The sequence below is a fragment of the Streptomyces sp. NPDC047869 genome, from assembly GCF_040704065.1.
Lineage (GTDB): Bacteria > Actinomycetota > Actinomycetes > Streptomycetales > Streptomycetaceae > Streptomyces.
In genome coordinates this window covers 1-229,432 of sequence record NZ_JBEYRK010000004.1, presented here as the reverse complement: position 1 = coordinate 229,432, position 229,432 = coordinate 1, and the positions used below count along the sequence as shown (strand labels likewise).

The window sequence follows — 229,432 nt, the reverse complement described above, 5'->3', positions numbered from 1 at the left end:
CACGAGTGGTCCGGGACCGTGCGCGCGGTGGGCGCCGGGGTGCCGGACGGCCTGGTCGGCCGCAAGGTCGTCGGTGAGGGCTTCCGCAACTGCCAGGTGTGCGACCGCTGTCACGCGGGCGAGACCACGCTGTGCACGGCCGGGTACGAGGAGACCGGGTTCACCCGGCCGGGCGCCATGGCGGCCACCCTCACCCTGCCGGCCCGGCTCCTGCACCCGCTGCCGGACGAGGCCGACCTCACCGCCGCCGCCCTGCTGGAGCCGGCCGCCTGCGTCGCGGCCGCCGCGCTGAAGGCCCGGGCCCTGCCGGGCGAGCGGGTCGCGGTGGTCGGCACGGGCACGCTCGGGATGTTCGCGGTGCAGCTCCTGAAGGCGGTTTCGCCTGCGGAACTGCTGGTCGTGGGCACCGGATACGACCGGGAGGCACTGTCCCGGCGGTTCGGGGCGAGCGACTTCCGGCTCAAGGACCAGCCGTTGCCCGGCGACTTCGACGTCGTGATCGAGACCGCCGGGTCCGCGTCCGCCGCGCGCACCGCGGCCGCGCTGCTCAGGCGCGGCGGACGGCTGGTGCTGACGGGCATCCCGGCGCCGGGCGCGGACGGGCTCGACCCGACCGACCTGGTCGTACGGCAACTGGAGGTGCACACCGTCTTCGGGGCGCCGCCGGACGCCTGGGCGCATGCCGTGCGGGTCTTCGGCGCCGGGCTGCTCGACCCGCTGCCCCTGGTCACCCACGAGCTGCCGCTGACCGAGTTCCCGCAGGCCATCGAGCTGGTGGGGGCCGGTGATCCGAAGGTGGGCAAGGTGCTGCTCCGTCCCTGACCGTGCGCCGGCCGGGACGTGACCCGACGGCGCCCCGGCCGGTGCACCAAGGCCTTTTCCATACCCAGAGACGCGAACCTTGTCCGAAATACCGAACACGAAGGACAGCTAGTGACCGACGCTTCCGCTCCGGCAGCCCGCAGGCCCGGCGAGCAGGTGCTCGCCGCACTCGGCCTGGACGCGCCCGCCCTCGACCCCGCCGACACCTCCGCCCACGGCTTCCCGGGCGGCGGCCGCTGGCGCACCGAGATTCCCTCGTGCGAGGGTCCCGAAGCGCTGGCGGTCGTACTGAAGGAGGCCTCGCGCCTCGATGTGCCGATCCACCGGATCAGCCAGGGCAGCGGCGTGTGGATGCTCACCGACGCCGAGATCACCGAGATGGTCGAGGCGACCGCCGAACGGGACATCGAACTCTGCCTGTTCACCGGCCCGCGCGGCACCTGGGACATCGGCGGCTCGGTGCGCTCCGACTCGCGGGGGGCCGGACTGCGCGCCCGGGGCCACGACGCCGTCGCCGGCTGTGTCGAGGACGCCGTCCGCGCCACCGAGCTGGGCGTCAAGTGCCTGCTGGTGGCCGACGAGGGCGTGCTGTGGACCCTGCACCGGGCGCGCACGGCCGGGATCATCCCGGCCGACACCACCCTGAAGGTCTCCGCGCTGATCGGCCCGGTCAACCCGGCCTCGTACGCGGTCTACGAGCGGCTCGGCGCCGACTCCGTCAACGTGCCCAGCGATCTGACGCTCGAGCATCTCACCGAGATCCGCCGGGTCTCCGGCGCCCCCATGGACATGTACATCGAGGCCCCCGACGACCTCGGCGGCTATGTGCGGATGTACGAGGTCGCCGAGCTGATCCGGCGCGGCGCACCGCTCTACCTGAAGTTCGGCCTGTCCAAGGCTCCCGGCATCTACCCGTGGGGCACCCATCTGCGGGACGTGACCCTGGACACCGCCCGGGAGCGGGTGCGGCGCGGCCGGCTCGCCCTGGACCTGCTCGCCCGGCACGGCGCGGACCGCGACATGGCGCCGCTCGGCTCCCGGCTGCCCGGGACGCTGCACCGTTTCCCGACCACCGCGTGACCCCTCTCAACGACGAGAAGAAACAAGGACGGATCACCATGCTCAACCGCAGAGCCGCATTCGCCGCGATGGCCACCGCCGCCTCGCTCGCCCTCACCCTGACCGCCTGCGGCCAGAACAGCGAGGGCGGCAGCGACGACAAGGGCGGGGACGCCAAGGGCGGCACGATCGGCATCGCGATGCCGACCAAGTCCTCGGAACGCTGGATCGCCGACGGCAAGAACGTCGAGAAGAACCTCCAGGCCAAGGGCTACAAGACCAAGCTGGTCTACGGCGAGGACAACCCGGAGACCCAGGTCTCGCAGATCGAGAACCTGATCACGCAGGGCGTGAAGGGCCTGATCGTCGCGGCGATCGACAACAAGTCCCTGAACAACGTCCTCCAGGAGGCCGCGGACGCGGACATCCCGGTCATCGCCTACGACCGTCTGATCCTCGGCACCGAGAACGTCGACTACTACGCCTCGTTCGACAACGAGAAGGTCGGCAAGCTGCAGGGCCAGTACATCGTCGACCAGCTCGGGCTGAGCAAGGGCAAGAAGGGCCCCTTCAACCTCGAACTGTTCGCCGGCTCCAACGACGACAACAACACCAAGTACTTCTTCGGCGGGGCGATGAGCGTCCTCCAGCCGTACATCGACAAGAAGCAACTGGTCGTCAAGTCCGGGCAGACCAAGATCAACCAGGTCGTCACCCTGCGCTGGGACGGCACCACCGCGCAGAAGCGCATGGAGGACATCCTCACCTCGTCCTACAAGAGCGGCCGGGTCGACGCGGTCCTCTCGCCCTACGACGGCATCTCCATCGGCATCCTGTCCGCGCTGAAGTCGGACGGCTACGGCTCCGGCAGCAAGGCGCTGCCCGTCATCACCGGCCAGGACGCCGAGCTGGCCTCGGTGAAGTCGATCATCTCCGGCCAGCAGACGCAGACCGTCTACAAGGACACCCGGCAGCTCGCCAAGGTCGCGGCCACCATGGTCGACGACGTCCTGCAGGACAAGAAGCCGCAGGTCAACGACTCCAAGACCTACGACAACGGCAGCAAGGTCGTACCCGCCTACCTGCTCCAGCCGGTCAGCGTCGACAAGTCCAACTACAAGCAGGTCCTGGTCGACGGCGGCTACTACACCGAGTCCGAGCTGAAGTAACCCGCCCGCTACCTACGGATTGGAAGGCACGACCATGGCGGGACCCGTCCTGGAAATGCGCTCGATCGTCAAGACCTTTCCCGGTGTCAAGGCGCTGTCGGACGTCACCCTGACCGTCCGGCAGGGCGAGGTCCACGCCATCTGCGGGGAGAACGGCGCCGGCAAGTCGACCCTGATGAAGGTGCTCTCCGGCGTCCACCCGTACGGCAGTTACGAGGGAGACGTCCTCTTCGAGTCGGAGGTCTGCCAGTTCAAGGACATCCGGGCCAGTGAGCAGCACGGCATCGTCATCATCCACCAGGAGCTTGCGCTGGTGCCGTACCTCTCCATCGCGGAGAACCTCTTCCTCGGCAACGAGCACGCCCGGCGCGGGCTCATCAACTGGAACGAGACCCTGCGGCACGCCACCGAACTGCTGCGCCGGGTGGGTCTGGACGAGCACCCGGAGACCCGCGTCGCCGACATCGGCGTCGGCAAGCAGCAGCTCGTGGAGATCGCCAAGGCGCTGTCGAAGCAGGTGAAGCTGCTCATCCTGGATGAGCCCACCGCCGCGCTGAACGACGAGGACAGCGGCAAACTCCTCGATCTCATCCTGGAGTTGAAGAAGCAGGGCATCACCTCGATCATCATCTCCCACAAGCTCAACGAGATCCGCCGGGTCGCCGACTCGGTGACGATCATCCGGGACGGCCGGTCCATCGAGACGCTGGACGTGAAGGCGCCGGAGACCACCGAGGAGCGGATCATCGCGGGCATGGTCGGCCGCGACCTCGACCACCGCTTCCCGGAACGCACCCCGCACCATCCGGAGGAGGGCACGGCACCGGCGCTGGAGATCCGCGGCTGGACCGTGCACCACCCGATCGACCAGCAGCGCAAGGTCGTGGACGACGTCTCGCTCCAGGTCCGCCGCGGGGAGATCGTCGGCATCGCGGGCCTGATGGGCGCCGGCCGCACCGAACTGGCGATGAGCGTCTTCGGGCGCGCCTACGGCCGGTACGCGGGCGGCACGGTCCTGAAGGACGGCAAGGAGATCCGCACCAAGTCCGTGGCGGAGGCGGTCGGGCACGGGATCGCGTACGTCACCGAGGACCGCAAGCACTACGGCCTCAACCTCATCGACACCATCAACCGCAACATCTCGCTGACCGCCCTGAGCAAGGTGGCCAGGCGGGGCGTCGTCGACGAGCACGAGGAGCGGCAGGTCTCCGAGGGCTTCCGCAGGACCATGAACATCAAGGCACCGACCGTGTTCGAGCCGGTGGGCAAGCTGTCGGGCGGCAACCAGCAGAAGGTCGTCCTCAGCAAGTGGATCTTCGCCGGCCCCGATGTGCTGATCCTCGACGAGCCGACCCGCGGCATCGACGTGGGTGCCAAGTACGAGATCTACACGGTGATCGACCAACTCGCCGCCGAGGGCAAGGCGGTGGTCTTCATCTCCTCCGAGCTGCCCGAACTGCTCGGCATGTGCGACCGCATCTACACGATGGCCGCCGGGCGGCTGACCGGTGAGGTGCCGCGGGCCGAGGCCACGCAGGAAGTACTGATGCGCCATATGACGAAAGACACGCAGGACCAAGAGGTGACGCGATGAGCACGGATGTGACCGCCAAGAGCCCGGCCCCCGCGCCACCGGGCCGGGGCGGATCGGCCACCGGCAAGGGGCTGCTCCAGGTGGTGCTGGACGGCCTGCGCCGCAACATGCGCCAGTACGGCATGCTGCTCGCGCTCGGCCTGATCGTGGCCCTCTTCGCCGTCTGGACGGACGGGGACCTGCTGCTGCCCCGCAACGTCTCCAACCTGGTGCTGCAGAACAGCTACATCCTGGTGCTCGCGATCGGCATGATGCTGGTGATCATCGCCGGGCACATCGATCTGTCGGTCGGCTCGCTGACCGCGTTCGTGGGCGCCTTCGCCGCGGTGCTGACCGTCCAGCACGGTGTCGCCTGGCCGATCGCGCTGGTGCTGTGCCTGCTGGTGGGTGCGGCGGCCGGCTCGGTCCAGGGCTACCTCATCGCCTATCTGGGCATACCCTCCTTCATCGTCACGCTCGCCGGGATGCTGCTGTTCCGCGGTCTGACGGAGATCCTGCTCAAGGGCCAGACACTCGGCCCGTTCCCCGACGGGCTGCAGAAACTCGGCAACGGCTTCCTCCCGGAGACCGGCCCGGACACCAACTACCACAACCTCACCCTGCTGCTCGGTCTCGTCCTGATCGCGGCCGTGGTGTGGCAGGAGGTCCGGGACCGGCGCCGCCAGCAGGAGTTCGCGCTGGAGGTGCCGCCCACCCGGCTGTTCCTGCTGAAGCTGACCGCCCTGGTCGCCGCGATCCTCGCGCTCACCCTGCTGCTCGCCAGCTACAAGGGCGCCCCGATCGTGCTGATCATCCTCGGCGCGCTGGTCGTGGGCTACGGCTACGTCATGCGCAACGCGGTCTTCGGCCGTCACATCTACGCGATCGGCGGCAACCTGCCGGCGGCCAAGCTGTCCGGCGTGAAGGACAAGAAGGTCACCTTCCTTGTCTTCCTGAACATGGGCGTGCTCGCGGCCCTGGCGGGTCTGGTGGTAGCCGCCCGGCTGAACGCGGCCTCGCCGAAGGCGGGCGTCAACTTCGAACTCGAGGCGATCGCCTCCTCGTTCATCGGCGGCGCGTCCATGAGCGGCGGTGTCGGCACCGTCCTCGGCGCCATCATCGGCGGTCTCGTCCTCGGGGTGCTGAACAACGGCATGAACCTGTTGAGCGTCGGCACCGACTGGCAGCAGGTCATCAAGGGCCTGGCCCTGCTGGTGGCGGTCGGGTTCGACGTGTGGAACAAGCGCAAGTCCGGTTCGTAAGTCAGCTCGGGCCCCGCCGGATCACCGGCGGGGCCCCTTCCTTTCACGGGAGCCGCAAGTGGAACTGAACAGACGTACGGTCATTGCAGGAGCAGCGGCGGCGGGCATCGCCGCCACCACCCTCGGGGGCACCGCGCAGGCGGCCGCGGGCCACCGGCCGGGGAAGGAGCTCTTCGGCCGGCTCGCCGACGGCACCAAGGTGTACCGCTGGTCGCTGCAGAACGGCGGCATCCGGATGAAGGTGCTGTCGTACGGCGGGGTCGTCCAGACCCTGGAGGTCCCGGACGCCCGCGGCCGGCACGCCAACGTGGTCGCGGGCTTCGACGGCATCGACGACTACGTGGCGAAGAGCCCGTACTTCGGCGCGCTGATCGGCCGCTACGGCAACCGCATCGGCAAGGGGCAGTTCACCCTCGACGGCAAGAGCTACCAGCTCTCCGTCAACGACGGCGTGAACAGCCTGCACGGCGGCGCCAAGGGCTTCGACAAGCGGGTCTGGGACGTGGAGCCGTTCACCGACGGCTCCGACGTCGGCCTGCGCCTGTACTACACGAGCGTCGACGGGGAGATGGGTTACCCGGGCACGCTGCGGTCGACGGTGACGTACACGCTCACCCGGCGCGGCGAGTGGCGCGTCGACTACGAGGCCACCACCGACCGGGCCACCGTCGTCAACCTCACCAGCCACGTCTACTGGAACCTGGCCGGCGAGGGCAGCGGCACGATCGAGGACCACGAGCTCACCATCGCCGCCGCCCGGTACACGCCCACCGACTCCGGTCTGATCCCGACCGGTGAGCGCCAGGGTCGCGGGCACCCCGTTCGACTTCCGCCGCGCCAAGCCGATCGGCCGGGACATCCGGGCCGGCCACGAGCAGCAGGTGCTCGCCAAGGGCTACGACCACAACTGGGTGCTGGACAAGGGCGTCACGGCGCGGCCCGAGCACATCGCCACGCTCCGCGACCCGCGCTCGGGCCGCACCCTGCGGATCGCCACCGACCAGCCGGGCCTGCAGTTCTACTCCGGCAACTTCCTCGACGGCACCCTGACCGGCACCGGCGGCCGTACCTACCGCCAGGGCGACGCGCTGTGCCTGGAGACCCAGCACTTCCCGGACTCCCCGAACCACGCCGCCTTCCCGTCGACCGTGCTCCGGCCCGGGCAGACGTACCGGACGACCACGGTGCACACGTTCGGGGCGTGAGGTTCGCGCCGGGCGTGAATCGGCTCACACCATCGGTGAGTTGAACGCCACTGGCGCCCCCTCCGTATCCAAGGGCGGCCCGTGCTCCCCCGCACGGGCCACCCTTCGACGGAGGTCCCCTTGCCTGACAACGTCACCTCGTTGTTCCGCAACACCGCCGCGCACAGCCCTTCGATGGCGGCGCTGACGCGGGAGAGCGACGGGTCGGGCCCGGTGGACTTCTGCATCCCGTGCAACCCCTACTTCCCCACTCCCGCGATGTTCGAGGAGATGGCGGTCCGGTTGCGCGAGATCATCACGTACTACCCGAGCAGCGCCGACACCATCACCGCCGAGCTGTGCGGCCTGCTCCAGCTGCCGCCGCAGTGCGTGGCGATGGGCAACGGCTCGACGGAGCTGATCACCTGGATCGACCATCTGCTGGTCCGGGAGTCGCTGGCCGTGCCGGTGCCCACCTTCGGCCGCTGGACCGACCAGCCGATGGAGACCGGCAAGCGGGTGGACATGTTCCCGCTCCAGGAGGCGAACGGCTTCGGCCTGGACCTGGCGCAGTACGCGGAGTTCATCCGGGCCCGGGGCACCCGGGTGGCGGTCATCTGCAATCCGAACAACCCCGACGGCGGCTATCTGCACAAGCAGCAGATCGTGCAGTTCATGGACGCGATGGCGGACCTGGACCTGGTGGTGATCGACGAGTCCTTCCTGGAGTTCGCCGACGCCGAGGCCGAGCCGAGCGTGGTGCAGGAGGCCATGCTCCGTCCGAACGTGGTCGTGCTGCGCAGCCTCGGCAAGAACTTCGGACTGCACGGCATCCGGTTCGGCTACCTGGTGGCGAACCCGGCGCTGGCCGGCCGGGTCCGCTCGATGCTGCCGAAGTGGAACCTCAACTCCTTCGCCGAGCACGTGGTGTTCATGCTGCGCGAGCACGGCCCGGAGTACGCGCAGAGCCTGCTGCAGGTGCGCCGCGACCGCCTCGACATGGCCAGCCACCTCTCCGCGCTGCCCGGCCTCACCGTCTACCCCTCCCAGGGCAACTTCCTCTTCGTGCGCCTGCCCGTCGGCGCGGAAGGCACCGTGGTCCGGGACCGGCTGCTCACCGAGCACCGGATCCTGGTCCGCGAGTGCGGCAACAAGATCGGTTCGTCCAGCCGCTTCCTGAGACTCGTGGTGCGCCCCCAGGTCGACGTGCGTCGCCTGGTGTCCGGCCTGGAGCAGGTGCTCTACGGGACCAGGAGGGGAGCCGCCGTACCCGAGCTGAGCAACGGGACCAGCTACAGCTCGGGTACGGCGGCCGTGGACCGGCTGATGAGCGAGACCAACGGAGCCGGTGTGCAGGGACTGGCGGCACAGGCCGCCGGCGCCGGCCCCGCCCCGGCCGCCGGCACCGGCATGCCGCTCCCCGCCGCCACGCCGATGGGCGGCGGGATGCCGATGCCGGCGGCAGCCCAGGTCCCGCCGGCGGCGGCCCAGGTGCCAACGGCAGTGCCCACACCCCCAGCTCCGGCGCCGGTCCCCCTCCCGGCGCCGGTCCCCACGCCCGCGCCGATGGCCCCGGCGGCGATGGCCCCGCCTCCGGCCGCGATGCCCGCTCCGGCACCCGTGCCGGCCCCGGTGCCCGTGCCCGTCCCGGCGCCCGCCGCCGTGGGGCCCACCCCGCCCGGCGTCCCGGCGCGCGGCGGCCTCACCGCCGCCCAGGTGCGCGGGATGACAGCGCCGCCGGCACCGGCTCGCCCCACCGGCCTGACCCCGGCCCCGGCGACCGGCTGGCCCAACGCCCAGAGCTGGCCGAACGCGGCGGGGATGGGCCAGACGGGGTAGCGAACGCCTCAGCGGGGGCGCCGCCGGTCAGCCCCTGAAGCGCCGGTCGTAGCCGATCGAGTACACGCCGGCGGTGCCGCTCACCGAGCACGTCGCGGACGACACGCGGTTGCGGTAGACCCACTGGCCGGTGATCGTCCACTTGTGGCCACCGGTGTTGATACAGGTGACCACGGCTCTGTGCTGGCGCACTCCGCTGTTGCTGTCGCACTTCACGTTGCCGGTCTGACCGGAGTTGCTCGGGTACGTCGTACAGCTCTCACTCGCGGCGGCGGCGGTCTCCCACGCGCCGGAGGCGGCAAGGAGGCCGGCCGCGAGGACCGGTACGACCAGCAGGCGGGCGGGCTTCTTACGGCCGGGCTCGGTGTGACCGGACTCGGTGTGAGTGGGTTCCATGTGGTCGGTGTCCTTCGCCGTCAGAGGTGGCGGGTGGTCAGGCGCTTGCCGTACCGGTCGAGGAGGATGAGGTTCCAAGCGGTGGAGTCGTCGCCGTCGTCGCCGTCCCACCAGGTCGCGAACGTGTCGGCGAGCCGCTTGGCGTCGGCCTGGCCGCTCCCGCCGGTGTATGTGGTGGTGAGTTCGACGTCGTAGTCCCGGTCGCCGAGGTGGACGAGGACGGTCCGGTCCACGTGCTCGGCGGACCGCTTGCCTCCGTGCGCGGCGGCCCAGGTGCGGAACCGGGCCAGGAGATCGGGATCGGACTCGCGGCGCGTCACCTGCCGAACGGGCGGATGGCGGTCGGTGCCCGACTTCACGCCCTGCTTGCAGCCCAGCACCCAGGCGCCGCGGTCCTTCTCCACCACGTGTCGCGGCCGGGCCGTGAGGGACCGCCGGACACAGCCTCCCCATACCACCTCGCGGACCGCGGCGCCCTTGCCGCCGTCCTCGAAGAGCTGCTTGCCGGTCCGCCAACCGGCGTCGTACGCCGACGCGTAGCCGGGCTCGGTCCCGGCACGGGACGGGGCCGGCTCCGGCTTCCCGTTGCCGCCGCAGGCCACGGCGAGCAGGCCCAGCAGAGCCGTCGCGACCGTGAGCCCGAACGGCCCTGTTCTTGCCGGTGCGTTCATGCCCCGTGTCCCCTCTCGATGCTTCGCGGTCCAACCTGCTAGAGCGGTCTTGCGAAGCCTTGGTTGCCTCGTGGAATCGCCTTTACGTTCGAGGACCGATGTGGGTAGGGTCCACGATCGCAGCGGACCGGGCCGCACCGACCAGCGCCCGCGACGCAGCCGGACAACAGACCGGGCCGAACTGACCAGGGCCCGCGACACATCTGAATCAGGGGGAACTTTGAGGCTGAGACACAGCCTGGCCGCCGCCACCGCGATAGCGGCCGTCTTCGTCCCGTCGGCCGCCATGGCCGATTCCACACCCACCGTGCCGACAGCGAGTCCGAGCGGCTCACCGCTCAACCCGTCGGCGTCCGCCTCTCCCTCGCAGGGGGCGAGCCCGACCGCCACGCCCACCCCGTCCACCCCGTCCTCCTCGCCGTCGTCGGGTTCGGCGTCGCCGGGTTCGGCGTCGGCCACACCGCCGGCCTCGCCGTCCGGCCCGCCGGCCTCACCCAGTGCCTCGCCGAGCGCGAGCGGCACTCCCGGGGACGCGGCACCGGCGACCGAGCTGGAGAAGTTCTGGACGCCGGAGCGCATGGCACAGGCCGTCCCGGTGCAGGAGGACCAGCCTCTTCCGGGACAGTCGGGCGCCCGCCGGGGCAAGGCCGTCGCCCGGACCTCGCCGTCGCACACCTTCGAGGGCATCAAGGAGGTGGGCACGTTCTTCTGGCAGGACAGCGACCTGCAGTACCGCTTCTGCGCCGGAACCGTCGTCCCCTCCCCGGACAAGGACCTGGTGCTGACCGCGGCGCACTGCTTCGACAGCACCGACCAGCAGAAGAAGCTGGTGTTCGTGCCCAAGCACCACCGGGCCGACCCCAAGCCGTACGGGCTCTTCCCGATCAAGGTCGGGCAGATCTACGCCGACCCCCGGTACCTGCGCAAGGGCGGTGACCACGACTACACCGACCTGGACTTCGCCCTGCTGAAGACCGAGCCCCGCTCGGACGGCAAGAGGGTGCAGGACGTCGTCGGGGCGATCCCCATCGGTTACGGCACGGGCTTCGACCACCCCAAGACCAGGGTCATCGGCTATCCGTGGCTGCCGGACGACGACGGCAAGTACAAGCCCCACCAGGACCCGCTCGACTGCACGTCACCGATGAAGAAGTTCACCGCCGCCAGTTCCGGCGGCTGGAAGGGCGGCACCTTCTCGCAGATCGACTGCGACGGCTACGTCCGCGGCACCTCCGGCGGCCCCTTCATCATCGGAGGCGACCACCCGCAGGTCATCGGCGTGACGGGCGGCTGGCAGACCGGCGGCCACAGCGACGACACGTCCTACTCGTCCTACTTCGACACCGACCTCAAGCGGATCTACGACGCCGCGGTGGCCGGGAAGAAGCCGGCGCCGGTCGTACTGCCGGCCGCGTCGACGTGGCAGCATGCCAAGGACATCGCCTCCGGTTTCTTCGCCCTCGACGGGCCGGTCTCCGAGGACCGCATGGACATGTTCGTGCTGTGGTCCGACGGCGAGCTGACGATCTACCGCGGCGCGGACAAGGGACTGAACTACTTCGACAAGGAGATCAGGGTCCAGAAGCCCAACAAGCTGTGGGCCGAGCACGCCAAGCAGGTGGTGGCCGGTGACTTCACCGGCGACAACGGCTCGGACCTGCTCGTGCTGTGGACGGACGGCGAGGTCACCCTGTACCCGTCGGTGGACGAGAACGGCTTCCACGGCGAGAAGCAGATCGTCGCGCCGAACGCGACCTGGAAGCATGCCGAGGAGATGACCGCCGGACGGTACGGCGGGAACAAGTGGCAGGACGACCTCGTCGTCCGCTGGTCCGACGGTGAACTGACGGTCTACCAGAACACCGGGACGAGCCTCGGCAAGGAGATCAAGGTCGTCAACCCGAACAAGACCTGGACCCACGCCGTCGAGATCGGTTCCGGCGACTACACGCAGGGCGACACCTGGGACCTGGTGGTGCGCTGGTCCGACGGCGAGCTGACCCTCTACGACGACTTCACCGGAAGCGGCGATACCTGGGGCGAGCACAAGTGGAAGGCCCCCAATGACCTGTGGGAGCACGCCATGCTCGTCACGGGCGGGGACTTCAGCGACAACCCCTGGCCGGACGACACCCTCGTCCGCTGGTCGGACGGTGAGCTGAGCCTCTACACCGAGGGCAACGCGTCCGGGATCGGCAGCGAGCACCAGCTCGTCGCCCCCTGAGCCAAGCCCGAAGGGGGCTTCGCGACCGTCGTGGTCACGGAGCCCCTGCCGGCACGACGACGTTGCAGTCGGGTCGAGGGGCCCCGGGACGACGCCCTCGTGGAGGGTTTGTGAATCCGGTCGTGGGGATCCTCGTGACCGTGCTGATGAGCCGGCCCGGTTCCTCCGGCGACGACCGGGACAAGAGCGCGGAGCCGGCGCCCACGCGGTCCGCCGCCGCGGCCGGGTCCGGTGCTTCCGAGCGGCCCGCGGAGACCGCCGCCGTCGAGCGCGCGCTGTTCGGGCCGAAGGCCGTCGCGGCCGACACGACCGACCGCGGGTCCTTCGTCGACCTGGACACCTCGGAGCCGACCGTCACGGGTTCGGACATCGCCGGCGCGGACGTCACCTTCGGGGCGCCGACCGGGTCCGTGGAGCTGTCCGTGCCGGGGTCCGCCGAGAACCTGGCGCCGCTGCCCGCATCGGGGGCCGCGCCGACGGCAGCGCAGTGCGCGGAGAGTGTCCGGTCCAACGGCACCTACACCGCCGAGGTCGAGCCGGGCGACCGGTTCTGCCTGCTGACCGGCGAGGACCGGACGGCGTACCTCCGGGTCCGCACGGCGCCGGTGCAGGGCACCGGACGACTGGAGATCACCGTCTGGGACGCGGCCGCCGGCTGAGCCCCGGGCTCCGGCCGTCACGCCGGCCGGGCTGCCGCACACCAGGCGACAGCCCGACGCGGCGAGACACTAGTTGTGCGGGCACTCCTTCCAGGCCAGGTGGTACACCGTGCTGATGTCACCGTCGGTCGAGTCCATCGTCATGAAGCTGACCTTGCCGGGGTTGGCGCTGCCCGCGTTCACCCGTAGCTCGGTGTTGATGTTGAAGTTGCGCAGCACTCCGCAGGGCGCCCAGACCAGTTGGGCCCAGTCGGTGCTGTCGGTCGCCTGCCAGTCGTCGTTGTAGACGCCGCTGAACGGGTGGGTCCTCGACGCGGTGTTGGACGAGCCCTGGAAGTAGTACGACGCCTTCTGGGTGGCGGTCGCGCCGGGCTGGAGGGAGAGGAAGCCCCGGTAGTCCGCGCTGGCGACCGCGTAGGTGAAGCCCTGCGGGACGTGCACGACCAGGTTGAGCTGGCAGTTCTTCCGGAAGGCCGTGGGCTCGGAGTTGCCGCCGGCCTGGGCCAGGTAGTCGCTGTAGGTCACCGTGAAGGCGGTGTTGTCCGGGGAGACGGCGACGGCGGCCGTGCCGGCCGGGCAGCCGGAGCCGTTCACCGTGGCGACGTCGATGACGATCTTGTCCGGGGGCGGGTCGTCGAAGACGGACGACGGGGACTGGGCGGGTAGCGCGGTGGTGAGCAGAGCGGCTACGGCGCCGCTCAGCAGGAGTCCACCAGCCATGGCTTCTCCAGGTTGTCGAGTGGGGGGTTCGACCTCCGACCCATCCGTTCACCGTGGAAGAAACTGTGTTGAACCTGTGAAGGACGGAGAGGCGAGGGGAATCGTAGGAAGCCCCGCTCCGGCCCGGCAGGGCGAACTCCGGCCATTCACACCCGGCTTTTCACGCACCGCCCGCTCCCGGTCACGCCCCCGGCGCCCCGCCCGGTCCTCAGGGGTTCTCCCAGGCCGCCGGTTCCGCCGCCAGCGCCCGTACCGGCTCGGGCAGCGCACCGGCCGCGAGGTCGGCGACGGTGACGCCCTCCAGGATGCGGCGCACATTGGCGCGCAGGGCGATCCACAGCGGGAGCAGGGGCTCGGCCGTGCCTGTGTAGGCAAGGCCCGTCGGGCGCTCCCCGCGCACGGAGACGATCGGGCCGTCCACCGCCCGGATGACATCCGCCACGGTGATGGCGGCCGCGGCCCGGGCCAGCCGGTAGCCGCCGCCCCCGCCGCGCCTGCTGTCGACGACCCCCGCCCGCCTGAGGTCGCCCAGGATGCCCTCCAGGAACTTGTGGGGAATGTCCTGCTCGACAGCGATTTCCTCTGCCTTCACCGGGCCGTTACCCTCCCGTACGGCCAGCTCCAGAACCGCCCGTACCGCGTAATCCGCCCGCGCCGAGATCCTCATGGGTCCATTGTGGGGCGTATCTCCATGGAGAATGGCCGGACCGCGCCCCCGTAAGATCGCCGGGAGGATCCACCTTGGCGCTCAGCAGACGTACCTTCAGTGCCCTGGCCGGCTCGGCCGCGCTCGGCTTCGCCCTGGGCGGCAGCGGCGGCCCCGGGGCGCCCTCGGCGTTCGCGGCGCGCAGCGTGCCCACCGGTCCGGCGCCGGCCCCGCCGGGCGCCGACGGCGAGCGCCACACGATCGGGTACGACGCCTACTCGCTCCTGGTCGACGGCAAGCGCCTGGTGGTGTGGTCCGGCGAGATGCACCCCTTCCGGCTGCCCAGCCCCTCCCTGTGGCGGGACGTGCTCCAGAAGATGCGGGCGCACGGCTACAACGCCGTCAGCATCTACGTGGCGTGGAACTACCACTCCCCCGCCCCCGGCGAGTACGACTTCACCGGAGTGCGGGACCTCGACCTGTTCCTGCGCATGGCCACCGAGACCGGGCTGTACGTCCTGCTGCGGCCCGGACCGTACATCAACGCGGAGATCGACGGCGGCGGCTTCCCGGGCTGGCTGACGGCGGCGAAGGGCACGGCCCGCACCGCCGACCCGGCCTATCTCCGCCACGTCGACGAGTGGCTGACCCAGGTGAACCGGATCGTCCGCCGGCATCTGTTCACCCAGGGCAGGGGCACGGTCCTGCTCTACCAGATCGAGAACGAGTACGACTCCCACGTCGACGAGGCGACCGGCCGGGACTACATGTCCCATCTGTACCGCAAGGTCCGCTCCGACGGGATCGACGTCCCGCTCTTCCACAACGACAAGGGCCGCAACGGCCACTGGATCCCCGGCTCGTTCGACACGGGCGGGGAGAAGGGCGGCTGGCTCTACGGGTTCGACGGGTATCCCTCGCCGGCCCAGGTGCCGCCGGACTGGGGGCACTACGGGCCCGGCGGCCTCACCGGCGGCGCCACCGCCTCGCCGCACACGCCCGGTTTCATGCCCGAGTTCGGCGGCGGCTGGTTCGACCCGTGGGGCGGGGCCTGGTTCGACGGCAAGGGGTACGCGGAGTCCCGGCGCACCCGGGACTCGGCCTACGAGCGCCGCTTCTACCTCACCAACCTCGCCAACGGCATCACCCTGCACAACGTGTACATGACCTTCGGCGGCACCTCCTGGGGCTGGCTGCCGGCGCCGGTCGTCTACACGTCGTACGACTACGGGGCGGCCATCGACGAGGGGCGCAACGTCACCGAGAAGATCGCCCCGATGCACCAGCTCGGGCATCTGCTGCAGCGCGTGCCCGACTTCGCCCGGCTGGACCGGGCGGCCGACGTCGAGGCCGAGAGGCTGAAGGTCTACCACCTGACCAACCCGGACACGGGCAGCCATGTGTACGTGGCCCGCAACGACGGCTCGGCCCCGGTCACCACCGACCTGCCGACCCACGAGGGCAAGCTGCGGATCACCGTGCCCGCGCGCGACGCCCGCATGCTGACCACCGGGCTCTCCCTCGGCAGCCGGACGCTGAAGTACAGCACCGCGCAGCCCGTGATGTGCCTGACCGCGGGCCGGCAGGAGATCGCCGTGTTCGCCGGCCGCCGCGACGACATGGCGGAGCTGGTGCTGAAGTGCCCGGTCGAGCCGCTGGTCATGCGGCTCGACCCGGAGGCGGCCTGGACGTTCGAGAGCGACAAGCTGCATGTGAACGTGCCCCTCGGACAGGGCGGCCTGACCCGGGTGTCGGTCGCGCAGGGCGAGAGCGACACCCCGCTGCTGCTGCTCTTCGCGGACGACGCCACCTCGGTGCGCATGTTCCCCTACGACACCCCGTCCGGGACGCTGCTGGTGTACGGCCCGGCGCTGCTGCGCCACGCCGAGGTGCGCGGCTCCGAGGTCCATCTGACGGGTGACGTCACCGGGACGACCAGCGTGGAGGTGTGGGGGCCCCGCGGCATCACGAGCATGGTGTGGAACGGGCGCAAGGTGCCGACCCGGGTCACGATGTCCGGCAGCCTGATGACGACCGGGCTGCTGCCCGCCGTGCCGGAGGTGAAGCTGCCCGCGCTGGGCGGCTGGCGGATGCGGACGGAGAACCCGGAGGCGGGCCCGAACTTCGACGACTCGAAGTGGCGGGTCGCCGACCGGACCACCTCGTACAGCAAAACGCCCGTCCCGAAGGGCGGGCCGGTGCTGTTCGCCGACGACTACGGCTTCCACTACGGGGACGTCTGGTACCGGGGCACCTTCACGGACGCCGCCGGCCTCGAGGAGGTCTCCCTCGCCTACACCACCGGCACCCAGGGCCTGCTGATGGCATGGCTGGACGGGGAGCCGCTGGGCACCCACCGGATGCCGGTGCCGGACAAGAACACCACCATCCGCAAGGGAAGCTGGGACGCCACGGCGGTGTTCCCGGTGGCCGAGCGGCTGCGCGGGTCCGGCCAGCACGTGCTGTCGGTGCTGGTCCGGCGCATGCAGCACGACCAGGACGGCAAGGCGCAGGACACCCACAAGGTGGCCCGCGGGCTCACCGCCGCCCTCTTCAAGGGCGCCTCGCCCAAGGTGACGTGGCGCATCCAGGGCGAGGCGGCACCCGACCCGGTGCGCGGGCCGCAGAACAACGGCGGTCTGTTCGGCGAGCGGGAGGGCTGGCACCTGCCCGGCTTCCCCGACCGGGACTGGAAGCCGGCGGGCTTCCCGCGGGCCGAGCGGCGGCAGGGCGTGACCTGGTACCGGACCACGTTCCGGCTGTCCGTGCCGGGCGACATCGACGCCTCGGTCGGCCTGACCCTGGAGGACGACCCGTACCGGGCCTACCGGGCGCAGATCTTCCTCAACGGCTGGAACATGGGCCAGTACATCAACAACGTCGGCCCGCAGCACACCTTCGTGCTGCCGAACGGCATCCTGCGCACCCGTGGCACCAACACCCTGGCGCTGGCGGTCCTTTCGGAGTTCACCACGGAGTCCGGCCCGGGCAAGGTGGGCCTGACCCTGCTGGGCCGGGCGGCCGGCGGGGCACCGGTGGCCCCGGTGCCCTCCCCCGGCCGCTGAGCCCCGGCGCTACGCCAGCCGGATCACGTTCCAGGACAGCGGCTCCAGTACGGCGGTGAGGACGCCGTCGGTGAGGGCGGTGCCCCGGACCTCGTGCGGGGTGACCCGCTCGGGGTCGTCCAGGGTGTTGCGGGCGTCGGGGTCGGCGTCCGCGAGGGCGCTGTGCTCGGTGACGGTGGTCAGGTCGAGGCAGTGCAGGGCCACTTCGAGCGGCAGTGGTCCGGTGCGGCCGCGGTTGACCGCGAAGACGGTGACCGTGCCGTCGGCCGCGCGCACGGCGGTGGCGTGCAGCAGGTCGGTCTCGCCGTACTTGCGGGTCTCGTACGTCGGCGAGTCCACGCGGACGTCGAGGACCTCGCCGCGCCCGTACCGGGAGGCCTGCGCGAACGGGAAGAACGTGGTCTGCCGCCAGGCCGGGCCGCCGGGCTCGGTCATGATCGGGGCGATCACGTTGACGAGCTGGGCGAGGCAGGCCACGGTGACCCGGTCGGCGTGCCGGAGCAGGGCGATCAGCAGCGAGCCGAACACGACGGCGTCGGTGACGCTGTAGTTGTCCTCCAGCAGCCGGGGGGCCTCGGGCCAGTCGCCCTGGTCGATGGTCCGCGCGTGCTCCTCCCACTGGGAGAGGTACCAGACGTTCCACTCGTCGAAGGAGAGGTTGATCTTCTTCCTGGACTTCAGGCGGGCGCCCACGTGGTCGGCGGTGGCCACCACGTTCTCGATGAAGGACTCCATGTCGACCGCGGAGGCGAGGAAGGAGTCCAGGTCGCCGTCGACGGGCTCGTAGTAGGCGTGCAGGGAGATGTGGTCGACGAGTTCGTACGTCTCCTGGAGGACCGTCGCCTCCCAGGCGGCGAAGGTGGGCATGGCCTGGCTGGAGGAGCCGCACGCGACCAGCTCGACGCCGGGGTCGAGCCGGCGCATCGCCCGGGCCGTCTCGGCCGCGATCCGGCCGTACTCCTGCGCCGTCTTGTGGCCGGTCTGCCAGGGGCCGTCCATCTCGTTGCCGAGGCACCACAGCCGGATGCCGAAGGGTTCCTTGTCGCCGTGGGCGGCGCGCAGGTCGGCGAGGGCGGTGCCGGCGGGGTGGTTCGCGTACTCCTGGAGTTCCAGGGCCTCGGCGACGCCCCTGGTGCCGAGGTTGACGGCCATCATGGGCTCGGCCCGCGGGCCGATCTTCCGCAGGAAGCCGATGTACTCGGAGAGGCCGAACCGGTTGGTCTCGGTGGAGTGCCAGGCGAGGTCGAGCCGGCGGGGGCGGTCCCCGGCGGGGCCGACGGAGTCCTCCCACCGGTAGCCGGAGACGAAGTTGCCGCCGGGGTAGCGGATCGCCGTCACCCCGAGTTCGCGCACGAGGCCGAGGACGTCGGTGCGCAGGCCCTCGGCGTCGGCCGTGGGGTGGTCCGGCTCGAAGATGCCCGTGTAGACGCACCGGCCGAGGTGTTCCACGAAGGAGCCGAACAGGCGGGGGTTCACCTCACCGATGGTGAAGGCGGGGTCGAGGGTGAAGCGGGCGGTGCGCTTGCTCATGGGCGCCTTTCGGGGTGGGTGGCTCGTGCGTCTCCGTGCGTCGACGCGTGCGGGTGCGTGGCGCCTCACCCCGCGAACGCCGGCTGCGGCACCCCCCGCCCGGCCCCCGGCACCACCAGCACCGACCCGGAGACCGGATGCGGCGCCTCCAGCCCGACCCGGGCGGTGGTGATGTACAGGTCGCTCAGGTCCGCCCCGCCGAACGCGCACGCGGTCGTCAGCGGCGCCGGTACCTCGACCACGAGGTCCAGCTCACCACCCGGTGTGTACCGCCGGACCGCGCCCCCGCCCCACAGCGCCACCCACACGCACCCGTCCGCGTCGACCGTGAGCCCGTCCGGGAACCCCGCCCCCTCCTCGATCTCCACCAGCGGCCGCCGCCCCCGCACGGCACCCTCCGCGTCGTGGTCGAAGACGTCCACCCGCCGCGTCGGGGTGTCGGCGTAGTACAGCAGCCGGCCGTCCGGGCTCCAGCCCAGACCGTTACTGATGGTGACCTCGGGAAGCACCGTCCGCACGTCGCCGTCGCCGGTCAGACGGGACAGCGTGCCGCCCCCCGCCGCCTCGTCGTACCGCATCGTGCCCGCCCAGAGGGACCCGTCGGGGGCCACCGCCGCGTCGTTCGCACGGCGGCCCGGGACCGGCTCGCGGTGCAGCCAGCGCAAGGCGCCGTCCGGGTCCAGCAGCGCGACGCCGTCCCGCAGGTTCAGCACCAGACCGCCGCCCGCCCTCGGCTTCGCCGCGCCGACGTGCTGTTCGGTGGTGCGCACCGTGCGGCGTCCGGTGGAGGGGTCGTAGGTGTGCACGCGCATGCCGAGGACGTCGACCCAGAGGAGACGGCCCGTGGCCGGATCCCAGGCCGGGCCCTCGCCCAGCTCAGCCTCGGCCCGTACGGCGACTTCGTATGCCGTCCCGGAGCCGGCCCTCACGCCGTCCCCCGGTGGCCCAGCCGCTCGGACAGCTCCGCCGCGCCCTTGGCGGCCAGTTGCTCCAGTTCGGCCCGGCGCTCCTCGCTCCAGCGGATCATGGGGACCGAGATGGACAGCGCGGCGACCACCCTTCCGGCGCGGTCGCGCACCGGGGCCGCCACACAGGACACGTCCGGGTTGGACTCACGGCTCTCCACCGCGATGCCCCGCTCCCGGATCTCCGCGAGGGCCTCGCGCAGCGCGCCGGGATCGGTGATGCTGTTGGGCGTCATCGCGGTCAGCCCGGCGCCGTCCGGTATGCGCGAGGTCAGCTCCGGCTCGGGCAGCGAGGCCAGCAGCATCTTGCCGACGGAGGTGCAGTGGGCGGGCAGCCGGCGGCCGGCGGCCGACACCATGCGCACGGCGTGCGTGGAGTCGACCTTGGCGATGTAGATGACGTCGGTGCCCTCGAGGATGGCCACGTGGACCGTCTCGTCGCAGGTCTCCGCCACCGAGCGGGCCACCTGCTGACCCTCGGCCGCCAGGTCGAGCTGCTCGGCGTACCGGCTGCCGAGCTGGTACGGGCGCACCCCGAGCCGGTACCGTCCGGGCTGTCCCGGCACGGGCACGATGTACGAGCGTGCGGCGAGCGTGGTGACCAGCTCGTGCACGGTGGTGCGCGGCAGTTGCAGCTTGCGCACGATGTCGGGGGCGGAGAGCGTCCCGTCACCGTCGAGGAACAGCTCAAGAATGTCGAGAGCCCGGGTCACGGCAGGCACGAGGCGTCCCACGTCCGGCCCCCTCCCTTGGGTTAAGCGCCTGTGTTCGAGATTTCAACAGGCGATCGGCATGACGAACACAGGCTAGCCATGCGGGGTTGCCCGGGCAATGGGCCGACCGCCTCCACGGCACCATGGGTGCCATGCGTCTCGACTTCCAGCTCGTGCTGCTGCGCCGCATGGCCGACCACAATCCGGACCTGGTCGACGAGGCCCGGCGGCGGCTCGGGGCGTCCGTCGCGGAGATGCGGGAGGCCAACAAGCGCTGGCAGGCGATGGTCCGCTCCCCCAGGTCCCGGTCCGCGGCCGCCCGCTACCGCTCCGTGCTGGGCGAGCCGGAGTCGGTGCTCCCGCGCCGCCTCGGGGACGTCGACTGCGAGGCCTGGCGGTGGCCGCTGCCGCTCTGGCCGGACCTGCGCTTCGAGGTGCTGGTCTCCCCCGACGGCGCGGTCTGGAACGAATGGCTGGTGCGCGCGCCCGACGCGCCCGCCCCCGCCCTGCGCACCCTGGAGGACCTCGCCCCGTGGTCCTGCACGGTCGACGAGGCCGCCCGTGCCTTCGCCCCGGCCCGTCCGCTGGAAGGCACGGCCCCCACCCGGTGGGGTCTGGCCTTCTCGGCACCCGGCCGGGACGGCGTCCGGCACGAGGTGGTCGCCGAGTTCACCTGGGGACTGCTCCAGCGGACGGCGGTCCGGGACTGAGACCGGCTCAGTCGTCGAAGGCCATGGCCCTGGACCGCTTCTCCCAGCCGGCGACATCCTCACGGACCTGGTCGAGGTGGGCCAGCACGGCGCTCACCCCGTCGTCGCCGAGCGGCAGCCGCAGCGGGGTCCGCTCCGCCTCCAGCGCGGCGAGGATGAGGGCCGCGGCCTTGGCCGGGTCGCCGGGCTGCGTGCCGTCGCCGCCCGCGACCATGCCGCGGGTCTCGGCCACCTTGGCGTACAGCCCGCTGTCCGCGCTGACACCGGCCCGGGCGGCCTCCATCAGCGAGGTCCGGAACCCGCCCGGCTCCACGATCAGCACCTTGATTCCGAACTCGCGCACCTCGTCGGCGAGCGCCTCGGACATGCCCTCCAGCGCGAACTTCGTCCCGCTGTAGGCCCCGAAACCCGCGAAGGACATCTGCCCGCCCATGCTGCTCATCTGCACGATCGCGCCCGAGCGCCGCTCCCTCATGTGCGGCAGCACCGCCCGCACCAGGGCCGCCGGGCCGAAGAAGTGCAGTTCGAAGAGGTCCCGCAGCTCCTGGTCCGTGGTCTCCTCGACGGCACCCACGTGGGTGCGCCCCGCGTTGTTGACCAGCACGTCGATCCGCCCGTGCCGCGCCACCACGTCGCGCACGGCCGCCTCGATCGCGGCCCCGTCCGTCACGTCCAGCCGCAGCGCCTCCACCTGGTCGGGATGCGCGGCCACCAGACCGGCCAGCGCCTCCGGGCGCCGGGCGGCGCCGATCACCACGTCCCCGGCGGCGAGCGCCGCCTCCGTGATCGCCCGCCCGAAACCACTGCTCGCGCCGGTCACCAGCCACACCTTGTTCATGTCGACTCCCCGTGAGATCACGTTCTTCGCGTTACCGCTTCCTGACGTGGAACAGCCTGCCGGGGGAGGCCGTTGCGCGTCCAAGACCTTCGGTGATAACCAACGGTCATGACGACGGACGTCCATTCCCGGGACCTGCGCTACTTCGTCGCGGTCGCCGAAGAACTGCACTTCACCCGGGCAGCCGAGCGGCTGTACGTGTCCCAGCCCGCCCTCAGCAAGCAGATCCGGTCCCTGGAAGGGCGGTTGGGGGCCGAGCTGCTGCGCCGCGACCGGCACGGGGTGGCACTCACGGCGGCCGGCGAGGCGCTGCTGCCGCACGCCCGGCGGGTGCTGGCCGCCCTCGCGGAGGGCACCGCGGCGGTGGAGGCGGCGAAGGCGGCACACAGCAGCACGCTCGTGGTGGGCATGAGCACCAGCCCGGGCCGGGGCGGGATGCTGCCGGCCATCCGCTCCCGCTTCACCGCCGCGCATCCCCGGGCCACCACACGGCTGCGCCAGGTGAGCTGGGACGACCCGACGGCGGGCCTGGCCGACGGCAGCGCGGACGTCGCCTTCGTCTGGCTCCCGCTGCCCGGCGAGGAGCGCTATGCCTGGACGGTGCTCGCCGAGGAGCCCCGCCTGGTCGCCCTTCCCGACACGCATCCGCTCGCCGCCCGCGGCGGGATCGACTTCGCGGACCTGCTCGACGAACCGTTCCTCGCCCTGCCGAAGAGCGCCGGCCCGCTGCGCGACTACTGGCTCGCGCTGGACGCCCGCGCGGGCCGCGCACCGCGCGTCGGAGCGGAGATCGCCGGGGCCGAGGAGACGTACGAGGCACTCGTCTCCGGGCTGGGCATCTGCCTGGTGGCCGCGGGGAACGCCCCGCTGATCACCCGGGAGGGGGTCACCACCCGCCCGGTCCGGGGCATCGGGCCCAGCCGCTACGCCCTGGCCTGGCGCCGTGAGGACGGGGACCGGCCCCTGGTCCGGGCCTACGCCGACGCCTGCCGGGCCACGGCCGGGCTCGCGGGGTCCTAGAGCCGGTGCGAGAGCCCCTGGGCCCCCGCCGCCGCCAGGATCGCCTCCGTGACATGGGGCAGGGAGGCGGGGTGCAGGAAGAGGAAGAGGTTCGGCTCCACCAGTTCCAGCTCCATCACCCGGGGCAGGCCGTCCTCGCCGTCGACGAGGTCCACGCGCGCGTACAGCAGTCCGGGGGCGCCGGGGACGGACGCCAGCGCCTTCTCGGCCACGGCGAGTTCGGCGTCCGTGGGCTGCCACGGCTCCAACTCCGGGTGGGCCACCTTGTCGGCGTCGTACGGGGTGCCGGGCGCGAGGACGGCGCCCTTGCGGCTGGCGTGCAGCAGGCGCCCGCCGAAGAACTGCAGCGCCCGTTCCCCGCTGACGTCTATGTTCCGCAGGTACGGCTGCACCATCGCGGTGAAGCCCTCCGCGTGCATCCGCGCGAGCTGCGCCACGGCCGTCCCGTGCCGGTCCGGCGTGTAGCGGGCGGCGAACCGGGCGCCCGCGCCGGAGGTCGGCTTGATCACGTACTCGTGTCCGTCGGGCAGCTCGGCCGGCTCGCCGGGGGCGATGTAGCGGGTCTCGACGGTCGGCACGCCGGCCGCCGCCAGCTCGCCGAGGTAGCGCTTGTCGGAGTTCCAGCGGACCACCGCGGCCGGGTTGGCCAGCCGGGTCAGGCCGGCGACGCGCTCCACCCACGCCCCGAACTCCCCGGCGCGCCAGCTGTAGTCCCAGGTCGAGCGGATGAGGACGAGGTCGTAGCCGCCCCAGTCGGCAGCCGGGTCGTCCCAGTACCGGGCCTCCGCGTCGGCCCCCGCCTCCCGCAGGGCGCGCACCAGCACCGGCAGGTCGCGGTCCTTGCTCGGCCGGTCGCCGGGGTCGTAGGTGGCGAGGGCGATACGGGGCACGGCGGGCTCCCTGGTCGTACGGCGGTTCGATCAGTTGCGAGGCTAACAACCGCGCCGGGAACCGGGACAGCCCATTTGACCTTCACCTTTGGGGAAGCCCCAGCATCGGTGGCGGAAGCGAGGAACGCGGCGTTCTCCCGAACGGCGTTGTCCGGACGGCGTTCTCCGGACGGCGTTCTCCGGACGGCGTTGTGCAGACGGCGTTGTCCTGACGACGGGATACCTGTGGAGCTGAGGTCCGTATGGAGCTGCTGACGATCGGCGCCTTCGCCAAGGCGAGCCGGCTGTCGCCGAAGGCGCTGCGGCTGTACGACGAGCTGGAGTTGCTGCGGCCCGCCCGGGTCGACCCGGGCACCGGCTACCGGTACTACGCCGTGGAGCAGCTGCGGCGGGCCCGGCTCGTGGCCTGGCTGCGCCGGCTTGGCATGCCGCTGGCCGAGATCCGCGCGGTGTGCGCCCTGGACGCGGCCGATGCCGCGCACGAGGTCCGGGCGTACTGGGCGCGGGTCGAGGCGGAGACGGCCGTACGACGGGATCTCGCCGCTTTCCTCGTGGACCAGCTGACCGAAGAGTCGAGAAGGGACCACACCACCATGCTGGAACTGCGTTATTCCGCCCACTCCGACCGCGGGCACGTCCGCCCGTCCAACCAGGACTCCGTGTACGCGGGCCGCAGGCTGCTCGCCGTCGCCGACGGGTTCGGCCCGGCGGGGGCGCCCGCGAGCAGCGCGGCCGTCGAGGCACTGAGGTTCCTGGACGAGGGCGAGGAACCGGGCGCCGGCGATGTGCTGAACCTGCTGGAGGACGCGGTGCGTTCGGCCGGCGAGGCCGTACGGGACCTGGCGGACGGCAGCCCGGAGGCCGGCACCACGCTGACGGCGCTGCTGTGGACGGGCTCGAAGCTGGCGCTCGTGCACATCGGGGACTCGCGGGCGTACCTGCTGCGGGACGGCGGGCTGTTCCGGATCAGCCACGACCACAGCGTCGTGCAGTCGCTGATCGACGAGGGGCGGCTGAGCCCCGAGGAGGCGGAGACGCACCCGCAGCGCGCCCTGCTGCTGAAGGCGCTCGGGATCGGCGATTCGGCGCCGGCCGCCGATCTGCGGCTGCAGGAGGCCCGGGCGGGCGACCGGTACCTGCTGTGCTCGGACGGCCTGACGGGGGTCGTGGCCGACGCGCGGATCAAGGAGCTGCTCGCCGGTGAGCCGGACCCCGAGCGAGCCGTACGAGCCCTGATCGACGCGGCCAACGCGGCGGGCGGCCCCGACAACGTGAGCTGTGTCGTGGCCGATGTCGTCCTTTCCGCCGCGCCGTCGATCCCGGTCGGCTAGAAGTGCCGTATGGCGACCGACGGCACTGACGCGTACAGCGGTGCGGCCGGGCTCCCGCCCCTCGTGCGGGACGCCCTGGCCGCCGCCCGCGCCCACGGCTTCCCCCACTCCTGCCGGCCCGAGCAGGGCCGCCTGCTGCACACGCTGGCGGGCGGGGCCGGGGCCCGGATCGGGGAGACCGGCACCGGGCTCGGGGTGGGGCTGGCCTGGCTGGCCTCCGGGGCCCGGCCGGGCGTGCGGCTGTACAGCGTGGAGCGGGACCCCGAGCGGGCGCGGCTCGCCGCCGGGGTCTTCGCGGACCGGCCCGGGGTCACCGTGCTCACCGGTGACTGGCGGCGGATCGCGGAGCACGGCCCGTTCGACCTGCTCGTCCTCGACGGGGGCGGGCAGGGCAAGGTGCCCGGGGACGAACCGGCCGACGTGGCGGAGCTGCTCGCGCCCGGCGGGACGGTCGTCGTCGACGACTTCACCCCGGCAACCTGCTGGCCGCCGCTGCACGAGGGCGTGGTGGACCGGGCGCGGCTGCACTGGCTCGGGCATCCCGCGCTGCGTTCGGCCGAGCTGCGGCTCGCTGCGGATCTGAGCGCCGTCGTGGGAACGCGGCGGCTGGTGTAGGAAGGGAGGACCGAAGCCCCGAGTCCTAGGAGTGCGCCGCGTGTCCTCCCTCTTTCCCGCCCTGGTGGACGGTCCGGGCAAGCGCAGCGATATGGGGGTTCCCCCGGACGAAGTCCGGGGGAAGGTCGCCCTGCGGTTCGGCGAGCGGTCGCTGACGTACGGCGCGCTCGCGGGCGCCGCGGGTGCGGTCGCCGCGCGTCTGAGCGGTGCCGGCCGGGTCGCCGTGTGGGCGACCCCGGAGCTGGAGACCGCCGTCGCGGTGACCGGCGCGCTGCTCGCCGGGGTCGCCGCGGTGCCGCTCAACCCGAAGTCGGGCGACAAGGAACTGGCGCACATCGTCTCCGACAGCGCGCCGAGCCTGGTCCTGGCCGCACCCGGTGCGCAACTCCCGTCCGCGCTGGATCACTTGGAGCGGCTGGACGTCGACGCCCGCGGCACCGCCCCGCTGCCCGGGGAACGGGCCGGGGACGGCGACCCCGCGCTCGTCGTCTACACCTCCGGCACCACGGGCCCGCCCAAGGGCGCGGTCGTCCCGCGCCGGGCCCTGGCCGCGACGCTGGACGCGCTCGCCGACGCCTGGCAGTGGACCGAGCGGGACGTGCTGGTGCACGGGCTGCCCCTGTTCCATGTGCACGGGCTGGTGCTGGGCACCCTCGGTCCGCTGCGCCGGGCCGGCTCCGTGCGGCACCTGGGGCGGTTCAGCACCGAGGGCGTGGCACGCGAGCTGAACGACGGCGCGACCATGCTGTTCGGGGTGCCGACGATGTACCACCGCATCGCCGAGGCCCTGCCCGGCGACCCGGAGCTGGCCAAGGCGCTCGCCGGGGCCCGGCTGCTGGTCTCCGGCTCGGCCGCGCTGCCCGTGCACGACCACGAGCGGATCGCGGCCGCGACCGGCCGCCGGGTCATCGAGCGGTACGGCATGACCGAGACACTGATGAACACGAGCGTGCGGGCCGACGGCGAGGCCAGGGCCGGGACGGTCGGGGTGCCGCTGCCGGGCGTGGAACTGCGTCTGGTGGAGGAGGACGGGACGCCGATCACCGGGTACGACGGGGAGAGCGTCGGCGAGATCCAGGTGCGCGGCCCGAACCTGTTCACCGAGTACCTCCACCGGCCCGACGCCACCGCCGCCGCGTTCACCGCCGACGGCTGGTTCCGCACCGGCGACATGGCGGTGCGCGAGTCCGACGGCTACGTCCGCATCGTCGGCCGCAAGGCCACCGACCTGATCAAGAGCGGCGGTTACAAGATCGGGGCGGGAGAGATCGAGAACGCGCTGCTGGAGCATCCGGGGGTGCGGGAGGCGGCGGTCACCGGGGAGCCGGACGCGGACCTGGGCGAGCGGATCGTGGCGTGGATCGTCCCCTCGGACCCGCAGGCGCCGCCCTCCGACGCGGAGCTGGCCGACCACGTGGCCCGGCGGCTCGCCCCGCACAAGCGCCCGCGCGTGGTCCGTCACCTGGACGCCCTCCCCCGCAACGAGATGGGGAAGATCATGAAGCGGGAGCTGGTGGCCGATGCCTGAGCGGCTGTCGGCACGGGAGATCCTCGCGCTGGTCGCGGACGAGGCGAGTTTCCACGAACTCCCCTCCGCCATAAGGACCTACGAGACCGACGGCCCGCTCGCCTGGGAGGGTTACGACGCCGCGCGCGCCGCTGCCGCCGAACGCACCGGCGAGGAGGAGTCCGTGGTGTGCGGCACCGCGGACGTCTGCGGCACCCGGGCCGTACTGATCGCGTTCGAGTTCGGCTTCCTCGGCGGCTCCCTCGGCGAGCGCACCGGCGACCGGCTGGAGGCCGCATACCGGCATGCCCGCGCCCACCGGCTGCCGGTCGTGCCGCTGGTCGCCACCGGCGGCAGCCGGATGCAGGAGGGCATGCTCGCGCTGACCCAGCTCCAGCGGGTGGCCCGCGAGTCGGCGCTCACCCGGGAGGCGGGGCTGCCGCAGATCGCGGTCCTGCGGGACCCCACGACCGGCGGCGGCTGGGCCACCCTGGGCGCGGGGGCCGACGTGATCCTGGCGCTCCCGGGAGCCCAGGTGGGCTTCGCCGGGTCCCGGGTACGACCGCCGGACGCGGACCCGGCCGCCTACACGGCGGAGGCTCAGGTGACCGCGGGGTCGGCGGACGCGGTGGTGCCGCCGACGGAGCTGCGGGAGACGCTGGGGCGCTGGCTCAGGCTGCTCACCACCCCGGCGCGGGAGGCCCCGGCGCCGCACGCCCTGGGCGCGCCCGCCCTCCCGGACACCGGCTGGGAGGCCGTCGTACGGGCCCGTGCCCCCGAACGGCCGCGCGCCCAGGCGTATCTGGACGCCTGCTTCACCCACCGGGTGGCCCTCCACGGTGACCGCTGCGGCGGCAGCGACCCCGAGGGCATGCTGTGCGGCTTCGGCGAGCGGGACGGCCGTACGGTGGCCTACGCGGCGCAGACGGGGGCGGCGACCCGGCCCGCCGGGTACCGGACCGCGGCCCGGCTGATCCGGCTCGCGGACCGGCTGGACATCCCGGTGCTGACCCTGGTGGACACGCCGGGTGCGGCCAACGACGCCGAGGCCGAGCGGCAGGGAGCCGGGGCCGCGATCGCCGAGGTGTTCGGCGCGGTGGCGGCCGCCCGGGTGCCGGTCACCACGCTGGTCATCGGCGAGGGCGGCTCCGGCGGGGCACTCGCGCTGGCCGCGCCCGGCAACACCTGGGCCACCCCGGACAGTTACTTCTCGGTGATCGCCCCGGAACTGGCGGCGGCCATCCTGAAGCGCCCGCCCGCGGAGGTGGAGGCGACCGCGGGTCAACTGCGCATCCGCCCCCAGGATCTGGTGGAGCTTGGCGTGATCCGGGGCATGATGTACCACCCCGGTCCCTGAGGCCCGCGTACCGGCCCGCGGAGCGGGGGCGGCCCGTGAACCGCCCCCGCTCCGGCGGCTACCGCACCCCCACCGCCCGGATGATCTCCTGGGTGACCGAGCCGCCCCGGTCGTCGTGGGCCGAGGCCCGCAGGGAGACCTGGGCGGCGTCGCGGGGCACGGCCAGGGTGCCGTGCCAGGAGGCGTCGCGGTCCGCGGTGAGCGGGACCGTGCGCCAGGTGGTGCCGCCGTCGTAGGACACCTCGAGCCGGCCGCCGCCGAGGGTGCCGGTGCCGGCGGCCTTCGCCACGTACGAGGCGGCGATCCCGACCGGTACGCGGTGCCCGGCGGGCACCGTGCCGGCGAGGTCGGTGTCGACGTCGAACGCGAGGTTGATCAGCGGCAGATAGGTCCAGCGGTCCTCCGGGGTGACCGCCGACCGGAACGTCCACTCGCTGTGGCCCTCGGTGCCGGGTTTCCAGAGGCCGGGGTCGAGGGCGGTGTCGGTGACCACCTTGTAGGTGTGCTCGTCGGCGGGCGCGTCCCACACATAGGCGCCGGAGCCGGCACGCCGGTCGACGAGCGTGCCGTCCAGGTGGACGGCGGTGGTCTGGGTCATCCCGCTGCCCTCGCTCCACACGTCGCCGAAGCCGGTGTGGTCGGGGCCGGAGTCGCCCCAGCCGGGGGTGTTCAACTGGATTTGATTTCCCGCGCGTTGCTGTCCCCAGCCGAGACCGGTGCCCAGCCACGGGTGCCACACCGGGCGGAACCAGTCCTGCTCCGGCCGTGATCCGCCGTCGTAGCGCACCAGTCCGCCGCGTTCCTCCAGCGCACCGTCCCGGAGGGTGACGGACTCGTGCCAGAGCTGGCCGGGGCCGGTGGAGACGTAGTCGGTGCGCTCGGCGGGCAGGTCGACGCGCTCCTGGAAGCCGAGGCCCATGGGGAAGGCACCGGTGATCGAGTACCGGAACTCACCGCCGCTCACCGGCTCCGCGGCGTGGAACCGGGTGTGCACGGCGGCCAGTTGACGGCCGGAGGGCGCGTAGGTGAGGTCCCGGTCCGGGATCGCGCCCGGGTGCCCCTCGGAGAGGTCGTACACGTACGGGGAGTTGCGGGTGCCGGTCATGTCGACCGTGCCGGCCGCCCGCAGCCTGGCCGCGTCCGCCGCGCCCACGGTGGCGATCTGCAACGGCCGGTCGGCGTTGTCGTCGGTGCCCCACCAGGCCATCAGCCGGCCGGGGGCGTCGTCCGTGACGAACAGCGCCTTCGCGCCCGCGTCCTGGGCCGCCTGGGCCAGCGCGGCCGGGTCGGCGCCGTCGGCCAGATGCGCGAGCACCGCCTTGCCCCGGGCCCCGGTGACCGGCCCGTCGCCGACGTCGGTCAGCGGCAGCCTCGTGCGGCCCTCGGTGAGCGAGCCGCCCGCCTGCACGGTGGCCTCGCCGATCCCCCTGACCTCCAGCAGCGGCTTGGCGAGCCGCCACACGGTCCGGTACTCGAAGGAGCCCTCGGTGACCTTGGCGGTGGGCGCGGCGAAGACGCTGTCGTAGGTGAGCGGCACCTGCACCGCGCCGAACAGGTCGGCGCCGTTCGCCGTCCGGTCGTACTCCATGAGCAGTTGCCGGGTCTCGGTGCGCCGGCGGACGTCCGCCCTCACCTCCCGCAGCTTCCGTCCGTCGAGGGTGACGTCCCGGTCCCGGTCGAGGGTGATCTCGGGGGCGGCGAGGAAGCCGAGGCCGAGCGAGTCGGCGCCGTGGCTGCCGCGCACGTCGAGGAAGGAGGTCAGGCTGTACGTGCCCGGCTTCAGGCGCAGCTTCAGGGTGCCGGAGTCGCCGACGTGCGCGGGCTGGGCGTCCTCGCCCGCGGCGAGCCGCTGCACGGCGAGGTCGGCCGCGGTGGCCGCGCCCGCGCGGTCCTTGACGTGGACGGTGAGCGTGTACCGCTCCTCCTCCTTGACCAGCCCGAACACGGTGTGCGCGAGGGGGGTGCCGTCCGGCGCGGAGGCCACGACCTGCCCGCCGCTCTCGCCGACCGGAGCCTTCGCGCCGTCGCCGGTGACGGTGGTGGAGGCGGTGCCGTGCGCGGGGACGGTCAGGGAGGAGTCGGCGAGGGTGGCGAGACCCTCCGGTCCGCCCTCGACGGCCAGCGTCAGCCGGACGTCCGCGTCGGAGGAGTTGCGGTAGGTGAGGGTGCGGGTGACCGGCTTGTCCGCGTCGTACGGCCAGGCGTGGAAGCCGAGGTCGGCGCTGCCGGTGGCGGTGATGCCGGCCTTGACGGCGTCCGGCACGCTGACCCGCCCGGCGCCGAGCACGTACGGGGACGCGTCCAGCCGCGTGGAGGTGGACATCAGCGCGTCCTTCAGCCGGGCGCCGGACCAGTCCGGGTGGGCCTGGGCGAGCAGGGCGGCCACCCCGGCGACGTGCGGTGTCGCCATGGAGGTGCCGCTCATCGTGGTGTACGGCCCGCTGCCCTCCACGAGCCCGGAGCGGGCGGCGAGGATGCCGACACCGGGCGCCGAGAGGTCCGGCTTGAGGGCGTTGTCGCCGTACCGGGGTCCCGCGCTGGTGAAGTAGGCCGCCTGGTCGCCGGAGTCCACCGCGCCGACGGTGAGGGCGGCGTCGGCGGCACCCGGCGAGCCTATGGAGGAGGGGGCGCCGGTGTTGCCGGCCGCGACGACGAAGAGGGCGCCGGTCTCCGCGGAGAGGGTGTCCACGGCCCGCGCCATGGGGTCGGTGCCGTCGCTGGCCTCGGTCGAGCCCAGGCTCATGGAGATCACCCGGGCGTGCACGTCGCGCGCCGCCCACTCCATGCCCGCGATGATCTGCGACTCGCTGCCCGAGCCCTGGTCGCTGAGCACCTTGCCGACCGCGAGCGTGGCCCCGGGCGCGACGCCCCGCTCCTTGCCGTCGGAGGCGGCACCGCTGCCGCCGACGGTGGAGGTGACATGGGTGCCGTGGCCGTTGCGGTCGGCGACCTCCTCGCCCTCGATGAAGCTCCGGCTGTCGGTGACGCGGTCCAGCAGGTCGGGGTGGGTCGGATCGGCGCCGGTGTCCAGCACGGCGACCGTGACGCCCTTGCCGGTGAGGCCCGCGTCCCAGCCGGACGCCGTCCCGATCTGGGCGTTGCTCTCGGCCATGTCGGCCTTGACGCGCCCGTCGAGCCAGACCTTGGCCACGCTCCCGTGGCGGGTGAAGGACTGCCAGAAGGTCCGCCCCCGGGCGGCCTCGACGGCGGCCCCGCGCAGGCTGGGCAGCGACCGGGTCCGCTCGGCGCCGGCCGGGGTGGCGGCACGCGAGCCCTTGCCGTAGGTCACGATCAGCGGCAACGCGTCCGCCTTGGTGTCGGTGAGCCCCTGCCGGATGAGCCCGCTCACGTCGAACAGCCGCCGGTCCAGGCTGCCGGCCCGCAGGTAGGGCCGCGCCTCGTCCGGTACGACGGTGATCTCACCGCCGTTCACCTGGGTCCGCACGGCACCGGTGGCCCCTCGGGGCCGCCGCACGGTGACCGTCTTCCGCCCCTGCCCCAGGTCGGTGACGGTCACCTTGTCGCCGGTGACGAGGGTGACGGTGGTGGCGGTGTCCGGGGTGCGCCGTGCCGCGGTGACGGCCTGCCGCGCGACCGCCGGCCCGTTCGGCAACAGGGCGATCACAAGCCCCGCCGACAGCAGGGCCGCCCCGCGTCTGACTGGTCCTCTGGTCATCCACGCCTCTTCTCGTGTCGAGCGCGTCGAGTGCTGGGACGAGTGTCATGTGCCGTGTGGTGCACGGGGGTTGAGCGGTCGTGGCGGAAAGGCGTCCTGGCGGCTTCCCGCCAGCGCCGGCCGGGGCGGGAGGCGGAATCCGGGACACCGCCGGTGGCCTTCCGTCACAATGGAGCCGGCCGCGGGGCGAGAGCACGGGGGGCGGAACGCGCTATGGGCAGACTGGTGGAGTTCACCACGGAGGACGGCGCGGTGGTCGTCGTGGAGACCTCGGAACCGGCGACCGGCACACGGCTCGTCTCGCGTGGCGAGAACCCCGCCGTGCAGGCCGCACGCACCTTCGAGGGCACCCTGGACGGTGTCCGCGCGGCCGCCCAGTCCGCCCTGCGCGTCTTCCGCGACGGCTCCCTGCGCCCCGACTCCGTCGAGCTGGAGTTCGGCGTGAAGTTGACCGCCGAGGCCGGCGCGATCATCGCCAAGGGCGCGGCGGAGGGGCAGTTGGTGGTCCGACTCGGATGGAACTCGGACCCGGCGGCCCCGGAAGCGCCCTCCACCACCGCCGCTGTTCCGGAGCCCGCTCCCCGCTCATGAGGGGGCACGCCTGGCACGCCCGGATCGAGTGCGGGGGCTCGGTGCTCGGCGCGGGCTTCCTGGTGGCCCCGAACATGGTGCTGACCTGCGCACACGTCGTGGCGAGCGGCTCGGACGGGCTCACCGTGTCGTTCCCGGGCCGCCGCGGCCTCGATGGCGTACCGGCGACCGTCGCCGTGCACGGCGGCTGGGCGGGCGGCGACACCGACCCCGGCGACCTCGCCGTGCTCGAACTGGCCCACCGGGTTCCGCTGCGCCCGGCGGGCTTCGCCCCACCGGGCGCCGAACAGGGCCCGCCGACACCGTCGTTGGAGGCGTACGGCTTCCCGGAGGGCTACGACGGCGACGGCCAGATCGCGGAGTACCGGGCCGTGTCCGCCCAGCGGATCGCGGACGAGTGGGTGCAGTTGGAGCCGTGCCGCAGTGGCTGTCCGTGCCCGGTGACCGCCGGTTCAGCGGGGCCGCGGTGACGCTGAAGGACGGCCGGGTGGTCGGCATGGTCGCCCAGATGGCCGCCGAGCCGGACGTCCGGGTCGCCCGCATGCTGCCCACCGAGGTGATGGCCCGCTACTGGCCCGCACTGGGCGAGCTGGTCCCGGCCCTCGCCGACGGCCCGCTCCTCCCCCTCCTGCGCGCGCGGGACCCTCTGAGCCGCGGTCCGGCGCCGAACCCCCCATTCAGCGGCGCCCCGCCCGGCCCCCTCCCGCAGGCGCGCCGTCGGCGTCCCCCGGAGGATGTGGAGGAAGCCACCGTCCGGCCTCCAAGGCCCCGCGCACTCGGGAGGATCCGCCGTGACCGTCAGCCTGGAGCAGTTGCGTCGCTGTCACTTCGCCGTCGACCTGGGGGCGGCCCGTACCCGGGTGTATGTGAAGGGTGCCGGTATCGTCGTCGATCAGCCATCGGTCGCGGCCGTGAACACCCGGACGGGCGCGCTGATCGCGGTGGGCGACTTCGCGGAGAAGATGACGGGGCGGACGCCGGGCTACATCAAGGTCGTGCGGCCCGTCTCCGGCGGCACGGTGGTCGACATCGAGATGGCGCAGCGCATGCTGCGGCAACTGCTCGGCGAGAAGGTGCGCCGCGCCCTGCGTCGCAAGCCCCGGCTGCGGGCGGCGGCCTGCACCCCGCACGACGCGGACCCGCTCGCCCAGCGGGCGACGATCGAGACGCTGGTCGGGCTGGGGGCGCGCCGGGTCGAGCTGGTGGACACGCTGATCGCCGCCGCGGTGGGGTGCGGACTGCCGGTGGAGCAGCCCGAGGCGACGATGATCATGATGTGCGGGGCGGCGGCCACGCAGGTCGCCGTGCTCTCCCTCGGCTCGCTCGTCACCGCCGAGCGGATCCCGGTCGGCGGGGAGGCGGTCGACAACGCGATCGTGCAGCACCTGCGGCTGGAGCACCGGCTGCTGCTGCCCAGCCAGGCGGTACGGCCGCTGCAGCTCGCCCTGTCCGGCACCGGGCTCGCCGTGGACGGGCCGGCTCTGACGGAGATCCACGGGCGGGACGTGGTCACCGGACTCGCCCGCAGTGTGCGGGTCAAGACGGCGGCCGTCCGCAACGCCATCCAGACTCCGCTGACATCGGTCCTGGACGGCATCGGCAAGGTGCTGCGCGAGTGCCCGCCCGATCTGGTGGCCGATCTCGCCGACAACGGGCTCGTGATGGTCGGCGGCTCCGCCCTGCTGCCCGGCCTCGACCAGATGCTGCGTCAGGCGACCGGCATCCCCGTGCACATCGCGGAACGGCCGGAGCTGTGCGCGGTCCAGGGCCTCGGGGCCATGCTGGAGGGCACCGTCGAACCCCTCGTCCTGGACCCGCGCGCCGCCTGAGCGGGCTCCCTACCGGGAGAGGTAACTGCGGATCGTCGTGCCGGACTCCGCCGTGTGCGTCCGGACCAGGTCGGACAGCAGATTGACCAGGAGCAGTCCGCGGCCGCCGCTCCGGCCGCCGGCGGCGGGGCGGCGGCCGGCCAGCGGGTCGGTCAGGCGGCCCCGGTCCCGGACCTCCAGCAGCACGTGCCCGCCCTCGGCCCACACCGTGAGCGCGCCCGTGCCGCCGCCGTGGACCACGCTGTTGGTGGTCAGCTCGGCGGTGATCAGGGAGAGGTCCTCGAGCCGCAGGCCGGTCAGGCCGAGCCAGCGGCCGTGTTCGGTGACGAGGTGCCGGGCCCTGGCGAGGGAGCCGCTGCCGTAGGTGAGGGCGAGTACGGCGGGCCCGGGGACCGGTGTGAGCGGCAGCGGCTGGTTGTAGCGGGCGACGACGCCCTCGGGGTCGTAGGCCTCGCTGGGACGGGGCTCCGTGGTGCCGGGCGGAATGACGACGGGGTGGGTGGCGTGGGCGTCGGCGAGCGCCCGCTCGTCCAGGCGTCCGGTGTCGTAGGGGCACAGGATGGTGACCTCGCGGCCCCGGAACGCCGTGTTGATGAGCGCCTCGTGCTGGGCGCAGGCGGGGTACTCGGCGGCGCCGCGGCCCGCCCGCACCGGCTCGCCGACGATGCGCACGGGCCGGCCGGGCGGCCGGCCGTCGGCGAAGGCGTGCAGCACGCCGGGGATGATCCGGCCGGGGTTGCGTCCGGCCTCCCGCATGTCCAGGCATCGCACGGCGTCGGCGTCGGCGCCCAGCGCGTCCCGGATCAGTCGCAGGTTCTCCCCGGGCACGGCGACCGCGACCGGCTCTCCGGCGGCCAGGGCGGCACGCACGAACGGCACGGTGCCGGCGAGGTACTGCTCGCTGTCCGCGTAGAAGAGGGCGGGGTGCGCGAAGGGGCCGGGGGCCGTGGTCACCACGGCGGCGCGTCCGGGCGGCGTGCCGCGGCCCGCGGGGCGGTGGCGGCCGTCGGGGGCCACGCCGGGTCCGGCACGCTCACGACGCCTCCTCGCGGCACTGGGAACACGGGGGCCAGTATGCGCCCCGGTGCCGGCGCCCGGGGTGTAGGTGCCGGGAGGCGAGGGCAGGCGAGGGGCGAGCCACGAGGACCGATGCAGGGCGGAGACATGACCTCAGCGGCACGAGACTCGCACGCCGGACGGCTGGACGCGCTGGTCGTCGAGAGCCGGACGGTACGTGACCGGGCTTTGCTCCAGGCGCGCGGGGAGTTGGTGCACGGCTGCGCGGACACGATGGCGAGAGCCCTGGCCGCCCTCCCGGCGGACGTCGGCCGGGTCGAAGTGGACATGCGGGACGTGTCCTTCATGGACACCTCGGGTCTGCGGTTACTGGACGTGCTGGGCGAGTACGGGCGCCGGCGCGGCGTGCCGGTCTCACTCACGGGCTGGCAGGGCCAGCCGCGCCGGGTGCTGGAGCTGGTGGGCCTGGACGGCACGGACCCGCTGCCGGGCGCGCCGTTCGCGGACTCGCCCGCCCGCAGCGCCTCCGCGGTGGCGCGGGAGCGGGCCGAGCAACTGCGGCTGCTGCGGGCCGAGATAGCGCAGTTGCGGCACGCGATCGACTCCCGTCCGGTGATCGACCAGGCGCGCGGCATCCTGATGGCCGCTCACTCCTGTACCCCCGAACAGGCCTGGGACATCCTGCGGGAGGCCTCCCAGCGCACCAACACCAAACTGCGCGAGGTGGCGGGCGCGCTCACCGCGAGCACGGCGCCCGGGGGTCCCGCGCCGCCCGCGGCCGTGCGTGCCGCACTGCGCGCGGCGGTGGCCCGCCATGTGCCGCCGGCCCACGCCGACCGGTGACGGCGGGGCGCGGCGGTCAGTACGGGAGGATGCGCCCGGAGGGCGTCCTGCGGTCGATCTCCTGCTCGCGCGGGGCGGCGGGCCGACGAATGACACGTACTCGGATACGACGGTCCATGACGCCCTCCTTCTGCCGGCGCCGCCCCGCGGCGGCTCCCGGTAGGAGGTCCGTGCCCAGCGCAGGGCATGTCCAAGCCAAAATCACGGCAAGTCATGACCGTTCGAGGGTTGTTGGCCGAACCGCTTGACGAACCCGAAGGATTCGTCCGGCCGCCCCGCCGTCCGGCCGGACGGCGCTCATGGCGGTGATCATCGACGCCCTCGGCCGGGCGCCGGATGGTGAGACGTTTCTGCAGGAGTAGTACTGAGTGGGGCGGGTGGGACTCGAACCCACGGCCGACGGATTATGAGTCCGCTGCTCTAACCGGCTGAGCTACCGCCCCATAGCGGCGTGTCGCGTACATGTGTGCGCGCCGTCTGCCGCAGCATAGCCGCTCATACGATCTCCTGCTTCGGATGGTCGGCTTCCGCGCTGCTTCCTGACCTTGAGGACTTCACCAGGTCGGCGGCGGTTCCCAGGGACATGAAAAAGGACCCCGGAGGGTCCTCGTTCAACGCGCTCCCCCGACTGGACTCGAACCAGTAACCTGCCGGTTAACAGCCGGCTGCTCTGCCAATTGAGCTACGGAGGACCGAAGCTCCCCCGACTGGACTCGAACCAGTAACCTGCCGGTTAACAGCCGGCTGCTCTGCCAATTGAGCTACGGAGGATCGCCTCGTTGCATCGAACGCACCTACCTGGGTATTCGCCAGGGGGCGCGCGCTCGCTGCGACACATACATTAGCGCAAGCAGGGGGGTGCTCCGCCAATCGGTTCTCCCCGGCGCCGTCGCCGCACCAGAGACCTCAGGACAAAGGGAAGGGTGGCAGCCATGCGCTACCGGCTTACGTTCCTCGCCGGAGTGGCCCTCGGTTACGTGCTGGGCACGAGGGCCGGACGCGAGCGCTACGAGCAGCTGAAGAAATCGGCTCGCCGGCTCGCGGAGAACCCCGCCGTGCGGAACACCGCGGAGACGGCCGCCCAGCAGGGCCGCCAGTACGCGGGCAAGGCGTTCCACACGGTCAGCGACAAGGTGGGCGACCGGGTCCCGGCGTCGGTGGCCCAGCGCGTACGTTCCCTGCGCGAACGCAACGTGAACGGCACCCCCGAGGACGACTGGGGCACGAGCAACACGTAACGCTCTCGCGGCACCACTCCTCCCAGGGCCGAAGCAAGCGCCGCGATGCGGCAGAATTTTCGCCATGGGGATAGTCGCCGGCTTGGACAGCTCACCCGATTTCACGCGCATCGTGGTCTGCGACACGGACACCGGAGCCGTGCTGAGGCAGGGGTATGCCCCGCATCCGGTCGAAACGCCGGACGGCGGCGGCCGCCCCAGTGACGTGGACCCGCAGGCCTGGCTGCTGTCCCTGGGCGAGGCCGCGGGGGGCGGGCTGCTGGAGGGTGTGCAGGCCATCGGGGTCTCGACCCAGCAGAACGCGCTGGTCCCGCTGGACGCCCAGGGCAACACCGTGCGGCCGGCGCTGGTCGGCGGGGACAAGCGGGCGCAGGTCGCGGCGGCCGACCTGGTCGACGCGCTGGGCGGCCGGGAGGCCTGGGCCCAGGCGGTGGGGTCGGTGCCGCAGGCCGCGCAGCCGGTGACCAAGCTGCGCTGGCTCGCCAAGAACGAACCCGAGAACGCGCGGCGCACCGCCGTGCTGCTGCAGGCCCACGACTGGCTGGTCTGGCAGCTTCTCGGGCGTCCGGTACGGCGGACCACCGACCGGGGCGGGGCCTCCGGCACCGGGTACTGGTCCGCGGCCACCGGCGGCTACCGGCCCGACCTGGTCGAGCTGGCGCTGGGCCATCAGGTGATGCTGCCCGAGGTGATCGGCCCGTCGGACGCGGCCGGCACCACCCCGGAGGGGCTGCTGATCTCCGCCGGGACCGGGGAGACCATGGCCGCGGCCTTCGGTCTCGGGATCGGGCTCGGGGACGCGGTCGTCTCCCTCGGGGCGTCCGGGTCCGTGATGGCCGTGCACCCGGAGGCGCTGACCGACCAGTCCGGGATGATCACCTCCCTGGCCGACGCCACCGGCATGCATCTGCCGGTCGTGACCACCCTGAACGCCGTGCGCACCCTGCGCGGCACCGCCGAGCTGCTCGGTCTGTCCGATCTGGAGAGCCTGTCCGACCTGGCGATGAAGTCGACGCCGGGGGCGCACGGGCTGGTGCTGCTGCCGTACCTGGAGGGCGAGCGGACACCGCTGCTTCCGCACACCGCGGGCACGCTGGCCGGACTGCGCCGCGAGTCGATGAAACCCGAGCATCTGGCGCGGGCCTCCTTCGAGGGCATGCTGTGCGGACTCGCCGACGCGCTGGACGTGCTGCGCGGGCGGGGTGTCGAGGTGCGACGGGTCTTCCTGCTCGGCGCGGCCGCCGAGCTGCCCGCCGTACAGGCCGCGGCGCCGTCGCTGTTCGGCGCGCAGGTCGTCGTGCCGCAGCCCGCCGACTACGCGGCGATCGGCGCCGCCCGGCAGGCCGCCTGGGCGCTCGGCGTGTCCCAGGGGGCGCTCGATCCGCGCACCCCGCCGGCCTGGCACGGCGCGGCCGCGCAGGTGCTGGAGCCGGGTGAGGAACTGGCCGTGGGCCAGGCGGTGCGGCAGCAGTTCGTGTCCGTGCGGGAGCAGACCCACCCCGGGGCGTTCCGCCCGTGACGCGGCCCGGACCTCCGGGCGCGGCGAGCACGCCGATGGCTTAATCGGTTGAGGTAACACGGGTGGAGTGTCCGACGATAGGGGCGAAGGGCACATCGACCAGCCCCTGTCGCCGACTCCGAGAGACGTAGCGTGCTCATACGACTTCTGCGGACCTATCTCAGGCCCTATAAAAAACCCATAGTGTTCCTGGTGCTGCTGCAGTTCCTGCAGACCTGCGCCACCCTCTACCTGCCCACGCTCAACGCCGACATCATCGACAACGGTGTCGTGAAGGGTGACACGGATTACATCCTGTCCTTCGGCGCCCTGATGATCGGCATCTCGCTGGTGCAGGTCGTGTGCAACATCGGCGCGGTGTACTTCGGCGCCCGGACCGCCTCCGCGCTCGGCCGGGACGTGCGCGGCGCGGTCTTCGACCGGGTCCAGTCGTTCTCCGCCCGTGAGGTGGGTCACTTCGGGGCGCCCTCGCTCATCACCCGTACGACGAACGACGTCCAGCAGGTCCAGATGCTGGTCCTGATGTCGTTCACCCTGATGGTGTCGGCGCCCATCATGTGTGTCGGCGGAATCGTGCTGGCGCTCGGTCTCGATGTCCCGCTGTCCGCGGTGCTCGTCGCCGTCGTGCCGGTGCTCGGCGTCTCCGTGACGCTGATCGTGCGCCGGCTGCGGCCGCTGTTCCGGTCCATGCAGACGCGCCTGGACACGGTGAACCGGGTGCTGCGCGAGCAGATCACCGGCAACCGGGTGATCCGCGCCTTCGTCCGGGACGAGTACGAGCAGGGCCGGTTCGGGAGGGCCAACGGGGATCTGACCGAGATGCAGCTGGCCACCGGCCGGATGCTCGCCCTCATGTTCCCGATCGTCATGACGGTGGTGAACGTGTCGTCCATCGCGGTGGTCTGGTTCGGCGCCCACCGCATCGACAGCGGCGGGATGGCGATCGGCGACCTGACCGCGTTCCTCGCCTATCTGATGCAGATCGTCATGTCCGTGATGATGGCCACCTTCATGTTCATGATGGTGCCGCGCGCCGAGGTGTGCGCCGAGCGCGTCCAGGAGGTCCTGGGGACCGACTCGAGCGTGGTGCCGCCGGTCGCCGCGGTGACCGAGCTGCGCCGGCACGGGCACCTGGAGATCCGGGGCGCGGGCTTCCGCTATCCGGGTGCCGAGGAGCCGGTGCTGAAGTCCATCGACGTGGTGGCCCGGCCGGGCGAGACGACCGCCGTGATCGGCTCGACCGGCAGCGGGAAGTCGACGCTGCTCGGCCTGGTCCCGCGGCTGTTCGACGCCACCGAGGGCGAGGTGCTCGTGGACGGAGTGGACGTCCGCGACGTCGACCCCGAGCTGCTTGCCGCTACTGTCGGTCTCGTGCCGCAGAAGCCGTACCTGTTCGCCGGGACGGTCGCGACCAACCTGCGCTACGGCAATCCGGGGGCCACCGACGAGGAGCTGTGGCACGCGCTGGAGGTGGCGCAGGCCAAGGACTTCGTGAGCCGGCTGGAGGGCGGGCTCGACGCGCCGATCGCGCAGGGCGGCACCAATGTCTCGGGCGGTCAGCGGCAGCGGCTCGCCATCGCCCGCACGCTGGTGCAGCGCCCGGAGATCTACCTCTTCGACGACTCCTTCTCCGCCCTGGACTACGCCACCGACGCGGCGCTGCGCTCCGCGCTCGGCCGCGAGACCGCCGAGGCGACCGTCGTCATCGTGGCCCAGCGGGTGGCCACCATCCGGGACGCGGACCGGATCATCGTGCTGGACGAGGGACGGGTGGTCGGCACCGGCCGGCACCACGAGCTGATGGCTGCCAACGAGACCTACCGGGAGATCGTGCTCTCCCAGCTGACGGAAGCGGAGGCCGCCTGATGGCCGGGCCCATGGGACGCATGATGGCCGGCGGCCCCGACCAGCGTTCGATGGACTTCAAGGGCTCGGGCAAACGGCTGGTCGGCCAGTTCAGGCCCGAACGGGTCACCATCTGCGCCCTGCTGCTGTGCGTGGTCGTCAGTGTGACCCTGAGCGTGCTCGGCCCGAAGATCCTCGGCCGGGCCACCGACCTGGTCTTCGCCGGCATCGTGGGCCGGCAGATGCCCGCCGGGGCCACCAAGGAGCAGGTGCTCCAGTCGATGCGCGAGCGCGGCCAGGGCCAGATCGCGGACATGCTCAGGGGCACCGACTTCACCCCCGGCCAGGGCATCGACTTCGGTGCCGTCGGGCACGTGCTGCTGCTCGCGCTCGGCACCTTCCTGGTCGCCGGCCTGCTGATGGCGGTCGCCACCCGGCTGGTCAACCGGGCGGTCAACCGCACCATGTACCGGCTGCGCGAGTCCGTGCAGACGAAGCTGTCGCGGCTGCCGCTGTCGTACTTCGACAAGCGCCAGCGCGGTGAGGTGCTCTCCCGCGCCACCAACGACATCGACAACATCGGGCAGACGCTGCAGCAGTCGATGGGCCAGCTCATCAACGCGGTGCTGACCATCATCGGCGTGCTGGTGATGATGTTCTACGTCTCCTGGCTGCTGGCACTGGTCGCGCTGGTGACCGTGCCCCTGTCGTTCGTGGTCGCCACCCGGGTCGGCAAGCGGTCGCAGCCGCACTTCGTGCAGCAGTGGCGCACCACCGGCAAACTGAACGCGCACGTCGAGGAGATGTACACCGGGCACACCCTGGTGAAGGTGTTCGGCCGCCAGGAGGAGTCGGCGCATCAGTTCGCCGAGCAGAACGAGGCGCTGTACGAGGCCGCGTTCCGGGCGCAGTTCAACAGCGGTGTCATGCAGCCGCTGATGATGTTCGTGTCGAACCTGAACTATGTGCTGGTGGCGGTCGTCGGTGGCCTCCGGGTCGCGTCGGGCGCGCTGTCCATCGGTGACGTGCAGGCCTTCATCCAGTACTCGCGGCAGTTCTCGATGCCGCTGACGCAGGTCGCGTCGATGGCGAACCTGGTGCAGTCGGGTGTCGCCTCGGCGGAGCGGGTCTTCGAACTCCTGGACGCGGAGGAGCAGGAGGCGGACCCGGTGCCGGGCGTGCGGCCCGAGGAGCTGCGCGGACGGGTGTGCCTGGAGCACGTGTCGTTCCGGTACGACCCGGAGAAGCCGCTGATCGAGGACCTGTCGCTGACCGTGGAGCCCGGGCAGACGGTGGCGATCGTCGGCCCGACCGGTGCGGGCAAGACCACGCTGGTCAACCTGCTGATGCGGTTCTACGACGTGTCCGGCGGGCGCATCACGCTGGACGGGGTGGACGTGCGGCGGATGTCCCGGGACGAACTGCGGTCCGGGATCGGCATGGTGCTCCAGGACACCTGGCTGTTCGGCGGCACCATCGCGGAGAACATCGCCTACGGCGCCGGAGTGGAAGGGGGCGCGCGAAGCGCACCCGATCAGGGTGGTGGCGGGCGACGGGCGGGCGTCACCCGGGGCGAGATCGAGGAGGCGGCCCGGGCGGCCCACGCGGACCGGTTCATCCGTACCCTGCCCGACGGCTACGACACCGTGATCGACGACGAGGGCTCCGGGGTCAGCGCCGGCGAGAAGCAGCTCATCACCATCGCGCGGGCGTTCCTGTCCGACCCGGTGATCCTGGTGCTGGACGAGGCCACGAGTTCCGTGGACACCCGTACCGAGGTGCTGATCCAGAAGGCGATGGCCAAACTCGCGCACGGGCGGACGTCGTTCGTCATCGCGCACCGGCTGTCGACGATCCGGGACGCCGACACCATCCTGGTGATGGAGAACGGCTCCATCGTCGAACAGGGCGCGCACACGGAGCTGTTGGCGGCCGACGGGGCGTACGCCCGGCTGTACAAGGCGCAGTTCGCCCAGGCCGTGGCCGAGGTGGACTGATCCGCGGCGGGGGCCGCTCACACCGTGGGCGGCCCCGGTCAGTCGAGGTAGCCCCGCAACTGGTCAGCGAACGTGTGGTCGCGGAGCTTGTTGAGGGTCTTGGACTCGATCTGCCGTATCCGCTCCCTGGTCACGCCGAACAGGCGCCCGATCTCCTCCAGGGTGCGGGGCCGGCCGTCGGCGAGGCCGTAGCGGAGCTGGACGACCTTCCGTTCGCGCTCGCCGAGGGTGGAGAGCACGGCCTCCAGATGCTCCCGGAGCAGCAGGAAGGCGGCCGACTCCACGGGGCTGGTGGCGTCGCCGTCCTCGATGAGGTCGCCGAGGGCCACCTCGTCCTCCTCGCCGACCGGGGCGTGCAGGGACACCGGTTCCTGGGCGAGCCGCAGCACCTCGCGGACCCGCTCGGGCGGCAGGTCGAGCTGGCCGGCGACCTCTTCGGGGGCGGGCTCGTAGCCGCGTTCCTGCAGCATGCGGCGCTGGACGCGGATGACCCGGTTGATCAGTTCCACCACGTGCACGGGGACCCGAATGGTGCGGGCCTGGTCGGCCAGGGCACGGGACATGGCCTGCCGGATCCACCAGGTGGCGTAGGTGGAGAACTTGTAGCCGCGGGCGTAGTCGAACTTCTCCACGGCCCGGATGAGCCCGAGGTTGCCCTCCTGCACCAGGTCGAGCATGGTCAGGCCGCGGCCGACGTACCGCTTCGCCACCGACACCACGAGCCGCAGGTTGGCCTCGATCAGCCGGCGCTTGGCCATCCGGCCCATGACGACCAGCCGGTCCAGGTCGTGCGCGAGCCGGCTGTCCAGGTCGGGCGTGCTGCTCAGCTTCTCCTCGGCGAACAGCCCGGCCTCCACCTTGCGGGCGAGGTCGACCTCCTCGGCGGCGGTGAGCAGCGGGATGCGACCGATCTCGCGCAGGTACTGGCGGAACAGGTCCGCGGACGGGCCGCCGGTCTCGGTCCGCCCGGCGACCGCGGGCGCCGCGGGCTCGGCGGCCTCCTCCGGCTCCTCCGTCAGTGCCTCGGCGGGTGGCTCCGCCGGCTCACCGATCTGCTCCTGGCCCGCCTCGGGGTGGCCGATGGCGCGGCTCTGCGGGGGGACGGCCACGAGGACTCCGGACTCCGCGCCGGGCCCGTCGGCCGTGGCGCCGGCGCTGCTGTCGGTCTGGGTGAGGGTCTGGGTCTGCACGGGGCGACCTCCAGGATGATCGCTGCTCGGAGGGTTGCGGCAGCGGTGCTTCGGGAGCGGAGAGTCGACGGCATGCGCTCCTGGGGCAGGCACCGGGGGCTCGGGCACCGCACCCAGTGTGGGGTAAGACACATCGCTGCCACGAGGGTCGTGCGGTGACTTTTTGCGTCCGGTCCGTGACTCGGCGGTTACCGGTCCCGCCGGACTATGCGACCGGCAACTGCGGCCCGCCGCGGCTCGTGGAGCGGCGGGGGCCGGACCCTCACAGGGCCGAGGCGCCCCGTTCGCGCAGGGCCTGGTCGTACTGCTGGAGGACCCACATCTCGTTCTGCACGGCGGCCAGTTGGGCCGGGTCGCCGCCGCTGGACAGGCGGGTCAGCTGGGACTGGATGTCGCGGATGCGGCGCTCCACGGCGCGGCGGCGGATCTGCACCAGCACCGTGCCCGCGTACGTCTCGTCGACCGTGCGGCGCAGGATCGGCTCGACGGCGAGTTCGGTGACCATCGCGCGGGCGGTGTCGTCGGGCGCGGCGTCCCGGACGCGGACCAGGTACTCCTGCCCGTCCTCGACACCGTACTCGGCGCCGCCCGCCTCCGCGATGGTCTGGCGTACGGCGGCGTAGGGCGGGGCGGTGAACTCGTCCACGCCGTACGCGTCGAAGGCCGGGGAGACCAGGTCGGGGCGCTGGAGGGCGAGTTTGAGCAGTTCGCGCTCGGCGGCGTAGACGGGGTTGCGCAGGGTGAGGGCCGGGCCGGTCGGGGCCGCGGTGCGCGGTCCGGTCTCCCAGTGCTGCTGCGAGCCGCGGGGCTGCTGCTGGGGGCCGCCCTTGCCGCGCTCGCGGGCCCAGCGGGCGAGCTGGGCGACCCGCTTGACCACGAACTGGGTGTCGAGGATGCCGAGCATCCCGGCCAGCTCGACGGCGACCTCGTGCTGGGCGCCGCTGTTCTTGATGCGGGCGACGATCGGGGCGGCCTCGTCCAGGGCGGCGGCCCGGCCGGCCGGGGTGTCCAGGTCGTAGCGGGCGACGATCTGGCGCAGTGCGAACTCGAAGAGCGGGGTGCGCGGTTCGGCCAGGTCGGCGACCGCCTCGTCGCCCTTGGCCAGGCGCAGCTCGCAGGGGTCCATGCCGTCGGGGGCGATGGCGATGTAGGTCTCGGCGGCGAACTTCTGGTCGTCCTCGAAGGCGCGCAGGGCCGCCTTCTGGCCGGCCGCGTCACCGTCGAAGGTGAAGATCACCCGGGCGGAGCCGTTGTCCATGAGGAGCCGGCGGAGGATCTTGATGTGGTCGCCGCCGAAGGCCGTGCCGCAGGTGGCGATGGCCGTGGTGACCCCGGCCAGGTGGCAGGCCATGACGTCGGTGTAGCCCTCGACGACGACGGCCCGGCTGGTCTTGGCGATGTGCTGCTTGGCCAGGTCGATGCCGTACAGGACCTGGGACTTCTTGTAGATCGCCGTATCGGGCGTGTTCAGGTACTTCGGCCCGTTGTCCGCCTCGTACAGCTTGCGGGCGCCGAAGCCGACGACCTCGCCGCCGATGTCCCGGATGGGCCACATCAGGCGCCCCCGGAACCGGTCGATGGGGCCGCGCCGGCCCTCCTGGGAGAGGCCGGAGAGCAGCAGCTCCTTGTCGGTGAAGCCCTTGCCGCGCAGATGACGGGTGAGGTGGTCCCAGCCCTGGGGGCTGTAGCCGACGCCGAAGTGGACGGCGGCGGCCTGGTCGAAGCCGCGCTCGGCGAGGAAGACCCGGCCGGTCTCGGCCTCGGCGGAGCCCGCGAGCTGTTCCGCGTACCACTGGGCGGCGATCTTGTGCGCCTCGACCAGGCGGATGCGCTCGCCGCGCTGGTGGGCGGGGTTGTACCCGCCCTCCTCGTAGCGCAGGGTGATACCGGCCTGGGCGGCGAGCCGCTCCACCGCCTCCGAGAAGGAGAGGTGGTCCACCTTCATGACGAAGGTGATGGTGTCGCCGCCCTCCTGGCAGCCGAAGCAGTGGAAGAGTCCCTTGCTCGGGCTGACCTGGAAGGATGGCGACTTCTCGTCGTGGAAGGGGCAGAGACCCTTGAGGTTGCCGCCACCGGCGTTGCGCAGCTGGAGGTACTCGGAGACCACGGCGTCGATCGGGACCGCGTCCCGTACCGCCTTCACGTCCTCGTCGTTGATCCGTCCTGCCACGATGCGATTCTACGGGGCAGGACCGACACTCCCCCGCGCCGCGGAGATCAGGAAGCGAGGCCGTCGAGGGGTACGTGGGGGTCGGCGAGCGCGTCGGTGTCCACCCGGGCCCGGGAACGGATGAGGTTCTGGACGGTCTCTGTGACATCCCACACGTTCACGTTCATTCCGGCCAGGACCCGGCCCTCCCGGACCCAGAACGCGATGAACTCCCGCTTGCCCGCGTCACCCCGGATGACCACTTGGTCGTACGACCCGGGCGGCGCCCAGCCGCTGTACTCCATGCCGAGGTCGTACTGGTCGGTGAAGAAGTAGGGCACGCGGTCGTAGGTGACGTCCTTGCCGAGCATCGCGCGGGCCGCGGCCGGGCCGCCGTTCAGGGCGTTGGCCCAGTGCTCCACGCGGAGCCGGGTGTCGAACAGGGCGTGCGGGAAGGAGGCGACGTCACCGGCCGCGTGGATGTCCGGGTCGGACGTCCGCAGCCGTTCGTCCACCACGACCCCGCCCCCGTGCGCCCGGTCGGCCAGTTCCAGGCCCGCCGCCTCGGCGAGGGCGGTCCGCGGGGCCGCGCCGATCGCCGCGAGCACCGCGTGGGCGGGGTGCTCCTCGCCGTCGTCGGTGCGGGCGGCGAGGACCACGCCGTCCTGGCCGACGATCTCGGTGAGCCGCACCCCGAAGCGGAAGCGGACGCCGTGGGCGCGGTGCAGCTCCGCGAAGACGTTGCCCAGCTCGGGGCCGAGGACGCCGTGCAGCGGGGTGGGCGCGGACTGGATCACGGTGACCTCGGCGCCGTACTCGCGGGCGGCCGCCGCGACCTCCAGGCCGATCCAGCCGGCGCCGGCGATCACCAGGTGCCCGTTGTCCCGGCCGAGCGCGGCCAGGACGCCCTTGAGCCGCTCGGCGTGGGCGAGGCGGCGCAGATGGTGGACGCCCGCCAGGTCGGTGCCGGGGATGTCGAGGCGGCGGGGTTCCGCGCCGGTGGCGAGCAGCAGCTTGTCGTAGTGGACGAGGGTGCCGTCGTCGCCGAAACGGACCGTCTTCGCGGCGCGGTCGATCCGGTCCACGGTCTGGCCGAGGTGCAGCTCGACGTCGTTGCGCGCGTACCAGGCGGGTTCGTGCACGAAGACGCTGTCCCGCTCCTCCTTGCCGAGCAGGTAGCCCTTGGACAGCGGGGGACGCTCGTACGGGTGGTCGCGCTCGTCGCAGATCAGTATCACCCGGCCGGTGAAGCCCTCCGCACGGAGCGTCTCGGCCGCCTTGGCGCCGGCGAGGCCGCCTCCGACGATGACGAACGTCTGATCCGCGTCGACCACTTGATGCCTCCTCGTAAGGGTGCCGTCACATGCGAGCGTCCCGCACCGGGCGTGCTGCGGGAAGAGGGAGTGCCCCGATCAGGCCACTGTGGGGGCACTTTCCTGCTGGATATGCCCCGTCAGTCTCGCGTGCAGCGAGCGGGCGGAGACGTCGGTCAGGGAGGCGATCTGGTCGACGATCACCCGCTTGCGCGCATGGTCGTCGGGCGCCTCGTCGAACAGGGCCCGGAACTGGGGGTCGAGGCCGTCCGGCGCGCGGGCGGTGAGCGCCTCGGCCAGCTCGGCCACGACCACCCGCTGGTCGGCGCGCAGCCGCTCCTGCTCGGCACGCTGCATGACGTACCGGTCGGCGACCGCCTTGAGCACCGCGCACTCCATCCGGGTCTCGCGGGGCACGACGAGTTCGGCGCCGTAGCGGGTGAGCCGGCCGCCGCCGTACGCGGCCCGGGTGGCACCCTCGGCGGCCAGGCAGAACCGGCCGATGAGCTGGCTGGTGGCGTCCTTCAGGCGGGCCTGGGCGACCGCGGTGCCGTCGTAGCCGTGCGGCCACCACTCCTGGGCCTGGAGCCGGTCGAGGGCCTCGGCGAGCTCGGCGGGGTCGGTGCCCGCCGGGACGTACCGGCCGACGGCGACCTCGAACACCGCCCGCCGTTCGGGTCCGGCGTGCAGGCAGTCGGGGTCGATGTGGCCGGCGTGCAGGCCGTCCTCGACGTCGTGCACCGAGTAGGCCACGTCGTCCGACCAGTCCATGACCTGCGCCTCGAAGCAGGTCCGGGTGCCGGGGGCGGTCTTGCGGACCCAGTCGAACACCGGGCGGTCGTCCTCGTACACGCCGAACTTCACGGACGCCGGGTCGGTGGGGTGGCCGCCGCGCGGCCAGGGGTACTTGGTGGCTGCGTCGAGGGCGGCGCGGGTGAGGTTGAGGCCGACGGAGCCCTCGGGCGTGAACCGCTTGGGCTCGATGCGGGTGAGCAGCCGGAGGGACTGGGCGTTGCCCTCGAAGCCGCCGCAGTCGTCGGCGAACTCGTTCAGGGCCTGTTCGCCGTTGTGGCCGAAAGGCGGGTGGCCGAGGTCGTGGGAGAGGCAGGCCGCTTCGACCAGGTCGGGGTCGCAGCCGAGGGCGGCGCCCAGCTCGCGGCCGACCTGGGCGCACTCCAGGGAGTGGGTCAGGCGCGTGCGGGGGCTGGCGTCCCAGGCCTGGATGGGGGTCCCCCCGCTCGAACGAAGTTGAGAGTGGGGGAGGGTTCCCGGTGTGACCACCTGGGTCTTGCCGGCCAGGCGGCGCAGGGCCGCGGAGTGCAGGACGCGGGCGCGGTCGCGCTGGAAGGCGGTGCGTCCCGGCCGTTTGTCCGGTTCGGATGCCCAGCGTTCGGCCGACGCCGGGTCGTAGGCCGAGGGGGATGCGGTGCCGGTACCTGTGGTGCCTTCCATGCCTCGACAGTACGGGGCGGTGGTGACAATCGGCGGGTACGGGGCGCCTGATCGTCCGCCGGGTCGGGTCGCGGGGTTCCGCCATCCCCGTTCTCAGGCCGACGCCAGGTCCGCCTCCGTCCGTGCCTGTGCCTGGTCGTAACGGAGCAGGACCAGCCGGGCCATCGCCTCGTGGGCGCCCAGCGGGGCCGCGGCGATCCACGGCGCCGCCTGGGCGCACTGGGTCGCGAACCGCCCCGGTGCGGTGAAGCAGGAGGCGACCGCCACCCGGTCGCGGCCGCGTGCGGCCAGTGCCCGCACCGCGGTGCCGACCGTCGGGGTGGCCGCCGAGGCGTAGGCCGGGATCACGGGGACGCCGAGGCGGTCGGCGAGCAGGCGGGCCGTGCGGCGGGTGTCGGCGGCCGAGTCGGGGTCGCGGGAGCCCGCCGCCGCGAGGACGACCGCGCCCGTCCGGTGCGTGACGGCGTCCCGGGCCGGGGGCCAGCCCGCCTCCAGCAGACGCGCGTGCAGGGTGTCCACCAGGAGCGGGTGCGGGCCCAGCGGGGCGGCCACGCGCGTGCGTGCGGGCGAGGCGGCGGCCATCTCGGGGATGTCCCGTTTCACGTGGTAGCCCCGGCCGAGGAGCAGCGGTACGAGGATCGCGGGGGCCGCTCCGAGTGCGGCCAGGGTGTCCGGGAGCAGGGGCTCGTTCAGCTCGATGTGGCCCAGGTGGACGGGGAGCCCGGGGCGCAGTTCGCGCACCCGGTCCCGCAGGGCCCCAACGGTCCGCAGCGCGCGCGGGTCGCGGCTGCCGTGGGCGACCAGGACGAGGGCGGGCGGCGTGGGGGCCGGGGCGGGGCGGCGGCGTCCGCTCGGCGAGACGAGCCTGAGCCGGTCGGCGAGCCGGCTGCTGATGCTGTTCATGAGGTGCGCCGTGCTGTCGAGGTGGAGGGTGGACTCGTCGCTGAGTGGGTTCGACGCCGTCATGGAACGATCCTGACGTGGGTTCGTTGCGCCGCCGTTGCCGGGCGGTCACGGGTATTTTCCGCGGCTTCACCTCGGACGGATGCACGCTGTGAGGGCGAACCGGGTCGTCCGGGCGAACCGGATCCCCGTGACCCGCGTCCTTCTGGTCGGAACCGATCACCGGGGGGACCGCATGAAGACGCGCCGACCGCGGCTGCCGCGCACCCGCAGGGGGTGGCGGCACCTGGTGCAGACCGTGATGGCCGGGTGCGTGCTGGCGCTGCTGCCGGCGACCTGGCTGTACGTGTCGACGGCGGACCGGCTGCGGACCGCGGCGGACGTGCCGCGCACCGAGGTCGCGGTGGTGTTCGGGGCCGGGCTGTGGGACGGGGAGCCGTCGCCGTACCTCGCGCACCGCCTGGACGCGGCGGCCGGGCTGTACCGGCAGGGGCGGATCGAGGCGGTCCTCGTCACTGGGGACAACAGCCGCGAGGACTACGACGAGCCCGACGCCATGCGCGCCTACCTGACCCGGCACGGGGTGCCGGACGCGCGCATCGTCAGCGACTACGCGGGCTTCGACACCTGGGACTCCTGTGTGCGGGCCAGGAAGATCTTCGGGGTGGACCGGGCGGTGCTGATCAGCCAGGGCTTCCACATCCGGCGGGCGGTGGCGCTGTGCGAGGCGGCCGGGGTGGACTCGTACGGCCTCGGGGTCGACGCCAAGCACGACGCGACCTGGTACTACGGCGGCACGCGCGAGGTGTTCGCGGCGGGCAAGGCGGTGCTGGACGCGGTGTTCCAGCCGGATCCGCGGTTCCTCGGGCCGAAGGAGCCCGGCGTGGCGCGGGCGCTCGCGTCCGGCCGGTGACCGGGTCCTCACGGCGGGCGGGCGGGCGCGGGGAGGTCCGCTTCCCGGCCGTGTAACAAGGAGCCGCCGCGGGCCGTAACACTGCGGAAGCACGCTGGTCGGCATGGAGACCACCTCGACGCCCACCCACTGCCCGTACTGCGCCCTGCAGTGCGGGATGAACATCACGCCTCTGCCCCGGGGTGGCGTCGAGGTGACCGAACGGCCGGACTTCCCGGTGAACCGGGGGGCGCTGTGCGGCAAGGGCCGCACGGCCGCCCAGGTGCTGTCGCCGGCGGCCCGGCTGACCTCGCCGCTGGTGCGGTCCGGCGGGAAGCTGGTGGAGGCCGGCTGGGACGAGGCGCTGGACCGGATCGCCGGGGCGCTGTCGGGGGTGCGTGCGCACAGCGGGCCGGACGCGGTCGGGGTGTTCGGCGGGGGCGGGCTGACGAACGAGAAGGCGTACGGGCTGGGAAAGTTCGCGCGGGTGGTGCTCGGCACCTCGCAGATCGACTACAACGGCCGGTTCTGCATGTCCTCGGCGGCGGCCGCCGGCACCAAGGCGTTCGGCCTGGACCGGGGGCTGCCGTTCCCGCTGGAGGACATCCCGCGCACCGGCTGCGTCGTCCTGGTCGGCTCCAACCTCGCCGAGACGATGCCGCCGTCGCTGCGCTTCTTCAGCGAACTGCGTGCCAACGGCGGCACGCTGATCGTCGTCGATCCGCGCCGCACGAAGACGGCCGAGCAGGCCGATCTGCACCTGGCGCCCCGGCCGGGCACCGATCTCGCCCTCGCCCTGGGCCTGCTGCACCTGGTGGTGGCCGAGGGCCGCACGGACGAGGAGTACATCGAGAAGCGCACGTCCGGCTGGGAGGAGGCCCGGGCGGCGGCGATGGCGCACTGGCCGGAGTATGTGGAACGGATCACGGGGGTGTCCGTTCCCCAACTGCGGCAGGCGGTGCGGATGTTCTGCGAGCCGGAGTCCGCGATGGTGCTCACGGCGCGCGGGCCCGAGCAGCAGTCCAAGGGGACGGACACGGTGGGCGCGTGGATCAACCTGTGCCTGGCGACGGGCCGGGCGGGCCGTCCGCTGTCCGGGTACGGCTGCCTGACCGGGCAGGGCAACGGGCAGGGCGGACGTGAACACGGCCAGAAGGCGGACCAGTTGCCCGGCTACCGCAAGCTGGACGACCCGGCGGCGCGGCGGCACGTGGCCGAGGTGTGGGGCGTGGACCCGGACAGCCTGCCCGGCCCGGGGCGCAGCGCGTACGAGCTGCTGGACGCGCTGGGCACGGACATCCGGGCGCTGCTGCTGATGGGGTCCAACCCGGTGGTGTCGGCGCCGCGCGCGACGCATGTGGAGGAGCGGCTGCGCTCGCTGGACTTCCTGGCCGTGTGCGATGTCGTCCTCTCGGAGACGGCCGAACTGGCGGACGTCGTCCTGCCGGTCACGCAGTGGGCCGAGGAGACGGGCACGACGACCAGCCTGGAAGGCAGGGTCCTGCTGCGCCGCCGGGCCGTCGCCCCGCCCGCCGGGGTCCGCAGCGACCTGGAGGTGCTGCACGGCCTGGCCGCCCGGCTCGGTGTGGAGAAGGGCTTCCCGACCGACCCGGAGGAGGTCTTCGGGGAACTGCGCCGCGCCAGCGCGGGCGGCCCCGCCGACTACTCGGGCATCACCTATCGCCGCCTGGCGGACGAGAACGGCGTGTTCTGGCCTTGCCCGGAGATGCCGGCCGAGAGCGCCGGTGCCGTCGGTGCGGCCACCGGGGCCCCCGCGCCGGACGGGGCCGCCCCGCCGCCCGTCCACCCCGGCACCCCCCGCCTCTTCCTCGACCGTTTCGCCACCGGCGACGGCCGGGCGCGGTTCGCCGCCGTGGCGCACCGGGCCGGTGCGGAGGAGCCGGACGCGGAGTACCCGCTGCTGCTGACCACCGGCCGGGTGGTGTCCCAGTACCAGTCGGGGGCGCAGACCCGCAGGGTGGCCGAGCTGAACGCGGCCGCGCCCGGCCCGTTCGTCGAGCTCCACCCGCGTCTCGCGGCCCGCCTCGGCGCGGCCGAGGGCGACCCGCTGGCGGTCGTTTCCCGGCGCGGCCGCGCCGTGGCCCCCGCCCGCATCACCACCGCGATCCGCCCCGACACGGTCTTCATGCCCTTCCACTGGCCGGGCGAGGGCCGGGCCAACACCCTCACGAACCCGGCCCTGGACCCGACGTCGAAGATGCCCGAGTTCAAGTCCTGCGCGGTACGGGTGGAGTTCCTCGGGCCACCCGCCTAGAACGCCGGACAGCCGCCAAGCCCGGCCCGCCTCAGCCGCGTTCCAGCCAGTCCCCGCTCGCTATCCGCCGTCCCCCGGTCCGCAGTCGCGTGGCGACGGCGGGGGCCGCCAGGTAGACCCAGGCGCGGGCCGTCGTGCCGTCGGGGCGTTCGACGGGGCGGGCGACCCGTTCGTAGAGGTTGTGGGGGCTGCCCGGGGTGTATTCCTCCAGGCGGTCGAGTTCGGCCAGGAGCCCGGCGTAGGACTTCCCCGACGCGGTGACGAGTTCGCCGCTGACCGTGCCGCCGGGCTCCTCGACGGCGTAGGGGTGGCCGGGGCCTTCGTACAGCGCCGCGCCCAGGAATCGTCCCGGTTCCTCGCGGTCCGTCCGGCCGCGCAGGAACAGGTCGTGGTTGCGCTCGCCGGGGCGAAGGGTGCCGTAGACGAAGAACGGCAGGGAGTCCAGGGCGTCCGGAGTGATCACGGAAACGATTCTCCTCCTACGCCGCCTTCTCACACATCTCCATGAAGGCGCTATGGACATGACATGTCATGGCCCCTTAAATCTCAGTCAACACAGCGCCCCCCGCCCCCACGCCTCGAAGGCGCCTCCCCCAAGGAGACAGATGAGTCGGATACGTCAGCACATCCGGGGTTCCCGTCGTCTCGCCACCGCCGGCGTCGCCGCCACCACCGCCGCCCTCCTGGCCGCCGCCCTCTCCCCCGCCGCCCACGCCGACGGCCGCCCGACCCGGGCCACCGCGGTCGAGAACGCGGCCTCGGCGATCCTGGCACAGGCGAACAGCCTCGGTCTGACCTCCGCCCAGGACACCAGCGTCCGGGACGTGATCGTCGACGGCAACGGCACCCAGCACGTCCGGTACGACCGTACGTACCGTCAGCTTCCGGTGCTCGGCGGCGACTTCGTCGTCCACCTGGCGCCGAACGGTTCCTACCGCGGCGCCGACCGCGCGACCAGAACCAGGATCTCGGTCCCCTCCACCACCCCGAAGCTGTCCGCGCCCAGGGCCGCCGACCTCGCGGTGAACGCCCTGCGGGCCGCCAACCTCGGCGAGAAGCTGCGGCAGGTGAAGGCGAAGCCCGAGCTGGTCGTCGACGCCCTGCACGGCACCCCGAAGCTCGCCTGGCGCACCAACGCAGTCGGCCAGGACACGCTCGGCAACCCGGTCGCCCGGACCGTGCTGACCGACGCCCGCACCGGCGCCCAGATCGACGCCTGGGACAGCATCGAGACCGCCACCGGCGACGGCAAGTCGCTGTACAGCGGGACCGTCCCGTTGGAGACCACGCAGTCCGGCTCCTCGTACCAGCTGAAGGACCCGACCCGCGGCAACACCTACACCGGTGACGCCGAGGGCAAGACCGACCTGTGCTTCTTCGGCATCTGCTTCAGCCGGGCCCCCGCGACCCTGTTCACGGACGCCGACAACCACTGGGGCACCGGCAGCACCGCCGACCGCGCCTCGGCCGCCGTCGACGCCCAGTACGGCACCAACGAGACCTGGGACTACTACAAGAACGTCCACGGCCGCAACGGCATCGCCGGCGACGGCAAGGGCTCGTACAACCGCGTCCACTACGGCAGCAACTACAACAACGCCTTCTGGGACGACAGTTGCTTCTGCATGACCTACGGCGACGGTGACGGCACCACCTTCGGGCCGCTGGTGGCGCTGGACGTGGCCGGGCACGAGATGAGCCACGGCGTGACGTCGAAGACGGCCGCGCTGACCTACTCGGGCGAGTCCGGCGGCCTGAACGAGGCCACCTCGGACATCCTCGGCACGATGGTCGAGTGGTACGCGAACAACTCCTCCGACCAGGGCGACTACCTCATCGGCGAGAAGATCGTGAAGCCGGGCTTCGGCAAGGCCGCCCTGCGCTTCATGGACAAGCCGTCCAAGGACGGCAGCTCCGCGGACTACTGGAGCTCGTCGGTCGGAAACCTCGACGTCCACTACTCCTCGGGCGTCGCCAACCACTTCGCCTACCTGCTGAGCGAGGGCAGCGGCGCGAAGACCATCAACGGCGTCGACTACAACTCCCCGACGTCCAACGGCTCGACGGTCACCGGCATCGGCCGGGACAAGGTGGGCAAGATCTGGTACCGGGCGCTGACGGTCTACATGACGTCGTCCACGAACTACGCGGGCGCCCGCACGGCCACCCTGAACGCCGCCAAGGACCTCTACGGCGCGGGCAGCGCGGAGTACAACGCGACGGCCGCCGCGTGGAGCGCGGTCAACGTCAACTAGGCGTCGACGGCATGCGCGTTGGGCGGCCGTCCCGGTCCAGTGGGTACCGGGGCGGCCGCCCTCTTCATGCGCCGTGCGGCGCGACCGGTCCGCTCCCGCCCGCCGTGCCGGCCGCCGGCGCGGCGGGTCCCCGCCGCCTCGCGAGGGGCCGGTCACCCGTTCACCCCCGCCCCGCGCGCCATTCGTGTGCTCTTCCCCGAGCCTCTCTCGTACGCCTCTGACCAGGCACGATTCATCTCCGCTAGCCCGTGTGGGGGTCCCGCGCGCCACCCGTTCAGCGCGTTGTTGACCGAGCGTCAGCAAGCGCCGCGGCCCGACTGCGATTTTCCTCGGAAGGGCAGGGGCGTGCCCCTGAACGAGTCGGAGGAACGAGACGGACAAGCCCTGGGGAGCACCATGCGACGCACCGCCCGTCTGCTGACCGGTACGGCGCTCGCCGTGGCCACGGCGGGACTCGCCACGGCCCCGGCCCACGCCGACGAGGCGGCGGCTCGCCTGCGGGGCGCCCCGGCCGCGGCCGGGACCGGCGGCCTGCAGGTCAACCCGGCCACCGCGGTGCCCGGCGGCCAGGTCACCGTGAACACCGCGGCATGCGGCCGCAAGGCGACCGCGATCGCCGACGCGGGCGCGGTCGGCGCCGGGACCTTCATGCTGGCGCCCGGCACGAACGCGGGCGAGGCGGTCGGCGGGTTCCAGGTGCCGGAGGGCGCCCAGCCGGGGACGTACGAGATCGTCGCGAAGTGCGCCGAGGGCGACGGGCAGATCACCGGCGACCTGGTGGTGGCGCTCAGCACGGCGCGCATGGGCGCGGCGCACGAACAGGTGCGGCCGCGGGGAAGCGTGAAGACGGGGGTCGGCGGCGCACTCGGCACCGACCCCGTGCAGACCGCGGCGGGCGTGACGGCTCTGGCCGTCGCCGCCGCGGGCGGTACCTGGCTCCTGCATCGCCGGGCGAGAGGCGACGGGATCTGACGGACACCCTCCGCTGTCCGTCCGCCGGTACCGCACATCCCGCCCCCTCCGGGTCCGACGCCCCTCGCGGCCCGGAGGGGGAGGGGGTCCGCCCCGTGGCGGGCCGAACCGTTTCCGAAGGGCCCGTTCGGGGTGCGCCCCGGAGAGAGGGGATCTCATGCGCAGAGTCGGGGACACCGCCATAGCCGCCGTCACCGTGGTCGCCCTCGGCTCGGGGGCGTGGCTGCTCGCCGGCCCTGACGTGACGCACGCGCCGCCGCAGCCGGCAGCCGCCGAGGGCCGGTCCGACCCGGGTGAGGAACGGCTCGGGGCCACCGCGCTGGCCCCCTCCCCGCCGACCCGCATCCGTATCCCGTCGATCCGGGTGAACGCCCCGCTGACGGGCCTCGGCCTCACCCCCGCGGGCAGCCTGGACGTGCCGCCCGCCGGGAACAAGAACCTCGCCGGCTGGTACGAGGCCGGCACCACCCCCGGCGAGAGGGGCACCGCGATCGTCGCCGGCCATGTGGACAACACCGAGGGCCCGGCCGTCTTCTACGACCTGGGCGCCCTGAAGCGCGGAGCCACCGTCGAGATCGACCGGCGCGACGGCGGCGTGGCCGTGTTCACCGTGGACGCGGTGGAGGTGTACCCGGCCAGCGCCTTCCCCGACGACAAGGTGTACGGGGCGGCCAAGCGGCCCGAGCTGCGGGTCATCACCTGCGGCGGCGGCTACTCGAAGGCCACCGGGTACCAGGGCAACGTGGTGGTCTTCGCCCACCTGACCGGCAGCCGCTGACGCCCCTCGCCGAGGCCGGCGCGGTGCGCCCGATCCGGCATTCGCGCACCTCACAGCCCTCCCCGGGCGTCCCGCGGGACCCTCACACCCCCGGCCCGGCACCGCTGAGGGCAGCGTTCCCCGCGGGAAACAGAGGTGATGCGGCCGGGTAACGTCGAAGCCGCACGCTGCGTTGCATGACCTCGAATACGCGTGTGGTGGTGATCGGCGCCGGCCTCGCGGGCGTACGGCTCGCCCGGCGGCTCGGTGAGCTGGGCACGCCCGCGCTGCTCGTCGGCGAGGAGGAGCACCGGCCGTACAACCGGGTGCTGCTCGCCGAGGTGCTGGCCGGGCGGTACGCCCCGGAGGTGATCGCCCTTCCCGTGCCCGGCGGGCTCCGGCGCGCCCGGGTCACCGGCATCGACCGGGCGGCCCGGCGGCTGCGGTGCGCCGACGGCTCACAGATCGGATACGGCACCCTGGTGCTGGCCACCGGCTCCAACCCGGTGCTGCCGCCGCTGCGCGGGCTGTTCACCGGCGACCGTCAGCTTCCCGAAGGCGTCCACGCGTTCCGCACCATGGACGACTGCCTGGGCCTGTCCAAGGCGGTACGGCCGGGCGCGCGGGCGGTCGTCGTAGGCGGCGGGCTGCTCGGGGTGTCCGCGGCCCGTGCGCTGGCCGTGCGCGGCGCTCAGGTGGTGCTCGCCCAGCAGGCCGAGCGGCTCATGGAACGCCAGCTCGACCCGAACGCCTCCCGGCTGGTGCTGCGGCACCTGACGGACCTTGGCGTCGAGGTGCACACCGAGTGCCGGGTGCGGGACGTGCGGTGTGCCGGCGGCGCGGTCCGCTCGGTGGAGATGGCCGACGGGTACGCACTCGACGCCGACCTCGTGGTTCTCGCCTGCGGAGTCCACCCGCGCACCGGTCTGGCGGAACAGGCCGGCCTCGCCGTCCGCAAGGGCGTCCTCGTCGACGACGAGCTGCGCACCTCCGACCCGCACATCCGCGCCATCGGCGACTGCGCCGAGCACGACGGCACGGTCTACGGCCTCGCCGCCCCGGCGCTGGAACAGGCCGAGGCGCTGGCCGCCCTGCTCGCCGGCGCCGCCGGCGCCCGCTACTCGGGGACCCGTTCGCTGACCCGGCTCACCCTCACCGGACCCGAATCCCCCCTCGACCTGGCCGCGTTCGGCGAGACCGAGGCCCGCCCCGGCGACGACGTGGTCCAGCTCGCCGACGCCACCCGGGGCACCTACCGCAAGGTCGTCGTCCGCGACGACCGGCTGGTCGGCGGGGTCCTGATCGGCGAACTCGGCACCGTCGGCGCGCTCGCCCGCGCCTGGGAGGGAGCGGAGCCGCTCCCTGGTGACGGCCCCCTGCTTCACCTGCTCACCAACGATGGAGGCTCCTGATGACCGCCACCCCGGGGGCCACCCCCACGATCCTGCTCGTCGGCCACGGCATGGTCGGCCAGCGCTTCCTGGAAGCGCTCGCCGAGCGCGGCCTGACCGCCACGCACCGCGTGGTCGTGCTGTGCGAGGAACCGCGTCCGGCGTACGACCGGGTGCAGCTCACCTCGTACTTCTCGGGCCGCACGCCCGAGGAACTGTCCATGACCGACATGGAGTTCATCAAGGAGCACGGTATCGAGCTGCACGTCGGCGACCCGGCGGAGACGGTCGACCGCGAGGCCCGTGAGGTGACGGCCCGCTCCGGTCTGGTGATCGGCTACGACGTCCTCGTCCTGGCCACCGGCTCCTACCCGTTCGTGCCGCCGGTGCCGAACAAGGACGCCGCCGGCTGTTTCGTCTACCGGACCATCGAGGACCTCCTCGCGATCGAGGAGTACGCGCGGACGAGGGCGACCACCGGCGCGGTGGTCGGCGGAGGTCTGCTCGGCCTGGAGGCCGCGGGCGCGCTCAAGGGCCTCGGACTCACCTCCCACATCGTGGAGTTCGCGCCGCGCCTGATGCCGGTGCAGGTGGACGAGGGCGGTGGCGCGGCACTGCTGCGCACCATCGCGGACATGGGGCTGAGCGTGCACACCGGTGTGGGCACGCAGGAGGTCGTCGTCGGCGAGGACGGCGCGGTCACCGGCATGAAGCTGTCCGACGGCTCCGAACTCGCCACCGACCTGGTGGTGTTCTCCGCCGGTGTCCGCCCCCGCGACCAGCTGGCCCGGGACTGCGGTCTGGCGGTCGGCGAGCGCGGCGGCATCACCGTCGACGATCAGTGCCGTACCGTCTCGGACCCGCACGTGTTCGCGATCGGGGAGTGCGCGCAGGCGTCGGACGGCCGGGTGTACGGCCTGGTGGCCCCCGGCTACGAGCAGGCGGAGACGGCGGCGGCGGCCATCGCCGGGAACGAGGCGTCCTTCACCGGCGCCGACCTGTCCACCAAGCTGAAGCTGCTCGGCGTGGACGTGGCCTCCTTCGGCGACGCGCACGGCACCACCGAGGACTGCCTGGACGTCGTCTACTCCGACTCCCGCGCGGGCCTGTACAAGAAGCTGGTCATCGGCCGGGACGGCACCCTGCTCGGCGGCATCCTGGTCGGCGACGCGGAGGCGTACGGCACCCTGCGCGCGCTGACCGGTTCGGTTCCCCCCATCTCCCCCGAGTCGCTCGTCCTGCCCGTCGGAGCGGACTCGGGGGCCCAGCTCGGCCCGTCGGCCCTGCCGGACGAGGCGATCGTCTGCTCCTGCCACAACGTCAGCAAGGGCACCATCCGCGGCGCGGTCACCGAACACCGGTGCACCACCGTGCCCGAGGTGAAGAAGTGCACCAAGGCCGGTACCGGCTGCGGCAGTTGCGTGAAGGTGCTCGGGCAGCTCGTCACCGCCGAGCTGGAGGCCTCCGGCGTCGAGGTCGACAAGGGCCTGTGCGGCTGCTTCGCCCAGACCCGCGAGGAGCTGTACGAGATCGTCCTCGCCCTGCGCCTCACCTCCTACCAGGAACTGCTGGACCGGTACGGCCGCGAGGACGCCCGGGGCGGTGACGGCTGCGAGGTGTGCAAGCCGGCGGTGGCCTCGGTCATCGCCTCGCTCGCCCCGGCGATCGGCGCGAGCGGCTATGTGCTGGACGGCGAGCAGGCGGCCCTGCAGGACAGCAACGACCACTTCCTCGCCAACCTGCAGAAGAACGGCTCCTATTCGGTCGTGCCGCGCATCCCCGGCGGTGAGATCGCGCCCGAGAAGCTGATCGTGATAGGCGAGGTCGCCCGGGACTTCGGCCTCTACACGAAGATCACCGGCGGTCAGCGGATCGACATGTTCGGCGCCCGGGTGGAGCAGCTCCCGCTGATCTGGGCCCGCCTGGTGGACGCCGGCTTCGAGTCGGGCCACGCGTACGGCAAGTCGCTGCGCACGGTGAAGTCCTGCGTGGGGCAGACCTGGTGCCGCTACGGCGTGCAGGACTCGGTCCGGATGGCGATCGACCTGGAACTGCGCTACCGGGGCCTGCGGTCCCCGCACAAGCTGAAGTCGGCCGTCTCGGGCTGTGCCCGGGAGTGCGCGGAGGCCCAGTCGAAGGACTTCGGCGTCATCGCCACGTCCAACGGCTGGAACCTGTACGTCGGCGGCAACGGCGGCGCCACCCCACGCCACGCCGACCTGCTCGCGCAGGACCTGTCCGACGCCGAACTGGTGCGGCTGATCGACCGGTTCCTGATGTTCTACATCCGCACCGCCGACCGCCTGGAGCGCACCTCCACCTGGCTCGAGCGGATCCCCGGCGGCCTGGACCACGTGCGGGACGTGGTGGTGCACGACTCCCTCGGCATCTGCGACGACCTGGAGGCCCTGATGCGGGCCCATGTCGCGCACTACCGGGACGAGTGGGCCGAGACCATCGACGACCCCGAGAAGCTGGCCCGGTTCGTGTCCTTCGTGAACGCCCCGGACACCCCGGACCCGGTGGTCGCCTTCGTACCCGAACGCGACCAGATGAAGCCCGATCTGCCGCTGCTGTCCATCGGCCTGCGACCGGCCGACGACGTTCTGGAAGGAAGCGCCCAGCGATGACCCTGGCACCCGAGACGACCGATCTGCTGGTCCAGCTCCGGCTGGAGGACGGCTGGTTCACCGTGTGCGACCTGCACCGGCTGGTGCCCGGCCGCGGCATCGCCGCACTGCTGCCGGACGGCCGCCAGGTGGCGGTGTTCCGGGACCGCGCGGACCGGCTGTACGGCATCGACAACCGCGACCCGTTCGGCGGCGCCGCCGTCCTCTCCCGCGGCCTGACCGGCACCCACCGGGGCCGCCCGTTCGTGGCCTCCCCGCTGCTGAAGCAGCGTTTCGACCTGGAGACCGGGCAGTGCCTGGACGACGAGTCGGTCCGGGTGACGGCGTACGAGGTGCGCGGCGCCTGAGGCGGCGGGCGGGACGGTGCTCCCGGGCACAGCGATGACCCGGGCGGCACCGTCCCGTCGTCGCGTCGGCCGGTCAGGCCCGCAGGGCGTCGTACGGGACGCCCGTGAGCCGCTCGGAGGCGGCCCAGAGCCGGGCCGCCGCCTCGTCGTTCAGGGTCCAGGGCGCGCGGCGGGACGGCGCCGGGGAGCCGCGCCACATCGCGAACGACGGTCCCCAGAACGAGTCGGGCCGTACGCCGGGCGCGGTCGCCGCGTACAGCGAGGGGAGCGCGCCCGCCTCCGCCGGCTGGGCGAAGACCCGGTTGCCCAGTTCCATCATCCGCTCGGCACCCCGGCGCCCCTCGGCGCGCGGTCCGGCCGTCTGGAGGTTGGTGGCCGCGTACCCCGGGTGCGCGGCGGCCGCGACGACGCCGGAGCCGCGGGCGGCCAGCCGCCGGCACAGCTCGTGCGTGAACAGCAGGTTGGCGGTCTTGGAGCGGGCGTAGGCGGTCCAGCGCCGGTAGTGCCGCTCGCTGTTGAGGTCGCGCGGATCGATGTTGGCGAGAACGTGCATGAAGCTGGACACGGTGACGATCCGGGCGCCGGGGGTGGCCAGCAGGGCGGGCAGGAGCAGTCCGGTGAGCGCGAAGTGCCCGAGGTGGTTGGTCCCGAACTGCCTCTCGAACCCGTCGGCGGTCGTGCCGTACGGCACCGCCATCACACCGGCGTTGTTCACGAGCAGGTCGAGCCGGTCGTACGGCGGTCTGGCCGCGAACTCCCGGACGGACGCCAGGTCCCCGAGGTCCAGCCGGCCGAGCTCCACCCGGGCGCCCGGCACCTCGCCCCGCAGCCGCTCGACGGCGTCCCTCCCCCGCGCCCCGTCGCGGCAGGCGAGCACCACCCGGGCCCCCTTGCGGGCCAGCTCCCGCGCGGTGACGTAACCGAGCCCGCTGTTGGCACCGGTGACCACGGCGGTGCGTCCGCCCTGGTCGGGGATGTCCTGCGCGGTCCAGCCCATACGGGCCCCTCCTCACGGCACAGGCCGTACGGGCCGCCGGCTCGGCCCGGAACCCGGCGGGTCCAGCTTAGGCGCCGGGACCACGCTTCCCGCGGCGACATGACGGTCTACTGCTGGAGAGCCAGGTCGCGCTGGTAGCAGGTGCCGGTCTTCCCACCGAGGTGGGCCGGGTCGGCCGGACCGACGGGAACGAACCCGGCCTTGGCAAGCACCCTGTGGGACGCGGCGTTGCCGTGAGAGGCGGCCGCCCGCAGTGTGCGCAGCCCGTGCCGCACCGCCGCCAGCCGGCACAGCTCCCGGACGTTCGCGGTCGCCACACCGCGGCCGGCGGCATGCCGCGCGACCCGGTAGCCGAGCTCGGCGGTGCCGTCCTCGACGTCGTACAGGTTGAACCGGCCCAGAACCGAGCCGTCCTCGGCGACGAGCGCGTAGAAGGCGCAGATACCGGCCTCCTGCTCGGCCAGCAGGGCGCCGAAGCGGTCGGTGAACCGGGCGAAGAACTCGTCACCGCGGTCGGAGACCGAGGCAGCGAAGTAGGCGCGGTTCGCCAGCTCGAAGGCCAGCACCGCTGGGGCATCACCGGCCTGCAGCCGCCTCAGCTCGGGCACCGCCCGACCATACCCGGACGACGCGCTCGGGCAGACCTGAGTTTCCGCGCCCGGCCGAGGTGGTTCCGCCGACCGCGTGGCACGGTTCCGGCCGGCCTCGGCACCGGCAGAACCCGGGCAGCGACAGGGAGCAGGCGCAGCCCAGGGTGCTGCCTCCCGGGCCCGGGGTCCTCAGCCGGGGCGCTTGGCCATGACGACCACGCCCGGTCCGCTCCACTCGTCCGCGGGGAGCCGGAGTTCGGCGACCGGGTTCAGCCCGGCCTGTTCGATCAGGTTCACGAGTTGCTCCGGCCGCCACTTGTGGGTGGTCCAGCGAACGGGCACTCCTCCGTACGCCTCGGTGCGTATCGCGTCCTCGTCGCCGACGTGTGTGCCGGTGATGAGGTGCCCGCCCGGCTTCAGGGCGTACGCGAAATGGGCGAGTACCTGGGGAAGGACGTCGCGGGGGAGGTTGAACAGTGACCACCAGCCGAGCACGCCGCCGAGGGAGGCTTCACCGAGCTCGAGCTCGGTGGCGGAGGCGACGCTGAAGCGACATCGCGGATGCAGACGGCGCGCGTTCTCGATCATGCGGGGAGAGAGGTCCACCCCGGATACGTCGAGTCCGCGTTCGGCGAGGTAGCCGGTCACCGTGCCGGGGCCGCATCCGACGTCGAGGACGGGCCCAAGTTCGCCCACGGTGTCGGCGAAGGCGTCGATCGACGCCTTGAGCCAGGGATGGCGACGGATGTCGCCCATGCCCGTCGTCACCACCATCTTGGCGTAGTTGTCGGCCACATGGTCATAGGACTCACGGACGACGTCGAGATCGGCCGGCCGGTCGATATGGCGTGCGCGCATCAGCCCACACTAGGACGGTGGGCCTGTGGAAGTCGGGGATACGGGTACGACGGTCGCCCCGCCCGCCCCGGTTGTCGGGAGTGCCCCGTCAACGCCCGTGACTCGACGGGGCGTTCACTGCTGGCAGCGTCCGAAGGTCACGACGTACGTGCCGGCGCTGGACGACGAGGCTCCGGCCCGGTCCGCCGAGCCGGGCTGGGCCCACGGACCGATCTCGCGCAGCGACGGCTTGAGGATGATGGCGCGGTGACCGGGGCTGTTCATCCACCAGTTGACGGCGGCCTGCGGAGTTCCCGATCCACCCCACCCGGTGTACGTGATCTCGTTGAACTCCCACGAGCGCGGGTTCGGACAGTATCCGGCGGCCTGGATACGGCTCTGCGGTGTCGAGCCGGTCTGCGGGTTGCGGTGCGGGTCCTGGCCCGGTCCCCACCACTTCAGCTGGACGGCCGCGACGGCGTGCTGCTGGGCCGCGTTCGTCAGGGCCTGGTTGATGGCGAGGGAAGGCAGCCCGCGCTGTGTGCGCTGCGCGTTGATCAGGCAGATCACGGCAGCCCTCGCCTGCGTGATCGTCCCGGCGGTCGGGGCCCGGTTGGCGGCGGCGGGGTCGCAGGTCACGGCCGCCGCGGGAGAGGCCGTGACGGCAGGGAAGAACGTGGCCGACAGGGCGGCGACCGCGACGGTGCTCAGCAGTCTTCCGGTGCGCGACATGTGGCTCCGCACGGACACTCCACCTCCTGTGAAAAAGAAAGGTGTTGTAATCCAGGCTGCCACCGGACCTGACCCGTCGCCATCCGGGCCCGGAGGGCACACCAAGGGCACAACGGCTTCGGGCCGGTTCGGGCGGCGACCGACGCCAACAAGCGGCAGCCTTCCCGGCGTAGCTGAAAAGTCTCCGCGGACGGCGTGCGAAGGGGCGGCGCCCCCGCACAGGGTGTAAGAACAGCAACCTGAGCTGGGAACCTTCCAACTGCCGCCTCTCCCAGGGCACTCCCAGGGCACCTTCAGCGCGGCTTCCCTCATGCCGGCAGTCAGACCTCTTGATCAAAAGTGAGGTGTAGGGGCTCGGCAGCGTTCCCGTCCTCCAAGCGGGTCGATCTCCCAATGGAAGGCCTCCGGCAGCTTCAGCCCTCCGCGCTCTGTTTGCGCGACCCCTGGCATTGTCATATGGTGGCAATAAGTGACCTTTTCACGCCTCGTAAAGCCGCCCCGTACTCCACGGAGGCGCGGTTGAGAGGATCCGTGACCTCCTATGTGTATGCGTGTCAATTAGGGGAAGCTCGCGGCGGAATCTCATCCCTTAACCCGCAGGCACAGTTATCACATTTCGGCAATATCTCCTCCCGGTTCGAATTCCGGGCAGTTCCCGGTTCCTCGATCCCACCGTGATGCGCCATGTGGGCATGACTTCTGATCAAAAGTCTGATCAACAAGTTGGAGGGGCGTCGAAAATGACAATGAGCCTGACCGAGCTGCGCGCCCTCGCCAAACAGGCCGGGTTCACCGGCAATGACATCAAAATCGCGGCGGCCGTCGCCATGGCAGAGTCCAAAGGAGACCCAGACATCATCGGAGACCAGGGTCTGGTCGACCACAAGTGGGGGCCGTCCATTGGTCTCTTCCAGATACGCTCCCTCAAGCATCCAGGGCAGTTCTCCCCACCGGACACGCTCAGGATTGAGGGAAAGCTCAAGGACCCGCTCTACAACGCCAAGACGGCAAAGGCCATCAAGGACGCACACAACTGGAACCAATGGTCCACGTTCGTGAGCGGGGCCCACAAGAAGTACATGGATGGCGGGCCCGCCGGCCCCACCAACTGCGAACCGTTCCCTGGGGCGTCGTTCTTCCACACCGGTCGGAAATCGCCGATCATCGCCGCAATGCACCGTCGGCTCGTCGCCGAAGGCTGCAACCGGTACCAGTCGAACGCCAACACCGACGTCTGGGGCCCGGGCGATGTGAAGTCCTACGCCGCCTTTCAGCGAAAGCTCGGCCTCGCAGGTGACGATGCCAACGGCATCCCCGGCAAGACCAGCTGGGACAAGCTGCAGGTCCCCCACGTCTAGAGGCCGAGGCCATGGCGTCGCAGAAGCGAGTGGAGGAGCGGCGACGCGAGAATTCCTCGCCGGCCGCTCGTCCAACGTAAACCGGCGACGCGAAATCTGTGGAACTCAAAGGGCAGCGTCATGCTCGAGAAGAACTTCGACGACGAGGACGTGAAGGCGGCCCTCGAGAAGACCGATACCGGCGATGGACCCGGAACCGACAACCTCGACGACCTTCCGGAGAGCGACTTCGTCGCTTTCGCCGAGGACGACGTCGAGAACGACGCGGAGGACTCCAAGTGACCGCCACCATCGCTTACGACCGTGCCGTCTCGAACCTCATCGACGAGCTCAGCGCGACGGGCCACGTCACCCACAAGTCCTACAGGAAAACGTCGGTCACGCTGCACCACAACGGCGCCCGGCTTTCACACCAGGGTGTGCTCAACGTCTGGAAGACGCGTCCGGCTTCGGCCCACTTCGACGTGGACGCCGCCGGTGCCGTCGCTCAGTACGTCAAGGTGAACGAGTACGCCTGGGCCGTCGGCGACACGGCCGGCAACCAGAGCACCGTCAGCATCGAAATGGCGAACGAAACGCTCGCGCCCGGCTGGACGATCACCGAGGCCACCTGGAAGAACGCCGCACGTCTCGCCGGCTGGCACTTCGCCAAGGTGATCGGCGAACGCCCCAGCAGGAACAACCTCTTCTACCACCACCACTGGTCCTCGACCGCCTGCGCCGGCCCGTACATGGACAAGATCTACGACAAGGTCCTCGCGGCGGCTCAGGAGGCGTACGACCACTTCAAGGATTCACACCCCGCCCCCGGGCCGCACACCGAGCCGTTCCCGGGTGCGTCGTTCTTCCAGACCGGACGGAAATCGCCGATCATTGCCGCAATGCACCGTCGGCTCGTCGCCGAAGGCTGCAACCGGTACCAGTCGAGCGCCAACACCGACGTCTGGGGCCCGGGCGATGTGAAGTCCTACGCCGCCTTTCAGCGAAAGCTCGGCCTCGCAGGTGACGATGCCAACGGCATCCCCGGCAAGATCAGCTGGGACAAGCTGCAGGTCCCCAACGTCTGACCGTCCTCGCTGATGGATGCGTCGAGCAGCAGTCCGGGAGGCACCGGGTCAGAGTTCATACACGGAGGGGCGGCGCCCCCGCACAGGGTGAAAGACCAACCCCCTGAACAGGGGAGATACCGTCTGGGCGCCCGGCCTCGCGTATGTACCGGTGGACCGTCGCGATTCCGACGCGGAAACCTGCTGCGAGGCGGGCGTAGGTGTCGCCGCATCGCAGGTGGGCCAGGACGAGCACGGCCTGCCGGCCACAGGTCAGGCGACGCCAGCGGGAGCCGATCCGTCGACGGTGGCCTGCGAGGAGACCGGATAGGTGCTGCAGAGAGCGGCTGGACAGGTCGATACCGGACGGGTAGACAAGCACGCGGAAGCTCCTGACAGACTGGTGATCTTGGTTGAAAACCCACCTACCAGGGGCTTCATCCTGTTGTCAGCCCAACGGCGTACTGCTGATGCAGGTTGAGAAGGCTCAATGCCAGTGCCGTGCTGTTCACTTGGCCGCGTGGGCGCCTCAGCTCTGCGCGCCCGTCTGAACGACGCCTGGCGCGCGCCCGAATTGCACTGCCCGCTGCCCATTCATGGGGCAGGGCATGTCTGTGTGCCCAGTGACGCGGAGGATCTGGCCGAGCTGGAGCGCGTCGCTGCGGACGTGGTTGACGGGGCGGGTCGGCCGGTACGTGCCTGGGTCGTCGGGGGTAGGGCAGCAGGGGTGCCCGACGGTCCGCCGGTGGGCGGGGAGGGTGGGCTCCCCATCGGCGGGGAGGGTGGGCTGCTGGAGCTGCGCGGGTGGGTGCTGGCCGAGCACTGGTTCGGATACGGCGTGACGGCCACCGCCGATGGCCCGCGCCGCGTCGTGATCCTCGCCCGGCGCGCGTTCACCCGCCCGCCCGGGGTCGGGTGGGTGGCGTTGCTGCGGGAGGCCACCGGGCGGACGGAGCCCGATCGGTGCGGCGTCGACTGGGCCGCGACGGAGGCAGCGCTGGGCACCGCGCTGCCCGGTGACTACAAGGACATCGTCGACGCCTTCGGCGCGGGCAGCTTCGACGAGTACCTGGACAGTCTCCGCAGATGATGCGTGAAGGGGCGGCACCCCCGCACAGGGTGCCGCCCCTCCTTGGTGCGCCGGAGCCGCCGCCGATCGGTCTTGAGGGTCGGGGACCGACGGCGGCTCCGGGGCCGGTGGGGGTCAGCGGTGGTCGCTGCCCGCCGACTGGGTGGCCGCCCGGCCCGCCTCCAGGCGGGCGACCGGGATGCGGAACGGGGAGCAGGAGACGTAGTCCAGGCCGGCCTCGTGGAAGAAGTGGACCGACTCCGGGTCGCCGCCGTGCTCGCCGCAGACGCCGAGCTTGAGGTCGGGCCGGGTGGCCCGGCCGGCCTGGGCGGCCGCCTTCACCAGGGAGCCGACGCCGTCCTTGTCGATCGTCTCGAACGGGCTGACGCCGAAGATGCCCTTCTCCAGGTAGGCCGTGAAGAAGCTCGCCTCCACGTCGTCCCGGGAGAAGCCCCACACCGTCTGGGTCAGGTCGTTGGTGCCGAAGGAGAAGAACTCGGCGGCCTCGGCGATCTGCCCGGCGGTCAGCGCGGCGCGCGGCAGTTCGATCATCGTGCCGATGGCCAGCTTGAGCTTCGTGCCGGTCGCCGCCTCCACATCCGCGATGACCTGGTCGGCCTCGTCGCGGACGATCTCCAGCTCCTGGACCGTGCCGACCAGCGGGATCATGATCTCGGCGCGCGGGTCGCCCTTGGCCGCCTTGCGCTCGGCCGCGGCCTCGGCGATGGCGCGGACCTGCATGGTGAACAGGCCGGGGATGACCAGGCCGAGACGGACACCGCGCAGACCCAGCATCGGGTTCTGCTCGTGCAGACGGTGCACCGCCTGGAGCAGGCGCAGCAGGTTCTCGTGCGGCTCCTGACGGGCCTCGGCGAGGGCGACGCGGACGGAGAGTTCCGTGATGTCGGGCAGGAACTCGTGCAGCGGCGGGTCGAGCAGGCGGACGGTGACCGGCAGGCCGTCCATCGCCTCGAACAGCTCGACGAAGTCCTTCTTCTGCAGCGGCAGGAGCTGCTTCAGGGACTCCTCGCGCTCCTCCTCGGTGTCGGCGAGGATCAGGCGCTCGACCAGTTCCCGGCGGTCGCCGAGGAACATGTGCTCGGTGCGGCACAAGCCGATGCCCTGGGCGCCGAAGCGGCGGGCGCGCAGCGCGTCCTCGGCGTTGTCGGCGTTGGCGCGCACCCGCAGCCGGCGCTTGCGGTCGGCGAAGGCCATCATGCGGTGCACGGCCTCGACCAGCTCGTCGGCGTCGTCGGCGCCCGGGTGCATCCGGCCCTCGAAGTACTCCACGACCGGGGAGGGGACCACCGGGACCTCGCCCAGGTAGACCTTGCCGGAGGAGCCGTCGATGGAGATGACGTCGCCCTCCTCGACGACGTGGCCGCCCGGCACCGTCATCCGGCGGCGCTTGGTGTCGACCTCCAGCTCCTCGGCGCCGCAGACACAGGTCTTGCCCATGCCGCGCGCGACCACGGCCGCGTGGGAGGTCTTGCCGCCGCGCGAGGTCAGGATGCCCTCGGCGGCGATCATGCCGTCCAGGTCGTCGGGGTTGGTCTCCCGGCGGACCAGGATGACCTTCTCGCCCGAACGGGACCACTTGACGGCCGTGTAGGAGTCGAAGACCGCCTTGCCGACCGCGGCGCCCGGCGAGGCCGCGATGCCCCGGCCGACCTTCTCGACCTTGGCGGACTCGTCGAAGCGCGGGAACATCAGCTGGGCGAGCTGGGCGCCGCTGACGCGCTGCAGCGCTTCGGTCTCGTCGATCAGGCCCTGGTCCACGAGCTGGGTCGCGATCCGGAAGGCGGCACCGGCGGTGCGCTTGCCGACGCGGGTCTGGAGCATCCAGAGCTGGCCGCGCTCGATGGTGAACTCGATGTCGCAGAGATCCTTGTAGTGGTTCTCCAGGGTCTCCATGATCTGCATGAGCTGGTCGTACGACTTCTTGTCGATGTTCTCCAGCTCCGCGAGCGGGACCGTGTTGCGGATGCCCGCCACGACGTCCTCGCCCTGGGCGTTCTGCAGGTAGTCGCCGTAGACGCCCTGGTGGCCGGAGGCGGGGTCGCGGGTGAAGGCGACGCCGGTGCCGGAGTCGGGGCCGAGGTTGCCGAAGACCATGGAGCAGACGTTGACCGCGGTGCCCAGGTCGTGCGGGATGCGCTCCTGGCGGCGGTACAGCTTGGCGCGGTCGCCGTTCCAGGAGTCGAAGACGGCCTTGATGGCGAGGTCCATCTGCTCGCGCGGGTCCTGCGGGAAGTCCCGGCCGGCCTCGGTCTTGACGATCTTCTTGAACTTGGTGACGAGCTTCTTGAGGTCGGCCGCCTCGAGGTCGGTGTCGACGGTGACCTTCTTGGCCGCCTTGGCGGCCTCGAGCGCCTCCTCGAACAGCTCGCCGTCGACGCCGAGGACGGTCTTGCCGAACATCTGGATGAGACGGCGGTAGGAGTCCCAGGCGAAGCGGTCGTCGCCGGCCTGCTTGGCCAGGCCCTGCACCGACTTGTCGGAGAGGCCGATGTTCAGGACGGTGTCCATCATGCCCGGCATGGAGAACTTGGCGCCGGAGCGGACCGAGACCAGCAGGGGGTCGTCGGCCTGGCCGAGCTTCTTGCCCATCTTCTGCTCGAGGGCGTCGAGGTGCGCACTCACCTCGTCACGCAGTGCCACGGGCTCCGAGCCGCTGTCGAGGTAGACCTTGCAGGCCTCGGTGGTGATGGTGAACCCGGGAGGGACCGGCAGGCCCAGGTTGGTCATCTCGGCGAGGTTGGCACCCTTGCCGCCGAGAAGGTCCTTGAGGTCCTTGTTGCCCTCGGTGAAGTCGTAAACGAACTTCGCTACGTGGGGTTCTTTGTTTTCCGACACGGGTCTCGACTCCTTGAGGCCGCGGTGGCTGCCCTGACGGCGAGGAACATACCCAGATCTAAGGCACCTGGGTACGTCCACTTGTGCGTCATGCGCCCGTAACCACGCGTCCGCCAGTGGATTGAAAGTCAAGGCTTGGCAAGTGGAGACGCCTCGATGTTTTCACTTCTTGAACGCACCCATGCCCACAGGGGTGGCAATACGCTCATCTGAGCACCTCCCAACACGCCTGAGTTCGATCGATGAACGATCAAAGGGTGGCACCCAGTGCCACCCTTTGGAGAAATGCAGTCGCTCAAGATCCGCTCATCTGAGCGCTCCCCTTATCAGGGGTGGCGAGAATCACGCTGTCACACAGAGCCGGATTTCACCATGCGGACGCCGAAACGCCCGGTTCACACGCCGAGCGCGACGAGCCGTTCCTCCACCCGCTGCGGCGCGTACAGGTGCTCCACGACCAGCGCACCCGCCCCGACCAGCGCGGCCCGCTCGCCCAGCCGCGACGTCACGACGTCAAGGCGGGCGGTGGAGCGGGGCAGCGCCCGCTGATAGAGCAGCTCGCGCACGCCGGTGAGGAAGGGGGTTCCGGCCAGATCCCCGGCGATCATCAGCACGCCCGGGTTGAGCAGGGTCACGACCGTCGCCAGCACGTCGCCGACCCGGCGCCCGGCCTCCCGGGCCAGCGCGGCCGCCTCCGGGTGCCCGGCGGCCAGCAGGCCCCGCACGTCCGAGCCGGAGGCGGCCGGCACCCCGGCCTCCGTCAGCCGCCGGGCGACGGCGCCGCCGCTGGCGACGGCGGCGAGACAGCCGTACGAACCGCACCGGCACAGCGCCTCGGCGCCCACCCGGATGTGCCCGATGTCGCCCGCGCCGCCGTCCACGCCCCGGTAGATGGAGCCGTCGACCACGACTCCGGCGCCGATGCCGGTGGACACCTTGACCAGCACGAAGGCCGCGCAGTCCGGATGCCCGGTGCGCTGTTCGCCGTACGCCATGAGGTTGGCGTCGTTGTCCACCAGGACCGGGACCGCGGGGGCGCCGGTGTGCTCGGTGAAGGCGCGGGAGAGGCGGCCTCTTATGTCGTAACCGTCCCAGCCGGGCATGATCGGCGGCTGCACCACCCGGCCGCTCTCGCGGTCCACCGGGCCCGGCACCGCGAGCCCGATGCCGCAGACCTCCGCCGCCCGGTGCCCCGCCTTCACGAGCGACTCGGCGAACCAGCGGCCGAGTTCGCCCAGCACGGCCTCGGGTCCGTCCTCGATCACCAGGGTGCCGGAGTGCTCGGCGAGGATCTCGCCGGTCAGGGTGAGGACGGCGGCCCGGGCGTGCCGGGTGTCCAGGTCGGCGGCGAGGACCACCGCGTGGGAGTCGTCGAACTCCAGGGTGATGGAGGGGCGTCCGCCGAGCGGCGAGCCGACCGGGCCGCCGGCGCCCTCGCGCAGCCAACCGGCCCGGAACAGCCGGTCGAGGCGCTGGCCGACGGTGGCGCGGGACAGACCGGTGGCCTGCTGGAGCGCGCCGCGTGTCACGGCCCGCCCACTGCGCACCAGTTCGAGCAGATCGCCGGCGCTCGCCTGACTTCCGCTCTTCCCGGTCCTGCCCGGCCGTCCGGTCATGCGCACCCCCTTGTGTTTCCCAAGCCTGCATTACATATTGAGTTTTGCGTGTTAAATAGACGTAACCCTGCGGTAGCCACAGCCAAACCCGGTCGGCCGGACGTCTTCGGGGAGCCCCGAGTGGATCGCACTGCCCAGCTCACTGTCCGTCTCCCGGAGCGGGAGTTCGCATACGATCCGCCGGCGTCGGCGTCGTCCCTGCACGCCGGGGCCGCCCGGGTGCTGGCGGAGAACTGGACGGGCACGTCGACGGTCCCCTCCCGGAGCCTGTATCCGCACCAGTGGTCGTGGGACTCGGCGTTCATCGCGATCGGGCTGCGCCACCTGTCGCCGTTACGGGCCCAGACGGAGCTGGAGACGCTGCTGGCGGCCCAGTGGGGCGACGGGCGCGTCCCGCACATCGTCTTCAACCCCTCCGTCCCCCTCGACGCGTACTTCCCGAGCCCCGACTTCTGGCGCTCCTCCACCGCCGGGCGCGCCGCGGGCGCCCCGCGCACCGTACAGACGTCCGGCATCGTGCAGCCACCGGTGCACGCGCTGGCGGCCTGGCTGGTGCACCGCGCCGATCCGGGCCTGTCACGGACGCGCGGCTTCCTGGCCCGGGTGTACCCCAGGCTGGCCGCCTGGCACCGGTATCTGCTGCACCGGCGGGACCTGGGCGGGGGCGGGCTGGTGTCCGTCGTGCACCCCTGGGAACAGGGGATGGACAACAGCCCCTGCTGGGACGCCCCGCTCGCCCGGATCACGCCGGCCCAGGCCCGCTCCTTCCGCCGCGCCGACCTCGACCACGGCGCGCCGGAGGACCGGCCGACGGATCTGGACTACGGGCGGTACGTGCGGCTGGCGGCGGACTATCGCGACGGCGGGTACGCCGACGGCGGCGGGGAGTTCGCGGTCGAGGACCCGGCGTTCAACGCGCTGCTGATCGCCTCCGAGCAGGCGCTGGCGCGGATCGCCGGGGAACTGGGGGCGGCCGGCACCGCCCGGTACGCCCGCGCCGAGCGGCTGACGGCGGCTCTGGTGGAGCGGCTGTGGGACCCCGCGACCGGCCTGTTCCACTGCCTGGACCTGCGGGGCGGGGGCCGGATTCCCGAGCGGAGCGTCTCCGGTCTCGTCCCGCTGCTGCTGCCGGGCCTGCCCCGGGAGGTCTCCGGCGCGCTCGTCCGCACGCTGTGCGGACCGCACTTCGGGCTGGGCACGAGCACCGAGCTGGTCCCGAGCTACGACCTCCTCGGCGAGGCCTTCGACCCGCACCGGTACTGGCGGGGCCCGGCGTGGTTCAACACGAGCTGGCTGCTGGAGCGGGGTCTGCGCGCGCACGGCCACCTCGAGCGGGCCGACGCGCTGCGCGCCGCGGTGCTGCGCCTGGCACCGGCCGGCGGCTTCGCCGAGTACGTCGATCCGCACACCGGCGGGGCCTGCGGCACCACCGATTTCGCCTGGACGGCCGCACTCGCGCTGGACCTGCTGCACCGGGGCCCGGGGGGCGACGGCGCGGCCGGCGCCGGGGGCACGGCCGACATGAGGGACGAGGGAGGGGACCGGGGATGACGGATCGGCAGCATCTGCTGGTGCACGGGGCGACGTTCGCCGCCGTGGGCGACCGGGGTGACATCAGCGGGGTGCGGGGCGGCAGTGCCCCGGACGGGTTGTTCGTGCGCGACGCCCGGCACCTCAGCCGATGGCAGCTCACCGTGGACGGCGCGGTGCCCGAGGTGCTCGCGCCGGTCACGGACGGCGACGCGGCCCGCTGTGTGCTGGTGCCGCGCGGCGGCCGGCAGGAGCCGCCCGCCTGCACCCTGTTCCGGGAACAGGCGGTCGGGGACAGCTCGTTCGTGGAGTTACTGCGGGTGACCGGCAACCGCCCGGTGGCCACCACGGTCCGCCTCGCCCTCACCGTCGACGCCGACTTCACCGACCAGTTCGAGCTCCGCGCCGACCACCGCACCTACGCCAAGGCCGGCGCCGTGCGCTCCCGCGAGGTGCTGGACGACGGGATCGAGTTCACCTACCGGCGCGCCGAGTGGCACTCCGTCACGACGATCACGGCCGACCCCGCCCCCGACGCCGTCGAGGAGACCGGCACCGGCGCCCGCCGCCTGGTGTGGACCCTCGGCCTGGAGCCCCACGGCACCGCCGAACTGATGCTGCGCGTGATGGCCCGCCCGCACGGCGACCGGCGAGCCCTGCGCGTGCCCCGCTCTCCCGCCTCGGTGAACGAGCGACTCGTCGCGGCGGAGGGCCGGTTCGTGGAGGGCGTGGCCTTCCCGACCGGCTGGCCGGAGCTGGCGGCGGCCTGCGCCCGGGGCCTCGCCGACCTGGCCGCGCTGCAGGTCCCGGCGACCGGACCGGACGGCGAGGAACTGCGGGTGCCGGCGGCGGGTGCCCCCTGGTTCCTCACCCTGCTCGGCCGGGACGCCCTGCTCACCTCACTGTTCACGCTGCCGTACCACCCTCGGCCGGCCGCCGCCACGCTGCTCGCGCTGGCCGCGGCCCAGGCGACCGGCGCCGGCTCGTCCTCCGTCGCCCAGCCCGGCAAGATCGTGCACGAGGTACGGCACGGGGAGCTGGCGCACTTCGGGCAGGTGCCGTTCGGCCGGTACTACGGCTCGGTCGACGCCACCCCGCTCTTCCTCGTCCTGCTCGGGGCGTACACCGAGGGGACCGGCGACACCGCCCTGGCCCGGCGCCTGGAGCCGCACGCCCGCGCGGCGATCGGCTGGATGCTGGACCACGGCGGGCTGACCTCGCGCGGCTATCTCGTCTACCGCGCCGACGAGGGCGGCCTCGCCAACCAGAACTGGAAGGACTCCCCCGGCGCGATCTGCTGGGCCGACGGCACCCGGCCCACCGGGGCGGTGATGGCGGCGGGCGCCCAGGGCTACGCGTACGACGCGCTGCGCCGCACCGCGTGGGTGGCGCGCGCGGTGTGGGGCGACGAGACGTACGCCGCCCTGCTGCAGCAGGCGGCCGCCGATCTGCGGGACCGCTTCCAGCGGGACTTCTGGATGCGCGAGCAGTCCTTCCCCGCGCTGGCGCTGGACGGCACGGGCCGCCAGGTCGACGCGCTGGCCTCGGACGCCGGGCATCTGCTGTGGTCGGGGCTGCTGGACAAGGAGTACGGGGAGGCGGTCGGACGGCGGCTGCTGGAACCGGACTTCTTCTCCGGCTGGGGCGTGCGCACGCTCGCCTCCGGCCAGCCGGCGTACCACCCGCTCTCGTACCACCGCGGCTCGGTCTGGCCGCACGACAACGCGCTGATCACCCTGGGCCTCGCCCGCTACGGCCTGCACGACGAGGCCCGTACGGTGGCGCACGCGCTGGTCGACGCGGCGGGGGCCACCGGGCACCGGCTTCCGGAGGTGCTGGCGGGCTACGGCCGCGACACCCACCCGGAGCCGGTCCCCTACCCGCACGCGTGCGTCCGCGAATCCCGCTCGGCGGCGGCCCCGCTCGCCCTGCTCACGGCGGTCGGCGGGGCGTAGCACTCCGGGTCGGCAGTTTGCCCGGTGTTTGCCCAGCGCCGTGAACAGGGGCGGGCGGCCACCCGTACGACATGGGCGGCGGGCCAGGCGGGCCGGGGTTGCTTCGGCCCTGCCCATCCTCCCAGCGTGGCCCGCCGCCTCCGTCACGGGTCTCGCACGGAAGGACCTCCGGGTTGCCTCAGCACACGAGTACGCGCCAGTCACCGGATACGGCCGGAGGAAACGAGGCCGTCCTCGACGAACGGGGGAAACGGGAGGAGGCCGAGCGGGCCGAGCAAGCTGGGAAGGCCGAGCAGGCCGAGCAGGCCGATCGAGCCGAGCAGGCCCAAACGGCCGGCCAGGCCCCCGTCCCCGCCCCCGAAGTGCCCAACGCCGTCCGCCGGGTCCGGGCCGCCTGGTCCGCTCGTGCCGGGCGCTGGCGGCAGGCGCATCCGGGGGCCGCCCAGGGGCTGTCCGTGACCGTCACCGTGCTGGCCGCCGCCCTGGTCGTCGCCGCGCTGGTGCTGCCGAACACGGTGGTCGGGCTCGGGCCCGCCAAGTTCACGCGCATACCCGGCGAGGCGGTCATCGGGGCCGCCGTGCTGCTCGCCCTGCCGCGCCGCCCGCGTGTGGTGCTGGCCGCGGTGTCCGGCGTCGCGCTGGCCGCCATGACCGTGCTGAACCTGCTCGACATGGGGTTCAACCAGTACCTGGGCCGTCCCTTCAACCCCGTCCTGGACTGGAGCCTGCTCGGCGACGCGCAGTCGTACCTGGAGGACTCGCTCGGCCGCACGGCCACCCTCGCCGCCACCACCGGCGTGATCGTCCTCGTACTGCTGCTGGGCCTTCTGCTGGCCCTGGCCACCGTCCGGCTGGGCAACCTGCTCGCCCGGCACAGCGCGACCGCGACCCGCGGCACCATGGTCGCGGGCGTCGTCTGGATCACCTGCTCCGCCCTCGGCCTGCAGATATCCGGGGTGCCGGTCGCCTCCGACCGCACCACCACCGCGCTGAGGATCGAGTCCCGCCGGGTGTCGGACACCCTCAAGGACGAGGCGCAGTTCCGGAAGGTCGCCGGCAAGGACCGGTTCGGCGGCACCCCGGGCAGCCGGCTCGTCCCCGATCTGCGCGGCAAGGACATGGTCTTCACGTTCATCGAGAGCTACGGCCGCAGCGCCATCGAGGACCCGGTCATCGCCCCGGGCGTCGACGCCACCCTGGACGCCCGTACCAAGGCCCTCGCCAAGGCCGGGTTCCACGCCAGGAGCGGCTGGCTCACCTCCGCGACCTACGGCGGCAGCAGCTGGCTCGGGCACTCCACCACCATGTCGGGCCTGTGGGTCAGCAACCAGCAGCGCTACCGCACGGTCATGGCGAGCGACCACCTCAGCCTGACCGAGGCCTTCAGGAAGACCGGCGACTTCGACACCGTCGGCGTCATGCCGGGCGTGCAGAAGGGCTGGCCAGAGCAGAAGTGGTACGGCCTCGACAAGGTCTACAACGCCTTCCAGCTCGGCTACCGGGGCCCGAAGTTCAGCTGGTCGACGATGCCCGACCAGTACGCGCTCCAGCAGTACGAGCAGCGGGTGCACAGCAAGCGCCCGGCCGACGGGAAGTCGCGGATGTCGCTGCTCATCCTGACCTCCAGCCACCAGCCCTGGGCGCCGGTGCCGAAGATGGTCGACTGGGACGAGTTGGGCGACGGCTCGGGCTTCAGGGGCATGGAGGCGGCGGGCAACCGGCCGGCCGACGTCATCGCCGACACCACCAAGTCGCGTGAGCAGTACGGCGAGTCGATCCAGTACTCGGTGACCGCGCTGACCGAGTGGCTGGAGCGCCACGGCACCAAGGACACCGTGCTCGTGTTCCTCGGCGACCACCAGCCGATCGCCCGGGTCAGCGGCAACCACGCCAGCCGTGACGTGCCCGTCTCGATCGTGGCCAAGGACCCGAAGGTGCTGGACCGGATCGCCGACTGGCACTGGACGGACGGCCTGCGCCCCGCCCACGACGCCCCGGTGTGGCGGATGAGCTCCTTCCGCGACCGCTTCCTGACGGCGTACGGCTCGGTCCCGCACCCGAAGAAGGGCTGATCAGCCGCCGGAGGTGTCCAGCTCCGCGTCCTCGCCGACGCCCGCGCAGTCGTACGGGTCCTTCAGCCAGCCGTCCGGCAGCACCACACGGTTGTTGCCGGACGTACGGCCGCGGGGCCCGTCGGCGCCGGTGGGCCAGGGCTGGTCGAGGTCCAGCTCGTCGAGACCGGCCCGCAGTTCCTGGAGCGAGGAGGTGATCGCGAGCCGCTTGCGCATCTCGGAGCCGACCGCGAAGCCCTTCAGGTACCAGGCGACGTGCTTGCGGAAGTCGACGACACCCTTGGACTCGTCGCCGATCCACTCGCCGAGCAGGGTGGCGTGCCGGACCATGACGTCGGCGACCTCGCGCAGGGAGGGCCGCGCACCGTATCCGTCAGTGCCTCCGGCACGGGCGTCCGTGCGGCCCTCGAAGGCGGCCACCAGGTCGGCGAACAGCCACGGCCGGCCCAGGCAGCCGCGGCCCACGACCACTCCGTCGCAGCCGGTCTCGCGCACCATGCGCAGCGCGTCCTCGGCCGACCAGATGTCGCCGTTGCCGAGCACCGGGATCTCCGGGACGTGCTCCTTCAGGCGGGCGATCGCCTCCCAGTCGGCGGTGCCGCCGTAGTGCTGGGCGGCCGTGCGGCCGTGCAGCGCGATCGCCGTGACGCCCTCCTCGACGGCGATGCGGCCGGCGTCGAGGTAGGTGATGTGGTCGTCGTCGATGCCCTTGCGCATCTTCATCGTGACGGGGAGGTCCCCGGCGCCGGAGACCGCCTCGCGCAGGATGGCCCGCAGCAGGTTGCGCTTGTAGGGCAGCGCGGAGCCGCCGCCCTTGCGGGTCACCTTCGGGACCGGGCAGCCGAAGTTCAGGTCGATGTGGTCGGCCAGGTCCTCCTCCGCGATCATGCGGACGGCCTTGCCGACGGTCGCCGGGTCCACGCCGTACAGCTGGATCGAGCGCGGCTTCTCGGTCGCGTCGAAGTGGATCAGCTGCATGGTCTTCTCGTTGCGCTCGACCAGCGCCCGGGTCGTGATCATCTCGCTCACGAACAGACCCTTGCCGCCGCTGAACTCTCGGCACAGGGTGCGGAAGGGAGCGTTGGTGATACCGGCCATGGGGGCCAGGACCACCGGCGGCCGGGCGGTGTGCGGGCCGATCTGAAGGGGGGACTCGGGCGTGGGCATTCCCCCATTGTCACGTATCGGCGGAGATCATGTATCGGTCATTAGTTAACCGCACTATCGAAGTCACGTACGATGAACCACATGCCCGAGCCCAGCCACCGCCGACGTCTGCTCGTGCTCGCGATCTGCTGCATGAGTCTGCTGATCGTGAGTCTCGACAACACCGCTCTGAACGTCGCGCTGCCGTCGATGCAGCGCGAGCTGCACGCCACCACCTCCGGCCTGCAGTGGTCGATCGACGCCTACACGCTCGTACTGGCCTCGCTGCTGATGCTCGCGGGCTCCACGGCCGACCGGATCGGCCGCAAGCGGGTCTTCATGACGGGCCTGGTCCTCTTCTCCATCGGATCCCTGCTCTGCTCCCTCGCGCCGAACCTGGAACTGCTGGTCGTCTTCCGCATGGTCCAGGCGGTCGGCGGTTCCATGCTCAACCCGGTCGCCATGTCGATCATCACCAACACCTTCACCGACTCGCGCGAGCGGGCCCGCGCGATCGGCGTGTGGGGCGCGGTGGTCGGCATATCCATGGCGGCGGGCCCGCTGGTCGGCGGCCTGCTCGTGGAGTCGGTCGGCTGGCGCTCGATCTTCTGGGTCAACCTCCCGGTCGGCCTCGCTGCCCTGCTCCTCACCCTGCGCTTCGTCCCCGAGTCCCGCGCGCCCCGCGCCCGCCGGCCCGACCCGGTCGGCCAGGTCCTGGTGATCGCGCTGTTCGGCTCGCTGACGTACGCGATCATCGAGGCGCCGGACTCCGGCTTCGGCACGGTGGCCCCCTTCGGCGCGGTGGCCCTCATGGCCCTGCTCGGCCTGCTCGGCTATGAGCCCCGGCGCGAGGAACCCCTCATCGACCTCCGCTTCTTCCGCTCGGCTCCGTTCAGCGGGGCGACGGTGATAGCGATCAGCGCGTTCGCCGCGCTGGGCGGATTCCTGTTCCTGTCCACGCTGTACCTGCAGAACGTGCGCGGCCTCGACGCCCTGCACGCGGGCCTGTGGATGCTGCCGATGGCCGCGCCGACGTTCCTGTGCGCGCCGCTGTCCGGCCGCCTTGTGGGCAGCCGGGGGCCGCGGCTGCCCCTGCTGGTGGCGGGCGCCGCGATGACCGTGAGCGGCGTGCTGTTCGCGGCCTTCGAGGCGGAGACGTCGAACGGCACGCTGTTCGCCGGGTACGTGCTGTTCGGCATCGGCTTCGGCTTCGTGAACGCGCCGATCACCAACACGGCCGTGTCGGGCATGCCCAGGGCCCAGGCCGGGGTCGCCGCCGCCGTCGCCTCCACCAGCAGGCAGCTCGGGCAGACGCTGGGCGTCGCCGTGGTCGGCGCGGTGCTGGCCGCCGGCGTGGGCTCCTCGCCGTACAGGGACACGTTCGTCGCGGCGGCCCGGCCGGGGTGGTGGATCCTCGCGGGGTGCGGCCTGGCCGTCCTGGTCCTCGGCTGGGTGACCAGCGGTCGCTGGGCCCGGCGCACCGCCGAGCGGTCCGCCGACGAGCTGGAGTCGGCGGACCTGAAGGACGCCGTGGGGGTCACGGCCGGCCGTTAGGGCCTCCGGGGCTCCCGGGGTTCGCGCGGACCGGCCGCCAGTTCGTACAGCCTCTCCAGGCGCTCCCTGGTCTCCTCGTTCTTCGGCGTGTACGTGACCAGCCGGGGCCCCGCCTGCGGGCCCAGCCACAGGTCCGTGTGCTCCAGGGTCAGATGGCCGACGTACGGGTTGAGGAACTCCTTGGTCTTGGAGCGGTTGCCGACGACCTCGTAGCGCCGCCAGTTCTCGCGGAACTCGGGGGACTCGCACTCCAGGCGCCTGAGCAGCATCTTCCAGGCGGGTTCGCCGAGGTGGCCGGCCATGGAGGCGCGGAGCCGGGCGGCCATCAGGCGCATCGTCTCCTCCAGGTGCACGATGGCCGCCCGCCAGTCGCTGTCGGTGTACACGAGGAGCATGCAGTTGCGGTCCTCCGGCGGGACCGCGTCCAGGTCGCCCATGAGGCGGGCGTAGGTGCGGTTGTAGGCGAGGATGTCGTACCGGCTGTTCTGCACGCAGGCCGGGAACGGCTCCAGCGCGCGCAGCGTCTCGCGCAGGGCCGGGGTGACGCTGGGGCAGCTCGCGGCCGGCGTCGGATCGGCGGCCGCGGCGAGCTGGAAGAGGTGGGCGCGCTCGCTGGCGTCCAGCAGCAGGGTGCGGGCCAGGGCGTCCAGGACCTGGACCGAGACCTGGATGTCGCGGGCCTGTTCCAACCAGGTGTACCAGGTGACGCCGACCGCCGAGAGCTGGGCGACCTCCTCCCGGCGCAGACCGGGCGTGCGGCGGCGGGTGCCGCGGGGCAGCCCCACCTGCTCGGGCGCGATCCGCTCGCGGCGGCTGCGCAGGAAGGCGGCCAGCTCGTGCCGCCGGATCTCCCCGCCGCGCGGGGGCCGGGCGGTGGCGGTCACCGGTGCGGTCGTCGTCATGTCTCCAGGATGCCGCCCGATGGATCCTGTTGCCAGGTACTTCTTCTACCAGGATCAGGACACTCTGGTACCAGTCTGGGAGCGGGCGCAGGCTCGGTGCCATGACAGAGACCGTCACCACTCCCGCCGTCCGTGCCCGGGCGGCCGCACCGCCCGGCCTGAGCGGGCCGGGGCTGTTCACCGTTCTGCTGGCCGCGGCGCTGCCGCTGGTCGATTTCTTCATCGTCAATGTCGCGCTGCCGACCATCGGCGCCGACCTCGCCGCGGGCGAGGCCGTGCTGGAGCTGGTCGTGGCCGGTTACGGAGTCGCCTACGCCGTGCTGCTCGTGCTCGGCGGGCGGCTCGGGGACCTGTTCGGACGGCGCCGGCTGTTCCTCGTCGGGATGGCCGCCTTCGGGCTGACCTCGCTGGCCTGCGGGCTCGCGCCGGGCGCCTGGAGCCTCGTCGCGGCGCGGGTCGCGCAGGGCGCCTCGGCGGCCGCGATGCTGCCGCAGGTGCTCGCCACCATCCAGGCCGCCACCAGCGGCACCCGCCGGGCGAAGGCCATGAGCCTGTACGGCGCCACGGCCGGGCTGTCCATGGTGGCGGGCCAGATCCTGGGCGGCCTGCTGGTCGCGGCGGACATCGCCGGGAGCGGCTGGCGGGCGATCTTCCTCGTCAACGTCCCGGTCGTCGTGGTGGGCCTGGTGCTGGCCGTGCGGCACATGCCGGAGACCCGCTCGCAGCGCCCCGAGCCCGTCGACGTACCCGGCACCGTCCTGCTCGCCGTGTCCCTGCTGACCCTGCTCGCGCCGCTCACCGAGGGCCGTGCGGCGGGCTGGCCGCTGTGGACCTGGCTGTCGCTGGCCGCGTTCCCGTTCGCCGCGGCCGCGTTCTACGCGGTGGAGCGGCGGGCGGACCGGCGGGGGCGGACCCCGCTGGTGCCGCCGAGCCTGTTCGCGCTGGCGTCGCTGCGCCGGGGGCTGGCGCTGATGGTGCCGTTCTCGATCGGCTTCAGCGGATTCATGTTCGTCATCGCGCTGGCGTTGCAGCGGGGGGCCGGGCTCGGTCCGGTGCCGGCGGGGCTCGCGCTCGCGCCGATGGCCGTGGCGTTCCTGTTCGTCTCGCTGGCCGGTCCGCGCCTGATCGCCCGGTACGGCACCCGGGTGGTCACCGCCGGCTCCGTCCTCCAGGGCGTGGGCGTGCTGCTGATCGCCCTCGCCGCCTGGCGTGACTGGCCGCACCTGGGCTTCGGCGCGCTGCTTCCCGGCGCGGCGGTCGCCGGTGCCGGGCAGGCGCTGCAACTGCCCAATGTGCTGCGGATCGTGATGTCCGAGGTCCCGGCGACCCGCGCCGGAGTGGGCAGCGGTGTGATGGTCACCACTCAGCAGTCGGCGTTCGCGCTCGGCGTGGCCACCCTCGGCACCCTGTTCCTGACCCTGGTCCCGCATCAGGGCATGCGGGACGCCCTGGTCATCACGCTGCTGGTGCAGCTCGCGGGCATCGTCCTGACCGGCCTGCTGAGCCTGCGGCTGCCCCGCCGGGTCGGCTGAGCCGGGCCCGGCCGGGGCGGACTCGCCGCCGGGGGAACCCCCGTTGATGTTGGACTTGCTGCACACTCCTTGCGGTCGGACGTGCCGGACGCGGGGAGGCGTCATGTCGCGGGACAGCAGCACGAGCAAGGTCAGCCGGTGGGACCGGCACGGCCGGGAGCACGTGGTCCGGGTACGGCGCGCCGGTGTGCAGCGCACGATCGGATGCGACACCTGCGGCTGGTCCCGCAGCGCCCAGTTCCTGCCCTGGCTGAAGGCCGAGGAGCATCTGGCCGAGGCCCACCAGGCGACGGTGGACCCGGCGGGAACCCGGCAGCCGTCACGCTGACGCCGGCGGGTTCCCGTCCTCACCGCCTCGGCGCGGACGCGCCCAGCCCTCGTATCAGCAGGTCCACGACGGCCGTGAACTCCTCCTCGATCCCGGGCTCCCGCCACTCGCGGGCGTAACACGGGTCGTGGAAGCGGCCGGTGGCCTGGAAGACGGCGCGGGCCGTGGTGACGGGGTCGGCGGGGGCGAAGGCGCCCGAGGTCATGCCCGCCTCGATGATGCGGGTGAGCTGGCCGGTCAGGTCCGCGAGGTGGTCACCGACCACCGTGCCGTTCTCGTCGGTGAGCACGGTGTAGGTGGCGAACAGTTCCGGGTCGTCACCGGCCTTGTGCCGCTTGGCCTCGAACAGGGCCGCAAGCCAGTCCCGCAGCCGGTCCTCGGGGGCGCCGGCCTCGGCGGCGATGCCGGCCAGCCGCTCCGAGGCGCGGTCCAGCCACCGCTTGGTCACCGCCTCACGCAGCGCCGCCTTGGTACGGAAGTGCCGGTATACGCTGCCGTGGCTGACGCCGAGCGCGCGCGCCACGTCGACCACGGTGGCCTTGGCCGGGCCGTGGCGGCGCAGCACCTCCTCGGTCGCCTCGAGGATGCGCTCGGCGGTAAGGGTCTCGCTGGTCGGTGCCATGCCCTAGACCGTACCGGGGAGCTGGATCAGCGCTCGCTGTCGAGGAGTGCCATCTGCGCGCTCGCGTAGCGGTCGCCCGCCGCCGCGTCCGCGGGGACGGCCTTCTCGATCGCGGCGAGGTCGGCCGCGTCCAGGGTCACGTCCAGCGCGCCCAGGGACTCGGTGAGCCGCTCGCGGGTGCGGGCGCCGACGAGCGGCACGATGTCCTCGCCGCGCGAGAGCACCCAGGCGATGGCGATCTGCGCGACCGTGACGCCCTTCTGCGCGGCGACCTCGCGCAGCGCCTCGACCAGGTTCAGGTTGTGCTGGAGGTTCTCGCCCTGGAAGCGGGGCGAGAAGGAGCGGAAGTCTCCCGCGGCCAGTTGCCGGTCGCGGGAGTAGTGCCCGGAGATCAGGCCGCGGGAGAGCACGCCGTAGGCGGTGATGCCGATGCCGAGCTCCCGGGTGACCGGCAGGATCTCCCGCTCGATGCCCCGTGAGATCAGTGAGTACTCGATCTGGAGGTCGGCGACGGGCGCGGTGGCGGCGGCCCGGCGGATGGTCTCGGCGCCGACCTCGCTCAGGCCGACGTGCCGGACGTACCCCTTCTCGATCAGCTCGGCGATGGCGCCGACGGTCTCCTCGATCGGGACGTCCGGGTCGAGGCGGGCGAGCCGGTAGACGTCGATGTGGTCCACACCGAGGCGCTGCAGGGAGTAGGCGGCGAAGTTCCGCACGGCGGCGGGCCGGCCGTCGAAGCCGATCCAGTCGCCGCCCGGGTCGCGCAGGGCGCCGAACTTCACGCTGACCAGCGCCTTGTCCCGGGCGGCAGCCGGGGCGGTGCGCAGGGCCTCACCGATCAGCATCTCGTTGTGGCCCATGGCGTAGAAGTCGCCGGTGTCGAGCAGGGTCACGCCCGCGTCCAGGGCCGCGTGGACGGTCGCGATGGACTCGGCCCGGTCGGTTTCGCCGTACAGCGCGGACATGCCCATGCAGCCGAGGCCGAGGGCGGAGACCTGGGGGCCGGTGTTTCCGAGGTTTCGGGTTCGCATCGTCATGTCTCCACCCTGCCATGACGGATGACAGATTTCAATATCTGTCATTCCATACTTGTCACGAACCCCTCACGGCAACGATTGGTCCAGACCTATTGACGGTAGGTCTGGACCAGAGCACTGTCATGCCTACGACACCTCACCGCACCCCCACCGGGAGGCTCCGCATGCTCCGCCGCACGCTGCGACTGCTCACCGCCGCTCTCACCACCGCCGTCCTCGCCCCGCTCGCCGTCGCGACCGCCCCCACCGCCTCCGCCGCCGACACCTGCGCGCTGAAGTCACGGCCGGCCGGCAAGGTTCTCCAGGGCTACTGGGAGAACTGGGACGGCTCCGCCAACGGCGTCCACCCGCCCTTCGGCTGGACCCCGATCACCGACTCCCGCATCTCCGCGCACGGCTACAACGTCGTGAACGCGGCCTTCCCGGTCATCCGCTCGGACGGCACGGCGCTGTGGGAGGACGGCATGGACAGCGGCGTGAAGGTGGCCACGCCCGCCGAGATGTGCGCCGCCAAGGCCTCCGGGCAGACGATCCTGCTCTCCATCGGGGGCGCGGCCGCCGGCATCGACCTGTCCTCGAGCGCGGTCGCCGACCGGTTCGTCGCGACCGTCGTGCCGATCCTGCGTAAGTACAACTTCGACGGCATCGACATCGACATCGAGACCGGTCTGGTGGGCAGCGGGGACATCGGCCGGCTGTCCACGTCGCAGGCCAACCTGATCCGGATCATCGACGGGGTACTGGCCCGCATGCCGTCCGGCTTCGGCCTGACGATGGCCCCGGAGACCGCGTACGTCACCGGCGGCAGCGTCACCTACGGCTCGATCTGGGGCGCATACCTGCCGGTCATCAAGAGGTACGCGGACAACGGCCGGCTGTGGTGGCTGAACACGCAGTACTACAACGGCAGCATGTACGGCTGCTCCGGCGACTCCTACGCGGCGGGCACGGTGGCGGGCTTCACCGCGCAGACAGACTGCCTGGACAAAGGGCTGGTGGTGCAGGGCACGACGATCAGGGTGCCGTACGACAAGCAGGTCCCGGGGCTGCCGGCCCAGCCGGGCGCGGGCGGCGGCTACATGTCCCCGCCCCTCGTCTCCCAGGCCTGGCGCCACTACGGCACCTCGCTCAAGGGCCTGATGACCTGGTCGGTCAACTGGGACGGCTCGAAGAACTGGACCTTCGGCGACAACGTGAGGTCACTGCAAGGGCGTTGAGCCCCCACCCGCCTCGGACAGCGCGACGCCCACTCCCCCGCCGGGCGAACCGGCCGGGTAGTGGGCGTGACGTGTGAGCCGCGCGGGCCTCAGCAGCCCAGGAGGCGCTGAGCCAGGTAGCCCTCGATCTGGTCCAGGGACACGCGCTCCTGCTTCATGGTGTCGCGCTCGCGCACGGTCACCGCGTTGTCCTCGAGCGTGTCGAAGTCGACCGTCACGCAGAACGGCGTGCCGATCTCGTCCTGACGGCGGTAGCGGCGGCCGATGGCGCCCGCGTCGTCGAACTCGATGTTCCAGTTCTGGCGCAGCGCCTGGGCGAGGCCCTTGGCCTTCGGCGACAGCTCCGGGTTGCGGGACAGCGGGAGCACGGCGACCTTCACCGGCGCGAGGCGGTGGTCCAGGCGGAGCACCGTGCGCTTCTCCATCTTGCCCTTGGCGTTGGGCGCCTCGTCCTCGACGTACGCGTCGAGCAGGAAGGCCAGCATGGTGCGGCCGACACCGGCCGCGGGCTCGATGACGTACGGCGTCCAGCGCTCCTGGGCCTCCTGGTCGAAGTAGGAGAGGTCCTGGCCGGAGGCCTTGGAGTGCGCGCCGAGGTCGTAGTCGGTGCGGTTGGCGACACCCTCGAGCTCGCCCCACTCGCTGCCGCCGAACTGGAAGCGGTACTCGATGTCGGCGGTGCGCTTGGAGTAGTGGGAGAGCTTCTCCTTCGGGTGCTCGTACCACCGCATGTTCTCGGTGCGCAGGCCGAGACCGGTGTACCAGTTCCAGCGCTGCTCCATCCAGTACTCCTGCCACTTCTCGTCCTCGCCCGGCTTGACGAAGAACTCCATCTCCATCTGCTCGAACTCGCGGGTCCGGAAGATGAAGTTGCCGGGCGTGATCTCGTTGCGGAAGGACTTGCCCATCTGCGCGATGCCGAACGGCGGCTTGCGGCGCGAGGTGGTCTGCACCTGGGCGAAGTTGGTGAAGATGCCCTGGGCGGTCTCGGGGCGCAGGTAGGCGACGGACCCGGAGTCCTGGGTCGGGCCGAGGTGCGTCGACAGCAGGCCCGAGAACTGCTTGGGCTCGGTGAACTGGCCCTTGTTGCCGCAGTTCGGGCAGTTGATGTCGGCCAGGCCGTTCGCCGGGGCGTGGCCCTTCTTCTCCTCGTACGCCTCCTCGAGGTGGTCGGCGCGGAACCGCTTGTGGCACGAGGTGCACTCGGTCAGCGGGTCCGTGAACGTGGCGACGTGACCGGAGGCGACCCAGACCTCGGGGGCCAGGATGACGGACGAGTCGATACCGACCACGTCCTCGCGCGACGTCACCATGTAGCGCCACCACTGACGCTTGATGTTCTCCTTGAGCTCGACACCCAGCGGTCCGTAGTCCCAGGCGGCACGCTGTCCGCCGTAGATCTCACTGCAGGGGAAAACGAAGCCACGGCGCTTGCTCAGGCTGACGATGGTGTCGATCTTGTCGGCGGCCACGGTGCTCTCTTCATTACGACGACGGGCGTTGAAGCGAGATGCTTCCAGCGAATTGATTCAGGTTACCGGCGCAGGCTCCCCCACAGCCAAATCGGCCCCCTGTCCACGGTCTCACGCGGGCGTTGTTGACAACGGTTTCCATGTTTGTTGAAAATGACTGTCATGAACGAACGTCGACGCCGCGCGTCCTCCCGCACAGGCACGGCCGGTCCCGCGCTCGCGGTCGCCGCCGCGCTGGGCCTGGCCACCCTCACCGGCTGCTCCACCGACAGCGCCGCCGCGGGCGACCCGGGCAGGTTCAACGTCGTCGCGTCGTTCTACCCGATGGCCTTCCTGGCCGAGCGGATCGGCGGCGGTCACGTCGACGTCACCACGCTCACCTCCCCCGGACAGGAGCCGCACGACCTGGAGATCAGCCCCAGGCAGATCGGCCGGCTCGAGCAGTCCGACGCCGTGCTGTACCTGAAGGGCCTGCAGCCCGGCGTCGACGACGCGGTGGCCCAGTCCCCGGTCCCGGCCAAGATCGACGCGGCCTCGCTGACCGACCTGGAACAGCACGGCAACGAGGTCGGCGGCCACGCCGCCGAGCACGACACGCACGAGGGCGAGGAGTCCGGCGGCAAGGACCCGCACATCTGGCTCGACCCGGTGCGCTACGCCCAGGTCGCCGAGGGCGTCGGCAGGGCCTTCGCGAAGGCCGACCCGGACCACGCGGCCGACTACCGGAAGAACACCGCGGCCCTGGTGAAGAAGCTGGACGCCCTGAACACCCGGTTCGAGGAGGGCCTGGCGCACACCGGCACCAAGGTCTTCGTCACCACCCACGCCGCCTTCGGCTACCTCGCCGAGCGCTACGGGCTCACCGAGGAGGCCATCAACGGCCTCGACCCCGAGTCGGAGCCGAGTGCCGCACGCATCAGGGACCTGCAGCGGATGGCCGGGGCCGACGGCGTCACCACCGTCTTCTACGAGACGCTCGTCAGCGACCGGACCGCGAAGACGGTGGCGAACGACGCCGCCCTGCGGACCGACGTGCTGGACCCGCTCGAGGGCATCACGTCCAAGTCCCGCGGCACGGACTACTTCTCGGTCCAGGAGGCCAACCTCAAGGCGCTCCAGCGGGCCCTGGGCGCCAAGTGACAGGCATGGAGGAGCAGATCATGGACGAACCCGTCATAGCGATGCGCGGGGTGACCGCCGAACTCGGCGCGCGTCCCGTGCTGCGCGGCATCGATCTCACCGTGCGCCGCGGCGAGGTGGTCGCGCTGCTCGGCGCCAACGGCTCCGGCAAGTCCACGGCGATCCGCACGATCATCGGCCGGGTGCCGGCCGCCGGCGGCACGATCGAGCTGTTCGGCACCCCCCGCCGCGCCTTCCGCGACTGGGCGCGCGTGGGCTACGTCCCGCAGCGCACCACGGCCGCCGGCGGGGTGCCGGCGACGGTGAGCGAGATCGTCTCCTCGGGCCGGCTGTCCCGCACCCGCTTCGGCCTCTTCCGCGGGGCCGACCGGGAGGCCGTGCGCCGCGCCCTGGAACTGGTCGGCATGGCGGACCGCGCCGGGGACTCGGTGAACGCCCTCTCGGGCGGCCAGCACCAGCGGGTGCTGATCGCCCGCGCCCTGGTCGCCGAGCCCGAACTGCTGATCATGGACGAGCCGATGGCGGGCGTCGACCTGGCCAGCCAGGAGGTGCTGGCCGCGACCCTGCGCGAGCAGGTCTCCCGGGGCACCACGGTCCTGCTCGTCCTGCACGAACTGGGCCCGCTGGAGCCCCTGATCGACCGGGCGGTCGTCCTGCGCGACGGCTGTGTGCTGCACGACGGCCCGCCGCCGAAGGCTCTGGGGCAGCATGCCCTGCCCGGCCACGACCACGTACACCCGCACGCGCCCGCGGGCACCGAACCGATCCGCACGGGACTGCTGAGCTGATGGAATTCCTGAACTACGCCTTCATGCAGCGGGCGCTCCTCGCTGCCGTCCTGGTCGGCGTCACCGCGCCCGCGATCGGCATCTACCTCGTCCAGCGCCGCCAGCCCCTGATGGGCGACGGGATCGGGCACGTGGCGATGACCGGCGTCGGCCTCGGCTTCCTGCTGAACGCCTCCCCGGTGTGGATGGCCACGGCCGTCTCGGTGCTCGGCTCGGTCCTGATGGAGCTGATCCGCTGGTACGGCAGGACACGCGGCGACATCGCGCTCGCCATGCTCTTCTACGGCGGCATGGCGGGCGGCGTGATGTTCGTCAACATCGCGCCCGGCGGCTCCAACGCGAACCTGACCTCGTACCTGTTCGGCTCGCTGTCGACGGTCTCCCCGTCCGACGTGACCGCGATCATGGTGCTGGCCGCGTTCGTGGTGCTGGTCACCCTGGGGCTGCGCCGCCAGTTGTTCGCGGTCAGCCAGGACGAGGAGTTCGCGCGGGTCACCGGCCTGCCGGTGCGCGCGCTGAACCTGCTCACCGCGGTCACCGCGGCGGTCACGGTGACGGTCGCCATGCGGGTGGTCGGGCTGATCCTGGTCTCCGCGCTCATGGTCGTACCGGTGGCCGCCGCCCAGCAGCTCACCCGCAGCTTCGCCGCGACCTTCGCGATCGCCGTCGCCCTCGGCATCACCGTGACGATCAGCGGCACGATCACGTCGTTCTACCAGGACGTGCCGCCCGGCGCGACGATCGTGCTGCTGACCATCGCCGCGTTCGTCGCGCTCACCGCGGCGGCCGCCCCACTGGCCCGCCGACGCGCCCGCGCGGCGGCCGCGGCACGGCCGGCCGGGGATCCCGCGGAGTGCTCGATTCCGGCCGGCCGGGCGGCCGGGGACGGCGTCGGCGTCTGACCGCGGGCTGCCCGGGCTGGCACAATGGCCCGGGCAGACGCGAGACGAGGAGGCAACCGGTGACGACCGCTGGACCGCCCGTGAAGGGCCGCGCCACCCGGCAGCGTGCCGCTGTGGCGGCGGCCCTGGACGAGGTCGACGAGTTCCGCAGCGCCCAGGACCTGCACGACATGCTCAAGCACAAGGGCGACTCGGTCGGGCTCACCACCGTCTACCGGACCCTGCAGTCCCTCGCCGAGGCCGGCGAGGTCGACGTACTGCGCACCTCCGAGGGCGAGTCCGTCTACCGCCGCTGCTCCAGCGGCGAACACCACCACCACCTGGTCTGCCGCACCTGCGGCAAGGCGGTCGAGGTCGAGGGCCCGGCGGTGGAGAAGTGGGCGGAGGCCATCGCCGCCGAGCACGGCTATGTGAACGTGGCCCACACGGTGGAGATCTTCGGCACCTGCGCGGACTGCGCTACGGCCTCCGGCCGCTGACCCGGCGGCCACGGCCGGACCACCGGAAGCCCGAAGGGGCCGAAGGGGCGAGGAGACCCCGACGACCCCGCCGGCATCCGGCGCACCGGCAACGGCCGTCAGTCCTCCTCGGTGCGCCCTTCCATCGCGGCGAGCACCTCGTTGGGGATCGCGCCGCCGAAGCGGCGGTCGCGGGAGGCGAACTCGATGCAGGCCCGCCACAGGTCGCGGCGGTCGAAGTCGGGCCACAGCACGTCCTGGAAGACCATCTCCGCGTAGGCGCTCTGCCAGAGCAGGTAGTTGGAGGTGCGCTGCTCGCCGCTGGGGCGCAGGAAGAGGTCGACGTCCGGCATGTCCGGGTAGTACAGGTACTTCTGGACGGTCTTCTCATTGACCTTGGACGGGTCGAGCCGGCCCGCCTTGACGTCCTCGGCGAGCCGCTGCGCCGCGTCGGCGATCTCGGCCCGGCCGCCGTAGTTCATGCAGAAGTACAGGGTGAGCAGATCGTTGTCCTTGGTCTGCTCCTGGGCGACCTGGAGCTCCTTGGCCACCGACTTCCACAGCTTCGGCATACGGCCCACCCAGCGCACCCGGATGCCCAGCGCGTCGAGCTGGTCGCGGGTCCGGCGGATGAAGTCGCGGTTGAAGTTCATCAGGAAGCGGACCTCGTCGGGCGAGCGCTTCCAGTTCTCGGTGGAGAAGGCGTACAGGGAGATGTTGCGGACGCCGATCTCGATCGAGCCCTGGAGCACGTCCAGCACCCGCTCGGCGCCGACCTTGTGCCCCTCGGTGCGGGGCAGCCCCCGGTCCTTCGCCCAGCGGCCGTTGCCGTCCATGACGATCGCCACGTGGTTCGGCACCAGCTCACCCGGGAGCTTCGGCGCGCGGGCACCGGACGGGTGCGGCTCGGGCGCCCTGTACTCGCGGCGCCGGCTTCCCAGGATCCCGCGTACGACCATGTGCTCCTCGACTCCCTCTGGCTCTACTCGCGCTTACTTCTCGACATACCGGAGCGAGCGCAGCCCGCGCTCCAGATGCCAGTGCAGATAGGCGGACACCAGTCCGCTGCCCTCGCGGACGTACCGCGCTTCGCAGGCGTCCGCCGTCTCCCAGTCTCCCGTAAGCAGCGCGCCCAGCAGCACCAGGGTCTGCGGGGAGGGCACGACACTGCCCGGCACCCGGCAGTCGACGCAGACCGAGCCGCCGGAGGCGACCGAGAAGAACCGGTTCGGGCCGGGCATCCCGCACTTCGCGCAGTCGCCGAAGCTGGGCGCGTAGCCGTTGACGGCGAGCGAGCGCAGCAGGAAGGCGTCGAGGACGAGGTGCGGGGCGTGCTCGCCGCGGGCGAGGGTGCGCAGCCCGCCGACGAGCAGCAGGTACTGCTGCACGGCCGGCTCGCCCTCGTGGTCGGTGAACCGCTCGGCGGTCTCCAGCATGGCGGTGCCCGCGGTGTAGCGGGCGTAGTCGGCAACGATCCCGCCGCCGTACGGGGCGATGGTCTCGCTCTGCGTGCACAGCGGCAGCCCGCGTCCGACCAGCTCGCTGCCGCGCGCGAAGAACTGCACGTCGACATGGGAGAACGGCTCCAGCCGGGCCCCGAACTTCGACTTCGTCCGACGCACACCCCTGGCCACGGCCCGTACCCGGCCGTGCCCGCGGGTGAGCAGCGTGATGATGCGATCCGCTTCGCCGAGCTTCTGGGTCCGCAGGACGATGCCGTCGTCGCGGAACAGACTCATGGCCTCTATTCTGCCCGCCCGTACGGGCCGCCGGGCCCGCGGGCGGTCCTTCAGGCCACCGGCCGCCCGTGCCCGGCGGTGCGGGCGCCGGCGTACGCCGTCTCGGCGCGGAGCCGTTCGGCGGGGCTGGCCTCCCGCACGGCCCGCGGTTCGCAGTCCCACTCCCGGCCGCCGCCGTAGGGCCGCAGCTGTACGTACGGCCCCTCGTGCCCCATGACGATGCCGAGGCGGCCGGTCCGGGTGTCGACGGCGCAGGAGCCGACGGGGAGATTCATCGCGTCCACCTCCGGTGGCTCCCCTGCCGCTGGCAATTTCACGCTTCGCATGCCCCTGGTGGCCCAGCGTGTCTACACTCGGCCGGGGGCTGCCCGCCGCACCGCCTGCCGGGCCGCGTCAACTCCGCGCCCCACGCCGCCGTTCAGGCCGCCATTGGCACGACCTGTGACGGCCGGGCGGGCGGCTGGGCCATTCGTGTGCGATCCCTTGACCACCCCTGTGGGCCCTCCTATGGTCACGCTGACGAATCGGACGTAGAACGTCCTATCTCCGTTCATCGCCTTGCCCCGACCTCCCGACCCCGCTGCTGGAGGAACCGTGCGCGACGACGTGAACCCCGAGGTGCCGGCCCCGCGCCGCCGGTCGTTCCTGACGTACACCGGGGCGCTCGGCGCGGCCGCCGCCCTTCCGCCGGTGCTGGCGGGCTGCTCGGCCGGGCCGGAGTCGACGAACGACACCGGAGGCGGGGGCGCCGGCGAGGACCGCACCCTCACCGCGGTGATCGGGTACGGCAACGACGGCAGCTGGGATCCGACACAGACGGCGTCCGCGTTCTGCATGGCCGCGAACAACCACGTCTACGAGGGGCTGCTCGACACCGACCCGATCTCCCGGATGCCGTACCCGGCGCTCGCCACCGCGGTGCCGGCCGACCCCGGCGCCACGACCTGGCGGTTCACCCTGCGCACCGGGGCCACCTTTCACGACGGCAGGCCCGTCACCGCCGACGACGTCGTCTTCGTCTACGACCGGATCCTCGACCCGCGCACCCAGACCCTCGCCAAGGGCTTCTTCGCGAGCTGGCTGAAGGAGGTGCGGAAGGTGGACGCCCGGACCGTCGACCTGGTCCTGAGGTTCCCCTTCCCGGACGGGCTCGCCCGGCTCACGCTCGCCAAGATCATGCCGAAGCACGTGTTCTCCCGGACCGGCGCCTGGGACGACGCGATCAAGGGGCTCGCGGTGGGTTCGGGGCCGTACCGGCAGACCGCCCACCACCCGAAGTCGAACACCGCCTTCGAGGCGTACGCCGGCTACAACGGCCCCCGCAGGCCGGCGTTCAAGCGGATGAACTGGCTGACGATTGTCGACGCCGCGCCACGCGTGGCGAGGATCTCCGGGACCGGGGCGGGCGCGCAGATCGCCGACAACATCCCCTACGCCAACATCCCCCGTCTGGAACAGGGCGGTCTGAAGGTCGCGGGCGGTTCCGGGATGAACAACCTGTTCCTGATGTTCAACACCCGGCACAAGCCCTTCGACGACGTGCGCGTCCGGCAGGCGCTGCACTACGCCATCGACACCGAGAAGATGGTGCGGGTCGCGCTGAAGGGGCACGGCAAGCCGGCGACGTCGTTCCTCGACGAGGGCAACCCCGGCTACCGGCGGGCCAGAACCGTCTACGGCCACGATCCCGCGAAGGCCAGAGCGCTGCTGAGGGCCGCCGGGGCCGAGGACCTGGAGATCGAGATCCTCGCGGTCAACGTGAGCTGGATCGTGGACTGCCTGCCGACCATCAAGGCGTCCTGGGACGCCGTCGGCGTGCGGACCACCCTCGCCCCGCAGGAGACCACCGCCGTGTTCACCAAGATGGACCAGAAGCGGGACTACCAGGTGGTGGCCGCGGCCTCCAACCCCAACCAGTTCGGGCTCGACGCCGATCTGATCATGCACTACAACTACGGCCCCGAGAACCTGTGGATGCGGTACACCCGGTGGGCCGACGACCCCGTCGCCGGGCGGCTCTTCCGGGACATGGACCGGGCGACCCGGGAGCCGGACCCGGCCCGGAAGAAGTCGATGATCCAGGACTACATCGACGTCGTCGCCGAACAGGCCGTGCTCTACCCGGTCGTCCACAACGAGCTGATGACCGCCTGGGACCCGCGCCGCCTCACCGGGATAAGGCCGCAGCCCTACCCCGGGATCAACCTCCTGCGGGCAAGGTGGATCTGACGGCATGACGGCCGTCGTCCGCATCCTGCTCCGCCGTGTCGCCCTGCTCGTACCGCTGCTGCTCGGGATCGTGCTGTTCGTGTTCCTGGTGATGCGGTTCTCCGACGCCGACCCGGCCTCCGCGTTCTTCCAGGGCGCGAACCCGACCCCGCGGCAACTGCACGACTTCCGCGAGCGCAACGGCCTGCTGGACCCACTCCCGGTGCGGTACGTCCACTTCGTCGGCGACCTGCTCCACGGCGACCTCGGCACCAGCGCCCTGACCCGCGCCCCGGTCGCCGACCAGGTGACCACCGCGCTGCCGCTCACCCTTCAGCTCACCTTCCTCGGCCTGGGCATCGCGGTGGTGCTGGCGCTGGCGGCCGGGGTCACGGCGGCCGTCTACCGGGACCGGCTGCCGGACCAGGTGATCCGGGTCGTCTCGCTGGTCGGGGTCGCCGCGCCCGGCTTCTGGCTGGCCCTGCTGATGATCCAGTACCTGGCCGTGGACCGGGGCTGGTTCCCGACCGGCGGCTACGTCAACCCGGCCGACTCGTTCACCGGCTGGCTGAGGACCATGGCGCTGCCCGCCCTCGCCCTCTCCCTGCCGGTGGCCGCCCAGCTCACCCGGATCGTGCGGACCTCGGTGGTGGAGGAGCTGGACAAGGACTACGTGCGCACCGCGATCGGCAGCGGGCTGCCGCCCCGGGTGGTCGTCGGCCGGAACGTGCTGCGCAACGCCCTCGTCAACCCGCTCACCGTGCTGGGGCTGCGCGTGGGCTATCTGCTCGGCGGCGCGGTCGTCATCGAGACGATCTTCTCGCTGCCCGGTATGGGCAAGCTGATGATCGACGCCGTGCGCAACGGCGACCCGGCCGTCGTCCAGGGGGCCGTGCTGACCACGGCCACCGGGTTCGTCGTCGTCAACCTGGTCATCGACATCCTCCATCTGCTCGTCAACCCGCGTCTCAGGGCGGCCTGATGGTCACGCGCGCGCACCTCGCCGAGCGGCTCTCCCGGCCCGGCCTCCGGCCGCGGGGATGGCGCCGGCTGCCGCCGCCGTCGAAGGCGGCCGTCTGCTTCCTGGTCGTGGTCGTCCTGCTCGCCGCGCTCGCCCCGGCGTTCGCCCCGGACGACCCGCTGGACCAGCTCGACCCGGCCGGCGGCACCGGCCACCCGTCCGCCGCGCACTGGATGGGCCAGGACAGCCTCGGCCGGGACATTCTCAGCCGGCTGATGTACGGCGCCCGCTGGTCCCTCGCCATCGGGCTGGGCGCGACCGCGCTCGCGCTGGTCGCCGGGGCGCTGACCGGCGCGGTGGCGGCCACCTCCCGCAAGGCCGTCGACGAGACGCTGATGCGCTGCCTGGACGTGGTGATGGCGTTCCCCGGGATCGCGCTCGCCGCCGTGCTGGTCGCCGTCTTCGGCGGCGGGATCACCGTGCTGATCTGCGCGATCGCGTTCCTGTTCACCCCGCCGGTGGCGCGGGTGGTGCGGGCCAACGTACTCGACCAGTACGGCGAGGACTACGTCACCGCCGAACGCGTCATCGGCGCCCGCACCCCGCACATCGTGCTGCGCCACGTCGCCGTCAACTGCGCCGCCCCGGTACTGGTGTTCTGCACGGTCCAGGTCGCCGAGGCCATCGTCTTCGAGGCGTCGCTGTCCTTCATCGGCGCCGGTGTGCGGCCCCCGGACCCGTCCTGGGGCAGTGTCATCGCCGACGGCAAGAACATGGTGCTGACCGGCGGCTGGTGGGCGACCGTCTTCCCCGGTCTGCTGATCCTGCTGACCGTGCTGTCGCTGAACATCCTCTCCGAGGGCGTGTCCGACGCCTGGGCGGCCCCGGCGGCCCGTGAGGTGACGGCGCCCGAGGACCCTGCGGAGGCGCCGGAGGATCGCCCGGAGGCGCCGGAGGACCGTCCGGAGGCCGCGGAGCCGGGCACCGGCGAGGTGCTGCCGCTGCCCGGACTGGCCGAGGCGGCGCGGCGGCTGCGCTCCCGGGCCCGGCCCCGGCCCGCGCCCGGCGGGCCGCCGGTGCTCGCGGTGGAGAACCTCGCCGTCGGCTTTCCCGGCCGGCACCGGGACGTGGACATCGTCGACGGGGTCGGCTTCGAGGTGCACGCCGGTGAAGTACTGGGCCTGGTGGGCGAGTCGGGCTGCGGCAAGTCGCTGACCGCGCTCACCGTGATGGGGCTCCAGCCCAGGGGGGCCCGGGTGCGCGGGCAGGTCCGCTTCCGGCAGCGCGACCTGCTCGCCGAGCCGGCCCGGGTACGGCGCCGGCTGCTCGGCCACGAGATGGCGATGGTCTACCAGGACGCCCTGTCCTCGCTGAACCCGGCGATGACCGTCCGCGCCCAGCTCGGGCAGCTCGTCCGGCGCGGCGGCCGCCGCACCCCGGCGGAACTCCTGTCACTGGTCGGCCTCGAACCCGGCCGCACCCTGCGCAGCCGTCCGCACGAGCTCTCCGGCGGCCAGCGCCAGCGCGTCCTGATCGCCATGGCCCTCTCCCGCGACCCCGCTCTGATCGTCGCCGACGAGCCGACGACCGCCCTGGACGTCACCGTGCAGGCCCAGGTGATGGAACTGCTGCTGCGGCTGCGTGAGGAGCTGGGCTTCGCGCTGGTCCTGGTCTCGCACGACCTGGCGCTGATCGCGGACGTCACCGACCGGGTGGCGGTGATGTACGGCGGGCGGATCGTGGAAACGGGCGTGACCGCCGACGTGGTGGCGGCACCGGCCCACCACTACACGCGCGGTCTGCTCGGCAGTGTGCTCTCGTTGGAGTCGGCCGCGGAACGGCTGACGCAGATCAAGGGCGTCGTACCGGCACCGGCCGGCTTCCCGGCGGGCTGCCGCTTCGCCGACCGCTGCCCGCGGGCGACCGGGTTGTGCCACACCACCGTGCCGGTCCTCACCGGCACGGCCACGCACACGGCCGCCTGCCATCACCCGGCCGTGGCGCTGACGTCGGCGGAGAGCGAGGAGGCCGTGCGGTGAGCGCTGTCGTGGAGGTGCGGGAGGCACCCTCGGGCGTCGTATCGGCATCGACGGGCCGCCGACCGACCGGCTGCTGCCGGGCCGACCGCCGCCCGACCGGCTGCTGCACGGCCGACCGCCGCCCGCCGGTGACCGGGGCCTGCCACACGCCGACGGAGGAGGTCCCGCGGTGAGCGCTGTCGTGGAGGTGCGGGACGCCCATGTCGTTCACCGGGCCCGCACCGGAGGCCTGTTCAGGCGCGACCGGGTGTACGCCCTGACCGGCGCCTGCCTCACCGTCGCGCCCGGTGAGACGGTCGGTGTGGTCGGCGAGTCGGGGTGCGGGAAGTCGACGCTGGCGAAGGTGCTGGTGGGCATCGAGCGGCCGGTCTCCGGGTCGGTGTCGTTCCGGGGCCGCGACCTGTGGGCGATGCCGCCCGCCGAACGCCGGGCCACGGCGGGCGCGGGCACCGGCATGGTCTTCCAGGACCCCTCGACGGCCCTCAACCGCCGGCTGACGGTACGCCGAGTGCTGCGCGACCCGCTGGACGTCCACGCGCGCGGCACCAGGGCGGAACGGGAGGAGCGCGTCGCGGAGCTGATGGACCTGGTGGGCCTCCCCAGGGCCCTCGCCGACGCCCTGCCCGGGCAACTGTCCGGCGGGCAGCGCCAGCGGGTCGCCATCGCCCGCGCGCTCGCCCTCGACCCCGCCCTCGTCGTCGCCGACGAGCCGACCAGCGCGCTGGACGTCTCGGTCCGCGCACAGATCCTCAACCTGCTGCTGGACCTGCGCGAACGCCTGGGGCTGGCCCTGGTGTTCGTCTCGCACGACATCCAGACGGTACGGCGGATGAGCGACCGGGTGATCACCATGTACCTCGGCCGGATCGTGGAGGAGGCCCCGGCCGGCCGGACCGCCGGCGCCGCCCGGCACCCGTACACCCGTGCCCTGTTCTCGGCCACGCCGGGCCTGCTGGACCCCGTCGAACCGATCCCGCTGACCGGCCCGGTGCCGTCGGCGACCCGGCCGCCGAGCGGCTGCCCGTTCCGCACCCGCTGCTGGAAGGACGACGAGCTGTGCGCGCGGGAGATGCCGGATTTCTCGGCCGCGTCGCGGCCCGGACACCGCTACCGCTGCCACCATCCTGTGCAGGAGGACCAGCCGGTCCGCGACCCAGCCCGCCAGGAGCCGTGAATGACCTTCCCCGTCCCGCTCACCGGTGTCGTCCCGCCCGTCTGCACCCCTCTGACACCGGAGCGCGAGGTGGACGTGCCCTCGCTGCTGCGGCTGGTCGACCATCTGGTCGCGGGCGGGGTGCACGGGCTGTTCGTGCTCGGCTCGACCTCGGAGGCGGCGTTCCTGACGGACCGGCAGCGCCGGCAGGTGGTAGAGGCCGTCGCCGGCCATGCCGGCGGACAGCTGCCCGTGCTCGCCGGGGCCATCGACATGACCACCCCGCGCGTCCTGGAGCACGTCCGGGCGGTCTGCGCGGCGGGAGCGGAGGCCGTCGTCGTCACCGCCCCCTTCTACGCCCGCACCCACCCCGCCGAGATCGTCCACCACTACCGCCGGATCGCCGCCGCGAGCCCGGTTCCGGTGATCGCCTACGACATCCCCGTCGCCGTGCACACCAAGCTCCCCGCCGAGCTGGTGCTGGGCCTGGCCGCCGACAGGGTGCTGGCCGGGCTGAAGGACTCCAGCGGAGACCTGGCCGCGTTCCGGGAGGTCGTCACCGGTGCCCGCGCCCACGCCGGCTTCAGCGTGCTGACCGGCTCCGAACTCATCGCGGACTCCGCGCTGGCGCTGGGCGCCGACGGGGCGGTACCCGGACTGGCCAACGTCGACCCGCACGGGTACGTCCGGCTGTACCGCCTGTGCCGGGCGGGCGACTGGGAGGGCGCACGAGCCGAACAGGATCGGCTGTGCGCGCTGTTCGGCATCGTCGGGGTGGCCGATCCGGCCCGCATGGGCGGCAGCTCCGCGGCCCTGGGCGCCTTCAAGGCGGCCCTCCACCTACGCGGAATCATCGACTGCGCGGCGACGGCCGAGCCCCAGGTGCCGTTGTCGGGGGACGAGGTGGCACGGGTGGGGAAGGTGCTGGCGGCGGCGGGGCTGCTGTAGGTGGAGGCACGAGCGCCCTCACCTCGATCCGGCCTGACTATGGAGTCGGGATCCGTTGCAGATACTGAATGATGAGAGCGACATCCGAAATGGATTTGATGCAGAATTCCTGATCCTGAGTGTTCATGCGATGAACAACATCCGCAAATGCTGGATTCTCGAGACCGCCAGCCTCGAACAGAACGCGATTCGGCAGCAGGATCCGGTTTCTTCTCGTTTGGTCAAGCACCCATTCGAGTTGAGTAGGAATGCCCTTGACGGCATCCTCGATAAACTGGTCGACGCCTTCTTGCGGAGCTTTATAGCACCATCCCATGTAAGCCACTTGATGGTAACCGTACTCATCGTTGTATTCCGCCGGCAGCTTGAACCAGGCAAGTTCACCAAACCTACTGAGAGCTTTAATCGCGTCTACGGTTCGAGTCGACATGAAACGTCCGATCTGCACTACCAAAGGGGGCCAGAGTATCCCCCATCGCCTATGATGATCTTTTTCCCCGGGTTCAGGAGCCGAATGGATCGCTCGTAGTCACCGTAGGGAATGGGGTCTGCACTCATCGCCGGATCATATACGTACCTCCCGTCAGTGTAGACGTCGTGATAGCGATAGGAAGTCGCCTCTTGACCCATTCTTTCAGGGATCACGATCTCAGGATTATCGCGGGCAGTGAAATTGATTATTTTACCTTGCCCGCCGGTCTCTCGGGAAATATATGAAGCGATCTCCGAGCAGTTTATGTTACCGCCTATCGGCGCGGACCTCATAGCATTTACTGCTGCTTCATCTGGGGTACTCACATGTTCGAGCCGATGCAGGCAACGTTCGTCGGATCAACAACGGGCAAAGGATGGCCAACTCACCCTGCCATCGGGACGGCTCCTATCGCCGTCCCGGGCCGTCGTGCCCGTGGCGCAGGCCACTGCGGTCAGCGCGTCGTCCGCGCCGGCAGCCGCCGGAACTCGATCGTCTCGTACGGCCCCTTCGTCCCCGTCTCGTACAGCAGCCCGACCGTGTCCGCGTCGACCGGGACGAGGTCGGAGTAGGCGGCGGGGCGGCCGGACAGGGTGAGTGCTCTGGCGAAGGTCCGTCCGCCGTCGGTGCTGTGCCACAGGGCCATCGCCCGGCGGGCCGTGGGCACGGATGGGGCGGAGAACAGCAACGGGACTTCCGGGTGGGGCAGTTGCAGGACGCTGCCCTGGACCACCGGGACGTCGTTCAGGGTGCTCTGAATGGCGTAGGGGGCGTCCAGGGTCTCGCCCGCGTCGCTCGACCAGGCGTCGAGCCGGTTGCCGGGGCTGCTGCCGTTCTGGTCGCGCGAGGAGAAGTACAGCCGTCCGTCGGGAAGTTGTGCGGCGCTGGTCTCGTTGGCGTTGGTCACGCCGTCGTGGCCGTCGTCCACGAAGCCCAGGTGCCAGGTGCGGCCGCCGTCGTCGCTGCAGAGGGCGTGGGCGCCGTAGTACCGGGGTTCCTGGCCGGTGTCGGGGGAACCGGGAGGCGGCGCGGTGGAGTGGTCCGCGGGGACGAGGAGGCGGCCGGCGTGGGGGCCGCGGGTCAGGGCCAGGGCGTGGCCGGGGCCGGTCGCGTACCAGCGCCAGTGCGGTGGCTTCACCGCGGCCGTGATGTCCCGCGGCGGTGTGAAGCGGCGGCCGTCGTCCCGGCTGCGCTGCACGAACACCCGGCGGCTCTGCGCGGGGGTGACCTCGCCGCGCATGATCTGCGCCTCGGTCACCGCCCCGCTGTTGTACGAGGTGACGAGCACGACCGTGCCGGTGCGCGGGTCGACCACGGGTGCCGGGTTGCCCCGGGTGTCGCCCCGCCCGGCGGCCACCACCGTCATCGGTCCCCAGGTGCAGCCGCCGTCGGTGGAGCGGCGCAGCACGACGTCGATGTCGCCGCTGTCCCCGGCGCCGTCGTGCCGGCCCTCGGCGAAGGCCAGCACGGTTCCACGGCCGGTGACGACGGCCGCGGGGATGCGGTAGGTGTCGTAGCCGCCCTGCCCGGCCGTGTACGGCACGGAGGAGACGCAGTGGGCGGCGGCGTGGGCGGGCGGGCCGACAGTGAGCGAGGCGAGGAGGGCGGGAAGGACGAGGAGGCAGCGGCTCGGCAGGGACACCCGCCCATGTTCGCCGGGACGACGCGGAGTTCGGGGAAGCGCGGGCGTGTCGGGGGTACTGCCCGGGGCGGGCGCGGGGCAGGATCACCCCCGGGGAGCAACCGCCGGCTCGTGAGGTCCCGCGGGGCCGAAGGGGGAGACGCGCATGGTGACACTTCTGTTCGTGCACGGCACCGGGGTACGCGAACCCGGTTACGGCGACGCGCTGCGGCGGGTCCGGGAGGCGGTCGCCGCGCGTCGTCCGGACGTTCGCGTCGAGCCGTGTGACTGGGGCTCCGCCCTCGGCTCGTATCTGCGTGACGGAGGAGTGTCCATCCCGGGCTTCGCACAGCAGGGCGGCCGCGGGCCCGAGGCTCCGGCCCCGGACGAGGAACAGGTGGCCCGGTGGGCCCTGTTGTACGCCGACCCGCTGGCGGAGCTGCGGCTGTCCGCGCTCACCGGTACGGCCACCGCCGCCGGGCCCGCGCCGTTCGTACCGGGGGGCGCCGCGCCGGGGGACGAACTGCTGGAGGCGCTGGCCGCGCTGCCCTCATCGGACGCCGCGAGCGCGGCGTGGACCGAGGCCGGCCTCGGTCTGCCGCTGGCCCGGGCCGCGGCCGAGCTGGCCGCGGCGGTGGACCTGCGCCGGGCGGTCGCGGCGGACGGCGGGTCCCCGTCCGTGCTGCCGAGGCTCACGGCGCGCGCCCTGGTGGCACACGCCCTGCACCAGGGAGGCGACCCGGGCCGGGTGCCGGCGGCGGCACGCGACGCCCTCGTGGACCGGCTGACCGGGGCGCTGGGCGGTGACGACCGCGGAGTCGGCGAAGCCCTGGCCGCCGGGGCCCGGTTCGCCGCCCGGCTCTTCGAGAACGTGCTGGGCTCCCGTCTGGCGGTCGCCCACCGGACCGCGCTGAGCGGCAGGTCCGTCGGCTTCGTCGGCGACATCGTGAGTTACCTGGTCCGCGGCGAGGCCGTCCGCGCGCTGGTCGCCGAGCGGGTGCGCGCCCAGTCCGGCCCGGTCGTGGTGCTCGCCCACAGCCTGGGCGGGATCATCTCCTTCGACCTGCTGGCCGCCGGAGTGCTGCTGGACGGCGCGGACACGGGCCCCGGCGGACGCCCCCGGCAGGTCAAGGCCCTGGTCACCGTGGGCTCCCAGGCGCCACTGCTCTACGAGCTGGACGCCCTCCCCTCGCGTCCGTACGGCAGCGGACTGCCGAAGGACTTCCCGCCCTGGGTGAACGTCTACGACCGCCGCGACCTGCTCTCGTACCGAGCGTCCGAGGTCTTCGTCGACGGGGTGACGGACGTGGAGGTCGACAACCGGCAGCCGGTCTCGGCGGCGCACAGCGCCTACTGGTCGAACGACACCCTCTGGGCGGTACTCGACGATGTCCTCGACCGGGTCGCTCCATCCTGAGGCACACAACCGATCGGCTGGGTACGGTCGTTGTGAGCCAGTTGACGGGACATGCGCGCCGGCCCGCCGCCGGGTGCGGCGTCCCGCGTTCGTACCAGGACATGTACGAAGGGAACGCGCGTGGCGACGCACCACCGGTTGAACGAGGACCAGCTCCGCATCATCGAGGAGATCGTGGCGGTCCTCGAGGACCCAGACGCCAATCTGATGCGTGAGGGCGGGCGCCGGTTGTGGCTGCAGCTTCTGCGGGACGCGGTCGACGGTCTGCCCGAGGAGTCGTACGCCGTGCCGCGTCAGGAGCTGGTGAGCGTCGTCCGCGCGTGCGTCGTACGCAAGGGCGCCCTCACGCCCCTGAGGCAGGCGACCGAGCTGGTCGCGCCCGCGCTGGACCGGCACCTCCAGCCCCTGCTGGAGGAGTGGCAGGCGCACACCGTCTACGGCACTCGGAGCTGGGCCCCGCTGCGCGAGGCGCTCCAGCGGCTGCTGGAGGCGGGTGAACTGGCCGCGCTGGTGTCCCGCGTGACCGACGGCCGACGGGTGCTGCCCCCGTACTGCACGACCCCGTGGCAGGCGTTCGTGCACCTCTGCGACCTCAACTCCCCGGCGTCGGGCCTGCCGCCGTCCATGGTGCTGCTCGAACACCTCGCGTGTCTCCCTGAGTTCGTGCCCTGTGCCACGGAGATCGTCCGCTGGAACGACCACTTCGCGCGGCAGTGGGGGCTGCTGCACGAGGACGACGGCCTGCTCGCCCTGCGAGCCGGCCTGCGGACGGCGCCGCCCGGCTCCGGCACCGAACCGGCGCGCCCGGTGAGACCGCGCCGCCCGGAGATCCGCGTGTACATCCGCGTGGCGCCCGACCAGCGGCCCCAGGCCGCCGGGGCGCGCAGGCGCGCACCCCGGTCCCAGCGCTACCACGTGTCGGCCTGCGTCAAGTACTGGGAGTCCCCGGCCCTCCACCGGGAGCCGGGCACCGACTCCGGTGCCCCGGTCACCCGCGCGCAGCTCGGCGCCTGCGTCTCCGGGCTGCTGAGCAGGATGGCCCCGCAGTGGCGAGACCGCTCGGAAGAGGTGGCCCTGGAGTTCTTCCTCCCGCTGGAACTGCTGACCGAGCCGGTCGAGTGGTGGGACCGCGATCCGGCACGGCGCTTCCCCAAACCGCTGCTGAGCCAGTACCGGGTGTCCCTGCACAGTCTGGAACGGGTGCAGCGCCAGGAGTTCCACCGGGCGTGGCGGGCGCGCTGGGCCCACTACAAGACGGCCGCCGGCGACGGGCCACGCACCGGGACCACGGTGTACCAGTGCCCTTCCGACCCCGCTGTCGCCGACGCGGCCCACCTGGGGCGGCTGGACGTCGCGGTGGGCAGCGACCACGATGTGATCGGCCTGCTGCTGTGCGCGCCTCCGATGCGGAAGGGCGAGCTGGGGGCCGAGGAACTGGTGCTGGCGCTGGAGCTGGGCGTTCCGATGCTGCTGTATCCCCGCGAGAGGGGGGTACCGGACGCCTGGCCGGCCGCGGTGCGGGAGATGCCGGCCGGCGAGGGGCTGCGCGGTCTGCGCCGGCTGGCGCAGCAGTGGCGGATCGACGCCGCGTCCGGCCGGCCCGCGCCGCACGACCTCACCGCGATCCGGTCGATGGGCCTGATCTGGGACAACCCCGATCATCTGCTCGACGGGGGCCCGAGTGCTCCCGCCACGTTCGTAGGGGGGACCGAGTGAGCATGATGCCGCAGCCGGGGTCGCGGCCGCCGGGGCCTCTGTACCGAGGGACGGGCGTACCCGTGCCTGAGGTGCCCTACGAGCAGCGCACATGGCCGGCCGGACCGCCGTGGCGCACCTTCGGCACCCCGCCGGCCATGCCCGCCCCGCCGGACGACGAGGAGGCCGGGCGCAGGCTCGGCCGGACCTCGGTCCACCGGCTCCCCCGCCATGACGAGGTCCGTCTGGTCAACGCCGCCCTGCTGCTGCGCCGGCCCCTGCTGGTCACCGGGCGTCCGGGCGTCGGCAAGTCCGGCCTCGCCTACCGCATCGCCAGTGAGCTGCGCCTGGGCCGCGTGCTGCAGTGGGCCGTCACCAGCCGGACCACCCTCGCCGCCGGCCTGTACGAGTACGACGCGATCGGACGCGCCCAGGCCGGCCACACGGCGTCGCGGCCGGCGGAGGCGCCCAGCACCGGGAACTACGTCCAACTGGGGCCGCTGGGGACGGCGTTGCTGCCCTACCGGCTGCCGCGGGTCCTGCTCATCGACGAGATCGACAAGTGCGACATCGATCTGCCCAACGACCTGCTGACCCTGTTCGAGGACGGCTACTACGAGATTCCCCCGCTGATCCGGGTGAAGACGCAGGAACCCACCGCCGTCGTCCACACCGCGGACCCGGGCCAGACGGCGACCGTCACCGCGGGGGTCGTGCGCTGTCACGCCTTCCCGGTCATCGTGATGACCTCCAACGGTGAACGGGAGTTCCCCGAGGCGTTCATGCGCAGGTGCCTGCGCCTCGACATCCCCGAGCCGGACGCGGCGGCGCTCGGGGAGATGGTCGCCGCGCACTTCGGCGACCTGCTGGGAGCGCGGCAGGACCGGCTGATCGAGGAGTTCATGAGACGCAGTGACCGGGTGGGCGGCCTGGCGGCCGACCAGTTGCTCAACGCGGTGCACCTGATCGCCGCGGGACACTTCCCCGAGAATCCGGACAGCCCGGCCGCGGCGGAGGAGTGGACGACCCTGCTGGAGTCCGTGTGGCATCCGCTCGGCGGTGAGGAGGCGGCGCCGGAGTGAGCGGTGATGCCGTGCCCGGGGAGCGCGACGAGCGGGGCCGGGACGGGCCACGCGTGGCGGACGACCCGTCAGGGCTGCCGTCGCCCTCCGGCCTCGAGCCCCGGGAGCTGGCCGATGCCCTCTGGCTGGCGAGCGAGCACCCGTGGCTCACCGTGCCGTCCGCCCGCCGCCGGCCCGGCGGCGGGAACCGCGGCGAGCGGGACCCGCACGCCCGCCCCGGGGCGGGGGCCCGTCCTGGGGCGGGTGAGCCGCACCGGGCCCCCGCGGACCCCCACGCCGACGGGACCGGGCCGGAGCCCGGCGCACAGGGCGCGGAGCCGCGGGCGCAGGAGCCGGGCGCGGACGGTGCCGGCGGCGCGGACGGTGCCCGGCCGGCCCCGGGTGGCGGTGCACGCAAGGTGTCGTGGCTGCTTCCGCAGTCCGGTGAGCGACGGCCGAAGGGCCGGGCCGTCGGCAGAGCCCTGCGTCCGTTCCGCACCGCGGTGCCCTCCACGCACACGAACGAGCTGGACGAGGACGCCACGGCCGACCGGCTGGCGCTGGCGCCGTTCCTGCCGCCCGTGCTGCGCCCCTCGCCGGAGCGCCGCTGGCGGGTGATCCTGCTGGTGGACACCGCGCCGCAGATGGCCGTGTGGCGGCCGGCCGTGGCGCGCCTGACCGAGGCGACCCGGCGCTTCGGAGGCTTCCGGGACGTCACGGAGCTGGCCCTGGACGCCTCCGTCGCCGGCCAGGCCGTGGTGTCCCTGCCCGGCCCCTACCTCGACGCACGGCGGGTCTCGCCCCGCAGCCTTGTCGATCCCGCCGGACGGACCGCTGTGCTCGTCCTCACCGACGGGACGGCTCCCGCCTGGCGCTCGGGAGCGGCCCAGCGGCTGCTCGCGCTGTGGGGCCGGCGGCAGCCGGTGGCGGCGCTGCACATGCTGCCCCAGCGCCTGTGGCACCGCACGGGACTCCACCCCTACCTGGTCAGGTTGCGTGCCGCGGGCGGGCGGGCGGCACAGTGGCGGCCCGGCTGGGAACCGGCCGAGGCGGTCTCCGCCCTGCTGTGGTCGCGTTCCCGCCCCGAGGACACCGTGCCGGTACCGGTGCTGGAGCCGCACCCGGCCTGGCTGGGGCCCTGGTCCCGGTTCGTCGCCGGGGACGGCCCGCGCGAGCTGGTGCTCGGCGCCGTCCTCACGGGCGTCGCCCCGGCCGAGCCCGCGTCCGTGCCACGGGCGGCGACGGCCTTCGAGAAGGTCGCCGCCTTCCGCGGCTGGGCCTCTCCGGAGGCCTTCCAGCTCGCCACGCGCATGGCGGCCGTGCGGCTCGAACTGTCGACGATGAGCGAGGTCCAGCGGCGCACCCTTCCCGGCACGCGCGCCGAGCACATGGCCGAGTTCCTGCTCGGCGGGCTCGTCTCGCCGGTGCTGTGGTACGACGACGGCCGGTGCGAGTACCGGTTCGGGCCGGGCATACGGGAGGAGTTGCTGGCCCACGGCACGCGGAGCGCCACCGAGCTGGTGATCGAGCAGACGGCCGAACTGCTCGCGCCGCGCAGTGCCGCGGCCCGGGACCTGCTCCGCTATCTCAAGGGGGAGCGGTCCTTCGTCGTCCAGGCCGATGACGCCGACCAGGACTTCCGGTCGGTGGAACGCTCGGTGCTGCACGCCCTGAGCGGTCCGCACGCGCGTCGGGCGAGCGCGCTGGACGCCGTGGAGGACGGCACGGTGAGGGATGTGCGCTCGTCGGGGGCGGCGACGTCCGTGGACGCCGCTCCGATGGCCGTGCAGGGGGCGGGCGGTGCGTCGGACGCCGAGGGGGAAGCCGACGGGGAAGAGGAGACCGTACAAGGGACCGCCGCGCCCGGCGCGTCCGATGCCCGTCGGGACGACGGCGGCCTGCCCGTCCGGAAGCCCTTCGTCCCCGGAGGGAAGCCCACCGTCTGGGGGTATGTGCCGCCGCGCAACGCCCGGTTCACCGGCCGTGGCGAACTGCTCGACGCACTGGAGGCGGGGCTGAGTTCGGACCCGGTGGCGGCGGTGCTGCCGCACGCGCTGCACGGGATGGGCGGCGTGGGCAAGTCACAGCTCGCCCTGGAGTACGTGTACCGGCACGCCTCCGAGTACGACCTGGTGTGGTGGTTGCCCGCCGAGGACGAGACCCGGATGAAAGCGGCGTTCACCGAACTGGCCCGGAGAATGGGACTGACCGAGCACGCGGATGCCGCGAGGGCCGTGCCTCTCGTGCTGGAGGCCCTCCGTACCGGCCGGCCGTTCCAAAGGTGGCTGCTGGTCTTCGACAACGCGGAGGACCCGTCCCTCGTCCAGCCATATCTGCCGAACGGCCCGGGCTCCGTGATCGTCACCTCGCGCAACCCGCGCTGGGGCGCCATCGCCCACTCGGTGGAGGTGGACGTGTTCACCCGCCAGGAGAGCGTCCAGCTGTTCCGGCACAGCGGCCCCGGGACCACCGAGCAGGAGGCCGACCGGATCGCGGAGCTCCTCGGGGACCTGCCCCTGGCCGTGGAGCAGGCTTCGGCCTGGGTCGCGGAGACCGGTATGTCGGTGGACGAGTACGTGGAGATCTTCGAGCAGCAGCGCGTCGAGATCCTGGAGATGTCCGACCCCTCGCCGTCGTACCCCGAGACGGTCGCCAGGGCCTGGGACATCTCCCTCGACCACCTGGAGACGAGCAGCCCCCAAGCACTGCACCTGCTGAGACTGTGCTCGTTCCTGGCCGCGGATCCGGTCCCCCGGTCATTCCTCCTGCAACGCGGCCGGCACCACGTCACGGCGGAGCTCGACGCCGTCCTGGGCGACCCCCTCCGGCTCGGCAGGGCCCTTCGGGCGATCAACCGCTATTCACTCGCCCGCATCGACCACCGCGCGGACTCGGTCCAGCTGCACCGGCTCGTCCAGACCGTGCTGCGCAACCGCATGACCCCGGCCGAAGAGGAGCTTTTCCGGCACGCCGCCCACCTGCTGCTCGCCGACAATCTGCCGGGAGAGCCGGCCGATCCGGGCCGCTGGCCGTCCTTCCAGGCGCTGTACCCCCACGTCCTCGCCTCACGGGCCTGGGAGTCGTCCGACGTCTACGTGCGGCAACTGGCCTACGAGGTGGCCCGGTTCCTGTTCCACTGGGGCGCGCACGACGCCTCTCTGGACTTCACCGAGAGGGTGTACGCGCACTGGCGGGAGCGCTTCGGAGAGGCGGACATCCAGGTGCTGTTCCTCGGGCAGCACCTGCACCAGGTGCTGCGGAGCGCGGGACGTCACGAGGAGGCCGCACGGCTCACCGCCCGTATGGTCGCCGTCCTGGAGGAGGCGGGAGCGGACGAGGAGGAACATCTCCGCGTTCAGCGTCTGGCCGCAGGTGACCTGCGCGCACGCGGCGACCTGGGCGGCGCGCTGCGGCTGGACACGGACATCCACGCACGGTCCGCGCGGGAATTCGGCGACACGGATCCCTTCACCCTGGAGTGCGCCTCCGCCCTCGCGGTGAGTCTGCGGGCAGGCGGCGACTTCGCCCGGGCTCTGGAGCTGTCCGAGGAAACGCGGTCGCGGGCGGCGGAGATGTACGGAGACGATCACCCCCTGACCCTGAGCGCGCTGGCCTCCGTGGCGCTCGACCGCCTGGAACTGGGCCAGTACGCTCAGGCGCTGTCCTTGTCCGAGACGCACGTGGAACGGGCCCGCGCCGTGTTCGGCGAGGACCACCCGGAGACGGCTCTCGCGGTCACGCGGCTGGCGGTCGTCCTGCGCAGGGCCGGGCGGGTCGCCGAGGCGGAACGAAACTCGGACGACGCCCTCGAGGCGCTCACCCGCCGCTTGGGCGCGGAGTACCCCGACGCGCTGCGCGCCGCCGTCAACCACGCCGTCGACCTGCGGCACGCGGGCTGGTCGCGGGACTCGGTCCTGCTCAGCGATCGCACGCTCGGGGTCCTCGAGGCCCTCTTCGGCCCCCGGCATCCGCACACGCTCTGCGCCGTGGTGAACCACGCGGTGACACTGCTGGAGCTGTACGAGCCCGACCGGGCCGGGCCGTTGCTCGAGCGGGCCCTGGCACAACTGGCGGACACGCTGGGCGCGGGCCACCCCTTCACCACGCTCACCGAGATGAACCTGGCCGGCGTCCACTTCGCGCTGGGCGACCTGGACCGCGCGCGTTCCCTGGACGCCCAGGTCCTGGCCCGGCTGCGGGAGCACCGCGGCGAGACACATCCGCTCACTCTCACCGCACAGACGAATCTCGCGACGAGCCTGCGTGCGCTGGGTCTGTCGGACGAGGCGGCCGAGCTGCACCGCCAGGCGGCCGAGCGGATCGAGGACTCGCTGGGAGCCGGGCATCCGCAGTGTCTGCGGGCTCAGGCCTGGAGGCGGGCCGACGCTGATCTCGACCCGCTGTACCTGTGAGAGCGCGCCTGGTTCAGCTCCGTCGTTCGGTGTCCTGCTCCGGTGCGCCGCTGTACCACTCCGGGAACTCCCGCAGTACGGCCTCCAGGTCGTCGCGCGCGTCGGTGCCGGCGTCCAAGAGCGAGACGGCGCCCCAGAGATGGCCCAGACCGTTCTCGAACAGCGCGCAGGTGCCGAGGAGTTCCAGGATCTCGATCCGCATGACCGGGGAACGCGGCACCGACGAGCAGATCTCGGGAGGAAGGCGGGTGATGACGGCGGCCCTCAGTCCCGGGTCCCGCATCACCGGTACGGCGGCCAGCGCCTCGTACAGCCTGCGCTGCTCCGCGATCGTCAGACGCCGTCGCGCGCGGGCACGGGTGACCTCGGTACGGCTCGACCGGCCGGCGTCGTCGAACCAGAGCGAGGTGGGCGACCGCGCCCCCGACCTGCGGTGCGCGCCGGCGCGGAACTCCTGCCGCAGCGCCGCGGTCAGAGGTTCGGTGTCGGTCGCCCATCCCGGGTGGGCCCGCAGCAGATCGAGGACGGCGGCGCTGAAGGGGCCGGCGGCCCGCACGAGCCGCGCGCCGTCCACCGGCCCGCGCAGCTCCCCGGGCTCCTCGCCGGGGCGGTTGGCGGTGGTTCCGCCGGGCCCGCAGGCGAACAGCGCCCGCTGCCCGGACACGTGCCGCAGCCGGCCCCGGGGCACCGGGTCGGGGCGCAGGGCGTAGGCCGACGCGGCGGCGTCGACGAAGGTCTGGCAGGTGTCGATCACCCAGAGCTGCCGCGGATACCCGGGTGCCACGTCCGAGCGGAACGCGGCGAGCGCGGCCTCCAGATCCAGACTGCGCAGGTCCCCGGGAGTGGCGTCCAGGTACGGCAGGCGCCGGTGTCCGTCCATGTCGATGAGCCCGTGCCCGGACCAGGCCACGTAGAGCCAGTCCCCGGACTCCTCGGCCACCTCGCGGAACAGAACCCGGTGGACGTTCTCCCGGGTGGCCGCGCGCCAGTCGACGCCGTGGTCCGTCAGCAGGTCACGGCTGTGCGGCAGGGGCGCCGCGAGCACCGTGACCTCCTCGGGGGCGAGCCCCTGCTCCAGGAGCCAGGCGCGGTGGGCCAGGACGTCGCGCACGGGGCCGTCCAGCTCCCACGCGCTTCCGGCCTCGTAGGTCTCGACCGCGACGAGTACCGCTCGGCTGCCCACCGGCTCCCCCTGACGCCACTGTGCTGAACCGGTGGCCGCGGCGGTCGGTGCGCCGGCCGGCCCCCGGCCCGGGCCTGGACTCTACGACGGCGTCCTGGCGGCCGCCAGCAGCCTGCCGACGTCGTCGGCGCAGATGGTGAGGGCGGCGCCGACGGTGGTGAGGGCGTCGCGTTCGGCGGGTGTGTAGGGGCCGTCGGCCAGGGCGATGCGGGCGGCGTCGAGGAACAGGGACTCGCGGCCGGCCGGGGCGAGGTGCGGGGCGAGCGGGTCCAGGGCCTCGTGCAGCTCTATGGCGAGACTCGCGCCGCACGGCCCGCCGAGGACCCGGCCGGTGTCGGCGGCGAGCGCCTCGACCAGAGCGGCCAGCCGGTCCTCGGTGCACTCCTGGAAGCCGGCGGCGCGGACGGTGCCGACGGCCGTCTCCAGGGCCGTGCGGGAGGAGGTGCCGCCCGCGGCGAGGACGGCGAGGGCGACGGTGTGCACCGCGTCGCGGAGCATCGCGGAGAAGCGCCGGGTGGTGGGGTGGTCGAGGACCTCGGTGCCGTAGTGGTGGGCGCAGGCGGCGCACTCCACGACCGGCCCGGTGGCGCCGCGCGGCAGCAGGGGCACCCCGAGGAGGGTGAGGCGGCGGCGGCCGGAGAGCCGCTGGTAGTTGCGGTCGCCCCCGCAGCCCGGGCAGTAGAACTCGCCGTCCCCTACGGGCGTCCACGCGGTGCGGGTGCCCAGGATGCGCGCAGCCCTGGCGGCACGGCCGTCTCGTCCCCGTACTGGCAGCACGTCGCACCTCCGTAACCGCGCGGCAACATCGCAGCGCTTGCGTGATGTTAGCCACATCCCGGAGCCTGAGTCAGTACCCCGTACGAGACCTTTCCGTGACCTGCCCGGTGCGATGGCCGATATTCGACGGGGCCCCGGCCGCCGTGAACGGCGGCCGGGGCCCCGAAAAGCCCGGTCGGAGGGGTCAGCGGGCCGCGCGGTTCACCGCGGAGACGACGGCCTTCAGCGACGCACGCGTCGTGTTCGCGTCGATGCCGATGCCCCACAGAACCTTGTCGTCGATCGCGCACTCGATGTAGGAGGCGGCCTGCGCGGAGGCGCCCTCGCTCATCGTGTGCTCCTGGTAGTCCAGCAGGCGTACGTCGACGCCGATGGACTGCAGGGCGTCGAAGAAGGCCGAGATCGGGCCGTTGCCGGAGCCGGTCAGGACGGTGTCCTCACCGTCGACGGTCGCCTCCACGGTCAGCGTGTCCACGCCGTCCGTGTCCGTGGTCGACTGGCCCGTGCGGACCTGGATGCGGCCCCACGGGTTCTCCGGGTTGGGCAGGTACTCGTCCTGGAAGGCCGCCCAGATGTCCTTCGGCGTGATCTCGCCGCCGTCGGCGTCCGTCTTGGCCTGGATGAGCTTCGAGAACTCGATCTGCATCCGGCGCGGCAGGTCCATCTTGTGGTCGTTCTTCAGAACGTAGGAGATGCCGCCCTTGCCGGACTGCGAGTTGACGCGGATGACGGCCTCGTAGGAGCGGCCGACGTCCTTGGGGTCGATCGGCAGGTACGGCACCGCCCACTCGATGTCGTCGACGGTGACGCCCTTGGCCTTCGCGTCGGCCTCCATGGCGTCGAAGCCCTTCTTGATGGCGTCCTGGTGGGAGCCGGAGAAGGACGTGTAGACCAGGTCGCCCACGTACGGGTGGCGCGGGTGGACCTCCATCTGGTTGCAGTACTCCCACGTACGACGGATCTCGTCGATGTCGGAGAAGTCGATCTGCGGGTCGACGCCCTGCGAGAACAGGTTCATGCCCAGGGTGACCAGGTCGACGTTGCCGGTGCGCTCGCCCTGCCCGAACAGGCAGCCCTCGACGCGGTCGGCGCCGGCCATCAGCGCCAGCTCGGCGGCGGCGACGGCGGTGCCGCGGTCGTTGTGCGGGTGGACGGACAGGCAGACGTACTCGCGCCGGGACAGGTTGCGGTGCATCCACTCGAACCGGTCGGCGTGCGTGGACGGGGTCGAACGCTCCACCGTGGCGGGCAGGTTGAGGATGATCTCGCGGCCCGGGCCCGGCTGGTACACGTCCATCACCGCCTCGCAGACCTCCAGCGCGAAGTCCAGCTCGGTGTCGGTGAAGATCTCCGGGGAGTACTGGTAGCCGAACTCCGTCTCCGGGCCCAGCAGTTTCTCGGCGTACTCCATCACCAGGCGGGTGCCGTCGACGGCGATCTGCTTGATGTCGTCCTTGGAGCCGCGGAAGACGACCCGGCGGAACACCGGAGCCGTCGCGTTGTACAGGTGGACGGTGGCCCGCCTGGCGCCCTTCAGGGACTCCACGGTCCGCTCGATCAGGTCCTCGCGCGCCTGGGTCAGGACGGAGATCGTCACGTCCTCGGGGATCGCGCCCTCTTCCTCGATGATCGAGCGTACGAAGTCGAAGTCGGTCTGGCCGGAGGCGGGGAAGCCCACCTCGATCTCCTTGTAGCCCATCGCCACCAGCTGGTCGAACATCCGGCGCTTGCGCTCGGGCGACATCGGGTCGATCAGGGCCTGGTTGCCGTCGCGCAGGTCGGTGGAGAGCCAGCGGGGGGCGACGGTGATCCGCTTCTCCGGCCAGGTGCGGTCCGGGATGCCGACCTGCTCGTAGCGGCCGTACTTGTGGATCGGCATGGAACTGGGCTGCTGGCGGTTGGCCATGATGCGTGGGCTCCTCAGAGTGTCCGGATGTCCGACTGGACGGCCGACGACGCAACGCCAGAGCTCCGCGGGGAGGGGGTCGGCCTTGTCTACAGGCCCTCGCCGCGGCAGCTAAGGAGAAGCAGCCCGAAACGCATGATGCTCCGCAGCCTAGCCGAGCCGCACCGGATGCGCGGGCCTGTCCCATTATGCGGGACCGCCATGACTATTCGGACATAGATTGCGCAATCGCACTCGCCGGCCCTCATCTCTTACCACTCCGTGACGCTGTGCGACGTGGGATGTCCGGGTATTTCACCAATCATGGTTGCGAGTAGTGACAGCGGTGTCACGGAGTGCGATGGTGCCGGGTATGACCACCAACGGGGGCTTCGAGCCCGTCTTCTGCACGATCGTCCCGCCGCACGTCCTCGACCGGCTCGCGCAGGCCGAGGACTCCGCGGTCTCCGGTCCCGCCCGCCGGTCCCTGGAGCACGACGCCTTCCAGCGCACCAAGCGCCGCCTGACCACCGTGCTCGGCGCGCCCGCCGTCGCCCCGCCCGCCGGTGCGGCCGCCGACCGCCCGCACCGCACCGTCTACGACGCCCGGCACCGGCAGGACCTGCCCGGCACCAAGGTCCGCGAGGAGGGCTCCGAGCCCGGCACGGACGCCTCGGTCAACCGCGCCTACGCGGGTCTCGGCGCCACCTTCGACCTGTACCTGAAGGCCTACGGCCGCAACTCCATCGACGGCGAGGGTCTGCCGCTGGACGCCAGCGTGCACTTCGGCACCGACTACGACAACGCCTTCTGGAACGGCGAGCAGATGGTGTTCGGGGACGGGGACAACGAGATCTTCCTGGACTTCACCATCCCGGTCGACGTCATCGGCCACGAGCTGACCCACGGCGTCACCCAGCACACCGCCAACCTCACCTACTTCGGCCAGCCCGGCGCGCTCAACGAGTCGCTGTCCGACGTCTTCGGCTCGCTGATCAAGCAGTACAGCCTCGGCCAGACAGCCGCCGAGGCCGACTGGCTGATCGGCGCGGGACTGCTCGCCCCGGGCGTGCACGGCACCGCCCTGCGCTCGATGAAGGCACCGGGCACGGCGTACGACGACCCGAACCTCGGCAAGGACCCGCAGCCGGCGACCATGGAGCACTACGTCCGCACCGGCCGCGACAACGGCGGCGTGCACATCAACTCCGGTATCCCCAACCACGCGTTCTACCTGGTCGCCACCGCAATGGGCGGCCACTCCTGGGAGAGGGCCGGGCAGCTCTGGTACGACGTGCTGACCGGCGGCGAGCTGAAGCAGCAGGCCCTGTTCGCGGACTTCGCCACGCTGACCGTCAAGGCGGCCCGCGAACGGTACGGCTCCGGCGACGAACTCGAGGCCGTGCGGAAGGCCTGGGAACAGGTCGGGGTGCGGACGCTGTAGTTCCGTACTAGACAGGCACCCATGCGTATTCAGGTACGGCGCACGGGCGGGTTCGCGGGCATCGAGCGCCGGGCCGAGGTGGACACCTCGGCCCGGCCCGACGACCGGGAGTGGCGGTCCCTCGCCGAACGGGTCCTGGCTTCCGGCAGCCCCACGCCACCGGCGGGGGTACCGGACGGCTTCGCCTACGAGATCACGGTGGACGGCCGCACGGTCTACGCGGCCGACCCCCGACTGACCCAAGAACAGAGGGAGTTGATTACGAGGGTGCTGAAGGAGGGGGCCTAGGCGGGCCGCTCGCGCCAGTTCGCGCCGGGGCGTTGACTTCCGTTACCGGCGGTACGGATGATCCGGGCCATGGCGACTGACGCAGGCAAGGCGATCCCCCGTTTCCCGGCCGGCTTCCTGTGGGGCGTGTCGACCTCGGCCCATCAGATCGAGGGGGCGGCCGAGGAGCGGGAGCCGTCCGTGTGGGACGTGTTCACGGCCGGGTCGGGGCGGGTGAAGGACGGTTCGACGGCGGCGGTGGCCTGCGACCACTACCACCGCTACCGGGAGGACGTGGCGCTGCTGGCCGGCCTCGGCGTGGGCGCGTACCGCTTCTCCGTGTCGTGGCCCAGGGTGAACTCGCCCGGCGGCCTCGACTTCTACGACCGGCTGGTGGACGAGCTGTGCGCGGCGGGCGTGCGGCCCGTGCCCACCCTCTTCCACTGGGACCTGCCCGCCGGGCTGGACTGGCTGGAGCGGGACACGGCCGCCCGGTTCGCCGAGTACGTGTCCCTGGTCGCCGGGCGGCTCGGCGACCGGGTCACCAAGTGGATCACGCTCAACGAGCCGGCCGAGCACACCCTGCTGGGCCACGCACTCGGCGTGCATGCCCCCGGCCAAAAACTGCTGTTCGACGCGCTCCCCGTCGCCCACCACCAGCTCCTCGCCCACGGCCTCGCGGTGGGGGCCCTGCGCGCCGCCGGGGCGGCGGACATCGGCATCGCCAACTCCCACGGCCCGGTCTGGCCGGCCTCCGGGGACCCGGCCGACCAGGAGGCGGCGGGCTTCTACGACCTGCTGCTCAACCGGCTGTTCGCGGAGCCGGTCCTGCTGGGGGCGTATCCGGAGGGCGCCGGCGAACTGATGCCGGGAGACGTGGAGTCCGACCTGAAGATCATCTCCGCGCCGGTCGACTGGTACGGCGTCAACTACTACGCCCCGTCCAGGGTGGGCGCCCCGCAGGGCACCGCGACCGAGTTCGGCGGTATCGGCATGCCGGCCGAACTCCCCTTCTCGGTACGTCCGATCGAGGGCCGCCCGGTCACGGACTTCGGCTGGCCGGTGGTCCCCGAGGGGCTGACGGAGCTGCTGACCGGCTTCCGTGACAGGTACGGCGACCGGCTCCCGCCGGTGGTCATCACCGAGAACGGCTGCTCCTACGAGGGCCTCGACGACCAGGACCGGATCGCCTACCTGGACGCCCACATCCGCGCCCTGCACACGGCTCTCGAGGCGGGGGTCGACGTGCGCGGCTACTTCGTCTGGTCGCTGATGGACAACTTCGAGTGGGCGGAGGGATACGCGCGCCGCTTCGGCCTGGTGCACGTGGACTACCAGACGCTCGAGCGCACCCCGAAGGCCTCCTACCACTGGTTCCGGGACGTGCTGCGGGCGCAGAGATGACCGCCGCCGCCTCGGCCGCCCTGGCCGAGCCCGTCGAGCCGGTCCGGCCGGGCTGGACGGCGGCGCTGGCGCTGGCCAACGGGGCGATCTGGGTGGGCTGGTTCGGGCCGCTGCAGATCCTGCTGGCCTCCCAGGCGAAGGACTTCGCGCCCGCCGCCGGGATGCCGAAGGAGACGGTCCTGGCCTGGGTGACCGGCGCGGGAGCGGTCGTCTCACTGCTGGCCAACCCGCTCTTCGGCGCCCTGTCCGACCGCACCACCGCCCGCCGGGGCCGCCGTACCCCGTGGATCGTGGCCGGTGCGGCGGGCGGCGCGCTCTCTCTGCTGCTGCTCGCGGGCGCGGGCGGGGTGTGGACGATGGCACTGGGCTGGTGCCTGGCGCAGCTCACCCTGAACGCGGCCTTCGCGGCGGTGACGGCGGCCGTTCCGGACCGGGTGCCGCGCGGCCGGCGGGGCGTGGTGGGCGGCTGGCTGGGCGCGGCCCAGATCCTGGGCGTGGTCGTGGGCACGGGTCTGGCCACGGCGGCGGGCGGCACCGGGGCCGGGTACGCGGCGTGCGCGACGTTCACGGTGGCGGGCGTGCTGCCGTACGTGCTGCGGTACGAGGATCTGCGGCTGGCCGGGGCGGACCGGCCCGCCTGGTCCTGGCGGGCCTTCCTGGCGGGTTTCCGGCTGAGCCCGCGCCGCCACCCGGACCTGGGCTGGGCCTGGCTGACCCGCTTCCTGATCAACCTCAGCAACGCGCTCGTCCTGCTGTACCTGCTGTACTACCTGCGGGACCGCCTCCATCACGGCGATCCCGGCGAGGGCGTGCTGATCCTGACGGCCGTGAACGGTGCGACCCTGCTCGCCACGGTCGTCGTGGGCGGCGCGTGGTCGGACCGCACGGGGCGCCGCAAGCCGTTCGTGATCTGGTCGGGCGTGCTGATGGCGGTGGCGACGGCGGCCCTCGCCGTCTGGCAGACCTGGCCCGGCGCGATCGTCGCGGCGGCGGTCCTCGGGGTCGGCTTCGGGGTGTTCACCTCGGTCGACTTCGCGCTGATGACGGACGTCCTGCCGACGGCGCTGGACCGCGGCAAGGACCTCGGCGTGATCAACGTGGCCAACGCGCTGCCGCAGGTCGCGGCGCCCGCCCTTGCCGCGCCGATCGTGACGTACCTGGGCGGCTACCGGGTGCTGTACCTGGTGGCGGCCGTGATCGGTCTGGCGGGGGCGGTGCTGGTCGGGCGGATCAGGGGCGTGGAGTGAGGGTCACAGGGCGCCGGCGTCCCGGGCGCTCCACAGTGTCGGGAAGTAGGGGCGGTAGCCGAGCTCGCGGCGGATGCGGTCGGTGGAGGCCAGCCCGTACCAGGGGTCGGGGTCGGGGCCGTCCGCGGGCGGCTCGGCGCCGAGGAGCCGGTGGATCTCCAGGACCGTGACCGGGGCGTCGTCGGCGATGTTGTAGATCCGGCCGCCCGCACCGGGGGCGTGGAGCAGGCGCGTCAGCCCCTGGGCGACGTCGGCCACGTGCACCAGATGGTGCCGTTTGGTGGCCGGCTGGCTCGCGGTCCAGCGGGTGATGCCGGGCAGGTGCGGGTCGCCCTCGCCGTAGACGAAGGCGAGCCGGCCCACCCGCACGTCCAGCCCGTCCAGCGCCAGCAGTGCGCGCTCGGCCTCCAGTTTGGACTCCGGGTAGGTCATCCACATCGGGCCGCCGGGCACCGTCGGATCGTCCTCGACGAGCGGCCGGCCGCGCCCGGTGCCGTACGACAGGATCGTGCCGGTCTGCACGAAACGCCGTACCCCGGAGGCGACCGCCGCCCGGCCGAGTTCCACCGCGGCGTCCCGGTTGACCGCCCACACCTCCTCGTCCGGCACGCCGCGGAACGAGGCGGCGACGTTGACGACGGCGTCGGCCCCGGCGAGGGCCTTGCCGAGCACCTCGGTGTCGCGGAGGTCGCCGACGACGACCTCCGCGCCGCGGTCGGCGAGGCCGGCGGCACGGGTCTCGTCGCGCACGAGCACTCGGATCCGATCGTGCGGCCCGGACTGTGCGAGCAGGCGGGGGACGAATCCGCGTCCCACCTGTCCGGTGGCGCCGGTGATCAAGGTCAGCATGGCTGGGTTCCTCTCGTTCGGTGCTCCCAGCCTCGGCCGCGTTCGGCGGCCCCGGGAGAGACCTCCCGATCGGGGGACCGGCGGTCCCTGGATAACGCCGCCGGAGTGCCGCAGCCTTGAAGGGTGAACCGAGCCGAACTCGCCGACTTCCTGCGCCGCGGCCGGGCCCGCCTGGAGCCGTCCGACGTGGGCCTCGCGGCCGGCGCGCGCCGCCGTACCCCGGGACTGCGCCGGGAGGAGGTGGCCCAGCTGGCCGGGATGTCCGTCGACTACTACACCCGGCTGGAACAGCGCCGCGGCCCCCGCCCGTCCCGCCAGATGCTGACGGCGCTGGCGCGTGCCCTGCGCCTGTCCGACGACGAGCGGGACCATCTCTTCCACCTGGTGGGCGAGGAGCCCCCGCGGCGGGGCGCGGCGTCCACGCATGTCCGCCAGGGTCTCCTGCTGGTGCTGGACCGGCTGTACGACTCACCCGCCCAGGTGGTGACGGACTGCGGCACGGTGCTGGCGCAGAACGCCCTGGCCAAGGCGCTGGTCGGGGACGCGCTCGCCCGTCCGCCGCGCGAGCGGAACCTGACCCGGCGGTTCTTCCTGGACCCGGCGGCCCGCGGCCTCTTCCCGCCGGAGGACCGTCCGGCGCACGCCTTCGACCACGTGGCCGGCCTCCGCGCGGTGGCCGCGGCCCGCCCCGACGACCCGGAACCGGCCGCGCTGGCGGCCGAACTGCGTGCGGCCAGCGAGGAGTTCGCCAGCCTGTGGGAGGCGCACGAGGTGTCCCTGCGCCGCCCGTCCACGAAGCGCTTCGTGCACCCGGTGGTGGGCCTGCTGGAACTGGACTGCGAGGTCCTGCTGAGCCACGAGGGCCATCAGCAACTCATCATCCACACGGCCCGTCCGGGCACGGAGTCGTACGAGAGGCTGCGGCTGCTGAGGGTGGTGGGGCTGCAGGACATGGTCCCGTCGAGCCCGTGAGCCCGTCCGGGGCCGCCCTCAGAAGCCCAGGCGACGCAGCTGCTTGGGGTCCCGCTGCCAGTCCTTCGCCACCTTGACGTGCAGGTCCAGGAAGACCGGCGTACCCAGCAGCGCCTCGATCTGCTTGCGGGACTTGATGCCGACGTCCTTCAGCCGCTTGCCCTTGGGCCCGATGATGATGCCCTTCTGGCTCGGGCGCTCGATGTAGAGGTTGGCGTGGATGTCGAGCAGCGGCCGGTCCGCCGGGCGGTCCTCGCGCGGCAGCATCTCCTCCACGACCACCGCGATGGAGTGCGGCAGCTCGTCGCGGACGCCCTCCAGGGCCGCCTCGCGGATCAGCTCCGCGATCATCACCTGCTCGGGCTCGTCCGTGAGGTCGCCCTCGGGGTAGAGGGCCGGGCCCTCGGGCAGCAGCGGGATCAGCAGGTCGGCCAGGAGGTCCACCTGCTTGGCGCCGACGGCCGACACCGGGACGATCTCCGCCCACTCGATGCCCAGGTCCCTGCCGAGCCGGTCGATCGCGATGAGCTGCTCGGCCAGGGTCTTGGAGTCGACGAGGTCGGTCTTGGTGACGATGGCGACCTTCGGGGTCTTGCGGATCCCGGCCAGCTCCTTGGCGATGAAGCGGTCGCCGGGACCGATCTTCTCGTTCGCCGGCAGGCAGAAGCCGATCACGTCGACCTCGGCCCACGTCGTCCGCACGACGTCGTTGAGCCGCTCGCCGAGCAGGGTGCGCGGCTTGTGCAGCCCCGGGGTGTCCACCAGGATCAGCTGGGCGTCGGGGCGGTGCACGATGCCGCGGACCGTGTGCCGCGTGGTCTGCGGCTGGTTGGCGGTGATCGCCACCTTCTGCCCGACCAGAGCGTTCGTGAGGGTGGACTTGCCCGCGTTGGGGCGGCCCACGAAGCAGGCGAAGCCGGCGCGGTGGGCGGTCTCGCCCGACGGCTCGGATGACTGGGTACGAACGCTCATGGCGTTCATTGTCCCTGATCCACGGGACCGCGCCGTACCAACGGCCGCCACCGTCTCTTGATGTGAGCTTGACGAAACCCCTACGCAACGAAACGTCACGGAAACACACCCGTACGCAACCGGAAATGCCGACCGGTGAACCTCTGACGAGCCCCCACACCGTTGGAGACGCCCGTGATCCTCGCCGCAGCCCACGTCGACACCGGCGACACCGCCTGGCTCCTCGCCGCCACCGCCCTCGTCCTGCTGATGACCCCGGGTCTGGCCCTCTTCTACGGCGGCATGGTGCGCACGAAGAGCGTCCTCAACATGCTGATGATGAGCTTCGTGTCGATCGCCCTGGTGACGGTGGTCTGGCTGGCGGCCGGCTACTCGCTCGCCTTCGGGGACGACGTCTTCGGCGGGCTGATCGGCGGCCTGGGGCACTCCGGCATGAGCGGGATCGGCCCGGGCAGCGTGCACGGCACCGTTCCCACCCTGCTCTTCGCCACCTTCCAGCTCACCTTCGCGATCATCACGGCGGCCCTGGTCAGCGGCGCGGTCGCGGACCGCACGAAATTCTCCGCCTGGCTGGTGTTCGTCCCGGTCTGGGCGCTCGCCGTATACGTTCCGGTGACCCACTGGGTGTGGGGTCCCGGCGGCTGGATCGTGGACCGGCTCGGGGCGCTCGACTTCGCCGGCGGCATGCCCGTGGAGATCACCTCCGGTACCTCCGGGCTCGCCCTGTGCCTGGTGCTCGGGCCCCGGCTCGGGTTCAGGAAGGACGCCATGCGTCCGCACAACCTGCCCATGGTGATCCTCGGCGCCGGTCTGCTCTGGTTCGGCTGGTTCGGCTTCAACGCGGGCTCCGCGCTCGGCGCGAACGGCCTCGCCGCGGCGGCCTTCCTCAACACGCTCGCGGCGGGCTGCACCGGCCTGCTCGGCTGGCTCTTCGTCGAGCAGAAGCGCGACGGCCATCCGACCACCCTGGGCGCGGCCTCGGGCGCGGTGGCCGGCCTTGTCGCGATCACCCCGTCCTGCGGCACGGTCTCCCTGCTGGGCGCGCTGGTGGTGGGCCTGGCCGCCGGTGTCGTCTGCTCCTACGCGGTGAGCTGGAAGTTCCGGCTGAACTACGACGACTCGCTGGACGTGGTCGGCGTCCACCTGGTCGGCGGCGTCATCGGCACCCTGCTGATCGGCCTGTTCGCCGAGAAGGCGATGACCGGCGGCGCCGAGGGCCTGTTCTACGGCGGCGGGCTGGTCCCGCTGGGCAGGCAGCTGCTGGCGGTGGCGGCCGTCGGGGTGTACGCCTTCGGGGTGACGTACGGGCTCGGCAGGCTGATCGACCGGGCGCTGGGCTTCCGGGCGAGCGAGGAGCAGGAGCACACCGGCCTGGACCTTACGGTGCACGCCGAGACGGCTTACGATCACGGGGTCCTGGGCCATGGCGCCCCGGTCAACCACTCCCTCGTCGCCGCCCAGCAGGCACCCAGCCGGAAGGTCGAGAGCCAGGCATGAAGCTCATCACCGCGATCGTCAAGCCGTACCGGCTGGACGAGGTCAAGACCGCCCTGCAGGAACTGGGCGTGCACGGCCTGACCGTCAGCGAGGCGAGCGGGTACGGCCGGCAGCGCGGCCACACCGAGGTCTACCGGGGCGCCGAGTACCGGGTCGACCTGGTGCCGAAGGTGCGCATCGAGGTCGTGGTGGAGGACGCGGTCGCCGACGACGTGATCGACGCGATCGTCGGCGCCGCGCAGACCGGGAAGATCGGGGACGGCAAGGTCTGGGCGCTGCCCGTGGAGACCGTCGTACGGGTGCGGACCGGCGAACGCGGCCCCGACGCCCTCTGACGGGCAGCGCCGTAGGCGACTAGGCGGTGGCCGCCGGGGCCGTCCGCCGCACCTCTCCGTCGGGTCCGGCCAGCAGCACCGGCGTCCCGGCCCCGCCGAGGTCCGCCACGGCGGCCAGGTCCTCCGGCGCGACCTCCTCGGCCTCGCTCACCACGGCCGCCGCCTCCAGCGACCGCGCGCCGGAGGCCACCGCCATGGCGACGGCGGTCCGCAGGGCGCTCAGCCGCAGCGAGGGGAGCTCCACCGACCCGGCGGCGTAGGTACGCCCGGTCTCGTCCCGTACGGCCGCCCCCTCGGGCACAGCGTTGCGGGCGCGCACGGAGCGGGCCAGCGTGACGATCTTGCGGTCCTCGGGGTCAAGCGCGTTGCTGTCGGTCATGCCCAGAGCATACGAAGCCACCGCGGGCTCACCCCGCCACGGGGTGCATGGCGTCCCGCCGCCCCTCGGGAGAGGCCAGCCACTCCAGCTTCGCCGCGGTGTTCTCCTCGTCCAGCGGAGTGTGCAGCACGATCATCAGATCGGGCCGGGCCGGCACCTTCATCACCGTCGACTCCACGACCAGCGGCCCGACCAGCGGGTGCGTCAGCTCCTTGCGCACCTGTCCCTGGTCCTCGATGTCCCGCTCGGCCCACAGCGCCACGAACTCCGGGCTGCGCGCCGACGCCTCGGCGAGCACCGCCCGGAACCCCTCGTCGTCCGGCCGGGCCGCGCACGCGGCCCGGAACTGGGCCACCACCGTCCGCGCGTTCCGCTCCCAGCTGTTGCTGCGCGAGCGGTACAGCGGATCGACGAAGAAGTCGACGAGGCAGTTCTGGGTGATGTCCGGCCGCATGCCGAGGACCAGCGCCGCCGCGTCGTTGTACATCACGCAGTTGTAGTACGTGTCCATGATGTGCGCCGGGTAGGGCATCCAGGTGTCGATCAGCCGCCGCAGCCCCTCGCACATGTCCCTTTTGTCCGGCGCTACCTGGGGCGCCGGCGGGTTCAACCCGGCGAGCAGGTACAGGTGCCGGCGTTCGGCGTCGCTGAGCCGGAGCACCCGGGCGACGGCGTCGAGGACCTGCGGCGAGACGGAGATGTCCCGCCCCTGTTCGAGCCACTGGTACCAGGACGCGCCCACCCCGGCCAGCACGGCGACCTCCTCCCGGCGCAGTCCGGGCGTCCGCCGCCGGCCCCCGCCGCCCGGCAGCCCGGCCTCCTGCGGACTGACCCGGGCCCGTCGGCTCATCAGGAACTCCCGCAGCTCGTCCCGCCGTTGACTGCGCGTCGCCTCCGCAGCGGCCACGTACCGCTCCTCCCCCGTCGTGTCTGGTGGTGCCACCACCACCATAAGTTCCGACTCCCCACGCGTATTCCGATCGCCCGAAGCTCTGTCCATGGCGTTCGACACCACCACTCAGACCACCACCCAGGCCCCCGCCCCCGCGGGCGAACCGCTCGGCACCCCCCGGCTGTCGGCGCGGGACAAGCTGGTCCTCTTCGTCCTGTGCGCGGCCCAGTTCATGGTCGCGCTGGACTTCTCCGTCCTGAACGTGGCCCTGCCCGAGCTGGGCACCGATCTCGGCATGAGCCGCTCCGCCCTGCAGTGGGCGGTCACCGCGTTCGCTCTCCCCTCCGGTGGCTTCCTGCTGCTGTTCGGGCGCGTCGGCGACCTGTACGGCCGCCGGAGGCTGTTCCTGACCGGCCTCGCCCTGTTCGGCGCGGCCTCCCTGCTGGCGACCCTGGCCTGGGACCCGGCGTCCTTCCTCACCGGGCGCGCGCTGCAGGGTCTCGGCGCGGCGGCGATCGTGCCGACGGGCATGTCCCTGCTCACCACCACCTTCCCGGAGGGCCCGGCCCGCGACCGCGCCCTCGGCATCTCCGGCACGCTGCTGTCGCTGGGCTTCACGGTCGGCATGGTGGCGGGCGGCGTCCTGACCGACGCGTTCGGCTGGCGCTCCACCATGGCCCTGCTCACCGTGTTCGCGCTGATCGTGCTGCCGCTGGCGCCGGGGCTGCTGCCCGAGTCCCGCACCCCCGACCGCCCGCGCCTCGACGTGCCCGGCGCGGTCACCGTCACCGCCGGCCTGCTGTCGCTGATCTACGCCCTGTCCACGGCCGCCGACCACGGCTTCGGCCGCACCGACGTCGTCGCCGGGCTGATCGCCGGCCTGCTCCTGCTGGCCCTGTTCACGGCCGTGGAGTCCCGCTCGGCCTCGCCCCTGGTGTCCCTGCCCATGCTGCGCCGCCGCACGGTGGCGTGGGGCAACCTGGGCGGCCTGGTCACCTTCTCGATGATGTCGACGGTGATCTTCGTCCTGACCCTGTACTTCCAGGAGACCCTGCGTCTCTCGGCCTTCGAGACGGGCCTGGTCTTCGGCTTCCAGGGCGTGCTGTCGGCCGTCGCCGGCACGATGGCGCCCCGGGTCATCGGCCGCTTCGGCGCCCGCCGAACCCTGGTCGGCTCGCTGACCGGACAGGGCGCGCTGGTCGCCACCCTGCTGTCGCTGAACGCCCACATCTGGTCGGTGTGGCTCGCCGCGGCGGCCGTGTCCCTGGCGAGCATGTGCCACCTGGGCGCGATCATCTCGTACGGCCTCACGGTCACCTCCGGCGTCCCGGACGAGGAACAGGGCCTGGCCACCGGCCTGGTGACCGCCACCCAGCAGGTGGGCATCACGGTCGGCATCCCACTGCTGGGCGTGCTGGCCACCACCTCGCGCGACCTGCTGTCGGGCGTCCACACGGTGCTCGCGCTGGACGCGGCGATCGTGCTGACCGCCGCCGTCCTCGTCGGACTGGGCCTGCGCCGGGGTCAGTCCAGGGTCTGAACGATCTCGCTCCGCGCGGCCGTGTGCACCACACGGCCGCGCGCGCCGTTCACCAGCGCCAGGTAGGGCGGCACGTGCCCGCACTCGACGTCGGCGACGATCGGCACCCCGAGCGGGCCGAGGGCGTCGAGGACCGCCTCGTGCTGGCTGAGGGTCCGGCTGTCGGGGGCCTTGGTGCGGCCCACGAGGACGGCGGCGGCGCGGTCGAAGAACCCGGCGAGACGCATGCCGTGCAGATTGCGGCAGATGGTGTAGGCGTTGTCCTCGCACGCCTCGACGTAGACGAGCAGGTCGTCGCCGTCGGCGAAGGACCGCGTGTCCAGCAGGCGGGTGCCCGCGATGTTGACCAGGGTCTCGATGCAGCCGCCGATCAGCCGGCCCTCGACGTCCACGTCGCCCGTGCCGTCGAGCCGGGTCCAGGTGCCGGCCGTGTCCAGGGTGAGGTCGCGGATCTCCGGGTACAGCGCGTAGTCGTCCCAGCCGATGGCGCGGTGGCGGGCGGGCGGGGTCTGGGCGAGCGGCTCTCCCTGCGGGGCGGTCACGACGTCCAGCCAGGACAGCAGGCCCTCGGGCGTCCGGTAGGGCGTGTCCATGAGGTTGTTGCCGTGCACGGTGGCGACACCGGTGAGCAGGGTCAGCGGGGTGATGATCGTCGAGATGTCCGACCAGCCGACGACCCAGGTGGGCTCGGCACGCCCGATCGCCTCGAAGTCGAGCAGCGGCAGCAGGTCGACGGCGGTCTCGCCGCCCCACGGAGGCACCACGGCCCGGACGGCGGGGTCGGTCAGCATGCCGGTCAGTTCGGCGGCGCGTTCGGCGGCCGGGGCGCTGATGTGGGTCGAGCCGTCCATGCACCGGCCGACGACGACCTCGTAACCGCGCGCTTCGAGGTCCCGGATCGCGACGTCGAGCCGCCCCCGGAGCTCCTTCGCCACTCCGCTGGACGGAGAGGTCACGCCGATACGGTCACCGGGGCGCAGAGGGCGCGGATATCGAACAGTCATGCGCGATTCTGACATGCCCTCAGCGGGCCGGTGCAAGGCGTTTACGGCCGGTCCAGCCGCAGCCGCTCCGCCCTCGGCAGTCCCGCGACGACCAGGTCGTAGGAGTCCTCGATCAGCTCCCGGACCAGGCGGTCGGGCAGAGAGCCGTCGACGGTCACGGTGTTCCAGTGGCGCTTGTTCATGTGCCAGCCGGGAACGATCAGCCCCTCGTGCTCGCCGCGCAGCCGGGCCGCGTCCTCCGGGTCGCACTTGAGGTTCACCGTCAGGGGCCGCGCGCCCAGGTTCGTCAGGGCGAACATCTTGCCGAGGACCTTGAACACGGAGGTCTCCGGGTTGAACGGGAAGTCCTCCACGACCGCGTTGAAGGACAGGCAGAAGGCGCGCAGCTCCTCGGGGGTCACTCGGGCGCCTCCTCCTCGGCGGGGCTGCCGGCCGGCTCCACCAGCACCGTCACGATCTTGTTCCGGCGTCCGGCCGCCGCCTCCGCGGTCAGCCGCAGCCTGCGCTCGTCGGGGAGTTCGACCTCGGCGGACGCGCCGGCGATGGGGACGCGGCCGAGCGCCTTGGCGAGCAGCCCGCCGACGGTCTCCACGTCCTCGTCGTCGTACTCCTCCAGGCCGTACAGCTCGCCGAGGTCGGTGATGTCCAGGCGCGCGGTGACCCGGTGGCGGTCGTCGCCGAGGTCCTCCACGGGCGGGAGCTCCCGGTCGTACTCGTCGGTGATCTCGCCGACGATCTCCTCGAGGATGTCCTCGATGGTGACGATCCCGGCGGTGCCGCCGTACTCGTCGATGACGACGGCGACGTGGTTGCGCTCCTTCTGCATCTCGCGCAGCAGGTCACCGGCGTTCTTGGTGTCGGGCACGAAGACCGCCGGACGCATGGCGGTGGACACCAGGTCGTTCTCGGCGTCGCGGCTGATGTGCGTCTTGCGGACCAGGTCCTTCAGGTAGACGATCCCGACGATGTCGTCCTCGCTCTCGCCGGTGACCGGGATGCGGGAGAAGCCGGAGCGCAGGGCGAGGGTGAGCGCCTGCCGGATGGTCTTGTAGCGCTCGATGACCACCAGGTCGGTGCGCGGCACCATCACCTCGCGGACCAGGGTGTCGCCGAGTTCGAAGACCGAGTGCACCATGCGGCGCTCCTCGTCCTCGATCAGCGACTCCTTCTCGGCGAGGTCCACCATCGCGCGCAGCTCGGCCTCGGAGGCGAAGGGGCCGCGGCGGAAGCCCTTGCCGGGGGTGAGCGCGTTGCCGATGAGGATCAGCAGCGACGGGATCGGGCCCATGATCCGGGCCAGCGGCAGCAGCACGTACGCGGCCGCCGTCGCCGTGTTGAGCGGGTGCTGGCGGCCGATGGTGCGCGGCGAGACGCCGACGGCCACGTACGACACCAGCACCATGACGCCGATGGCGACCAGCAGGGCCTGCCAGGTGGCGGCGAACTCCTGCAGGCAGGCGTACGTCACCAGGGCCGCGGCCGCCATCTCGCAGGCGACGCGGACCAGCAGGGCCACGTTCAGATAGCGGGTGGGGTCGGCGGCGACCTGGGCCAGCCGGGCGCTGCCGCGCCGGCCGGACTTCACGGCCTCCTCGGCCCGGAAGCTGGAGACGCGCGCGATGCCCGCCTCGGCGCAGGCGGCCAACCAGGCGATGACGACCAGCGCGATCGCGCCGATCACGATCTGCGGATTCATACGTGGACCGACCCGCCTACGAGACGGTCGGCGCCGGGGAAGGCCCGGTCAGTCCCCGCTCGGACCGCCATCCGTCGACGATGGCGGCCTGGAGCCCGAACATCTCGGCCTTCTCGTCGGGCTCCTCGTGGTCGTACCCGAGCAGGTGCAGCACGCCGTGGACGGTGAGCAGTTGGAGCTCCTCGTCCATGGAGTGCTGCGTCGGCGCCTCGTCGCCCTGCTTCTTGGCGACCTCCGGGCACAGCACGATGTCGCCGAGCAGACCCTGCGGCGGCTCCTCGTCGTCCTTCGACGGCGGCCGCAGCTCGTCCATCGGGAACGACATGACATCGGTGGGTCCGGGCAGGTCCATCCACTGGATGTGGAGCTGCTCCATGGCATCGGCGTCCACGACGATCACCGAGAGCTCGGAGAGCGGGTGGATGCGCATCCGCGCGAGCGCGTAGCGGGCGATGTCGAGGATCGCCTGCTCGTCTACCTCGGTGCCGGACTCGTTGTTGACGTCGATCGACATGGGCGTGCTGGTCTACTTCCCCTTGGGACCCTTGGCGCCGGTCCTGCCACGGCCGCCCCGGTGGGTGCCGTTCTCGGTGCCGTGCTTGCTGTCGTACATCTCGTACGCGTCGACGATACGGCCCACCAGCTTGTGCCGTACCACATCCTGCGACGACAGCCGGGAGAAGTGGACGTCCTCGACGCCCTCCAGGATCTCCTGCACCTGCCGCAGACCGCTCTTGGTCCCGTTCGGCAGGTCCACCTGGGTGACGTCACCGGTGATCACGATCTTCGAGTCGAAGCCGAGCCGGGTGAGGAACATCTTCATCTGCTCGGGCGAGGTGTTCTGGGCCTCGTCCAGGATGATGAAGGCGTCGTTGAGCGTACGGCCGCGCATGTACGCCAGCGGCGCGACCTCGATGGTCCCGGCGGCCATCAGGCGCGGGATCGAGTCCGGGTCGAGCATGTCGTGCAGCGCGTCGTACAGCGGGCGCAGGTACGGGTCGATCTTCTCGTAGAGCGTGCCGGGCAGGAAGCCGAGCCGCTCGCCCGCCTCCACCGCCGGGCGGGTGAGGATGATCCGGTTGACCTGCTTGGACTGCAGGGCCTGGACCGCCTTGGCCATGGCCAGGTAGGTCTTGCCGGTACCGGCGGGGCCGATACCGAAGACGATCGTGTGCTTGTCGATCGCGTCGACGTACCGCTTCTGGTTGAGCGTCTTGGGCCGGATCGTCCGGCCGCGCGAGGACAGGATGTTCTGCGTCAGTACCTCGGCCGGGGTCTCCGGGCCGTCGCTCGTCCCGTTCTCGCTCGCCTTGAGCATGGCGATCGAGCGTTCCACTGCGTCCTCCGTCATCGGCTGCCCGGTGCGGAGCACCAGCATCATCTCGTCGAACACGCGTGAGATCAGAGCGACGTCCGCGGGTTCGCCGACCGCGCTGATCTCATTGCCCCGGACATGAATGTCGGCTGCCGGGAAGGCCTTCTCGATCACGCGCAGGAGGGAGTCGCCGGAACCCAGCACGGTCACCATGGGGTGCTGGGCGGGGACGGTGAGCTGTGCTCGCGCCTGCTCCCGCGCGGGGATGTGAGCTTGGGGTGTCTGAGTCATGGGCCGGCGCTTAAGGCCTGCGGTTCCTCCTCGTCACGGCCGCGTAGCTGAGGGCGGCCTCGCACTGTCCAGAGTACGACGGGCCACCGACAACGCCGTAGGGCTTTTCCGCGGGGGGACGCCCCGCGGCCGGGGCGTCCCCGCACCGTCAGGCCGAACGCCCGAACCCGATCGTCGGCACCGCCCGCCGCAGCGGCCACGGCCGGTCCAGCTCCTCGGGCACCAGCCCGTCGAGGAAGCCGTACCGGCGCAGCGCCTCGGGGTCCTGGCCCGGCACCGACTGGACGCGGCGCCACCACGCCCCGATCTCGGACCACCCCGGTGCCGACAGCGAGCCCCCGAACTCCTGCACGGACAGGGCCGCGGTGAGTCCCGCGAGCGCGAGCCGGTCGGCGAGCGGCCGGCCGGCCAGGGTCCCCGCGACGAACCCGGCCACGAAGACGTCCCCGGCCCCGGTGGGATCCAGTGCCTCCACGGCGATCGCCGGGACCTCCGCGGCCTCCCCGGTGCGCCGGTCCACGGCGTACGCCCCCTCAGCGCCGAGGGTGACGACGGCCACCGGGACGTGCTCGGTCAGCGCGTGCGCGGCATCGCGCGGGCAGTCGGCCCCGGTGTACCGCATCGCCTCCGCCGCGTTGGGCAGGAACGCCTCGCAGTGCCCGAGATCGGGGAGCCCGGCCAGGTCCCAGGCCCCGGTCTCGTCCCAGCCGACGTCGGCGAAGATCCGGGTGCCCGCGCGGGCGGCCTCCGCGATCCAGGGGGCGCGTTTGCCGGGGGCCAGGGAGGCGACGGCGGCCCGCGCGCGGGGCGGGAAGTCCGGTGCCGGTTCCTCCGGGGGCGGTTCGTGGCCGTGGGAGACCATCGTCCGCTCCCCCTCGTACGCCATGGAGACGGTGACGGGCGAGTGCCAGCCGGGCACGGTCCGGGAGGGCGTGAGGTCGATGCCCTCGCCCTGGGCGAGGGCGTCCCAGCAGTACTCGCCGTAGTGGTCGTCGCCGAACGCGGCGGCGAGGGAGGTCCGCAGGCCGAGCCGGGCGAGCGCGGTGGCCATGTTGGCGACCCCGCCGGGGCTGGAGCCCATTCCCCGGGCCCAGGACTCGGTGCCGCGCACGGGCGCCGAGTCCAGGCCGGTGAAGACGATGTCGAGGAAGACGGTGCCCGTGAGGTACACGTCCCAGGGCGGGTCGCCGGGGGCCCTCAGGGCGGCGAGCGGGTCGATCTGGGCCTGGCGGCGCGCTGCCTGTGTGAGGTGTTCGGGTTCCTCTCCGGCGATCGTGCGGGACGGGGTCACGGTGCGCTCCCTGAGCTGGTGCGGATCTGGCCAGTGTGCACCACTTCCCGCCAGGGGCACGGCCGCTCGCAGCGACGGCGGCGTCACCGCCGGGGCCTCACCAGCGGGGCATCGCCGGCGTCCGCCACCCGGGCTCGGCCCGCCGCATCGCCGCCGCGTCGTCACGGTCCCGCAGCGCGCCGTCGTCCCGCGTCCACCGCCGGTGCAGCCGGGCCAGTTCGTCCCGGTCCAGCTCGACGCCGAGGCCTGGCGCGTCGGACACCGCGACCCGGCCGCCGGTGAAGGCGAGCCGCTCGGTGAGGACGTCCTCGGACTGCCAGGGGTAGTGGGAGTCGCAGGCGTGGTGGAGGTTCGGCACGGTCGACGCCACGTGGGTCATGGCGGCGAGGCTGATGCCGAGGTGGGTGTTGGAGTGCATGGACACCCCGACGCCGAAGGCGGCGCAGATCGCGGCCAGCTGCCGGGTGTTGCGCAGCCCGCCCCAGTAGTGGTGGTCGGAGAGCACCACCTGCACGGCGTCCCGGGTGAACGCCTCCCGGATCTCGCCGAAGGTCGTCACGCACATGTTGGTGGCGAGGGGGATGCCGGTCCCGGCGGACACCTCGGCCATCGCCGGGGTGCCCAGCGTCGGGTCCTCCAGGTACTCGAGGACGTCACCGAGTTCCTTCGCGACCTTCAGCGAGGTCTCCACCGACCAGGCGCCGTTGGGGTCGAGGCGCAGCGGGTGGCCGGGGAAGGCCTCGGCGAGAGCGCGTACGGCGGCGATCTCCTGCTCGGGCGGGAAGACGCCGCCCTTGAGCTTGAAGGAGGTGAACCCGTACCGCTCCTTGAACAGGCGTGCCTGGGCGACGACTCCGGCCGGGTCGAGGGCGGCGCCCCGGTCGTCCGGCTCGCAGGCCACGCCGTCGGGGTGCCCGGCCCATTTGTAGAAGAGGTAGGCGCTGTACTCGACGGCGTCGCGGAGCCTGCCGCCGAGGAGCGCGTGCACGGGCAGTCCGAGCGCCCTGCCCTGGGCGTCGAGGCACGCCACCTCGAAAGCGGACAGCACGGACAGCCGGAGTTTGTCGGCGCTCTGCACGCCCCGCAGTCCGCCGGCGTCCACGGCGCCCTGGACCCGGCTCTCGTCCACGGCGAGGTCCAGCGCGAAGAGGCCGTTCACATCCATGATCGAGCGTCCGGTCAGCCGCTCGGCCAGCGGGCGGGCCAGCTCCAGGTACTTCGTGTCCCCGTAGGTCTCGCCGAGGCCGGTGATCCCGTCGGCCGTGACGACCTCCACGATCAGCCGGGGGGTGTACGGCTGGTGCACGCCCTGGGTGTTGAGCAGTGGCGGGTCGGCGACCAGGATCGGCGTCAGGCGCACCTCGGCGATGGTCAGGTCACGGGTCACAGGGAGGCTCCTACGAGGTCGAGTCCGGCGGCGAGCAGGGTCCTCAGCTCGGCGAGGTCGGCGGGCGAGGGGTCGGTGAGCGGGGCCCGGACCGGGCCGACGCGCTCCCCGCGCAGCCGGGCCGCCGCCTTCACCAGGGACACCGCGTATCCGGGGACACGGTCGCGGAGTTCGACGAGGGGGACGTAGAAGTCGCGCAGCAGTTTCCCGGTCGCGGCGTGGTCGCCGTCCCGCAGCGCGGTGAAGAAGGCGCCGGCGATCTCGGGGGCGAAGGCGTGCACGGCGGAGGAGTAGGCGGGGACGCCGACGGTGGCGTAGGCGCGGGCCTGGATCTCGGCGGTGGCGGCGCCGTTGAAGAACAGGAAGTCCCCGGGGGCGGCGAGGGTGAGGCGCTGGAGGCGGTCGAGGTCACTGTGGCCGTCCTTGAGGCCGATGACGTTCGGGATGCGCGCGACGCGCCGCAACGACGTCACGGTATAGGCGACCTGGCCGCGCTGGTAGGCGACGATCGGCAGCCGGGTGCGCTCCGCGAGCCGCTCGAGCTGGGCGGCGAGACCCTCCTGCGGCGCGGCGACGAGGTAGTGCGGCAGCACCAGCAGGGCGTCGGCGCCGGCGTCCTCGGCGATCCGCGCGAACCGGGCGGCCTGCGCCCAGCCGTACCCGGTGCCGGCGACCACGGGCACCCGGCCCGCCGCCTCCTCGACGGCGATGGTGACGACCTGCCGGTACTCCTCCTCGTCCAGGGAGAAGAACTCCCCCGTGCCGCAGGCCGGGAAGACGGCTCCCGGTCCGGCGGCGAGCCGGCCCGCGACGTGCGCGCGGGAGCCGTCGGGGTCGAGGGTGCCGTCGTCGTGGAAGGCGGTGAGCGGGAAGGAGAGCACACCGCGCGCCATGCCCTCCTTCAGTCGCCGCGCCACGTCCTGCGGACTTCGGTCGCCACCCACCAGACCATCTCCCGTTGTGAATGCCGTCTATGTATGAGAACAGAGGCTAGATATACGAACAGGGGGCCGTCAATGGCGCCCGCAGAGCCGGACGGCGGCCCGGCGGGCGGGAATTGAGGGACGGACATGCGGGAAGGCGCGCACTTTTACCCGTGATCATTCGACCCAAACACAAGAGTGATCCAGATCACCCCACCCGAACTTCTTCTGGAACCGCGTGCTTGATACAACTTGCTCGCGCGTTCCCGTCCGTCGACGGCCGTCGCCCTCCCCTCTCCCCCGGCTCTCGAGCCGCTCCTTCGCCTGCCCTGGGAACGCCCGTGTCCGCCCCCCGCTCCATGCCCTGGCCCCTCGTCGCCCTTTTCACGGCCGGGTACCTCGCCCCGTATCTGCTGCCGACCACCGTCGGCCGGCTGGACACCGGGCTTCCGCTCACCACCACCCAGGCAGGGGCCATCGGCAGTGCCCTGCTGCTGAGTTCGGCGGCCGCCGGCTTCCTGCTGGCCTCCCGGGTCGAGCGGGCCGGCGCCCGCACCCTGGCCCGCCTCGGCCTCACGCTCGCCTTCCTCGGCTACGGCGGGGCCGCGCTCAGCGAGGCCGTACCGGCCGTCGTCATCGGCGCGCTCCTCGGCGGGTTCGGCTCCGGAACGGTTACGGCGGTCGCCGCCGGCGGCATCGCCGCCCAGCGCGATCCGCACCGCGCGACCACGTTCGGGCTGCTCGGCGTCTCCGCGCTCGCCGGTGTCCTCTACCTGACGATCCCTCACCTCGGCCCCGGCCACGGTCTGCCGCTCGCCGCGATCGCCCTGACCGCGCTCGCGGTGTGGCCGTTCACCGGCCGGCTGTCCGCCGCCACGGCTCTGGCCCGCCGTCCGGCCGGACCCGGCGCCCGGCTGCCCCACCGGCGGGCCGGACTGCTGCTCGCCGCGGCCATGCCCTGCTGGTCACTGGCGCAGAACGCGCTGTGGGGCGTCAGCGGACGCATCGGTCTCGGCCAGGCCCACCTGACCGAGGTCACCGTCGGCGCGGTGTTCGCCGTCGCACTCGGTGCCGGGCTGGTCGGCGTGTTGGGCGCCGGGGCACTCGGACCGCGCCTCGGCCGGGCGGTGCCGATCGGCGCGGGTACGGCGCTCATCGCGGGCTGCATCGTGCTCAGCGCCTCGGCCGACGGTCTGCCGGCCTTCGCGGCGGGCGAGATCTCCTGGAACCTGCTCTACCCGGTCGTGCTGTCGTACGTCATCGGGCTGGCCGCGTCCCTGGACCCGCGGGGCCGCTGGGCGGTCCTGGTCGGCTCGGCGGCGTCGCTGGGCACGGCGGCGGGCCCGCTGACCGGGAGCGTGCTGGCGGCGGGGGCGGGATTCCCGGTCATGGGCCAGGTCCTGGCCGCCGGCCTGCTGGCGGTCGCGGTGCCGATGACGCTGGTGGCGCTGCGCGCGGGCCGGCTGCCGCTGCCCGTGGTGGAGATCCAGGTGGAGGCCCCGGTTCCGGCCGCGCAGGGGGCGTACGACACCGCCGCCGCCTACCCGAACTCGTACGCCTCCACCTCGGCGAGGTAGCGGGCCCTGCGCTCCTCGTCGTCCTCCAGGAAGGAGGCGAGGAAGGAGTTGCGGGCCAGTTCCCGGAGCCGTTCGTCACCGAGGCCCAGTTCCGAGCGCACCGCGTCGAAGTTGTCGCCGGCGTACCCGCCGAAGTAGGCGGGGTCGTCGGAGTTGACCGTGCACCGCAGCCCGGCGTCCAGCATCGCGGGCAGCGGGTGCCCGGCGAGCACGTCCACCGTGCGCAGCCGGACGTTGGACAGCGGGCACAGGGTCAGCGGGACGCGGTCCCGGACCAGCCGCTCGACCAGCGCCGGGTCCTCCATGCAGCGCAGACCGTGGTCGACGCGCTCCACGCCGAGGACGTCCAGGGCCTCGGTGATGTACTCCGGCGGCCCCTCCTCACCGGCGTGCGCCACGCGGCGCAGCCCGAGCGCGGCAGCGGCCTCGAACACCTCCCGGAACTTCACCGGCGGGTGGCCGACCTCGGCGGAGTCGAGGCCGACGCCGGTGATCCGGTCCAGGTGGGGCCGGGCCGCCTGAAGGGTCTCGAGCGCCGACTCGGCGGACTCGTCGCGCAGGAAGCACAGGATCAGCCGGGTGGAGACGCCGTGGTTCTCCTCGCTGCGGCCCAGCGCCCGCCAAAGCCCCTCCACGACGGTGCCCATGTCCAGTCCCCGGGCGAGGTGGGCCTGCGGGTCGAAGAAGATCTCCGCGTGCCGGACGCCCTGCGCGGCGGCGCGGGCGAGGTAGGCGTCGGCCAGGTCCGCGAAGTCCTGTTCGGTGCGCAGGACGGCCATCAGCTCGTAGTACAGGTTCAGGAAGGACTGCAGGTCCTCGAACCGGTAGGCCTCGCGGAGCTGTTCGGTGTCGGCGTAGGGCAGCTCGACACCGTTGCGGGCAGCCAGCTCGAACGCCAGCTCGGGCTCCAGGGTGCCTTCGATGTGCAGGTGCAGTTCTGCTTTGGGGAGGGGCATCGCAGCATCGTACGGGGGTTTTATCTCCGTTTCGGAACCGGCACCCGCATCAGGTCGTAGGCCACGGTCAGCTCGCCCTCGAACCCGGCGGCCCGCGCCTGCCGCTCGAACTCCTCCGGGTCCGGGTAGCGCTGGCTGAAGTGGGTGAGGACGAGGTGCCGCACCCCGGCGCCGCGCGCCACGGCCGCCGCCTGTCCCGCCGTCAGATGGCCGTGGTCCGCCGCCAGCGCGACGTCCTCGTCGAGGAACGTGGACTCGATGACGAGCAGGTCGCAGCCCTCGGCGAGGGCGTGCACCCCGTCGCACAGCCGGGTGTCCATGACGAACGCGAACCGCTGCCCGCGCCGCACCTCGCTGACGTCCTCCAGCGTCACGTCCCCGAGCCGGCCCTCGCGCTGGAGGCGGCCGACGTCCGGGCCGCCGATGCCGTGCGCGGCGAGCCGGCCGGGCAGCATCCGGCGCCCGTCCGGCTCGGTCAGCCGGTAGCCGTAGGACTCCACGGGGTGGGACAGCTTCCGGGCCTCGAGCGTGTACGACGGGGTCGCGGCGAGGACGCCGTCGGCGGCGACCGGTGCCTCGGTGAGGCGGACCGTCTCCCGGTAGGCGGTCGCGTACCGCAGCCGGTCGAAGAAGCGCTGACCGGAGCGTGGGTAGTGCGCGGTCACCTCGTGCGGCACCTGGTCGAGGTTGATCCGCTGGATCACTCCGGCCAGCCCGAGGGAGTGGTCGCCGTGGAAGTGGGTGACGCAGATCCGGTTCAGGTCGTGGGCGGCGACCCCGGCGCGCAGCATCTGCCGCTGGGTGCCCTCGCCGGGGTCGAACAGGATGCCCTCGCCGTCCCAGCGCAGCAGGTAGCCGTTGTGGTTGCGGTGCCGGGTCGGGACCTGGCTCGCGGTGCCGAGGACGACGAACTCACGGACGGACATGACCGGTTATCCGGGGGGCCATTCGAGGCCACGGCCGCCGAGGACGTGCGCGTGGGCGTGCCAGACGGTCTGGCCGGCGCCGCTGCCGGTGTTGAAGACGACGCGGTAGCTGTCCAGCTTCTCCTCGTCGGCGACGGCCCGGGTCTCGGCGAGCACGTCGGCGGCGAGCTGCGGGGCGTCGGCGGCGAGTTCGGCCGCGTTCTTGTAGTGGGCCTTGGGGATCACCAGGACGTGGGTGGGGGCCTGCGGGTTTATGTCCCGGAAGGCGACGGTGGTCTCGGTCTCGCGGACGACCGTCGCCGGGATGGCCCCCGCGACGATCTTGCAGAACAGGCAGTCGTCCTGCGGTTCCCCTGCCATGGGTGTGCCTCCTGACGCCGGTGATCAGTACCGGGGCATCGTATCGGGGGTGCCGCGGAATCCGGTCACGGCAGTTCGGGCGGCATCCTGGCGGGAGTCTCCTCCAGCGCCTCCAGGGCCAGCCGGATCGCCTCGTCCAGCTGGACGTCCCGGCCCGCCGTGTGGTCCTGCGGGCGCTGCACGACCTCCACGTCGGGGTCGACGCCGTGGTTCTCCACACCCCACCCGGCCCCCTCCAGCCAGAACGCGTACTTCGGCTGGGTGATCAGGGTGCCGTCGACTAGGCGGTAGCGGCTGTCGATGCCGATGACGCCGCCCCAGGTACGGGTGCCGACGACGGGGCCGATGCCGAGGGCGCGGATCGCCGCGTTGACGATGTCGCCGTCGGAGCCGGAGAACTCGTTGGCGACGGCGACGACGGGTCCGCGCGGGGCGTCCCTCGGGTAGCTTTCGGGCCGCATCCCGCGCGGCAGGTCCCAGCCGACGATCCGCCGGGCCAGCTTCTCCACGACGAGCTGGGAGGTGTGGCCGCCGCGGTTCTCCCGGACGTCGACGACCAGCCCCTCGCGGGCCACCTCGATCCGCAGGTCGCGGTGGATCTGGGCCCACCCGGGCGCCTGCATGTCGGGCACGTGCAGATAGCCGAGCCGGCCGCCGGACCGCTCGTGGACATGGGCGCGGCGGCCGGCGACCCAGGCGTGGTAGCGCAGGGGCTCCTCGTCCGCGAGCGGGACCACGACCACGTGCCGCAGATCGCCGCCGCCGGCCGGCGAGACCGTCAGTTCGACGGGCTTGCCGGCCGTGCCGGTCAGCAGCGGGCCGGGGCCGGTCACCGGGTCGACCGGCTGCCCGGCGACCGCGACGATCGCGTCCCCGGGGCGCACGGCGACGCCCGGCGCGGCCAGCGGGGAGCGGGCGTCCGGGTCGGAGGTCTCCGAGGGCAGGATGCGGTCGACGCGCCAGCCGCCGTCCTCGTGGCGGGAGATGTCGGCGCCGAGCAGCCCCTGCCGGGCGCCGTCGCCGAAGCCGCCGCGCGGGGTGACGTAGGCGTGCGAGGTGCCGAGTTCGCCCTGCACCTCCCACAGCAGGTCCACCAGGTCGTCGTGGGTGGCGAGGCGGTCGAGGACGGGCCGGTAGCGGTCGAGGACGCCGTCCCAGTCGACGCCGCCCATGTCGGCCCGCCAGAAGTTGTCCCGCATGATGCGGCCGGTCTCGTCGTACATCTGCCGCCATTCGGCGGCCGGGTCGACGGTCTGCCGGATCCGGGTCAGGTCGACGGCGATGTTCGAGTCGCCGTCCTCGTCGTCGGAGGCGTGCCGGTCGGCGGGTACGACCCTGAGCCGGCCGTCGCTCCAGAGCAGCACCCGCTTGCCGTCACCGCTGACCTCGAAGTGGTCGGCGTCGGCGGCGAGATGTTCCAGGCGTTGCTGGGCGAGGTCGTAACGCTCCAGCCGGGTCTTCGGGTCGGGGGCGTCGGCCGTGGCGCGGCCCGCGCCGAGGACGCCGCGCACCGGGTGGCGCAGCCAGAGCATCCCGTCCCTGGCCGCGCGCAGGTTGGAGTAGCGGGCGGCCTCGACCGGGAAGGGCACGATGCGGTCGGCGAGGCCGTCGAGGTCGATCCGGGTCGCCGGGGTGCCCTCGCTGTCCGGCGTCTCCTCCTTGTCGGGGGTGCCGAAGGGCCGGCCGTGCCGCTGCGGCCCGAACGGGGACGGGGTGGTCGCGGCGAGGGTGATCAGGTGCGGGCGGACGCCCTCCACGAAGGCCAGGTCGAAGACGTGCTCGTCGTAGACCGGGTCGAAGGAGCGGCTGGAGAGGAAGGCGAGGTGCTTGCCGTCCAGGGTGAAGGCGGGCGCGTAGTCCTGGAAGCGCAGCGGGGTCGCCTCGGTGACGGACAGGTCGGTGGTGTTGGCGAGGCGGAGCTGGGAGAGGGGCTGGGGCCCGGGGTGGGCCCAGGCGAGCCAGCCGGAGTCGGGGGAGAACGCGAGGCCGTGGACGTCGCCGTGTTCGCTGCGGGTCACCTCGCGCACCTCGCCGGTCTCCCGCTCGACCAGCAGCAGCCGCCCGTCGTGTGCGGCGACGGCGGCCCGGCTGCCGTCGGGTGCCATGGCCAGTTCCAGGACGCGGCCGAGCTCACCGGCGGCGAGCCGGCGCGGGGGCGTGCCGAGGGCGGCGCCGGTGGCGGGCGCGAACTCCAGGGCGTCCTCGCCCTCGGCGTCCGTCACCCACACCACCCACTCCTCGCCCTCGGAGCGGAAGGTGCGCGGCAGCCGGGTCCGTACGCCCGGCTGGGCGGCGAGCGCGCGGGCGGGGCCGGAGCGGTGGGTGACCCAGTGGACGGCGCCGCGCACGGCGACCGCGCTGCCGCGCGCGGTGTGGTCGGGGGCGGCGGAGCCGAACCAGTGGGCGGCGTTCACGGGGAACGGCTGGAGGTCCACGCGCGGTCCGCCGAGCCGGATGTCCAGCCGGCGCGGTTCGGCGCCGTCGAGGTCGTCCAGGATCCAGAGTTCACCGGCGCGGGAGTAGACGACCCGGGTGCCGTCGGTGGCGGCGTGCCGGGCGTAGAAGCCCTCCAGCGGGGTGTGCCGGCGCAGGTCGGAGCCGTCGGCGAGGGAGGAGTAGAGCGCCCCGGTGCCCTCGTGGTCGGAGAGGAACGCGATCCGGTCGCCGGCCCAGAGCGGGTACTCGATGTTGCCGTCCAGCTCCTCGTGCAGCCGGACGAACTCGCCGTCGCCCTCCCGGTCGATCCACAGCTTGCCCGCGGTGCCGCCCCGGTACCGCTTCCACCAGGCGGCCTCGCGACCCATCGGGGCGGACAGCAGCACGGTGTGCGGGCCGTGGGCGACATCGCCGACCGGCCCGTACGGCAGGGTGGTGGCCGGCCCCCCGTCGAGCGGGACGGCCCGGGCCCAGCTCCGGCGCAGGCTCGCCCGGCCCTGGGTACTGAGCGCGAGCACCTCGCCGTCCGGGGTCCAGCCGCGCACCTGGGTCCGCCAACTGCCCCAGTGCGTCAGCCGTCTGGCGGGGCCGCCGTCCACCGGGGCGACGTGCACCTCGGGGGCGCCGTCGCGGGTGGAGGTCCAGGCGACGGCGGTGCCGTCGGGCGAGACGCGGGGGTGGTTCACCGGCACGTTGTCGGCGCTGACCCGCCAGGCGCGCCCGCCGTCGAGCGGGGCCAGCCAGACGTCGTCCTCGGCGACGAAGGTCACCAAGTCGCCGTGCGGGTGCGGGAATCGGAGGTAGCCGGAGGATGCCGTCGAAGCCGCCTGAGTCACCCCGTCACTGTACGCAGCGACCGGCGTCCCCCGCTCCCGGTTCCGATCACTTGCCCTCCACGGGCCAGCAACTGGGATCGTGCTTGCACCAGATGGTCCGCGTCACGGTCACGGTGACGGTCGGCTGCCCGCCCCGCTGGGTGGGCGGCCGGTACGTCGGACCGGGTGTGGCGTCGCAGTCGCCGAGCCCGCTGACCCGGAAGACCTGCCTGCCGCCGACCCTGGCCGTCAGGTCCCCGCGCACGCAGGCCCCGTCCACGGCCCGGGTCACCTTCCCCTTGACGGTGATCCTCCGCCCGTCCCGGGTCTGCCCCTGGCAGTCCACGGACACGACGGTGCTCTCCGTCGGCGAGGGCGAACTGCGGGACGTTCCACCGCCCTTGCCGCCGTAGTTGCCGGTGCAGGTCAGCCAGCTCACGTCCACATGCCGCCGTTTCAGCTCGGCGGTCGCGGTGCTGTCGGTGGTGTACGCGGCCGAGGCCGAACTCAGGTCCCCCGGCTGACACGCCACCACCGCGCCCGCCCCCAGCACCACGAGCCCCGCCACGGCCACACCGCGCACGGCCCGCGGCCGGCGCCGAATCCGCCTCGATGCCCCCATGAAGGGCAGCGTGCCACCGCCGCCCCCCGGGACGGAAGGCCGCATACGGCCACTCACCCGTTCGGGCAGCGGCGGCCGGTGCGCTCCCCCGCCGTCAGGCGCGCAGGAGGAGCCATTCCTGGAGTTCCACCAGGTTGCCCTCCGGGTCCTTGAGGTGGGCCACGCGCATGCGTTCGGTCAGCGGGGCCGGCCCGTGCAGCACGGTCGCGCCCCGGGCCGTGATCTCCGCGCAGTACGCGTCGAGGTCGTCCACGCGCAGCACGACCAGGGAGCGGTGCCCGGTGGCGGTCTCGCCCAGCTCCGCCAGGATCCCGGCCATCATGGCGCGGTCCTGCAGCGCGATCCCGGCCGAGCCGGCGTGCGGGCTGAACTTCTCGTACGGTCCCACGCCGGTGCCGGACTGCGGCTTGAGGCCGAGGACGTCGGCGTAGAAGCGGTAGCAGGCGGCGAAGTCGGTGACGAGGAGCCGGACTTGGGCGAGTTCCATGGTGTTCCCCGGGTGTTCAGGACCAGCGGCCGGTGCGGCCCAGCAGGAGGGCCGCCGCGGCGGTGCCGGCGGTGGATGTGCGCAACACCGTAGGGCCCAGCACGCACGGCTTGGCGCCCGCCTCCTCGAAGAGCGCCAACTCGTCGCGCGCCACGCCTCCTTCGGGTCCCACGACCAGCACGATCTCGCCCCGCTCGGGGAGTTCGGCGGTGGCGAGGGGGGCGCTGTCGTGCTCGAAGTCGGAGTGGAGCACGGCGGCGAAGTCGGCCGCGGCGAGCAGGGCGGCGACCTGTCGGGTCGTCGCGGTGTCCGCGACCTCGGGGAAGCGGAGGCGGCGGGACTGCTTGCCCGCCTCGCGGGCGGTGGCGCGCCACTTGGCGAGGGCCTTCTGCCCCCGGTCGCCCTTCCACTGTGTGATGCAGCGCGCGGCCTGCCAGGGCACGATCGCGTCGACGCCCGTCTCGGTCATCGTCTCCACGGCGAGCTCACCGCGGTCGCCCTTGGGGAGGGCCTGGACCACGGTGATACGAGGGCTGGGTTCGGGCTCCACCGGGAACGCGCGCGGCTCGACGACCATGTGGTCCTTGCCCGAGATGCTGAGGACGACCCCGGACGCTCCCCGGCCCTTGCCGTCGGTGACCACGACTTCCTCGCCGGGCTGCAACCGCCGTACCGAGACGGCGTGCCGCCCCTCGGGTCCCGTCACGTCGATGGTCGAGCCGGGGCCCACGCCCTCGAGCGAGTCGACGACGAACACCGGCGCGGTCATCGCGCGTCACCCCCGGCCGACAGCGCGGTCCGGGCCGCGGCGAGTTCGGCCGTCAGCACTTCCACCAGCTGCCCGGCCGGCAGCTCCCGGGCCAGCCGGTGGCCCTGGCCCGCCCACAGTGCCATGCCCTGCGCGTCACCGGCCTTGGCGGCGGCCCTGCGCAGCGGCGCCGTCACATGGTGGACCTCGGGGTAGGCGGCGGGGGCGTAGGGGCCGTGCTCGCGCAGAAAGCGGTTGACCAGGCCGCGCCCCGGGCGGCCGGAGAAGGCGCGGGTCAGTTCGGTGCGTGCGAACAGGGGGTTGGTCAGCGCCTGCTTGTGCAGGGCGTGGGCGCCGGACTCCGGGGTGGCGAGGAACGCCGTGCCGAGCTGGGCGGCGCTCGCGCCCGCCGCGAGGACGGCGGCGATCTGGCTGCCGCGCATGATGCCGCCGGCGGCGACCACCGGGATGCGCACCGCCTCGCGGATCTGCGCGAGCAGCGACAGCAGCCCGATGCCGGAGCCGTCGTTCTCGGGGACGTCCCGGTGGGTGCCCTGGTGGCCGCCGGCCTCGACGCCCTGCGCGATCACCGCGTCCGCCCCGGCCCGCTCGACCGCGCGCGCCTCCTCCGGGGTGGTGGCGGCGACCAGGGTGAACGTCCCGGCGCGGTGCAGGGAGTCGATGACCTCACGGGTGGGGACCCCGAAGTGGAAGGAGACCACCGGCACCGGGTCGTCGAGCAGTACGGCGAGCTTGGCGTCGTAGCCGTCGTCCCGACCGCTGTCCGGGTCGCCCAGCTCGGTCTCGTACCAGGCGGCCTCACCGGCGAGCTGGTGGGTGTAGAGCTCCACGGCGCCGGACTCCGCACAGTCGGGCTGCGGCATGAAGAGGTTCACGCCGAAGGGCAGCCCCGTCAGTCCCCGCAGCTGCTTGATCTCCTGGTACATGCCGTCGGCGGTCTTGTACCCGGCGGCGAGGAACCCGAGCCCGCCGGCCTCGGACACGGCCGCGGCGAGCTGCGGCACGGAGACCCCGCCCGCCATGGGAGCCTGCACGATCGGCCGGGGGAAGAGATCGGTCAGCGCGGAGGACATGTCCGCATGTTGTCACGTCCGGGGGTATGCGCCGAATCGGGTCTTCCCCTTGGCACATGCCACTTTCCGGCCCACCGGGCCGGGTGTGGGCGGGCAGGCGGGGGTCCGGGGGGCCGGAGCCCCCCGGCCGGGGCCGAGGGGCCGCGGCCCCCTGGCCTCAGCGCCCGTTGAACGCGTCCTTCAGCCGCGAGAACAGCCCCTGCTGCCCCGGCTGGAACTGCCCCGTCGGCCGCTCCTCGCCCCGCAGTTTCGCCAGCTCGCGCAGCAACCGCTCCTGCTCGGGATCCAGCTTGGTCGGGGTGGTGACCTCGACGTGGACGATCAGGTCGCCCCGGCCGCCGCCGCGCAGATGCGTGACGCCGCGGTTGTGCAGCGGGATCGACTGTCCGGACTGGGTGCCCGGCCGGATGTCGACCTCCTCCAGGCCGTCCAGCGTCTCCAGCGGCACCTTGGTGCCGAGGGACGCCGCGGTCATCGGGATGGTGACCGTGCAGTGCAGGTCGTCGCCGCGCCGCTGGAAGGTCGAGTGCGGCAGCTCGTGGATCTCTACGTAGAGGTCACCGGCCGGACCGCCGCCGGGGCCGACCTCGCCCTCGCCGGCGAGCTGGATCCGGGTGCCGTTGTCGACACCGGCCGGGATCTTCACGGTGAGGGTGCGGCGGGAGCGCACCCGGCCGTCGCCCGCGCACTCCGGGCACGGGGTCGGCACGACCGTGCCGAAGCCCTGGCACTGGGGGCAGGGGCGGGAGGTCATGACCTGACCCAGGAAGGACCGGGTGACCTGCGACACCTCACCGCGGCCGCGGCACATGTCACACGTCTGGGCGGTCGTGCCCGGAGCCGCGCCCTCGCCGCTGCAGGTGTTGCAGACGACCGCGGTGTCGACCTGGATGTCCTTGGTCGTACCGAAGGCCGCCTCGTCCAGCTCGATGTCGATCCGGATCATCGCGTCCTGGCCGCGCCGGGTGCGCGAGCGCGGCCCGCGCTGCGACGCCGTACCGAAGAACGCGTCCATGATGTCGGAGAAGTTGCCGAAGCCACCGGCCCCGAAACCGCCCGCGCCCGCGCCGCCCGCCTGGGAGAGCGGGTCGCCGCCGAGGTCGTAGACCTGCTTCTTCTGCGGGTCCGACAGCACCTCGTAAGCGGCGTTGATCTCCTTGAACCGCTCCTGGGTCTTCGGATCGGGGTTGACGTCCGGGTGCAGCTCGCGCGCGAGCCGGCGGAACGCCTTCTTGATCTCATCCTGCGACGCGTCGCGGCGCACGCCGAGAACGGCGTAGTAGTCCGTGGCCACTTACGACTCCGCCAGGATCTGTCCGACGTACCGTGCCACTGCGCGTACCGCTCCCATCGTTCCCGGGTAGTCCATGCGGGTCGGTCCGACCACGCCGAGCTTGGCAACCGCCTCGCCGCCCGAACCGTAGCCGACCGACACGACGGACGTGGAGTTGAGTCCCTCGTGTGCGTTCTCGTGCCCGATGCGCACCATCACGCCCGGATCCTTCGCCTCGCCGAGGAGCTTGAGGAGCACGACCTGCTCCTCGAGGGCCTCCAGGACGGGCCGGATCACGAGGGGAAAGTCATGTCCGAAACGGGTGAGATTGGCGGTGCCGCCGATCATCAGCCGCTCCTCGTTCTCCTCGACCAGTGTCTCCAGCAGAGTGGAGAGCACCGTGGAGACCGTACCGCGATCCTCGTGCTCGAACGCCTCCGGCAGGTCCTCGACCAGACGCGGCACGTCGGAGAACCGGCGGCCCGCGACCCGGCTGTTGAGCCTGGCCCGGAGGTCGGCGAGGGCCGTCTCCCCGAACGGCACCGGGCAGTCCACCATCCGCTGCTCGACCCGGCCGGTGTCCGTGATCAGCACCAGCATCACGCGCGCGGGGGCGAGCGAGAGCAGTTCCACGTGCCGCACGGTGGACCGGGTCAGGGACGGGTACTGCACGACGGCGACCTGCCGGGTCAGCTGCGCGAGCAGCCGCACCGTGCGCGCGACGACGTCGTCGAGGTCGACGGCGCCGTCGAGGAAGTTCTGGATCGCCCGGCGCTCGGGGCTGGTCATCGGCTTGACGCCCGCGAGCTTGTCGACGAACAGCCGGTAGCCCTTGTCGGTGGGGATGCGCCCGGCGCTTGTGTGCGGCTGGGCGATGTATCCCTCGTCCTCCAGAGCGGCCATGTCGTTGCGCACGGTCGCCGGGGACACGCCGAGGTTGTGCCGCTCGGTGAGCGCCTTGGAGCCGACCGGCTCCTCGGTGCCCACATAGTCCTGGACGATGGCGCGCAGCACCTGAAGTCTGCGTTCACTCAGCATCCGCGCGCACCTCCAGCATGTCTTCCGCTCGGCCCTTCGGGTCGTCCGCCTGGCACTCTGCGTGTCCGAGTGCCAGCGTTCCCCGGCCAGTGTACGGCCGTGGGGTACTCACTGGGCAAGGTCGGTCCCGCCACATCTCGTCCTACCGTTAGCGTCGCGTTATGACCGTGACTTGGGAAGAGCTGGGGTGGGAGCGGTTGGCCGACGGGGTCGGGCGGTGCCGGCTGCCCGGCTGGGACTGCACCGCGGGCCTGGTGCTCGGGGCGGGTACGGCGCTGATGGTGGACGCCGGGTCGAGCCTCGCCGAGGGCGCGCGGCTGCGGGAGCGGGCGCAGCGGCTCGCGGGGCACCGTGTGACCCATCTCGCGCTCACCCATCCCCACTTCGACCACGTCTTCGGGGCGTCCGCCCTCGCCGGGGCCGAGGTGTACGCGGCGGTCGGCATGGACGCGGTGCTGGCGCACGAGCGCGGGGAGCTGCGCCTGGACGCGGTCAGGAACGGCCTGCCGGTCCCGGACGCCGACGAGGCGGTGGACGCGCTGGTGCCGCCCCGGCACCTGGTCTCCGGGGAGTGGACGCTGGACCTCGGCGGCGGGCGTCAGGTGCTGCTGGCCAACGTGGGTCCCGGCCACACGGCCCACGACCTGGCGGTGCTGGTGCCGGGCGACCCGGAGGTCGTCTTCTGCGGCGACCTGGTGGAGGAGTCGGGCGAACCGCAGGCGGGCCCGGACGCGGTCCCGTCCCGCTGGCCGGACGCGCTCGACCGCCTGCTCTCCCTGGGCGGCGAGGACGCGCTGTACGTGCCCGGTCACGGAGCGGTGGTGGACGCGGCCTTCGTACGGCGCCAACGCGAAGAGCTGGCGGCGCGTTTCGGCGTGTCATGAGCACAGACCCGCCGGTTCTCCTATCGTCGTCCGAATGCGCCAGTACGCCTCCGATCTGACCCCGCCGTGGAAGAAGTCCCAGCCCGTGCCGGAGGTCGCGGCGGAGCCGGGGCTGGTGGTGGAGGAGCCCGGTACCGGGTTCTGCGGGGCGGTGATCCGCTGCGAGGCGGGCACGGTCACGCTGGAGGACCGCTTCGGCAAGCACCGGGTGTTCCCGCTGGAGCCGCGCGGTTTCCTGCTGGAGGGCAGGGTGGTGACCCTGGTGCGGCCGTCGTCGGCTCCGGCACGGCCCACCCGCACGGCGTCCGGTTCGGTGGCCGTTCCCGGCGCACGCGCGCGCGTGGCCCGCGCCGGCCGCATCTACGTCGAGGGCCGGCACGACGCCGAGCTGGTCGAGAAGGTGTGGGGCGACGACCTGCGCATCGAGGGCGTGGTCGTGGAGTACCTGGAGGGCGTGGACGACCTGCCGTCGATCGTCGCGGAGTTCGCGCCGGGCCCGGACGCGCGCCTCGGCGTCCTGGTGGACCACCTGGTGCCGGGCACGAAGGAGTGGCGCATCGCCGGGTCGGTGACGAGCGAGCACGCGCTGGTCGTCGGCCACCCGTACATCGACATCTGGGAGGCGGTGAAGCCGGCCTCACTGGACATCCAGTCCTGGCCCCGCGTCCCGCACGGCCAGGACTGGAAGACGGGCGTGTGCCGGGCGCTGGGCTGGCCGGAGAACACGGGGGCGGCCTGGCAGCGGATCCTGTCCGGGGTCCGGTCCTACAAGGACCTGGAGCCGGAACTGCTGGGACGGGTGGAGGAACTGATCGATTTCGTGACGGCGTAGCGGTGCGGCCGGCGCACCCGCCGGTGCCGGACGCCGAGTGATCAGTCCACCAGGTCCCGCACCACCGCGTCCGCCAGCAGCCGCCCGCGCAGGGTCAGGACGGCGCGGCCCTCGCCGTACGGGCCCTCCTGGAGCAGTCCGTCCGCCAGCGCCCGGCGTGAGGCCGCCAGCCCCTCCTCCTTCAGCAGCGGCAGCGGCACCCCCTCCCGCAGCCGCAGCTCCAGCAGGATCCGCTCCACCCGCCGGTCCTCGTCCGAGAGCAGTTCGCGGCCCGCGCCCGGGGACCGGCCCGCGGCCAGCGCCGCCGCGTAGGCGCCCGGGTGCTTGACGTTCCACCAGCGCACCCCGCCCACGTGCGAGTGGGCGCCGGGTCCCGCGCCCCACCAGTCCGCGCCCCGCCAGTACAGCTCGTTGTGCAGGCAGCGCCCGGACTCGGAGGTGGCCCAGTTGGAGACCTCGTACCAGTCGAAGCCCGCGGCGGACAGGGAATCCTCGGCGATCAGGTAGCGGTCCGCGTGGACGTCGTCGTCCGTCATCGGAACCTCGCCGCGGCGGATGCGGCGGGCGAGCTGGGTGCCCTCCTCGACGATCAGGGCGTACGCGCTGACGTGGTCGGGGCCCGCGCCGATCGCCGCGTCCAGCGAGGCCCGCCAGTCGTCGTCGCTCTCCCCCGGTGTGCCGTAGATCAGGTCCAGGTTGACGTGCTCGAAGCCCGCCGCCCGTGCCTCCGCCACACAGGCCTCGGGGCGGCCGGGGGTGTGCGTGCGGTCCAGGATCCGCAGCACGTGCTGCCGCGCGCTCTGCATGCCGAAGGAGATCCGGTTGAAGCCGCCCTCACGGAGGGTGGTGAGGTACGCCGGGTCGACCGACTCCGGGTTCGCCTCGGTCGTGATCTCCGCGTCCGGCGCCAGTCCGAACTCGTCGCGTATCGCCGCCAGCATCCGTACCAGGTCGCCGGCGGCCAGCAGGGTGGGCGTGCCGCCGCCCACGAAGACCGTGCGGACCTGGCGGGGGTCGTCGCCGAGGACCTTCCGCGCCAGCCGGATCTCGTCCGTCAGGGTGTCCGCGTAGTTGTCCCGGGAGGCGAGCACGCCGCCGGTGCCGCGCAGCTCGGTGGCGGTGTACGTGTTGAAGTCGCAGTAACCGCAGCGGGTCGCGCAGTACGGGACGTGCAGGTAGAACCCGAGGGGGCGGCCGGCGGCCCCGGCGAGCGCGGAGGCGGGCAGGGTGCCGTCGTCGGGGACGGGCTCACCGTCGGGGAGTGCGGAAGGCATGTCCCCCATTGTCCCGTACGGCGGGAGTCACCCCGCCTGGAGCACCAGCAGGGCCAGGTCGTCCTCGGGCAGACCGCCGCCGAAGTCGTGCACGAGGCGGCGGATCCGCTCGGCGATCTCCTCGGCGGTCAGGCCCGCGCAGCCGGACAGGGCCCGCGCGAGCCCGTCGCCGTCGTCGAACTGGCGGGAGCCGGAGCGCCGCTCGGTGACGCCGTCGGTGACGCACAGCAGGCTGTCGCCGGGCCGCAGCTCGACGGTCTCACTGGTGTAGGTCTCGTCCTCGACGACGCCGAGCAGGGTCTGCGGGCGGGCGGCGGTGCGCACCTCGCCGTCGGGGCGCAGCAGCAGCGGCAGGGGGTGCCCGGCGGAGGCGAGGGTGCAGCGGACGCCGCCGTCCGCGTGGGGCGTCAGCTCGCCGTAGAGCAGGGACAGGAAGCGGGTCTGCGGTCCGTCCCCGGCGGCCACGGGCCGGCCGCCGGCCGCGACCAGGGCGCGGGCGGCGGCGTCGGCGGCCTCGGTGGCGTCGTCGAGGAGGAGCTGGTTGAGCCGGTCGAGGACGTCGGCGACCCGGTAGCCCTCGCGGGCGAGCAGGCGCAGCCACGGCCGGGCGAGCCCGATCACGACGGCCGCCTCCGGGCCCTTGCCCTGGACGTCGCCCACGGCGAAGCACCAGCGGCCGTCGCCCGCCGGGAACAGGTCGTAGAAGTCGCCGCTCGGGCCGCCCTTGTCGCAGGGCTCGTAGACGAGGGCGCTGCTCATCCCGGGGATCTCGGCGACCGCTCCGGGCAGCAGCCCGCGCTGCAGGACGGCGCTGATGGTGGCCTGCCGGGCGTACTGGCGGGCCGCACCGATGGCGAGGGCCACCCGGCGGCTCAGGTCCTCCACCAGGCCGGTTACCTCGTCGGGGAACCGGGGCTGCCCGCACCGCCCGAGGACCAGGGTGCCGAGCGGGCGGCCGCCCGCGATGAGGCGGAAGGCGAGGGCCGTGCCGTGGGTGCCGAGTGCCTCACCGGGCCACGGGTAGGGCTCCGGGTCGGGCCTCAGGCCCTCCGTCGGCCGGGGCGGGGCCTTCTCCAGGGCGCGGTGCAGTTCCTCGGCGCGGTCCTCGTCGGCCACCCAGACGCCGGCGGGTGCGGCGCCGTCGCCGCCGCGTACGGTCGCCTCGTCCTCCAGCCACACCGCGCACCAGTCGGCGAGCCGGGGCACGATCAGCCGGCCGGTGAGGGCGGCGACCAGGTTCTCGTCGAGCTGTCCGGCGAGCAGGTCGGAGGCCTCGGCGAGGAAGGACAGCGCGCCCCGGCCGAGCCAGTCCCGGTCGCGTTCCTCGCCCCGCGGCCGCGGGGCGAGGACCTCGGCGATGTCCAGGGTGTGGTCGGCAGCCGGTCCTTCCAGGGGTTCGCCACCGGGCCGCAGCCGCGCCCACACGGTCTTCTCGCCCCGGCGGTAGGTGACGCCCCAGGATTCCGCGAGGTCGGCGACCAGGCGCAGTCCGCGCCCGTACTCGGACGTCTCGCTCGACGTGTCGCCGGTGCCGGGGTCGCGCGGGGGGCGGGCGGGATGGCGGTCGCCGACCTCGACGACGAAGGCGCCGGTCGTCTCCAGGCGCCAGTCGACGTCGACGTCGGTGCCCGCGTGGACGACGGCGTTGGTGACGAGTTCGCTGACGACGGCCAGGGCGTCGTCCACGAACCGCCGGGGCAGCGCGGGGACGTCGGCGAGCGCGGCGCGCACCAGGGCGCGGGCGGAGCCCGGGGCGAGGGGGCTGCCGGGCAGGCCGGCGTGCCCGCGCACCGCCGGGGCGTGGGTGTCGTACTCCCGCTGCGTCGGTATGGCCGCCATGTCCATGCGGCCAGGGTGACAGACAGAACGCGAGCCTAAGCGGTGAGTCACGAAGCGGGCGGCAACGCGTGAGAACTGTGCTACTGAGGCGGAGGAAGACGGTCGGTTCCGGGCGGGATGCGAAGCGAGTCGGAAGAGGACGGGGACCGCACCGGGGTGCGGCCCCCGCCGTCCTCACACGATGGCGTCAGGATTCCCGGGTCCCCGAGTACATCTCATCGATGAGGTGCTTGTACTCCCGCTCCACGACGGGCCGCTTCAGCTTCAGGCTCGGCGTGATCTCGCCGTGCTCCACGTCGAGGTCACGGGGCAGCAGACGGTACTTCTTGATGGTCTGCCAGCGCTGCAGCCCCTCGTTGAGCTCCTTGACGTAGCCGTCGACCATCTCGACGGTCTGCGGCGCGGCCACCACCTCGGCGTACGACTTGCCGCCGAGGCCGTTGTCCTTGGCCCACTGCAGGATCGCGATCTCGTCGAGGGCGATGAGGGCGGTGCAGTAGTTCCGGTCGGCGCCGTGCACCAGGATGTTGGAGACGTACGGGCACACCGCCTTGAACTGGCCCTCGACCTCGGCCGGGGCGACGTACTTGCCGCCGGAGGTCTTGATGAGGTCCTTCTTGCGGTCGGTGATGCGCAGGTAGCCGTCGGGGGACAGCTCGCCGATGTCGCCGGTGTGGAACCAGCCGTCGGACTCCAGCACCTCGGCGGTCTTCTCGGGCTGCTGGTGGTAGCCGTCCATGATGCCGGGGCCGCGCAGCAGGATCTCGCCGTCGTCGGCGATGCGGACCTCGGTGCCGGGCAGCGGCTTGCCGACGGTGCCGGTGCGGTAGGCCTCGCCGGGGTTGACGAAGGAGGCGGCCGAGGACTCGGTGAGGCCGTAGCCCTCCAGGATGTGGATGCCGGCGCCGGCGAAGAAGAAGCCGATCTCGGGGGCGAGCGCTGAGGCGCCGGAGACACAGGCGCGCAGCCGGCCGCCGAAGGCCTCACGGAGCTTGCCGTAGACGAGGGTGTCGGCGACCTTGTGCTTGGAGGCCAGGCCGAACGGCACCGCGTGGGCACCGGTGCGGCGGAAGTTGTCCTGCGAGACCTTGGCGTACTCGCGGGCGACCTCGGCGGCCCACTGGAAGATCCTGTACTTCGCCGCGCCGCCCTCGCGGGCCTTGGCCGCGACGCCGTTGTAGACCTTCTCGAAGATGCGCGGCACGGCCGCCATGTACGTCGGCCGCACCACCGGCAGGTTCTCGATGATCTTGTCGACGCGGCCGTCCACGGCGGTGACGTGGCCGACCTCGATCTGCCCGGAGGTGAGCACCTTGCCGAAGACGTGCGCCAGCGGCAGCCACAGGTACTGCACGTCGTCGCCGCTGACCAGGCCGGTCGCGGCGATCGCCTTGGCCATGTACGCCCAGTTGTCGTGCGGCAGGCGCACACCCTTGGGGCGGCCGGTGGTGCCGGAGGTGTAGATCAGGGTGGCGAGCTGGTCGCGGGTGATCGCGCCGACCCGCTCCTTGATCAGCTCGGGGTGCATCTCGAGATAGGCGGCGCCGCGCTGCTCCAGCTCGGTGAGCGTGGTCACCCAGTCGCCGGTCTCGACACCGGCCGGGTCGATGACGACGACCTTGGTCAGCGCGGGCAGCTCGGCACGCTTCTCCACGGCCTTGGCGAGCTGGGCCGCGTCCTCGGCGATCAGGATCCGGCTGTCGGAGTCGGAGAGGATGAACGCCGACTCGTCGGCGTTGGTCTGCGGGTAGATCGTGGTGGTGGCACCGCCCGCGCACATGATGCCGAGGTCGGCGAGGATCCACTCGACCCGGGTGGAGGCGGCGAGCGCGACCCGCTGCTCCGGCTGGAGGCCCAGCTCGATGAGGCCGGCGGCGATGGCGTAGACCCGCTCGGCCGCCTCGCCCCAGCTCAGCGACTTCCAGTCGTCGGGGCCCTCCCCGGAGGCCGGGGGCACCGGATGGCGGTAGGCCTCGGCGTCCGGTGTGGCCGCCACGCGCTCCAGGAAGAGGGCCGCCACTGACGGCGGACGGTTCTCGATCAGGGTCTGTGTGTCGCTCACGACATCCTCCGGGGCCCGCGACGGTGCGGCTGGCTCAGGTGCGGCTGGGTTGACTCACGGTGGGGTTGGGACTCGTTGTTTAACTCGCGAGTAACTATCGAGCAGGCATCAGGGTAAGGGGCGACAGGCCGCTGCGTAAGGGGCATCGGCCTGTCACTTTCCACTCAGAGCGACGCTACGCACGCGTAGGGGCCCGCCGCACTTTCGCACGACGAGCCCCTCCGTGTCCGTTTTGCGGATGTGACCGGCTGTAACCTCCGGTTACTTCTTGCCCTTGCCCGACCCCGCGCTGTCATCGCTGGACAGGACGGCGATGAAGGCTTCCTGCGGAACCTCCACGGAACCCACCATCTTCATCCGCTTCTTGCCTTCCTTCTGCTTCTCCAGCAGCTTCCGCTTACGGGAGATGTCACCGCCGTAGCACTTGGCGAGGACGTCCTTGCGGATGGCGCGGATGGTCTCACGGGCGATGACCCGGGAGCCGATGGCGGCCTGGATGGGCACCTCGAAGGCCTGCCGCGGGATGAGCTCGCGCAGCTTGGCGACGAGCCGCACGCCGTAGGCGTAGGCCGCGTCCTTGTGGGTGATCGCCGAGAAGGCGTCCACCTTGTCGCCGTGCAGCAGGATGTCGACCTTGACCAGGCTCGACGTCTGCTCGCCGGTGGGCTCGTAGTCCAGCGAGGCGTAGCCGCGCGTCTTGGACTTCAGCTGGTCGAAGAAGTCGAAGACGATCTCCGCGAGCGGCAGCGTGTAGCGGATCTCGACCCGGTCCTCCGAGAGGTAGTCCATGCCGAGCAGGGTGCCGCGCCGGGTCTGGCACAGCTCCATGATCGAGCCGATGAACTCGGTGGGCGCGAGGATCGTGGCTCGCACGACCGGCTCGTAGACTTCGCTGATCTTGCCTTCGGGGAACTCGCTCGGGTTGGTGACCGTGTGCTCGGTGCCGTCCTCCATGAGCACGCGGTAGACCACGTTGGGGGCGGTGGCGATCAGGTCGAGACCGAACTCGCGCTCCAGGCGCTCCCGGATCACGTCCAGGTGCAGCAGGCCGAGGAAGCCGACGCGGAAACCGAAGCCGAGGGCGGCGGACGTCTCCGGCTCGTAGACCAGCGCGGCGTCGTTGAGCTGCAGCTTGTCCAGGGCCTCGCGCAGCTCGGGGTAGTCGGAGCCGTCCAGCGGATACAGACCCGAGAAGACCATGGGCTTGGGGTCCTTGTAGCCGCCGAGCGCCTCTGTGGCGCCCTTGGCCTGGCTGGTGACGGTGTCACCGACCTTGGACTGGCGGACGTCCTTCACGCCGGTGATCAGGTAGCCCACCTCGCCCACGCCGAGGCCGTCGGCGGGGAGCATCTCCGGCGAGTTGGTCCCGATCTCCAGCAGCTCGTGCGTGGCGCCCGTCGACATCATCCGGATGCGCTCGCGCTTGTTGAGCTGGCCGTCGATGACACGGACGTACGTCACGACACCGCGGTAGGAGTCGTAGACCGAGTCGAAGATCATCGCGCGTGCGGGGGCGTCGGCGACGCCGACCGGCGCCGGGATCTCCTTGACGACCTTGTCCAGCAGGGCGTCGACGCCCAGGCCGGTCTTGGCGGAGACCTTGAGGACGTCGTCCGGGTCGCAGCCGACCAGGTTCGCCAGCTCCTCGGCGAACTTCTCCGGCTGCGCGGCCGGCAGGTCGATCTTGTTCAGTACGGGGATGATCGTGAGGTCGTTCTCCATCGCCAGGTAGAGGTTGGCGAGGGTCTGCGCCTCGATGCCCTGGGCGGCGTCGACGAGGAGGACGGTCCCCTCGCAGGCGGCCAGCGACCGCGACACCTCGTAGGTGAAGTCGACGTGACCCGGGGTGTCGATCATGTTGAGGATGTGGGTCGTGCCCTGGTCGGGGCCCTCGGTCGGGGCCCAGGGCAGACGCACCGCCTGGGACTTGATCGTGATGCCGCGCTCGCGCTCGATGTCCATCCGGTCGAGGTACTGAGCACGCATCTGCCGCTGCTCGACCACACCGGTCAGCTGGAGCATCCGGTCGGCGAGCGTGGACTTGCCGTGGTCGATGTGCGCGATGATGCAGAAATTGCGGATCAGCGCCGGGGCGGTACGGCTCGGCTCGGGCACATGGTTAGGGGTCGCGGGCACGCAGGGTCCTGTCTCTTGAGGCGCCTTATGCCTCGGGTCGGATCGATACGTAGTCTCCATGGTCCCACGCGGAGGAACCATGGACCGTTTTGGGCCGCTCGCAGGGCCACTGGTACTGTAGATGGCTGTGCCTCATGCCCTCTCAGCGCGAGGCACGACCAGATAATTTTGGATCACCGGTACGGGACCCGAGCGGCCCCGCACCTGAACCTGAAAAGGCTCCTTCGTGGCGAACATCAAGTCCCAGATCAAGCGGATCAAGACCAACGAGAAGGCCCGGCTGCGCAACAAGGCCGTCAAGTCCTCCCTGAAGACCGCGATCCGCAAGGCCCGTGAGGCCGCTGCCGCGGGTGACACCGAGAAGGCCACCGAGCTGCAGCGCGCTGCCGCGCGTGCGCTCGACAAGGCCGTCTCGAAGGGTGTCATCCACAAGAACCAGGCCGCCAACAAGAAGTCGGCGCTTGCTTCCAAGGTCTCGTCCCTCCAGGGCTGAACCTCCTTTCTGATCTGACCGCCGGAAGGACCCAGAGCGGGCCCTCTCTCATCCGCTCCCCTCCGGCACCCCGGATTCGTACGCGGCCTGCGTTCGCCACGCGGGTGCGAATCCTCAGTCTTGATCCGAAGGCCCCGGCGCTCTCCCTTCCCCAGGGCGGGCAACGGGGCCTTCGGCATGCGCCGGGCCTCAGCCCCAGAACGCGTTCTCCTTGTCGACGTCGTCGACGCACTCATCGATGTCGGTGATCCTGTCGCCGACGACACGGAGGACGAGGCATCCGTCGACGCGGTGACGTCTGCCCTCACGCTCGGCGCTGATGTGGTGCAGGGCCACGGCATGGCCTCGGCCGTCGACGAACACATGGCGCAGCTCGGCGCGGAAGCTGCCGCCGGTCTCCTGGAAGAGCCTGCGGTACAAGCCGATCACCGCGTCCTGGCCCTTGAAGTCGCCCGCGAGCGCGTGGCTGCCGGGCACGTGGTGGGTGACGTCCGCCGTCATCATCCCGCGCAGGGCGTCCAGGTCGACGCGGAGGAAGGCGTCGTAGGCCTCGCGGACGAGGGTCGCGTGCGGATGCTCAGCCATGGCGATCGCCACCTTTCAGTGCGTCGGCGATGTACGGCTGATACGTACGATTCTCCTCGCCGGCCGCCACGGGGCGACTGGATCAGGCCCGGCTCGCCCTGGGCCGGTGCCGGTGGGCCCGTGCCGGTGGGCCGGTGGGCGCGAGGTGACCGCTGTCAGCCCCGGCCTCGGGATCGCGCGGCCCGGGCGATGGTCACGACCGCCTTCTCCAGCGCGTACTCGGGGTCGTCCCCGCCGCCCTTCACGCCCGCGTCCGCCTCGGCGACCGCGCGCAGGGCCACGGACACGCCGTCCGGTGTCCAGCCCCGCATCTGCTGGCGCACCCGGTCGATCTTCCAGGGCGGCATGCCCAGCTCCCGCGCGAGGTCCGCGGGCCGGCCGCCGCGCGCCGAGGAGAGCTTGCCGATCGCGCGCACTCCCTGGGCGAGCGCGCTGGTGATGAGCACCGGGGCCACACCGGTCGCCAGTGACCACCGGAGCGCCTCCAGTGCCTCCGCCGTCCGTCCCTCCACGGCCCGGTCGGCGACCGTGAAGCTGGAGGCCTCGGCCCGCCCGGTGTAGTACCGGCCGACGACCGCCTCGTCGATCGTCCCCTCGACGTCCGCGACGAGCTGCGACACCGCGGAGGCCAGCTCCCGCAGATCGCTGCCGATGGCGTCGCAGAGCGCCTGGCAGGCCTCCGGTGTCGCCGACCGGCCGAACGAGCGGAACTCCCCCCGCGCGAAGGCCAGCCGGTCCGCCGGCTTGGTCATCTTCGGGCAGGCCACCTCCCGCGCGCCCGCCTTGCGCGCGGCGTCCAGCAGCCCCTTGCCCTTCGCGCCACCCGCGTGCAGCAGCACGAGGGTGATCTCCTCGGCGGGCGACCCGAGGTACGCTTTCACGTCCTTGACCGTGTCGGCCGAGAGATCCTGCGCGTTGCGCACGACCACGACCTTGCGCTCGGCGAAGAGCGAGGGACTCGTCAGCTCTGCGAGCGTCCCCGGCTGCAACTGGTCCGGCGTCAGATCCCGTACGTCGGTGTCGGCGTCGGCGGCCCGAGCGGCGGCCACCACCTCCTGCACGGCACGGTCGAGCAGCAGGTCCTCCTGGCCCACGGCAAGGGTCACCGGGGCGAGAAGGTCGTCATTCGCAGTCTTTCTGGCCATCGCCTACAGCATCCCACGCGGCACCGACAGCGGACCGGCCCGCGCACCCGGACCGGACCCCGGCTTCTCCCCCGGCCTCTTCTCCGGCCTCTCCCCGGTCCGGACCCCGGTCCGGACCCCGAGCCGCGCCCCGAGTGGAGCCTGGAGTCACGGCTCCTCGCGCCAGCCGTCCCACCGGCCCGCGAACGCGTCCAGCTCGGCGGGGTCGAGCCGGCCGGCCTCGTCGCGCAGCGCCAGCAGCCACTGGGCGTCCTCGGCGTCGTCCTCCCCGGCCAGGGCGTCCCGGACCGGCCGGGGATCCTCGTCGATGCCGAAGTGCTCCGCGAGCGCCTCGGCCACCTCCTCGGCGGTGTCGCGGTCGGGCAGCACCAGCACATGTCTCACATCGCTCACGGACACATTCTCCGGCACCGGGCACGGCCCGGTTCAGCCCGCCCGGTTTCCCTGCCGCACCGTCGGAACGGCGGCCAGCTCGATGCCGAACCCCTCCCGGTACAGCGCCAGCACCTCCTCGTCCGTCGCCGGCTCCCGTGTCTCCTTCCTCCCGTCGGGTGACGTGGTGGTCAGCGCGCGTCCGCCGAGGGTGATCCGCCCGCCGTCCTCGGTCACCAGCGAGCACACCAGGGACCGGGTGAAGTGCGAACGCGGCGAGGTGCTGTGCCACCAGGCCCCGCCCGTGAAATCCCCGAGCGCCCGCGGCCGCGTCTCCAGCCGGTACTGCGGTCCGCCGTCCCGCAGCACGTCCAGGTCCCCGCCCCCGTCCGCCGGACCCGCGGCACCGGACGCACCGGCCGGGCCCGGAGCCGCACCGGTCACGCCGGCGAGGCGCGGAGCCGCACCGGTCACGCCGGCCGGGTCCGGACCGGCCTCCGTCACCCGGAACGTCCCGCCGGGGTCCTTCTGCTCACCGCGTTCGGCGAACGCCAGCGGATAGTGGCTGTGCGCCCCGAACCCGACATCGGCGAGCCAGTCGGCGCCGTCCGCCGTGCGCACCCGCAGCGCGAGATGGTCGTACGGGATGCCGAGGCGCCCCTCGTTCCCGTACACCCGTCCCGCCAGCAGCGCGACCTCGTAGCCGAGGGAGGCGAGCAACGCCCCGAAGGCGCCGTTCAGTTCGTAGCAGAAGCCGCCCCGTCGCCGTCCGACCACCTTGTCCAGCAGACGCTCCTCCTCCAGGACGATCTCCTCGCCCAGGTGGATGGCGAGGTTCTCGAAGGGGACGGTCCGCAGATGGCGCAGGTGCAGCTCGCGCAGCGCCTCGGCGGTGGGACGGTGCGGGCGCGCGGCCCCGATACGGCGGAGGTAGGCGTCTGCCTGGGCTGAGTCCATACGCCCAGTCTGGGCGAACACCCGCCGCTCAGTCTCTCGTCACCCGCACCTCCCCCTCCGTTCCGCCGTCGCCGCCGACCGCGAGCGCCCCGTCGCGGTCGGTGCGCAGCACCGTCGCCCCGCCGGCCCGCAGCGCGGCCACGGTCACCGGTGCCGGGTGGCCGTAGGGATTGTCGGCGCCGGTGGAGATGAGCGCCACCCGCGGGGCGGCCAGCCGTATCAGGTCCGGGTCCTGGTACGCCGAGCCGTGGTGGGCCACCTTCAGCACGTCCACCCCCGCGAGTCCGGCCACGGCCGGGGACCGCAACAGGGCCTGCTGGGCCGGGGGTTCGAGGTCTCCGAGCAGCAGCAGCCGCAGCCCGCCGGACCGCACGAGCAGAACGACACTGGCATCGTTCGGGCCGTCGGGTTCCAGTACCGGTGCCCGGCCCGGGGCGGGCACCGGGGGTGGCCACAGCACCCGCCAGCTCAGTGCCCCGCTGCGCCGCTCCTCCCCCGCCGCTGCCGTGGTGAGCGGGATGTGCCGTCGCGCCGCCTCCCTTCTGACGAACTCGGCCTGGTCGGCCGGTTCCTGGTGGTCCGTGGTCTCGATCTCGGCCACCGAGCGGCCCCGCAGGACACCGGGCAGGCCCGTGACGTGGTCGGCGTGGAAATGGGTCAGGACGAGCAGCGGGACCCGTGTGACGCCGAGTGCGCGCAGGCAGTGGTCCACGAGTTCCGGATCGGGCCCGGCGTCCACCACCACCCCGGTCCCTTCACCGGCCGCCAGCACGGTGGCGTCACCCTGCCCGACGTCGCACATCGCGTACCGCCAGCCCGGAGGCGGCCAGCCGGTGATCACCCAGGTCAGCGGTGCCGGCCGGACCACCGCCAGCAGGAGCAGCACGGCCAGCGCGCCGCACCACCAGGGGTGCCGCAGCAGCCGCCGCCCGGCCGGCACCACGGCCACGGTGACCGCCGCGAGCAGTAGCGCCCCGGACCAGCTCGCCGGCCAGTCCACTCCCGCGCCGGGCAGCGCCGCACCGGTCCGGGCGGTCTTCGCGATCCATCCGGCGGGCCAGCCGGCGCACCAAGCGAGCGCCTTGGCCGCGGGCATCGCCGCCGGTGCGACGGCCAGGGCCGCGAACCCGAGCACCGTGGCCGGGGCGACCGCCACCTCGGCGAGCAGATTGCAGGGCACCGCCACCAGGCTCACCCGGGCCGACAGCACCGCCACGACCGGCGCGCACAGGGCCTGTGCGGCGGCGGCCGCGGCCAGGGCCTCGGCGAGCCGGGCCGGCACCCCGCGCCGGCGCAGCCCCTCGCTCCAGCCGGGCGCCAGCACCAGCAGCGCACCAGTGGCCAGCACGGAGAGCAGGAACCCGTAACTGCGGGCCAGCCACGGGTCGTACAGCACCAGCAGCAGCACGGCCGTGGCCAGGGCGGGGATCATGGATCTGCGGCGTCCCGTCGCCAGGGCGAGAAGGGCGACCGAGCCGCAGGCCGCGGCCCGCAGCACGCTGGGGTCGGGCCGGCACACGATCACGAAGCCGAGCGTGAGCGCCGCCGCCAGCAGCGCGGTCGCCCGCAACGGAAGTCCCAGGCGTGGGGCGAGTCCGCGGCGCTCGGCGCGCCGGGCCAGGCCGGGCGGCCCGAGGAGCAGGGCGAGCAGGATCGTGAGGTTGCTGCCGGAGACGGCGAGCGTGTGCGCGAGGTCCGTCTCCTTGAACGCCTCGTCGAGTTCCGGCGTGATCCGTGAGGTGTCGCCGACGACCAGCCCGGGCAGCAGCGCCCGGGCGTCCGCGGGCAGTTCCTCGGTCGCCTCCCGCAGCCCGGCCCTGAGCCGGCCCGCCAGCCGCTGCGGACCGTTCGGCCCCGCCACGATCTCCGGCTCCGGATCGCCCCGTACGCGCAGCACGGCCGCGGTGCGGTCCCCGCCCGTCAGGGCGGGCACCAGCCGGGCGGTCACCCGCAGCCGGGTGGACGGCAGCAGTCCGAGCCAGGCCGTGCGCACCTCGTGCGGGGTCCGCGCGGTGGGCACGGCTCCGCCGGGTGGCGCCCTCGGCGCCGGGACGTCCCGGTCCACGACCATCAGTACGGGGCTCCGCGTCCGCACGGTCCTCCCGTCGTCCTGCTCGACGCGCCGCACCTCCGCCCGGGCCAGTACCGCCACCGGTGCCGCGTGGTCGCCCCGCACCCGTGGTCTGCTGAGCCAGGGGTCGCCGCTCAGCTCGACCTCGGCGGTCACGGTGGCGAACCGCCGCGCAGACTCCGGCACCGGGCCCCGCCGTACGTCCGCTCCGTGCAGCCCGGCGGAGGCGGCGGCCGCGGCCACGCACAGGAGCACGGCGGCGACCGGAGCGCGGGACCGGTCGAGCCGGCCGGGACCGGTCCGGCGCCGCGCCGACAGCAGAGCGGCCCCGGCGATACCGCAGCCGACCGCGAGGACGGCACTCCAGGCGGGCGAGGCGCCGAGCACCACGGCAGCAGTCCCCCAGGCCGCGAGAGCGGGCGGCACCAGGCGCAGGTCGGCCGGGGCCTCGGGCTCACCCGGGTGGCGGCTCCCGCGCTGCTCCCCGGGAGTTTCCTCGGCGGGTCGCGCTCGCCCCGCTCCGGCCCCTCCCCCGCTCATGGCCGCACCATCGCGCGCAGGTCGGCGAAACGGCGGTCGCCGAAACACCACCCCTGATCTAGCAAACGCTGCAAAGCGGCCCCGCCGGTGATCTCACCACCGGTACGAGGCCTGGTGGTCCGACGCCCTCACTAGCAAGGGAGCCAGACCAATGGAAAACGTACCCACCCCCCGCCGCGAACTCGACGACGCCGCTCGCCGTCACGTCGCCATCGCCCGGCAGCTTCTCGTCGAGACGGACGCTCTCGACTACACCACCCTCACCGAACCGGACCTGTGCCGCCTCATCGGCCGGCTGGAGGTCGTCACCGCCATGCTGATCCTCACCATCGAGGGCGGCGACCGATGACGACACTCGCCGCATACGACTCCACCCGGGTGTGGCTCCAGCGTCTCTCCCTCGGCGCCGGAATCGCGTTCACCGCGACCGCCGAGTACGACCTCGCCCGCAGCCTCGGCGCTCACCCCGGCATTGCGGTCATGCTGCCGCTCGCCATCGACGCTTACGTGATCGCCGCCCTGCGGTGGTTCCGGGCGTTCGACATCACGCTGTCCCTCACGCTCATGGGCGCCGCGCAGGTGGCAGCTCACCTGCTCGACGCCAGCGTCATGAAGGTGAACATTCCGATGGTGGTGGTCGTCTCCCTGCTCGTACCGGTGGCCCTGTGGCGTACTCACGCCCTCGCCCGGAGCGAGGCTGAGGTGACCACCCCGGCGCCCCCCGCCCACCCGGCGCGGGTGGTGACCGAGGTGGCCGCCGTGCCCGATCCCCTGCCCTACGCGTGGGACGCATACGCGACCGCCCGGCCTACCAGCAAGGTGACCGCTTCCCTGCCCGCTTCCACCCCCCGGCGGGTGGTCACCGAAGTGGTAACCCTCACACCTGCTGAGCTGCGGAAAAGGGCTCAGAGGCTGAACCGGAAGGCGGTCACCGAGACCGGCCGCCCGGTGACCATCGACCGGCTGCGCGCGGAGCTGGGGCTCTCCCGTCGTGACGCCACCGAACTGCGCCGCGAGATCGTCGAGGGGACGCGGTCATGAACCTTCCCGCACAGGGTCCGCAGCATGACCAACTTCAGCCCATCGGCCTGACCGCCGACGGACAGCCGATCTACCCGTGGCCGGTCACCCCTGCGCCGGTACCGCAGACGCCGCTGAAGGCCTACCCCGTCGGCACGTACATCGGCTTCGGCTGCCTCGGCATCCTCGCCCTCGCGGTCGTCGGCACGGTCATCGTCGCCGTCCTCATCGGCCTGTCCATCGCCCTGGTGGTGCTCGCCATCGCAGTGACCGCCCTGACCATCTGCGTGCTCGTCCTGCGCTCCATGTGGCGCGACTACCGGAAGGGGCTCTGACGATGCCGGTCTCCAAGCATGACCCGTACAACGCCCGCGAGATCGCGCAGATCATCGCCCTCGGCATCCGTATCGAACGCCGCCGCGCCTATGGCAAGCCGACCGCCGCCCTGGAGCGGCAGGCCGACCGGATCCGGGAGAAGGCGCAGGAGCGAGAGGACGCCCGCGCCAAGGCCCGCAAGAAGTAGATCCGCCACGGGGCGGCCGTCACCCGGCCAAAGAAGACCGGCCGCCCCGTGCCCCTGCCCCACTGTGAGAGACAAGGAACGAGCTGCATGACGGACACCGTCATCCCCGCCAACGCCGAGACCCTCGCACCCACGTCCGCCGAGACCGGCATGCCGGCCCCACCGCCCCTTCCCGTCGACAACCCGAAGCTGCCCGAGCCCGGAGTGACCACCGAGAAGCGGCGCCCCGTCATCGCCCCGTGGCTGCGCTCCCGCCGTGACCTGCTGGCCACCGTCGAGCGCGCCGCAGGTCACGCCGGGTACGCCACCGCCTATCACGGCCTGCGTGCCCCCTGGTACGCCACGCAGCTCACTCTCATGGCACCTCGCGGCGCCGCCCGCCTCATCACCGCGACGAACCGATGGATCTGGGACCGCGAGGCCGCGCCCCTGCGGGACTACGCGGTCCGACAGGAGGACGTCGAGGAGTACATGCGCCTGGCCCGGCTGCGGGCCGGACGCGTCCGCCTGCGCGGCCTAGTCACCATCGTGGCTTGCGTGTTCGGCCTCGGCTTCGCCCTGTGGCTGTACGTCATGGCCCCCGCATTCCTGTACGCGTTCGCGGCTGGCGGGGTGCTGACCATCGGTTACTTCGGCCAGCAGCCCGACGCCCCGGTCATCGGCCCCGCCGTGATGCGCACCGAACTGCAGAAGCTCACCGGCACGATCGTCCTGCGCGCCCTGGAGTCGATCGGCAACCCCCGCATCACCGCCGCCATCAAGAAGAGCGGCGACATGAACGGCATGCGCTTCACCAGCGAGATCACCCGCGACGGCCCCGGCTACCGCGCCGACCTGGACCTGCCGTACGGAGTCACCCCCGAGGACGTCATGGAATCGCGGCAGGCCCTCGCCTCTGGCCTGCGCCGCAAGCTCGGATGCGTCTGGCCGTCCGGCGACCCTGACGAGCACGAAGGCCGGCTGATCCTGTGGGTCGGTGACAAGCCCATGAACGAGACGACCAAGCCCGCCTGGCCGCTGCTGCGAGAGGGCGAGGTGGACCTGTTCAAGCCGGTCGTGTTCGGCAACGACCAGCGGATGCGGGACATCGTCGTCACCCTGATGTTCGCCTCCGTTGTCATCGGCTCCATCCCCCGCATGGGCAAGACGTTCCTGCTCAGGTTGCTGCTGCTCATCGCCGCCCTGGACCCGCGCGCCGAGCTGTACGCGTTCGACTTCAAGGGCACCGGCGACCTCGGCCCGCTGGAGCCGGTCTGCCACCGCTACCGGTCCGGCGAGGAAGACGAGGATCTCCTGTACGTGGTCAACGCCATGCGGGAGCTGAAGGACGAACTGCGCCGCCGCGCCAAGGTGATCCGCCAGCTGCCCAAGTCCCGCTGCCCCGAATCGAAGGTCACCCCCGCGCTGGCCAGCGACAAGAGCCTCGGGCTGCACCCCATCGTCGTCGGCTTCGACGAGTGCCAGGTGCCGTTCGAACACGAGAAGTACGGCGCCGAGCTGGAGTCCATCTGCACGGACATCGCCAAGCGCGGCCCGGCCCTCGGCATCGTCGGCATGTTCGCCACCCAGCGCCCCGACGCCAAGAGCCTGCCGCCCGGCATCAGCGCGAACGCCGTGCTCAGGTTCTGCCTGAAGGTGATGGGGCACACCGCGAACGACATGGTGTTGGGCACCGGCGCCTACAAGGCCGGCATCCGCGCCACCATGTTCAGCCGCTCCGACCGCGGTATCTGCTGGATGTCCGGCGAGGGCGACGACCCGCTCATCGTCGCCTCCGCGTTCGTCGACGGCCCCGGCGCCGAGCAGGTCATCGCCCGCGCCCGCCAGCTCCGCGAGGCCTACGGCAACATCACCGGCCACGCCATCGGCGAGGGCCCGGCGGAGTCGGCCGGCATGGACGTCCTCGGCGACATCCTCAAGGTGGTCGGCGCCGACGAGGAGCAGGTGTGGAACGAGCGGATCGCCGCCCGACTCACCGAGCTGCGACCGGACGTGTACGAGGGCTGGACGGGTGAGAACGTCACGGCCGCGCTCAAGCCCTGGGGCGTGAAGACGAGCCAGGTGTGGGGCAGCACCGACGACGGCGAGGGCAAGAACCGGCGCGGCATCAAGCGCGCCGATGTCACCGCCGCAATCACTCGGCGTGACGCCGATAGGGCAGCCGCCTGACGCTCGCACATCCGCTAGACCTAGCAGCCCGCCCTGCTAGGTCTAGCACCCCTGCTAGCAGCACAATCCACCCGTGACCTGCCATCTAGCGTCTAGCAGCAAGGGCGGCGAGACACGGGAAACACCCAGGAACGGAAGGGAGAGAGACTCCCTTGTTGATTGCTATGGCCGCAGCTCTTCTCTTGCTCGGCGGTTACGCAGTGTTATGCGTGGTCCGCCCGTTCACGCCGTGCCGCCGGTGCCGCGGAGCGGGCGAGGTCGAGTGGTTCAGGAAGGTGCGGACGTGCCCGCGCTGCCACGGGCTCCGACTTAGGCTGCGCGTCGGCTGTCGTGCGCGCAACGCCTGGCGACGCACACACGACACCAGAAGGCGACGGTGACCCCGTCCATTGAAGTTCGCGCGAACAGCTGCGTTTTAAGGGCTTGGAGGTGCATCCTGGGCGGCATGTCAGCACAGGGGGAACCGACGCCAAACACGCATCTGACCTACGCGCCGCGACCGCGCATGTTCCGTGAGCCGTGGCAGCGATGGGCGTGGGCGGCGCTGCCGCTTGTCAGCATGTCCGTCCTCGCCTTTGTGCCCTTCGTGGTGGCTTGGCGCCGCAGCATCGTCCCAGCGTGGGTGGCGGCTGTTTACTTCACGGGCAGCGCAATCGTGTGGGGCTTCGCGATGGTCAAGCCCGATGTCAACGCGTTGTTCCCCATCGCCGTGTGGGCCTTCATGATCACAGCGATCGTTCACGTGGTGCGACTGGACCCGTTGAAGACCCAGGCGAAGTAGACCGCCGCACCACGGGATCAGGCCCCCGTCTGTTGACGATGCTCACAAGCAGAAGAGCCCCAGCCGACTGACGTACTAGTCGACCAGGGCCGCTCCGCGGTCAGACTTCGACACCCCTCACGCCGTCGCTACAGACGGCGCAACGCTGGCCGCGCAGCAGCGGGCGCGACCAGTCGATGTCCGGCTTGACCGTGTAGTCGACGGTGATGCCGTCATGGAACGGGAAGGAACCAGCCTCGGCGTCGTAGGCGTGGACACAAGCGTCGGGTTCGTCGTCGCGCAGACGCCCGTTGCGCTCGGTCGCCTCTATGGCGATCTTCAGAGTACTCATCTGCCGAGTATGTGGTTCTGTGCCCCACGGACGCCAGAAATTACCGCTATGAGTTGTGATCCACGAGGCGGCCTTCCTAGTCGAGAACGCCAAGGGCCGTGTCCGGTCGGCAATGCGGGCACGCCGGTACCTGCTGCCGAAGTGCGTCGATGGCCTGCTCCCGGGTGGCCGGTCTGCACCGCCCGCTCTTCCTCGCCGCCCAGCAGCCGCCCACGTGCACGGCGTCGAGGTTCCGCCGGTTGAGGCCGTACTGGATCAACCACTCCGGCTCCGGGGGACGCCGCTCCTCACCCTGCCGACGCTCGGCCTCACGACGCTCCTCTTCGGCGATCCACCGGTCGATCAGGGCGAGCTGCCGGGTGGCCTGCTGTTCCACCACCCGGCGAGCGAAACGCAGCATGTCGAGGCGCGTAAGCGGACGGGAATCGTTCACATGTTCGATCGTAATGCCGAGTGAGGCAGCACAGCCCTCCGGCCCCCACGACCGACGAGCACACTTACCGACCGATCGGAGTACGGACCGCCCGGACGTCGGGCGCGTCGCCTCGCGGGCTCGCTACGAAGATCACGCCCCGTCCGTGACCTTCGAGAGGACCACTCAGTGCGCTTCGCACGCACCGCTGCCGCGGCTGCCGTCTTCGCCGCCCTGCTCGCCCCCACCACCGCCCACGCCGTCGACGCTGCCGAGCGCGACCCTGGTCAGACAATCACCGCCCCGGTCCGCGATGCCCTTGCTCTACTCCCCATCCGCGACGAGGACCGCACCGGCTACGACCGCACCAAGTTCCGGCACTGGATCGACGCCGACCGCGACGGCTGCAACACCCGGGCCGAGGTACTGAAGGCGGAAGCCGTCGTCGCTCCGGAACAGGGCGCTCGGTGCCTGCTAACCGGAGGCGAGTGGTACTCGCCCTACGACGATCAGTACATCCAGGGGCCACGCGGCCTCGACATCGACCACCTCGTCCCGCTCGCCGAAGCATGGGACTCGGGTGCCTCGACATGGACGGCGGCGGAGCGGGAGGCGTACGCCAACGACCTGGGCGACGACAGGGCCCTGATCGCGGTGTCCGCCGCCAGCAACCGCAGCAAGGCCGACCAGGACCCGAGCACCTGGCTCCCGCCGGCCGAGGGCTACCGCTGCGAGTACGTCACGGACTGGATCGCGGACAAGATCCGTTGGGGCCTGAGCATCGACGCCATCGAGCAGGCATCGCTCACCGACGTGCTCAGCCGCTGCCCAGACGTTCCTGTCACCGTCACGACGGCCCGGTAGCCGCTCTGTGAAGGACGTGCCGCAGCCGGAAACTTCGCCACGGCCGCGGCAAGTCCTTCACTGCGCTCGCGAACGGGCGAATCGGCCCTGCGCGTCTTCAATGAAGTGACTCAAAGTGGAGCGAAAGACCGCCACCTTGGCGTCACAGTCGGATCGGAGCGCCGACGTGCCCTCCACTCCATCCATGCGCGCTGCCCCCCACAGCACCACCGCAGACACCACATCGCTCAACGCCTGGTTCACCTCGGTCGCTCTGTCCGCGTAAGCGGGCTCCGTGCGGAAACGAAGGGAGTTCTCGGCGGCCAGACATGCTCGCAGGGATCCGGTTAGGACTGGCTGTACGTTTTCCCGCGTACCGAACCCGAGGCGCTCCAGGTTCTGAAGAGCATCTGGATCTGCATCACAGAGAGCTACCGCGTTACCCACTTGCATGCGCGCCGTGTTGAGCTGAGCAACAAGCTCAGCGAACGCATCAACCTCAGCTTGCCACACCGCGTCTTCTCGCTGTCCGTCCAACTGGAGCTTTACGCCGTCCACGGCGGCGCGGCCCTGAGCCCGCCCGGCGAGGTATCCACCCAGCCCACCCACCACAGTCGATACAGCCGAGATGGCAGCAGCCCATACGGCTGCGTCTCCTTGATCCATAAGCCGGATTGTGGCAGCCCATCAGAGGTCTGACGCTCGCCTTGGCATTACAAGATGGACACAGGGTCTACACACCTTCGCCACCGCGTGCATGATGCACCTTCAGCAGCAAAGAGCCCTGGGGGGACCATGCACACCCGCACTGCCGCGCTCACCGGCGCGCTGTTCGTCATCGCCTCCGCAACCGCATGCAGTGGCGGCGACGCCAAGCCGGCGCCCACCGTCACGGTCACGAAGTCGGCGACCGCCGCGCCCAGCACCGATGACTCACAGACCACCGACGGCGTTTTGAAGATGGGCGCGAAGAAGGCCATCGACGACGACGCGAACGACGTCCACATCACCGTTCAGGTCGTCGACTACCAGCAGCCCTACAAGGGGCCGCAGCCGCAGAAGCCCGCGGACTTCCAGGGCGGCGACATCTGGGCCACGATCAACATCAAGGTCTGCAACATCAGCGGCCCCAACATCAACGTCAGCCCTACGCCGTGGTCGTTGGCATACGAGGACGGCACAAGCATCGAGCCCACGGGGCTCTCCGGCGGTGACATGCCGAAGCCAGAGTTCCCCATGGATAAGCCCGTCAAGGCAGGACGCTGCGCAGCGGGGCTCGTCGCCTACCCGGTACCGAGCAGCAAGCAGCCTGAGCGCATCGTGTACGCACCAGACGGCACCGACCCCATCGAGTGGGCGGTCACGAAGCCCTGAGAACGGACAGCGTCTTCCCGACGCAGAGGGAAGACGCCCCCTATCGCCTCGCTTACCCGACTACGGAAGTGGATGGATGGCACACAACCTCTCCAAGGAAGAGTCCCCTCTTCAGCCGGAACCCCAAGCGTTCAAGGGGTACATGGCGACCGTGACGCTCCACGCCGACCGGGCCGAGATCAAACGCAAGTTCATCGGCAAGGTCACCGGCGCCAAGGACTCCGTGATCCCGCTCAGGGACGTCATCAAAGTGGTGTCCAAGGAGCCGACGAGAGCGTGGAACGGCTACGTGCAGCTCGCCACGGAGCAGGACCGGGGACGTCTCGTCATCGCCACCGCCCAGGCCGAGAAGGCCATCGCGAACAACTCCCGAACCATCATGTTCACCTGGAATCAGCGCAAGACCTACGCCGCCTATCTGGCCATGGTCACCGCCGCTGTGGAGGCGCACGGCGGCCACCCGCTCGGTTAGACGCGTCAGCAGGTTGCGCGCAATCCCCGTGACCGGGCGTGAGCGCGCAATCTGCTGCAATCCCGCTTCCCTGCCGCGCCATCCCGCGCATTCTGGGAACTGACCGACCTGGAGGCGGAGGCGACATGGCGCTGAGGTTCATCGGTACGACCAGCGATGACGGGGACTGCCCGACCTTGTACGAGATCGAGGGCACCGACGAGATCCTCGTCCAAGGGGACCGTGAGACCGATCCTGAACACCTCGCGCAGCTGCGCGACGTGAAACCCTCCGAGACGTTCGTGCGGGTTCCGCGCAGCTTGCTCACCCGCTACGCCCCGAGAACCCCCGCCTCCGAGCTGCTGCCGTTCTCCACCATCGCCCACCTGTTCCGCGATTTCCGGCACACCGCCTGGCGAATGGAGACCCGGCGCGGGTACGCCTCCGACCGCGACAGCCCGAAGTGGGCTCGCTGGCAGGCCGGCGAGGACATCGCCCAGGACCCGGCGAACGCCTGGCGGAGGAACGTCACCGAGCAGACGTCCGCCGGGAAGCGGTTCGAGCGCGTTCGCCTCGTCGACGACCCGCCCACCGACGGACAGCGGTTCCTCTTGGCGAGCGCGCCCGGCAACGTGGCCGCGGGAGAGGACATTCGCGTTCTGACCCGTGCACAGGCCGAGCAGCTGCGGCTGCCGGACTACGACTTCTGGCTGTTCGACTCCCGCGTGGTCGCCCGGTTCGCCTTCGACGAGGACGACACCACGCTCGGTGTGTACGTCACCGATGACCCCGCTGAGGTACTCGCCGCATGCCAGGCCCGAGACGCCGCCTGGCATCACGCCGTGCCTACGCAGAAGTTCGCGCGCCGGGTAGCTTCGAGCGTGTGACCACCGACTTCCAGACGGCCCGCGAAGCCCTCGGCGCCCGGCTGCGTGAGCTGCGCGCCGAGGCCGGGCTGGAAGGCAAGGAGCTGGCCGCCCGGCTCGGATGGCAGACCTCAAAGGTCAGCCGCCTCCAGAACGGCAAGCAGACCCCCAGCCGCGAGGACCTGACCGCGTGGGCGCAGGCCCTCGACCGTGCGAACGTGGAGCCCGAGCTGCACGGGCTGCTAGCGGGTCTCGACATGAAGCAGCGCCACCGCTCATGGCGACGACAGCTGGCCGGCGGACACCGGGGCCGCCAGGAAATCGCCGTGCGGCAGACCGAGGCCACGTCGGTGATCCGCGGCTTGGAGGTCTCCCGGATCCCGGGCCTCTTCCAGACCCCGGAGTACGCGCGGGTCATCTTCGACGCCAACGCCGACTTCCGGCAGATCCCGGCCACCACCGAGGACGCCGTCGAGAAGCGGATGCGCAGGCAGGAAGCGCTGTACGACCCGGAGAAGGCCTTCCGCTTCCTCGTCTGCGAGGCCGCGCTGTACCACCGGCCCTGCTCGGCGGACGTCATGGCGGAGCAGCTTGACCGCCTGTACAACCTCGTCGGGCAGCGTCGCATCGAACTCGGCATCATCCCGTTCGGTGCCCAGTTGCGCCGCACGGCACCGCACGCGTTCTGGATCTACGACCGGCGCCTCGTCATCGTCGAGACGATCAGCGAGGAACTCTGGCTGACCGGCGAGGAGGACATCGTCCTGTACGAGCGGGCATGGGACTGGCTCGCCGAGTCCGCCGAGTATGGCACCCCGGCCCGACGCCTGATCGGGCGCGCACGGGCCTCTCTCGACCTGTCGTAGGCAATCGGCAGCAACTGCCGCAGCGGCGCGCGCAATCCGACGCAATCAGCACGTAGGTGCGCAACCGGCGTCCATACCGTCAGGGCATGCCGACGCACCTCCCCCTCGCGCCGACGCGGGCTGGTCAGGACTGGCTTGTGTCCTGTGCCCCGGACCCAGCGGCGATACGACGTGCCTGGGACGCTCAGCAGCTTCCGTTCCCCACCGGCTCGTGCTGGCGGGTGGCTCAGGCACCGCTGTCCAGCTCCCTAGAGGCCCTACGACGGATCGGCGGCATCCACCACGGTCCCGTCCTCGCCGACACCCGCAAGGCCCTGGCCTGGTGGCTGCTTCCACCCCACCTCACCGACGATCTCGACGACGTCCACCGCATCACCGTCCACGCGGCCGGCTGGCCGCTGGAGTGCCCGCCCGTCATGCACTCCCTCGGCGGCAGGTGGTGGCTGGAGAAGCCGGACGGCACCGGTCAGCTCACGGACCCGACACTCCTCGCCGCCGCATTCGGCCCTGGCGGCTACCGACCGACAAGGAAGGCACGCTGTGAACTCGCGGGTGCAGAACGACCCCCTGGATCTGCCTCTGCCTGAACCGTGGCCCGAGCCGCATCCCGGCTGCGACGTCTGCGGCGCTCTCGCCCGGGAGCGGCTCGCAGCCCAGGCAAGTGGGGATTACTCGAAGGTCACGGACGTCAATATTGAGATTCGGGCGCACGCGTCGCCACACCGTCGGAAGCAATCCGGATCCGCGCACGAAAGGTGGCACGCGAGTCGGCGGAAGGCCCGCAACGCTCGATGGGGAGGGGGTGTTTATGACGGACGAGACGATGACGCTAGCTGATCTACGTAGGCGGGCAGGCCTGTCTCAGGCACAGGTGGCCGAGCGGATGTTCGTGAGTGACACCCAGGTCAGCCGCATCGAGGCGATGTACCCCCAGGTGATGTTCCCGACGCTGCGCGCCTACTTGGACGCCATCGAGGTGGACATCCGCTTCTCCCAGGAGCCGGGCGTCAACGTGCTGTCGGGCGAAGTCGTGGCCGACACGACCCGGGTCTATGCGGCGAGCCGCCGGAAGGACCCCACCCGGGGAGGTAAGCGAGCCTGAAGCGCCAGCCTCCCCGGAGGCGATCTGTCAGGCGATCTTCAGCGCTCCGGCCGACCCGCGCAGCAGGCTGTGGCCCCGGATGTCCCGGACTCGGGCGGCGGGATGCTTGGGGCCGAACTCCTGCTTCATCAACTCCGCCACGACGTGCTGGACCATCGTGTCCACGGGCACCGGTGCCCAAGGCTTGCCGCCCAGGTGCAGGACCCCGGCGCCTCCGGCTCCGGACTCGTAGTGATCGACCGCCTCATCCCCCAGTGGGAGCCCGAGAGCCAGCAGGCGGGCGTGTGCGGCGCTGACGGCGGTGTTGTGGTCCCGGAGGGCGGAGACGAGCTTCTCCAGCGCCTGCGTGGCTTCCCGACGTGCCTTGTCGACCGCTCCGGCGGAGTCGCTCAGCTCGGCGCCCATCTTCTTCAGCTCGGGGGCGTGCGGGCGCTCCGCAGCCTTGCGTGCCTTCAGCGCCGCGTCCTGCCGTTCCTTAGCGGCCTTCAGCTCAACCAGGCGGCCCATCTCCAGCCGGACGGCGTCCGCCGTCTCGTCCCGGTTGGCCATGCGCAGGCGCTTGCCTCGCTCCTTCATCTCGGTCACGCGGGCCTCGGCCCGTTCAATGTCCTGCTCGGTGATCACATGAACTCCTCGGTCAGGAGATAGTGCGGCGGGCTAGCATCCGCCGCTGCTCCGGGTCGGCAGCCTGAAGCGCTTCCGGTTCAGGGGCGGCGAGGGCGAACGCGCCGCGCGCCGCGCTGATGGCTCGCAGGGCGGCCAGGTCACCGGCGAGGGCGGCCTCCTGATGCTCAGCGAGGGTGCGGAGGTAGGCGCTTGATGCACCGCGAGCCTGGCCGTATGCCGAGGCTTCGTATGCTGCCCGGACGGCGTAGATGTCGGTGGGCTCACTCATCGTTGCGTTCCTTTTCGGCGCAGCCGGACTGATTCAGGATTTCCTTTGCCTCCAGCATTCTACTCGAAAAGAGGATTGAGAGGCAGGGAATGCGAAATCGTCAACCCTCATCCGTCAACAATTACTTTGCTCAAATTACCTAAAAACCTTTCGGGTTGCAGCGCGCACCCCCTCGCGATATTTCCAGCTTCCATGGCACTATAAGACTTCCGACATAAGGGGCAAAACGATGCACTCCCTCACGTCGACATGTTCGGCGCGTACGGCGTCCCGCTAGGCGTGAAGGCCGGGTACACCACGCTGCCGGAGATGCCGTACCGCGTGCTGGAGCTGAAGCTGCCGCTCGTCATCAACGACGTCGACACACAGACCGTCTAGGACCTGTCCGGGCTGGCCGGCCGACTCTCTGAATTCGATCGCCCGGTGGTGCGCGGGCGACTACCGTCCCCTCATGGACGATTCCCTCTCGTTCGAGAGCCTGCTTACCGGGGCAAAGAAGTTCGCCGGGCTCGCGCTGCAAGCCCACCGCGACCGGGACGACGAAGTGTTCGTCCTGCACACGGGCGTCAGCATCGAGCGCTTGATGAAGGCGACCCTTGCCAAGACCAATCCCGTACTGCTGATGCAGACCGGCGCCGTCAAGGATGACCGGGCTCTCCTGCACTTCGCAGGGCTCCGGCCTCATACGGAACGGGTCCGGACCGTCAGCGCCTCAGCGGCTCTTTCGCGCATACGGTCGGCAGGGTGGCTGACGAGCGATCCGGAGCTGGACGAGCTGATCGAGCTGCGCAACGGTGTCGTCCATCTTGGGCCAACCGAAGCGGAGAGCGCGGATGTCCTGGCCACGTTTGGCCGTACGACCAACGCCTTGCTGGCCCGCCTCGGAATTGACCCTGCGGACTATTGGGGCAACCAGTACAGCGTGATCGAAATTTCACTAAACGATCAGCTCGAAAAGGTTGAGCGTGATGTCAAGCGGCTCATCGAGCAGGCTCGCCACCGCTACAGAGAACGGACGCGCGGGTTCCCCTTGGAAGCCGTGCAGGCCCTCAGGGACAGGGCCGTGGTAACGGGCCTGACGCCCCCGACCGAGCGAGACGGCCAGTTCGCCGTCGGCCACGTCGTCTGTCCCGCGTGCGAAAACCCGCACGCAGCCGTCATGCTCTTCACACACGAGGTAGAGAACGAACACGCTGCAGCGGTCGATCGGCGTGAGTCCTACGCCGGGTACACGTGCACGCTGTGCGAGCTGCCATTGGCGACCATCGAGCACGCGGAGGCTGCCGGCATTGACGTTATGGACGCTCAGCTGCCCGAGGCTGTGGTCGCAGTGGCAAGAAACGCGATCAAGGAATTCCTGAAGGTACTGCAAGTCCTACCCCTGCCCCAAAAGCCACCCCAATCTGTCTCTGAGTAGTCCTGCGAGAGTTCCGGTCTCGGCCGGGGCCTTCGCATGCCCGCGCTGCGCCGGCCTTCCGCGCACGAGCCGAAATGGGGCCCGGTGGCGCTGCTGCACGCCCTAGGGACCGCTCTCTCCGCCGAGACGAACCCGACCGAAACGACCAAGGTGTGGGGCCCCGGCTGTTCCAGTGCCGCATTGAGCGCCCGATGGTCGGTGTCTCGGACTGTCACGGCGCGCACCCTGAAGGGAGGGCAAGTCCGTGCCGGAGATCCGCGAGCAGCTGATCATCCCGGCGGGCAAGCGCACGGGCGAGCACCCCTCGATCCGGACCGTGTACCGGCTGCTGGGCTCCTGAGGCCCGCGAGACGCCACGGCAACAAAGAAGCCCCTCCTCCATCCCGGAGAAGGGGCTCTCGTTATGTCGCCCGTCAATCGCCTGGTCCGGGTGCTGGGGCCGGCGGATCAGGCGGCTCGGGACCGGGAGGCTCCTGTTCGATGCCGAGGACATCTCGTACCGCTCGGATGTACGACAACCGCGCTAATTTTGTTCTCTCACGATGCGCAGAGCTCCGGACAAAGGCCACTGCACCGGAGTCCCGGTCATAGGCCAATGCGCAGTCCCTAAACTCTCGGGCCGCCAGGATCACAGCCCGTGGTCCTTCAAGGGTCACCTGCGACATGGCTACTGATAGCGATACAGCCATGGAAGTGTTGCGTGGGTTTCGCGTCACGTCGTCCGCTGCCCTTAGGAACTCGGTGTACGCCTGACGACGTCGGTCTTCCGTCCGGGTGCGCCGTTGGTCGTCCAGGGTGGCCTGCACCGTATGGAGCAGCGCGTCGGCCTGGCGGTCCACGGCGTGCCGTGCGGCCTCGGCCTGCCGGTGCCCGGCGCTCCGCGTGTACCACCCGGTGACGATGCTGCCTGCCACCGCTGAACCGGCCGCGATCAGCGCGACCCCCCATTCACTCACGGGGGCATTGTGCCCTCGCCAGCGTCGCCGTGACGGCCTTACGCCAGGGCCGACCGGCACATCGGTGAGCGACTCGACTCCCGACTCACCACGGGGCGTTGAACACCGATGCCACGGGGCTGGGCGGCTACGCCTTCTGGGTGCCGTCTACGGAGCCGGTCTGCTGCTTCGGCACCCGCTTCTTCGACCGCGGCTTCGGAACCTGCCTCTGTGCGGGCTGCTCCGCGTCCGACGGCGTCCTGCCGCTCAGCCGTGCGCTGTTGTTCAGGATCTCGGTGATGACCTGCTTCCGGACTTCGTCCTGATGCTTTTTATCGAGCCTTCCGACAAGACGTTCGGCAGCAAGGTAGTAACCGTTAAGCACCGGCTGATCGAAATATCGGTTCAGTTGCCCGATTGCCTCTTTGTACAGGGTCAGGTAAGTGCGGCTCAGATACCCGGAAAGGAGAGTGCTGAATGCGGCCAGAGCACCGATGAACCATCGAACCTCTTCCAGTGGGACCCAGGCCCCTCCTACGGCCGCGCATACCAGGAGCAGCATGCCGACACCCATGGCCATACGGGAAGACTTGAACGACTTATCTGCTTGCTCAGTGACAATGTCGTGGTACGTCTTGATCTGCTCCTGGTTCACTTGCATGAGGGTAGCCAGCTCGCTGGCCTGCTTCAGTTTTTCCAGCGCCTGCCGAGCGTACTCCTGCTCCGCCTTGATCCTCTCTTCAAACTCGACATTTTGATTTTTCATGTACTTGCGGCGTTCCAAGAGCCATGGGACCCCGAGAACCAAAAGAAGGAGAAGAGCAATACCGGCCAATACAAGCAAGGCGAGAACCAGCGGAAAAGTATCCGCTGCACCTTTCTTATCGACGACCGTAGACGCGACTCCAACTATGGACGACACCGTCGCGACAGCCGTCGCGGCGGCGACCATGAAGCCTTTAACTGAATAGGATTCATGCACCTTGCGGTGGCTGGAATATTGGATGTCCCCCGTGTAGATATGGCTAATGTCGACGAAGTTATCCTCATCCGAGTGAGTCACCGTCACGCTCTCCCCTGAGATCAGGTCCGGAAGCCTAGACGACGTTGCCCCCGGCAGTGAGTCACTCCGTGGAACTGCTGCGTGGGCGGGGTCGGATCTGTTCAGCGGACTACGGCTATCCGCTCCGGCAGTCGACGGCGGCCAAGCACGCACAGAGCGACGGGTTGCCCCGCGCCGGGGTGAGAGGGGGACGGGAGCGCAGTCGACTTCAGGCCGTGGAGCCACCCCGGGAGTAGGGCCGAACAGCCTGAGGCCCGTACTTGGTCATCCTCTCGCACCCGGATACCTGGTGCTCGCATGGTGGTTGGCGTTTCCGATCCTCGGTTACAGGGTCGGGGGACGAGTCGGAGCCGTCGGTGTCCTCGGTGTCGTCCTGCCCCTTGGCCAGACTCATGAATACGCCGCCCGCGACGACGACGAGGGCCACGCCGCCTCCGATGATGTTCTTCTTGTGCTTCTTGAACAGCTTCTTCACGGTCTCGGCGACGGAGGTGGGCTCGCCGTCCTCGGAGGGATTCTGGTCGGGCGTGGAGGGACTCACCCGCACAGACCTACCGGACCCACCCCTCAACTGTCAGGCATTCACCTGACATCGCCCAATCAAGTTCGGTGGTCCGTGCCCACGACGTTCGCGGCCGGCGAGTGCCGCACTCAGTCGACGGCACCCCCGAGCGATGGGGTGCGAGAACCTCCTTCGGCGCTCTGTGCGGCACTGGGGGTCCGGCAGATGCAAAAGACCCCGCACCCGCAGCAGCGGGGCCGTGAGAAAGGCACTCAGGGCCTCATGCCAGGCGCTGTACAAGTCTGCGCGGGAACAGGGCGAGTTGCGTCCACGCCGGGGGGCGAGGGATAGCGTCCAAGCCCGGCCCCGTGAAGCTGATCAGGAAGCGTCTGGGGGCTCCGTCGGACTTCTCGACAGCGGACAGTCGTACGACCCGCACCGAAGCCGTCACATCGCGACGCTGTCCCCACTTCGAGGCTCCGGCACGCAGGGCGCGCTCGGTACTGAAGTCGACGCCCTCGACTACCTCATGCCATCGGCCATCCGCCCACTCGGGCCAGGCCATCTCTCCCTTGACCATCTCCCCGCCCTCAATCTCACGTTGGCTAGTACGGAGGCGAGTCTGATGGTTGATCAGGAGCACAAACGCGGACAACGTGTGATCATGTGGGATTCACATCACCCTTGTGAGTGACGGGGCGGACCATCACCGGGCCACCGCCGTCCACCCAGACGCGGAGGCTGGCACGGCGGCCGGCTACGGCAGGGGTGGGCAGGTCGGGGTTGTCCTCGGTCCAGACGAAGCTGATACGGACCCGGCGGGGATCCCGGCACGGACGGACCGACAGCACCTGCGCGCGCGTGAAGGCGGACATCGGTGAGGCGCGGATCTCGACCGTCTCCCCGGGAGTGGGGAGCCAGGCCGGCCGACGCTGTGCGGTACGGCGGATCAGCACGGAGCCTCCATAGGGATGAACGGACATAAAGGGCGATAGCACGTGTTGGGTAAACGATCTTGGACGATCGGTCATCCAGGGGGGCGATGACGGCGCCGGAGTCCATGGCCTGAGTCAGGGGCTTGCGGCCGGTGCCCCAGTGCGACGAGACGCTGACCGTCGGGCCGACGCAGGTCGATCGGGCGATCAAGGTGCCTGCGATCGATGCTGTGGAGGCCCTGGGGGACACTACGTGTCCCCCTACCAGGGTTCTAACCCCCGGTTTCGACATGCGCCGTAACGCCTCTGACCTGCGGTTCTTGGGTTTCGACATAGGGGGTTTCGACATGGGTTCCGACGGAGGTTTCGACGCACCCGTGTCGAAACCTGTTGTAACCCCTATGACCTGCCGAAACATCGGCGGTGCGATCTTCGATGCCGTAACCTCCTCGGACCTAACGTCGAAACCACTTTGGGTAGATATGCCTACGTCGTCCGTTGGTAGCGAAGGACCCCCGATACCGGGCCGGCACCGGGGGCCGAGGAACGTACCTACGACGATGGAGCAGCGACAGCCCGGAAACGTTTGGAGGGCCTGCCGCCGGACGAGGCGGCCGGTCGCTGAGATGCCACCGGGTCGATGAGGACCAACTTGTCCGCCAGCATCTTTTCGAGCCGCGTACGGAGCTGGCGGTCGGTGAATGGTTCACCGCGGTTCTTCAACAGGACGTACAGGTCGTTGATGCTGAGTGCGTCTCCCGTCTTGGAGAGAGCGTTCCAAATGATCTGGATGTCCTGCTCAGCGGTCCGGGTGGCGTGTTCGGTCTTCTTCTGCTCCAGAGCCTCCAGCTCCGCCTGGACGTCCCTGACGTCCCGCTCCCGGGAGAAGACCGTCATGACGCTGCCGTCGCCCTTGGTGGAGTCGTAAGTGACGTACGCGGCCAGCTTGTCGGCCTCTCCCGCGTATCCCTGGTTGTCCTTCTTCAGAATCAGCTTCACCAGGCCCTTGATACCGATGCTGGGCTTCACGACGACCTCGGCGTTGTACAGGGCGCCCTGCACCGCCGCGAACATACGGTTCGAGCCCGCCATGCGGTCCTGGTTGTCGTGACCGACGTGACCGAGGAAGAAGCCCACCGCGCCCCGAACGGTGAACGGCTGCATGAGCGTCCGCAGCACGAGGTCGGTGCCGGAAGGGTGGTTGACCTCGCCGCCGAGTGCGGAGATCGCCGGAGTGAGCGCGTCGAGGGTCACGAGTCCGATGTTCTCCTTGAACCCCTCGGTGACCTTGTGCTCCAGCTCCTCGACGGACCGTACGACCTTGAACTGGGTGGTGAGCTGCTCGCGGGTAACACCGGCGTCGACGAGGCGACGGATGATCACCTGGTTGGCATTGTTGTCGAACTCCCAGTGCAGGACGTTCTTGCCATTGCGCATGGCCTCTACCTGGAGGCGCGCCTGCATGATGGACTTGCCGATGCCGGACTTGCCGTAGACGCCGTTTGTGGTGCCCTCGTAGAACAGGCCGCACGAGTCGTCGCACAGGTAGCCGAACACAGGTCGGCGGTCCGTAGTGTCTCCGGACGCGATGAGGTCGAAGATGTCCCCGAAGTCGTCTTCGGGCTCCTCGACGCGCAGTTCCTCGGCGCGGCGCTTCTGGGCCTGCTCGCGTCCCAGGATCTGCTCGTAGGCCCGCACCTCCCACGAGGGGCGGTACGAGGGGTCCTTGAGCGCCTTGGCGGCCTCTATCTGATTAGCTGTAATGATGGCCTGTCGGCGTGCCAGCTCGTCCCTGAGAGCCATGTATCTCTGGCCGTCAGGCTCGTCGTCGTCTTCGTCTCCAGAGGACGCCACCGGTGCGGAAGGCGCGCTGACGGTGTTCTCAGAGGCGGTCCGCTGTTCGGGCACGGCTACCTCGCTGTATCCCAGCTCCTCGATCGTGGGGGCGGCGAACCCGCTGCGACGCAGGCGCTTGGCGCACTGGGACATCGCCTCACGTCCGGTGTGCAGCTCACCGGTTTCCTCGTTGGCGTGGAACTGCGTGGCGGCGAGGTAGGTGTACGGGTCGAGGTACTGGTCCCGGAAGCCGCCGTCCTCCTTGTCGACGCCTACCAGGCCGGGTGCCGAGCTGGAGAAGGAGTACAGCTTCGGCTGGTCGGTGTCTTCGTTGTGTCCGAAGGTGGCCGACTGTCCTTCGCTGAAGGGCTTGTTGGGGTGGGTGAGGTTTTCTACCTGTCCAGACCAGCTGTGGTGCTGCCAGCCATCCGAGGAGAGTTGCTGACGGAACCGCCCCTCAGCCCACATGTACGCGTTGTAGGCGTCCCAGGGGGTGTCACCGGTCTTCGGGCCATCGAAGCTCTGTATGGGCTTTACGCGCTCCGGACGGCTGTCGTGGGGCAGCATGGCGGCCAGCTCGTCCAGCTCGTACGTGGCGCCCGTGTAGTCGGCGTGGACGGCCTTCGGGTCGTAAGCGTGGTCGGCCTTGCGGTTCACGGACCCGGGGAGGCGGAGGACGCGGGACAGGTCGCCGCCCGTGTCGTGGTGGTAGCCCAACGCGCGTGCGGTGCGGGCAAGGTGTCCGCCCCAGCGCTTGGAGGCCGAGGACAGCTTCGCGTACAGCTCCTCGCCTTCCGTGCCCTCCGGGATGGTGATGGGCTCCGGGAACATCCACAGTCCGTCGATCCCCCCGCCGGTCATCCAGGTGACCGAGGGCTCCGGGTAGCCGGCGCGCTTCCACACCTCGCGTACAGCATCGGCGTCCGGCGGGTTGGGGAGTTGGCCGGGCTTGCGGCGGTGTCCCTTCTCGCCGTAGTCGCCGTCCGCCCAGAAGCCGATAACCTGGCGTGTGAGGCGGGCTCCTCCGCGCTCGTGCCGGGTGGCGGGCATGGCGGCCATCGTGGTCATGCGGATGTACCAGCCGCTGACCGTCTCCAGCTCGGTACGTCCCGGGTACGGGCCAAGGATTCCGTCCTTGTCCGCCTGAGCCACCATCTCGGCGACGACCTGCGGCGTTGCCTCGTACGTTTCGCCCTTGTCGTTGACGAGTTCGCCGCCCATGACGAAGTGGCTGGGACGAGGCTTGTCGTTGCCTTCGTAGGTGAAGGCGCATATCTGGACGTAGGAGTCCGTGGTCTTCCCGAAGACCATGCCGAGGAAGCGGGCCATCTCCTGGGTGTCAATGCCGGGGTCGGGCTTGATGGTGACCGATCCCGTGGTCTCCGCAGCCGGCGAGGTTGACGACGAGGTTGACGTACCGCCTACCTCGATGTCAGCGGCCTGTGTCATCCTGACATCAGCGCCTTTCTGTACGGCGACGGCCCTGGTGACCCGGAAGTGATCGAGGGCAGTCGCGGTGGGGCGTGCGCCCCCTGCGCGTCGTCGGAGCTGCTACCTCCGGCGCTTACGCAGGGGGCAGATTTCTATGCCGAGGCAACTTCGCGCTGACGGGCGCGGTACCGCCGCATGCCCTCAGCGATCCGGGCACGCGAGTCCTCCGGCCACGCCTGACCGACCCGGACGTTCAGCGGAAGCGGGTAGCCGGCCTGCCGGTACGCGAGCACAGCCGCTGCCTCAACGACATGCCGCTGGTCGTACGGCGCCTCGCAGATGAACGTGGCGCGCGGTGGCCTGTCGAGGGTGCGCAGCCAGGCGGTGAGGCGGGGGTTCCACCGCTCCATCTGGGGGTCGAGCCTGCGCGTCCAGTGCCGGTAGGCGCGGGTGTCGACGTCGGTGGTCGTGATGCCCAGGTAGACGGGGCGCGCCTTGTCGTCGAGCAGCGCGTACACGCGGACGTGCTCATTCGTGATGCCAGAAGGCTCTGCATTCTGTACCATGTTATGTATCAGCTCGTTTTCATCGGCGGCGGTGAAGGTGGGCGAGGAACCCCGGGCGGGAGAGCCCGGGGTTCGCCGTTTCAGGCGGCTTCCCGGGGCGCGGAGTGCTCGTCGGCCGACGAGGTGGCCGACGAGGTCTCGGACCACCGAGCGAGACCGAGTAGGGCGACCAGACGGCGCGCCTGAGCGTCCGTCAAGGGTCGGTCGACGTAGAGGTCAGACAGAGTCCGGGCGGGCGGCACGGCACCCTCCGGGGCGGTCATGCTGTCTCGGTGTCAATGTCGAGGGTGGCAGCGAGACGCAACGCGTACGCCCCACGCGGGGCTGAACGACTCTGCTCCCAGCGGTGAATGGTGGAAGGGCTGACCCCGACTGCGTCGGCGACCTCCCGGAGAGTGAGTCGGCGGCCCTCACGCCAGGTACGGGTCTCGCCACTGGCGACAAGCTCACGCACGGCACTGATCCGCCGAAGATCTTCGAGGCTCATGGTCCAATCAAAGCGCATCCCGCCACAGTTCGCAACGCGTCCCGTCTACGTTTAGAGACTACTCTTCGGGGCGTTGCGGAACGAGCCGGTGAGCGCGATGATGGCGCCATGGGCACCTCCCCGAGCTATCAGTTCCGGATCACGGATCCGGAACCCATCGAAGGCACCAGCGACCTGAAGAGCGTCATCGTCTCCCTGGTGCCGGCCACTTATCCGCACCTCCTGGTGCGCTGGCAGTACACCCTTCGCGACGACCGGCTAGTTGAAGGCCCTTACGGAGTCCAGGTACAGCCGCACCCAGGGCTCGCTGCCAAGAGCTGGCTTACGGTGGGCGCTACGGTCGTCCGCGACCTGCCGCTCACCAAGCTCGAGCGCGCGGCTCGTTTCATGCTTCAGATGTCGCTGCGGGACCCGGACGGGTCGCCCCTGTCAGGACACCTTGCAGTGTTCGGCCCAGACTCGAAGGACATCCCTGCCACTGCTCGGGAGACTGTGCGGGAACGCCACCCTGATGTCGATCCAGCAGGTGGACCAGCAGCACTCCGCAGGTGGAACCGGCTGACGCGGCTGGCAGAGGTTTGGCTGGAGTACCACGCTGCTCAAGCGAAAGGCGAGAAGGCGCCGACAACCGTCATTGCTGAAGCCCGTGGAGTGGCACCGGCCACCGTTCGGACATGGCTGCACCACGCGAAGCAGGAGGGGCTCGACACGTCGTTCGCCCCTGAGTTCTCCATCGTGGCCACCACGGACACATCCACGCTAGAAGGCTGATCGTCGCCGCATCGAAGTCCCCGCAAGGTAGTGCGGGGACTTACGACTCTCATGCCTCGGAGTTCGACGAGTCGAGCGGCACCAGCCGGCCGGGGTCGAACTTGTTGCCCCTCGACCGGTCGTGCGGCAGCACCTCGTACCCCGGGATCACCGTCAGCACGACTTCGCGCTTGTCCGCAGGGGTGAGTTCCTTCCAGCCAGCCACCACGTCGCCCGTGAGCAGCCTGCGCAGCACCCGAGGAGCACGCGACGTCAACAGCGCCCGGGACTCCTTGATCCGCTTCTCGATGATGGAGCGGGCTTCCCTGTACTCCGCGAACGTGATCTCACGCCGGGCGTACATGCCAGCCATCTGCTTGAGCTGCTGCTCATCCTCGGCGAGCGTGGCCCGCGCTTCGTCGGTGGTCTCCGTGTCGGCGACGGTCCGGATCTTCTCCAGCACATTGGGACGAACGAGCAGTTGAAGGATTTGCTGCTCCACTTCCTCTTCGGCGAACGACGCCTTCACGGCGATCTTGCCGCACCCGCCGTTGGGCTTCGCGCACCAGTAGCGGGGGCCGCCGTTGCCCTGCCACCCCATCAAGGCGTGACCGCAGCGTGAGCAGCGCAGAACGCCGGTCAGCCACCGTTGCAGGGTCAGGTCGACGCTGCGGGCGCGGCCAGCGAGGCGTGCACAGATCCGCTCCCACCTCTCCTCGGGGATGATCGCGGGCCAGACAGCCTTGCCGACGACCTCGTCTCGGAACTCACGCAGCCCGGCGACGGACGGTTTGGTGACGACGGACCGCACCGACCGGTCCGACCACGGCGCGCCGGTCACCGTGGGAATCCCTCGCCTTTCAAGGTCCGCAGCGATGGAGTTGAGAGACTCTCCGATCTCGGGGGCGATCGCCGCCCGCTGCTCGTCGGTCCAGCCGTCCCACTCCCCCAGGATGCGGTCGCCGATCTCCCGCAGAATCTTGGCCTCGGCCTCGATGGGCTCGTGCCCGACCGCCGTGAAGCCGTATCCCCGGTACCCGCCGCCCGGGGGCTTGCCCTCGGCTGCCAGCTGCTCGTGCTTGCGGGCGACTCGCCGGGCGGTGTCACGGCTGGACTTGTTGGCGACGGCGCACATGATGCGCGCCATGGTGGTGTCCGCGTCGTTGGCCAGGCGCAGCGATCCCGTGACGGACTCCACCGGGATGCGGGGGCGGCGGGACTCCACCACGTCGATGAGGTCTTCGAGGTCGCGCGGATCACGGGCCACACGATCAAGGTCGTCTGCGATCAGACCGTCGTACTCCCCCGAGGCCAGCCCGTCGAGGGCGGCTCGGAAGCCAGGCCGGACGGTGCGCAGAGCGGTAGTGCCGTCGGGGAGTTTGATCCTCCTCCGCTTGAAGGCGGACGTGTCGTCCTCGGGGATCACCTTGGCGATAGTCCATCCGAGGCGTTCGGCCAGCCTGCGGCCGTCCTCCTCCTGGCGGCCGATGCCCTTGGAGAACTCGGTGCGGGCTCCGTGGTCCAGCGCTTCGCTGTCGTCTTCGGGCTTGCGGTAGCTGATCCGAACCAGCAATACGGCCCTTGTTGGCAACATGGTCATAGGTTATCTTCTACACGTCGGATCGCCGATCCCGTTGACCTGGCGCAGTTCGTCCACCGAGCGGAAACCGCCGTGCCGGGTGCGGTAGTCGATGATGTGCTGGGCCAGCACCGGACCGACCCCGGGCAAGGTGTCGAGCTGGTCCACGGTCGCCGTGCTGAGGGAGACCGGGGCCGCGGGTCCCGCGCCTCCCGCCGCTCCGCCCGCGCCGTTGCCGGGCCCGGGCGGGGCGGGCGCCGCCCCCGCGGGCGCGCCGACCAACACCTGCTCGCCGTCCACCAGGAAGCGGGCCCGGTTGAGTCCCTCGGTGCTCACCCCCGGCCGGACCCCGCCCGCCGCGCGCAGCGCGTCGGCCACCCGGGAGCCGGCCGGGAGCCGCCGGATCCCGGGCCTGCGCACCTTGCCGCCTACGTCCACGACGATCTCCGTGGCGGGCGCCGTCGCGGCGCCCGTGACGGGCCTGCCCACGGAGGAGGCGCCGGTGGACCGGCCAAGCTTCGCGTTCTCGTCCCTGCCCGCGTACGGCCCTTCGGCGCGCACCACTTGAGGAGCGCTCACCGTCTCCGTGCGTCCCGTCCAGAAGTGCTGGACGGCGAACACGGCGGCCGCCACGAGCACCACGGCCAGCGCGACCACGCCCCGCCGCTCCACCCCGCACCGCGTCTGCAGCCAGACCGGCAGCCGCTCCCGCAGAGCGAGCCCGGTCCGCTCCCGCAGAGTGGGCGCGGACTGCTCCCGCAGAGCGGGCGCGAGCCGTCCCGCAGGCTCGAATCGGCCCGTGGAGTCCGGCGGTTGTGTGTCGTGGGCGCCGACCGGATCCGCGCCGTGGGCCGAGGTGGGCGGCTCGGCCTCACGAGCCGCCTCGCTCGTCCCGCCCGGAGCGGTTGGTGCCGTGCTCAGCGACCGCGGTCCGGGCGCCGGCCCCGTCGCACTCGCCGTGTTCGCGGGAGGCAGGCCGTCCGGCGGGGCGTTGCCCGACTCCGGCCAGTGCACGGCGTGTTCACCGAAGAGGAGTCCCACGCGGCGGCGCAGTTCCTCGGCGGGTGCGGGCGAGCGGTGACGGGGGCGGGGGCGGGGATGGTCGGCGGGGCGGCGGTGGACACGGCCCTCGGAGCCGGGGCCACGGCCCGGTCCGCTGGTCGGGTTGGCGGTGCGTGAACGTGATCGAAGTGCCATGCGACGAGGATCGGGCAGTTCGCCGAGTCGCGATGATCTTGGTCAATTTCCGTGGACCATGGCCCCGTTGTGGACAACTCCACCACCCGTACGAGTGATCACATCCCGGGTGCCGACATCCCGCGCGCCGGGATCCCGGGCCATCACACCCCGCACGGGCACACCGCCGAGCGGCGCCCGCTCAGCGCGGCGAGACGACCGCGCCCAGCAGCCCCGGCCCGGTGTGCGCCCCGATCACCGCGCCGACCTCGCTGACGTGCAGGTCGGCCAGCCCGGGCACACGGATCCGCAGCCGGTCGGCGAGGGCGGACGCCCGGTCGGGCGCGGCGAGATGGTGGACGGCGATGTCCACCTCGGCGCCGCCCGCCCGGTCGGCGACGATCTCCTCGAGGCGGGCGATCGCCCGGGACGCCGTGCGCACCTTCTCCAGGGGTTCGATACGGCCGCCCTCCAGCTGGAGCAGCGGCTTGACGGCCAGCGCGGAACCGAGCAGGGCCTGTGCGGCGCCGATGCGCCCGCCGCGGCGCAGATAGTCGAGCGTGTCGACGTAGAAGTAGGCGGAGGTGCCCGCGGCCCGCTTCTCCGCGGCGGTGACGGCGTCGTCCACCGTGCCGCCCGCCTCCGCCGCCTCGGCGGCGGCCAGAGCGCAGAAGCCCAGCGCCATCGCGATCATCCCGGTGTCCACCACCCGCACCGGAACCGGCGCCTCGCGCGCCGCGAGGACCGCCGCGTCGTAGGTGCCGGACAGCTCGGCGGACAGATGCAGGGAGACGATGGCGCTCGCGCCGGATTCGGCGACCTTGCGATAGGTCTCCGCGAACATCTGCGGGCTGGGCCGGGAGGTGGTGACCGGGCGACGTTTCTGCAGTGCCTGGGCGAGGGAGCGGGTCGAGATCTCGGTGCCCTCTTCGAGCGCCTGGTCGCCGAGGACCACGGTCAGGGGCACCGCGGTGATGCCGTGGCGCTCCATCGTCCGTGGCGGCAGGTAGGCCGTTGAATCGGTGACGATCGCGACATGGCGGGACATGAGCTGGAGGTTACCTGCCGTGGTGCCCGTACGGCAGACCGGCCCCTGTCCGCCGGTCCCGGAGCGGTCCGGTCAAGTGGTGCTCTCCGGGCGCGGTTTCTTCTGCCAGGGGTAGGCCGGGCGCGGCGCGGGCGGGGTGAGCGCGGCCGGGGCCGGCGTCTCCTCGGAGCGGGGTGCTCGCGGGTCGGTCCCGGGCTGCCGGCCGGCGGTGCCGTCGGCGGCCGGGGCGTCCGGCCACGGCTGCGGCGCCTGCTGGGGTTCGGGCTGCGTCCAGTGCCGCAGGGCGCCCGTCTCGATGTCGATCTGCGCGCTGAGCGAGTCCAGGTCGTCCTCGGCGAAGCGGTGGGCCCGGTCGCGGGCCGCCCAGCGGAGCGAGTCCGCGGAGTGGGTGATCCGCTCCGTGCGACGGCGCAGTCCGGGAAGGTGCGCGGCGAGCGTCGCCCGGTCCGGCTCGGACTCCAGGCGCTTGAGGTCGGCGTCCAGTTCCTGCCCGTGCGCGCTGAGCCGCTGGAAGAGGCCGAGGGACTCCCGGAGCGACTCGTCCTCGGCCACGCCCGCGTGCAGCGCGTCCTGGGTGGCGCGCATCGAGCCGCGCAGCGCGAGCCGCAGCTGGGCGATCTCACCGGCCGGGCCGGCCTGGGCGATGGATTTGGCGCGCAGGGTGTGGTCCTCGACCGTGCGGCGGGCCTGCGCGATCGTGCGGTCCACACCGCGCTTGGCTGCGCCGACCGCCTTGACCGTCACGTACGCGCCGAGGCCGATGAAGACCAGGAACAGCAGGGCGAACACGGTGATCACTGTTTCCATGCCGCTCCTCCTCAGCCCGGTGGGGCTTTCACCGCTTGTGCTCTCCACGGTAAACGCAGCGGGCAGGCCCGGGGTTCCGGAAGAACCCCGAACCTGCCCGTAGGGGACTACCCCGAGGTGCCCGGTACCCCGGCCCCGGGCGCGCCCACGCGGCTACGCGGTCACGCCGGAACGATGTTCACCAGCTTCGGCGCCCGCACGATCACCTTGCGGATGGCCGCGCCGTCCAGCGCGGCGACGACCTTCTCGTCCGCCAGCGCCGCCTTCTCCAGCTCCTCGTCGGAGATGGCGGGCGACACCTCCAGACGGGCCTTGACCTTGCCCTTGACCTGCACGACACAGGTCACGGTCTCGTCCACCACGTACCGCGGGTCGGCGACCGGGAAGTCCCGGTGGACGACCGAGTCGGTGTGGCCCAGCTTGCGCCACAGCTCCTCGGCGACGTGCGGGGCCAGCGGGGCGACCAGCAGCACCAGCGGCTCGGCGACCGAGCGGGACAGCTCGCCACCGGCCTTGGTCAGGTGGTTGTTCAGCTCGGTCACCTTGGCGATGGCGGTGTTGAAGCGCAGGCCCTCCAGGTCCTGGCGCACGCCGTCGATCGCCTTGTGCAGGGCGCGCAGCGTCTCCTCGCCGGGCTCGGCGTCGGTGACGGTGACCTCGCCGGTGTTCTCGTCGACGATGTTGCGCCACAGCCGCTGCAGCAGCCGGAACTGTCCGACCACCGCGCGCGTGTCCCACGGCCGCGACACGTCCAGCGGGCCCATCGCCATCTCGTACAGGCGCAGCGTGTCGGCGCCGTACTCGGCGGCGATCTCGTCCGGAGTCACCGCGTTCTTCAGGGACTTGCCCATCTTGCCCAGCAGGCGGGTGACCTTCTCGCCCTGGTGGTAGTACGCGCCGTCGCGCTCCTCGACCTCGGCGGCGGGGACCGCGATGCCGCGGCTGTCGCGGTAGACGTAGGCCTGGATCATGCCCTGGTTGAACAGCTTGTGGAACGGCTCCGCGGAGGAGACGTGCCCCAGGTCGAACAGGACCTTGGACCAGAAGCGCGCGTACAGCAGGTGCAGCACGGCGTGCTCGGCGCCGCCGACGTACAGGTCTACACCGCCGTACGGCAGGCCCTCGCGGGGGCCCATCCAGTACCGCTCGATGTCGGGGTCGACCAGCTGCCGGTCGTTGTGCGGGTCCAGGTAGCGGAACTCGTACCAGCAGGAACCAGCCCAGTTGGGCATGGTGTTGGTCTCGCGGCGGTACTTCTTCGGCCCGTCGCCCAGGTCCAGGGTGACGTTGACCCACTCGTCGTTGCGTGACAGCGGGGTCTCGGGCTGGGTGTCGGCGTCGTCCGGGTCGAAGGTGCGCGGGCTGTAGTCCTCGACCTCGGGCAGCTCCAGCGGCAGCATCGACTCGGGCAGCGCGTGGGCGACGCCGTCCTCGTCGTAGACGATCGGGAAGGGCTCGCCCCAGTAGCGCTGGCGGCTGAACAGCCAGTCGCGCAGACGGAAGTTGACGGTGCCCTCGCCGATGCCCCGGCGCTCCAGCCACTCGGTGATGCGGGCCTTGGCCTCGGTGACGCCCAGGCCGTCCAGGGAGATGTCGTCGTTGGCGGAGTTGATGATCTTCGCGTCGTACGACCCGAAGGCGTCCTCCCAGGTGGAGGTGTCCGTGCCGCGGCCGTCGGTGGGCTCGACGACGCAGTGGATCGGCAGTTCGAAGGCGCGCGCGAACTCGAAGTCGCGCTGGTCGCCCGCCGGGACGGCCATGATCGCGCCGGTGCCGTAGCCCATCAGGACGTAGTCGGCGATGAAGACGGGGACCTGCTCGCCGTTGGCCGGGTTGGTGGCGTACGCGCCGATGAAGACGCCGGTCTTGTCCTTGGCCTCGGCCTGCCGCTCGACGTCCGACTTGGAGGCGGCCTGCGCGCGGTAGGCGGCGACGGCCTCGGTGGGCGTGGCGTGGCCGCCGGTCCACACCTGGTGGGTGCCCTCGGGCCAGGCCTGCGGGGTGAACTTCTCGACCAGCGGGTGCTCGGGGGCCAGCACCATGTAGGTCGCGCCGAACAGGGTGTCGGGGCGGGTGGTGAAGACCGTGATGCGCTCGCCGTCCACGGGGAAGTCGACGCGGGCGCCCTCGGAGCGGCCGATCCAGTTGCGCTGCTGCAGCTTGATGGCCTCGGGCCAGTCCAGCGCCTCCAGGTCCTCCAGCAGCCGGTCGGCGTAGGCGGTGATGCGCATGTTCCACTGGCGCAGCTTGGCCTTGAAGACCGGGTAGTTGCCGCGCTCGGAGCGGCCGTCGGCGGTGACCTCCTCGTTGGCCAGCACGGTGCCCAGGCCGGGGCACCAGTTGACCGGCGCGTCGGAGGCGTAGGCCAGGCGGTACTCGCCCAGGACCTCGGCGCGCTCGACGGCGCTCAGCTCGTGCCAGGGGCGCCCGCCGGGCACCGCGCGCTCACCGGACTCGAACCGGGCGACCAGCTCGGAGATCGGGCGCGCCGCCCCGGCCTCGTCGTCGTACCAGGAGTTGAAGATCTGCAGGAAGATCCACTGGGTCCACTTGTAGTACTCCGGGTCGATCGTCGCGAACGACCGGCGCTTGTCGTGGCCCAGGCCCAGCCGGCGCAGCTGGGCCTTCATGTTCTCGATGTTCGCCTCGGTGGACACGCGCGGGTGCGTGCCGGTCTGCACGGCGTACTGCTCGGCGGGCAGGCCGAAGGCGTCGAAACCCAGGGTGTGCAGGACGTTGTGGCCGGTCATCCGCTGGAACCGGGCGTAGACGTCGGTGGCGATGTAGCCCAGGGGGTGACCGACGTGCAGGCCCGCGCCCGAGGGGTACGGGAACATGTCCATGATGAACTTCTTGGGCCTGGCGGCCAGCTCGGGGTCACCGGCCAGATCGCCCTTGGGGTTCGGCGCCGCGTAGGTGCCGTCGGCGTCCCAGAAGTCCTGCCAGCGTGCCTCGATCTCGGCCGCCATGGCGGCCGTGTAGCGGTGCGGCGCGGCCACCTCGGCGGTGGCAGCGGGGTTCGTCTCGCTCATGATCCTCAAAGCTCCATCGATCGTCTCTGCCTGCGGCTGCCTGCGGCTGTGACACTCAGGAAACGAAAAATCCCCTCGCACAGGAGGGGACGCCGCGCCGATGCCGACCACACGGTTCGACCGGTGGGTCGGTACTGATCAGCGCGGCCCGCTAAGCAGAAGGCGTACGGCACGCATGGCGCTAGGGTACCGCAGCCCTTGAGCAAGCCGCGACGCGCTTCCGTATGCCTGGTGGACATGTCACATCGCCCGCCCGCAACTGAACCAAGGTCAAAGATTACTTCGCGTAACAGCCACTAAGGGACACCGCCCCAGTCGCATTGTCCTTTGATAACAACGCAATAACTCAAAGCTCCTACTGATCGGTATGGCGCCACTTAGAGTTCGGCAGCGGGACCGCTTTCCCGGAACTGCTCGGAGTTGCCCCCATGAACCCTCGTCGTAGTAACAGCTCGCTCCCCAAGCCGGGCCGGTCGGCCTATGGGGTGGCGTCCGCCGTCGTCCTGCTGCTCATACCCGTGGTCGTGCTGGTCGGAGGCAGCCAGTTCCAGGAGTTCCTGAACTTCGGAGCGGGCGTGCTGTCCCTGGTCTCGCTGAGCTGTTCGGTGATCTGGGGGCTCTTCGCCCAGGACCGGATCTTCCTGAACACGCGCCAGCGGATCGTCGGCCAGGCGGTGCACCGGACGACCGCGGTCGCCTCCATCGCGTTCCTGCTGCTGCACATCACCACCAAGATCGCGCTGGACCACACCAAGCTGATCGCCGCGATCATCCCGTTCTCGCTCGGCGTCACCGGAAGCGGCGGCCTGATCGGCCTGGGCTCGCTGGCGGGCCTGCTGATGATCTTCGTGGGCGTGACCGGCGCCCTGCGCAGCAACTTCGCCACGCCGGCCCCGGTCGCCGCCCGCTGGCGGGCGATGCACATGCTGGCCTATCCGGCCTGGTGCGCGGCGCTGGTGCACGGGCTCTACGCGGGTCGCCAGGCCAAGCCGGTCTTCGTGATCCTCTACAGCCTGTCTCTGCTCGGCGTGATGGGCGCGCTGGCGCTGCGCTCGGCCCCGCGCCCCGTCAAGCGCAGGGTCGCCGACCGGCTCGTCGCCGTCCTGGGCAGCTCGGAGCGACGGGGGTTCGACGAGCTGGAGGCGAGCCGCTCGCGGGTCACCGAGTCCGCCCGGCCGGGCTTCGAGTCCCGGCGCGAGCCGCGGCCGTCGCCGGACGGCCCGCAGGCCGGTCCCGGGTCCGCGCCCCTGTACCAGACCCCCGCCGCGCCCGCCGCCGAGCCCGCGTCCGGCTTCGCGGCCGCCTATCGCGCGGTGTCCACGCCGGGCCGTCCCCAGCAGCCGTACGCGGCCGACCGGACCGCGCGCATGGATCTGCCGCTGGACCTGCGGGCCACGGAGGCGATGCCTCGCGTGGACGGCCCGTCGAGCACCTCGGGGAGCTGGCCGATCCCGTCCCCGCCGCCGGTCGGCGAGGCCCCGCCGTCGGCGTACGACCCGCTCCAGGACACCGGATACAACATCCCGGCCTATGGCAATCCGGGCACCGGTGGATACGGCGGACGTGACGTGTACGACACCGGTGAGACGAACGCCGCCTACGGGACGTACAACTCGGGTGACACGTTCAACAGCGGTCCCGCCACCGAAACAACCCCCGGCGCGTACGACACGCCGGGTTCGGGCGAACCTTGGAACACGCCTTCCGGAGGCTATAGGTGAACGAGGCCCTGCCCGACGTCCCGGAAGTCCGCGTGGTCGGCCTTCCCCAGCTGACCTCGGGCTTCGACCTTGTGGAGCGGCTCGACCTGCCCATGCACCTGAAGGTGCACGGCCCTCTCGACCCGCTGGGCGGCGAGCAGCTCGCCCAGCTCGCCGAGCGCATCGGCCTCAAGGGCCGCGGCGGCGCGGGCTTCCCGTTCCACAAGAAGCTGCGCTCGGTCGCCGAGTCGGCGATCAAGCGCGGGGTGCGGCCGGTCGTCGTCGTCAACGGCAGTGAGGACGAACCGGCCTGCCGCAAGGACACGGTGCTCATCAACCGTGCCCCGCACCTCATCCTGGACGGTGCCCTGCTGTGCGCCGAGGCGCTCGGCGCCCGCACGCTCGTCATCGGGGTCACCCGGGAGTCCACCCAGCGCTCCATGGAGGCCGCGCTGGCCGAGCGCGGCCTGAGCAACAGCCGCAGGTCGGCACTGCGCGCGTGGGTGCAGCGCAACCCGGTCCGGATGGTCACCGGCGCCGCCGCGTCGCTGATCCGTTCGGTCGACGGCGGCCCGGCCATCCCGCCCGGCCGCAAGATCAGCGCCTCGCAGAGCGGCGTCGGCGGGGCGCCCACGCTGCTGTCCAACGCGGAGACGTTCGCGCAGCTCGCCATCGCCGCCCGCATCGGCCCGGAGCGCTACGGCAACACCGGCCTGTACGACGAGCCGGGCACCGTCATGCTCACCGTCTCCGGAGCGGTCGCCCGGCCGATGGTGCTCGAGGTCCCCACCGGCGTGCCGCTGCGCTACGTCCTCCAGCTGGCCGGCGCCCCGCCGGTGCCGCAGGGCGTGCTGACCGGCGGCTACCACGGCAAGTGGATCGACGCCGCGACCGTCGACGAGGCGATCGTCTCCCGCAACTCGCTGGACGCGGTGGGCGGTTCGCTGGGCGCCGGCGCCATCCTGCCGATCAGCCAGGAGACCTGCCCGCTGGGCGAGTCACTGCGGGTGGCCCAGTGGCTGGCCGAGGAGAGCGCCGGCCAGTGCGGCCCCTGCTACCTGGGACTGCCCGCCGCCGCGCGCGGCTTGGAGGACATCCTGAACGGCGGCGGACCGGCCGCCCTGGAGGCGCTGAAGCAGGTCGCGAAGAACGTGAAGCGGCGCGGGGCGTGTTCGCACCCCGACGGCTCCGCGATGTTCCTGGAGTCGACCATCAAGGCGTTCACCGACGACCTGGCCGCGCACGTCCTCGGGAACGGCTGCGGACGGCCCGTGGAGGGCGTGCTGCCGCTCTTCGAGGGGGGCAGGGCCCCCACGGGCATCCCGGGCGCCGCGGAGCCCGAGGAGACCGGCGGCAGCCGCCAGAAGATCTACGTCGACTGGACGCTGTGCCGGGGCCACGGCCTCTGCGCCGACATCCTCCCCGAGGTCTTCGAACTCGGCGCGGACGGCTTCCCGACGGTGGCACAGGCTCAGGTGCCGCGCTACGCCGAGGCGAAGGCGCTGCGCGCGGTGCGCCGCTGCCCCGCCCTGGCGCTGCGCATCGAGGAGGACACCCGCGGCCAGGCGCCGTCCCGCAACCTGCCCGTCCTCTCCCAGGGCCGGGGCCGGCGGGCCCTCGGCCGCTGACGACACGACCGCGCGCGTAGGGGGCCGTCCGACCGGGCGACCCCCGTCGCGCGCGCCGGAGCACACGCGCGCGTGCGAGCCGAACGCGGTGGCGAACACGTCCGTGACAGGGAACACGGCAGGAAACGTGACAGGAAACACGTCGAAGGCGGATCATCCGTCCGGATGATCCGCCTTCGATTTCTGTGGAGCTAAGGAGAATTGAACTCCTGACCTCCTGCATGCCATGCAGGCGCTCTACCAACTGAGCTATAGCCCCTTGTTTTGTTCCGCCCGGTTTCCCCGGCGGCGACGCCAACATTACACGGTCCCCGGGGTGCAGTACCAAATCGGTTTCCGCTTGGCTCCCATACGGGGGCTAATGTCAGCTTTCGTGACCCTGACAGCGTTCCCCGGAGCCCGGCGCCGTGTGCCGGTGGCGGCGGGCGCCTGCCTGATGTCGTTCACGGCGTTCTTGCTGGCCCAGCGGGCCGCGCACGTGTCGATGATCGACCTGATGGTGTACCGCGCCGAGGGCGCCACCGTCCTCGCGGGCGGTGATCTGTACGCGCTGCGGGCGACCGCCGCGCACCTGCCCACCACCTATCCCCCGTTCGCGGCCCTGCTGTTCACCGCGTTGACGCTGCCGGACACCGCGGTCCTGCGCGCGCTGGCCACGGCCGGGAACCTGGTCCTGCTGCTGGTGTTCGTCCGGCTGTCCCTGAGACTCGCCGGCCACACACGCGTGGAGACCGTCTGGTGGGTCGCGGCGGGGGCCGTCTGGTGCGAACCGGTGTGGACGACCCTGCGCTACGGCCAGGTCAACCTGCTGCTGGCCACGGCGGTGCTGTGGGACCTGACCCGCCGCCCCGCCGGCGGCCACGGCCGCTGGGCCGGTGCGGGGCTCGGGCTCGCCGCCGCGGTGAAGCTGACGCCGGCGCTGTTCCCGGTGTTCCTGCTCACCACGGGGATCGTGGCCCGGCTGCGGGGCGGCGACGGGGAGCCGTGGCTGCGTCACGCGCGCGGGGCGGCCGTCGCGTTCGCCGGTGCCACGCTGCTCGCGGCGGCCGCCCTGCCGTACGACTCGTGGCGGTTCTGGACGGACACGGTGCTCCGCTCGGACCGGGTGGGGCACGCCGAGGACACCGCCAACCAGGCCCTGCGCGGCGTTCTGGCGCGCCTGCTGCACACTCCGGACCCGGGAACCGCCTGGACGGCCTGCGCGGCCGCGGTGGCCGCCGTGGGGCTCACGGTGTCGGTGACGGCGGAGCTGCGCGGGCTGCGGGCCTGGGCGGTGTGCGCCTGCGCGGCCACCGCGCTGCTGGTCAGCCCGGTGTCCTGGACGCACCACTGGGTGTGGTGCGTGCCTCTGGTGCTGCTGCTGTGGGCGCGCGGACACCGGGCGGCGGCCCTGGGCACGGCCCTGGTGTTCTGCTCGTACGCCCCCTGGTGGGTGCCGCACGGCCCGGCTCGGCCCGAACTGCACCAGAGCGGCGCCCAGATGACGCTCTCCGCCCTCTACGCCGGGGCCGCCGCGCTGTTCCTGGCGCTGGCCCGGACCTCGACATCGTTGCCGGTGCGACGGCAGGGGTCAGCGATACGTCAAGCGGTGACGAAGGAGTAGAACCTCTTGAGCGTGCAGTGCTCCTCGAGCAGACGGCCGTAGATCGGCTCGCCCTCCAGCTCGCGGTAGGTCTCGATCGGGTCGCCTTTTATGATCAGCGCCCGCGCGCATTCCTCGCACCAGTACTGGTAGTCGGGGTTGATCGGCTCCATGTCACGGACGATCGGCGTACCACTGCCGCACCAGTCGCACTTTCGCCTGTGTGCACCCATCGATCAGCTCCAGCTGTGGCCGCAGGCCGTGCACACGTAGGAGATTCCGCCATTGTCGCCGAGAACTTGCGCCACATGCCCGGAACCGCAGGAAGGGCAGCTGAGCCGGGTGGTCGTGTCCCGTATCAACGCAGCATCGAGGAGGTGGCCGACCTCCCCAAGGATGCTCGCAGGCATCGCTACTCCTCCCGTCGGGCCGCGCCCCCTTCCGGCCGTTTGATTCTGCCACGGCCGGGCCAATACGGTCAGCGACGCCTCGGTACCGGTCCGGACACGGCGGCCCTTACCGCCGGGCCGGCCGGTGTCCTCGCGCCCCACCGGAAACGCCTCCGTGGAGGTATACGCCCGCGGGACCCCAGGTGACTCAAGCCGGTACGGGACCAGTCTGCCCAACATCGCCCCGCCGGGTCAGCCGGACCAGCCGGTAACGCGAGGACGGGCCGTCCGGAACGAGTCGCGTGGCACAGTCGCCGGAACACAGAGGATCCCGCCCCCCGAGGGGGGACGGGATCCTCATCACCGATCTCTGACAACTCGACAGAGTGTCGATCCGTGGAGCTAAGGAGAATTGAACTCCTGACCTCCTGCATGCCATGCAGGCGCTCTACCAACTGAGCTATAGCCCCTTGTCCCACGCGGCGAGCCGCATGGTGTTTCGCCCCGCTCGGCGGGGCGAACAAGAAGAACTTTAGCCTGTGACCTGCCGGAAAGTGAAATCCGGGCCCCCGGGTGGAGAACCGCGGGCCCGCGGGCCGCTCAGTCGTCGTCGCCGAGGACGGGCTCCGGGAGGGTGCCCGCGTTGTGCTCCAGCAGGCGCCAGCCGCGGGCGCCCTCACCGAGCACGGACCAGCAGCAGTTGGACAGGCCGCCGAGGCTCTCCCAATGCGGGGCCTCAAGGCCGAGGAGCCGGCCGATGGTGGTGCGGATGGTGCCGCCGTGGCTGACCACCACGAGGGTGCCGTCCTCGGGCAGCTTGTCGGCGTGCCGCAGCACGACGGGAGCGGCGCGGTCGGCGACCTCGGTCTCCAGCTCACCGCCGCCGCGGCGGACCGCCTCGCCGCGCTTCCACGCGGCGTACTCCTCGCCGTGGCGGGTGATGATCTCGTCGTGCGTCAGCCCCTGCCAGACGCCCGCGTAGGTCTCGCGCAGGCCCTCGTCACGGGCGACGTCGAGCCCGGTGAGGGCGGCCAGCTCGGCGGCCGTGTCCGCGGCCCGTCGCAGGTCGGAGGAGACGATCGCGTCGGGACCGAGGGAGGCCAGCAGCCGGGCGGCGCGGCGGGCCTGGCCGATGCCGGTCTCGGTCAGTTCGACGTCCGTGCTGCCCTGGAAGCGGCGTTCGACGTTCCACGAGGTCTGGCCGTGCCGCCACAGGATGATGCGGCGGCCCCGGTCCCTGCGGTCGGTCACCTCGCCGGTGGCACTCATCGCCAGTCCCCGTCCGGCTCCTCGGCGGCCTCGGCGGCCTGCAGCTTGGAGTGCTCCTCGGCCTTGCCGCGGGTGGCCTTGGCGTCGGCGGGCAGCTCGAGCTCGGGGCAGTCCTTCCACAGCCGCTCCAGAGCGTAGAAGACCCGCTCCTCGCTGTGCTGGACGTGGACGACGATGTCGACGTAGTCGAGCAGGATCCAGCGGGACTCGCGGTCGCCCTCGCGGCGAACGGGCTTGGCGCCGAGTTCCTTCAGCAGGCGCTCCTCGATCTCGTCGACGATCGCCCGGACCTGGCGGTCGTTCGGCGCTGAGGCCAGCAGGAATGCGTCCGTGATCGACAGCACGTCGCTGACGTCGTAGGCGATGACGTCGTGGGCGAGCTTGTCGGCCGCCGCCTGGGCGGCGGTGTTGATGAGATCGAGGGAACGGTCGGTGGCGGTCACTACGCGGCTTTCGGTCGGCGGTCTGTTGACCTCAAGGGTCTCACGGACCGCCGGGGCACCCCACGCGATTACGCATCACATGGGGTGCCCCGGCCCCGGTCAGGAGGAGGCGGGCCGGTAGTCGCCGCCGAGGACGACCGAGACGTCCGCGCCGGAGGACACGGTGCCCTTGGCCACGGAGCCGGCCGGCAGGCCCAGCGTCTTGGCGACCTCGGCGGCGTCCGCCTTGTGGGCGGCGTCGGCGTAGAGCACCTGGGAGGCGGTCCGGGCGCCGGACGCGGTGCCGCCCTCGAGGAAGGTGAAGCCGCCGTTCAGGAGCACGACGCGGGCCTTCTCGGTGTCGTCCTTCACACCGGTGGCGTTCTGCACGGAGACCCGCACCGCCGATCCCGCTTCGGGGCTCTTGGCGGTGCCGCCGAGGATGTCCTTGACCACGCTGTCGCCGGTCGAGGGGCTCAGGGTGCCGTCGGTCTGCACGGGCAGCAGGGCCGTCCGGTAGTCGCCGCCCTTGGCGAGGTCGGCGAGGCCCGCGAGGAAGGAGCCGAGGTCCTTGTCGGTCAGCGGCGGGTCGAGGATCTGCGCCAGTGTCTGCACGGTGGTGGTGGCGGCCGCCGGCTCGGACGAGAGCTTGCGGAGCACGCCCTGCATGACCTGCCCGAACCGCTCGAGCTGGGCGTTCTGGGCCTCGCCGGACGCGCGGTAGGTGGCGTAGGCGACGGCCATCTTGCCGCTGAGGGTCTGCGCCTTGCCCCGGTGGACCAGCGCGGAGGAACCCTTCTTCTTGGCGTCCGGGTCGGGCACGTCGGTGTCGGTGTCGATGTCGATGTTGCCGACCAGGTCGACGAGGTTCTGCAGGTACGGGGTGTCCAGGCGCCAGGTGCCCTGGATGCTGGTCCCGAGGACGGTGTCGAGCTGGTCGCGGGTGCCGGAGGCGCCGTCGTCGTCCACGGACTTGGCGAGCGTCGTGGTGGAGCCGTCGTCGCCGCTCAGCGCGAGGGAGTTGGGCAGCAGCACGGTGGTGCCCTGCTTGGTGGTGGTGTTGTCGACCAGCAGTGCCGTGGAGGTGCCGGACTTCCCCGTGTTGTGCAGGTGGACGACGATCACGTCGCGCTTCTGGGCGCCCACCGGCGTGGCCGTGCCCGTCCTGGAGCCGGAGGGGGACAGGCCGGGCAGCTTCCCGGCGTGCCAGAGGTAGCCGACGCCGCCCACGGCGACGAGGGCGAGGACGACTACGAGGGCGATGATCCGGCTGCGGGCGCGGCGGCGGGCCTCCTCGCGGCGCTCGGTGCGGTTCTCCGTGAACGCCAGCCAGTCGATGACGTCCTCGGAGTCGCCGTCGGGCTCCTCCACGAAGGCGAACTGCTCACTGCCGCCGTCCGGTTCGCCGGGGACGGGAGGCTCGGCGCTCTCGGGCTGCCGCGGGACGGTGACGCCGCCGGGGCCTGCCTGCTGCGGGATGTAGGCGGTCTGTTCGGCGACCCGGGGCTGCTGCCCGCTGGTCGCCGCCTGCCCGTAGGGGTCGTACGGGGCGGAGGTTCCCTGGGCGCCGGTGCCGTAGACGTCGTACGGGGCCTGGGAGCCGTAGGGGTCGTAGGAGGGCGTGGCGGGCTGCTGCCGGCCGGTGCCGTACGCGTCGTAGGACTGCGGCCGCTGGGGCCCCGTCGCGTACGGGTCGTAGCCGTAGCCCTGCTGGGCGTACGGGTCGTAGGACTGCTGTGGCGCCTGCTGTGCCGGGATCTGCCGGTACACGGGCTGCCCGTACTCGTCGTAGCCGACGAGTTCGTACGGGGCGGCGCCCTGGTCGGCGTCATCCGCGTCGTATCGGTCGTTCACCGGTGCCCCTCTCGGCTCACTCGCCGCGGTACAGCTCGCGCTTGTCGATGTAACGCACGACTCCGTCCGGCACCATGTACCAGATCGGGTCGCCGTTGGCGACTCTCGCGCGGCAGTCCGTCGAGGAGATGGCGAGCGCGGGCACCTCGACGAGCGAGACGCCGCCCTCCGGCAGCCCCTGGTCGGTCAGGTGGTGGCCCGGGCGCGTGACGCCGATGAAGTGGGCCAGGGAGAACAGCTCCTCGGAGTCCCGCCAGGTGAGGATCTGGCCGAGGGCGTCGGCGCCGGTGATGAAGAACAGGTCGGTGTCGGGGTTGAGGGCCCGCAGGTCGCGCAGGGTGTCCACGGTGTAGGTGGGGCCGCCGCGGTCGATGTCGATGCGGCTGACGGAGAACTGCGGGTTCTCGGCGGTGGCGATGACCGTCATCAGGTAGCGGTCCTCGGCCGGGGAGACCTTCCCGTGGGACTTCTGCCACGGCTGGCCGGTGGGCACGAACACCACCTCGTCCAGCTGGAACTGGGCGGCGACCTCGCTGGCCGCCACGAGGTGCCCGTGGTGGATCGGGTCGAACGTTCCGCCCATGACGCCGAGGCGGCGCTTGCCCGTGTGGGCCGGGCCGTTGCCCGGGCGTAGCACCCGGGTGTGCGCCGGGCCGGTGGGCGTGTCCTGCTGTTCCATGCGTGCAGACCCTACCGGCCCGGTCCGAGGGCCCTGGCCGGGGACGGGGTCCCGGTTCAGCGGTCGCGGTTGAAGCGGGTGGTGATCCACAGCAGGAGCAGCAGGATGATCAGCGCTCCGCCGCCGGTGACCGCCGGGTTCAGGCTGTTGTGGTTGCCACCGTGCTCCTCACCCTCGGCGGCGAGGGTGACCAGCTGGGCAGCGGCGAGGTGGAGGCTCATCGGCACGACCTATCGCGTGTGGGCGGGATGAAGATGTCGGCTCATCGTAAGCGGGCGGCCCGGCGGAGATCACCCCGACTCCGTCGTCGCGGCGGACGCGGGGCGTCCCGGGTGCGCCACAAGGCGGGGAACTTCCCCGGCCCGTCAGTCGTCCTTCTGCTTGTAGCCGCGCAGCAGGAGCCATGCGGTCAGTGCGCAGCCGAGGAACATCACGATCAGAACGATCCGGAGCAGATTGCCCGATCCGTGCTGCTGGGCGGCGGTGCCGGCGGCCTCGGTCAGCCAGGTGGCCGGGGGGCGGTACTCCATGACGTGGTCTCCTTCGCTGTACTGCCCGTCCACGGTATCTCCGCCTAGGCTGGCCCCTGCCTCGGGGGCGACAGTGGCACTGACACGCACATGGGGGAAGACATGTCCGACGACGGCCGTGAGCAGACCGGGCACGAGCGCGTGCCGAGCAGGCAGCGCAGGCGCTTCCCGGGGATCTCCTCGCGTGCTTACGAGCATCCGGCCGACCGGTCGGCGCTGGTGGCGCTGCGCAAGCTGAGCGGTTTCGACACCGTCTTCAAGGCGCTCAGCGGGCTGCTGCCGGAGCGGAGCCTGAGGCTGCTGTTCCTGTCCGACTCGGTGCGTGTCTCGGAGCGCCAGTTCGCGCACCTGCACGACATGCTGCTGGACGCCTGCTACATCCTGGACCTGGAGAAGGTCCCGCCGATGTACGTGACGCAGGACCCGCAGCCGAACGCGATGTGCATCGGTCTGGACGAGCCGGTCATCGTGGTCACCACGGGCCTGGTCGAGCTGCTCGACGAGGAGGAGATGCGGGCGGTCGTCGGGCACGAGGTGGGGCACGCCCTGTCCGGTCACTCGGTGTACCGCACGATCCTGCTGTTCCTGACGACGCTGGCCCTGAAGGTCGCCTGGATACCGCTGGGCAACATAGCGATCATGGCGCTCGTGACCGCGCTGCGGGAGTGGTTCCGCAAGTCGGAGCTGTCGGCGGACCGGGCCGGGCTGCTGGCGGGGCAGGATCTGCGGGCCTCCATGCGCGGCCTGATGAAGATGGCGGGCGGCAACCATCTGCACGAGATGAACGTGGACGCGTTCCTGGAGCAGGCCGAGGAGTACGAGGCCGGCGGCGATCTGCGCGACTCGGTGCTGAAGATCCTGAACGTGCTGCCCCGCTCGCACCCCTTCGCCACCATCCGGGCCGCGGAGCTGAAGAAGTGGGCCGAGTCCCGGGACCACCAGCGCCTGATGGACGGCCACTACCCGCGGCGCAGCGAGGACAAGGACGCCTCGGTGAGCGACTCCTTCCGTGAGTCCGCCGCGAGCTACGCCAGCGATGTGAAGACCTCGAAGGACCCGCTGATGAAGCTGGTCACGGACCTCGCGGGCGGCGCCGGCGACTTCGGCGGCCGGGTCCGCCGCGGCTTCGACGGTTTCCGGAGCCCGGCCCCGCCGAAGGACGGCCCGCAGGACGGACCGCGAGGCGGGTCCGAGCGGGACAGCGAGCGGGACGGCGAGTAGCCGGACCACGGCCCCGGGGCCCGGCCGGGAGGTCGGGCCCCGGCGTCAGACCTTGGGCTGGGCCTCGGTGGCCAGCGTGCCGCACAGGGCCGTGGTGCTGTCCGCGGCGTAGGGGTTGGTGCCCGCCGGGCCGCCGCTCCGGGCGGTCTGGCCGGGCAGCAGGGGACGCAGGTAGGAGGTGGCGTCCTCGGCGCAGGACAGCGGGCCCGCCTGGGTGTAGGAGCTTGCCAGCCGGACCTGGCCGACGCGCAGGTCGTCGCGGGTGAACCGGAAGGCCAGCTCGCGGCGGACGGTGAAGAGGGACACGGCCGCGTCGGCGGCGGCGCCGGCCGGGCGCAGGGCGTAGACGAAGATCGCGTCGGCGCTGATCTCCAGGGTGGCCGTGTCGGTCTCGGCGGCCCGCAGGGTGCCCTGGACACGGATGCGGTCGTCGGCCAGGCGTGCGCGGGAGGGGTCGATGCGGACCAGCCAGCCGGTGGGTGCGTGGCGGCCGTCCGCCGCCGGGTGGCCGAAGCCGCGGTCGAACTGGACGAGCTGGTCGGAGTCGAGCAGGGCCTGGACCGGGCGGACCTGGCGGCCGGTGAGCACGTCGGGGTCGAGGGAGGAGCGGACCAGATAGGTCCTGGCGATGCTCAGGGCGTCGGTGACCTGGCTGTCCGAGAAGTGCGCGGTGCCGCGGGAGGCGGGCAGCGGGATTCCCGCGGCGCCGACCTCGAACTGGGCGGCCGGGCTGTGCGCGTACAGGTACTCGGCGTCGGTGGCGCCGGGCACCTTGCCCCGCGGGACCAGCGGGATGACGGTCATCCGCAGGGGCTCGACGGTGCGCCGGGCCTGCGGGGAGCCGTAGGGGTGGCGGACGCCCATGTAGACGGCGGTGCCGAAGGCGACGGCGATCAGCAGGAGGAGGATCAGGGCCTGCCGGGTCAGCCCCCGGCGCAGCGGCGGGCGGCGGCGCACGGCGGGCGCGTGGTCGGTGATGCGCTCCTGTGCGGAGAACTCCTGGAGGCGCGCAGCGCGGACGAACGATTCGTCGAACACGACGGATCGGTACTCGTCCTCGCCACCTGTGGGGCCGCCCTCGGGTGTCCCCTCCGGTGGGTCTCCAGGCCCGCCCATACTTTCAGGGTAGGTTCCGGGGGCCTCCGGTAAACGCACCGCTGTACGACAACTTCTGACAGGTTCTCACCGGAAACGTGCGGCGGCTGTCAGGGGATCGCGGGATCGCCGAGACCACGGGGCGTCCGGTGCCGGCGGGGGCGGAAGGGCGTGCCGCCGCTCCCTGCTCCAGGCCGGTGGAGGCGGGTGACGGCATCCGGTCGCGGGTGCCGGAGGAAGCGCCCCGGTAGACGGCGGCGAAGGCCAGTGCGACCATGCCGACGCCCATCACCAGCGCGAGCACCCAGGCGACGGGCCGGTGCCAGCGGACCTGCTTGCCGTGGGGCCAGAAGGAGCCGCGGTGGTCGCCGTGGGCGTGGTCGTCGTCGAACTCGTCATCGTCCTGATCATGACCGAATCCGGTGCCCTCGAGGCCGTAGCCGTCGTCGTAGCGGTCGCCTCCGGCGCGGGTGCGGCGGCCTTCCGCCTCGGAGGCCTCGGCTCTCGCCCGGGCCGCGGCCAGGAGGCGTTCGACGGCGGTCGGCTCGTGCACCACGGCCGCCTGCACGAAGGCCTCGTCGAATACCACGGAGGCGAACTTTTCGTCCGACACCCCGCGGTCGTGGTCGTCGTCGGGCTCCCAGCCGTCCGAGAACGGCGTGCCCCCCACGTCCTCCGGCACGGATCCAGAGTAGACCTGGGGGGTCAATTTGGGCAGACGGTACGGAAATTCATCCGCCTGCTGAGACGCCTTTCCGCCAGGCCTCATCACCGGCGTGCACACGGCTCGGTCAGCGGCGTACGTGCCCGTCGCCGGTGACGATGTACTTCGTGCTGGTCAGCTCCGGCAGGCCCATCGGGCCGCGGGCGTGCAGCTTCTGGGTGGAGATGCCGATCTCCGCGCCGAAGCCGAACTGGCCGCCGTCGGTGAACCGGGTGGAGGCGTTCACGGCGACGGTGGTGGAGTCGACCAGCTGGGTGAAGCGGCGGGCCGCCTGCTGGGAGGTGGTGACGATCGCCTCGGTGTGCCCGGAGGTCCACAGCCGGATGTGCTCGACGGCCTTGTCGAGGGAGTCCACGACGGCGGCGGCGATGTCGTACGACAGGTACTCGGTCTCCCAGTCCTCCGGCGTCGCCTCGACCACGGTGGCCGTGGAGTCCTTGGCGTGGGCCAGCACGCGCTCGTCGGCGTGCACGGTGACCCCGGCCTCGGCCAGGGCGTCGAGGGCTCGCGGCAGGAACTCGGCGGCGATGTCCTGGTGCACCAGGAGGGTTTCGGCGGCGTTGCAGACGCTGACCCGCTGGGCCTTGGAGTTGACCAGGATCTCGATCGCCATGTCGATGTCGGCCTGCGCGTCGACGTAGACGTGGCAGTTTCCGGTGCCGGTCTCGATGACGGGGACCACGGACTCGTTCACCACGGTCCGGATCAGGGAGGCGCCGCCGCGCGGGATGAGCACGTCGACGAGCCCGCGGGCGCGCATCAGCTCGCGGACGGAGTCACGGCTCTCGCCGGGCACGAGCTGGACGGCGTCCGCGGGCAGCCCGGCGCCGCCGACGGCGTCCCGGATCACCCGGACGAGGGCGGTGTTGGACTCGTAGGCGGAGGCCGAGCCGCGCAGCAGGACGGCGTTGCCGGACTTCAGGCACAGCGCGGCGGCGTCCACGGTGACGTTCGGGCGGGCCTCGTAGATGATGCCGACCACACCGAGCGGGACGCGGACCTGGCGCAGGTCGATGCCGTTGGGGAGGGTGGAGCCGCGCACCACCTCGCCGACCGGGTCGGGCAGCTTCGCGACGTCGCGGACGTCGGCGGCGATGGCGCGGACACGCTCGGGGGTGAGGGTGAGCCGGTCGACCACGGACTCGCTGGTGCCGTTCTCCCGGGCCTTGGCCACGTCCTTGGCGTTGGCCTCGACGATCTCGCCGGTCCGGACCTCCAGGGCGTCGGCGATGGCGAGCAGCGCGTCGTCCTTCACGGCGCGCGGGAGCGGCGCGAGATCGGCGGCGGCGGCCTTGGCCCGGTAGGCGGCCCGGGTGACCGGGGACATCGAGTCGTACGGCGAGAGCGTGGTCATGGGGGGAAGAGTAGTGCGCGGCACCGGGCCGTTCAGCCGTCGTCCCACACCGCGAGACGGGTCAAAAGGGGGTGAAGCCCGCCGGGAACCAGCCTCGGCGGCACCGGGCCGTCAGAACGGGTGCACGCCCACCGGAGTCGCGGGCGCGGGGCCGTGTCCCTCGGCGATGCGCTGGTGGTACGTCTCGCGGTCGATGACCTCGAGGCCGACGATCTCCCAGGCCGGCAGTCCGGCGGTCTGCCGGTGCTCGCCCCACAGCCGCAGCGCGACGGCGGCCGCGTCATGGAGGTCGCGGGCCTCCTCCCAGTAGCGGATCTCCGCGTGGTCGCCGGCGTATCTGCTGGTCAGCAGGAAGGGGTGGTCGTGGGCGAGCTGTTCCAGGGCGCGCCGCAGGTCGGGCAGCGGCACCTCCTCCCCGGAGACGCTGAGGGTGACGTGCCACAGCCGGGGCAGGTCCCTGGGCCCCTCACGCCGCTCGTAGGTGTCTCCGGCCGCGACACTCGTCAGAGCACCGCGGGACGCCGGCCCGGGGCGCGCTCGTCTCACGACGGCCTCCTTCTCGCATGACCCTTGACGGAACGTGTCCCATCAACATGTCCCCGAGAGAAAGTGGAGCAGGCCGCCGGGCTCCGCGTGGCGGTTTTACGGAACGTCCCCCACCGGGGGCGTTCCTTACGCCCTGTTCTACGAGTGGCTTTACGAGTGCGACGAGCGCAGCAGTACCAGGTCGTCCCTGTGTACGACCTCGCGTTCGTACGCCGGACCCAGTTCGCGCGCCAGTTCCCGGGTCGAACGCCCGATCAGCAGGGGGATCTCCTTGGCGTCGAAGTTGACGAGTCCCCGGGCCACAGCGCGTCCCGCGCCGTCCCGCAGTTCGACCGGGTCGCCGGCGCTGAACTCCCCCTCCACGGAGGCGATGCCGGCGGGCAGCAGAGAGGTGCGCCGCTCGACGACCGCGCGGACGGCGCCGTCGTCGAGGGTGAGGGAGCCCTGCGGGGTGGAGGCGTGCTGGAGCCACAGCAGCCGGTCGGCGGAGCGCTTGCCGCTGGGGTGGAAGTAGGTGCCGGTGTCGCCGCCGCTCAGCGCCTCCGCGGCGTGGACGGCGCTGGTCAGTACCACCGGGATGCCCGCGGCCGCGGCGATCCCGGCGGCCTCGACCTTGGTGACCATGCCGCCGGTGCCGACCCCGGCCTTGCCCGCGCTGCCGATCTCGACCTCGGCGAGGTCCCCGGGTCCCCGCACCTCCGCTATCCGCGAGGTGCCCGGCTTGCTCGGGTCGCCGTCGTAGACGCCGTCGACGTCGGAGAGCAGCACCAGCAGGTCGGCGTGGACGAGGTGGGCGACGAGGGCGGCGAGGCGGTCGTTGTCGCCGAAGCGGATCTCGTCGGTGGCGACGGTGTCGTTCTCGTTGACGACCGGCAGGGCGCCCATCGCGAGCAGCTTGTCCAGGGTGCGGGAGGCGTTGCGATGGTGGGCGCGGCGGCTCATGTCGTCGCTGGTGAGCAGCACCTGTCCGACACGGATGCCGTAGCGGGCGAGGGACGCGGTGTAGCGGGCGACGAGCAGGCCCTGGCCGACGCTGGCGGCGGCCTGCTGACGGGCGAGGTCCCTGGGCCGGCGGCGCAGACCGAGCGGGGCGAGCCCGGCCGCGATGGCTCCGGAGGAGACCAGTACGATCTCCCGCTCCCCGCCGCTGCGCACCTTGGCGAGGACGTCGACGAGAGCGTCGACGCGGTCGGCGTCCAGGCCACCCGCGGCGGTGGTCAGCGACGAGGAGCCCACCTTGACTACGATCCTGCGGGCCGCGCCCACGGCCTGCCTTGCCTCGGTCACCTTGCCTGCTGTCCCCTCGCCCCGTACCGGCTGCCTTAGCGGCAATCGCTGCCTGTGCGGCAATCTACGCGAAGGGGGCCGCGCGTGCGCATCGGTCCAGCCCCCGGACAGGCACACAGTAACCGTTTGCTCACGGTTCGCGTACGGCAAAAAGGTTGTACCCGTTGCCTATAGAAATTAAACCCTTCACCAATTTAAATTGACCGTTGTGTCACCTACCGTTCGCCACCCGAAGCGCATCCTGCTCCGATCGGGCAAGAGTCCCTATGACGTCTTCTCCGTGGAGCAGGCCCTCCACCAGGACGTCATCGCCACCAACTCCGGCAACCTGATCTTCCAGGACGCCGCGCACAAGATCCTCGAGACGCCGGACACCGAGGTCTTCTCGAACGGCGGACGCACCGAGGTGGCCGCGGCGGCGCGCATCAACGCGGAGTACGACGCGTTCGTCGTGCCGCTCGCCAACGCCTTCCGCCCGTCCTTCGAGGTGGCGCTGCAGCGGCTGACCCGTCTCATCTCCAAGCTGCGCATCCCCGTAGTGGTGCTCGGCGTGGGCGCGCAGACCGGTGTGGGCTACGACGCGGCGCGGCTGAAGCGGATCGAGCCGACGGTGCGCGCGTTCTGCTCGGCGGTGCTGGACCGCAGCGCCTCGATCGGCGTGCGCGGCGAGTTCACCGAGACGTACCTGCGGGACATGGGCTTCAAGGACATCGAGGTCATCGGCTGCCCGTCCCTGTTCATGTACGGCCGTGAACTCGACGTGCGCAAGCAGGTTCCCGGTCTGACGGCCGAGTCGCGGATCGCGATCAACGGCTCGCACAGCGCGGTGAAGAAGCAGGGGCTGGGCCGGATCATCAGCCGCACCCACGAGCACTACCCCAATCTGCGCTTCATCGGCCAGAACCTCAGCGACGCGCGGCAGCTGCACTGGCGGGACATGTCGGACCCGAACGCCGCGGTGACCGCGATACCGACGCACCCGGACCACCCGATGTACCGGGAGGACAAGGTGCGGGTGTACGTCGACCCGATCACCTGGATCGACGAGCTGCGCCCGTTCGACTTCTCCTTCGGCTCCCGCATCCACGGCAACATCGCGGCGCTGCTCGCCGGGACTCCGGCTACGGTGCTGTGCGGGGACTCGCGCACGCTGGAGCTGTGCCGCTACTTCGAGATCCCGCACCAGCGCCTGGACAAGGTCGCCAAGGACCCGGAGGCGGCGGACCCGGCGCGGCTGTACGAGCAGGCCGACTTCAGCGGGCTGACCGGCAACCACGCCGAGCGCTTCGAGCGGTTCACCCGCTTCCTCGACAAGAACGGGCTGCAGAACACCTTCACGCACGGCGACGGCGGCGCCGCCTTCGAGAAGCGGATGCGATCGCTGGCGTTCCCGCCGGGCGTGCGCCCCTGGAACGACGCCGACCTGGCCTCGCTCACCACGCGGTTCGGCTGGCTGCACGCCCAGGTCGGCGAGCTGTCCAAGGACAACGACCGGCTGCGGCGGGAGCTGGCCCGGTCCAAGCGCGTCAAGGACGCGGTCCCCGCGCCCGCGGCCTCCGTCTACCGGCGCGCGCGCCGGGTGGTGGGCCGGGCACTGCACTCGGGCAAGTAGCGGGGCGCGCGGCGCCGGCGGGTGTCAGGCCGCCGCCGCGCCGATCCCGCCGCTCGGCAGCAGCCGCCTGATCCTCCGCAGCGCCCGGCGCGGAAGGGAGCGGGCGGCCGGCTCGCGGTATCCCGGGAAGGCACGGGCCTCACGGGGCTCGGCGAGATACACGTCGTCGGGGATGCCGGCCGTCCCGGACCGGAAGTGCGGGTAGGCGAGGTACAGGCGGGTGCCGCGCTTCTCCAGCAGCGCGGCGGCCTGCTTCCCGGCCCGTACGAACTCCACGACGTCCAGCAGCGGCTCGATCCGCTGCTCGGCCACCAGGTGCAGCCGCAGCCGCTCGTGGACCTTCAGACGGCGGGCCACCCCGGGCGTCCAGTAGGCGTCCATCAGCGGCTTCGCCAGCTCGAGCTTGTTCCGGCGGACCGCCTCGCCGTCCTTGAGGAACCTGGGCCCGAACTGCGGCAGCAGGGTGATGAGGAAGGGCCGGACCATCAGGTCGTCGCGCCGGGGGCCGGCCGGGACCATGTCGGCGATCAGCTTCATCAGGGCGCGCGCGGAGTCGAAGCGCAGCGTGTAGCTGCCGGTCTTCGTCACGTGCTTGCCGTCCTCGCGGCCCACCAGGTAGTAGCAGGTGTGATCGGCGAGCACGGAGACGCCGTCCGCCCGCAGGTAGGCCTCCAGGGTGAAGAGCGCGTCCTCGCCGGTCCACAGCGATTCGTCGAACCGCATGCCGTGCCGCTCCAGCAGCGCGCGGCGGAACAGTTTCTGCGCGCTCAGCGTGAACTTGATGTTGGAGGAGAAGACGTCGGTCCGGTCGAGGGTCCGGCCGAACATGGACTTCGGCGGGGTTCGGTTGACGCCCTCGACCCGGCCGAGGACGACGTCGGTGCCGTTCCGGTCGGCCATGGCGACCATGCGTTCCAGGGCCTCGGTGCCGAGCCGGTCGTCGGCGTCGAGGAAGAAGACGTAACGTCCGGCGGCCTTGCCGAGGCCGACGTTGCGCGGGCCGCTGGGGCTGCCGGAGTTCTCCTGGCGGACGACGGTGACCGGCATCTCGGCGCGGGCCGCGAACTCCTCCAGGTACTCCCCCGTGCCGTCCGTCGAGCCGTCGTCGACCGCGATGACCTCCATCCGGGCCGCGCCGATCGTCTGGGCCTCGACGGACGCCAGGCACTCGACCAGATACGGCATCGCTTCGTACGCCCCGATGACTACGGTCACATCAGGCTGCGTCACGACGGTCACGGTTCCCCCTTGGTCACAGAACATTTCCCCCGAATCACATCATTCGCAACCTGTTAGACGGGGTCCTGTCGGAAGCGGTTGCCTGACGCCGAGTGATGAGTGAGGCACGCCACACGGGACGCGGCGGCCGTATCCGAAGGTACGCACGGCTGGTAAGAGCTGCTCATCCGTCCGGCAGGGGGTCGGTAAGGAGACGTGAAAAAGGGCCGGCCCTCGGAGTTCTCCGGGGGCCGGCCCTTCAGGGCGGAGTCGTCAGACCGCGCTCACGTCGTCCGTCTCACCGGCGGAGGCGCTCCGCTGGGCCGGCAGCGCGGTGGTCAGCTCGGCCGCCTCGGCGGGGTCGACGTTGGCCGCGCCCACCCGCGACTGCTGGCCGACGTTGCGGGTCTCGGCCTTCAGGGCCAGATCGGCGACCGCGGTGTTGAACTGGTCGATCGACTTCGGCTCGTCCGGGCCCAGCAGATACTGCTTGAGCTCCTTGCGGTCCCCGGCCAGCGGGTCGGCGGACGTGGCTCGGACCGCGTCCAGCAGGCCGCCCAGCTCGGACGCGCTGTTGGACAGGATCGTCGCGGCGCGCACAGCCGTGTTCTGCCGCTTGAACTCCTCCACGCCCAGCTCGCCGGAGTCCGTTACCGCGTACGGCTTGCCGCTCGCGATGAAGTCGGAGACCACCGAGGAGATGTCGGAGACCATCGCGTCGGACACGTTGAAGCAGTCGTACAGGCGCGGCTCGGCACCGGTGATGACCTTGTGCTCGTACGCCGGGAAGGACTCCCAGTAGGCGGCGTTCCACTCGGCGCGCAGCCGGGCGATCTCCTGGTGCCGCTCCACGTCGACGATGCCGTCGCGGGTGGCCTCGGCCTCGTCGCCCTTGTCGCCGCCGGCGCCGGCCAGCTCGGCGAGGCGCGCCTCGATCCGGGCCAGCTCGGCCCGGGCCCGCTCCTGCGCGGCGGTGTCGGCGGTGAAGCGGGAGTCGGCGGCACGCTCGGCGGCGGCCTTCTCGACCAGGGTGGTGACGCGGCGGTGCGCGGCGCCGGCCTGGGCGCTGACGGTGCCGGTGAAGGGATGCGGCTTGTACAGGACACGCACCGGCGGGTCGGCCGTGACCAGCTTCCGCACGATGTTCTCACCGGCCAGCACGATCGAGGTGTTGCCGGGGTTGCCGTCCCAGCCCTCCCAGGTGGGGGCGTACAGCACGGTCGGGATGCGTCCCTCGGGCACGCCCTGCCAGGTGGTGATCGGCGCGAGCTGCGGGCGGCCGACCTCGACGATGTCCTCGTCGCGGACGCCGACGTCGGCGATGGCGTAGCGGTCACGGCCCGCCCGGCCGGCGGTCCACACCTCGTCGTACACCTTGCTGTACGGGTTGACACTGGCCAGCTTGTCGCTGTCGCCGTGGCCGATGAAGACGTGCTTCATGGTGGGCACGCGCAGCAGGTGGATGTTCTTGCCCACGTTGGCCGCGTAGAGCGCGACGCGCACCGTCGACAGGTCCAGGTTCATCAGGTGCACCCCTCCGGGCACGCAGATGACGGGGACGGTGGTGGGGGCGAGGTTGTTCAGGATGGCGCGCTCGCGGAGGATGATCAGCGGCCGCGTCTCCAGCTGCTCCATCGTCTCCAGCCACATGTTGACCTGGTACACGGAGTCCTTGGAGCCGGAGAAGTACAGCACCGTCTCCGGCTTGTAGGCGGCCAGCCAGTCGTCCACGGCGGCGAGCACGGCCTCGGCCTTCGGCGGGGTCCGGCGGCCGCGCACGTACGGCAGCAGCACCGCGACGTAGAGGCAGCCGAGGGCCACGGTGATCCCGGCGCAGATGAAGCCGACAAGGGCGTCGTCCAGCGCGGCGGAGACCAGGAGACCGGCGACCGCGAACAGGTCGAGGTGCAGCATCTTCTCCGCGGAGCGGTGCAGCAGGCGGCGCGGCGGCGCGTCCGGGATGCGGATGCGGGACTTCAGGTCGATGTTGCGGGTGGCGACCGGCATCCGGCGGCGGTTGCGGATCAGCGTCACGAGCGCGCCGTGCGGAGCCTGCAGGCCGTAGAAGGCGATGAAGCAGGCGACCGCGGCGTAGAAGACCAGGTTGTCCGCCAGGGACATCCGGGCCAGCAGCAGGATCAGCAGCAGCTGCCTGATCAGGAACCGGATCGACAGGCCGGCCCGGACCTTGCTCAGGCGGTTGATCAGATAGCTGCCCTTGCGGTGCAGAAAGTGGTCCGCCAGGTACGTCACGGCGGCCGCGACCACGAAGGCGTACACGCTGGGGAGGAGCGCGGCCAGCATGAGGCAGGGGAAGCCCAGCATCATGAGGGCCGCCGCGGCCAGCTCGGCCGCGCTGCCCACCCGGGCGACGCGAATAGCGGTGGATATCACGGAGAAACCTGCTCTGGGAGGGGGGAGTGCCGGTTTTGTTCGGTATTGCCGGAATCGAGCGGCGATCGCGGGCCGTACCGATTTTTTAAGAGGTGTACGGACTCAGGCCTCTGCGAACGCCCAGTGAATGAGCGAGTGCAGAGGCCTGAATTCCCAAAAGCTATTTACCGCGATTATTACACGCCGTCCTGACGGTCCAGCACCGTGGCCAGAGCCTGCTCGAAACCGGAGGCCCTGGCGGCGCCCGCGGTCGGGTCCTGCTGGCGGACGTCGATGACGTGACCGGTCAGCTCCGACAGCAGCACGTCCAGGGAGGTGCGGGCCACCGCCTCGGAGGAGAGCAGCGAGCCGGCCGGCTCCTGGCCGAACGCCTTGGTGCGCATCGGGGTGGCGGTGCGCTCGGGGTTGATGCAGTTGACGCGGATGCCCTCGGACGCCCACTCGTCGGACAGCGCCTGGGTGAGGTTCACCATGGCGGCCTTGGTGGAGGAGTAGAGGCTGTACTCGGCGCGGCCGCGGGTGTAGCTGCTGGAGGTGTAGAGCAGCAGCTGGCCCTTTGTCTCCGACAGGTACTTGTAGGAGGAGCGCGCGATCTGCACCGGGGCCAGGTAGTTGACCTTCAGCGCCTCCTCGATGGTGGCGTTGTCGGTCTCGGCGAGCTTGCCGATGCGCAGCACGCCCGCGGTGTTGACCACGTAGTCGATCCGGCCGGTCTCCGCATACGCCTTGGACAGCGCGTCGTCGACCTCCTCCGGGTTCTCCACGTGGGTGCCGGTGGTGGAGCGGCCCAGCGCGTACACGGAGGCGCCGTAGGACTCGGCGAGTTCGGCGATGTCCTTGCCGATGCCGTAGGAGCCGCCGAAGATGACGACCGTCTTGCCGGTCAGCAGCTCGCGGTAGGCCTCCTCGCCGTTCTGCTCCGGGGCCGCCGTCGAGGCGAGCTGGAACAGCTTGTCGGCGATGAAGACGTCGACCGGCTGGGTCACCTTCATGTTGTACTCGTCACCCGCGACGACGTGGATCGGCACGTCCGGCAGGTACTTGAGCACGACGGAGCAGTCGTCCGTGGCCTGGAAGTTGGGGTCACCGGAGGCGACCTCGTAGGCGCGGCGGATCGTGGACAGCTTGAAGGCCTGCGGGGTCTGGCCGCGGCGCAGCCGGGAGCGGTCCGGGATCTCGGTGATGAACTCGCCGTCCTCGCCGTGCGTGCGCGTGACGATGATGGTGTCCGCGGACGGGATGGCCACGTCCACGGCCTGGAAGCGCTCCAGCGCGGTCACGCAGTCGTCGATGACGCGCTGCGAGAGCAGGGGGCGCACGGCGTCGTGGAAGAGGACGTTGACGTCCTCGCCCTCGGCCAGCCCCTCACCGAGGGCGGAAATCGCGCGCTCGGTGGTCTCGTTCCGGGTCGAACCGCCCTCGATGACCTTCTTGACCTTGGTGAAACCGGCCTTGGCGACGATCTTCTCGATGTCCGGCACATAACCGGGCGCCATCAGCACGATGATGTCGTCGATCGAGTCGGCGTTCTCGAAAGTGGTCAGCGTGTGCTCGATGACTGCCTTGCCGGCGATCTTCAGCAGCTGCTTGGGGATCGAAAGACCCACCCGCTGGCCGGTGCCACCGGCCAGGACGACTGCGGTGGTTCGGGGCTTGGCTATGTGCTGTGACACAGGCTGACCTACCTTGGGGCGACAGGGAACGTTCGAAATGGTCCCACTTCGGGTAACCGCTGTGCAAGGTGAGTGACGTCCCATGCATATGTGCGCGCCACCTGTCATTCACCTTGCGCCCCAGGTGATTGGGCGACGGCCACCGTGAACCTCCGTGGAATTGCTGTGAGTAAGTCCACAGGTCCCTCACAGGCCCCGGCGGGAGGGGTGTTCAGCGGCCCCCCAGCCGTTTCAGGCAGCGGTGACCGAGGACCCGGACGAGCTCCTTCGACGGCGTCCGGTGCACATCGCGCGCGAGGGGGCCGCCTCCGCTCGCGAAGGCGGCAGCCGCGAGTGCGCCGTACAGCGCCCGAGCCGCCGCTTCCGGGGTCATCCGGGGCTCCGGCGAGCACGGTACCGGCTGCTCGGGCACCGTGGACAGCAGGCCCGGATCGCCGAGGACCCGGACACCGAGGGCGGCGATCCGATCCGCCGCCGAGGCGCCGATCGCGGCGGCTGCCTCGGCCGCCCAGCGGGGGGGTGGCGATCCTCACGTCGGCGGGTGTCGGGCTGCACATGTTCTTCATATGCATCACGGCACCGTTGCGGACCAGCCGGGAATACAGCTCGTCGGGCAGCCCATTGTCGCGGAATTCGACGTTAAGATTCCGCAGCATTTCGGTCTCGGCCAGGGTAAGGGACCGATTCGCGGTGTCCGGAACCGGCCACAGAAGATTCTCCGGCAGTCCGAGCAGTGCCTCGAAGGTGCGCATCAGGCCGCCGCGGTCGCGGTCGTCCACCACGACGACGGTGACCCGCCCGCTCCCGGCGGCCCGGACCCAGCGGGCCACGAGCCGGTCGTGCCGGTGCCGCCGCCAGAAGCTGGGGTTGGGCTCGTCGTACGGCGGTCTGCGCAGCATGTGCTCCAGCCAGTCCTCGTAGCCCATGCGCAGGCCGTTCTGCACGTACTGCTGCCACTGCGAGGGCATGATCCTCGCCAGCGGGCGCAGGGTGACCAGGACATGCACGCGGTCGCCGCCGAGCTGCTCGACGATCCGGGCGGCGGTGGCGTCGTCCGGGGCGTCGGCGAAGAACTCGCTGCTGATGACCGAGGTTTTCTCCCCGGTGGCCCGCACCCGCTCCGGCAGCCGGGTCCAGTGCCTCTCGGTGGGCACGGTGTCGCCCATCATCGCGGGCCGGGCGCAGGCGGCGAGGGCGGCCTCCATGGGGTGCCTGCTGTGCGCGGGGAACACCACGCCGTGCTCCGGCAGCCGGTCCCGCGCCGCGAACAGCGCGCCCTGGACGGCGGTGGTCCCCGTCTTGTGCGGGCCGATGTGCAGCAGCCGGGTGCCCGTGGGCAGCGGCGCGGGCATGTCACTCGTACAGTCCGTCTCCATGGTCAAGGGACGGTAAGAGTTCCGCCTGAGGCGGAACTGAGAGGAGCCTGGGACCCGGATGAGTCCCGGGCCCCGCTCACACAGGTTTCCGGGGCGCCCGAGGGGGCCGCTTTCCGGGGCTCCCGAGGGGGCCGCGTCACACGGTCCGGACGCCGGGCTCGTCCGCCTCCACCCGCAGCCGCGTCAGGGTGCTCGCGGCGGACTTCGGCGCCAGCACCGTGCCGACGGTCCGCACCTGGGCGTCGAGACCGTCGCGGCCGATGTCGAAGAGGTGGTAGCCGCGGTGGGCGTCGATCACCCTCCAGTGCGGGTTGTCCGCCTTCAGCGGGTCCCACTGGGCGTGGAAGGCGGCCTGGTCCTGGTCGCCGTTGCTGGAGATGGAGGTGCCGACGAACTCGGCGCCGACGACGGCGGACCCGGGGTCGGCGAAGTCCTCCTTGAGGTCGCTGATCATCGTCAGGTGCCGGTCGCCGCTGAGCACGACCGGGTTGCGGACGCCGGCGAACTCCCCCAGCAGGGCGTTGCGTTCCGCCTGATAGCCGTCCCAGGCGTCGTAGTACCAGAGCTTGCCGTCGCCGGGCAGCAGGTCGGTCTCGGCCATCATGATCTGCGAGGCGACGAGGTTCCAGTGGGCCGGTGAGCCGTGCAGCCCGTCCAGCAGCCACCGCTTCTGCGCGGCGCCGAGCATGGTGAGCGACGGGTCCTCGGCGCCGGCCTGGCTCGTGGCCTGGTCGCCGCGGAACTGCCGGGTGTCCAGCACGTTGAGCCGGGCCAGGCGGCCGAAGTCCAGGCGGCGGTACATCTGGATGTGCGGGCCGTCCGGGACGGCGGTGGCGCGGACCGGCATGTGCTCGTAGTAGGCCTGGTACGCGGCGGTCAGCCGGGCCGTGAACGCGTCGTGCGACTGCTTGCCGGGGTCCTGCGGGACCTCACCGGCGTAGTCGTTGTCGACCTCGTGGTCGTCGAAGGTGACCACCCAGGGGGCGTTCGCGTGCATCGCGGCGAGGTCGGGGTCGGTGCGGTACTGGGCGTAGCGGTTGCGGTACTCGGTGAGCGTGTACGGCTCCCCGGTGCCCTCGTGCCGCCGTACGGCCGTCGCGGACGGCGTGGACTCGTAGATGTAGTCGCCGACGAACAGGACGATGTCCGGGTCCTGGGCGAGCATGTCGGCGTACGGCGTGAAGTAGCCGTGCTGCCAGTTCTGACAGGAGGCGAGCGCGACGCGCAGGGAGCCGCCCCGCTGGTACGGGTGGGGCGCGGTGCGGGTCCGGCCGGTGGGCGAGAGCTGCCCACCCACCCGGAAGCGGTACCAGTACCGGCGGTCCGGGCGCAGCCCCCGTACGTCCACGTGCACGCTGTGCCCGAACTCGGGACGGGCCTGGGCGGTCCCCCGGCGGGCGGTCCGGCGGAACCGCTCGTCCTCGGCCAGTTCCCACTCCACCGGGACGATCGTGTCCGGCATCCCGCCGCCGTTCAGCGGGTCGGGGGCGAGCCGGGTCCACAGCACGATGCCGTCGGGCAGCGGGTCGCCGGAGGCCACGCCGAGGGTGAACAGGCCGTCGGGGAGCGGGTTTCCGGCGGCGCGGGCGGTGCCCGGCAGCCATAGCTGGGCGGATGCCGCGGCGCCGAGGACGGCGGCGCCCGCGGTCAGAAAGCGGCGTCGGTCGGGCTGCGGTGCTGCTCCGGTCATTCGGCTGACTCCCTTGCCACACGGGCCTCTTGGGCTTCACTCGCGGACCACCGGAAGCTCCCACGGCCGGACGGCCCGGACGCCGAACGGCAGCGTTCGCATGCATGACAAGTAGGCGGACAACAGAAAACCCGCCGCGGCACCGGGACCACGTGGAGAACGTGGTGGTGCCGCGACGGGTCACGACCTGTCAGAAAGCTTTTCGAGTAGCGCAGTCGAGGGTGCAGACGCCCCAGCCGACCCGGCCGGTGAGGACGTCCGGGTCAGCGGGGAAACGCGGTGCCGAGCCGGGCCCCGGAGGCGACGGTGCCGAGGGTGCCGGCGCCGAAGACGGAGGAGCCCTTCGCGGTCGTACGGCCGGGGAAGAGCCAGACGGCGCCGGCGCCGGAGTCCTCCAGGGGAGCGCCGATGACCAGCCCGGCCAGGGCCATGCCGGTGGCGACGGCCAGCCGCGCCGACGGGAGGATGGACCGGGCTGCGACACGTCGGCTCCGGGGTGGGAGAGCGAAGTGTGCGACACGGCAGGGACCGATGTCCCTGCCGTGTCGCACAGTTCGACTCACCCGGGAGCGGCGGGGTTGCCCCACCGGACGCCGGGACTTGTCCCGGCGTCCACCGCTGCGCGCCCGCCCGGTCCTACTCGAACGGGTCGAACTCGTCGTACTCGCGCAGCGCCTCGTCCCGCTCGGCCTGCTTGTCGCGCCGCCGCTGGGCGGCCGGCCGGGCCGCGTCGAAGCGGTGGTCCTCGCCGCGCCGGCCCAGCATCTCGGCGCCGGCCATGGCGGTCGGCTCCCAGTCGAAGACGACCGCGTTGTCCTCGGGCCCGATGGCCACGCCGTCGCCGACGCGGGCACCCGCCTTCATCAGCCGCTCCTCGACACCGAGGCGGTTCAGGCGGTCGGCGAGGTAGCCGACGGCCTCGTCGTTGTTGAAGTCGGTCTGCCGCACCCAGCGCTCGGGCTTCTCGCCGCGCACCCGGAACAGCGGCTCGCCGCCGGCATCCTCGCGGGTGACCGTGAAGCCCGCGTCGTCCACGGCCTGCGGCCGGATGACGATCCGCGTCGCCTCCTCCTTGGGCCGGGCGGCGCGCGCCTTCGCGATCAGCTCGCCGAGCGCGAAGGACAGCTCCCGCAGCCCGATGTGGGCCACCGCCGACACCTCGAAGACGCGGTAGCCGCGCTCCTCCAGATCGGGGCGGACCATCTCGGCGAGGTCCTTGCCGTCCGGCACGTCGACCTTGTTCAGGACGACGATCCGGGGCCGGTTGTCCAGTCCGCCGTACTGCCGCAGTTCCTCCTCGATGATGTCGAGGTCGGAGACCGGGTCGCGCTCGGACTCGAGGGTCGCGGTGTCCAGCACGTGCACCAGCACGCTGCACCGCTCCACGTGCCGCAGGAACTCCAGGCCCAGGCCCTTGCCCTGGCTGGCGCCCGGGATCAGACCGGGCACGTCGGCGATGGTGTAGACGGTCGAACCGGCCGTGACCACGCCCAGGTTGGGCACCAGGGTGGTGAACGGATAGTCGGCGATCTTCGGCTTGGCCGCGCTGAGCACCGAGATCAGCGAGGACTTGCCCGCGCTCGGGTAACCCACCAGGGCCACGTCCGCGACCGTCTTCAGCTCCAGGACGATGTCCTGGAGGTCCCCCGGCTCGCCGAGCAGCGCGAAGCCGGGCGCCTTGCGGCGGGCGGACGCCAGCGCCGCGTTGCCGAGGCCGCCCCGGCCGCCCTGCGCGGCGATGTACGAGGTGCCGTGGCCGACCAGGTCGGCGAGCACGTTGCCGGCCTTGTCCAGGACGACGGTGCCGTCCGGCACGGGCAGGACCAGGTCCTGGCCCTCCTTGCCGGAGCGGTTGCCGCCTTCGCCGGGCTTGCCGTTGGTCGCCTTGCGGTGCGGGGAGTGGTGATAGTCGAGCAGCGTGGTGACCGACTGGTCGACAGTCAGGATCACGTCGCCGCCACGGCCGCCGTTGCCGCCGTCCGGGCCGCCGAGCGGCTTGAACTTCTCACGGTGGACGGAGGCACAGCCGTGGCCTCCGTTACCCGCGGCGACATGCAGCTCGACGCGGTCCACGAAGGTGGTCATGGTTCATGCCTCCAGAACTACGGTGATGTCTCTTGCGTAACACGCGAAAGGCGGACCCGCCTTCCCGACCGGGAAGTGAGGTCCGCCTCGCGAAAGGTTCGAACGGAACGCTCGGGTCAGGCGACCGGAACGACGTTCACGACCTTGCGGCCACGGTGGGTACCGAACTCCACCGCACCGGGCTGCAGCGCGAACAGCGTGTCGTCGCCGCCACGGCCGACGCCGGCGCCCGGGTGGAAGTGGGTGCCGCGCTGGCGGACCAGGATCTCACCCGCGTTGACGACCTGACCGCCGAAGCGCTTCACGCCGAGCCGCTGGGCATTGGAGTCGCGACCGTTCCGGGTGGACGATGCGCCCTTCTTGTGTGCCATTTCTCCTCAGTCCCTTACTTCGCAGCCGCGGGGATCTCAGTGACCTTGATCGCCGTGTACTGCTGGCGGTGGCCCTGACGACGGCGGTAGCCGGTCTTGTTCTTGTAGCGAAGGATGTCGATCTTGACGCCCTTGTGGTGGTCCACGACCTCGGCCTGGACCTTGATGCCGGCCAGCACCCACGGGTCGCTGGTCACAGCGTCGCCGTCGACAACGAGCAGGGTCGAGAGCTCGACCGTGTCGCCAACCTTGGCGGTGGAAATCTTGTCAACCTCAACGATGTCGCCGACAGCAACCTTGTGCTGGCGACCACCGCTGCGCACGATGGCGTACACGCGGATCTCACTCTCTCGCTCGGGAACGGCACCCCCGCAGTCCAGCCGCCCGGGCATGAACACGGACGGCCTCTCCCGGCCACCGAGGCACCCGGGAGGAAGAGGTTTACGGGGATGTGGCGTGTCACTCGACACGCCGACGGTCAAGGTTACGGGGCCACGGCCGAAGGGGTCAAACCGGGCCCGGCGGGTGTGGGGCCGGTCACGTGGACCGGCCCCACCCCCCGGGGCGTCAGCCCTCGTCGCCGGCGGGGACCGTGGTGGTCTTCTTCGCCGTCGTCTTGGCGGCGGCCGTCTTGGCGGTCTTGGCCGCCTTCTTGGCCGTCGTCTTCTTGGCGGCCGCCTTCTTGGCCGCGGTCTTCTTGGTGGCGGTCTTCTTGGTGGCCGCCTTCTTCGCCGTGGCCTTCTTGGCGGTCTTGCGAGCCGTCTTCTTGGCCGGAGCCGCCTCCTCGACGGTCTCCTCGGCCGCCGGCGCCTCGGTCACCGTCTCAGCGGCGACCGGGGTCTCCTCCGCCGCGGCCGACGGGACGACCGTCACGGCCGTCTCCTCGGAGGCGGTCGGCGCGGTGGCCTTGCGCACGGCACGGCGGCGCGGGCGGGCCGGGGCGGCGCTCTCCGCCTCCGCGGCCGGAGCCGGGGCCTCGGCCGCGGGCTGCTCCACCGGGGCCGCGGGCGCGGTCTCGGACACCGTCACCACGGCGGCCTCGGCTCCCGCGGGCGAACCGGCGGGCGCCGACACCTTCCGGGTCGCCCGGCGGCGCGTACGGCCCTTGGGCGCGGCCTCCTCGGCGGCGGGCTCGGCCTGCGGCTCCGGCACCATCTGGTCCTCGGCGGCCGCCGGCTCGGCCAGCGCCTCCGCGGCGGGCTCGGGCAGTACCGGGCGCGCCGCCGCCTCCTCGGCGGTGACGTCCTGGGCGGTCGGCGCGGCGGCGGCCACGGCCGCCTCCGTCCTCGGAGCCTTCTCGGTCTCCGCGGCCTTCTCCGCCTTCGGGGCCCTCTCCGCCTTCGGCGCGCCCGCCGGTGCCGAGGCCCGGCGGCTCGCGCGGCGGCGGGAACGACCGCGGCCGGCCGCCGCCTCCGCCTCGGCGACGCTGCTGTACAGCTCCTCGTCCGGCGCGAAGTCCGGCCCGGGCAGCGCGACGGGCTCGGCGAACTCGGCGGCCACCTCGACGGCGGTCTCCACCTCGGGCTCGACGGCCTCGCCGGTCTCCACCGCCACGGCGGCGGTCTCGTGCACGTGCTCCTGCGCGTCGCCGCCCCGGCCGCGCTTCTTGCGCTTGCCGCCACCGCCGCCGGCCGCGGCCGGCTGCTCCATGTGGACGATGACACCACGGCCGTTGCAGTGGACGCAGGTCTCGGAGAACGACTCCAGCAGGCCCTGGCCGACGCGCTTGCGGGTCATCTGCACCAGGCCGAGCGAGGTCACCTCGGCCACCTGGTGCTTGGTCCGGTCCCGGCCCAGGCACTCCAGCAGGCGGCGCAGCACCAGGTCCCGGTTGGACTCGAGCACCATGTCGATGAAGTCGATGACGATGATGCCGCCGAGGTCGCGCAGCCGGAGCTGGCGCACGATCTCCTCGGCCGCCTCCAGGTTGTTCCTGGTGACCGTCTCCTCGAGGTTGCCGCCCTGACCGGTGAACTTGCCGGTGTTGACGTCGACGACGACCATCGCCTCGGTCCGGTCGATCACCAGCGAACCGCCGCTCGGCAGCCAGACCTTGCGGTCCAGCGCCTTGGCGAGCTGCTCGTCGATCCGGTAGGTGGCGAAGACGTCGACCTCGCTGGTCCACTTCGACAGCCGCTCGGCGAGGTCGGGCGCCACGTGCGAGACGTAGCCGTGGATGGTCTGCCACGCCTCGTCACCGCTGACGACGACCTTGGAGAAGTCCTCGTTGAAGATGTCGCGGACGACCCGGACGGTCATGTCCGGCTCGCCGTAGAGCAGCGTCGGGGCGTTGCCGCTCTTGGCCTTCTTCTGGATCTCCTCCCACTGCGCCTGGAGCCGCTCGACGTCACGGCGCAGCTCGTCCTCGCTCGCGCCCTCGGCGGCGGTGCGCACGATGACGCCCGCGTCCTCGGGGACGATCTTCTTGAGGATGGTCTTCAGCCGGGCCCGCTCGGTGTCGGGCAGCTTGCGGCTGATGCCGGTCATCGAACCCTCGGGCACGTACACGAGGTAGCGGCCCGGGAGGGAGACCTGGCTGGTCAGACGGGCGCCCTTGTGGCCGATGGGGTCCTTCGTCACCTGGACGAGCACCGACTGGCCGGACTTGAGGGCGGCTTCGATACGGCGCGGCCCGTTGGCCATGCCGAGTGCCCCGAAGTTGACCTCACCGGCGTACAGGACGGCGTTGCGGCCCTTGCCGATGTCGATGAAGGCGGCCTCCATCGACGGCAGCACGTTCTGGACCTTGCCCAGGTAGACGTTGCCGACGTACGAGGTCGACTGCTCCTTGTTGACGTAGTGCTCGACCAGCACGTCGTCCTCGAGCACGCCGATCTGGGTGCGCTCGCCGTGCTGGCGGACGACCATGACGCGCTCGACGGCCTCGCGGCGGGCCAGGAACTCGGCCTCGGTGATGATCGGGACGCGGCGGCGGCCCTGCTCGCGGCCTTCGCGGCGACGCTGCTTCTTGGCCTCCAGACGGGTCGAGCCCTTGATGGACTGCACCTCGTCGGACGGCTCGGCGGGCTTGCGGGGCTCGCGGACCTTGACGACCGTGCGCTCCGGGTCGTCGGTGGACGGCTCGGCCTCGCCGCCGCTCTCGCCGGCACGGCGACGGCGGCGCCGGCGACGGCGGCTGGAGCTGGAGCCCCCGGACTCCTCGTCCCGGGCCTCCTCGGAGTCCTCGTCCTCCTGCTCGGCGGTGTCCTCGGCGTCCTGTGCGGCCTGCTCGGCGGCGAGTTCGTCGGACTCGGCGTCCGCGCCCTCACCGGCCTCGCCCTCGGCGGCGTCACCACGGCGACGGCGACGGCCGCCCCGGCGGCGACGGCGGCGCGAACCGGACTCCTCGGAGCCCTCGGCCTCGTCGCCCTCGTCACCCTCGGCGAGGTCCTCGGCGGCCTCCTCGGCCTCCTCCGGCTCCTCGGTCTCGGCGGGCCGCGTCTCCTCGGCGGCGGCACCCCGGCGGCGACGGCGGCGGCGCGCGCCGGCCTCGGCGCGCTCCTCCGGGTGCGCCTCGGTCTCCTCCTCGGGCTCCTCCGTCACGGCGGCCTCGGCCGCGGCCTGGGCGGCGGCCCGCTGCGGGGTCTGGAACTGCGGCTCGGCGAACACCGGCGCCTGGAAGACGGCCACGGCGGGCCGGGCCGGGCGGCGCGGTGCCCCGGCCTCGTCGGCCTCGGTCTGCGCGGGAGCGGCGAATCCGGTCGCGGCCTGCCGGACGACCCGGCGACGGCGACGCGGGGCACTCTCCTCGGCGGGGGCCTCGGCGGCGGGGGTCTGCGGCGCCTCGGGGGCCTTGGTCTCCTCGGCGGGCCGGTCGGCGGCCGCGGTGGCCTCCTCGGCCGCGGGAGCGGCGGCACCGCGGGTGGCTCGGCGGCGGGTACGGCGCGGAGCGGCTTCCTCGGCGGCCGGGGCGGCCGCGGGCTCCTCCGCCACTGTTTCCGCCTCGGGGGCGGCGGCCGTCACGACGGGCTCGGTGGTCTCGGTGGTCTCGGCGGCGGCCGGGGTCCCGGTGGGCGCGGACGCACGGCGGGTCGCCCGGCGGCGGGTACGGCCGGCGGGCGCGGCCTCCTCCGTCGCGGCGGGAGCCTCGGCGGCCGGGACCTCGGCGGCGGGGGCGGCCTCGGCGGCGGCCGGAGCCGCCTCGGGGACCTCGGCACCCTCGGTGGCCTTCGGCTCACCGGCGGGCGCGGAGGCGCGCCGGGTGGCACGGCGACGCGGGCGAGCCTGGGCGGCGGCCTCGGTCACGGCCTCGGCCTCGGCCTCCGCGGCTGCCTCCGTCTTCGCCTCGGTCGCGGCGGCGGGCACCACGGCCGCCTCGGCCGGGGTTCCGGCAGGCGCGGCGGCACGGCGCGTCGCCCGACGGCGGGTACGGGGCGCCGCGGGTTCCTCGGCGGTCCCAGCGGTCTCGACCGCCTCGGCCGGCGCGGCGGACCCGGCTGCCTCGGTGGTCGGTACGACCGTCTCGGCGGCCTCGGCGGCGGCCGGCGACCCGGCCGGCGCGGCGGCACGGCGGGTGGCCCGACGGCGGGCACGGGCGGGGGGCGCGGCCTCCTCGGCCGCGGCGGGTGCCTCCACGGTCTCCGCCTCGGCGATCTCATCCGCTTCCGCGGCCGGTATGGCCGGCACGGTGACCTCGGCGGGGGCCTCGGCGGCACCCGGCGGGCCCGCCGGGCGGGAAGCGGCACGGCGACGCCTGCGCGGCGGCAGGGTGTCGCTCGGCGTGTTCAGTTCGGAACCCTCGTTGGGTTCGGTCGGTTCGAGCATGCGGGCGTTTCTCCCGTCAGGCTCCCGGGCGCCGCGCCTGGTCCGGCGCCGGTCCCGAGGGACCGTTCACCGTTGACGTCCGCGGTCCGCGCGATGCGCGGTGACCGCCGTCCGGGGCGCGGGCGCCGCACGGGAGCACTCTGTGTCCTGTCTCGCCGGTTCCGTACGCCTTGTCGGTACGGCCTGGCGAAAGTCTTCTGGTCGGTGCGCTGCCCGACCCAGGTGGCTCCCGAGTACGAGGGCGGCGCTACGACGTCCGTCCCTACGCGGAACCTTCCGGCGTCGGCGTCGTCGCGGCGGCGGCCGGTGTGGCCGTCAGGGCCTCGGCTGCCTCGCGGTCGGGCGCGAGCGGGTCGGTCACCGTGCCGGTCTCTTCATCGAGCAGCCCCTGCGCCAGCCTGGTCACCGCTGCGGGGACCGGCGGCGCCAGGTCGGCCACGGCGCGGAGACCGGACAGGACGTCGTCGGGTCGTACGGCAGGCGTCACGTGCCGAACAACCAGCCGCAGTATCGCACAGGCCTGGTCGGTCGGCCCATCAGCCCGCGAACTGTGCGTTTCCAGGTTCGCGACCGCCGGGCGGGCGTCGAAGGTACGGACGCCGTTCTTGGTCATGCGCTGCACCTCGACGGTGTCGGCCTTGATGAAGGCCTCCACCGCGCGCCCGGCGTCGAGCGGGTCGACGCCGTCCAGCCGCAGCTCCCATACGGAGGCCGTGAGCCGGTCGGCGAGTCCCGAGGTCCGTGCCTCGACCGCGTCGACGATGTCCAGCCCGGTGGGCAGCGACTCGTCGAGGAGGACGCGCAGGGTCTCGGGATCCCGCGCCGCGGTCAGCGCGATCTCCAGGTACTCCGCCTCACTGCCCGTGCCGGTGGGTGCGGCATTGGCGTACGACACCTTCGGATGCGGTGTGAACCCCGCCGAGTACGCCATGGGCACCTCGGCGCGGCGCAGCGCACGCTCGAAGGCGCGCTGGAAGTCACGGTGGCTGGTGAACCGGAGGCGGCCGCGCTTGGTGTAGCGCAGTCGGATGCGCTGCACCGCGGGTGCGGGCGGCGGGCCTTCGGGCTGTCGCTTGCCCAGTGTCCTAGTCCTTCGTGAGTGCGGTGGTACTCCTACCAAGAGTACGTGTCCCGCGGCCCCCGGGTTCCCGCCGGTCCACAGCGGCCGGCGGCCGGGGCTCGCCGAGCAGCGTCCGCCGGAGGTCCGCGCGGGCCTGCCGCACGGTGTCCCGGGCTGCGGCCAGCGCCTGCCGTGCGCTCCGCCCCACCACGCGCGCCGCCGCCGCGGCGGGCCGCAGCACGTGGTCCCGGACGACGTGCCCGACGGGGGTCAGGACCGTGCGGTACACCCAGCGCACCGGCTCCACGAAGATCCACCGCAAGAGGGTCCCGAGCACCCGCCCCACGACCCGGGAGATCCGCCCGGCGATCCGCCAGGCGTGCCCCAGGGCCTCACCGGTCTCCCGCACGACGACGGCCAGGACCCGGCCCACGGGCACGAGCACCCGGCGCCACAGGGCCAGGGCGGGCAGGACGAGCAGGACGCGGGCCGTCCAGTACAGGACGGCCCCGAGCCCCGTGACGACGGCAACCACGAGCCACGCCAGCGCCCGGCCCACGGGCGCGAGCACCCACGCGTACAGCCACCGCGCCGGGACGACCAGCAAGTACCGCGCCAGCCAGGCCATGACGGCGAACACCCCCGCCCCGGCCGCCGCGAGCAACAGGCCGGCGCCCCTCAGCAGCCAGGCGGTCCCCCGCCCGAGGGGAGCCAGCACGCGCGCGTACAGCCACTGGAGAGCGGCCCCGACCGCCCGCGCGCCCCGGGCGAGACCATGCCCGAGCGGGGTCAGCACGTACCGGTGGAGCCAGAGCGCCGGTACGACGGCGAGCACGTTCCCGAGCCACCCGAGTGCCTTCCCGGCGGGCACCACGACCCACCGCCACAGCGCGGCGAACGGCCATACGAACAGGGCCCGGCCGAGCCACCGCAGCGCGCGCCCGAGCGGGCGCAGCACCGTGCGGGACAGGAACCGCCCGGCGACGGTCAGCGCGTCCCACACCAACCGCACGGGCACCACCAGCACGAGCACGACGATCCGCACCGGGACGCGGATCGCCACGGCCAGGCACCCTTCCGGGTACTGCGGCTGGGCGGGCGGCTTGTCGAAGTCCATACCCGGGTAGACGCGGCGAACGCCCCGACGGATGCGCCACGGCCCGGACTCTTAAGTCACGCGTGCCGTGTACGACTCGGGATAGCGCTCGGTGAACTTGACGACGCCGACCAGCAGGGCGATCGGGACGACCCAGTTGAACCAGTCGTCCATGGACGGGTTCCGGACGGCCAGCCAGGTGGAGAGCGCCATGAGGGCGAAGACCACGCCCCAGGCCGCGGTCAGCACCCGGTTGATGTGCGCGAAGACGGGTGAGTCCCAGTACTCGCGGGGTGTCTGCTGCCGGGCGTACTGCGCCGTGAAGGGGTCGGCGAACAGCGACCCCAGCGCGACGACGGCCACGACGCCGTTGGAGATGACCTGGGCGTAGGTCTCCAGCCAGATGAGCTGCGAGCGGTCCAGGGCCAGCGCCAGGACCGTGATGACCGCGAAGAACACGATGCCGACCATGTCCAGGACGAAGAACCTGCCCCGGAGCGTGTCCCTCCCCGACAGCACGATCGAGGCGATCAGCGCGGCGAGTCCCGCGTACTCCCAGGTGCTGGGTCCGGCGACCACTCCGAAGATGATCCAGGGGGCGAACGAGAGGAACACGCTGCCCGTGCCGGCGGGCTTGCGGGTCGGTGCCTTCGTCGCCGTCTGCTGCGCCATGGGAGTCCTCCCGTCGGACGTCGGGACCCGCCCCCTCCCCCATCGTCCCGTGGCCGGTCGCCCGCCGCCCGTCGTGCGTGGCGGGCGGCGGCCCCTACCGAGGAGGGTGCGCACCTGCACTGCGAGCCGCTGGGCCGGGCCCTGTTCGAACAGCGTGTCTTCGACTGGCTGGACACCCGCCTGGCCGCCGCCGGGACCCCCCTGTCACCGAACGACCACAGCCGGGTAACACATTGACCCGCCCACGCCAAAGACATGGTTTCAAGTCACCGTGACTGGTTCGATGGGAGGCCAACTGAGCTTGAATTCCTGGGGGGACAACCATGCACTGGTACATCGACGTCCTGAAGAAGTACGCCGTGTTCAGCGGTCGCGCGCGGCGGCAGGAATACTGGATGTTCTTCCTGTTCCACATCATCATCAGCATCGTGCTGGCGATCATCGACGCCGCCATCGACTCGACCGTCCCCGCCATCATCTACTCGCTCGCCGTCCTGCTGCCCGGCCTCGGCGTCTCCGTCCGCCGGCTGCACGACACGGACCGCTCGGGCTGGTGGATCCTGATCGGCGCGATCCCGCTGGTCGGCGCGATCATCCTGATCGTCTTCCTGGCCACCGAGGGCAAGCCGGAGACCAACCAGTACGGCCCGAACCCGAAGTACGCCCAGGCCGCCTGAGCGGACATCAGCCTCGAAAGGCCCGCCGGAACCGGGTGCTTTCTAGGGGTCGTTGCAACACGTGGTCGTGTTGATCAGGCCGCGAGCAGTTTATGCAGGCGCTCGGCTGGGGTTTCCCAGCCGAGCGTTTTGCGTGGGCGGCTGTTGAGTTCGGCGGCGACGGCGGCCAGGTGCTCGCGGGTGGGGGCGGAGAGGTCGGTGCTCTTGGGGAAGTACTGCCGCAGCAGGCCGTTAACGGCTCAGCAGGCTTCTATCAAGTCACTCCCGGCCAGGGCTCTCGCCCTGCGGACCGCCGTGGACATCTCAACGGAAAGCCTTTCGGCACGTGTTCTCCGAGTCACCCGGCGACCCCGCCGAACCTCTCCCGTCGAAGAACCCGGCCCGCCAAGGCTGCACCAATAGGTGTTCTCGTTGGAGCCTCGCTGCCAGGGGCTGGCGGGGTCGCAGAAGTAGACCGGGATGTCGGTGGCGATGGTGAAGGCGCCGTGGGCGCCCATCTCGCTTCCCTGGTCCCAGGTCGGGGACCGCACGAGGTGGGACGGCAGGGTCTGGACCGTGGTGACCAGTGCGTCCCGGATGCTTTCGGCGCCGTGGTCGCCGGGCAGGTGCAGGAGCATCACGTAGCGGGTGGCGCGCTCGACCAGTGTGCCGATGGCCGACTTCCCGTCCTTGCCGATGATGAGGTCGCCCTCGCAGTGGCCGGGCACGGCCCGGTCTTCCACCTCGGCGGGCCGTTCACTGATCATGACCATGGGGGTGGAGAACCGCGGCCGGCGCTGCTGGGCCTGGCGGCGCGGCTTGCGGCGGGCCCGGCCGGTGCGCAGGGCTCGGGCGAGCTCGCGGCGAAGCTCTCCGCGTCCTTGGACG

Annotated in this window: 197 protein-coding genes, 5 tRNA genes and 4 pseudogenes (1 of these 206 cut by a window edge); 90 read left to right on the top strand and 116 right to left on the bottom strand. The window is 71.8% G+C overall.

Annotation, left to right across the window (positions count from 1 at the left end):
• From AB0924_RS07870 to AB0924_RS07840, 7 genes and pseudogenes are all read left to right on the top strand, one after another.
• Positions 1-822, top strand: partial view of an alcohol dehydrogenase catalytic domain-containing protein gene (locus AB0924_RS07870; protein ID WP_366910938.1) — the 3' portion only. It extends 192 nt beyond the left edge of the window; 822 of the gene's 1,014 nt are visible here — the last part of the coding sequence; the start codon falls outside the window, past its left edge; it ends in the stop codon at positions 820-822.
• A gap of 111 nt (positions 823-933) precedes the next feature.
• On the top strand, positions 934-1,902 hold the full coding sequence (locus tag AB0924_RS07865) for a hypothetical protein (RefSeq protein WP_358927219.1): 969 nt from the start codon (positions 934-936) through the stop codon (positions 1,900-1,902).
• 38 nt (positions 1,903-1,940) lie between these two features.
• Positions 1,941-3,050: a multiple monosaccharide ABC transporter substrate-binding protein gene (gene chvE / locus AB0924_RS07860; RefSeq protein WP_366910937.1), complete on the top strand. Its 1,110-nt coding sequence runs from the start codon at positions 1,941-1,943 to the stop codon at positions 3,048-3,050.
• A 34-nt stretch (positions 3,051-3,084) separates the two neighbouring features.
• A complete protein-coding gene (gene mmsA / locus AB0924_RS07855) occupies positions 3,085-4,644 on the top strand; it encodes a multiple monosaccharide ABC transporter ATP-binding protein (RefSeq protein WP_366910936.1) in 1,560 nt (519 codons plus the stop codon).
• Positions 4,641-5,885: a multiple monosaccharide ABC transporter permease gene (gene mmsB / locus AB0924_RS07850; protein ID WP_358927222.1), complete on the top strand. Its 1,245-nt coding sequence runs from the start codon at positions 4,641-4,643 to the stop codon at positions 5,883-5,885. The genes mmsA and mmsB overlap by 4 nt, the downstream gene beginning before the upstream one ends.
• Before the next feature lie 58 nt (positions 5,886-5,943).
• Positions 5,944-7,090: pseudogene (locus tag AB0924_RS07845) on the top strand (aldose epimerase family protein).
• A 120-nt stretch (positions 7,091-7,210) separates the two neighbouring features.
• Positions 7,211-8,908: a histidinol-phosphate transaminase gene (locus AB0924_RS07840; protein ID WP_358927224.1), complete on the top strand. Its 1,698-nt coding sequence runs from the start codon at positions 7,211-7,213 to the stop codon at positions 8,906-8,908.
• 27 nt (positions 8,909-8,935) lie between these two features.
• Here AB0924_RS07840 and AB0924_RS07835 read toward each other — a convergent pair whose 3' ends face one another.
• Both AB0924_RS07835 and AB0924_RS07830 read right to left on the bottom strand, forming a co-directional pair.
• Positions 8,936-9,304 (bottom strand): hypothetical protein, encoded by a 369-nt coding sequence (locus AB0924_RS07835; protein ID WP_366910935.1) that lies wholly within the window; start codon positions 9,302-9,304, stop codon positions 8,936-8,938.
• Between the two features lie 20 nt (positions 9,305-9,324).
• Positions 9,325-9,975: a hypothetical protein gene (locus AB0924_RS07830; RefSeq protein WP_358927226.1), complete on the bottom strand. Its 651-nt coding sequence runs from the start codon at positions 9,973-9,975 to the stop codon at positions 9,325-9,327.
• A gap of 220 nt (positions 9,976-10,195) precedes the next feature.
• On the opposite strand from AB0924_RS07830, the gene AB0924_RS07825 reads away from it, so the two are divergent.
• Together AB0924_RS07825 and AB0924_RS07820 are read left to right on the top strand one after the other, a co-directional pair.
• Positions 10,196-12,199 (top strand): trypsin-like serine protease, encoded by a 2,004-nt coding sequence (locus AB0924_RS07825; RefSeq protein ID WP_366910934.1) that lies wholly within the window; start codon positions 10,196-10,198, stop codon positions 12,197-12,199.
• 110 nt (positions 12,200-12,309) lie between these two features.
• Positions 12,310-12,858, top strand: coding sequence for a hypothetical protein (locus AB0924_RS07820; RefSeq protein ID WP_366910933.1), 549 nt, complete (start codon positions 12,310-12,312; stop codon positions 12,856-12,858).
• 69 nt (positions 12,859-12,927) lie between these two features.
• On the opposite strand, the gene AB0924_RS07815 is transcribed toward AB0924_RS07820, so the two are convergent.
• The gene (locus AB0924_RS07815; protein ID WP_358927229.1) at positions 12,928-13,578 is read right to left on the bottom strand and encodes a DUF4360 domain-containing protein; all 651 of its coding nucleotides are present in this window, start codon (positions 13,576-13,578) and stop codon (positions 12,928-12,930) included.
• 208 nt (positions 13,579-13,786) lie between these two features.
• Positions 13,787-14,245, bottom strand: coding sequence for an Rrf2 family transcriptional regulator (locus AB0924_RS07810; RefSeq protein WP_199210411.1), 459 nt, complete (start codon positions 14,243-14,245; stop codon positions 13,787-13,789).
• A 74-nt stretch (positions 14,246-14,319) separates the two neighbouring features.
• On the opposite strand from AB0924_RS07810, the gene AB0924_RS07805 reads away from it, so the two are divergent.
• The gene (locus AB0924_RS07805) at positions 14,320-17,289 is read left to right on the top strand and encodes a beta-galactosidase (protein ID WP_366910932.1); all 2,970 of its coding nucleotides are present in this window, start codon (positions 14,320-14,322) and stop codon (positions 17,287-17,289) included.
• A 9-nt stretch (positions 17,290-17,298) separates the two neighbouring features.
• Here the strand turns inward: AB0924_RS07805 and AB0924_RS07800 are convergent, their stop codons facing one another.
• From AB0924_RS07800 to AB0924_RS07790, 3 genes are all read right to left on the bottom strand, one after another.
• Complete coding sequence (locus AB0924_RS07800; protein WP_366910931.1) at positions 17,299-18,819, bottom strand: alpha-N-arabinofuranosidase; 1,521 nt, start codon at positions 18,817-18,819, stop codon at positions 17,299-17,301.
• A gap of 65 nt (positions 18,820-18,884) precedes the next feature.
• Positions 18,885-19,748 carry an SMP-30/gluconolactonase/LRE family protein gene (locus AB0924_RS07795; RefSeq protein ID WP_366910930.1) on the bottom strand — a complete coding sequence of 288 codons (864 nt, stop codon included), beginning with the start codon at positions 19,746-19,748 and terminating at the stop codon, positions 18,885-18,887.
• The gene (locus AB0924_RS07790) at positions 19,745-20,518 is read right to left on the bottom strand and encodes an IclR family transcriptional regulator (protein ID WP_358927233.1); all 774 of its coding nucleotides are present in this window, start codon (positions 20,516-20,518) and stop codon (positions 19,745-19,747) included. The genes AB0924_RS07795 and AB0924_RS07790 overlap by 4 nt, the downstream gene beginning before the upstream one ends.
• Positions 20,519-20,649: 131 nt before the next feature.
• On the opposite strand from AB0924_RS07790, the gene AB0924_RS07785 reads away from it, so the two are divergent.
• On the top strand, positions 20,650-21,207 hold the full coding sequence (locus tag AB0924_RS07785; RefSeq protein ID WP_358927234.1) for a hypothetical protein: 558 nt from the start codon (positions 20,650-20,652) through the stop codon (positions 21,205-21,207).
• A gap of 7 nt (positions 21,208-21,214) precedes the next feature.
• Here the strand turns inward: AB0924_RS07785 and AB0924_RS07780 are convergent, their stop codons facing one another.
• Complete coding sequence (locus tag AB0924_RS07780) at positions 21,215-22,045, bottom strand: oxidoreductase (RefSeq protein ID WP_358927235.1); 831 nt, start codon at positions 22,043-22,045, stop codon at positions 21,215-21,217.
• Positions 22,046-22,153: 108 nt separating this feature from the next.
• On the opposite strand from AB0924_RS07780, the gene AB0924_RS07775 reads away from it, so the two are divergent.
• Entirely contained in the window at positions 22,154-23,065 is a 912-nt protein-coding gene (locus AB0924_RS07775) for a LysR family transcriptional regulator (RefSeq protein WP_358927236.1), read from the top strand.
• On the opposite strand, the gene AB0924_RS07770 is transcribed toward AB0924_RS07775, so the two are convergent.
• A complete protein-coding gene (locus tag AB0924_RS07770; protein ID WP_366910929.1) occupies positions 23,062-23,955 on the bottom strand; it encodes a hypothetical protein in 894 nt (297 codons plus the stop codon). The genes AB0924_RS07775 and AB0924_RS07770 overlap by 4 nt on opposite strands.
• Positions 23,956-24,197: 242 nt before the next feature.
• Here AB0924_RS07770 and AB0924_RS07765 point away from each other — a divergent pair, with 242 nt between their 5' ends.
• From AB0924_RS07765 to AB0924_RS07750, 4 genes are all read left to right on the top strand, one after another.
• A complete protein-coding gene (locus tag AB0924_RS07765) occupies positions 24,198-25,286 on the top strand; it encodes a MerR family transcriptional regulator (protein WP_358927238.1) in 1,089 nt (362 codons plus the stop codon).
• 9 nt (positions 25,287-25,295) lie between these two features.
• On the top strand, positions 25,296-25,901 hold the full coding sequence (locus tag AB0924_RS07760) for a class I SAM-dependent methyltransferase (protein ID WP_366910928.1): 606 nt from the start codon (positions 25,296-25,298) through the stop codon (positions 25,899-25,901).
• Between the two features lie 91 nt (positions 25,902-25,992).
• Positions 25,993-27,429, top strand: a complete 1,437-nt coding sequence (locus AB0924_RS07755) for an acyl-CoA synthetase (RefSeq protein WP_358927377.1) — start codon at positions 25,993-25,995, stop codon at positions 27,427-27,429.
• Positions 27,422-28,765, top strand: coding sequence for a carboxyl transferase domain-containing protein (locus AB0924_RS07750; protein ID WP_366910927.1), 1,344 nt, complete (start codon positions 27,422-27,424; stop codon positions 28,763-28,765). The genes AB0924_RS07755 and AB0924_RS07750 overlap by 8 nt, the downstream gene beginning before the upstream one ends.
• 58 nt (positions 28,766-28,823) lie before the next feature.
• Here AB0924_RS07750 and AB0924_RS07745 read toward each other — a convergent pair whose 3' ends face one another.
• The gene (locus AB0924_RS07745) at positions 28,824-32,441 is read right to left on the bottom strand and encodes a S8 family serine peptidase (RefSeq protein WP_366910926.1); all 3,618 of its coding nucleotides are present in this window, start codon (positions 32,439-32,441) and stop codon (positions 28,824-28,826) included.
• Between the two features lie 213 nt (positions 32,442-32,654).
• Here AB0924_RS07745 and AB0924_RS07740 point away from each other — a divergent pair, with 213 nt between their 5' ends.
• The 3 genes from AB0924_RS07740 (at position 32,655) to AB0924_RS07730 (ending at position 34,861) form a co-directional block, all read left to right on the top strand.
• Positions 32,655-33,032: a CU044_2847 family protein gene (locus AB0924_RS07740; protein WP_358927242.1), complete on the top strand. Its 378-nt coding sequence runs from the start codon at positions 32,655-32,657 to the stop codon at positions 33,030-33,032.
• Entirely contained in the window at positions 33,029-33,502 is a 474-nt protein-coding gene (locus AB0924_RS07735; protein WP_358927243.1) for a serine protease, read from the top strand. Before AB0924_RS07740 ends, AB0924_RS07735 begins: the two co-directional genes overlap by 4 nt.
• Positions 33,503-33,823: 321 nt before the next feature.
• The gene (locus AB0924_RS07730; protein ID WP_358927244.1) at positions 33,824-34,861 is read left to right on the top strand and encodes a rod shape-determining protein; all 1,038 of its coding nucleotides are present in this window, start codon (positions 33,824-33,826) and stop codon (positions 34,859-34,861) included.
• Between the two features lie 9 nt (positions 34,862-34,870).
• On the opposite strand, the gene AB0924_RS07725 is transcribed toward AB0924_RS07730, so the two are convergent.
• Complete coding sequence (locus tag AB0924_RS07725; protein ID WP_366910998.1) at positions 34,871-35,815, bottom strand: sensor histidine kinase; 945 nt, start codon at positions 35,813-35,815, stop codon at positions 34,871-34,873.
• A 210-nt stretch (positions 35,816-36,025) separates the two neighbouring features.
• Between AB0924_RS07725 and AB0924_RS07720 the strand changes: the two genes are divergently transcribed.
• Complete coding sequence (locus AB0924_RS07720; RefSeq protein WP_358927245.1) at positions 36,026-36,721, top strand: ANTAR domain-containing protein; 696 nt, start codon at positions 36,026-36,028, stop codon at positions 36,719-36,721.
• Positions 36,722-37,090: 369 nt separating this feature from the next.
• On the opposite strand, the gene AB0924_RS07715 is transcribed toward AB0924_RS07720, so the two are convergent.
• The 3 genes from AB0924_RS07715 to AB0924_RS07705 form a co-directional block, all read right to left on the bottom strand.
• A tRNA-Ile gene (locus AB0924_RS07715) sits at positions 37,091-37,164 on the bottom strand.
• A 176-nt stretch (positions 37,165-37,340) separates the two neighbouring features.
• Positions 37,341-37,413 (bottom strand) — tRNA-Asn (locus tag AB0924_RS07710).
• Positions 37,414-37,419: 6 nt separating this feature from the next.
• Positions 37,420-37,492: transfer RNA gene (locus AB0924_RS07705), tRNA-Asn, on the bottom strand.
• 161 nt (positions 37,493-37,653) lie between these two features.
• Between AB0924_RS07705 and AB0924_RS07700 the strand changes: the two genes are divergently transcribed.
• From AB0924_RS07700 to AB0924_RS07685, 4 genes are all read left to right on the top strand, one after another.
• Positions 37,654-37,959, top strand: coding sequence for a YtxH domain-containing protein (locus AB0924_RS07700; RefSeq protein WP_358927246.1), 306 nt, complete (start codon positions 37,654-37,656; stop codon positions 37,957-37,959).
• A gap of 64 nt (positions 37,960-38,023) precedes the next feature.
• Complete coding sequence (locus AB0924_RS07695; RefSeq protein ID WP_358927247.1) at positions 38,024-39,478, top strand: FGGY family carbohydrate kinase; 1,455 nt, start codon at positions 38,024-38,026, stop codon at positions 39,476-39,478.
• A gap of 132 nt (positions 39,479-39,610) precedes the next feature.
• Positions 39,611-41,344 carry an ABC transporter ATP-binding protein gene (locus AB0924_RS07690; RefSeq protein WP_358927248.1) on the top strand — a complete coding sequence of 578 codons (1,734 nt, stop codon included), beginning with the start codon at positions 39,611-39,613 and terminating at the stop codon, positions 41,342-41,344.
• Positions 41,344-43,320, top strand: a complete 1,977-nt coding sequence (locus AB0924_RS07685) for an ABC transporter ATP-binding protein (RefSeq protein WP_366910925.1) — start codon at positions 41,344-41,346, stop codon at positions 43,318-43,320. Before AB0924_RS07690 ends, AB0924_RS07685 begins: the two co-directional genes overlap by 1 nt.
• 38 nt (positions 43,321-43,358) lie before the next feature.
• Here AB0924_RS07685 and AB0924_RS07680 read toward each other — a convergent pair whose 3' ends face one another.
• From AB0924_RS07680 to AB0924_RS07660, 5 genes are all read right to left on the bottom strand, one after another.
• A complete protein-coding gene (locus AB0924_RS07680) occupies positions 43,359-44,603 on the bottom strand; it encodes an RNA polymerase sigma factor (protein WP_366910997.1) in 1,245 nt (414 codons plus the stop codon).
• A gap of 169 nt (positions 44,604-44,772) precedes the next feature.
• The gene (gene dnaG / locus AB0924_RS07675; RefSeq protein WP_358927250.1) at positions 44,773-46,680 is read right to left on the bottom strand and encodes a DNA primase; all 1,908 of its coding nucleotides are present in this window, start codon (positions 46,678-46,680) and stop codon (positions 44,773-44,775) included.
• Positions 46,681-46,727: 47 nt separating this feature from the next.
• Complete coding sequence (locus AB0924_RS07670) at positions 46,728-47,993, bottom strand: FAD-dependent oxidoreductase (protein WP_358927251.1); 1,266 nt, start codon at positions 47,991-47,993, stop codon at positions 46,728-46,730.
• Positions 47,994-48,071: 78 nt separating this feature from the next.
• The gene (locus tag AB0924_RS07665) at positions 48,072-49,424 is read right to left on the bottom strand and encodes a deoxyguanosinetriphosphate triphosphohydrolase (protein ID WP_358927252.1); all 1,353 of its coding nucleotides are present in this window, start codon (positions 49,422-49,424) and stop codon (positions 48,072-48,074) included.
• A gap of 93 nt (positions 49,425-49,517) precedes the next feature.
• Positions 49,518-50,390: a sirohydrochlorin chelatase gene (locus AB0924_RS07660; RefSeq protein WP_366910924.1), complete on the bottom strand. Its 873-nt coding sequence runs from the start codon at positions 50,388-50,390 to the stop codon at positions 49,518-49,520.
• A gap of 172 nt (positions 50,391-50,562) precedes the next feature.
• Here AB0924_RS07660 and AB0924_RS07655 point away from each other — a divergent pair, with 172 nt between their 5' ends.
• Positions 50,563-51,240 (top strand): ElyC/SanA/YdcF family protein, encoded by a 678-nt coding sequence (locus AB0924_RS07655; RefSeq protein WP_366910923.1) that lies wholly within the window; start codon positions 50,563-50,565, stop codon positions 51,238-51,240.
• Between the two features lie 103 nt (positions 51,241-51,343).
• The gene (locus AB0924_RS07650; protein WP_366910922.1) at positions 51,344-53,494 is read left to right on the top strand and encodes a molybdopterin oxidoreductase family protein; all 2,151 of its coding nucleotides are present in this window, start codon (positions 51,344-51,346) and stop codon (positions 53,492-53,494) included.
• A gap of 31 nt (positions 53,495-53,525) precedes the next feature.
• On the opposite strand, the gene AB0924_RS07645 is transcribed toward AB0924_RS07650, so the two are convergent.
• The gene (locus AB0924_RS07645) at positions 53,526-53,957 is read right to left on the bottom strand and encodes a gamma-glutamylcyclotransferase family protein (RefSeq protein ID WP_366910921.1); all 432 of its coding nucleotides are present in this window, start codon (positions 53,955-53,957) and stop codon (positions 53,526-53,528) included.
• A 142-nt stretch (positions 53,958-54,099) separates the two neighbouring features.
• On the opposite strand from AB0924_RS07645, the gene AB0924_RS07640 reads away from it, so the two are divergent.
• The 6 genes from AB0924_RS07640 (at position 54,100) to nirD (ending at position 61,846) form a co-directional block, all read left to right on the top strand.
• Positions 54,100-55,749, top strand: a complete 1,650-nt coding sequence (locus AB0924_RS07640; protein ID WP_358927257.1) for a M4 family metallopeptidase — start codon at positions 54,100-54,102, stop codon at positions 55,747-55,749.
• Between the two features lie 396 nt (positions 55,750-56,145).
• Entirely contained in the window at positions 56,146-56,721 is a 576-nt protein-coding gene (locus AB0924_RS07635; RefSeq protein WP_366910920.1) for a hypothetical protein, read from the top strand.
• Between the two features lie 157 nt (positions 56,722-56,878).
• Positions 56,879-57,499 carry a class F sortase gene (locus AB0924_RS07630; protein WP_366910919.1) on the top strand — a complete coding sequence of 207 codons (621 nt, stop codon included), beginning with the start codon at positions 56,879-56,881 and terminating at the stop codon, positions 57,497-57,499.
• A 176-nt stretch (positions 57,500-57,675) separates the two neighbouring features.
• Complete coding sequence (locus AB0924_RS07625) at positions 57,676-58,890, top strand: FAD-dependent oxidoreductase (RefSeq protein ID WP_366910918.1); 1,215 nt, start codon at positions 57,676-57,678, stop codon at positions 58,888-58,890.
• A complete protein-coding gene (gene nirB / locus AB0924_RS07620; RefSeq protein ID WP_366910917.1) occupies positions 58,890-61,499 on the top strand; it encodes a nitrite reductase large subunit NirB in 2,610 nt (869 codons plus the stop codon). The genes AB0924_RS07625 and nirB overlap by 1 nt, the downstream gene beginning before the upstream one ends.
• Positions 61,496-61,846, top strand: coding sequence for a nitrite reductase small subunit NirD (nirD, locus tag AB0924_RS07615; protein WP_358927262.1), 351 nt, complete (start codon positions 61,496-61,498; stop codon positions 61,844-61,846). The genes nirB and nirD overlap by 4 nt, the downstream gene beginning before the upstream one ends.
• Positions 61,847-61,919: 73 nt before the next feature.
• Here nirD and AB0924_RS07610 read toward each other — a convergent pair whose 3' ends face one another.
• The 4 genes from AB0924_RS07610 to AB0924_RS07595 form a co-directional block, all read right to left on the bottom strand.
• Positions 61,920-62,843 carry an oxidoreductase gene (locus tag AB0924_RS07610; protein ID WP_366910916.1) on the bottom strand — a complete coding sequence of 308 codons (924 nt, stop codon included), beginning with the start codon at positions 62,841-62,843 and terminating at the stop codon, positions 61,920-61,922.
• 107 nt (positions 62,844-62,950) lie between these two features.
• Positions 62,951-63,451 carry a GNAT family N-acetyltransferase gene (locus AB0924_RS07605; RefSeq protein ID WP_366910915.1) on the bottom strand — a complete coding sequence of 167 codons (501 nt, stop codon included), beginning with the start codon at positions 63,449-63,451 and terminating at the stop codon, positions 62,951-62,953.
• Positions 63,452-63,622: 171 nt separating this feature from the next.
• Positions 63,623-64,291: a class I SAM-dependent methyltransferase gene (locus AB0924_RS07600; RefSeq protein ID WP_366910914.1), complete on the bottom strand. Its 669-nt coding sequence runs from the start codon at positions 64,289-64,291 to the stop codon at positions 63,623-63,625.
• 114 nt (positions 64,292-64,405) lie between these two features.
• Positions 64,406-65,002 carry a CAP domain-containing protein gene (locus tag AB0924_RS07595; protein WP_358927266.1) on the bottom strand — a complete coding sequence of 199 codons (597 nt, stop codon included), beginning with the start codon at positions 65,000-65,002 and terminating at the stop codon, positions 64,406-64,408.
• Positions 65,003-65,748: 746 nt separating this feature from the next.
• Here AB0924_RS07595 and AB0924_RS07590 point away from each other — a divergent pair.
• From AB0924_RS07590 to AB0924_RS07580, 3 genes are all read left to right on the top strand, one after another.
• Positions 65,749-66,360, top strand: a complete 612-nt coding sequence (locus AB0924_RS07590) for a peptidoglycan-binding protein (RefSeq protein ID WP_358927267.1) — start codon at positions 65,749-65,751, stop codon at positions 66,358-66,360.
• Positions 66,361-66,480: 120 nt separating this feature from the next.
• Positions 66,481-66,642, top strand: coding sequence for a hypothetical protein (locus tag AB0924_RS07585; protein ID WP_358927268.1), 162 nt, complete (start codon positions 66,481-66,483; stop codon positions 66,640-66,642).
• Positions 66,639-67,427: a peptidoglycan-binding protein gene (locus AB0924_RS07580; RefSeq protein WP_366910913.1), complete on the top strand. Its 789-nt coding sequence runs from the start codon at positions 66,639-66,641 to the stop codon at positions 67,425-67,427. Before AB0924_RS07585 ends, AB0924_RS07580 begins: the two co-directional genes overlap by 4 nt.
• 133 nt (positions 67,428-67,560) lie before the next feature.
• On the opposite strand, the pseudogene AB0924_RS07575 reads toward AB0924_RS07580, so the two are convergent.
• Positions 67,561-67,788 (bottom strand): annotated as a pseudogene (locus AB0924_RS07575) (transposase family protein); the annotation flags it as partial.
• A gap of 363 nt (positions 67,789-68,151) precedes the next feature.
• On the opposite strand from AB0924_RS07575, the gene AB0924_RS07570 reads away from it, so the two are divergent.
• A complete protein-coding gene (locus AB0924_RS07570; protein WP_358927270.1) occupies positions 68,152-68,496 on the top strand; it encodes a hypothetical protein in 345 nt (114 codons plus the stop codon).
• 114 nt (positions 68,497-68,610) lie between these two features.
• Here AB0924_RS07570 and ppdK read toward each other — a convergent pair whose 3' ends face one another.
• Both ppdK and AB0924_RS07560 read right to left on the bottom strand, forming a co-directional pair.
• Complete coding sequence (gene ppdK, locus AB0924_RS07565; RefSeq protein WP_366910912.1) at positions 68,611-71,331, bottom strand: pyruvate, phosphate dikinase; 2,721 nt, start codon at positions 71,329-71,331, stop codon at positions 68,611-68,613.
• A 395-nt stretch (positions 71,332-71,726) separates the two neighbouring features.
• Positions 71,727-72,947 (bottom strand): ROK family protein, encoded by a 1,221-nt coding sequence (locus AB0924_RS07560; protein ID WP_366910911.1) that lies wholly within the window; start codon positions 72,945-72,947, stop codon positions 71,727-71,729.
• Positions 72,948-73,067: 120 nt separating this feature from the next.
• Between AB0924_RS07560 and AB0924_RS07555 the strand changes: the two genes are divergently transcribed.
• The 3 genes from AB0924_RS07555 to AB0924_RS07545 all read left to right on the top strand — a co-directional run bounded on the left by AB0924_RS07555 (position 73,068) and on the right by AB0924_RS07545 (position 78,504).
• Entirely contained in the window at positions 73,068-74,498 is a 1,431-nt protein-coding gene (locus tag AB0924_RS07555) for a hypothetical protein (protein ID WP_358927273.1), read from the top strand.
• The gene (locus tag AB0924_RS07550) at positions 74,495-76,432 is read left to right on the top strand and encodes a glycogen debranching N-terminal domain-containing protein (protein WP_366910910.1); all 1,938 of its coding nucleotides are present in this window, start codon (positions 74,495-74,497) and stop codon (positions 76,430-76,432) included. The genes AB0924_RS07555 and AB0924_RS07550 overlap by 4 nt, the downstream gene beginning before the upstream one ends.
• 455 nt (positions 76,433-76,887) lie before the next feature.
• Complete coding sequence (locus tag AB0924_RS07545) at positions 76,888-78,504, top strand: CDP-alcohol phosphatidyltransferase (RefSeq protein WP_366910996.1); 1,617 nt, start codon at positions 76,888-76,890, stop codon at positions 78,502-78,504.
• Here the strand turns inward: AB0924_RS07545 and dusB are convergent, their stop codons facing one another.
• On the bottom strand, positions 78,505-79,671 hold the full coding sequence (gene dusB / locus AB0924_RS07540) for a tRNA dihydrouridine synthase DusB (protein ID WP_366910909.1): 1,167 nt from the start codon (positions 79,669-79,671) through the stop codon (positions 78,505-78,507). It abuts the gene before it with no gap.
• Positions 79,672-79,752: 81 nt separating this feature from the next.
• Here dusB and AB0924_RS07535 point away from each other — a divergent pair, with 81 nt between their 5' ends.
• Entirely contained in the window at positions 79,753-81,204 is a 1,452-nt protein-coding gene (locus tag AB0924_RS07535; protein ID WP_366910908.1) for an MFS transporter, read from the top strand.
• On the opposite strand, the gene AB0924_RS07530 is transcribed toward AB0924_RS07535, so the two are convergent.
• Positions 81,201-82,106: a helix-turn-helix transcriptional regulator gene (locus AB0924_RS07530; protein ID WP_358927277.1), complete on the bottom strand. Its 906-nt coding sequence runs from the start codon at positions 82,104-82,106 to the stop codon at positions 81,201-81,203. The two genes, AB0924_RS07535 and AB0924_RS07530, sit on opposite strands and share 4 nt — an antisense overlap.
• A 101-nt stretch (positions 82,107-82,207) precedes the next feature.
• On the opposite strand from AB0924_RS07530, the gene AB0924_RS07525 reads away from it, so the two are divergent.
• Together AB0924_RS07525 and AB0924_RS07520 are read left to right on the top strand one after the other, a co-directional pair.
• Positions 82,208-83,638 carry an MFS transporter gene (locus tag AB0924_RS07525; protein WP_366910907.1) on the top strand — a complete coding sequence of 477 codons (1,431 nt, stop codon included), beginning with the start codon at positions 82,208-82,210 and terminating at the stop codon, positions 83,636-83,638.
• Between the two features lie 103 nt (positions 83,639-83,741).
• On the top strand, positions 83,742-83,966 hold the full coding sequence (locus tag AB0924_RS07520) for a hypothetical protein (RefSeq protein WP_358927278.1): 225 nt from the start codon (positions 83,742-83,744) through the stop codon (positions 83,964-83,966).
• A 19-nt stretch (positions 83,967-83,985) separates the two neighbouring features.
• Here the strand turns inward: AB0924_RS07520 and AB0924_RS07515 are convergent, their stop codons facing one another.
• Positions 83,986-84,588 carry a TetR family transcriptional regulator gene (locus tag AB0924_RS07515; protein WP_366910906.1) on the bottom strand — a complete coding sequence of 201 codons (603 nt, stop codon included), beginning with the start codon at positions 84,586-84,588 and terminating at the stop codon, positions 83,986-83,988.
• 26 nt (positions 84,589-84,614) lie between these two features.
• Positions 84,615-85,625, bottom strand: coding sequence for an aldo/keto reductase (locus AB0924_RS07510; RefSeq protein WP_358927280.1), 1,011 nt, complete (start codon positions 85,623-85,625; stop codon positions 84,615-84,617).
• A gap of 164 nt (positions 85,626-85,789) precedes the next feature.
• On the opposite strand from AB0924_RS07510, the gene AB0924_RS07505 reads away from it, so the two are divergent.
• On the top strand, positions 85,790-86,842 hold the full coding sequence (locus tag AB0924_RS07505; protein ID WP_366910905.1) for a chitinase: 1,053 nt from the start codon (positions 85,790-85,792) through the stop codon (positions 86,840-86,842).
• Positions 86,843-86,931: 89 nt separating this feature from the next.
• Here AB0924_RS07505 and AB0924_RS07500 read toward each other — a convergent pair whose 3' ends face one another.
• On the bottom strand, positions 86,932-88,314 hold the full coding sequence (locus AB0924_RS07500; protein ID WP_358927282.1) for a glycine--tRNA ligase: 1,383 nt from the start codon (positions 88,312-88,314) through the stop codon (positions 86,932-86,934).
• Between the two features lie 162 nt (positions 88,315-88,476).
• On the opposite strand from AB0924_RS07500, the gene AB0924_RS07495 reads away from it, so the two are divergent.
• From AB0924_RS07495 to AB0924_RS07480, 4 genes are read left to right on the top strand one after another with little or no spacing between them, the layout of a single operon-like run.
• On the top strand, positions 88,477-89,454 hold the full coding sequence (locus AB0924_RS07495; RefSeq protein WP_358927283.1) for a metal ABC transporter substrate-binding protein: 978 nt from the start codon (positions 88,477-88,479) through the stop codon (positions 89,452-89,454).
• A gap of 20 nt (positions 89,455-89,474) precedes the next feature.
• Entirely contained in the window at positions 89,475-90,242 is a 768-nt protein-coding gene (locus AB0924_RS07490) for a metal ABC transporter ATP-binding protein (protein WP_366910904.1), read from the top strand.
• Positions 90,242-91,144: a metal ABC transporter permease gene (locus tag AB0924_RS07485; protein ID WP_358927285.1), complete on the top strand. Its 903-nt coding sequence runs from the start codon at positions 90,242-90,244 to the stop codon at positions 91,142-91,144. The genes AB0924_RS07490 and AB0924_RS07485 overlap by 1 nt, the downstream gene beginning before the upstream one ends.
• A 59-nt stretch (positions 91,145-91,203) precedes the next feature.
• Positions 91,204-91,623: a Fur family transcriptional regulator gene (locus AB0924_RS07480; RefSeq protein WP_358927286.1), complete on the top strand. Its 420-nt coding sequence runs from the start codon at positions 91,204-91,206 to the stop codon at positions 91,621-91,623.
• Between the two features lie 98 nt (positions 91,624-91,721).
• Here AB0924_RS07480 and AB0924_RS07475 read toward each other — a convergent pair whose 3' ends face one another.
• Genes AB0924_RS07475 through AB0924_RS07465 form a run of 3 tightly spaced genes read right to left on the bottom strand, consistent with a single transcriptional unit; the run spans position 91,722 to position 93,616 of the window.
• Positions 91,722-92,561, bottom strand: coding sequence for an isoprenyl transferase (locus tag AB0924_RS07475; protein WP_358927287.1), 840 nt, complete (start codon positions 92,559-92,561; stop codon positions 91,722-91,724).
• 33 nt (positions 92,562-92,594) lie between these two features.
• Positions 92,595-93,341, bottom strand: a complete 747-nt coding sequence (gene recO / locus AB0924_RS07470) for a DNA repair protein RecO (protein ID WP_359544663.1) — start codon at positions 93,339-93,341, stop codon at positions 92,595-92,597.
• Positions 93,342-93,391: 50 nt separating this feature from the next.
• Positions 93,392-93,616, bottom strand: a complete 225-nt coding sequence (locus AB0924_RS07465) for a hypothetical protein (RefSeq protein WP_358927289.1) — start codon at positions 93,614-93,616, stop codon at positions 93,392-93,394.
• Between the two features lie 319 nt (positions 93,617-93,935).
• Here AB0924_RS07465 and AB0924_RS07460 point away from each other — a divergent pair, with 319 nt between their 5' ends.
• The 5 genes from AB0924_RS07460 (at position 93,936) to AB0924_RS07440 (ending at position 100,650) form a co-directional block, all read left to right on the top strand.
• Positions 93,936-95,570, top strand: coding sequence for an ABC transporter substrate-binding protein (locus tag AB0924_RS07460; protein ID WP_366910903.1), 1,635 nt, complete (start codon positions 93,936-93,938; stop codon positions 95,568-95,570).
• Between the two features lie 4 nt (positions 95,571-95,574).
• Positions 95,575-96,531 (top strand): ABC transporter permease, encoded by a 957-nt coding sequence (locus AB0924_RS07455; protein WP_366910902.1) that lies wholly within the window; start codon positions 95,575-95,577, stop codon positions 96,529-96,531.
• Positions 96,531-98,549 (top strand): dipeptide/oligopeptide/nickel ABC transporter permease/ATP-binding protein, encoded by a 2,019-nt coding sequence (locus AB0924_RS07450; protein WP_366910901.1) that lies wholly within the window; start codon positions 96,531-96,533, stop codon positions 98,547-98,549. Before AB0924_RS07455 ends, AB0924_RS07450 begins: the two co-directional genes overlap by 1 nt.
• Before the next feature lie 169 nt (positions 98,550-98,718).
• Positions 98,719-99,723 carry an ABC transporter ATP-binding protein gene (locus AB0924_RS07445; protein WP_366910900.1) on the top strand — a complete coding sequence of 335 codons (1,005 nt, stop codon included), beginning with the start codon at positions 98,719-98,721 and terminating at the stop codon, positions 99,721-99,723.
• A complete protein-coding gene (locus AB0924_RS07440) occupies positions 99,724-100,650 on the top strand; it encodes a dihydrodipicolinate synthase family protein (RefSeq protein ID WP_358927294.1) in 927 nt (308 codons plus the stop codon). It abuts the gene before it with no gap.
• A 37-nt stretch (positions 100,651-100,687) separates the two neighbouring features.
• Here AB0924_RS07440 and AB0924_RS07435 read toward each other — a convergent pair whose 3' ends face one another.
• Both AB0924_RS07435 and AB0924_RS07430 read right to left on the bottom strand, forming a co-directional pair.
• On the bottom strand, positions 100,688-101,080 hold the full coding sequence (locus tag AB0924_RS07435) for a hypothetical protein (RefSeq protein ID WP_366910899.1): 393 nt from the start codon (positions 101,078-101,080) through the stop codon (positions 100,688-100,690).
• A 496-nt stretch (positions 101,081-101,576) separates the two neighbouring features.
• A complete protein-coding gene (locus AB0924_RS07430; RefSeq protein WP_366910898.1) occupies positions 101,577-102,764 on the bottom strand; it encodes a sialidase family protein in 1,188 nt (395 codons plus the stop codon).
• 145 nt (positions 102,765-102,909) lie between these two features.
• On the opposite strand from AB0924_RS07430, the gene AB0924_RS07425 reads away from it, so the two are divergent.
• The 4 genes from AB0924_RS07425 (at position 102,910) to fxsT (ending at position 111,328) form a co-directional block, all read left to right on the top strand.
• The gene (locus tag AB0924_RS07425; RefSeq protein ID WP_366910897.1) at positions 102,910-104,160 is read left to right on the top strand and encodes a hypothetical protein; all 1,251 of its coding nucleotides are present in this window, start codon (positions 102,910-102,912) and stop codon (positions 104,158-104,160) included.
• A gap of 120 nt (positions 104,161-104,280) precedes the next feature.
• Positions 104,281-105,876: a hypothetical protein gene (locus AB0924_RS07420; protein ID WP_366910896.1), complete on the top strand. Its 1,596-nt coding sequence runs from the start codon at positions 104,281-104,283 to the stop codon at positions 105,874-105,876.
• Positions 105,877-105,938: 62 nt separating this feature from the next.
• Entirely contained in the window at positions 105,939-106,937 is a 999-nt protein-coding gene (locus AB0924_RS07415; RefSeq protein WP_366910895.1) for a MoxR family ATPase, read from the top strand.
• Positions 106,934-111,328: an FxSxx-COOH system tetratricopeptide repeat protein gene (gene fxsT / locus AB0924_RS07410; protein ID WP_366910894.1), complete on the top strand. Its 4,395-nt coding sequence runs from the start codon at positions 106,934-106,936 to the stop codon at positions 111,326-111,328. Before AB0924_RS07415 ends, fxsT begins: the two co-directional genes overlap by 4 nt.
• Positions 111,329-111,341: 13 nt before the next feature.
• On the opposite strand, the gene AB0924_RS07405 is transcribed toward fxsT, so the two are convergent.
• The 3 genes from AB0924_RS07405 to leuA all read right to left on the bottom strand — a co-directional run bounded on the left by AB0924_RS07405 (position 111,342) and on the right by leuA (position 115,194).
• Positions 111,342-112,511: a hypothetical protein gene (locus tag AB0924_RS07405; RefSeq protein ID WP_358927303.1), complete on the bottom strand. Its 1,170-nt coding sequence runs from the start codon at positions 112,509-112,511 to the stop codon at positions 111,342-111,344.
• A gap of 81 nt (positions 112,512-112,592) precedes the next feature.
• A complete protein-coding gene (locus AB0924_RS07400) occupies positions 112,593-113,288 on the bottom strand; it encodes a TerB family tellurite resistance protein (protein WP_358927304.1) in 696 nt (231 codons plus the stop codon).
• Positions 113,289-113,472: 184 nt separating this feature from the next.
• The gene (leuA, locus tag AB0924_RS07395) at positions 113,473-115,194 is read right to left on the bottom strand and encodes a 2-isopropylmalate synthase (RefSeq protein ID WP_358927305.1); all 1,722 of its coding nucleotides are present in this window, start codon (positions 115,192-115,194) and stop codon (positions 113,473-113,475) included.
• Positions 115,195-115,546: 352 nt separating this feature from the next.
• On the opposite strand from leuA, the gene AB0924_RS07390 reads away from it, so the two are divergent.
• The 4 genes from AB0924_RS07390 to AB0924_RS07375 all read left to right on the top strand — a co-directional run bounded on the left by AB0924_RS07390 (position 115,547) and on the right by AB0924_RS07375 (position 119,535).
• The gene (locus tag AB0924_RS07390) at positions 115,547-116,617 is read left to right on the top strand and encodes a M4 family metallopeptidase (RefSeq protein ID WP_358927306.1); all 1,071 of its coding nucleotides are present in this window, start codon (positions 115,547-115,549) and stop codon (positions 116,615-116,617) included.
• Positions 116,618-116,638: 21 nt separating this feature from the next.
• Positions 116,639-116,905, top strand: coding sequence for a protealysin inhibitor emfourin (locus AB0924_RS07385; RefSeq protein WP_366910893.1), 267 nt, complete (start codon positions 116,639-116,641; stop codon positions 116,903-116,905).
• Positions 116,906-116,974: 69 nt separating this feature from the next.
• The gene (locus AB0924_RS07380; RefSeq protein WP_366910892.1) at positions 116,975-118,288 is read left to right on the top strand and encodes a GH1 family beta-glucosidase; all 1,314 of its coding nucleotides are present in this window, start codon (positions 116,975-116,977) and stop codon (positions 118,286-118,288) included.
• A complete protein-coding gene (locus tag AB0924_RS07375; protein WP_358927309.1) occupies positions 118,285-119,535 on the top strand; it encodes an MFS transporter in 1,251 nt (416 codons plus the stop codon). Before AB0924_RS07380 ends, AB0924_RS07375 begins: the two co-directional genes overlap by 4 nt.
• A gap of 3 nt (positions 119,536-119,538) precedes the next feature.
• On the opposite strand, the gene AB0924_RS07370 is transcribed toward AB0924_RS07375, so the two are convergent.
• The gene (locus AB0924_RS07370; RefSeq protein ID WP_358927310.1) at positions 119,539-120,384 is read right to left on the bottom strand and encodes an NAD(P)-dependent oxidoreductase; all 846 of its coding nucleotides are present in this window, start codon (positions 120,382-120,384) and stop codon (positions 119,539-119,541) included.
• A gap of 123 nt (positions 120,385-120,507) precedes the next feature.
• Here AB0924_RS07370 and AB0924_RS07365 point away from each other — a divergent pair, with 123 nt between their 5' ends.
• Positions 120,508-121,356 carry a helix-turn-helix transcriptional regulator gene (locus tag AB0924_RS07365; RefSeq protein WP_366910891.1) on the top strand — a complete coding sequence of 283 codons (849 nt, stop codon included), beginning with the start codon at positions 120,508-120,510 and terminating at the stop codon, positions 121,354-121,356.
• Positions 121,357-121,374: 18 nt separating this feature from the next.
• Here the strand turns inward: AB0924_RS07365 and era are convergent, their stop codons facing one another.
• Positions 121,375-122,328, bottom strand: coding sequence for a GTPase Era (gene era / locus AB0924_RS07360; RefSeq protein WP_358927312.1), 954 nt, complete (start codon positions 122,326-122,328; stop codon positions 121,375-121,377).
• Between the two features lie 174 nt (positions 122,329-122,502).
• On the opposite strand from era, the gene AB0924_RS07355 reads away from it, so the two are divergent.
• Complete coding sequence (locus AB0924_RS07355; protein ID WP_366910890.1) at positions 122,503-123,825, top strand: ammonium transporter; 1,323 nt, start codon at positions 122,503-122,505, stop codon at positions 123,823-123,825.
• Positions 123,822-124,160: a P-II family nitrogen regulator gene (locus AB0924_RS07350; protein ID WP_358927314.1), complete on the top strand. Its 339-nt coding sequence runs from the start codon at positions 123,822-123,824 to the stop codon at positions 124,158-124,160. Before AB0924_RS07355 ends, AB0924_RS07350 begins: the two co-directional genes overlap by 4 nt.
• A gap of 19 nt (positions 124,161-124,179) precedes the next feature.
• Here the strand turns inward: AB0924_RS07350 and AB0924_RS07345 are convergent, their stop codons facing one another.
• Complete coding sequence (locus AB0924_RS07345; RefSeq protein ID WP_358927315.1) at positions 124,180-124,539, bottom strand: cytidine deaminase; 360 nt, start codon at positions 124,537-124,539, stop codon at positions 124,180-124,182.
• Positions 124,540-124,567: 28 nt separating this feature from the next.
• Positions 124,568-125,389: a helix-turn-helix transcriptional regulator gene (locus tag AB0924_RS07340; protein ID WP_358927381.1), complete on the bottom strand. Its 822-nt coding sequence runs from the start codon at positions 125,387-125,389 to the stop codon at positions 124,568-124,570.
• A gap of 148 nt (positions 125,390-125,537) precedes the next feature.
• Here AB0924_RS07340 and AB0924_RS07335 point away from each other — a divergent pair, with 148 nt between their 5' ends.
• Positions 125,538-126,971: an MFS transporter gene (locus AB0924_RS07335; RefSeq protein ID WP_358927316.1), complete on the top strand. Its 1,434-nt coding sequence runs from the start codon at positions 125,538-125,540 to the stop codon at positions 126,969-126,971.
• On the opposite strand, the gene AB0924_RS07330 is transcribed toward AB0924_RS07335, so the two are convergent.
• From AB0924_RS07330 to AB0924_RS07295, 8 genes are all read right to left on the bottom strand, one after another.
• Positions 126,956-127,975 carry a S66 peptidase family protein gene (locus AB0924_RS07330; RefSeq protein ID WP_366910889.1) on the bottom strand — a complete coding sequence of 340 codons (1,020 nt, stop codon included), beginning with the start codon at positions 127,973-127,975 and terminating at the stop codon, positions 126,956-126,958. The two genes, AB0924_RS07335 and AB0924_RS07330, sit on opposite strands and share 16 nt — an antisense overlap.
• A 41-nt stretch (positions 127,976-128,016) precedes the next feature.
• Complete coding sequence (locus AB0924_RS07325) at positions 128,017-128,376, bottom strand: MmcQ/YjbR family DNA-binding protein (protein ID WP_358927318.1); 360 nt, start codon at positions 128,374-128,376, stop codon at positions 128,017-128,019.
• Complete coding sequence (locus AB0924_RS07320; protein ID WP_358927319.1) at positions 128,373-129,671, bottom strand: hemolysin family protein; 1,299 nt, start codon at positions 129,669-129,671, stop codon at positions 128,373-128,375. Before AB0924_RS07320 ends, AB0924_RS07325 begins: the two co-directional genes overlap by 4 nt.
• Positions 129,672-129,687: 16 nt before the next feature.
• Positions 129,688-130,185 (bottom strand): rRNA maturation RNase YbeY, encoded by a 498-nt coding sequence (ybeY, locus tag AB0924_RS07315; protein ID WP_358927320.1) that lies wholly within the window; start codon positions 130,183-130,185, stop codon positions 129,688-129,690.
• A gap of 12 nt (positions 130,186-130,197) precedes the next feature.
• Positions 130,198-131,277 carry a PhoH family protein gene (locus tag AB0924_RS07310; protein WP_358927321.1) on the bottom strand — a complete coding sequence of 360 codons (1,080 nt, stop codon included), beginning with the start codon at positions 131,275-131,277 and terminating at the stop codon, positions 130,198-130,200.
• Positions 131,278-131,425: 148 nt separating this feature from the next.
• A complete protein-coding gene (locus AB0924_RS07305; protein WP_358927382.1) occupies positions 131,426-132,550 on the bottom strand; it encodes a PfkB family carbohydrate kinase in 1,125 nt (374 codons plus the stop codon).
• 115 nt (positions 132,551-132,665) lie between these two features.
• Positions 132,666-133,955, bottom strand: a complete 1,290-nt coding sequence (locus AB0924_RS07300; protein ID WP_358927322.1) for a glucarate dehydratase family protein — start codon at positions 133,953-133,955, stop codon at positions 132,666-132,668.
• Positions 133,952-134,848, bottom strand: a complete 897-nt coding sequence (locus AB0924_RS07295; protein ID WP_366910888.1) for a 5-dehydro-4-deoxyglucarate dehydratase — start codon at positions 134,846-134,848, stop codon at positions 133,952-133,954. Before AB0924_RS07295 ends, AB0924_RS07300 begins: the two co-directional genes overlap by 4 nt.
• A gap of 371 nt (positions 134,849-135,219) precedes the next feature.
• On the opposite strand from AB0924_RS07295, the gene AB0924_RS07290 reads away from it, so the two are divergent.
• A complete protein-coding gene (locus AB0924_RS07290) occupies positions 135,220-136,455 on the top strand; it encodes an MFS transporter (protein WP_358927324.1) in 1,236 nt (411 codons plus the stop codon).
• On the opposite strand, the gene AB0924_RS07285 is transcribed toward AB0924_RS07290, so the two are convergent.
• From AB0924_RS07285 to hrcA, 10 genes are all read right to left on the bottom strand, one after another.
• The gene (locus AB0924_RS07285; RefSeq protein WP_366910887.1) at positions 136,419-137,411 is read right to left on the bottom strand and encodes an adenosine deaminase; all 993 of its coding nucleotides are present in this window, start codon (positions 137,409-137,411) and stop codon (positions 136,419-136,421) included. The two genes, AB0924_RS07290 and AB0924_RS07285, sit on opposite strands and share 37 nt — an antisense overlap.
• Positions 137,412-137,431: 20 nt before the next feature.
• A complete protein-coding gene (locus tag AB0924_RS07280; RefSeq protein WP_358927326.1) occupies positions 137,432-138,337 on the bottom strand; it encodes a ribonuclease Z in 906 nt (301 codons plus the stop codon).
• A gap of 6 nt (positions 138,338-138,343) precedes the next feature.
• Complete coding sequence (locus tag AB0924_RS07275) at positions 138,344-138,697, bottom strand: histidine triad nucleotide-binding protein (RefSeq protein ID WP_366910886.1); 354 nt, start codon at positions 138,695-138,697, stop codon at positions 138,344-138,346.
• Positions 138,698-138,762: 65 nt separating this feature from the next.
• On the bottom strand, positions 138,763-141,969 hold the full coding sequence (locus AB0924_RS07270; RefSeq protein WP_358927328.1) for a PDZ domain-containing protein: 3,207 nt from the start codon (positions 141,967-141,969) through the stop codon (positions 138,763-138,765).
• A 46-nt stretch (positions 141,970-142,015) separates the two neighbouring features.
• A complete protein-coding gene (locus AB0924_RS07265) occupies positions 142,016-142,570 on the bottom strand; it encodes a hypothetical protein (protein ID WP_358927329.1) in 555 nt (184 codons plus the stop codon).
• A 94-nt stretch (positions 142,571-142,664) separates the two neighbouring features.
• Positions 142,665-143,057, bottom strand: coding sequence for a VOC family protein (locus AB0924_RS07260; RefSeq protein ID WP_358927330.1), 393 nt, complete (start codon positions 143,055-143,057; stop codon positions 142,665-142,667).
• A 16-nt stretch (positions 143,058-143,073) separates the two neighbouring features.
• Positions 143,074-143,826, bottom strand: a complete 753-nt coding sequence (locus AB0924_RS07255; RefSeq protein WP_366910885.1) for a 16S rRNA (uracil(1498)-N(3))-methyltransferase — start codon at positions 143,824-143,826, stop codon at positions 143,074-143,076.
• Positions 143,823-144,899, bottom strand: coding sequence for a nitronate monooxygenase (locus tag AB0924_RS07250; protein WP_366910884.1), 1,077 nt, complete (start codon positions 144,897-144,899; stop codon positions 143,823-143,825). The genes AB0924_RS07255 and AB0924_RS07250 overlap by 4 nt, the downstream gene beginning before the upstream one ends.
• Positions 144,900-145,056: 157 nt before the next feature.
• Complete coding sequence (dnaJ, locus tag AB0924_RS07245) at positions 145,057-146,193, bottom strand: molecular chaperone DnaJ (protein WP_366910883.1); 1,137 nt, start codon at positions 146,191-146,193, stop codon at positions 145,057-145,059.
• A complete protein-coding gene (hrcA, locus tag AB0924_RS07240) occupies positions 146,194-147,210 on the bottom strand; it encodes a heat-inducible transcriptional repressor HrcA (protein WP_358927334.1) in 1,017 nt (338 codons plus the stop codon).
• Between the two features lie 161 nt (positions 147,211-147,371).
• Here hrcA and AB0924_RS07235 point away from each other — a divergent pair, with 161 nt between their 5' ends.
• Both AB0924_RS07235 and AB0924_RS07230 read left to right on the top strand, forming a co-directional pair.
• Entirely contained in the window at positions 147,372-148,094 is a 723-nt protein-coding gene (locus tag AB0924_RS07235; protein ID WP_358927335.1) for an MBL fold metallo-hydrolase, read from the top strand.
• Positions 148,095-148,128: 34 nt separating this feature from the next.
• Positions 148,129-148,926, top strand: a complete 798-nt coding sequence (locus tag AB0924_RS07230) for a DUF3097 domain-containing protein (RefSeq protein ID WP_366910882.1) — start codon at positions 148,129-148,131, stop codon at positions 148,924-148,926.
• Positions 148,927-148,967: 41 nt separating this feature from the next.
• Here AB0924_RS07230 and hemW read toward each other — a convergent pair whose 3' ends face one another.
• The 4 genes from hemW to lepA all read right to left on the bottom strand — a co-directional run bounded on the left by hemW (position 148,968) and on the right by lepA (position 156,237).
• The gene (gene hemW, locus AB0924_RS07225) at positions 148,968-150,200 is read right to left on the bottom strand and encodes a radical SAM family heme chaperone HemW (protein WP_366910881.1); all 1,233 of its coding nucleotides are present in this window, start codon (positions 150,198-150,200) and stop codon (positions 148,968-148,970) included.
• Between the two features lie 27 nt (positions 150,201-150,227).
• Positions 150,228-152,039 (bottom strand): SpoIIE family protein phosphatase, encoded by a 1,812-nt coding sequence (locus AB0924_RS07220; RefSeq protein ID WP_358927383.1) that lies wholly within the window; start codon positions 152,037-152,039, stop codon positions 150,228-150,230.
• Positions 152,040-152,226: 187 nt separating this feature from the next.
• Entirely contained in the window at positions 152,227-154,101 is a 1,875-nt protein-coding gene (locus AB0924_RS07215; protein ID WP_358927338.1) for an AMP-dependent synthetase/ligase, read from the bottom strand.
• Between the two features lie 261 nt (positions 154,102-154,362).
• Positions 154,363-156,237, bottom strand: coding sequence for a translation elongation factor 4 (gene lepA / locus AB0924_RS07210; protein WP_358927339.1), 1,875 nt, complete (start codon positions 156,235-156,237; stop codon positions 154,363-154,365).
• Positions 156,238-156,463: 226 nt separating this feature from the next.
• Here lepA and rpsT point away from each other — a divergent pair, with 226 nt between their 5' ends.
• Entirely contained in the window at positions 156,464-156,730 is a 267-nt protein-coding gene (gene rpsT, locus AB0924_RS07205; protein WP_358927340.1) for a 30S ribosomal protein S20, read from the top strand.
• A 189-nt stretch (positions 156,731-156,919) separates the two neighbouring features.
• Here the strand turns inward: rpsT and AB0924_RS07200 are convergent, their stop codons facing one another.
• From AB0924_RS07200 to AB0924_RS07180, 5 genes are all read right to left on the bottom strand, one after another.
• Entirely contained in the window at positions 156,920-157,315 is a 396-nt protein-coding gene (locus tag AB0924_RS07200; RefSeq protein ID WP_358927341.1) for a nuclear transport factor 2 family protein, read from the bottom strand.
• Between the two features lie 155 nt (positions 157,316-157,470).
• Positions 157,471-158,460: a DNA polymerase III subunit delta gene (holA, locus tag AB0924_RS07195; RefSeq protein WP_358927342.1), complete on the bottom strand. Its 990-nt coding sequence runs from the start codon at positions 158,458-158,460 to the stop codon at positions 157,471-157,473.
• A gap of 147 nt (positions 158,461-158,607) precedes the next feature.
• Positions 158,608-158,853 (bottom strand): hypothetical protein, encoded by a 246-nt coding sequence (locus AB0924_RS07190; protein WP_351659459.1) that lies wholly within the window; start codon positions 158,851-158,853, stop codon positions 158,608-158,610.
• A gap of 33 nt (positions 158,854-158,886) precedes the next feature.
• Positions 158,887-159,789, bottom strand: a complete 903-nt coding sequence (locus tag AB0924_RS07185; RefSeq protein WP_358927343.1) for an arylamine N-acetyltransferase — start codon at positions 159,787-159,789, stop codon at positions 158,887-158,889.
• 28 nt (positions 159,790-159,817) lie between these two features.
• The gene (locus AB0924_RS07180; RefSeq protein WP_366910880.1) at positions 159,818-162,400 is read right to left on the bottom strand and encodes a ComEC/Rec2 family competence protein; all 2,583 of its coding nucleotides are present in this window, start codon (positions 162,398-162,400) and stop codon (positions 159,818-159,820) included.
• Between the two features lie 151 nt (positions 162,401-162,551).
• On the opposite strand from AB0924_RS07180, the gene AB0924_RS07175 reads away from it, so the two are divergent.
• The 6 genes from AB0924_RS07175 to AB0924_RS07150 all read left to right on the top strand — a co-directional run bounded on the left by AB0924_RS07175 (position 162,552) and on the right by AB0924_RS07150 (position 166,893).
• Positions 162,552-162,749 carry a hypothetical protein gene (locus AB0924_RS07175; protein WP_366910879.1) on the top strand — a complete coding sequence of 66 codons (198 nt, stop codon included), beginning with the start codon at positions 162,552-162,554 and terminating at the stop codon, positions 162,747-162,749.
• Positions 162,746-163,441 (top strand): hypothetical protein, encoded by a 696-nt coding sequence (locus AB0924_RS07170; protein ID WP_366910878.1) that lies wholly within the window; start codon positions 162,746-162,748, stop codon positions 163,439-163,441. The genes AB0924_RS07175 and AB0924_RS07170 overlap by 4 nt, the downstream gene beginning before the upstream one ends.
• Positions 163,438-163,755 (top strand): hypothetical protein, encoded by a 318-nt coding sequence (locus AB0924_RS07165; protein ID WP_366910877.1) that lies wholly within the window; start codon positions 163,438-163,440, stop codon positions 163,753-163,755. Before AB0924_RS07170 ends, AB0924_RS07165 begins: the two co-directional genes overlap by 4 nt.
• A gap of 2 nt (positions 163,756-163,757) precedes the next feature.
• Positions 163,758-163,943 (top strand): hypothetical protein, encoded by a 186-nt coding sequence (locus AB0924_RS07160; RefSeq protein ID WP_366910876.1) that lies wholly within the window; start codon positions 163,758-163,760, stop codon positions 163,941-163,943.
• 87 nt (positions 163,944-164,030) lie between these two features.
• Positions 164,031-166,112 (top strand): cell division protein FtsK, encoded by a 2,082-nt coding sequence (locus AB0924_RS07155; protein ID WP_366910875.1) that lies wholly within the window; start codon positions 164,031-164,033, stop codon positions 166,110-166,112.
• Positions 166,113-166,557: 445 nt separating this feature from the next.
• A complete protein-coding gene (locus AB0924_RS07150; protein WP_366910874.1) occupies positions 166,558-166,893 on the top strand; it encodes a hypothetical protein in 336 nt (111 codons plus the stop codon).
• Between the two features lie 100 nt (positions 166,894-166,993).
• Here AB0924_RS07150 and AB0924_RS07145 read toward each other — a convergent pair whose 3' ends face one another.
• Positions 166,994-167,224 (bottom strand): hypothetical protein, encoded by a 231-nt coding sequence (locus AB0924_RS07145; RefSeq protein WP_366910873.1) that lies wholly within the window; start codon positions 167,222-167,224, stop codon positions 166,994-166,996.
• A gap of 76 nt (positions 167,225-167,300) precedes the next feature.
• A complete protein-coding gene (locus tag AB0924_RS07140) occupies positions 167,301-167,624 on the bottom strand; it encodes a DUF6233 domain-containing protein (protein WP_366910872.1) in 324 nt (107 codons plus the stop codon).
• A 246-nt stretch (positions 167,625-167,870) separates the two neighbouring features.
• Between AB0924_RS07140 and AB0924_RS07135 the strand changes: the two genes are divergently transcribed.
• The gene (locus AB0924_RS07135; RefSeq protein WP_366910995.1) at positions 167,871-168,500 is read left to right on the top strand and encodes an HNH endonuclease family protein; all 630 of its coding nucleotides are present in this window, start codon (positions 167,871-167,873) and stop codon (positions 168,498-168,500) included.
• Between the two features lie 57 nt (positions 168,501-168,557).
• Here AB0924_RS07135 and AB0924_RS07130 read toward each other — a convergent pair whose 3' ends face one another.
• The gene (locus tag AB0924_RS07130; protein ID WP_366910871.1) at positions 168,558-169,145 is read right to left on the bottom strand and encodes a hypothetical protein; all 588 of its coding nucleotides are present in this window, start codon (positions 169,143-169,145) and stop codon (positions 168,558-168,560) included.
• Between the two features lie 129 nt (positions 169,146-169,274).
• Here AB0924_RS07130 and AB0924_RS07125 point away from each other — a divergent pair, with 129 nt between their 5' ends.
• From AB0924_RS07125 to AB0924_RS07100, 6 genes are all read left to right on the top strand, one after another.
• Complete coding sequence (locus AB0924_RS07125) at positions 169,275-169,853, top strand: DUF4352 domain-containing protein (RefSeq protein WP_366910870.1); 579 nt, start codon at positions 169,275-169,277, stop codon at positions 169,851-169,853.
• A 76-nt stretch (positions 169,854-169,929) separates the two neighbouring features.
• A complete protein-coding gene (locus AB0924_RS07120; RefSeq protein WP_366910869.1) occupies positions 169,930-170,325 on the top strand; it encodes a hypothetical protein in 396 nt (131 codons plus the stop codon).
• Between the two features lie 125 nt (positions 170,326-170,450).
• Complete coding sequence (locus AB0924_RS07115) at positions 170,451-171,191, top strand: DUF6879 family protein (protein WP_366910868.1); 741 nt, start codon at positions 170,451-170,453, stop codon at positions 171,189-171,191.
• Positions 171,188-172,036: a helix-turn-helix transcriptional regulator gene (locus AB0924_RS07110; protein ID WP_366910867.1), complete on the top strand. Its 849-nt coding sequence runs from the start codon at positions 171,188-171,190 to the stop codon at positions 172,034-172,036. The genes AB0924_RS07115 and AB0924_RS07110 overlap by 4 nt, the downstream gene beginning before the upstream one ends.
• A 221-nt stretch (positions 172,037-172,257) precedes the next feature.
• Positions 172,258-172,623 carry a hypothetical protein gene (locus tag AB0924_RS07105; RefSeq protein ID WP_366910866.1) on the top strand — a complete coding sequence of 122 codons (366 nt, stop codon included), beginning with the start codon at positions 172,258-172,260 and terminating at the stop codon, positions 172,621-172,623.
• A 221-nt stretch (positions 172,624-172,844) separates the two neighbouring features.
• Positions 172,845-173,138, top strand: coding sequence for a helix-turn-helix transcriptional regulator (locus AB0924_RS07100; protein ID WP_366910865.1), 294 nt, complete (start codon positions 172,845-172,847; stop codon positions 173,136-173,138).
• A gap of 27 nt (positions 173,139-173,165) precedes the next feature.
• Here the strand turns inward: AB0924_RS07100 and AB0924_RS07095 are convergent, their stop codons facing one another.
• Both AB0924_RS07095 and AB0924_RS07090 read right to left on the bottom strand, forming a co-directional pair.
• Positions 173,166-173,762, bottom strand: coding sequence for a hypothetical protein (locus AB0924_RS07095; RefSeq protein WP_366910864.1), 597 nt, complete (start codon positions 173,760-173,762; stop codon positions 173,166-173,168).
• Positions 173,763-173,775: 13 nt separating this feature from the next.
• Positions 173,776-174,033, bottom strand: coding sequence for a hypothetical protein (locus AB0924_RS07090; RefSeq protein WP_366910863.1), 258 nt, complete (start codon positions 174,031-174,033; stop codon positions 173,776-173,778).
• A gap of 249 nt (positions 174,034-174,282) precedes the next feature.
• On the opposite strand from AB0924_RS07090, the gene AB0924_RS07085 reads away from it, so the two are divergent.
• Positions 174,283-174,411 carry a hypothetical protein gene (locus AB0924_RS07085; protein ID WP_366910862.1) on the top strand — a complete coding sequence of 43 codons (129 nt, stop codon included), beginning with the start codon at positions 174,283-174,285 and terminating at the stop codon, positions 174,409-174,411.
• 73 nt (positions 174,412-174,484) lie between these two features.
• Positions 174,485-175,450: a hypothetical protein gene (locus tag AB0924_RS07080; RefSeq protein WP_366910861.1), complete on the top strand. Its 966-nt coding sequence runs from the start codon at positions 174,485-174,487 to the stop codon at positions 175,448-175,450.
• Positions 175,451-176,533: 1,083 nt separating this feature from the next.
• On the opposite strand, the gene AB0924_RS07075 is transcribed toward AB0924_RS07080, so the two are convergent.
• From AB0924_RS07075 to AB0924_RS07050, 6 genes are all read right to left on the bottom strand, one after another.
• Positions 176,534-177,454 (bottom strand): hypothetical protein, encoded by a 921-nt coding sequence (locus AB0924_RS07075; RefSeq protein ID WP_366910860.1) that lies wholly within the window; start codon positions 177,452-177,454, stop codon positions 176,534-176,536.
• A gap of 202 nt (positions 177,455-177,656) precedes the next feature.
• Positions 177,657-177,989, bottom strand: coding sequence for a hypothetical protein (locus tag AB0924_RS07070; RefSeq protein ID WP_366910859.1), 333 nt, complete (start codon positions 177,987-177,989; stop codon positions 177,657-177,659).
• A 623-nt stretch (positions 177,990-178,612) separates the two neighbouring features.
• On the bottom strand, positions 178,613-178,906 hold the full coding sequence (locus AB0924_RS07065) for a hypothetical protein (RefSeq protein ID WP_366910858.1): 294 nt from the start codon (positions 178,904-178,906) through the stop codon (positions 178,613-178,615).
• A gap of 531 nt (positions 178,907-179,437) precedes the next feature.
• Positions 179,438-182,170, bottom strand: coding sequence for a hypothetical protein (locus tag AB0924_RS07060; RefSeq protein WP_366910857.1), 2,733 nt, complete (start codon positions 182,168-182,170; stop codon positions 179,438-179,440).
• Positions 182,171-182,304: 134 nt separating this feature from the next.
• Positions 182,305-182,670 carry a hypothetical protein gene (locus tag AB0924_RS07055; RefSeq protein WP_366910856.1) on the bottom strand — a complete coding sequence of 122 codons (366 nt, stop codon included), beginning with the start codon at positions 182,668-182,670 and terminating at the stop codon, positions 182,305-182,307.
• A gap of 307 nt (positions 182,671-182,977) precedes the next feature.
• Complete coding sequence (locus AB0924_RS07050; RefSeq protein ID WP_366910855.1) at positions 182,978-183,205, bottom strand: helix-turn-helix transcriptional regulator; 228 nt, start codon at positions 183,203-183,205, stop codon at positions 182,978-182,980.
• Between the two features lie 108 nt (positions 183,206-183,313).
• Between AB0924_RS07050 and AB0924_RS07045 the strand changes: the two genes are divergently transcribed.
• Positions 183,314-183,976, top strand: a complete 663-nt coding sequence (locus AB0924_RS07045; RefSeq protein WP_366910854.1) for a hypothetical protein — start codon at positions 183,314-183,316, stop codon at positions 183,974-183,976.
• Between the two features lie 49 nt (positions 183,977-184,025).
• On the opposite strand, the gene AB0924_RS07040 is transcribed toward AB0924_RS07045, so the two are convergent.
• The 5 genes from AB0924_RS07040 to leuS all read right to left on the bottom strand — a co-directional run bounded on the left by AB0924_RS07040 (position 184,026) and on the right by leuS (position 191,597).
• Positions 184,026-185,549: a recombinase family protein gene (locus AB0924_RS07040; protein WP_366910853.1), complete on the bottom strand. Its 1,524-nt coding sequence runs from the start codon at positions 185,547-185,549 to the stop codon at positions 184,026-184,028.
• 9 nt (positions 185,550-185,558) lie between these two features.
• A complete protein-coding gene (locus AB0924_RS07035) occupies positions 185,559-186,731 on the bottom strand; it encodes a helix-hairpin-helix domain-containing protein (protein ID WP_366910852.1) in 1,173 nt (390 codons plus the stop codon).
• Between the two features lie 181 nt (positions 186,732-186,912).
• Positions 186,913-187,758 (bottom strand): DegV family protein, encoded by an 846-nt coding sequence (locus tag AB0924_RS07030; protein WP_358927346.1) that lies wholly within the window; start codon positions 187,756-187,758, stop codon positions 186,913-186,915.
• Between the two features lie 72 nt (positions 187,759-187,830).
• Positions 187,831-188,565: a hypothetical protein gene (locus tag AB0924_RS07025; protein ID WP_358927347.1), complete on the bottom strand. Its 735-nt coding sequence runs from the start codon at positions 188,563-188,565 to the stop codon at positions 187,831-187,833.
• A gap of 161 nt (positions 188,566-188,726) precedes the next feature.
• The gene (leuS, locus tag AB0924_RS07020; RefSeq protein ID WP_358927348.1) at positions 188,727-191,597 is read right to left on the bottom strand and encodes a leucine--tRNA ligase; all 2,871 of its coding nucleotides are present in this window, start codon (positions 191,595-191,597) and stop codon (positions 188,727-188,729) included.
• A gap of 428 nt (positions 191,598-192,025) precedes the next feature.
• Between leuS and AB0924_RS07015 the strand changes: the two genes are divergently transcribed.
• Both AB0924_RS07015 and AB0924_RS07010 read left to right on the top strand, forming a co-directional pair.
• Positions 192,026-193,318, top strand: a complete 1,293-nt coding sequence (locus tag AB0924_RS07015; protein WP_366910851.1) for a cytochrome b/b6 domain-containing protein — start codon at positions 192,026-192,028, stop codon at positions 193,316-193,318.
• Positions 193,315-194,925, top strand: coding sequence for an NADH-ubiquinone oxidoreductase-F iron-sulfur binding region domain-containing protein (locus tag AB0924_RS07010; protein WP_366910850.1), 1,611 nt, complete (start codon positions 193,315-193,317; stop codon positions 194,923-194,925). Before AB0924_RS07015 ends, AB0924_RS07010 begins: the two co-directional genes overlap by 4 nt.
• Positions 194,926-195,111: 186 nt before the next feature.
• Here AB0924_RS07010 and AB0924_RS07005 read toward each other — a convergent pair.
• Positions 195,112-195,184, bottom strand: a tRNA-Ala gene (locus AB0924_RS07005).
• 177 nt (positions 195,185-195,361) lie between these two features.
• Here AB0924_RS07005 and AB0924_RS07000 point away from each other — a divergent pair.
• The gene (locus AB0924_RS07000; protein WP_358927384.1) at positions 195,362-196,528 is read left to right on the top strand and encodes a glycosyltransferase 87 family protein; all 1,167 of its coding nucleotides are present in this window, start codon (positions 195,362-195,364) and stop codon (positions 196,526-196,528) included.
• On the opposite strand, the gene AB0924_RS06995 is transcribed toward AB0924_RS07000, so the two are convergent.
• From AB0924_RS06995 to AB0924_RS06960, 8 genes are all read right to left on the bottom strand, one after another.
• Positions 196,507-196,740 (bottom strand): hypothetical protein, encoded by a 234-nt coding sequence (locus AB0924_RS06995; protein WP_006136074.1) that lies wholly within the window; start codon positions 196,738-196,740, stop codon positions 196,507-196,509. The genes AB0924_RS07000 and AB0924_RS06995 overlap by 22 nt on opposite strands.
• A 553-nt stretch (positions 196,741-197,293) precedes the next feature.
• Positions 197,294-197,366, bottom strand: a tRNA-Ala gene (locus AB0924_RS06990).
• Between the two features lie 130 nt (positions 197,367-197,496).
• Positions 197,497-198,165, bottom strand: coding sequence for a histidine phosphatase family protein (locus AB0924_RS06985; protein ID WP_358927351.1), 669 nt, complete (start codon positions 198,163-198,165; stop codon positions 197,497-197,499).
• On the bottom strand, positions 198,162-198,608 hold the full coding sequence (gene rsfS / locus AB0924_RS06980) for a ribosome silencing factor (RefSeq protein ID WP_358927352.1): 447 nt from the start codon (positions 198,606-198,608) through the stop codon (positions 198,162-198,164). Before rsfS ends, AB0924_RS06985 begins: the two co-directional genes overlap by 4 nt.
• 99 nt (positions 198,609-198,707) lie before the next feature.
• On the bottom strand, positions 198,708-200,441 hold the full coding sequence (locus AB0924_RS06975; protein ID WP_366910849.1) for a LytR C-terminal domain-containing protein: 1,734 nt from the start codon (positions 200,439-200,441) through the stop codon (positions 198,708-198,710).
• A gap of 16 nt (positions 200,442-200,457) precedes the next feature.
• A complete protein-coding gene (nadD, locus tag AB0924_RS06970; protein ID WP_358927354.1) occupies positions 200,458-201,120 on the bottom strand; it encodes a nicotinate-nucleotide adenylyltransferase in 663 nt (220 codons plus the stop codon).
• Between the two features lie 56 nt (positions 201,121-201,176).
• Positions 201,177-201,341, bottom strand: a complete 165-nt coding sequence (locus tag AB0924_RS06965; protein WP_351659421.1) for a hypothetical protein — start codon at positions 201,339-201,341, stop codon at positions 201,177-201,179.
• Positions 201,342-201,485: 144 nt separating this feature from the next.
• Positions 201,486-201,650 (bottom strand): hypothetical protein, encoded by a 165-nt coding sequence (locus AB0924_RS06960; protein ID WP_358927355.1) that lies wholly within the window; start codon positions 201,648-201,650, stop codon positions 201,486-201,488.
• 102 nt (positions 201,651-201,752) lie between these two features.
• Here AB0924_RS06960 and AB0924_RS06955 point away from each other — a divergent pair, with 102 nt between their 5' ends.
• Positions 201,753-202,871: a M48 family metallopeptidase gene (locus AB0924_RS06955; RefSeq protein WP_366910848.1), complete on the top strand. Its 1,119-nt coding sequence runs from the start codon at positions 201,753-201,755 to the stop codon at positions 202,869-202,871.
• Between the two features lie 45 nt (positions 202,872-202,916).
• On the opposite strand, the gene AB0924_RS06950 is transcribed toward AB0924_RS06955, so the two are convergent.
• From AB0924_RS06950 to proB, 5 genes are all read right to left on the bottom strand, one after another.
• The gene (locus AB0924_RS06950) at positions 202,917-203,987 is read right to left on the bottom strand and encodes a hypothetical protein (protein WP_358927357.1); all 1,071 of its coding nucleotides are present in this window, start codon (positions 203,985-203,987) and stop codon (positions 202,917-202,919) included.
• Positions 203,988-203,991: 4 nt separating this feature from the next.
• Complete coding sequence (locus tag AB0924_RS06945) at positions 203,992-204,648, bottom strand: hypothetical protein (RefSeq protein WP_366910847.1); 657 nt, start codon at positions 204,646-204,648, stop codon at positions 203,992-203,994.
• A 109-nt stretch (positions 204,649-204,757) separates the two neighbouring features.
• The gene (locus AB0924_RS06940) at positions 204,758-206,044 is read right to left on the bottom strand and encodes a glutamate-5-semialdehyde dehydrogenase (RefSeq protein ID WP_358927359.1); all 1,287 of its coding nucleotides are present in this window, start codon (positions 206,042-206,044) and stop codon (positions 204,758-204,760) included.
• Between the two features lie 111 nt (positions 206,045-206,155).
• Positions 206,156-206,590 (bottom strand): hypothetical protein, encoded by a 435-nt coding sequence (locus AB0924_RS06935; RefSeq protein WP_358927360.1) that lies wholly within the window; start codon positions 206,588-206,590, stop codon positions 206,156-206,158.
• A gap of 150 nt (positions 206,591-206,740) precedes the next feature.
• Positions 206,741-207,856 (bottom strand): glutamate 5-kinase, encoded by a 1,116-nt coding sequence (gene proB / locus AB0924_RS06930; RefSeq protein ID WP_358927385.1) that lies wholly within the window; start codon positions 207,854-207,856, stop codon positions 206,741-206,743.
• A 229-nt stretch (positions 207,857-208,085) separates the two neighbouring features.
• Here proB and AB0924_RS06925 point away from each other — a divergent pair, with 229 nt between their 5' ends.
• On the top strand, positions 208,086-209,489 hold the full coding sequence (locus AB0924_RS06925) for a polysaccharide pyruvyl transferase family protein (RefSeq protein ID WP_358927361.1): 1,404 nt from the start codon (positions 208,086-208,088) through the stop codon (positions 209,487-209,489).
• Between the two features lie 24 nt (positions 209,490-209,513).
• On the opposite strand, the gene AB0924_RS06920 is transcribed toward AB0924_RS06925, so the two are convergent.
• The 13 genes from AB0924_RS06920 to AB0924_RS06860 all read right to left on the bottom strand — a co-directional run bounded on the left by AB0924_RS06920 (position 209,514) and on the right by AB0924_RS06860 (position 227,888).
• Complete coding sequence (locus AB0924_RS06920; protein WP_366910846.1) at positions 209,514-210,752, bottom strand: glycosyltransferase; 1,239 nt, start codon at positions 210,750-210,752, stop codon at positions 209,514-209,516.
• A gap of 228 nt (positions 210,753-210,980) precedes the next feature.
• Positions 210,981-213,101 carry a hypothetical protein gene (locus tag AB0924_RS06915; protein WP_366910845.1) on the bottom strand — a complete coding sequence of 707 codons (2,121 nt, stop codon included), beginning with the start codon at positions 213,099-213,101 and terminating at the stop codon, positions 210,981-210,983.
• A 176-nt stretch (positions 213,102-213,277) separates the two neighbouring features.
• Positions 213,278-214,774, bottom strand: coding sequence for a bifunctional cytidylyltransferase/SDR family oxidoreductase (locus tag AB0924_RS06910; protein ID WP_358927364.1), 1,497 nt, complete (start codon positions 214,772-214,774; stop codon positions 213,278-213,280).
• 104 nt (positions 214,775-214,878) lie between these two features.
• Positions 214,879-216,150, bottom strand: coding sequence for a hypothetical protein (locus tag AB0924_RS06905; RefSeq protein ID WP_366910844.1), 1,272 nt, complete (start codon positions 216,148-216,150; stop codon positions 214,879-214,881).
• A 136-nt stretch (positions 216,151-216,286) separates the two neighbouring features.
• Entirely contained in the window at positions 216,287-217,840 is a 1,554-nt protein-coding gene (locus tag AB0924_RS06900; protein WP_366910843.1) for an alkaline phosphatase D family protein, read from the bottom strand.
• Between the two features lie 263 nt (positions 217,841-218,103).
• Complete coding sequence (locus tag AB0924_RS06895) at positions 218,104-218,271, bottom strand: hypothetical protein (RefSeq protein WP_366910842.1); 168 nt, start codon at positions 218,269-218,271, stop codon at positions 218,104-218,106.
• 205 nt (positions 218,272-218,476) lie between these two features.
• Positions 218,477-219,925, bottom strand: a complete 1,449-nt coding sequence (gene obgE, locus AB0924_RS06890) for a GTPase ObgE (RefSeq protein ID WP_358927368.1) — start codon at positions 219,923-219,925, stop codon at positions 218,477-218,479.
• A 116-nt stretch (positions 219,926-220,041) separates the two neighbouring features.
• Positions 220,042-220,296: a 50S ribosomal protein L27 gene (gene rpmA, locus AB0924_RS06885; protein ID WP_018846648.1), complete on the bottom strand. Its 255-nt coding sequence runs from the start codon at positions 220,294-220,296 to the stop codon at positions 220,042-220,044.
• Positions 220,297-220,310: 14 nt separating this feature from the next.
• Positions 220,311-220,631 carry a 50S ribosomal protein L21 gene (gene rplU, locus AB0924_RS06880; RefSeq protein ID WP_007381993.1) on the bottom strand — a complete coding sequence of 107 codons (321 nt, stop codon included), beginning with the start codon at positions 220,629-220,631 and terminating at the stop codon, positions 220,311-220,313.
• Positions 220,632-220,863: 232 nt separating this feature from the next.
• The gene (locus AB0924_RS06875) at positions 220,864-225,060 is read right to left on the bottom strand and encodes an Rne/Rng family ribonuclease (protein ID WP_366910841.1); all 4,197 of its coding nucleotides are present in this window, start codon (positions 225,058-225,060) and stop codon (positions 220,864-220,866) included.
• A gap of 262 nt (positions 225,061-225,322) precedes the next feature.
• On the bottom strand, positions 225,323-226,099 hold the full coding sequence (locus AB0924_RS06870; RefSeq protein ID WP_358927370.1) for a TIGR03936 family radical SAM-associated protein: 777 nt from the start codon (positions 226,097-226,099) through the stop codon (positions 225,323-225,325).
• 46 nt (positions 226,100-226,145) lie between these two features.
• Complete coding sequence (locus tag AB0924_RS06865; RefSeq protein ID WP_366910840.1) at positions 226,146-227,237, bottom strand: hypothetical protein; 1,092 nt, start codon at positions 227,235-227,237, stop codon at positions 226,146-226,148.
• A gap of 51 nt (positions 227,238-227,288) precedes the next feature.
• Positions 227,289-227,888 carry a hypothetical protein gene (locus AB0924_RS06860; RefSeq protein WP_366910839.1) on the bottom strand — a complete coding sequence of 200 codons (600 nt, stop codon included), beginning with the start codon at positions 227,886-227,888 and terminating at the stop codon, positions 227,289-227,291.
• Positions 227,889-228,211: 323 nt separating this feature from the next.
• Between AB0924_RS06860 and AB0924_RS06855 the strand changes: the two genes are divergently transcribed.
• Positions 228,212-228,565: a DUF805 domain-containing protein gene (locus tag AB0924_RS06855; RefSeq protein WP_358927373.1), complete on the top strand. Its 354-nt coding sequence runs from the start codon at positions 228,212-228,214 to the stop codon at positions 228,563-228,565.
• 74 nt (positions 228,566-228,639) lie between these two features.
• Here the strand turns inward: AB0924_RS06855 and AB0924_RS06850 are convergent.
• Positions 228,640-228,798, bottom strand: a pseudogene (locus AB0924_RS06850) (IS30 family transposase); the annotation flags it as partial.
• Between the two features lie 168 nt (positions 228,799-228,966).
• Positions 228,967-229,432: pseudogene (locus AB0924_RS06845) on the bottom strand (IS30 family transposase); the annotation flags it as partial.

Excerpts from the sequence above, each read along its gene's own strand:
- chvE (WP_366910937.1), top strand. The coding sequence starts at position 1,941 with ATGCTCAACCGCAGAGCCGCATTCGCCGCGATGGCCACCGCCGCCTCG.
- mmsA (WP_366910936.1), top strand. The coding sequence starts at position 3,085 with ATGGCGGGACCCGTCCTGGAAATGCGCTCGATCGTCAAGACCTTTCCC.
- mmsB (WP_358927222.1), top strand. The coding sequence starts at position 4,641 with ATGAGCACGGATGTGACCGCCAAGAGCCCGGCCCCCGCGCCACCGGGC.
- AB0924_RS07835 (WP_366910935.1), bottom strand. The coding sequence starts at position 9,304 with ATGGAACCCACTCACACCGAGTCCGGTCACACCGAGCCCGGCCGTAAG.
- AB0924_RS07830 (WP_358927226.1), bottom strand. The coding sequence starts at position 9,975 with ATGAACGCACCGGCAAGAACAGGGCCGTTCGGGCTCACGGTCGCGACG.
- AB0924_RS07815 (WP_358927229.1), bottom strand. The coding sequence starts at position 13,578 with ATGGCTGGTGGACTCCTGCTGAGCGGCGCCGTAGCCGCTCTGCTCACC.
- AB0924_RS07810 (WP_199210411.1), bottom strand. The coding sequence starts at position 14,245 with ATGAGGATCTCGGCGCGGGCGGATTACGCGGTACGGGCGGTTCTGGAG.
- AB0924_RS07800 (WP_366910931.1), bottom strand. The coding sequence starts at position 18,819 with ATGAGCAAGCGCACCGCCCGCTTCACCCTCGACCCCGCCTTCACCATC.
- AB0924_RS07785 (WP_358927234.1), top strand. The coding sequence starts at position 20,650 with ATGCGTCTCGACTTCCAGCTCGTGCTGCTGCGCCGCATGGCCGACCAC.
- AB0924_RS07780 (WP_358927235.1), bottom strand. The coding sequence starts at position 22,045 with ATGAACAAGGTGTGGCTGGTGACCGGCGCGAGCAGTGGTTTCGGGCGG.
- AB0924_RS07775 (WP_358927236.1), top strand. The coding sequence starts at position 22,154 with ATGACGACGGACGTCCATTCCCGGGACCTGCGCTACTTCGTCGCGGTC.
- AB0924_RS07765 (WP_358927238.1), top strand. The coding sequence starts at position 24,198 with ATGGAGCTGCTGACGATCGGCGCCTTCGCCAAGGCGAGCCGGCTGTCG.
- AB0924_RS07760 (WP_366910928.1), top strand. The coding sequence starts at position 25,296 with ATGGCGACCGACGGCACTGACGCGTACAGCGGTGCGGCCGGGCTCCCG.
- AB0924_RS07755 (WP_358927377.1), top strand. The coding sequence starts at position 25,993 with ATGGGGGTTCCCCCGGACGAAGTCCGGGGGAAGGTCGCCCTGCGGTTC.
- AB0924_RS07750 (WP_366910927.1), top strand. The coding sequence starts at position 27,422 with ATGCCTGAGCGGCTGTCGGCACGGGAGATCCTCGCGCTGGTCGCGGAC.
- AB0924_RS07745 (WP_366910926.1), bottom strand. The coding sequence starts at position 32,441 with ATGACCAGAGGACCAGTCAGACGCGGGGCGGCCCTGCTGTCGGCGGGG.
- AB0924_RS07740 (WP_358927242.1), top strand. The coding sequence starts at position 32,655 with ATGGGCAGACTGGTGGAGTTCACCACGGAGGACGGCGCGGTGGTCGTC.
- AB0924_RS07735 (WP_358927243.1), top strand. The coding sequence starts at position 33,029 with ATGAGGGGGCACGCCTGGCACGCCCGGATCGAGTGCGGGGGCTCGGTG.
- AB0924_RS07720 (WP_358927245.1), top strand. The coding sequence starts at position 36,026 with ATGACCTCAGCGGCACGAGACTCGCACGCCGGACGGCTGGACGCGCTG.
- AB0924_RS07700 (WP_358927246.1), top strand. The coding sequence starts at position 37,654 with ATGCGCTACCGGCTTACGTTCCTCGCCGGAGTGGCCCTCGGTTACGTG.
- AB0924_RS07695 (WP_358927247.1), top strand. The coding sequence starts at position 38,024 with ATGGGGATAGTCGCCGGCTTGGACAGCTCACCCGATTTCACGCGCATC.
- AB0924_RS07685 (WP_366910925.1), top strand. The coding sequence starts at position 41,344 with ATGGCCGGGCCCATGGGACGCATGATGGCCGGCGGCCCCGACCAGCGT.
- AB0924_RS07665 (WP_358927252.1), bottom strand. The coding sequence starts at position 49,424 with ATGGAAGGCACCACAGGTACCGGCACCGCATCCCCCTCGGCCTACGAC.
- AB0924_RS07660 (WP_366910924.1), bottom strand. The coding sequence starts at position 50,390 with ATGACGGCGTCGAACCCACTCAGCGACGAGTCCACCCTCCACCTCGAC.
- AB0924_RS07655 (WP_366910923.1), top strand. The coding sequence starts at position 50,563 with ATGAAGACGCGCCGACCGCGGCTGCCGCGCACCCGCAGGGGGTGGCGG.
- AB0924_RS07650 (WP_366910922.1), top strand. The coding sequence starts at position 51,344 with ATGGAGACCACCTCGACGCCCACCCACTGCCCGTACTGCGCCCTGCAG.
- AB0924_RS07640 (WP_358927257.1), top strand. The coding sequence starts at position 54,100 with ATGAGTCGGATACGTCAGCACATCCGGGGTTCCCGTCGTCTCGCCACC.
- AB0924_RS07635 (WP_366910920.1), top strand. The coding sequence starts at position 56,146 with ATGCGACGCACCGCCCGTCTGCTGACCGGTACGGCGCTCGCCGTGGCC.
- AB0924_RS07630 (WP_366910919.1), top strand. The coding sequence starts at position 56,879 with ATGCGCAGAGTCGGGGACACCGCCATAGCCGCCGTCACCGTGGTCGCC.
- AB0924_RS07625 (WP_366910918.1), top strand. The coding sequence starts at position 57,676 with ATGACCTCGAATACGCGTGTGGTGGTGATCGGCGCCGGCCTCGCGGGC.
- nirB (WP_366910917.1), top strand. The coding sequence starts at position 58,890 with ATGACCGCCACCCCGGGGGCCACCCCCACGATCCTGCTCGTCGGCCAC.
- nirD (WP_358927262.1), top strand. The coding sequence starts at position 61,496 with ATGACCCTGGCACCCGAGACGACCGATCTGCTGGTCCAGCTCCGGCTG.
- AB0924_RS07610 (WP_366910916.1), bottom strand. The coding sequence starts at position 62,843 with ATGGGCTGGACCGCGCAGGACATCCCCGACCAGGGCGGACGCACCGCC.
- AB0924_RS07600 (WP_366910914.1), bottom strand. The coding sequence starts at position 64,291 with ATGCGCGCACGCCATATCGACCGGCCGGCCGATCTCGACGTCGTCCGT.
- AB0924_RS07595 (WP_358927266.1), bottom strand. The coding sequence starts at position 65,002 with ATGTCGCGCACCGGAAGACTGCTGAGCACCGTCGCGGTCGCCGCCCTG.
- AB0924_RS07590 (WP_358927267.1), top strand. The coding sequence starts at position 65,749 with ATGAGCCTGACCGAGCTGCGCGCCCTCGCCAAACAGGCCGGGTTCACC.
- AB0924_RS07585 (WP_358927268.1), top strand. The coding sequence starts at position 66,481 with ATGCTCGAGAAGAACTTCGACGACGAGGACGTGAAGGCGGCCCTCGAG.
- AB0924_RS07560 (WP_366910911.1), bottom strand. The coding sequence starts at position 72,947 with ATGACCGGACGGCCGGGCAGGACCGGGAAGAGCGGAAGTCAGGCGAGC.
- AB0924_RS07550 (WP_366910910.1), top strand. The coding sequence starts at position 74,495 with ATGACGGATCGGCAGCATCTGCTGGTGCACGGGGCGACGTTCGCCGCC.
- dusB (WP_366910909.1), bottom strand. The coding sequence starts at position 79,671 with ATGCCCACGCCCGAGTCCCCCCTTCAGATCGGCCCGCACACCGCCCGG.
- AB0924_RS07535 (WP_366910908.1), top strand. The coding sequence starts at position 79,753 with ATGCCCGAGCCCAGCCACCGCCGACGTCTGCTCGTGCTCGCGATCTGC.
- AB0924_RS07530 (WP_358927277.1), bottom strand. The coding sequence starts at position 82,106 with ATGACGACGACCGCACCGGTGACCGCCACCGCCCGGCCCCCGCGCGGC.
- AB0924_RS07525 (WP_366910907.1), top strand. The coding sequence starts at position 82,208 with ATGACAGAGACCGTCACCACTCCCGCCGTCCGTGCCCGGGCGGCCGCA.
- AB0924_RS07520 (WP_358927278.1), top strand. The coding sequence starts at position 83,742 with ATGTCGCGGGACAGCAGCACGAGCAAGGTCAGCCGGTGGGACCGGCAC.
- AB0924_RS07515 (WP_366910906.1), bottom strand. The coding sequence starts at position 84,588 with ATGGCACCGACCAGCGAGACCCTTACCGCCGAGCGCATCCTCGAGGCG.
- AB0924_RS07510 (WP_358927280.1), bottom strand. The coding sequence starts at position 85,625 with ATGACGATGCGAACCCGAAACCTCGGAAACACCGGCCCCCAGGTCTCC.
- AB0924_RS07505 (WP_366910905.1), top strand. The coding sequence starts at position 85,790 with ATGCTCCGCCGCACGCTGCGACTGCTCACCGCCGCTCTCACCACCGCC.
- AB0924_RS07495 (WP_358927283.1), top strand. The coding sequence starts at position 88,477 with ATGAACGAACGTCGACGCCGCGCGTCCTCCCGCACAGGCACGGCCGGT.
- AB0924_RS07490 (WP_366910904.1), top strand. The coding sequence starts at position 89,475 with ATGGACGAACCCGTCATAGCGATGCGCGGGGTGACCGCCGAACTCGGC.
- AB0924_RS07485 (WP_358927285.1), top strand. The coding sequence starts at position 90,242 with ATGGAATTCCTGAACTACGCCTTCATGCAGCGGGCGCTCCTCGCTGCC.
- AB0924_RS07475 (WP_358927287.1), bottom strand. The coding sequence starts at position 92,561 with ATGGTCGTACGCGGGATCCTGGGAAGCCGGCGCCGCGAGTACAGGGCG.
- recO (WP_359544663.1), bottom strand. The coding sequence starts at position 93,341 with ATGAGTCTGTTCCGCGACGACGGCATCGTCCTGCGGACCCAGAAGCTC.
- AB0924_RS07465 (WP_358927289.1), bottom strand. The coding sequence starts at position 93,616 with ATGAATCTCCCCGTCGGCTCCTGCGCCGTCGACACCCGGACCGGCCGC.
- AB0924_RS07455 (WP_366910902.1), top strand. The coding sequence starts at position 95,575 with ATGACGGCCGTCGTCCGCATCCTGCTCCGCCGTGTCGCCCTGCTCGTA.
- AB0924_RS07450 (WP_366910901.1), top strand. The coding sequence starts at position 96,531 with ATGGTCACGCGCGCGCACCTCGCCGAGCGGCTCTCCCGGCCCGGCCTC.
- AB0924_RS07440 (WP_358927294.1), top strand. The coding sequence starts at position 99,724 with ATGACCTTCCCCGTCCCGCTCACCGGTGTCGTCCCGCCCGTCTGCACC.
- AB0924_RS07435 (WP_366910899.1), bottom strand. The coding sequence starts at position 101,080 with ATGTCGACTCGAACCGTAGACGCGATTAAAGCTCTCAGTAGGTTTGGT.
- AB0924_RS07425 (WP_366910897.1), top strand. The coding sequence starts at position 102,910 with ATGGTGACACTTCTGTTCGTGCACGGCACCGGGGTACGCGAACCCGGT.
- leuA (WP_358927305.1), bottom strand. The coding sequence starts at position 115,194 with ATGGCCAACCGCCAGCAGCCCAGTTCCATGCCGATCCACAAGTACGGC.
- AB0924_RS07390 (WP_358927306.1), top strand. The coding sequence starts at position 115,547 with ATGACCACCAACGGGGGCTTCGAGCCCGTCTTCTGCACGATCGTCCCG.
- AB0924_RS07385 (WP_366910893.1), top strand. The coding sequence starts at position 116,639 with ATGCGTATTCAGGTACGGCGCACGGGCGGGTTCGCGGGCATCGAGCGC.
- AB0924_RS07380 (WP_366910892.1), top strand. The coding sequence starts at position 116,975 with ATGGCGACTGACGCAGGCAAGGCGATCCCCCGTTTCCCGGCCGGCTTC.
- AB0924_RS07375 (WP_358927309.1), top strand. The coding sequence starts at position 118,285 with ATGACCGCCGCCGCCTCGGCCGCCCTGGCCGAGCCCGTCGAGCCGGTC.
- AB0924_RS07370 (WP_358927310.1), bottom strand. The coding sequence starts at position 120,384 with ATGCTGACCTTGATCACCGGCGCCACCGGACAGGTGGGACGCGGATTC.
- era (WP_358927312.1), bottom strand. The coding sequence starts at position 122,328 with ATGAGCGTTCGTACCCAGTCATCCGAGCCGTCGGGCGAGACCGCCCAC.
- AB0924_RS07350 (WP_358927314.1), top strand. The coding sequence starts at position 123,822 with ATGAAGCTCATCACCGCGATCGTCAAGCCGTACCGGCTGGACGAGGTC.
- AB0924_RS07345 (WP_358927315.1), bottom strand. The coding sequence starts at position 124,539 with ATGACCGACAGCAACGCGCTTGACCCCGAGGACCGCAAGATCGTCACG.
- AB0924_RS07340 (WP_358927381.1), bottom strand. The coding sequence starts at position 125,389 with ATGAGCCGACGGGCCCGGGTCAGTCCGCAGGAGGCCGGGCTGCCGGGC.
- AB0924_RS07335 (WP_358927316.1), top strand. The coding sequence starts at position 125,538 with ATGGCGTTCGACACCACCACTCAGACCACCACCCAGGCCCCCGCCCCC.
- AB0924_RS07330 (WP_366910889.1), bottom strand. The coding sequence starts at position 127,975 with ATGACTGTTCGATATCCGCGCCCTCTGCGCCCCGGTGACCGTATCGGC.
- AB0924_RS07320 (WP_358927319.1), bottom strand. The coding sequence starts at position 129,671 with ATGAATCCGCAGATCGTGATCGGCGCGATCGCGCTGGTCGTCATCGCC.
- ybeY (WP_358927320.1), bottom strand. The coding sequence starts at position 130,185 with ATGTCGATCGACGTCAACAACGAGTCCGGCACCGAGGTAGACGAGCAG.
- AB0924_RS07310 (WP_358927321.1), bottom strand. The coding sequence starts at position 131,277 with ATGACTCAGACACCCCAAGCTCACATCCCCGCGCGGGAGCAGGCGCGA.
- AB0924_RS07295 (WP_366910888.1), bottom strand. The coding sequence starts at position 134,848 with ATGGCGCGCGGTGTGCTCTCCTTCCCGCTCACCGCCTTCCACGACGAC.
- AB0924_RS07285 (WP_366910887.1), bottom strand. The coding sequence starts at position 137,411 with ATGCCCCTCCCCAAAGCAGAACTGCACCTGCACATCGAAGGCACCCTG.
- AB0924_RS07280 (WP_358927326.1), bottom strand. The coding sequence starts at position 138,337 with ATGTCCGTCCGTGAGTTCGTCGTCCTCGGCACCGCGAGCCAGGTCCCG.
- AB0924_RS07275 (WP_366910886.1), bottom strand. The coding sequence starts at position 138,697 with ATGGCAGGGGAACCGCAGGACGACTGCCTGTTCTGCAAGATCGTCGCG.
- AB0924_RS07265 (WP_358927329.1), bottom strand. The coding sequence starts at position 142,570 with ATGGGGGCATCGAGGCGGATTCGGCGCCGGCCGCGGGCCGTGCGCGGT.
- AB0924_RS07260 (WP_358927330.1), bottom strand. The coding sequence starts at position 143,057 with ATGGAACTCGCCCAAGTCCGGCTCCTCGTCACCGACTTCGCCGCCTGC.
- AB0924_RS07255 (WP_366910885.1), bottom strand. The coding sequence starts at position 143,826 with ATGACCGCGCCGGTGTTCGTCGTCGACTCGCTCGAGGGCGTGGGCCCC.
- AB0924_RS07250 (WP_366910884.1), bottom strand. The coding sequence starts at position 144,899 with ATGTCCTCCGCGCTGACCGATCTCTTCCCCCGGCCGATCGTGCAGGCT.
- hrcA (WP_358927334.1), bottom strand. The coding sequence starts at position 147,210 with ATGCTGAGTGAACGCAGACTTCAGGTGCTGCGCGCCATCGTCCAGGAC.
- AB0924_RS07235 (WP_358927335.1), top strand. The coding sequence starts at position 147,372 with ATGACCGTGACTTGGGAAGAGCTGGGGTGGGAGCGGTTGGCCGACGGG.
- AB0924_RS07230 (WP_366910882.1), top strand. The coding sequence starts at position 148,129 with ATGCGCCAGTACGCCTCCGATCTGACCCCGCCGTGGAAGAAGTCCCAG.
- hemW (WP_366910881.1), bottom strand. The coding sequence starts at position 150,200 with ATGCCTTCCGCACTCCCCGACGGTGAGCCCGTCCCCGACGACGGCACC.
- AB0924_RS07220 (WP_358927383.1), bottom strand. The coding sequence starts at position 152,039 with ATGGCGGCCATACCGACGCAGCGGGAGTACGACACCCACGCCCCGGCG.
- AB0924_RS07200 (WP_358927341.1), bottom strand. The coding sequence starts at position 157,315 with ATGGCTGAGCATCCGCACGCGACCCTCGTCCGCGAGGCCTACGACGCC.
- holA (WP_358927342.1), bottom strand. The coding sequence starts at position 158,460 with ATGGCCAGAAAGACTGCGAATGACGACCTTCTCGCCCCGGTGACCCTT.
- AB0924_RS07185 (WP_358927343.1), bottom strand. The coding sequence starts at position 159,789 with ATGGACTCAGCCCAGGCAGACGCCTACCTCCGCCGTATCGGGGCCGCG.
- AB0924_RS07180 (WP_366910880.1), bottom strand. The coding sequence starts at position 162,400 with ATGAGCGGGGGAGGGGCCGGAGCGGGGCGAGCGCGACCCGCCGAGGAA.
- AB0924_RS07175 (WP_366910879.1), top strand. The coding sequence starts at position 162,552 with ATGGAAAACGTACCCACCCCCCGCCGCGAACTCGACGACGCCGCTCGC.
- AB0924_RS07170 (WP_366910878.1), top strand. The coding sequence starts at position 162,746 with ATGACGACACTCGCCGCATACGACTCCACCCGGGTGTGGCTCCAGCGT.
- AB0924_RS07165 (WP_366910877.1), top strand. The coding sequence starts at position 163,438 with ATGAACCTTCCCGCACAGGGTCCGCAGCATGACCAACTTCAGCCCATC.
- AB0924_RS07160 (WP_366910876.1), top strand. The coding sequence starts at position 163,758 with ATGCCGGTCTCCAAGCATGACCCGTACAACGCCCGCGAGATCGCGCAG.
- AB0924_RS07155 (WP_366910875.1), top strand. The coding sequence starts at position 164,031 with ATGACGGACACCGTCATCCCCGCCAACGCCGAGACCCTCGCACCCACG.
- AB0924_RS07150 (WP_366910874.1), top strand. The coding sequence starts at position 166,558 with ATGTCAGCACAGGGGGAACCGACGCCAAACACGCATCTGACCTACGCG.
- AB0924_RS07145 (WP_366910873.1), bottom strand. The coding sequence starts at position 167,224 with ATGAGTACTCTGAAGATCGCCATAGAGGCGACCGAGCGCAACGGGCGT.
- AB0924_RS07140 (WP_366910872.1), bottom strand. The coding sequence starts at position 167,624 with ATGCTGCGTTTCGCTCGCCGGGTGGTGGAACAGCAGGCCACCCGGCAG.
- AB0924_RS07130 (WP_366910871.1), bottom strand. The coding sequence starts at position 169,145 with ATGGATCAAGGAGACGCAGCCGTATGGGCTGCTGCCATCTCGGCTGTA.
- AB0924_RS07125 (WP_366910870.1), top strand. The coding sequence starts at position 169,275 with ATGCACACCCGCACTGCCGCGCTCACCGGCGCGCTGTTCGTCATCGCC.
- AB0924_RS07120 (WP_366910869.1), top strand. The coding sequence starts at position 169,930 with ATGGCACACAACCTCTCCAAGGAAGAGTCCCCTCTTCAGCCGGAACCC.
- AB0924_RS07115 (WP_366910868.1), top strand. The coding sequence starts at position 170,451 with ATGGCGCTGAGGTTCATCGGTACGACCAGCGATGACGGGGACTGCCCG.
- AB0924_RS07100 (WP_366910865.1), top strand. The coding sequence starts at position 172,845 with ATGACGGACGAGACGATGACGCTAGCTGATCTACGTAGGCGGGCAGGC.
- AB0924_RS07090 (WP_366910863.1), bottom strand. The coding sequence starts at position 174,033 with ATGAGTGAGCCCACCGACATCTACGCCGTCCGGGCAGCATACGAAGCC.
- AB0924_RS07085 (WP_366910862.1), top strand. The coding sequence starts at position 174,283 with ATGTTCGGCGCGTACGGCGTCCCGCTAGGCGTGAAGGCCGGGTACACC.
- AB0924_RS07080 (WP_366910861.1), top strand. The coding sequence starts at position 174,485 with ATGGACGATTCCCTCTCGTTCGAGAGCCTGCTTACCGGGGCAAAGAAG.
- AB0924_RS07060 (WP_366910857.1), bottom strand. The coding sequence starts at position 182,170 with ATGACACAGGCCGCTGACATCGAGGTAGGCGGTACGTCAACCTCGTCG.
- AB0924_RS07050 (WP_366910855.1), bottom strand. The coding sequence starts at position 183,205 with ATGAGCCTCGAAGATCTTCGGCGGATCAGTGCCGTGCGTGAGCTTGTC.
- AB0924_RS07045 (WP_366910854.1), top strand. The coding sequence starts at position 183,314 with ATGGGCACCTCCCCGAGCTATCAGTTCCGGATCACGGATCCGGAACCC.
- AB0924_RS07040 (WP_366910853.1), bottom strand. The coding sequence starts at position 185,549 with ATGTTGCCAACAAGGGCCGTATTGCTGGTTCGGATCAGCTACCGCAAG.
- AB0924_RS07035 (WP_366910852.1), bottom strand. The coding sequence starts at position 186,731 with ATGGCACTTCGATCACGTTCACGCACCGCCAACCCGACCAGCGGACCG.
- AB0924_RS07030 (WP_358927346.1), bottom strand. The coding sequence starts at position 187,758 with ATGTCCCGCCATGTCGCGATCGTCACCGATTCAACGGCCTACCTGCCG.
- AB0924_RS07025 (WP_358927347.1), bottom strand. The coding sequence starts at position 188,565 with ATGGAAACAGTGATCACCGTGTTCGCCCTGCTGTTCCTGGTCTTCATC.
- leuS (WP_358927348.1), bottom strand. The coding sequence starts at position 191,597 with ATGAGCGAGACGAACCCCGCTGCCACCGCCGAGGTGGCCGCGCCGCAC.
- AB0924_RS07015 (WP_366910851.1), top strand. The coding sequence starts at position 192,026 with ATGAACCCTCGTCGTAGTAACAGCTCGCTCCCCAAGCCGGGCCGGTCG.
- AB0924_RS07000 (WP_358927384.1), top strand. The coding sequence starts at position 195,362 with ATGTCGTTCACGGCGTTCTTGCTGGCCCAGCGGGCCGCGCACGTGTCG.
- AB0924_RS06995 (WP_006136074.1), bottom strand. The coding sequence starts at position 196,740 with ATGGGTGCACACAGGCGAAAGTGCGACTGGTGCGGCAGTGGTACGCCG.
- AB0924_RS06985 (WP_358927351.1), bottom strand. The coding sequence starts at position 198,165 with ATGAGTGCCACCGGCGAGGTGACCGACCGCAGGGACCGGGGCCGCCGC.
- nadD (WP_358927354.1), bottom strand. The coding sequence starts at position 201,120 with ATGGAACAGCAGGACACGCCCACCGGCCCGGCGCACACCCGGGTGCTA.
- AB0924_RS06965 (WP_351659421.1), bottom strand. The coding sequence starts at position 201,341 with ATGAGCCTCCACCTCGCCGCTGCCCAGCTGGTCACCCTCGCCGCCGAG.
- AB0924_RS06960 (WP_358927355.1), bottom strand. The coding sequence starts at position 201,650 with ATGGAGTACCGCCCCCCGGCCACCTGGCTGACCGAGGCCGCCGGCACC.
- AB0924_RS06955 (WP_366910848.1), top strand. The coding sequence starts at position 201,753 with ATGTCCGACGACGGCCGTGAGCAGACCGGGCACGAGCGCGTGCCGAGC.
- AB0924_RS06950 (WP_358927357.1), bottom strand. The coding sequence starts at position 203,987 with ATGGGCGGGCCTGGAGACCCACCGGAGGGGACACCCGAGGGCGGCCCC.
- AB0924_RS06940 (WP_358927359.1), bottom strand. The coding sequence starts at position 206,044 with ATGACCACGCTCTCGCCGTACGACTCGATGTCCCCGGTCACCCGGGCC.
- AB0924_RS06920 (WP_366910846.1), bottom strand. The coding sequence starts at position 210,752 with ATGTTCTGTGACCAAGGGGGAACCGTGACCGTCGTGACGCAGCCTGAT.
- AB0924_RS06905 (WP_366910844.1), bottom strand. The coding sequence starts at position 216,150 with ATGGAGACGGACTGTACGAGTGACATGCCCGCGCCGCTGCCCACGGGC.
- AB0924_RS06900 (WP_366910843.1), bottom strand. The coding sequence starts at position 217,840 with ATGACCGGAGCAGCACCGCAGCCCGACCGACGCCGCTTTCTGACCGCG.
- AB0924_RS06895 (WP_366910842.1), bottom strand. The coding sequence starts at position 218,271 with ATGGCCCTGGCCGGGCTGGTCATCGGCGCTCCCCTGGAGGACTCCGGC.
- obgE (WP_358927368.1), bottom strand. The coding sequence starts at position 219,925 with ATGACCACCTTCGTGGACCGCGTCGAGCTGCATGTCGCCGCGGGTAAC.
- rpmA (WP_018846648.1), bottom strand. The coding sequence starts at position 220,296 with ATGGCACACAAGAAGGGCGCATCGTCCACCCGGAACGGTCGCGACTCC.
- AB0924_RS06875 (WP_366910841.1), bottom strand. The coding sequence starts at position 225,060 with ATGCTCGAACCGACCGAACCCAACGAGGGTTCCGAACTGAACACGCCG.
- AB0924_RS06865 (WP_366910840.1), bottom strand. The coding sequence starts at position 227,237 with ATGGACTTCGACAAGCCGCCCGCCCAGCCGCAGTACCCGGAAGGGTGC.
- AB0924_RS06860 (WP_366910839.1), bottom strand. The coding sequence starts at position 227,888 with ATGGCGCAGCAGACGGCGACGAAGGCACCGACCCGCAAGCCCGCCGGC.
- AB0924_RS06855 (WP_358927373.1), top strand. The coding sequence starts at position 228,212 with ATGCACTGGTACATCGACGTCCTGAAGAAGTACGCCGTGTTCAGCGGT.